The sequence below is a fragment of the Sorangium sp. So ce887 genome, assembly GCF_051521455.1.
In the GTDB taxonomy this organism is placed as follows: Bacteria; Myxococcota_A; Polyangia; order Polyangiales; family Polyangiaceae; genus Sorangium.
On sequence record NZ_CP150354.1, the window covers coordinates 9,928,083 to 10,158,768 of the forward strand.

The window sequence follows — 230,686 nt, forward strand, 5'->3', positions numbered from 1 at the left end:
CGGCGGGCGCGCTCGAGGCCACGGCGCCTGCTCGGCCTGCGCGCTCGTGGCCGCGGCGGCGGTCGGGATCGGCGGCGGCGCCGGGCCGGGCTCCGCAGGGCCGGGCGCGCCCCCGTCACGCACGAGCGCGCGCCCGCTCCTCGGAGCGTCTGCCGCGCTGTTGCACGCGCACGAGACGACGAGGGCAACGATCGCGGTGAGCCGTCCCGCGATCCGCCGCGCGGCCGATCCAGCGGACGGCCCCCTGGCGCGAAGGCCAGGGCCGCCCAGCGCGCCGCTCGCCGAAGGCCAGCCCATCACCCCGCCCGCGCGTCGCTCACCGCGATCAGCGCCCCGAGCGCCGCCGCGCACACCGTCTCGGTGCGCAGCGTCAGCGCGCCGAGGCGCACGCGCTCGAACCCGAGCGCCGCGCACACGCCGAGCTCCTCCGGCGTGAACCCGCCCTCCGGACCGACAGCGAACGCCGCCTCCACGCCCGGCAAGAGCGCGGCGAGCCGCGCGCCGAGCGGCGTCTCCGCGTAGGGATCCAGGCACATCCCCAGCGCGCCCCCCTCCGCCGCCCGCGCCTCCGCGAGCGCCGCCGCGAGGCTCATCGGCGCGTCCACCCGCGGCGCGTCCCCGCGGCCGCACTGGCGCGCCGCCTCGACCGCGATCCGGCGCCAGCGCTGGCTCCTGTCCTCGCCCGGCCGCGCCACGCTGCGCGCCGAGATCGCCGGGATGATCCGCGTCGCCCCGAGCTCGGTCGCGTCGCGCACCACCGCATCCATCTTGTCGCCCTTGCCGACCGCCTGGATCCACGTCACCCGCCGGCCGGGCCGCACCGCGGCCGGGCGGAGCGCGTCGATGCGCGCCTCCGCGCTCCGGCGGCCGATCGACTCGAGCGTGGCGTCCGCCTCGACCCCGAGCTCCGGGTCGAACACGACGAACCGATCCCCCTCGCGGAGGCGGTGCACCCGCACGATGTAGCTCGCCGCCTCCGGCGGCAGCGCGATCACACCCGCCGCGATCGACCCGAGCGGCACCCGCAGGATCCCCGGGCCGCTCATCCCGACGCGGACGCCGCGCCGTCCGGCGCGCGGAACAGGAGCGCCACCCAGCCCTCGCCGCCCGCGTCGCCCCGCGTCGCCCCACGATCGCCGCGCGGCGACGCGGGATCCGGCCGGGTCGCGATGTGCGCGAGCGGGCGCGGCAGCGAGGTGTACCGCGCCACGAGATCGTCCCGCTCGCCCTCGAGGATGCCCGACAGGATCAGCCAGCCGCCCGGCGCGAGCACGCGCGCGAGCTCGGGCGCCAGCGGCCGGAGCACCCGCGCCTCGATGTTCGCGACCACCCACGGGAACTGCCGCGTCACCTGCTCGACGACGCCGGCGCTCGCCGCGATGCGGCCCTCGAGGCCGTTGCGCGCCGCGTTCTCGAGGACCACCTCGATCACGTCGTCGTCGTTGTCGATCGCGACCGCCCGCTCCGCCCCGAGCAGCAGCGCGACCAGCGCGAGGATGCCGCTGCCCGTGCCCACGTCGAGGATCTCGCGGCCGCGGAGCTCGGCCGCGTGCTCGTCGAGCAGCTCCGCGACGAGCGCGGTCGTCGCGTGGAGGCCCGTGCCGAACGCCCTCCCCGGCTCGAGCAGGAGCACCCGCTCGCCCTCGCGCGGCGCCCCGCGCTCGATCCACGGCGGCACGACCGTGATCGTGGGCGTCAGCGCGAACGGCGCGAAGTGCTCCTTCCACGCGTCGCGCCAGGCGTCGCCCACCACCTCCTCGAGCCGCGCGACGAGCGGCGGCGAGAGCTCCCCGAGCGCCGCGATCGCCGCCTCCGCCTCGCCGTGATCCTCGAAGCTCGCGACGAGCGTCACCTGGCCCGAGCGCGCGCCGCGCACGAGCGTCTGCTCGTCGCGCTGCTCGACGCCGGTGGCGCCCAGCTCGAAGAGCGCGGCGCCGATCTCGTCGGCCTCCGGCTCGGGGACATCGACTGCAACGAACGGGTATCGAGGCTCCACCTGGCTTGCTCCGTGACGTGCCGCCGGCCTGAAGAGCGGCGGCGGCGCGGCCGGGAGCCTAACGAAGATCCCGCGCGGCGGGGCCGTCGATCGCGCGGAAGCGCTGGAGGACACGGAGCATTTCTACCGCCCCACGTAGCGGCGGCGCGCCGGGACCGAGACGAGCACCTCGGAGCGCGCCGGCGGCGGCGGAACGCGCTCGCCGTCGTGGAGCACCATCGCGGTGAGGCGCCCCCCGTAGACGGCGCCCGTGTCGATCCCTGTCGCCCACGCGTGCATCTGCGGCTCGTTGCGCGCGTTGTGGCCGAACACTACGTGCGGCGGCCCCTGGTAGGTCTGGCCCCACAGCGTTTTGCCCCCGCGACGCTCGACCGGCTCGCCGTAGCGGCCGAGACAGCGCACGTACATCAACGTGTGCGGATCTTGCCGCTCGATCGGCAGCCCGGGGATCAGCCCCGCATGGACGACGCGGAGCCCGTGCTCCGGCAGATCCAGCCAGTACGGCAGCGTCTCGAGCCAGGCCCAGTCGCGCTTGCGCAGCTGCTGCGCGGTCTCCTTCGAGAGCTCCCCCAGCGGCTCGCCGCGAGGATCGCTGCGCCCGGCGCGCCACCGGAGCAGCCGATCCTCGTGGTTGCCCCGCACCGAGATCGCGCCGATCTCCCGGAGCAGATCGAGCGTTCCGCACGGATCCGGACCGCGCACGATCATGTCCCCGACCATGACCACCCGATCGCCCGACGCGAAGCCGACGTGCTCGATCAGCCGCGCCAGCTCATCCCGGCAGCCGTGGACGTCACCGATGAGGATCGTGCGCGGCATCGCACACCCAACGTAGCAGGGACGCCCGGTCGAGGGGGCTCTCCAGGCCCCCGAACCCCCCGAGCACGGCAGGGCCGCGGCGCCCCTCGTCCAGCGGAGGCGCGCACCGGAGCCGGGCGCCACGAGCGGCATTTTTCCTGTAATTGCGGATATTTGGAAATGCCCCACCGACCTCCACCGTCGCTGCCGGGCGGGCGGGCGGGCAGGCTGGGCGGCGGGGCCCGGCGCGGCGTGGCGCGCCGGCGGCCCCGGTCAGGCGCGTTACGGAGAGTCGATCTTCGCGCGCTTCGGGATGACGACGATCCCGCCCTCGCTGACGAACCACTTCTTGCGGTCCTCCTCGAGGTTGAAGCCGATCTCGGCGCCGGCGGGGATCTCGACGTCCTTGTCGATGATGCAGCGGCGGAGCTTGACGTGGCGCCCGATCTTCACGTCCTCGAACAGCACGCACTCCTCGATGTGGCTGAAGGAGTTCACGCGGACCCGGTTCGAGAGCACGCTCCGGTGGATCCGGCCGCCGGAGATGATGCACCCGAGCGAGACCAGGCTGTCGGTCGCGATGCCGACGCGCGCGTTCGCCTCGTCGCGGAAGACGAACTTGGCGGGCGGATCGTGGCTGATGCCCGTCCGGATCGGCCAGCGCGGGTTGTAGAAGTTGAACGCCGGCTGGATGCTGACGAGATCCATCTGGGCCGCCCAGTACGCGTCGATCGTCCCGATGTCGCGCCAGTACCCCGCGCCCTCGTCCTCGCCGGGGACGCGGTTCTCGTGGAAATCGTAGACGTAGACGCGGCTGCCGCTCTGCACCATCCGCGGGATGATGTCGCGCCCGAAATCGTGCGCGCTGTCCTCGGTCGCGGCGTCCTGCTCGAGGACGTCGAGCAGCGCCGGCGTCTTGAAGATGTAGTTGCCCATCGACGCGAGGCACATGCCCGGCCTGCCCGGCATGCTCGGCGGATCCTGCACCTTCTCGTGGAAGGCGAGGATGCGCCCCGCCTCGTCGCACTCGATGACGCCGAAGGACCGCGCCTCCTCCTTCGTCACCGGGATGGCGGCCACCGTCACCTCGGCGTCGCGCGCCAGGTGATCGTGCAGCATCTGGCGCACGTCCATCTTGTACACGTGGTCGCCGCCGAAGATGCAGAGGTGCTCGGGCGACTCGTCCGTGATGACGTGCTGGGTCTGGTAAACGGCGTCGGCCGACCCCTTGAACCAGCTCTTGCCCGTGCGCTGCTGCGCCGGGACGGTCTCGATGAAGCTGTCGAGCATCGGCGACAGGCGCCAGGCTCGGGCGATGTGCTCGTCTAACGACGCGCTCTTGTACTGCGTGAGGATCTTGATTCGGTGCAGGCCGGAGTTGACGAAGTTCGAGAGGACGATGTCGATGATCCGGTAGCGACCGCCGAACGGCACGGCCGGCTTCGCCCGGTCGTGCGTCAGCGGGCCGAGCCGCCGGCCTTCGCCGCCAGCGAGGATCATCACCAAAACCTTCGACGCTTCGAAAGCGGCGCGCAGGGTCGTCTCGCGCATGGGACGGAGAGGGTACTCGATCGATGTTGCGAGCGCGAAGAGCGGAAACGCGTCCTTCGCGGTTTCGAGGCAACCCGGGGGACCGCCTCGCGGGCGCGCGCGGCGCCTCCCGGGCGCCCTGAGCGCCTCCGCGCGCTCCCCCCTTCCGGCCTCGCGATCGGGCTGCGTCGACCGGGGTACGTCGCCCACCGCCGCGATGCGCCGCCGCATGGCCGCCCGATGAAGAGAGGGGGACGTTCCCCTTTCTCTTTACGATCCGCTGGCGGCCGTGTTAGCCGTTTCCGCCGCCGCGCGCGCATGCGAGAGGCGCCTGATCCGCACGCGGTGCACCGCTGTCCGGAGGCTACTCCAGCGCTGGATCTTTCCTGCCGGATGTGCCCGTCACGTTGACCTTGGGAGATGCCATGAACGTCCGATTCGGTCGAACCCTCGCCGCTGCCATCCTCCTCGTCGCGGGCACTTCAGGGTGCGGAACGGACGAGCAGCCCTACCAGGCCAAGCCCGCATTCAGCGGCCGGAAGCCGACCCTGCCCGCGGTGCCGACGCTCCCCGCGAAGAACAAGAAGCAGGGCGACGCCTACACGGTGTGGGGCGTCACGCACGATCTCCGGAGCCGCGTCCATTTCGAGGACGTGAACGGCAAGAAGCTCTCGATCATCGGTTACATCGTCAAGACGAACCTCCAGGACGCCCCGACCTGTGCCGTCCACAAGACGGGCAAGGGCGACCCGCCCGACTGCAAGGCGCCGGTCCCGAGCTTCGCGATCGCCGACGAGAAGGGCGAGACGAAGGACATGATCGAGGTGATGGGCTGGGCCTCGAACTTCGCGCAGATCTACAGCATGATCGAGGCGATCGACAAGGCGCCGCGCGGCAAGGAGACCGAGGTGAAGCTCGCCGACGAGTTCTGGGGTCAGGAGATGCCGAACCCGATCCCGGCGGTCGGCGCGAAGGTGAAGGTCACCGGCACCTACGGCGTGACGTTCACGAAGTCGACCGGCGGCGCCGCGGCCAACCCGAAGTACGGCATCCTGTCGGCGGAGCAGATCGAGTACCTCGAGCCGCCGCCCGAGAAGGCCACCCTCCCCGGCATGAAGCGCAGGCCCTGACGCCCCCCGCCACGCCGCAGCGGGCGCCGCTTCAGGTGAAGATGGACCGGATCCCGCTGCCCGGCTCGGCCGCCGCCGACTCGAAGATGGCGTCGATAAGGAGCCGCCGCACCGGAGGGTCGTGCGCCTCCAGGGCATCGATGCGCACCAGCGAGGCCGGCGCCTGGCGGATGATCGAATCGAACGACGCCGGCTCGAACCGGTACAGGTCCTCCGTCACGAGGACCGCGTAGGGCTGCGACGCCGCGATCGTCGGCCGGAGCGAGCGCAGATCGCATTCGCGCACAGCGACCCCGAGCCGCGCCCCCACCTCCCGGCACACGGCGACGAACTCGGCAGGACAGCCGGCAACGATCACGAGCGGAATGGGCGGCGCGCTCGGGACCACGGCCTTGCGCGGCTTCGTACCGTCCTCCATACGCGCCTCCACGTAGGCCATGACTTGACTACGCCGGCAAGGGGAATTGTTCCAGCAGACACCACGGCGCGCGCGGCCTCCCGGCGCGCTGCCCCGGCGCTCAACGCGCGCCGATCCCTTGCTGCACGTGCCACCCCCGGCCCTCCTCCACGCCGATGAAGCGGATCCGCCCGGACCGCTCCATGTCGTCGACGAGCTCCTCCGCCTCGAGCTGCGAGATGTCGATCCGGGCGCAGAGCACGTCCCGGAACTGCGTCTTGCCCTGCACGTAGTCGGCGTCGATCAGCGAGCCCAGCGCGCCCGCCAGGATCTCGGCCGCCAGGTCGAGCGCCACCACGGGCGTGACCACGGTCTCGGCGGTCGTGCGGACGCTCTCGTCCGTCGTCTGGACCGCCGCGTCGCCCATCGTGACGCTGTCGTCCCCGGTGATGAAGGTGCCGTACTCGACGGTGCTCCGATCGGTCGTCATGACTCCACCTCGTCCGCGCTCGGGCGGGTCCGGAGACCGCGCCCCCACTGGCTTCCTCCCCACGCTATGGAGCGGGGGAGCGCCGAACGGAAGCCGACCGCCGGGGCGTCCGCGCCGGAGGAGTTGATCCCGGCGGCGATTTCAGGCAGCAGCCCGCGGGAGGATCAGGGAAGCTACCGCTCCGGCCAGGCCCATCGGCGGGGGAGCTCTGGGCCCCGAGGTCATGATGTCGTCGCCCGAGGACTCCCCTTCACGCCCGAGCCGCATGGCGGCAATGCGCACGCCGATCCCGAGGGCGCAGGGGCTGATCGCGTTCCAGCTCGTCGGTCGGGTGCTGCTCCACGCGATCCTCGTCGGCGTGACGGCCGGCATCGCCGGCTCGCTGTTCTTCGCCGCCCTCGAGCTCGCCGAGCACGAGCTCCTCGTCACGCTCACCGGCTACGCGCCGCTCCGCGCGAAGGGCGAGTCGGTGCTCTCGGGCGCGCTCACCGGGCCGTTCCGGCCCTGGCTCGTCTTCGTGCTGCCGGCCCTCGGCGCCCTCGCCGGCGGGCTGCTCACGGCGAAGCTCGCGCCCGAGACCCGCGGCGGCGGCGGCGACGCCTTCATCAACGCGTTCCATCAGCTGGGCGGCAGCATGCGCCGCCGCGTCCCGGTGGTGAAGGCGCTCGCCTCGATCTTCACGCTCGGCTGCGGCGGGTCCGGCGGGCGCGAGGGGCCGACCATGCAGATCGGCGGCGCGATCGGCTCGATCATCGGGCGCGCCCTCCGGGTGGGCACGCGCGAGCGGCGGATCCTGCTCATCGCGGGCGCCGCCGCCGGCATGTCGGCCGTGTTCCGGACGCCGCTCGGGGCCGCGCTCCTCGCCGTCGAGGTGCTGCACCGCGACGACTTCGAGGCCGACGCGCTCGTGCCCTCCATCCTCGCGAGCGTCGTCTCCTACTCGGTCTTCATCTACTTCTTCGGCGAGTCGACCCTCTTCGCGCACGCGCCCCGCTACCCGTTCATCCCGGGGCACCTCCCCCTCTACGCCGCCCTCGCGCTCGTCGTCTCGCTCGTGGCCACGCTGTTCCTCCGGACGCTGCACACGGTGGAGCACACGATGCACCGGATCCAGCTGCCGATCTGGGCGAAGCCCGCGCTCGGCGGCCTCGCGCTCGGCGCGCTCGTGACCCCGCTGATCATGCTCCTCGGGCCGCGCTTCGACCGGCCGGGGCAGGGCTTCGGGCTGCTGGGCGCGGGGTACGGCGCGGCCCAGATCGCGATCACGGGCGCCTCCTGGATGCCGAGCGGGTGGACGGCGGTACAGCTCCTGGTCGTGCTGCTCGCCACAAAGATCGTCGCGACCTCGCTCACCGTGGGCTCGGGCGGCAGCGCGGGCGACTTCGGCCCGTCGCTCGTGCTCGGCGCCCTCACGGGCGGGGCCTTCGGGCGCGCGGCGGAGCTCCTCCTCAACGATCCGCGCATCGACCCCGGCGCGTTCGCGCTCGTCGGGATGGGCACGTTCTACGGAGGCATCGCGCACGTGCCGATCGCCTCGCTCGTCATGGTCTGCGAGCTCGCCGGCAGCTACGACCTGCTGGTGCCGCTCATGCTGTGCGAGGGCATCGCCTTCGTGGCGCTGCGGCACAGCACCCTGTACCGCGCGCAGATGGCGACGAAGCGCGAGTCGCCGGCGCACCGGGACGAGCTCATCGTCGACGTGCTCCGCAGCATCCACGTCGCCGACGTCGTCATCCGCAGCCGTCCTTTCGTCTCGTTCGAGGCGCGGTCGCCCGCCGCGGTCGTCGTCGAGCGCATCGCGGCGTGCGAGTGGCAGGACACCTTCCCGGTGCTCTCCGAGGACGGCAAGGTCATCGGCACCATCGACGCCGAGATCCTCCGCGCCACCGCGACGAGCCCCGAGCTGACGGGGCTCGCGATCGCGCACGACATGATGACGAGCCCCGCCTCGGTCAGCGAGACCGCGGACCTGCACCGCGCGCTCCAGGTGCTGCTGGAGCTCCGCGTGCGCGAGCTCCTGGTCACCGACCTCGAGGGCAAGATCGTCGGCATCCTGGACGAATCCGACATCACGCGCGCCTACCACGACGCCACGGCGCAGCTGGAAGGGTCGCCGCAGTAGGAGGGACGACCGCCCCCTGCGCGCCGCGGGCGCCGGCCGAGCGCGTCGCCCGGGGCACGCTCCCCGGAAAAAGGCCAACTTTTCGACGTCCGCGCGGCCACGCCGCGAACGCCCGGGCTTCACGAATGCACGGCACGGATGTCCTGGTCGCGCCGCGCGCCCGATCGCGGTGTCGGGCGCAATGCCCACGAGCAGGGCCTCCGCCGGGTTTCGGGAGTCTCCTGAGGTACCAATCTTGGATTCCACGCAGCGACGGAACCCGAAGCGTGGGGGATACTCTGGTTCATCCCTGGAATTCGATCCGGAGAGCGCGCACGGGAGATGGGCATGCTTGTCGATACGCTCGGAGGTCGCACGGTGCGGCGCAACGCAGAGGTACGAACACGCTCGAGCGCGCCGAACAGCCGCGCCAAGCTCGTGGTGGTCGTCGACGATGAGCCAAGCATCCAGGAGGTCGTGAGCATGATCCTGGAGAGCGAGGGCGGCTACGAGGTGCGCTGCGCCTCGAACGGCGAGGAGGCGCTGGCGCTGCTCGACCAGATCGCGCCGCCGGACCTGCTCGTCGTCGACATCATGATGCCGGTGATGGACGGCTGGGGCCTGCTCACGGCGCTCCGGCACAACGAGAAGACCGCGCGTATACCAGTCATTGTTTCATCCGCGTCTTCAAAACATGACGCGACGAGCCTCGGTGTCGCTCGCGTGCTCCCCAAGCCGATCGACTACGACGCGTTTTTGGCCGCGGTCGACGAGCTCACGCATTGCAGAGAGCGTCAGATCCTCGGCGCCGAGTAGCCCCCCCGTCGCTCGCCGAAGCGCGCTCCAGAAACCGCAACTGGCCCATGGACCTCGAGGGCCCGAAAGCGGTAGCTTCGCGCAAGTGTTGTTAGAGACCCCGGGTGCCGGCCTCTTCGCCGGCTACACTCCCCTCCCCGGCGCCTACGACGAGCTGTTTGGTCCCGGCGGCGCCCCTCGACCCGAGTTCCTGCGCACTGCCACGCTCCTCGGCGCGCTCGCGCCGAACGAGTTCGCGCGCGCGCAGCAGCTCGCGGAGATCGCCCTGCTCAACCAGGGCGTCACCTTCTCGGTCTACGCGGATCAGCGTGGCGCGGAGAAGATCTTCCCGCTCTGCCTCATCCCCCGGATGCTCTCCGCGGCGGACTGGGCCCACATGGAGCGCGGCCTCGAGCAGCGGGTCCACGCGCTCGGCCTGTTCCTCGACGACATCTACGGGGACCAGCGCATCCTCCAGCAGGAGCGCATCCCCCGCGACCTCGTGCTCGGCTCGGGGCAGTACCTGAAGCAGGTCCACGGCCTGCGGCCCCCGGGCGGGGTGCGCATCCACATCGCGGGCGTCGACATCATCCGCGATCCGGCCGGGACCTTCCGCGTCCTCGAGGACAACCTCCGCACCCCGTCCGGCGTCTCCTACGTCCTGGAGAACCGGCTCATCAGCAAGCGCGTGCTGCCGCACCTGCTCGACAAGGCGCGCGTCCAGCGGGTCGACCATTACCCGGCCCGCCTCGCCGAGACGCTGCGCTCGGTCTCGCCCGTGGACCCGAGCGGCACGAGCGCGGTCGTGCTCACGCCGGGGCCGTACAACTCGGCCTACTTCGAGCACAGCTTCCTCGCGCGCACGATGGGGCTGGAGCTCGTGCAGGCCCCCGACCTGTTCGTCGATCAGGATCAGGTCTTCGCCCGCACGACGCGCGGCCCGCGCCGGGTCCACGTCATCTACCGCCGCATCGACGAGGCGTTCCTCGACCCCGAGGCCTTCCGCCCCGACAGCCTGCTCGGCGTGCGCGGCCTGATGCGCGCCTACGCCGCCGGCAACGTCGCGCTCGCGAACGCGCCCGGCAACGGCGTGGCCGACGACAAGGCCGTCTACCCCTTCGTGCCGGAGATGATCCGCTACTACCTCGGCGAGGAGCCGATCCTCGAGCAGGTCCCCACCTACCTGTGCATGCGCGACGGCGATCGCCGCTACGTGCTCGAGCACCTCGACGAGCTGGTCGTCAAGGCGGTGGACGAGGCCGGCGGCTACGGCATGCTCATGGGGCCGCAGTCGACCGCCGCGCAGCGGGAGGAGTTCCGCGCGCGCATCGAGGCGACGCCGCGCCGCTACATCGCGCAGCACCGGATCGAGCTGTCGACGAGCCCCACCTGGGACCCGGCCTCCCGGGTCGCGGTCCCGCGCCGGCTCGACCTCCGCCCGTACGTGCTGACGGGCCGCGACGGCCCGTGGGTGCTGCCGGGCGGGCTCACGCGCGTCGCGCTCGTGGCCGGCTCGTACGTCGTCAACTCCAGCCAGGGCGGGGGCTCGAAGGACACGTGGGTGCTGAAGGGCCCGTGGGACGTCGATTCGCGGGTCCCGTCGGTGGGCGCCGCGGACCCGGCCCCCGGGGCCGCGAGCAACGGCCCGCCCAGCACGCCGCCACCGCCCGCGCCGCCGCCATCCGAACCCCCGGAGGCCCTGTGATCTCTCGTGTCGCCGATCACTGTTTCTGGTTCGGCCGCTACCTCGAGCGGACCGAGAGCGTGGCCCGGATCCTCGCCGTCACGCAGAACCTCGCGCTCGACACCGAGCTCTCGGAGCAGCAGTGCTGGCTGCCGGTCATCATCGTGGCCGGCCAGAAGGAGCACTTCGCCGCCGAGCACGGCGAGGACGCCGCGGCCGACGGCGAGCTCGTGCAGCGCTACATGAGCTTCGACGAGGACAACACGACGAGCCTCCGCAGGTCGAGCTCCGCGGCGCGCTTCAACGCGCGCTCGATCCGCGAGGTCGTCAGCCTCGAGGCGTGGGAGACCGTCAACGAGCTCCACCTCTGGATGAACAGCGAGCAGGCGCTGGAGGAGTTCAGGTCGAGCCGCTACGCCTTCTACCGGCACGTCCGGCAGCTCACGCAGCTCTGCCTCGGACTCACCCAGAGCACGATGCTCCACGACGGCCCGCTCGATTTCATCTGGCTCGGCGTGCTGCTCGAGCGCGTCGGGCAGACCGCGCGCACGCTCGACGTCCACCACCACGCCCTGACCAACCGGGAGCGGCCTGCGTCGGACAGCAACGGCCAGGCGCAGGGCGGCGAGTCCAGGCAGCACCGGGTGGTGGAGACGGCGCTCTGGCTCTCGCTCCTCCGCGCCTGCTCCGGGTTCGAGCCGTTCATGAAGCTGAACCAGGGTCAGGTGAACGCGCAGGCGGTCGCACAGTTCCTCCTCTTCGAGCCCCGCTTCCCGCGCTCGATCCGGCACTGCGTGCACGCGGCGTTCGTGCGGCTCTGCGAGATCCGCCCGCCGGAGAGCGCGATGCTCCCCGGGGGCGAGAGCGTGGAGCGGCTGCACCTCTTGCACCAGTGGGTCGCCGACAGGGCGAGCGAGGTGCTCGATCCGCTCTCGGTCCACGCGGCGCTCACCCATGTGGTCGACGAGACAGCCACGATCTGCGACGGTATCGGTCGCGAGCTGCTCGGTTACGGGCCGCCCGACAGCAGTCCCTCGTTCACGAGCCAGTAGCCAGACCCGCCGACGTATCCATGCCGAATCTCCTCGCGATGTCGTTCGAGGGCGAGCTCGCCCCGTATTTCGATCTCCTCTGCCTGCGCCCCGGGGGCAGGCTGCCCGACGGCTGGGGCATCGGGTACTATCCGGGCGGAGAGCCGAGCGCCACGGTGCTGAAGGAGCCGGCGCCGCCGCAGGGGAGCATCCGCAGCGAGCTCGTGAAGGCGTGGGAGCACCTCGCGTCGTCGCTGCTCGTGCTGCACATCCGCACGGCGACGTGGGGCAGCATCAACGACGCCAACACGCAGCCGTTCAGCCGGAGCTGGGGCGGGCGCGACTGGCTGTTCGCGCACAGCGGCAGCCTTGTCGACCGGATCGAGGTCGATCCGAAGTCGCTCTTCCAGCCGGTCGGCTCGACGGACACGGAGCTCATCCTGTGCGAGCTCATGCGCTGGATGGCGTCGGAGGGCCTGCGGAGCCTCGGCGAGATCGATCCTGCGGTGCTGCGCGACTGGTTCGACGAGATGAACGAGCACGGCCCGCTCACGTCGGTGCTGGCCGACGGCCGCGACCTTGTCGTCTACGCGGATCGCGATCGCGAGGGGGACGCGTTCCTGTGGGAGGTGCTGCCGCCGTACGAGCGCCTCGAGTTCGGGGACGACGACCTCGAGGTCGACCTCACCCGCCGGGGGGTCAAGAGCCGCAAGGGCGTCATCGTCTCGTCGGAGGAGCTCAAGGTCCACGCCGGGGCGCACCCGGCGGTCTGGGCGCGCGTCCCTCCGGGCCACCTCGTGGTGCTGCGGCAGGGCGCGCTGCGGGCCACGGCGTCCCCGCGCACCGACCGGCGCCGGCCGTCCTCCTCCGCGCCGCCGCTCTCGTCGCGGCCGGTCCGGCGCCCCAAGCACGCCTCGATCCGCCGCTTCCAGGTGGTGCACCGCACGGCGTACCACTACATGACCGCGGTGGAGCGCAGCACGCACCTCCTGCGGGTGACGCCGGCGCACGACCGGCTGCAGTCGCTGCTCCACAACGAGATCAACCTGTCGGTCGAGGGCAAGCAGCGCGAGTACGACGACGTCTTCGGCAACCGCGCGCGGCGGGTGCTGCTCGAGACGCCGTTCAAGGAGCTCATCATCGAGTCGAGGTCGCGGGTGGAGCTGCTCGACACCGATCCGCTGAGCTTCCGCCCGCTGCGCGCCCGGTCGACGATCCCGCTCGTGTGGATGCCGTGGCAGCGGCAGATCCTGCAGCCGTTCCTCCTGCCGCCGGAGCTGGCGGAGAGCGAGCTCGCGGAGCTCAGCGAGTACGCGATGACCTTCGTCGCGCGGAACGACTACGACCTGCTCGACACGCTGCTCGACCTGAACGCGTCGATCTACGAGGAGTACAAGTACAAGCAGGGGACGACGAACCTGTCCACGACGGCGTTCGACGTCTACGCGAACCGCCGCGGCGTGTGCCAGGACTTCGCGAACCTGTTCATCTGCCTGACGCGGCTGCTCGGCGTGCCGTCGCGCTACGTGTGCGGCTACATCTACACGGGGCCGAAGCACGAGAACCACCGGCAGAGCGAGGCGTCGCACGCCTGGGTGCAGGTGTATCTGCCCGAGATCGGGTGGAAGGGGTTCGACCCGACGAACGGGATCCTGACGCAGACCGACCACATCCGCGTCGCGGTCGGGCGCAACTACGTGGACGCGACGCCGACCTCGGGCACCATCTTCGTGGGGGGTGGCGCAGAGCGCCTCGAGGTCGACGTGCGGGTCGAGCCGATCGATTGAGGGAGAGGGCGGCTCAGGGCCGCGTGGCGATCCAGTAGAGGAGCGCGGTCCGGCTGAGGCCGTCGTCGAGCACGGTCTGCTCCTGTGCCTCGGCCCAGGCCGCCTCCTTGTCGACGGTCGCGTGCGCCGCGATCAGGAAGGCGTTCCAGGCGTCCTCCGGTCCGCTCATGGCCGCTTCCATCGCCGGCCAGGTGTCCGTGATCCACGTCTTGGAGAGGAGCGACTCCGAGATGGGCGTGATGGGGAGCATCTGGATGCCATAGACGTACTCCGGGTTCTTCCCGAACCACGTCCCGAAGTCGGCCTTCGTGGACCAGAGGACGCCGACGGCGCCGTTGTCCTTGAACGGCACATCGTAGACGGTGCTGTCCGAGGTGACCTGCCAGTACGTCTGCGCAGAGGCCGTCTCCAGGGCGAGGAGCACCCGGCCGATGTTCTTCACGTCGTCGTTCTCGAGCGCGTCGCCGAGCAGCTGCATGCTGTACCAGGCGTGGACGGCCTCGGACGTCGACTCCTGGTTACGGCCGTCCGCGAACGGGAACAGCCCCGAAGCCCAGGAGTGCCCCCTGTACCAATCCATGCTGCGGAACGGCGTGAAACTCGTGTCCTTGGTGCTCGGGTTCGCGATGTCGCGGACGAGCCAGAGGGCCTTGTCGCCGTACTCGTCGCGCCAGTCCGCGTCGTACTTCGCCAGGACGGCCGCGGCGTAGAGGAAGTAGCCGTAGTGGAAGTGGTGATCGTTGTAATATCCCTGGCCGAAGTCGGCGGTCTCGTCCGCCAGGCCCTTGGTCGTCACGAGGCCGCCCCAGGTCGTGTCATAGACGAGGGGATTCTCGTTCTCGCCGTTGAGCCACGGGTTGAGGTGCGACTTGAGCCGCGCCCTGAGCTCCTCGGCGAGATCCGCCTTGCCGACCACCTCGGCGATCTGCGCGAGGCGCGCGAGCTTCGCGATCTGCTTGCCCCCGAAATAGGGGTCCGTGCCGACGGTCGCCTGGTCGGGCGTGAACGTCCTGTCCTCCTCGAGGGCGTCCACGAGGGCGTCGCCCCACTCGTCCGAGGCGCGGCGCGGCGCGTCCCAGCCGATCGTGCTGAGCGGATACACGAGCTCCCAGGTCGCGCCGGAGACTCCCGTCATCTGCCCGATCACGGTCGGATACGAGATGTCTGCGGTCTGCAGCTTGTCGAGGTGCTTCATGTGGTGCGGCAGGGCCATGGTCAGGAGATCGCCCTCCCCTTCCGTCTTCCAGACGAAGCGCACCGAGGCGGTGTCCTCCTTGACCGACGCCTCGATGTCGCCGCCGACAGGGATGACGGCGGCGTGCTCGTCGAGCTCGGCCGCGGCGTTCGGCCCGGGCACAAGCGCGAGGCGGAGCGAGCCCTCGTACGTCTCGTCAGCCGCCATGGAGAGGGCGTCCCACTCGAGGGTGATCTTGGGGAACGCATAGAGGACCCACGTCTGGCCGTTGTTGAGGGAGATCTCGAATCGATCGCCCGTGACCTCGGTGGGGCTCGTGGACTCGCCGTTGACCGCGGTGATCGCCACGCCGTCGCCGGCGCGCACGGAGGGCCGGAGCCCGGCGTACGTGGTCGTCACGTACGGCATCCCGTAGACGATGGGCGCCGTCATGGTGCCGCCCTGCGCCGCCCACTCCACGGTGACCGAGAGGAGATCGTACGACGTGACCGCATGGCTGGAGAAGGCCTCGCGCGCGCTGAGGCCGAGGTGCGACACATCGGCCGTCGTGACGGCCGTGCTCTCCACCACGACGGGCGGCCTGGCGACCGACAGGGCCTGTCCGAGCGCCTTGAGGTCGTACGGCGCGGCGTTGATCCGCTGATCGCCGTCGCCGAGCACGAAGTTCATCCAGGTGGCGTTCGTGGCGCGCGGGGCCCTGGAGCCGGCCAGGGCGGCGCCCGGATCGAGCGGGTGCTGCGCCTGCTCGAACCCCGGCTCGACGGGCGACAGCGCCTTGCCGCGATCGAGGTCCCACGTCTCGATCGGCACGACGTCGGAGCCGCCGTCGCCCCCCCCGCCGCCCCCGGCGCCGCCGCCCCCGTCGTTATTGACCGGCGGCGGCGGAGGGTCATCGCCGCCGCAGGCGACGATTGCGCCGAGGCAACTCAGCAAAGTGAAAGTCCGTAGCATCGGATGCTTCAAAATCATTCTCCTGCTCCCTCGCTCCAGCGCTCATCGCTCCATCTGATGTGGAGCGGATCGAGAGATGAGCCCTGGCGTCGTGGTATTTTCATCGATCTGCAAGCAACGGAGCAAGATTCTTTCACGAAGCGCGGGACCCGTCCAGCCTGGCGAGCGCGGCCGCCGGCGTGCGGGAAGCCCCCACGACGCCATCAATCAGGCGTTCGCCGGCGCGCACGCCGCGAGTCGGCTACGTCGTTGTCCGCCGGTCGTGATCGCGTCTGCCCGGAGGGAGCTCGCATGAAGGCGACAAAGCACCGAAATCATGGGTGTTTCCCCCCACCTCCCCGCCTTCGGGTACGGGCCCGGCCGTCGGGCGGCCCCTTATCGAGGCTTGGCAGCGGGCTTGGCAGCGGGCTTTGCGGGCGCCTTGCCGGCGGCCTTCTTCGCGGGCGCCTTGGCCGCGCTCGTCGTGGCCGCGCGGCGCGCGGGCGGCGCCTCGGGCGCGCCGCCGCCGCGCACGAGCGCGAGCACGGCGTCGGCGTGTCCGTCGACCTTCACGCCGCTGAAAGCGTGCTTCACCTCGCGGTCGGGACCGATGATGAACGTGCTCCGGATCGTGCCCATCACCTTCTTGCCGTACATCGTCTTCTCGCCGTAGGCGCCGTAAGCGTTGTGCGCGACGAGGTCCGGATCGCTGAGGAGCGTCACCCCGAGATCGTATTTGTCCCTGAACTTCCGGTGGCGATCCACGGAGTCGCGGGAGACGCCGAGCACGACGGCGCCGGCCTCGGCGAACGCGTCGAGGGCGGCGGAGAAGGCCTGTGCCTCCCGCGTGCAGCCCGGCGTGTCGTCCTTCGGATAGAAGTAGAGGACGACCGTCTTGCCCTGAAAATCGGCGAGGCCCACCCTCTTGCCGCCATCGCTCTCGAGAGAGAAGTCCGGGGCACGGTCGCCTGCATTCACCATCGCTCGTTCGCTCCTTGTCTGAGCGGGCGCAGGGAGGACTGACCCCCTCCGGCCCCGCCGCGCGCACGATACACGCGACGTCGCCGGCGTACCACAAGACTGCCCCGGGCGCGCCGGCCCGGATCCGGCTCGGGTGGGGCGCGGATCCCGTCCCAGGGCGCCCGCCCGGCCGTCGGGGGCGGCGGCGAGCGAGCCGATGTGGAGAGGCGAGCGCTGTCGGGCGGCGCGCGGGCAGGCAGGAGAGCAGCGTCCCGGGCCGGCTTGCCCCCACAGGGCAACCGAGGTACCCACAAGGCAACTTCGCAAGACGCGCTCGACGGCGTCATCGAGTGAGAAGGCGCCAGCGCCGCTGGAGGAGATCATGACCCTACCCGTCCCCGTGTACATCGTCGCAGCGGCCCGGACGCCGATCGGCGCGTTCCAGGGTGCACTCTCGCCCTTGCCCGCCCCCCGCCTGGGCGAGGTCGCCATCCGGGCGGCCCTCGAGCGGGCGAGGCTCTCTCCGGACGCCATCGAGGAGGTCTTCCTCGGCAATGTTCTGTCCGCCGGCATCGGGCAGGCGCCGGCCCGGCAGGCCGCGATCTATGCCGGCATCCCGAGCAAGGTCCCGGCCACCACGGTGAGCAAGGTCTGCGGCTCGGGCCTCCAGGCGGTCATCTTCGGCGCGAAGACGGTCGCGCTCGGCGACGCGGACGTCGTGGTCGCCGGCGGCATGGAGTCGATGTCCAACGTGCCCTACTACCTCCCGCAGGCGCGCTCCGGCTACCGCATGGGCGACGGCAAGCTCGTGGACGGCATGATCCATGACGGCCTCTGGGATCCGTACGGCAACTTTCACATGGGCACGGCGGGCGACGCGTGCGCCAGGGAGCACGGCTTCTCGCGCGAGGCGCAGGACGAGTACGCGAGGGAGAGCTTCCGCCGGGCGCTCGCGGCCCAGCGCGAGGGGCTGTTCGCCGCGGAGATCGCGCCCGTCTCCGTCCCGCAGAGGAAGGGCGACGCCGTGGTCGTGAAGGACGACGAGGGCCCGGCGGCCGGCAAGCCCGAGAAGTTCGCCTCGCTGAAGCCCGCCTTCCAGAAGGACGGGACGATCACCGCGGCCAACGCCTCGTCGATCAACGACGGCGCGAGCGCGCTCGTCCTGGCGAGCGAGCGGGCCGTGAAGGAGCACAAGCTCACGCCGCTCGCGCGGATCGTCGGCTACGGCGGCGCCGCGCAGGCGCCCGAGTGGTTCACGACGGCGCCGGCCGCGGCGATCGCGAACACCACGAAGAAGCTCGGCCTGACGACGGACCAGATCGACCTGTTCGAGGTGAACGAGGCGTTCGCGGTGGTGGCGCTCGCCGTGAACAAGCTCGCCGGGATCGACGCCCAGAAGGTCAACATCCGCGGCGGCGCGGTCGCGCTCGGCCACCCGATCGGCGCGAGCGGGGCGCGCATCCTGACGACGCTGCTCTTCGCCATGAAGGACCGCAACGCGAAGCGCGGCCTCGCCACGATCTGCATCGGCGGCGGCGAGGCGCTCGCGGTCGTCCTGGAGCGGTGATCCGGCCGCGGCCCATCGCGGCGGGCGTGGAGGCCTTCTCCGCGCGCACGCCGACGCTGCCGCCGGCGACCCACACGAACAGCTACGCGCTCGGCGGCCGCGAGGTGCTGCTCGTCGAGCCGGCCACCCCGTACGAGGACGAGCGCCGCGCGTGGCTCGAGTGGGCGCGCGGCCTCGCCTCCGGGGGGCGGGTCATCGTGGCGATCGCGGTGACCCACCACCACGCCGACCACGTGGGGGGCGCGCGGTTCTTCGCGGCCGAGCTCGGCCTGCCGGTCTGGGCCCACGCCGAGGCGGCCGCGCGCCTCCGCGACGTCCCTGTCGCGCGCCACCTCTCGGACGGGGAGGTGGTGCGGCTCGACGGGCCGGCGCCCACGGCGCTCCGCGTGCTCCACACCCCGGGGCACGCGCCGGATCACCTCTGCTTCCTCGACGAAGCGCGGGGCGCCCTGGTCTGCGGCGACATGGTGGCCGGCGTGGGGACGATCCTGATCGATCCCCGGGAGGGCGACATGACGGAGTACCTGGCGCAGCTCGAGCGGCTCGCGGCGCTCGGCGCCCGGGTCGTCCTGCCCGCGCACGGCGGGCCGATCGACGCGCCCGAGGCGCTGTTCCGGCGCTACGTCGCGCACCGGCGGATGCGCGAGCAGCGGGTGCTCGAGGCGCTCGCGGCGGCCGGCGAGGGCGGCGCGTCGCTCGATGCGCTCCTGCCGGTCGCCTACGCGGACACGGCGCCGGCGCTCTGGCCGCTCGCGCGGCTGAGCCTGGAGGCGCACCTGATCAAGCTGGAGCGCGAGGGGCGGGCGCGGCGGGGCGAGGGCGGGTGGTGGCGGGCGGCGGTGGGTGCGGAATGACGCCCGACCACGCACGGAGTCCACGCCTCGCCCTCCGCCCCTGTCGTCGCGCTCGTGCCGAGCGGGCGGGCCGACTCTCGGTCACGAGCAGCGGAGAAGCAGTTTACGTGATGCCTTTGACCACCATCCCGGGGCGGGCGCGGGTCACCCATTCGCTCCCATTCATCGCACGATGCTGCAGCTGCTTGCCCGTGCAGGGATCGTGCTCACTGAGAGCGAGAGCGCGCGCATCCAGGCATGCACGGCCATTGCCACCCTCGACCGCTGGGTCGATAACGTCCTTGGGGCGAAGACCGCCACGGGAGCGCTCTCCTGACGGTTGACGGATGTGGCCCAGCACGGCGAGGTCCACGGCGCGGTCGCCGCCGGCGAAACCTCCTGGACACCGCGCCGTGACCGAAAACCGCGTTGCGCGCGCGAGAACCGCGTTGCGTGCGCGAGAACCGCGTTGCGTGCGCGAGCGCAGACAACTAGGGTGCGCCGATGAGCACGATTCATTTCATCGGGGGCGAAAAGGGCGGCGTCGGCAAGTCGGTGGTGGCGCGTCTGGTCGCCCAGTACTGCATCGATCGCGCGCTCCCCTTCATTGCCCTGGACGCCGATGGCTCGCACGGGGCGCTGCTGCGGCACTATGCCGAGCACAGCCGACCGGTGGACCTCACCCGCTTCGAGAGCGCCGACGACCTCATGGCGCTGGCGACCGAGACCGAGCGACGGGTGGTGGTGGACCTGCCGGCGCAGAGCGAGCGCCCCCTCTTCGCCTGGATCACGGAGGCGGGGGTCCTCGACCTGGCGCGAGAGTGCGGCGTCAAGATCGTGTTCTGGCACGTGATGGACGACGGCAAAGACTCGTTGATCACGCTGGAGCGGCTGCTCAAGCGCGGCGGGACGGCGGCGCGCTACTGCATCGTGAGAAACCAGGGCCGGGGCAAGGATTTCTCGCCCTTCGACCGCTCGCCGACCCGGGCCGCGGCCGAGGCGCAAGGCGCCGTGGTCGTCGACCTGCCCGAGCTGCACCCGGCCGCCATGCAGAAGATCGATCACCTCGACGTGAGCTTCTGGGCCGCAGTCAACAACCCGGCGATCGGGGGTGAGACCTTCACGAGGATGGATCGCCAGCGCGTGAAGGTGTGGCTGCAGACCGCGTTCGACCAGCTCGCGCGCGCCGACGTGGTCTGAGCGTGAGCGGTCACGACGCGCCGGGCGCCCCGGCGCCCGAGGTGGCGCGGCGCCGTCGTTTTCAGGGGGTCATCTCCTCTTCCCACGATTCCAACGACGAGCTCTGCGGAAGGGAGATGCCTGTGCCAGAGTCGCGGCATGCAGGGCCAGTCCGACCTCTCCGCCACGCCGCCGGGAGCGCCACGCCGAGGCCGCGCGCCCGCTCTGCGGCTCAGCCCGCTGCGCTGGCTCGGCGTCGCGTCGGGCCCGGCCGCCGCCCTCGCGATCGCGCTCATCCCGAGCGGGCTCCACGCCGTCCCGGGCTACGGCCACCGCCCTGCGTACGCGGCCGCGGTCGCGGCGTGGATGGCGCTGTGGTGGCTCTTCGAGGTGCTCCCCATCGCGTACACCGCGTGCTTGCCGCTCGTGCTCTTCCCGCTGCTCGGCGTCTTCGGCCGCGGGCCCGCCGGCGACGCGGCCCGCGCCGTCGCGCCGTTCCTCGATGCCTATATCTTCCTGTTCCTCGGCGGCCTGGCGATCGGCGCTGCCATGGAGCAGTGGAGCCTGCACCGGCGGGTGGCACTCCACATCATGCGGGCCATCGGCACCGAACCGAAGCGGCTCCTGCTCGGCATGCTTGTCGCGACGAGCAGCATCTCCCTCTGGATCTCCAACACCGCGACCGCCGTGATGATGGTCCCGATCGGCCTCGCCCTGCTCGCGCAGCTGGAGTCCGCGGCTGGAGGGCGCCGGCTCTCGCACTTCGGGACGGCGATCATGCTGGGGGTGGCCTACGCCTCCAACGTCGGGGGCATCGGCACGAAGATCGGCACCGGCGTGAACTCCATCTTCTGCGGCTTCCTCGCCGACAAGCTGCACCGCGACATCGGCTTCCTCGAGTACATGACGCTCGCCTTGCCGTTCGTGGTCCTCTTCGTCCCGCTGCTCTGGCTCGCCCTCTGGCGCGTGGGCAAGCGGGACGGGCTCGGCGCCGGCCACGCGCGCGACGTGCTCGACCGTGAGCTCGCGGCGATGGGCCCGATGAGCCGCGGGGAGAAGAAGGTCGCCGTCGTCTTCGCGGCGGCGAGCGCGCTCTGGATCCTCGGTGACCCGCTGCGCGCCGTGCTCGCCCCGCCGCTCCAGGCTGCGCTGCAGGGCCTCGGCGCGGCGCTCGGGTCGGGCTCCGCGGCCGGCTTCAGGGTGCAGGGCAAGCACTACGAGGCGAGCGTGGCGCTCCTGGCGGCGTTCAGCCTGCTCGCCCTGCGCGCCCTCTCGTTCGCCTCGGTGCGGCGGATGCCGTGGGGCACGCTCGTCCTGCTCGGCGGCAGCTTCGCGATGGCGGCCGGCATCGAGGGGGGCGGGCTCTCCGCGTGGATGGCCGCGAAGCTCGCGGTCGTCGCGGAGGCGCCGCTGCTCGCGCAGATCGGGCTCGCCAGCGCCGCCACGGTCGCGCTGTCGGCGCTGGCCTCCAACACCGCGACCGTGAACGTCGCCCTCAACGTGCTCCCTCGAGATCTCGGGGTGCTGTTCGCGGCCACGATCGCCGCGTCCTGCGACTTCATGCTGCCCACCGGCACACCGCCCAACGCCATCGTGTTCGGCAGCGGCTACGTGCGGCTCCCCGTCATGATCAAGACGGGCTTCGTCCTCAACGTCGCCGCCGCCGTGCTCATCACGGCCTATGTGTACGGCTACGCGCGTCACCTGTTTGGCAGCTAACCCACTGCCCCCGGTCCGGGTGAACCGAGGGTGAGCACGCGACGGCGCTTCGCTCCCCAGCGATCGAGGAGCGCGGGGCATTGAGATGACGGGAGATGACGGGAGATGACGGGAGATGACGGGAGAAAAGAGGACCGCTGGGGCGCGGGGGACGCAAGGGACCGGAGCGGATGGGGGGGATTGCCCCAGGCACGAAACGCGGCTTCGGGAGACCCCACCGGAGGTGAATGACAGGAGACTCCTGAGCCCGGTTGCGGTATGAACGGACCATGGAGATCAAAGACCTGTCCGACTTCCTGCGCGCCGATCCTCGCTTCACCACCCGTCGCAAATGGCTGATCTTGAGCGAGCTTGTCTACACCCCCACGGGTGAGAAGGTGGAGGAAGGCTTCCGCTATTTCACCTGCTCCGTCGAAGCGCTCACCGCCGCCCTGGAGAGGCGGGACTTCGCCGCCATCGCGAAGCTCCCCTTCGCCCTCGACGATGAGGGCGAGCCGGACACCTCCGCCGTGCGCCTGGATCTCGCCTACACAGCGTCCGGTGCCTTCGCCGCCTTCCAGCCCGTGGAGTTTCGCGAACACGTGCCCACGTGCCTGTCAGCGTCCATGGTCCTCGAGGGGGCCGAGGCCCGGGCGCTCCGCGACACGCTGCGGGAAATCGACCAGTCTGCCTAGAGCGACAAGCCGCGGCATTTGTTGGCAATCCGAGGAATTCGGTAGTATGGGCTTGGGTCATACCTCGAGCCCCCGCTGAAATTCTTGGTATGCTGGAATTGCATTGCGCGGACGCTGCTCTCGGGAGCCCCCCATGCGTTCCTCGTGAGCTCTTCCCCACGAAGATCCGCTGCACCGCCATGTCCATCCCCTACCCCCTGGGCAATGGCTGGTTCGGCGGCGCCTTGCCTCTGATCGTCATCACCGCGTCGACCTGGGCCACGACCACGTTCGGGACTGGCACCATCTACACGGGCCTTATTTATCCCATCTTTGTCTTCGTGGTCACGTTGATCGCGGGCGGTTTATTCCTCCACAGGACCAGGGATCACCGCATCGACGCCGACCTCCACGAGACGTGACCAGGACTGAACCCGCGTACCCGATTCATCGCCAGAGGAGATTTTTCATGAGCACCTGGAAGACGCCTAGCGCAACTCTCGTCGTCTCGCTCGCGCTGGCCGGAGTTGCTGCGCCGGCCACGAGCAAAGCGCAAACGGCGGATCCGCCTCAGCAGGCTGCGCCAGCCGAGCCCGCGGCCGCGCCGCCCCCCGTGGTGGAGCCTCCTTCTGCTCCTCCTCCGGTCGAGCAGAAGAAGCCCGAAGACAAGCCTCTCGTGCGTGTCTACGGCATCGTCAAGCCCACGATCGTCGTGGGGAACGGCCTCGAGTCCTTCGGCAACCCGAACTACGTCGCCCCCACGGCCGCGGCGAACCCGCTGTTCCTCTCCCATCCAGATGCCGTCGGCCTGAGCTTTCAGGCGCAGCAGACGCGCCTTGGCGTGGCCGTCGGGGAGGGCACGCCCGTGAAGGCGCAGGTCGAGGTCGATTTCGTGGATTTCGCCAAGTCCTCGCCGGCTCAGGCGGCGACCATTCGCATGCGTCAGGCTTATGTGGAGTGGTCTCCTGCCGACGGGCACAAGCTCACGCTCGGTCAGGCCTGGGATCTGTTCTCGCCGCTGAACACGCACACGTACAACATCGTGGGTGGGCTCTTTCAGTCCGGAAACTCGGGCTTCGTGCGTCACCAGTTCATCTACCTCGCGAACCTCGGCAGCGTCGAGGTGGGCGCCGCGCTCGGTCTGGTCAGCCAGAACGTCACGGCCATCCTCAACAACGTCGAGTACTCGCGCACGCCCACCTTCGCGCTGCGCGCGAGCTATCGCGCCGAGAAGGCGGCATGGGTGGGCGCCTCGCTGATCGGCACGCAGCTGGCCTTCGACGCGAACCTGCCGACCGAAGAGGGGCGGCTCGCGGTGGGTGGCAACCTGTTCGCCGAAGTCACGTCCGGTTCGCTGAACGTGCGGGCCGAGGCGTACGGCGGTCAGAACCTCGCCAACCTGGGCCTCCTGACGCTCGGGCAAGGCTACAGCACGAACGACGTCACCGAGGTAGGCGGCTGGGTGTCGGGGAAGCTCACGTTCGACCTCCACTCTGTGCACCTCGTCGCGGGGGCCGCGATGGTGCTCAACACCGACGACATGCGGCTCGGCTACACGCCCGCAAGAGCGGCGACGGCCGAAGCGCCGGCCACCCCTCTCGCGCGCGTGGGCGGCAATGGCCCCGGCTTCGAGCGCAACGTGACCGTGCGCGGGGGCTACGCCTTCGCGCCCATGAAGGGGCTCTCGATCGTGCTCGAGCCCTCCGTGATGCTCACGCGCCACAAGCTCGGTCCTGACGACGCAGCGCTGACGGACGCCGACCGCCTGGGCTGGGGCGTCGAGACGGGCGGCATCTACCAGTTCTGACGGCCCTCGCGCCGGCGCGCGCTGGAGCTGTCCCGGTCGCTCGGGCCGGGGTTCTCAGCTCCAGTGCGCGGTCAGATCGAGGCCGGCGTCGTCATCGCCGCCGCCGCCGATGACGCGTTGGCGGACGTGGTTGGCGCCGCCGAGCTCGGGGAGCTGCTCGCAGGAGCCGATGACCTCGGTCCACATGGTCTCGTCGAAGCCATGGCAGCCGCTCCGCGTGACGAGTGAAGGACGGGATCAGCGCAGCGCCGTGGTGATGACATAGCGCGTCTTGCCCGAGTCCGGATCGTCGCAGTCCTTGTAATACTGCCCGGGCGGGTGGAGCTTGCTGCAATGGTCCTGGCAGCTGCCGACGATCTCGATCATCCCGCAGGGCTCGACGTCGTCCCCCGGCTCGTCCACGCTCCCCGCGGCGCAATCGCGCTGCGCCGCGCGCGACGCCTCGGCGTTCGCCTCGTTGTAGCAGGCGCGCAGGTACGGCGTCTCCGCGAAGAGATCTCCCCAGAAGGCGCCCTCGACATGAGGATACGCCTCGCGCTCGTCCCGGCCGACCTCGTGGCGCAGCGGGGTCTGATGCGATCGCATCGAGATGACGACCGACACGCCATAACGGTTCGTCCGGGCCGCCAGACAGGCGGAGACGACCTGCTTGCCGGCCGCGCCGAGCGGGCCGTCACCCCACGTGTCGGCGAGGCCGAGCTCCCCGTGATAGACCTCGTTGTGGGTCGTGCCCGCCGCGTCGGTCCAGGAGAAGCTGAAAGCCTGGGACGCGTCGAGCGCGCAGCTGACCGTGTATTTCACGAGCATCCGGAAGAGAGCGCCGCCCGCTCCGGAATCCTGCAGCGCGGAGGCTGCCGCCGGGCTCAATGCATTGTAGCTCAGCGCATTGTAGCTCAACGCATTGTAGCTCAACGCATTGTAGCTCAACGCATTGTAGCTCAACGCATTGCCGCTCACGAGCGCGTCAGCGCTCGAGTCGATATTCGCTGCTTCGCCATCCGCTTCGAGCGCCAGCTCGGGCGCGATGCAGCCGGTAGCCACGAGAAGGATGCCAACGCATCCAAGCACAGCCTTGGTTTTCACGTGATGAGACCTCGGTAGCGAGCCAAGGAGAGCGCTCCCGCTCCCCGATCACAGCACGCCCTCCGGCACGTCGCTCAACACAACGACAGCCGGGAACTCTCCACGTCTATGAACATCGTACGTCGATTCACTTCGTCTGTCAGCTCTTAAATCGACGTTCCGTGCGGATTCTCCCGTGGGAAAGCGGCGCGTGGTTCCGCGTGGTTCCGCGTAGTTCCGCGTGGTTCCGTTCAGCCGCGCTCAATTGCGTTCAACCGCGCTCAACCGCGTTCAATTGCGTTCAGTTCCGACCCGTTCCGACCCGTTCCGACCCACTGCGCCGCGAGCTCCAGTGTGCGGGCGTTGTCCGGGACGTGGGAGAGAAAGCGCCTGCGCCACTCGGGGTCACGGACGCTGGCGGCCCGGTCGAGCAGCTTGTCGCGCGCCGAGGAGATGGCCGCGGCGGCCCGCGGCGCGTCGCCGACCGCGGAGAACGCCTCGGCGTGGACCAGCCGGATCATCGACTCGCCCTCTTCGAGCCCGCCGAGCGACTCGAGCGCGGCCAGGGCCTCACCGGCGGCCGCGAGCGCCTCGGCGGCGCGCCCCAGCCCGATGAGCGCCCGCGCGCGGAGCGCCGTGGCCGCGACGCGAAACGGCGACGCGCTCTCCAGCGCCTCGGCGAGGCGCGCCTCGCGCTCCGCGACCCCGAAATCGCCGGCGAGCAGGGCGATCTTCGCCAGGTACGAGCGCGACACCACCTCGGCGCGCGGATCGCCGAGCCGCTGGCTCGACGCGAGGGCCGCCTCCTCGACGGCCCGCGCCTCGGCGAGCCTGCCGCGGTAGGCGAGGACCTGCCCCAGGCTGGCCTGCGCCGCCGTCACCGCCTCGTGGAGGCCCATCCGGTCGGCGGCCTCCAGTACGGAGCGCAGCGCCGCCTCGGCGCCGCCGAAGTCGCCGAGCTCGCCGTAGGAGTAGCCCAGGTTCGCGCGGGTGATGCACGCGTTGCGCCGGTCACCGACCTGCTCGAACGCCGCGAGCGCGGCCTCCAGGCCGGTGACGCACGCGCCGGGATCGCCCCCGCTCATGGCGCGGAAGGCCCGCGCCTGGTGGAGCCCCGCGACCACCTCGGCGCCGGCGCCGCTCGACGCCCCGTCGCTGAGGGCGCGCTCCACCTCCGCGATGAGCGCGTCGACGACCGCAGGCCGCCCGGCAAAGGCCAGGGTCGAGGCGCCCGCGCAGAGGCACGTGCTCCTCGCGCTCTCCGCGCCCTCCAGCGCGGGCGCGCCGATCGCCGCGCCCACCCGCCGCTCCACGCGATCGAAGCCGCCCAGCTTGCTCGCCGCGGCGACGACCTGCGCGATGGCCGTGAACCACGGCGCCGAGCCGGGCGTGAGGTGCTCCACCGCCTCCGTCCCCCGCTCCTCGGCGAGCGCGAGGTCGCCCCGCCACACGTGCGCCTCGGCCTGGACCAGCCGGAGCGCCCCCACCACCGCGGGCTCCGGTGCGCACGCGAGCCCGCGCTCGGCCCGCGCGATCGCGGCGCCGAGGTCGTTGCCCTCCAGGGCGTGCTGCGCCGCGCGCAGGTACGCCGCCGCGGCGCGCGGGGGCACGGCGCCGCGCTCGAAGTGCTCGGCGAGCGCCATCGCGTCGGGCTCGCCCGCGCGCTCCAGCCAGTCGCCCGCCAGCGCGTGGCCCAGCCGCCGGTCGCCCTCGGTCAGCATGCCGTACGCCGCCTCGCGCACCAGCGCGTGGCGGAAGCGGTACTCGACCTCGCCCCGCAGCCGCCCGGGCCCGCGCCGGTGGATCACCTCGCGCCGCTCCAGCTCCGAGAGCCAGCGCGTGACCCCGGCGCCCCCGAGCAGCGCGCTCACCCCGCTCGGCCAGAACGCCTGGCCGAACACGCTCGCCGCCCGCAGCACGCGCCGCGCCTCCGCGTCGAGCGCCTCGATGCGCGCCTGCACCATCGCCAGCACCGTCTCGGGCAGGTCCGCGCCGTGACCGGCCGCCACCGCCCGGACCTGCTCTTCGAGGTAGAACGGGTTGCCGTCGGCCCGGTCCACCAGCGTGGCCACGATCTCCGCGCTCACCTCGTCGCCCAGCGCCGCGCGCACAAGCCGCTCGCTCGCCCGCCGCGTGAGCGGCGGCAGCATCATCTGGTTGCCGAAGCGGCCCTTCGACAGCCCGGGGAAGATCTCGTGCACCTCGGGCCGACCCAGCCCGAGCACGAGGAACGGCAGGTCCTTCAGGCTCCGGAGCGCCGCCTCCACCATCGTCACCGTGGGGAGGTCGCCCCACTGGAGGTCCTCGAGGATCAGCACCACCGGCTGCTTCGCGCACTCGGCCCGGATGAACTCTTCCCACGACAGCCGCAGCTGATCGCCCATCAGCTGCCGGTTGCGCCGCGCGGCGCCGACCTGGATGTCGTCGTCCGGGAACGGCGCGCCCACCAGCTCGCCGAGGAAGGCGCTGACCCGCCCCACGTCGAGCTCCGGGTGGCGCTCGACCCGCGCCCTCACCTTGCGCCGCCGCTCCTCGAGCGGCTCGCCGTCGACGATGCCCATCACGCCCCGCAGCGCGCGCGACAGCAGCCCGAACGCCGAGCCCGAGCTCATCGGGTCGCCCTGGCCGAACCACACCTCCACGCTTTCGCCATGGGAGCCGCTGGCGCCGCTGGCGCCGTGAGCTCCGCTGGCGCCGTGAGCTCCGCTGGCGCCGTGGTCTCTGCGCCCGCCGAGGTCCCCTCGCGCCCCGCGCGCCGATACCTTCTCGAGGAACTCCTGCCGCAGCCGCGACTTGCCCATCCCCGCCGCCGCGACCACCAGCAGCGCGCCCGAGGTCGACTCCTCGACGCTTCGCTCGAGCTCCGCGGTCAGCACCGCGAGCTCCCGCTCCCGCCCGACGCACGCCACCGGCTTGCCCAGCAGCGCCGGCGCGGTCGCCACCCTGAGGTCGTCGCGCGCCCCGTGCAGGAAGCGCGCGCCGCCCTCGCTGCTCGTCTCGAACCGGCCGCCCAGCAGCCCCGCCGTCACCTCGTCGATGCGCACCGCGGCCGCGGGCGCCGGCTCGCCTCGCGCCGGCAACAGCTGCACCGCCCGGTCGATGAGCTCGCCCATCGGGATGCGCGACGTGAGCTCCGCCCGCCCCGTGACGAGCGAGACCGTCGCCCCCCCGAGCAGCGCGCGCAGCGCCAGCGCGCAGCGCGCCGCCTGCGCCGCGAGATCCGTGGCCGCCTCGGCGCTCGTCAGCACCACGAGCGGCGAGCGCGCGTCGATGAGCTCGATCTGGCCCTGGTAGCGCGCCGCGAGCGCGCGCAGCTCCTCGGCGCGCTCCAGCGCCCGCGCCTGCTCCTCCTCGTGCGAGCGCGTCTCCTCGTCGGGCTCCGAGCGCTCGTGCGCGAGCACGAGGCACGTGACGCGCCGCTCGCTGCTCGTGAGCTCCAGGACGCGCACCGGCGCGGCGGGCTCGCTCCCGGCCGCCGCGCACAGGCTGCGGAGGTCGATCGCGCCGAGCGCCTCGGCCACGGCCGCGCCGTCGCGGGGCCGCTCGTCGGGCTGCTTCGCGAGCAGGCTGGCGACCAGGGCGTCGAGCTGCTCCGGCAGCTCGGGGCGGAGCTCGCGGACGCGCGGCGGCTCGTCGAGGAGCACCTTGACCAGCACCGCGAGGGCCCCGACGCCCTGGAACGCGGCGCGCCCGGTGAGGCACTTGAAGAGCACGCAGCCGAGCGCGAACACGTCGGCGCGGGCGTCGACGCTCCGCTCGCCGCGCGCCTGCTCGGGCGCCATGTACTCCGGGGTCCCGAGGACGGTGCCCGGCATCGTGAGCTGCTGATCGATCCGGAAGCGCGCGATCCCGAAGTCGAGCACCATCACCCGGTCGAGCCGCCCCTCGGCGAGCAGCAGGTTGCTCGGCTTGAGGTCGCGGTGCACGACGCCCTGCCGGTGGAGGGCGCCGACCGTCTCCGCCACGCGCGCGACGACATCGACGCTCTCGGCCGGGGTGAGCCCCCTCTGGACCATGCGCTCGGCGAGCGTCTCGCCGGAGAGCCACTCCATCACCAGATACGGCTTGCCGTCCGCCGTGAGGCCGTGAGCGATGTACCGGACCACACCGGGGATGCGCAGCGCCGAGAGCGTCTGCACCTCGCAGGAGAAGCGGCGGAGCTCACTCTTGCCGGCGCGGCGAAGCACCTTGAGAGCCACCGTGTCGCCGCTGGACAGGTCGCGCGATCGGTAGACGTGGCCCATCCCACCCGAACCCGCGAGGGCCTCGATCTCGAACCGCGCGTCGACGATCTCTCCCACCTGCATCAACGGCCGTGGATCCAGCGATATCACGCGCGCGGCCCTCCTGGGCCGGATCCACGCCTGGATGGGCGCGCGGACTCCCCTCGTGGCGTGCGCGTCCGGGTCGGTCGCGCGATGCGATGCGTCGCGGGTGAAGCCGCTCGAAGAACCCACGCCCGGGGAGGAACGGTGCTCCGCACGTGCGGCATGCCCGGGAAACCACGGTATCGCGTATCACCGCTTGGTGCGCAAGATCACCAGACGACGCGTCGAGCGTGGGTGCGCCACCCACGAGGAGGGTTTCTGTGATGGGCGGACCGCTTCGGAGCAGGCGGGCGAGCCGCCTCCTGTGTAGTCCGATACCCACAGCGGGCGACCGCGCTGTCCCGCTGGACGCGTCATGCGCCGCCGTGATGACCACGCTCCCCTTCTTGCGTCCCGTCCCGACCTGCCGGTGAGCCCCGGCCATCGGTTCCAGTGGATAGCGTCTATCGATGACCGGCTTCAGCTCACCCGCCTCGATCAGCTATCGAATGAGCGTCAGCGCCTCGATCGTCTCGGTCGACATGGCAGACACGCGCTCTTGCCGCCCGCCATCGACGTCCGCGCTCATCGCGCTCGGCGACCACGAGATCCATTTTCAGCAGATTTTTCCCACGGCGACGCGGATGGCGCCGGAAACGCCGCGGCGAGGACATCATGAGTGAAGTTTTTCTCTCCAGACGTTATCTGCGCCCGGTGGTGCTCGCGGGCTCGCTCGACGGTTGAAGATTTTCCCCCCGGACCTCGTCTGCGCCCCGGTGGTGTTCGCAGGCTCGCCCGGCGGTCATGGTGTGTTGACATCCAGCCACGGAGCTGCGATGAATTGGCTGAGCTTGCCCTTACCTGACAGGAGACGTCGGATGTCGATGAGCAAGAGCTTGATGAGTGCCGTGTTGATGAGCGTCGGCATTGCCTTTGCGGGCGCGGCGTGGGCCGCGGGCGGGACGGCGGACGTCCCCGCTTCTGTTGCCGAGGGGAAAGATTTCGGCTGTGGTGCAAAAGGACAGAAGCCCTGTCCGATGCAGGGCTGGATGAAGACGGTGATGCAGTCGGCGACCACGAGCGGCGACGGCGCGAAGATCGCGTCGGCGCTGGAGTACGTGGCGGCGAAGCCGCCGCCCGGGATGCCCAAGTGGGTCGCGATCTCGAAGGACGGCGTGGAGAAGGCCAAGAAGGGCGACATCGACGGCGCCAAGGCGAGCTGCAAGACCTGCCACGATCTGTACAAGGCGGAGTACAAGGCCAAGCTCCGCGACGCCGCCTTCTGAGGCGTCTCTCTCTTCCCTCTCCTCCCCCTGTCGCGCCGAACGCGCGCTCTCCTGGTAGCCCTGGCCGTACCCGCCGGGGCTCGCCGCTGTCACCCGAAAAGCCGCTCGCGCGGCCCTGGCCGCACCCGCCGGGGCTCGGTCCGCGGGCGCGGGCCGCCGCTCCCCGTCGCCGTCCCCCCTCGGTTGCCGCTGCTCCCCGCTGGGGCAGGCGCACGGCCCGCGCCGCTCAGCAGGCGTCGTTGCCGGCGGCCGCGCAGATCTCCTGGGGCGCGAGCGTCCGGCCGAAGACGCGGAGGCTGTCGAGCAAGCCGTCGAGCTCGTCCTTGCCCGAGGGCTCTTCCGAGCCGATGAAGATGGGCTGTTCGCCCGAGGCGATCACCGCCCCGGAGGAGCTCCGGTCGATCTCGACGCCGTTCACGTAGAGGCTCTGCGTCTGGCCGTCCGAGAGACACGCGATGTGCGTCCACTCGCCTGGAACGAGGGAGTGAGGCACGTTCCGCTCGACCCCCATCGTGCAGCGGATCTCCCCGCCCGCCATCAGGAAGATCGAGGGCTTCCCGCCGCTGTCGATCACGGCATATCGCCCGCTCTCCGGCAGGGTGGCCGGCTTGATCCAGACATCGATGGTCATGGCAGGGGCGGTCCACGCGGCGTCATGGCGGAATTCGAGGCTGCTCCCCCGCGTCACCCTGAGCGCCTGGCCGCCCTTGCCGGGCTCGTATCTCAGGTTCTGCGCCCGCTCGGGCTTGAACTGGTGCCGGGAGCCGTCGTTGGGGTCCCCCTCGAACGCGAAGCACGCGATCAGCGACGGATCTGACGCGTCGCACAGCGCCGCGGGTTCCTCCACCGGCTCTTTCGCGGGCTCCTCGGCAGGAACCTCGGCGGGAACCTCGGCGGGTTCTTCCGCGGGTGCGTTCCCCGGCGCCTCGGCGGGGGCTTCACCGAGGCCTCCGAGGGTATCGTCCTCCGCGGGTTTTTCGGGTCGAGGCTCGGATCGTTCTGGCTGGCCGGTGCCTCTCGTGTCGAGGGCACAGCCCGGCAGCGACAGCAGCACAACGGCCATGCCGGCCAGGCAATGGGGTGAACGACGGGAGGAGCAAATCATACTGCGTTTCCTGCGGTCGACAGCATAGACCTAAAAACCGCGCCGTGTCACCGAGAGTCGCACGAGGGACCACTCCAGCCGCTCTGCAGCCTCGCTCTCCGGAACATCGAGAGCATAACTTTTCATGATCGACCTCCCAGGCCTTTCGTGCAAAGGCACCTTATGAACACCAGGATTGCTGCGCTCGATACCGACCGGCGACCGGGACGCGCGCCTCGCCGGCGCACCATGGCCCTCTGGCCCCTCCTGCTGCTCGCGGTAACGTGGCTTCCGGGCGGCTGCGACAGGGAAGCTTCCGGGGTTTCTCCTCCTGCGGAAACGCCGGACGGCGGCGGCGGGACGGCCGCGCCGGGGTGCGCGCCCGGCGAGCTCACGACGGCTGCGGGGTGCGAGCCCGCGGGCATTCCGCTTGAGGCCTGCGGCGCCGGCTTCACGCCGGGCGACCGCGCGTGCGCGCCCGTCCTGCCGCCCGCGCCCTGCCCGGCCGGGACGATGGCCGTGCCGGGGGAGATCGCCTGTCGCGAGGTCGCGCCGTGCGGCGAGGGGGCGTGGGGCGACCTCCCGGTGGACGAGCAGACCCAGTTCGTCGACGCCGCCTATGCAGGGACCGACTCCGACGGCACCGAGGCGAGGCCCTGGGCGACCCTCGGTGACGGCCTCGTCGCCGCCGCGCCCGGCGCGATCGTCGCGGTCGCGGCGGGGACCTATGCAGAGGACGTGATCGTCGACAGGCCGGTACGGCTGTGGGGGAGGTGCCCGGCGAGGGTCGAGATCGCCGGGGCCGGGCCGGACACGGGCGCAGCCATCTCCGTCGGCGCGGGCGCCGACGCGACCGAGGTACGGGGGGTCGCGGTCCGCAGCGCGGGCGTGGGCATCGTGGTCTCGGGATCCAGCGGTGTCGTGGTCGAGCAGGTGTGGGTGCACGGCACGGGCGCCCAGGGCGTCAAGGTGTACAACGAGCACGGCCCGGCGCAGCTCACCGTCCGCGGCTCGCTGATCGAAGAGGCCCATACGGTCGGCGCGCACAGCGCGGGAGCCGAGCTCGTCCTCGAGTCGTCGGTCGTGCGAGGCACCCTCGAGTCCGGCGAGTCGCGAGGGACGGGCGTCGGCGCCAACAGGGGAGAAGGCGATGCGCCGGCCTCGGTCACGGTGCGCGCCTCCGTGGTCGAGCAGAGCCGCGGAACCGGCGTCTACGTGATCGCCTCCGAGGCGACCGTCGAGGACAGCGTGATCCGCGACAGCACCGGGATCGACACCGACGCCGCGGGGATGGGCGTGTTCGTGAGCCTGAACAGCCGGGGCCGGCCGGGCGAGGTGGCCATCCAGCGCAGCGTCATCGAGGGCAACGAGGAGGCGGGGATCTTCGTCCAGGGCTCGTCTGCCATCGTCGAGGACACGATCGTGCGCGATACGAGGCCTTACCCGGGCAAGGTGGAGACAGGGTGGGGTATCTACATCATCGCCGACGTAGAGGGCGGCCTGCGCTCCGAGGCGACCCTGAAGCGCGTCGTGGTCGAGCGAAGTCGCGACGCGGGCGTCGTGATCCTGGGCTCCGGCGCCGCGCTCGACGGCTTGCTCGTGCGCGACACCCTCCCGCGCGACAGCGACGAGGGGAACGGCATCGGGCTCGCGGTGGCGTCCCGCGGCGCGCTGCACGGCGACATCACGGCGCGCGGCGCCGTCATCGAGGGGAGCCGCACCGTGGGTGTCTTCATCGATGGAGCCGACGCGACGCTGGAAGGGGTCGCGGTCCGCCGCACGCTCCCTCGCGCCTCGGACGATCGCTTCGGCCGGGGCATCGAGGTCCACTCGCTCGGACCGCAGGCCGGGCGGGGCCGCCTCGCGCTCCGGTCGTCGCTCGTCGAGGAGAGCGTCGAGTCGGGCCTCGTGATCTTCGGGTCGACAGCCACCGTGGAAGACACGACCGTCCGCGGCACCCGGAGCTCATTCGATGGGTTCCTGGGAAACGGTGTCACGATCACCAAGGACCTCGGCGACGCCGAGGCGACGTTGACCGGCGTGCGCATCGAGGGGAACGACGGCGCGGCCGTCGCGAGCTTCGGCGCCTCGGTGGCGCTCGAGCGCACCACGCTCGAGTGCAACTTCATCGATCTCAATGTCGAGACGGAGCTCGGCACGGCGGGGAAGATCACCGACGGCGGCCAGAACCAGTGCGGCTGTCAGGGCGCGAGCATCCCGTGCAGGGCCAAGAGCGAGGGGCTCGCGCCGCCGGCCCCGCTGCCCGAGACGCTGTAGCGGACCGCCTCGTCACCGAGCCCCTGTGAAGCTCCCGTGATCACGGGGAGGATCATGGAGTGTGGAGCGCGCGGAGGCGCGCGCGAGCCGAGCGCGCTCTCCCGGGTCGCCGGCGCCTCACCCCGGCGCGCGCTTGCCGCGGCGGAGCTCCGCGGCCGCGCCCTTCCGCTCCTCCGGCTGGCACGTCGGGCAGAAGATCGCGTCGTACCCGTGGACGCTCGCGCGACGGAGCTTGTCGCCGCAGCGCGGGCACGGCTGGCCCGGGCGCCCGCGGACCTTGAGGAAGTCGCGCAGCTTCTCGTCGAGCGCCGGCGCCCGCCGGGCGATCGTCCGGGTCGCGTCGCCGAGGACGCGGGCGACCGCCGCGTGGAGGCTGTCGAGCTCCCCCTCGGAGAGGCTCTTGACCGTGGCCTTCGGGTGGATCTGCGCCTCGAAGAGCACCTCGTCGGCATACGCGTTTCCCATGGAGTCGAGCGCCGCCTTGTCCATCAGGAAGTCCTTGACGAGGCCGGGCCGCCCGCTCGCGGCGGCGCGGAACGCCTCCGGCGTGAACACCCGCGGATCGAGGACGTCGAGGCCCACCCGCTCGAGCCCGGGGATCTTGTCGTAGTCGCCCCGCGCGAGCACGTAGACCTTGCCCATCTGCACCTCGTCGCGATACCGCAGCTCGCGCCCGTCCTTCAGGGCCAGCGAGAAGGCGAGATCGGTCGGGATCCGCGTCTCCCCCGGCAGCGTGATCGAGAACCGCCCCGCCAGCATCGGGGCGATCACGAGATCGAGCGCGCGCGCCCCGGCGAGCTCGAACACCACGGCGTGCGCACGGCGCGTCACGCGCCGGAGCTCCACGCCCGAAAGGAGGGCGTCGAGGCGCTCCGGGAGCAGGACGCGCAGCACCACCGGGCTGTCGACCCGGGCCGCCGCCACGATCGCGCCCGCGAGCTCGCGCGCGAGGATCGGGACGACGTACTCCAGGTCGGGGCGCTCCGGCACGACCCCAGGATACCGATCTCACCGCGGAGGTCGCGTACGACCTCCGATCGGGCAGAAAAGAAATGCGGCGACGCGCTGCTCAGGCGCTGATCTGCGGAGCCTCCTCCTCGCCGCGCGCGACCTCCCCGCCGTCGCGCTCCTCCGGCTGTCGATCGCCCTCGGCCACGAGATCCTGGCTGCGCGCGAGCGCGTACACGGCGCGGATCCGCGCCGGCGCGAGGGCCGGCCCGGGCTCGGGGTTCAGGAGCACGGCGCCGTCGTCGAGCTCCACCGCCACCGGGATCACGCCCCGGGGCTCGAGCGCCGCCCGGAGATCCTCGAAGGCGATCGCGCCGTCCGCGCGCTCCGCCCGGCCGAGCGGCGGCGCCTCGACGCGCACGAGATCCTGCCCGCCCTCGTCGAGGATCTCATCGTAAAGAGTCGTTACTCCCGGCACGAAGGCGCTGTGGACCATGAAATAGTTCTTGATGCGCTCGGTGCTGACGAGGCTGAGCCGCAGCCGATCCGGCCCGGCGAAGCCGCACCTGCCGGCGTCGAGCAGGCACCGGACGTGCTCGCCCTTGGCCACCGAGGAGAACTCCGCGAGCACGTGCAGCCGCGCGCCGTGCGCGAGCTCGCCGCTCTCCAGCGCCCGCGCGAAGCGGATGAGCCGCATCGCCGTGCGCGCGTCGCGATCGAGCCCCTCGGGCTCGCTCAGGAACACCGCCGCGGAGGCCGGCGTCCCGCGCGCCGCGCAGCGCACCGCGAGCGAGGCGAGGTCGTGCCCGTGCTGCGTGTACACCGTCGCGCTGCCGCCGCGCGGGAGCGGGAGCGTCGCCCCGTTCGATCCCGGCGGCGCGCCCTCCGGCGCGAGCGTCACGCCGAGCGAGGCGAGCCGATCGGTGAGCGGCATCCGCTCGTCGCCGCGCTCCCCGAGGACGAGCGTCACCTCGATCCCCGGGACGAACTGCGCGAGCGCGTGCAGCAGCGAGGGCAGCGCGGGGCTGTATCCGACGATCAGCACCCGCTTGATGCGGCTGCGGCGCAGCGAGAGCGTCGCCGCCCACGTCCGCGCCGCCCCCGCGCCGTCCGCGCCCGCCCCCGCGCCGTCCGCGCCCGCCCCCGCGCCGTCCGCGCCCGCCCCCGCGCCGTCCGCGCCCGCCCCCGCGCCGTCCGCGCCCGCCCCCGCGCCGTCCGCGCCCGCCCCCGCGCCGTCCGTGCCCGCCCCCGCGCCGTCCGCCCCCGCGGCGGGCGCGATCCCGCGGCCCATGAGGAGCTCTCGCCCGTAGCGCCGGAGGGGCGCGTAGGTGGCCGACACGCCGATGAGCCCCCGGAGCCGCCGCGCCGGCACCCGGCCCGCCCGCGCGCCGAGCGCCCACGCGGGTGACCCCTCGACCGGATCGAGCAGCGGGTTCAGCCACTGCACGAGCCCCTCCGCCGGCACGAGCTCGCCCTCCCGGCGCTCCGGCACCGCCTCGCCGAGGAAGACGCCCGCGAGGATCACGTTGTTCTGGCAGGCCGCGCGCGCCATGCGCGAGAACGAGATCTCGCCGCCCGGCCCCTCGCCGAGCGCGGCGACGGTCCGCGCCGCTTGCTCGCCCAGGAAGATGTGCGTGTAGAACTCCGACCCGTCGGCGGTCATGAGGTCGGTGTAGAGCGACTCCACGCCCGGCGTGATCAGGTGCTGGCACAGGAAGAAGCCGAGGAACCGCTGCATGTCGAGCGGATACGTCCCCGGCCCGCCCACCGCCTGGAGGAGGTCGCGGTTCTTGCTCTCCTGCACCTCGACGAACACGTGGCCGCGCCGGTTCTGCATCCGGAACGAGGAGAGGGTCATGGCCGTCACGGCGTCGGCGTCGGGCCCCGCGTCGGGCCGCGCGAGGATCAGCGCCCGCTTCACCCCGGCGGCGCCCACGAGCCCGAGCGCCTCGGGCTGCGCGCTGTCCCCCTTGCGGTAGGCCACCCAGCGCATCCTCGGCGCGTAGAGGTACGCGGGCGGGTCGTTCTCGGTGCCGAGGAGCGCCATCCGCGGGAACGCGTGCCGGGTCGGCGGGGGCCCGCGGCGGACGAGCCACACCCAGAGCTCCGAGAGCCGGAGGCTCCGGAGCGCCCGGTGGCGCTCGTACAGCCGGACGAACTCCTGCACCAGCATCTCCGCCTCGTGCACCGGACCGATCACGAGCGTGTGCCCCGCGTAGCCGACCGGCCGCCGCCGCGCCGCGCGCACGACCTGGTCGACCACGTTGGCGCCGATGCCGATGATGAACGACGTGATGAAGACGCCCACCATCGTGAGGCCGAGCGAGATGACGGCGACGAGGGGGTGCACCCGGAGGTTCGCGACGAGGTTGTCGGCGCTCTCGAGCTGCCGGAAGGACCACCAGATCCGGTCGATGAAGGTGGTGTCAGGGACCGGGCCGCGGCCGTCGTAGTCGTGCGCGACAGCGAGGTGGCTGAGCAGCACCGACGCGCCGAACGCGAGCCCCCAGACGGCCAGCGTGACGAGCCCGAACTGCTCGAGCAGCTCGCGCCGGGTCAGGATCGCGTAGAGGTCGATCGCGATCTCGCGCGTGAAGCGCAGGAGCAGGAAGAGCCGCGAGAGCCGCAGCACCGGCAGGGCGTGGGCGGCGTGCGCGTCGAGCAGCTGCTCGAGCGGCAGGAAGCTGAGCCAGGCGAGGACGTCGAAGGCGAAGAGGAGGACGTCGAGGCGCGACCGCTCGCGCCCGCGCTGGCGCAGGAGGGCGGCCCGGAGCAGGAGCTCCACGCCGAAGATCCCGAGGAAGTACGGGCGGAGCTCGTCTTCGAGGCCCTGGATGGGCAGCACCGAGACGAGGATCAGGAGCGAGAGCGCGGCCTTGACGGGGCGGGTCTCCAGCCCGGCGGCGAGGCGGAGGAGCAGGGGCAGGCGGGGCGCCATGGGCGCGAGGATAGAGGAAAGGCGACCGCGCGCGCGGCCGTCTCCGGGCGGTCCGGGAGGCGCCTCGGCGCGCCGCGCTCAGCGGGCCGTCAAGGGAGCGGCCGGATGATCCTGTCAAAGACGGCGTTTCCGACCTCTTTGCCCAGACGGATCCCGGCAACTGCATCGAACCTCCAGTGGACGCCCAGGTAGATGCGGCTCGACGCGTTCTCCTGAGACGCCTGGCTGAAGCTGGAATAGCAGCGGTCCATCTCGGGGCGGACATTGCCCTGCGCGTCCGTCGTTATCCCGTTGAACTCGTCGGAGATGATGCAGAAATTCATGCGATCTGTACCATAGTAGCGGGTCAACACCTGGAACATGGCAGTCCCGAAGCTCGAGTGCCCAGAGACGTACGCCGGGAACGATGGCGTCATGCGCGACGGGCCCTGGTTGCTGCCGGGGCTTCCGACGGGCGTCCACCTCCGGTCAGCTATCGTGAACGGGTTCCCGTCCCTGTCGGCATGACGGATCCCGACGATGGGCCTCCAGAAGTCGTAAGCGCGACGGCGTTCCAGTCGAGTACCGCGTCTCTGTTCGGCGGATCTCCGTGCCCTTCCGGCGCGTGCGCGGACGCTCGACCTCCGAGCAGACAGGTGGCTGCGACAGCGAAGGAGATGGGCATCCATCTCGCGATTGAGCAATTCATGAAAGGCTGCTTTGATCGAGTCCTCGAGGACGATCATCGCAGGAATGCGCTCCGGCTTCGGCCTGCCCCTCGTCTCCGCCGACATCGCCCGCCTGTCGCGTCGTGACAGCGCGGCCGGTCGCGTCTCATACCCCCGGCGAAGTCCACCGGCGCACGGTCGGACGCGCGAACGCGTAGAGCGCGTCGAGCGCGCGACGAGGAGGCGCCCGGAGGTAGGTCGCGCGGTGAATGGACCACGCGTGAAAGACGCATGCATCCCCGGCTCGCAAGGCGACGCGCGCGGCGTTCGGCATGTCCGGCGTGGTCCGATCGGCGCCTCGGCGGATCCGGAGCTCATCCGGAGTGTCCCAGCGGGCGTGGGATCCGGGGACGATCTCGAGCCGGTCGTCGTCCTCGAGCGCCAACCGGAAGTGCACCGACGTCGTCGTCGCGACGATGGCGCGCTCGACCTCGGGATCGGCCTGGCCGAGCTGGCTGTCTCGATGCCAGTCCCCGTCCCAGTCCCGCCTGGTCGGCTCGTGGTAATAGTGCGCGTCCTTCAGGCGCGGCGTGTCCTCCTCCCCTGGACGCGCCAGGCCGGAGAGCAGCGCGCAGACGCGTGGGGAGCCGACGAACGCAGCGATGCGCTCCAGCGCACCTGGGTCGTCCTGAAAGCAGGCCACGCCCTCGGTGAAGAGCGAGATCCTCGGGGTCGAGTGCCCCGTCTCCCGGGAGAGCGCTCGTGTGTGCAGGAGCGCGACGTCGCACGCGCGACGGAGCTCGGCGCGCCCCTCGGCGCCGAGGAAATCGCGCACGACGAAGAAGCCTCGCGCGCGGAAAGCGTCCATTCGATCTCTCGTTGAAATGCTCATCATGACCTCGCGGCAGTCGAGCTCGCGAAGATCACTCAATGGACGGTCCGAGGCCCACGCATCGCCAGCGCGACGAGGGGATCGTGGGGAAACGGTCGCTGACGAAGCGGACTCGATACGATGACGCATGCGAGCCGCCCCGCGATCTCGAACGTCGCGAGCGCGGCCGGCGCGCCGAAATACGCTATCGGCACGAGATCGACGCCACGCGCGGGCGCCGGCGCGGAACGCTCGTCGAGGATCCGCGCGAGGGCCCTCTGGTAGCTCTCGCCGGTCCTGGCCATCCTGGCCCGAACGTCCGCGCGCAGCTTCTTGTGGTGGTGACGGTTCCCCATCGGGCCTGTCCAGGTGATCTGCCGAGATCGATCCTTGTCGGCCGGCACCGACGGGAGAGCGGCAGCGTCACGAACCGGGACCACCGAAGGGCAGCGCCCTCTTCGCCCCTCGCGCGAGCCGTGCCGGCGGCAGGCGAGGAGCCGGGCTCGGAGCAGCCCGATAGGCGCAGTATTCGCCGGACCAGGGCCGATGTCAACGCGCCGCGGGCGTCTACGTGCGTCCGCCCAGCGTGCGCCCGATGCAGTGCCTGAGGCCCGCCTGGAGGTCGGAGAGCGTCGTGATCTCGGAGAGGTCGAGCCCGAGCGAGACGACCGTCTGGGCGACGCTCGGCCGGATCCCGGTGATGATCCCCTCGGCGCCGAGGAGCCGGATCGCGCGGACCAGCTCGACGAGGTAGCTCGCGGTCTTCGTGTCGACCGCCTCGACCCCGGTCAGGTCCAGGAGCGCGAAGCGGGCCTGGGTGCGCACGACCGCCTGGAGCAGGCTGTCCATCACCTCCGCGGTCCTCGCGCTGTCGACCACGCCGATCATCGGGAGCGCCAGCACGCCGCTCCAGACCTGGAGGATGGGCGTCGAGAGCTGGCGGATGACCTGCTGCTGCCGCTCGATGAGCGAGAGCCGCTCCCGGAGCTCCTGCTCCGCGCGCCGCGACTCGGTGAGATCGAGGGTGATGCCGACCACCCCGTCCACCTCGCCCCCCTCGCCTCGGACCGGGACGAACCAGTTCTCGATGGGCTTTCCGTTCGCTTCCATGACGTTGTGGATCGGCTCCCCTCGAAGGGCAGTGCGCAACCCCACGGTCTCGTGCTCCTTGTAGAGGTCGAAATTGTTCAGCCCGACGAGCTGTCCTGGCTTCATGCCGGCCGACGCGAGCGCCTTGCCGTCATAGTAGGTGAACACGCCGCGGCCGTCGGAGGCCCAGACGACGACATCGAGGTTGTCGACGACGGCGCGGAGGATCGCCTGCTGCTCCGCCTGGCGCCGGGACGCCTCGATCTCGGCCGTCACGTCGCGGCCGATGCACAGTACGCCTGCCGCCTCGCCCCGGGGATCGAGCACGCGGTGGTGAGCCCACGCGCACGCCACCTGGCCCCCGTCGCTCCGGGCGTGGCGCAGGCGCCGTTCCCCGCTGTCCTCATCGAGCAGGCGCCGCCATAACCCCTCGTCCTCGGGCGTGGGCAGCAGGTCGGCGATCGGCCGGCCGATCGCGTCCTCTCTCGAGATGCCGAGCTGTCGCGCGGCGCTCTCGTTCCACCCCGTGATCGCGAGATCCAGGCCGTATTCGACCACCGCGAGCGGCGATCGGGCAAGAGTGTGCACGTGTTCCCTCATCTTCAGGAGCGCCGCCCGCCGGCTGCCGGGGGCCTTCGCTGCGCGCCAGCGTACCCCTGAGCCCCGTCGGCAGATCAAGTTCCTCTCAGCGGCTACGCGGGCGCGAAGGCCACATCAACTCACGGCGCCCGCGCGCGTCTGGCAAAGGGCGTGCGACGCAGCGCGCCAGGGGCCGCCGCGCGACGAACAGCGGCCCCTCGGGCCTCCCCGCTTCCTACAGCAGTCGATTTTCACCCAGGCGGCGGAGCGCGAACGCGATGCTGCTCTGTAGGCTCCCTTTCACCACGATGGATTGCAGCTCGACATCGAGCTCGACCACCATCCGCGCCACCTCGGGGCGAATGCCCGTGAGCACCGCCTACGCTCCGATGAGCCGCAGCGCTGCCGCCGCGCTCACCAGCATGGCGGCAACGCCGCTATCGACGACCCTCACGCCGGTGACGTCGAGGATCACCACCGCTGCGTGGCACCTTTGCGCCCGCTGGAGCGCGGTCTCGAGTACGTCTTCATGACGCCTGTCAGCGAGAGATCGTTCAAGATGCCATGCTCGTGCCTGAGCTTGGCGAGCCCCCTCAGGTGCGGGCGAGCCCCCTTGGGAAGCTTGATCACCACCGGTACGTGTATCGACATTCCGGTAGCCACGGTACAGCACGGCCGGCGCTGAGCGCCGGCGCCGCTGGTCGAGCTGTCGAGTTACGGCGAGCCGCCGCCGGCGCCGCCCGAGCTGCCGAAGCCGCCGGCGCCGCCGACGCCGACGCCCGAGCTGCCGTAGCCGCCGGCGCCGCCGACGCCGACGCTCGAGGCGGATTCGTAGCCGCCCGCGCCTCCGGCGCCGCCCGCATTCTGGGAGCCGTAGTACTCGTCCGGATGTTCGTAGACGTCGATGCCGAGGTTCAGCTTGCCGTTGAGCCACAGCGCGCTGTCCCCGATACCGAACTGATACTGAGCCCAGGTCGTCGAATGCGGCGAGACGTAGACGTAGATGGACTCCGACGATAGCAGCGTCGCCTCGACCTCCGTCACCGTGCCGCCCTCGACCTTCTCGAAGCTCCACCCTGGAAGCAGGCTGACGGAGTACGAGCCCTGCTCGAGATCGACGACGATGGACGCCGCGTCGGGATCTTCGTCCTCGCTATTGATCGTCAAGACAGTTCCGCCGCTGGTCCCGGCGCCGGAACCGCCGGCGCCGACAGTGACGGTTACGGTCGACCCCTCGTCGTACCAGTAGTAGCTGCTCCGGATCTGGAACGTGGCGTCGCGGAGCCGATAGCGCGCTCCGGATTGCGCCTCCGCCGCGAGCGGCAAGCTGAGCGATCCGAGCGCCGCATCCTCATCAGGTTGCGACATGCAACCGCCGAGCCCCACCACGAACGCCACGCCGGCTGCCGCGAGCGACCCAAAACCTCTGAACCTCTTGTTCATTCTTTATCTCCTCCCAAGCTACCGCTCGGGGCTGGCGGCTCCGTGTGCCACGATCTGCCGCCGGTCCCGAGCACGAGCACACCTGGGAGCAATTCGCGAACCAACCCGGATTTTCGGCTTTCCGCGCGCTCCTTTCGACGGTCACCAGCCAGTGTGGCTCATCTTGGCTCATGCGACTTGTGCCAGTGGACAGCCCCTGCTCCTCGCCCGGGGTGATGCAGGAGGCGGGCATGCCCGCCCGGGTGGCCACGCTGCTCGCCTCTTTCGACGAGGCGATCGCCCGCGGCGCGCTGGATGTGGCCCCCCGCAGGCGCGCGCCCGTCGACCGGAGACCGGACGTCCTCGCTTGCGCCAGATCGCCTACGCTGACCTCCCGGCATCCGCCGGAAGGAGGCATGTTCATGCGTCGATGGTCCGTTCTGCTGTGCGCTTCAGCTATCGTTGCGTGTGGTTCGGGGGACGAGTCGCCGGGCAGCAGCGATGCCGGCTCCGGGGGAGGATGGAGCGCCGGCTCCGGGGGAGGAGGGAGCGCCGGCTCCGGGGGAGGAGGGAGCGCCGGCTCCGGGGGAGGAGGGGACGTCGGGCTCCCTCGCGCGTTTCGTTACGGCGCCAACCTCGGCCACCGCAATGCGGCCTGGGGCGACGACAAGGAGGGGACGCTCGCGGCGCGAGCGGGCGTCCGCAGCCTCCGCGTCAAGCTCCCAGCGGCCCACTTCGCGGCGTGGGGATACGATATCGAGCTCGGGGATATCCAGTCGTATGCGGCCCTGGGCATGGCCGAGCACATCGGGTTTCTCATCGGATCCGAGTCGGTGGAGCTGACGACGGCGCCGCCCGGCGCGGCCGACTGGCAGAACGAGCACTACATCCCGAAGAGCCTTTACGAGCCGATCTTCTCGGCCGACGGAACGGTGAACCCGGGCAACGCGTGGGCCTCTTACGTGTACCGGACGGTGGACACCTACAAGGACTGGATCCACGTGTGGCACGTGTGGAACGAGCCCGACTGGGTGGCCGACTGGCGCGTCACCGAGACGTGGGTCACCGAGCCGCCCAGGGCCGCCGATCTCCCCCGGTTCAACGGATCGATATTCGACTACATAAGAATGCTGCGCGTCACGAAGGAGGCCGCGCGCAAGGCGGACCCGGACGCGCTGATCGCGACGGGGGGCATCGGATACCCGACGTTCCTCTCGGCGATCCTGCGCTACACCGACAACCCGGAGGGCGGGGCGGTCACGCCGGATTACCCGGAGAAGGGCGGCGCCTACGTCGACGTCCTCGACTTCCACTATTACCCGATCTTCAGTCCGAAGAGCTCGGACGCGTCCGTCGACGATTTCCTCGCATCGAAGGACGCTCTCGCCGCGGCGCTCGCCGGCGCCGGCGCGCAGGTGCAGGGGTGGAACGTCTCGGAGAACGGCGCGCCGCTCGCGCCGACGCCGGAGTACCCGGAGGTGGGGAGCCCGGAGTACGCGCGCAACTACCTCATCAAGCTGATGACCATGGCGCAGGCACACGGCATCGGGGGCGTCGACTGGTTCATTCTATCGAACGGCGAGGAGGGGAGCGACGATGTGTTCGCGCACATGGGGCTCTACAACGACGTCGGCGCCCTCGACAGCGTGGATCAGGCGACCAAGACCGACCTCGGCAAGGCGTACACCACCCTCAACGAAGTGCTCTTCGGCGCGTCCTACGATGACGGCGCGACGAGGGAGCTCGCGCTGCCGCGGGACGCGCGAGGCGCCGTGTTCGAGAAGGACGGCAAACGCCGCATCGCCCTCTGGGCCGTGACGCCGAGCGACACGGAGGACGCGTCCGCGAACGTCGAGCTCGCGACGCGCACGGGGTTCGATGTCCATGCGTGGGACGGCGCGAAGACCTCCGCCGACGCGAGCGGCGGCAAGGTGACGCTCGCCCTCTCGGGCAGCCCGGCGCTGCTGGTCGAGCGCTGACCGCCGGGCGTAGATCCGGTAGACCCGACGCGGGTTACCCCACGGGGTAGAGCGGACGCGCTGGGTCGGGCCGCGCGCAACCGTGGGTCGGGTCGCGCGCAACCTGCTCGGCGCGCTGACGCTCGCCGGCGCCTCGCTGGGACGACGGCGCGTGAGGCGCGGGCGCTCTTGATCAAGGAGCCCAGCTCGGCAGGCAGCCGATCCACGAAGATCGTGTGCGACCGGCGAGCGGCTCATGCGCCGCTGGGGGTTGCTATGGCGGCGATCGCCTTCCACAGCTCCTCGTGGAACTGTCGAAACGCCGCGAGGCGCCGCAGGGCATCGAGGTGCACCTCGGCCCCGAGCACGGCGTAGTACTCCTCCACGCCTCGACCCATCCGCGCGCCCAGGCCACAAAGCGCCGTCTCCAGGGCCTTCTTCGGATCGGACTCCGCTTCTGGATCGTGAGGCAGCAGCGGCGTCCGGTCGGTCTCGAAGATCCGGCAGAATGCCTCGGGATCGGCCAGCATCCACGCCTCGGTCTCCCGCACGGGCACGCAGGCTGCGGCGGCGAGATCCGGTCGCGCGCGCCGCGCACGGGCGAGGCCCGGCGCGATCCGCTCGCGCCGAACCTCATCGGGCGCGCCCTCGCCGTCGCTGTGCACGACAAACAGGTTGCACTCGCTCCAGCTCTCCTCGATCGCCGCGGCGATCCGCTCTTCCCGGCTGGCTCCCCGCATGCGTCGCGGCTCGTTGATGCGCCGGGCTTCATCTATATAGAAGCCGCCTTTGCAGATTTCGACGGCGAGCGGCGGCAATATCCGGTTGATCAGGTTGCAGAGGAACCGGTCGTCGGTGGGGCCCTCGGCGTAAACCCCTGCGCACAGCCAGATCACGCCTCGTCCTCCGGACGCGCGGCGTCCAGGATCCGCTCGATCTCCCGCCGGGAAACCGTACTCGAGTCGCGCTCCGGGGCGTCGGCCGCGCGCACGTGGCGCATGCGCGTCGAGCGGAGGTCGTCACCCCGCCGGACGAGATCCGCGAAGACAAGCGACTCGAGCCTTCCGTGGAGCGCGGCGAGGATCGCCGGCGAGTGGCTCGTGAGCAGCACCTGCGGCGGGAGCACGTCGCCCTTGGGCGTGGTCGCGTCGACGAGCTTGTCGATCAGGGCGCGCAGCCGGCCGGGATAGATGCCATTCTCCGGCTCCTCGACGGCGATCAGCGCGCCGGGCGACGCGCCGCGCAGGAGCGTGAGCAATGCGACGAGGCGCAATGTGCCGTCCGAGAGGACGCGGGCGGGCACGCGGGCGCCGTCGGTGAACTCCACTTCCAGCCGGAGCTCCTCGTCGGCTGGAACTACCTCGAACGAGCGAAAACCTGGGATGAGCTCCGCGAGATCGGCCCGGATCTGAGCGCGCACCTCGGGGGCCAAGGCGGCAAGCGCCGTCGGAAGGTTAGAGCCGTCAGCCTCGAGGGCCGCGCCTGCGGCCCGATCGCTGGAGAGGCGAAGCTTGGAAGGCTCGAAGTGAATGACGCGTACCTCGCTGAGTTCCTTCGCGACCCTGCCGATCAGGTTCCCGGAGCGTGTCCCTGCCAGCAAGCCGGTGTGCGGGAGGTGGCCGCAAAAGCTGGGGTCCCACTCCAGCCCGGAATCATTCCAACGAATCACCCGAGAGTCCGGTCCGGTGGCGGGCCTAGTACCCTCTAGCTTGAAAACACTTTCACCGGGCTTGGTGCTCGAAACGTTGTAACGAGCCAGCGGCAGCAGCGCCGGATGCCGAGCGATCCACGTGTCTGCGGCTGGATCATCGAGGCGAACGAAGCGTTGTCCATCAATGGTGATATCTTCGATCCCTGAAGAAAGAACGGTGCGCCCGATCTCGGTACTGAGGAGCACCCTCGTCACAGACGGCGTTTCCCCGAAACGATCCATGTCTGCTCCAAGAAGCATCTCCACACTGATCGTGATCCTCGCCGCCGCTCCGTCCCGCAGCCGCGAGAACTGATCCCGGATCGCACCGCGACCGCTCTTCAGCGCCTCGGTGACGCTGGTCTGAGCGAGCCGCGACAGGAGGTGCAGCGCGTCGAGCAGGTTCGACTTGCCCGCGCCGTTGGCGCCCACGATCGCCGTCAGCGGCTCCAGGTCCAGCGCGAAGCCGCGGAGCGACTTGAACCCATCGACCTCGATCCGCGTGATCATCGCCGGCCACCGTACCGCAGCCGACCCTCCGGCGCACTGGCCCCCAGCAGGACTCGCCGCGCGTCAGGGCCCCGCCCCACCACGCTCGATCCCTCTCGGACGACCTCCGCAAGGCCAGGAAAGCCGCGGCGTACGTCCCGCACGAGCCCGCTCGGCCACGCCCTCGCGCATGGTAGCGTCCTCTCATGGAGCTCCGCCTGCGCGGCCTCACCCACCTCGATCCGCTCGCCGTCCCCCTGCCCCACGGCACCGAGGTGACCACCCGGGTCGACCGCGTCCTCGGCGAACGCCGCATCCCCCAGGGCGCCATCGGGCGCGTCGTCGGCTCGGCCGGCGCCGAGCTCGACGTGATGCTCGTCGGCGTCGGCGTCGTCCGCTACCGCCGCGACGAGCTCGTCCCGCGCAAGACCGGCCAGGTGCGGCACGCGGAGCGGCGCAGCGCCGCCTGGGACGCGCTCCTGCCCGCCGTCGTCCTCGAGGCCGTCGTGGGGTCGCGCGCGTGGGGGCTCGCGCACGAGGGGTCCGACACCGACCGGCGCGGCGTCTTCGCCCTCCCCTTCCCCTGGACCACAGGCCTCGCCGAGCCGCCGCGGGACCTCGTGAGCACCGACGGCAGCGCCTCGTACTGGGAGGTCGAGAAGGCCATCCGACAGGCCCTGCGCGCCGATCCGAACACCCTCGAGCTGCTCTTCGTCCGCACCGCCGAGGCGCGCGACGAGATCGGCGCGTGGATCCTCGAGGCGCGCGCCGCGTTCGTCTCGTCGGCCATCTACGGCAGCTTCGGCCGCTACGCGCTCTCGCAGCTCAAGCGGCTCTCGCAGGCGCACCGGCTCGCCGAGCACCGCGAGCGCGTGCTCGACTGGCTCGCCGACGACCCCGTGCTGTCGCTCGATGAGGTCGCCCGCAAGCTCGCCGCCATCAGCCCGCGCGCCGCGCCGACCGAGGCCGACCGGGAGCTCCAGGCGAAGGAGTACATCAAGCAGCTCTACCGCTCGCTCCACGATCAGGGCCTCTTGCCCGCGCGCGACTTCGCCTCGCTCGCCGCCTTCGCGCGAAAGGGCCGTGCCTCGCTCGACCCCGCCCGCGACCTCCGCCCCAAGAACGCCTACAACCTGGTGCGCCTCATCGCGACCGCGATCCGCTGGCTGCGCGACGGCGAGGTCGATCTGGTCGTGCAGGGCGACCTCCACGAGACGCTCCTCGCCATCAAGACCGGCGCCTGGCCGCTCGACCGGACCCTCGAGCTCGCCGAGTCGATGACGCCCGAGCTGGAGGCCGCGCGGCTCGCGACGAAGCTGCCACCGCACCCCGACGTGCCCCGCGCCGACGCGCTCCTCCGGCGCGTCCGCGTGGAGATCGCCCGGCGGCACCTCGCCGCGGCGCCGGGCCCGCTCGGCAAGGACGCTCCCCCCGCGCCGGTCGCGGTCTGGGACGAGGGAGACGCCGGGCGCGCGCGCGGCGACGACGAGAGAAAGGACGAGGGATGAACACTCAGGTGCTCGATGCAAAGCAGCAGGAGGTCGCGGCGCGCGTCATCGCCGAGGAGGAGGCCAGGCGGCCGCACCTCGTCATCGCCCTGAGCGGCGCGCACGCCTACGGCTTCCCCTCGCCCGACAGCGACCTCGATCTCAAGGCGGTGCACGTCGAGCCCACCGAGAAGCTGCTCGGCCTGCTCCGCAGCAACGCGAGCCCCGAGCGGATGGAGGTCATCGACGGCGTCGAGATCGACTACACGTCGAACGAGATCCACCCCGTCCTCCTCGGCGTCCTCCAGGGCAACGGCAACTACATCGAGCGGATCCTCGGCCCCCTCCAGCTCCACGTCGATCCCGACCTCGCCTCGCTCCGCCCGCTCGTCGCCGCCGCGCTGTCGCGCCGGATCTTCCGCCATTACGTCGGCTTCGCCACGAGCCAGCTCCGCGCCTGGGAGGCGGGCGGCCGCGCGTCGGCGAAGAAGCTCCTTTACGTCCTCAGGACCACGTTGACCGGCGCCCACGCGCTCCGGACAGGCGAGCTCGTCACCGACGTGACCGCGCTCCTCGACCTCTACGGCTTCAGCGCCGCGCGCGAGCTGATCGAGGCCAAGCGCGCCGGAGAGAAGTCGGCGCTCACCCCCGACATCGCCGCGCGCTGGACAGAGCAGATCTCCCGGGCCTTCACGACCCTGGAGGCGGCCCACGATCACGCCGCGCTGCCGGAGGAGCCCCCGAACCAGGGCGAGCTCAACGACTGGCTGCTCGCGCTGCGCAAAGCGCGGCTGTGAGGCGCGGAGGGGGCTCGCAGGGGTGTGCCGCGCGCGGACGAACGGGCTTGTCGTCGTGACCGCCACCACGAAGGACTTCGCTCGACTCGAAGGATCTCCAGCTCGAGGACGGGTCGGCGCGACAGGCGCGCTGACAAGCACCGCCGCCTCACCGCGGCAGCGAGCAGCCGTCCCCGCACGCCTTGCGGCCGTCGCGGCACTTCACCGCGGGGCCCCGCCCCTGGCACGTCACCGGGCATCCCCCTCCGGTATTCGAGCACGACACCGCGCACGAGCCCGTGCAGGTCACCTCGCACCCTCCAACCCGGTTGCACCTCACGACGCTGCCGTCGCCCACGACGGAGAAGCATTTGCCCACGTCCTCGCAGGTGGTCGAGCAGCCGGCGCCGCAGGTGGCCTGGCACGTCTCCGCATTGCGGCAGTCGACAGAGCAGTTGTCCGTGCACCTCGTGTCGCACGACGTGCTCCTCGCGCAGGAGGACTGGCAGTCGCCGGCGCAGCGGCTCTCGCAGACCTCGCGATCGGCGCAGCTCGGCTTGCAGCCGGACGCCTCGCCGCACGTGAGCTGGCAGCTCTTCGGCGCGTTTCCCGGGCTGCCGCCCCCGCAGGAGCAAGGCACGCCCGGCGCGCAGCTGGCGGCGCTGGCCGCGGGCGCCAGGGAGCTCTGGGCCTGCGCGATGTCCTTGAGGGACACCGGGGTTGGCGCGCCGCCCTCGCGAGCGCCCTGATCGCGGGAGGGCCAGAGCAGCAGGACCGCCCCGAGGCCCACGCAGAAGAGGAGCACCGCCACCCCGCCGACGACGGCGAGCTGCGGCGGACCCGGCGCGCGCGGTGGAGGCGCGGCGCTCGCCCCCGGAGGGGGCCGAGCCGGCGGAGGCGCCGTCGAGACGGCCGACGCGGCCATTCCCGCCGTCGCGAAGGGGGGCTCCTCGCCCCGGCGCACGGCGCGCACGTCGGCGAGCATCGTTTGCGCGTCCGGGTAGCGCCGCTCGACCTGGAAGGCGAGCGCGCGGTCCACGACGCGCGCGACCCGCGGATCCACGCCGGGCGCGGCGGTCGCGAGCGGGGGAGCCGGCGTCGTGCTCATCTTCACGAGGAGCTCTCCCTCGGTGAGCGCGTCCGCGTCGTGGAGCCGCCGGTTCGCGAGCAGGGTGAACATCGTCGCGCCCACCGCATAGAGGTCGGCCCGCCCGTCCACGTTCCTCCCGAGGATCTGCTCCGGCGCCATGTAGCTCGTCGTGCCCAGCATCGCGCCCGTCCGCGTCTTCAGCCCGGCGCCGCCCTGCTTCATGCGCGCGATCCCGAAATCGAGCACCTTGAGCCGCCCGTCGCGCGTCACGAAGAGGTTGTCCGGCTTGATGTCCCGATGGACGATCCCGGCGTCGTGCGCGGCCCGGAGCACCTCGAGGAGCGTGTCCACGTGGGCGAGGATCTCGGGCAAGGGGACGCTGCCGAGCCGCAACGCGCGCTCGCGGAGGCTCTCGCCGTCGAGCAGCTCCATGACAAGGAACGGCTCTCCCTGCTCGGTCACGTCGATGTCGAGGACCTGCACCGCGGCCGGGTGGCCGAGCCGCGTGGCGGCGAGCGCCTCCTGCTCGAAGCGGGCGCGGAGCTCGCGCGACACGGCGCTCTCCGGGTGCAGGACCTTGATGGCCACGCGGTGCCCCACGTGATGGGTGGCCGCGTAGACGGCCGCCATTCCCCCCGCCCCGATCAGCGCGTCGAGCCGCCATTTGCCGTGGAAGATCGTCCCGACGCGGGCCTTCAGCCGACGAATCTCTTCCTCTTCCGCTCCTGACATCGGCGCCGAGCCTAGCACGGCCTGCCTCGCGGCCGGCTCGACGGCCCACGTGGAGGTGGCCCGGAGCCACTGGCCCTCTTCGCTCATCGACGCTCGGGCACCACGGCCCGCGAGCCGAGGTCAGGAGAGGCGTGCCGCGATCTCCCGACAGGCCACGTCATGCGCGCTGCCGCCAGAGCGCCAGTCTTCGTCGTGCTGGCGGAGGCGGCTCAAGCCCGGCCGGCGCGGCCGCGGCCTGCGAGGTCCCACGCCGCCGCGACGGCCTCTTCCGCGCTCGCGACCGACGCGATGTGATCCGAGCGCCGGTCGTCCACGCGCCCTCCGGCGAGCTGCCTCGCCCAGCCCCCGCTCGCCGCGAGCGCGAGCAGCGGCTTGCCGAGCTGCCAGGCGACGGCGATCTCGCTCAGCGTGCCCGCGCCCCCGCCGACGACCACGACGACGTCGGCCGCCGCGACGACCAGGATGTTGCGCCCGATCTGCAGGCCGGTGGGGACGACGATGTCCACGTACGGGTTGGCCGCGGAGGCCTCGTACCCGGGCAGGAGCCCGACGATATCGCCGTCGCGCCAGGTCGTCGCCTCGCGCCCGCCGCGCGAGACGGCGGCCATGACGCCCCCGAGCCCGCCGGTGACGAGCCGGAACCCCGCCTCGACGGCGCGCCGCCCGAGCTCGACGCACAGGGCCTCGGTCTCCGCCTCCAGCGCGAGGCCGTTGCCGATCACCGCCATCACGGGGCGGCGCGGCACGTAGGGAGCGATGTCCCTCCTCGTGTCCTCCTCTTCCCGATCGTCGTCCATCACGGCTCCGCTCCGGCGCCCGCGAGCCGCCGCGTCACGTGGCGCTCGGCCCGGTCGCGAGGCGCATCGTGTCGCGTCCCGCGCAGCGTGGCAAGGCCGCTCAGGGCCGCACGCGCGCCGGCCGGCGGCGCCGCGCCGGCGTCGCCTCGGGTCGCCTCGCGCCGTCGCGCGCGGGTCGCCTCGCGCCGTCGCGCGCTACTGCTGGCCGGAGTAGAGGGCGTCCACGGCCTCGGCCCAGAGCTTGTTCATGGCGATCCGGCCCTCGGGCAGCGGGTGCACCAGGTCGGGAGCCGGCTGGAGCTGCTCGGGGTGCCCCTCGAACCACGCATACAGATCCGGCCCTGGAACGAGGGCGTTCTCCAGCGTGAGCTCGTCGATCGCCTTGTTGAACACATCGAGCGTGTCGTGGTTGCCGTCGGGCGAGAACGGGATGCGCGCGAGCACCGGGACGCGGCCCGCGGCCTCGATCCTGTCGATGAGCTCCTGCAGGTTCGACTTGAAGGTGCTCGCGTCGGTGTGGTTGCCCCACGAATCGTTGGTGCCGTAGCCGATGGCGAAGAAGCGGTAGTCGGGGTTCAGCGCCAGGGCCTCATCGAGGCGGTCGAGCGCGTCGTCCGTGAGCTCGCTCCCGATGCCGCCGTTGATCATCGCGGGGTAGTGGGCCTCGTGCGCCGCGTGCACGTTCTCCGCGAAGCTCGGCTGCGTGGCCGGGGTGTCGCGGTCGTAGGCGAACGCCGTGATGCTGTCTCCGAAGAAGAACCACGTGTCCTCCGCGCCGTTCGAGATGTCGTGCACGTCGATCTCGTCGAGCTGGACGCCGGACTCGTCGGACGCCGCGGGCGCTTCGGTCACGACGAGCCGGACCCAGCTCTGGCCGCCGAAGTCGAAGCTGTGGGCGCGCGTGCGGACCGGGTTGTCGGTCACCTCGGCGACGCCCTTCCAGGTGCCGTCCGAGCCGTTCGTGGAGTCGCTCGACGTCTCCACGCGGTAGGCGCTCGGCGCGCCGTATTGCACGTCCGTGTAGTTGTAGTTGTACGAGGCCGACCAGCTCAGGAGCAGCCGCTCGTACCCGCTGCCGACCTGGATGGCGACCCAGGCCGGCTCGCCTGCGATGGGTTTGCCCGCGATCCAGGTCCCCGCCGACCTGTATTTGCCGTCGTTGATGACCGACGCCGTCCCCCTCGAGGCGAAGGCGGGCTTGCCGCGGGAGATGAGGGGATTGGGCGTGAGCCCCGGCGCGTCCGGACCGCCGCCGCTGCCACCGCCGCCCGTGTTCCCGGCGCCGCCCGTGTTCCCGGACCCGCCGGCGCCGCCGCTGCCGCCGGTGTTCCCGGAGCCGCCGGTGCCCTGAGCCGCGGTGCCCCCGGAGCTCGCCGACGCGCCGCCCGTACCCCCGGGGCTGCCGGACGAGCCGCCGTCGTCGTCCGAGCAGGCCGGCAGGAACGCGACCGTCCCAAGCGCAAGAAGAACCAGGAGACCTGACTGGTGAAATGAACGCAAAGCCATCGAAACTGACCTCCAGAGCCGGGCACTCTGGGGCATCGGGGCGCCACGATCAACAGCGGAGGCGACGTCCGTCATCGATCGGCGCCGACCAGGTGAACCGGTAAACCCAAACGCGCCGTGACGTGGATCTCGGCGAACCACGCCGATGTCACCGAGGGGTTGCGACCGTCAACTGAAGCGGTAAATATACAGAGATGGTGATGGCGCCCGATCTCCATAGCAGCGCGGCGCTCCGCGCCGAGGCCGGCAGCCGCCGCGAGGGGCGCCACACGGACGACTCCAACACGGCCTCCTCGACAAGAGTCCTCGGCCCGGCTCGCTCGTGCGGTGGGCCTCACGGCCGCCGGGCTGCACCGCGCCATACCACTAATGATCGGCCGAGCGAGCTCACCCGCTCCGGGTATGGCCCGTGCCTCTCCGGTGAGCATGACGTTCCAACTCACCTCTCCGAGCTTCGCGAACGGGCAGCCGATCCCGGCCCACTACACCAGCGACGGCGAGGACGTGTCGCCTCCGCTCCCGTGGTCGGACCCGCCGCCGGGCACGAAGAGCTTCGCCCTCGTCGTCCACGATCCCGACGCGCCCGATCCGAAGGCTCCGAAGCGCGATTGGGTCCACTGGGTGCTCTACAATGTGCCCGCCGACGCCCGGTCGCTCCCTGAAGGCGCGACGCGCCAGACGCTGCCACCGGGGACGCGCGAGGGCCTGAACGATTGGGGGGAGACCGGCTGGCGCGGCCCGAGCCCGCCGATCGGGCGCCACCGCTACTTCTTCGATCTGTACGCGCTCGACACCGAGCTGCCGGACCTCGGCACGCCGACCCGGCGCGAGCTCGAGGCTGCGATGAAGGGCCACGTGCTCGCGCAAGCGATCCTCATGGGCACGTACGCCAAACGCGGGCAGTGACATGTCTGCGGCTCTTGCGGAGCCCCACGCGCTCCGCCGCGACCGAGCGGCACCAGCCCTCGCCGCGTGAATCAGAGCGCAGCCGGCGCCGCCACGAGCTGCTCGGGAGCCTTCGTGCAGTCCACGCGCGCGAGCTCTGCCATCGACCGCACCCAGCGTTCGCGCGACGCCTGGCTCAGCGTCCGGACCCCGTAGATGGTCCGGGTGCGGATCGGCCCGAAGCCGACGAAGCGAAGCGTGCCGGAGACGAACGCGCCATGGATCGCTCGATTGTGCGAGAACGCGTACCACAACGCGGGGCTATCCATGGTGGTGACCATGCGCGCGCTGCGCCCGCGCATGAGCCCCTCGGGCAGCGGGCCGCTCCCGTAGCGAAAGGCCCAGTCGGGGAGAAAGAGGCGGTCCACCACGCCGCGCACGACCGCCGGCGGTGAGGCCCAGTACGTGGGGAAGAACCACGCCACGTGGTGCGCGGTCTCGAAGGCCCCGCGGAGCGCGAGGAGATCCGGCTCGAGCGCCTGCCCGGACCCGTGCCCCTGCCGGAGCACTGGGTCGAAGCGGAGCTCGGAGAGGGTCACCAGGGTGGCGGTGCCGCCGGCGGCGCGGAAGGCGTCCGCGTAGGCCCGGGCGAGGGCTGCGTTGAAGCTCTTCGGATCCGCGTGGCCAAGGAGTACGAGCGCATGAGGCATGGGGCGAGTGTGCCGACGGCGCGAAGGCTTCGGTAGTCGAATTTGTCCACCCATGCTATGCACAGATGCATGGCACGCCCCCTCCCCGTGACGCGTGGAACAGGCGCCACGGCGCGCCAGCCGCTCGAAGCGTCCCTCGGGTTGAACCAGTGGGACGACATCCGCTATTTTCTCTCGGTCGTCCGATGCGCGAGCTTCTCCGGCGCGGCGCGCGCCCTCGGCACGGACCAGTCGACGGTGAGCCGGCGAATCGCCCTCCTCGAGCGCACCCTCGGACGAACGCTCTTCGAGCGGGGGGCGCGCACGGTGCGCCGCACGAGCCACGGCGAAGCGCTGGTCGAGGCCGCGCTGGCCGTCGAGCGGGCCGTGCTCGCGCTCGAAGACACGGCCCGGCACGCCGAGGATACGCCGCGCGGACGCGTTCGTATCGCGCTCACCGAGGGGCTCGCCCAGCACGTTGTGGTGCCAGCGGTGTTGCCGGCGCTCCTGTCGGCGCACCCGGAGCTGGCGATCGACCTGCGCACAGGGGACGACGTCGCCGACCTGGCCCGCCACGAGGCGGACGTGGCCCTCCGCTTCTTCCGGACGCCGCGCGGCGACCTCGTCGGCCAGCGCGTCGCGCGCCTGCCGCTGGCGGTGCTGGGCGCCCGCGCGCAGCAAAAGCGCCTGGCGCGGATGTCGGCTCGAGAGCTCCCGTGGACAGCTTACGTTCGCGACGGGCTGGAGACGGCAGAGAGTCAGTGGCTCGCGCAGCTGGGCGTCGCGCGCCCACGGATCGAGTGCTCGAGCGTGGAGACCCAGCTCGCGGCGGTGCGGACCGGGCTCGGCGTGGCCGTCGCGCCTCGGGCGCTCACGCAGGTGATGCCCGGCCTCGTCGCGCTGAACCTACCCGGGCTCCCTGAGCTCGGTGCGCTGGAGGTGTTCGTCGTCACCCGCGCCGCGCTGCGCCGCGTGCCTCGAGTGGCGGTCGTGTACGACGCGCTGGTGCGCGCAATGCGCGCGCTCGGCGAGGCCCCGGAAGGATGAGTCGCTCGAGGCCGTACGCGGGCGAAGCGACCGCGCTACGATGAACGAGGGAGCGTGACGCGGAACGTGGTGCCCTCCTCCTGCGTGCTCGTGACCTGGATCGAGCCCCCGTGAGCGTCGACGATCGCCTTGACGATGAAGAGCCCCAGCCCGAGCCCCTTCGTCCGTCGCAGGTCCTCTTGCCTCTGCTCGCCCCGACGAAAGGGATCGAAGATCACCGCCAACAGCTCGGGCGCGATCGGGATCCCGCGATTGTTCACTTCGAGCACGACCGCCTTCTTCTCCCCGCGTAGCTCCACCTGCACCGGCTCCTCAGGCGGGCTGTAGTCGACGGCGTTGCCGATCAGGTTCGACAGGAGCTGCCCCATCCGGCCCGGATCCCACATGCCGTGCCCGTCGCCTCGGGCATTGAAGCGGAGGGTATGCTCCGGGTGACTGGACTCGATCTCCGCGATCACTTGCTGGCAAATCGAATATAGATCGACCGGCTTCGGCTCGACAGGAAGACCATCGTGGGCGCGGATGCGCGTCATGTCGAGCATGTCCTCGACCATCCGCACCGCCCTGTCGTTGCTCGCGGCGATCCGCTGGACGAGCCGCGTCACGGCGGCCGTGACGTCCTCGCGCTTGAGCAGCGAGGCGGTGGCGAACTGGATGGCAGCGAGCGGATTGCGCAGGTCATGCCCGAGGACCGCAATGAACAGCTCGCGGAGCACGGCGTCACGACGGAGCTCGGCGGAGCTCGCCCTCTCCAGCTCGACGGCCGTGGTGATCATCACCTCGTCGAGCGTCGAATGCACGAGCTGGGCCTCCTCGCCGCCGAGGATCACCCGCTCCTGCGCGCAGAGCTCGATGATCACGGAGCGAAGGGTGCCGAACTCGCGCAGCTCCTCCGCGAGCGTGTAGCGCTGGGCCAGGCGATTGGACACGTGCAACTTCGCGGCGTCCGAGCTGCCGATCTCCTGGCCGCTGGCCCCGCCCTGGCCGCCGGCTCCGCCCTGGCCGCTGGCCCCGCCCTGGCCGCCGGCTCCGCCTGCTTGCGCGCTCTGCGTGAGCGAGTCGATGAGGTCATCGAGGAGCTTCGGGGTGGAGTCTCTCAGATCCTCTTCGTTGAGCTCGCGGGCTTGGGGGATCTTCGGATCGTTCCGCAGACGTGATGTCCACTCACGCAGGAGCTCGTCCTTCCGCTCGCGGAGCAGGACCGTGACGCGCGACAACGGCTGGGACACATGAGCTCCTTTGGCCTTTTGCCTTGACGCAGGCGTGCTCTGTCGTGCGTCGGAGCGCAGTCCGCCACCGCCGTGAATCCCGATACGCTCCCAAGGAGAAACCCGAAGGAAGCGTGCCGTCGGACGCTTGCGCGGCAGCTCACGGCAGGCCGGCGCTGACGCGGCCATCGGAACGGAAATCTCCCTTCCCTACCCTCCCCCCGCCACCTCGCTCCACTCGATCTCGAACCGCGCCAGGTACTTCCGCAGCCGGTCCGCGTCGTTGACGCTCTTCTTCTTCGCCCGCGACGCCGCGAACAGCACCCGTCCTGCCTCCGACAGCGACCGCGCGCGCTTCAGCACCCGCAGCACCTCGGCGAGCTGCGCCCGGTCGAACGGGTCGAGCGCCGCCGCCCGCCTCGCGCCGAGCGCCGCGACAACGAGGTCCTCGCCGTCCTCTCCCCCGCCCGCGCCGCCGGTCGCCGGCGCCCGCCGCCAGGCCTCCGAGAGCCGCGCGATCTCCTCCTCGACGATCGGCAGCCCGATGCGGCCCCCGGGCGCGAGCGTCGCCATCCGCGTCACGGCGGCGTTGAGGTCGCGGAAGTTGCCAGGCCACAGCGCCTCTCGCGACGTCGAGAACCGGAGGAACCGCTCGCGCGCGTCGCGGCTCATCGTGATCCGCACGCCGAGCAGCCGCGCCGAGGCGTCGAGCTCGTAGTCGAGGTTCGGCTCGATGTCCTCGACCCGATCCCGCAAGCCCGGCAGCCGGAACGTCCACAGGTTGATCCTCGCCAGGAGATCCTCCCGGAAGCGCCCCGCCGCGACCTCCTGCGACAGATCGCGGTTCGTGCCGGCCAGGAGCTGGAACTCGCTCCGCACCTCCCGGTCCGAGCCGACAGGCAAGAACGCCTTCTCCTCGATGGCGCGCAGCAGCATCGCCTGCTCGTCCGCGCCGAGCTCGCCGATCTCGTCGAGGAAGAGCACCCCCTCGTGCGCCTTGCGGAGCAGACCCGGGCGGTCCTTGAGCGCGCCCGTGAACGAGCCCTTCGTGTGCCCGAACAGCGACGACATCGCCCCGTCGCCGCGGATCGTCGCGCAGTTCAGGTCCACGAAATCGCCGCTCACCTGCCGGCGACCCTTCTTGAGATCGTAGATCTTCCGCGCGAGCTGCGACTTCCCCGCCCCCGTCGGGCCCATGAGCAGGATCGGCGCGCGCGACGCGATCGCCACGTGCTCGATCCGCTCGATCAGCCGGTTATACCCCGCGTTGCGCGTGTCGATGCCGCTCTTCAAGAACGACACCCCCTCGCGCTGCTCCTTCTGGAAGCGCGACGCGATGCGGTCGTACTTCGAGAGATCGAGATCGATGATCGTGAACGACCCGGCCGCGAGCTCCGCCCGGTCGCGCTTCGGCGGCGACGTCTGGATGAGCCGCCCGGGGAAGTAACGCGACTCCGTGAGCAAGAACAGGCAGATCTGCGCGACGTGCGTGCCCGTCGTGATGTGGATGAGGTAGTCCTCCCGGTCCGGCGCGAACGGGTACGCCCTCGCGAAGTCGTGCAGCGCGCCATACACCGCCTCGAAGTCCCACGGGTCGTCCACCTCGACCACGTGACCGCGGAGGTCCGTCTCCGGCGAGGCGTGCCGCACATCGCCCATCACCGTCCCGGCCAGCGCCTCGAACCGGCGCTGGTAGAGCAGCTCGAACCGGTCGACGATCAGGTCCTCGTGCTGGCAGAGCGCGACGCTCGGGCGCCACCGCGACCAGCGCTCCGGCGTCTTGCCGGTGTCCAGCGTCGGGCCGAGCATGCCGAGGACCACCGTGGATTTGCGGGTCATAGAAAGTTCTCTAGTCGGTTATACACACGGATAAGCGCCGTGGCCAGCGCCCCGCGATCGGGGTGAGCCGCGGCCGGGGTCGTGGTATCGCTCATCGAGGGAGAGTCGACTGCCATGCTGACCATCGATGGATCCACGGGAGAGGGAGGGGGCCAGATCCTCCGCACGACGCTCAGCCTCTCGCTGATCACGCAGACGCCCGTGCGGATCACCTCGATCCGCAAGGGCCGCGCGCGCCCGGGGCTGATGCGGCAGCACCTCACCTCGGTCCAGGCCGCCGCCCAGGTCGGCCGCGCCGAGGTGTCGGGCGCCGCCCTCGGGTCGCAGGAGGTCGTGTTCCGGCCGACGGCGATCGTGCCCGGCGAGCACACGTTCCGGGTCGGCAGCGCGGGGAGCACGACGCTCGTGCTGCAGACCGTCCTCCCGGCGCTGCTCCGCGCGCCCGCGCCGTCGACGCTCACGCTCGAGGGCGGCACGCACAACCCCATGGCGCCGCCGTTCGATTTCCTGGACCTCGCCTACCTGCCGCTCGTGCGGCGGATGGGGCCGGAGATCACCGCCACGCTCGTGACGCCCGGGTTCTATCCGGCCGGCGGCGGGCTGGCCCGCGTCTCGATCGCGCCGGTGCCCGCGCTCGCGCCGCTCGAGCTGCTCTCGCGCGGGGAGCTCCGCGGCCGGCGGGCGGTGGCGACGGTGTCGAACCTCCCGAGCGCCGTCGCGCTGCGAGAGCTCGACGCGGCGGCGGCGGTGCTCGGCTGGGAGCCGGCCTGCTTCAAGCCGAGCGTGCTGAGGGGCGGGCACGGCCCGGGCAACGTGATCACGATCGTCGTCGAGAGCGAGCACGTGACCGAGGTGTTCACCGGGTTCGGCGAGAAGGGCGTGCGCGCGGAGTCGGTCGGCGCGAAGGCCGCAGAGGAGGCGCGCGACTACCTCGCGGCGGGCGTGCCGGTCGGCGAGCACCTGGCCGATCAGCTGCTCTTGCCGATCGCCCTCGCGGGGCGCGGCGCGTTCCGGACGGTGCGCCCGTCGTCGCACACGACGACCCACCTGCAGCTGCTCCGCGATCTGCTCGGGATCCGCGCGTCGGTGGAGCCGATCTCGGAGGGGGCGTGGCACATCGAGATCGGGCGCTGAGCGCCGGGCCGCCCGGCCGAGGGCGCGAGTCGCGCCGGGGGCGGAGGAGACGGCCGCAGTCCGACACCGCGCCTCGCGGACTCCGCTGCTCGCGCTCACCGCGGTGGCGAGCGGCGGATTGACGGCGGCGTCCCGGTTGTGCCACATCACGGCGGCGCACGGCGCGCTCATCGCGGGCTCCTCCGCGGCGGAAGGGCGCGCCTCTCTGGATGGCAGCGCACACGGCAGCGACGCGGAAGGCGGGACAATGGCGAAGCGCGACTACCTCAAGATCACGGACATGACCCTGGCCGAAGCGCATCGCGTGCTCAGGCTCGCCGCTCGCCTGAAGGAGGAGCCGAAGGGGCGGCGCGCGACGCTGCTCGCCGGCCGCTCCGTCGCGGTGGTCCTGGAGAAGGCGAGCACGCGCACGCGCGTGTCGTTCGAGGTCGGGATCGCGCAGCTCGGCGCGCAGCCGGTCGTGCTGAGCACCCAGGGCAGCCAGATCGCGCGCGGCGAGCCGATCCGCGACACGGCGCGGGTGCTCGCCCGGTACTGCGACGCGATCGCGTTTCGCACGTCGTCGACCGCGCGCCTGCTCGAGATGGCGGAGGCGAGCGTGCCGGTGATCAACGCGCTCTCGGACGACGGTCACCCGGTGCAGGTGCTCAGCGACATCTTCACGATCGAGGAGGCGCTCGCGGCGGGCGGGGACAGGCGCGGCATCGCCGGCCGGCGCATCGCCTTCCTGGGCGACTGCGCGAGCAACATGGCGCGCTCGTGGCTCGAGGCGGCGCCGCTCTTCGACTTCCACCTCGTGCTCGCGGGGCCCGAGGGGTACCTGCCGCCCGCGGACGAGGTCGAGCGGGCGCGGGCGACAGGCCACGTCACGATCGTGAACGACCCGCGCGAGGGCGCGGCGGGCGCGGACGTGGTGAACACCGATGTGTGGGCGAGCATGGGGCAGGAGGGCGAGGCGGAGCGGCGCCGCGCCGCGTTCGCCGGCTGGACGGTGGACGCGGGGGTGATGGCGAAGGCCGCGCCGCACGCGGTCGTGCTCCACTGCCTGCCGGCGCACCGGGGCGAGGAGATCGACGACGAGACGCTGGAAGGGCCGCGCTCGCGCGTGTGGGACCAGGCCGAGAACCGGCTGCACGTGCAGAAGGCGCTGATGCTGTGGCTGCTCGAGGTCGAGCTGGCCTGAGGCGCAGAGGGGGAGAGAGCGGGCGCGAGAATCCAGCCCTCCCCATCGCGGATCACGGGCGGCCCGCGAGGTCCGCGATCACCTTCACCAGGGCGGCAGGGTCGATCGGCTTCGCGACGTGCTTCTGAAAGCCGGCCGCGAGCGCCCTCCTCTGGTCCTCGATCCGGGCATAGGCGGTCAGGGCCACCGCGGGGATCGCCCGGATCTCGTCCCGGCCCGCCGCGCGCACCTGCCCTATCAGCGTGTAGCCGCTCTCCCCCGGCATGCCGATGTCGCTCACCAGGACATCGGGCCTCAGCCGCTCCAGGACGCTCATGGCGTCGCTCATCGAGCCAGCCGTGGTGACCCGCGCGCCCGCTCCCTCCAGCAGGAACGCGATCATCTCGCGGGCGTCCGGCTCATCCTCGACGAGGAGGACGTGAATTCCGCTCAGCGGCGTCGACTCCCCGTCTTCGAGCGCGACGCGCCAGGGCGCAGTCGGCGGCCCCTCGCGCACGCTGGATGGCGCCGCATGCAGGGGGAGCGTCACCGTGAACGTGGCGCCGCCCCCCTCGCCCCGGCTCTCCGCTTCCACCGTGCCTCCGTGCAGCTCGACGAGGTGGCGGACGATCGCGAGCCCCAGGCCGAGCCCGCCGTGGGCCCTCGTGGGCGAGGAGTCGCCCTGGCGGAAGCGGTCGAAGACATAAGGCAGGAGCGACCTGGCAATGCCCTTGCCGTTGTCGGTGACCGCGATCATGACCTGCGAGTCGCTCCGCCCCACGCGGACCGTCACCCGACCTCCCTTCGGGGTGAACTTCACCGCGTTGGAGAGCAGATTCCACATGACCTGCTGGAGGCGATCCGGGTCGCCGCTCATGTGGCCCAGCGCCTCGCCGAGCTCGACGCCGATCTCGATGTCCTTGGCCCTCGCCGTCGGCGTGATGGTGTCCACGGCGGCCTCGACGACGCCGGCGAGATCGACCGCGACCGTGTTCAACCGCAGCTTGCCGGTGATGATCCGGGAGACCGTGAGGACGTCGTCGACGATCTGCGCCTGCGCGTGGGCGTTGCGCTCGATCGCCGCCATGCCCTGCTTGACGCGCTCCGACCCGATGTCCCTCTCCTTGATCAGCCGCGCCCAGCCCAGGATCGCGGTGAGCGGCGTCCGCAGCTCGTGAGAGACCGTCGCGAGGAACTCGTCTTTCATGCGGTTCGCGTCCTCGGCGCGGAGGCGGTCCTGCTCCGACCGGGCGAGCGCCAGCTGCTCGCGGCGGAGCAGATCCGCGCGCTCGCCCTCGAGCTGCTTCAGCTCGGTGATGTCGACGACAGCGCCCGTCAAGAACAGCGGGGAGCCGTCCTGATCGCAGATGAGCCGCCCGCGGTCGTGGACCCACCGGATCGCCCCGTCGGGGCGGACGATGCGATGGACGATGTCGTAGACGTGCCGATCGCGCACGGTCCGCTCGAAGTTGGACCTCACCGCGTCGCGATCGTCCGGGTGAACGCGGCTCAGCCAGTCGTCGTTGGGCTGCGTCGTCTCGCGCTCTTCCAGGCCCAGGATGCGGTTCAGGCTCGCGTCCCTCGTATCGAAATGCGTCGCGAGATCGACCCTCCACGTGCCCACGTCCGCCGCCCACGTGGCGAGCCGGAGCCGGTCCTCTCGGTCCTTGAGCGCGCTCTCGATCCGGAACTGCTCGCTCAGGTCGACCACCGCGCCGACCATGCGGATCGCCTTGCCGCGCGCGTCGCGGAGCACCGAGCCGCGATCGAACACGCGGGCGACCGAGCCGTCGCCTCGGTACGCGCGGTAGTGCTCCGACCAGCTGTCGGCGCTGCCGTAGACGCTCTCCTCGAAGCCGCGCAGCACACGGTCGCGATCCTCGGGCAGCAAGCGGCCGAGCCACCAGGAGCCCGTGGGCGCCGTATCCTCGCGAGCGTAACGGAAGACGGCGTAAAACGTGTCGTTGCGCTCGACGTGGTCCGTCCGGATGTCCCAGTCCCAGATCGGGTCCTTGATCGCTCGAGAGAGGAGGCGATAGCGCTCGCGCTGCACGTCCACCTCCAGGCGCGCGTCCTGCTCTCGGCTGCCGTCGCGTGGGGCGGCCTCGTCAGCGCGCTGCGCCGCCGCGCCCGGCGCGACGGCCGAGGGCCCCGGAGACGCCGCCCCGTCCGCGCTGGCGAGCGCGACCGCGGCGTGATCGGCGAGCGCCGCGAGCAGCCAGGCATCCTCGTCCGAGCCCGGGCGGAGGCGCTCGACCGCGAGCACGCCGGAGACGCGGTCGCGGACGATCAGGGGGGCGGCGACGACGTGGGCGGACCCGTGCAGCGCACGCGCGACCCCCTCGTCGAAGCTCGGCAGGGGGCGGCGGCGAAGCTCGGCGACCAGCGCCGGATCGAGCCCCAGCGAGGATCGCACGATCGGCCGCTCCTGGTCGTCGCTCAGGATCAAGACGGCCCTGTCGGCGCCGCTCAGCTGCCTCGCCGCCGAGAGGACGGTCTCGTGAATCTCGCGCGCGGAGCACGCCGCCGCGAGCGCGCGGCCGACCTCGGTGAGCAGGCGGATCTGCGAGCAATGCCTGCTGTCCGGGTCAACCACGGAGGGACGGGCCTCGGCTAGAAAATGAGGGGACTCTCGCGAACGATGGATGTGCATCCCTGACCAGACCAGCCGGGCACGCTCGGACGGGCGGCGCCATCACGCCAGCGCGCGAGCGGGCGGTGTGCCTCTTGCCGAACTGTAATAGGAGCCCGTGGACATGCGCGCCAGCCGGGCCGCTGACAACCCCTCGCACAAAACTTGGCCCGGACTCCAGGTTCCTGCGCAAACGCACGCTGCGTGGATTTCCGCGACATACCGCCCGAGCTCCTCCTGGCCGTGGCCGGCGCGGCGCTCTTCTTCGGGCTGGTCCAGACGCTCCGGCTCGCGTGGCGGAGCGCCCGGCAGCGGCGCCGGATCGAGCGATGCCGGGAGCAGGGCGCGGCGGGAGAGGCCCGCGCCGAGGCGCTCCTCCGCGAGCTCGGGTACACCATCGTCGGCCGGCAGGTCGCGGTCTCCTATGGAGTCCAGATCGACGGAGAGCCGATCACCGTCGGGCTCCGCGCCGACTACCTCGTGGCGCACGGCCGGAGTCGGTATGTCGCCGAGGTGAAGACAGGCCGGCTCGCGCCGCGCATCGATACGCCCGCGACGCGGCGGCAGCTGCTCGAGTACCGCCTCGCGTTCGACGTCGACGGCGTGCTCCTTGTCGACGCGGATTCGCGGCGGGTGCGATCGGTGGTGTTCCCGCTGCCCGCCGGCGCCGCGGCGCGCGAGCCCCCCGGCGCGCGCCTCGCGTGGTTCCTGGCGGCCCTCGTGGCGGCCCTCGCGGCCGCGATGGCGGCCCGCGCCGCCGGGTGAACTAGAGTGCGGCGCGCGTGCGGCGCCGGCGGCCGGCGAGGAGCAGGAGACCGAGGCCGAGCAGGCCGACCTTGGCCGGCGAGCCCTCCGACGTCGCGCCCGCGCGGCAGGCGCAGGAAGAGTCGGGCTTGCCGGGCCCGCCGCCGTCCGCGCCGCCCGCGCCGGCGCCCGCGCCCGCGCCCGCGCCGCTGGTCGGATCCGACGGCTCGTCCAGGAACAGGCCGCCTCCGTCCTGGCCCCCGCTCGAGGCCGTGACGCCGCCGTGGATCGGCGGCTCGCCGCAGACCCCGCCGACGCACGGCGCGTTGCCAGGGCAGACGGCGCCCGCGCACGCGTCGGCGCAGCTCCCGCCGATGCAGAGCTGCCCTGCAGGACAGGTCTTGTCCTGGCAGCCCTCGTCGACGCAGCGGCCGTCGCCCGCGCACGTCTTGCCGGCGGGGCAGGTGCGGCAGCCGCAGTTCGACTGGCAGATGCCGCGCTCGCAGACCGCGCCGTCCTCGCAGGTGATCTGGGCGCAGAGATCCACGCACCGCCCGAGCTGGCACTCCTGGTTCGCGGGGCAGGTGACGCCGTCACACCCGCCCACGCAGTTGCCGCCGATGCAGACCTGGCCGCCTTCGCACGCCACGCCCACGCACGCCTCCTCCACGCAGAGGCCTTCCTCGCAGACCAGGCCGTCGTTGCAGACGACCTCGCCGCGGCCGCAGTACGGCACGCACGACCCGCGGTTGCAGACGAGGCCCTCCTCGCAGAGCCCCTCGCCGTTGTCGACCTCGCCGTCGCAGTCGTTGTCGATGTTGTCGCAGCGCTCGCTCTGCTCGCCGGGCTCGAGGACGGGCAGGCACTCGGGATCGCCGTCGGTCGCGCAGCCCGTCCTCCCGATGGCGCACGCGCCCTGCAGGCCCGTGTCGCAGACCTGGCCGCCGCCCTGGCAGGTCACTCCCGTGATGTAGTAGACGAAGTCGTTGAAATCGCCGTCGTTCTCGTACCCGCCCTGGCTCCCCTTCCAGCTCGTCGCGGTCACGGGCAGGTCCTCGAAGGCGACATAGAAGGCGTCGGGGCTGGCGGTCGACGTGTAGATCAGCGTGGTCACCCACGGCTCGTTCGGCGTGCAGCTCGTGCAGACGGTGTTCAGCTCGCGCTGCGAGAACTTCGTCTGGGTGCAGTAGGTGCCCGCCTTGCCGATGAGCGCGAAGCCGACCAGGCCGCCCTGGTACCGCGCATCTTCGCGGATGTCCGCCGCCGAGAACTGCCTCGGCGTCCAGTCGTGCTGCCCCGCCTGGGTGGTCTCCATCGTGGCCAGCGGGCAGAAGTCGTTGTCCTCGCACTGGAACGCCACGGACGTGTCCGCGGGGATCAGCTCGTAGATCTGGTTGTCCGGCGGGCGCGCGCCGGTCGCTGTCGCGTTGTACCAGCCGAACGCCACCTTGCACCCGCCCCCGCGCAGCACGAGCTCCCCGGTGAAGCCGCAGAGTGGCGAGAAGACGCCCGGCTCCGTGCTCGCGTCGGCCTCGGCATCGATGTCCTCCCCCCGGTACATGAAGAGCCCATCGAGCGTGACGGCGTTCTCCGGGAACCCGCGGCTCGTCACGAGGCCGAGCTCGGCGTCGCCGACCTCCGTGGGCAGCGTCACGCCGTCCAGCTGCTCCACCGCGGCGCTGGCGGGCGTGACCCCCGCGAGCGCCGCGAGCGAGAGGAACAAAGAAAGCGCGGCTCGAACCGCGCGACGGCGAGGTACCAAGGAATAAGGCGTGTGCGGCATGTAGGCCACTCTACACCTGCTGGTGAGCTCAGGGGGTATAAGATTCCACAGCTCCGCACCAGCACAATGTTGCAGCATGGTTGTTCCTGCGTCGCCGCGCGCGCCTGTTTTGACGCATGCTGTCACCACGGAGCACGGAATTGACGTGGCCGTCAGGGGTGTTCCGGCGCCGCTCCGGGGCGCGGAGGCAAAAGGCGTCTTGACGCTCTCCCGCGGCGAGGCGGGGGGTCGTTGCGGCGGAGCCGGGACAGCGTCGCCCGACGTTTCGCCCGCGCCGGCGGGGGTCGGGGCCGGGTGTGGTAGGCTCGCGGGCTCCGGCTGCGCCTGGCCGATGCCGCCGTATGACGAAGAAATCGCTCCGCGTCTATCTCATCGCCCACCACGACGGCCGCGTCACCGGCATCCTCCTGCGCACGTGGGCATTCGTCTTCGACCGGCCGGCGCCGTCCGCTTATGGCGCCTCCGAGGAGGACGTGCTGCGCAAGATCGAGGTGGAGCTCCACGCGCGGGTGGCGACGGGCGAGGACGACCTCGATCGCTATCTGTGGGACGAGTCGTTCGAGGTGCGCACGCTCGGCGTCGATGTTCACCCGCAGACCACGGTCAAGCGCGCGGCGGTCGTCGGCCGGCGCCGCATCCCGCTGCGGCTCACCTACCTCGCGAGCAAGCTCGCCGAGGGCGGATACCGGGTGATGCTCCCGCGCTTCGGCTGGTCCGTGATCGTGGAGGATCTCTCGATTGCGCCCGACGTGCTCCGCCAGCTCGTCACGAGCGCGCTGCTCGGCGAGTCGCCGCGGTCGCTCTTCGATTTCCGCAGCGAGGGGGACGAGTACGTGCGCCCGTGGTCGCCCCGCTTCCCGTCGCGCGCCGAGGGCTCGGCCCGGCGCGCGGCGGACGAGCGCCCCACGCTGCACGCGGTCGCCGAGGATCTTGTCGAGAAGGCCGCGCGCCAGCGGCTCCCGGTCGCCGTGGGCGAGTCGGAGGAGCTGGAGCAGGCGCTCCCGGTGTTCGACGCCGCGCGCGCCGCGCAGGGCGCGCCGCTGCCGTCGATCCTGCTCGTGGGCGGCCCGGGCGTCGGCAAGACGACCTGGGTTTACCGGCTGGCGCGGCGGTTCGCGGCGTGGCGGAGGGACAAGGCGCGCGCGCTCTCGCCGGGCCTGTTCAGCACCTCGGCCGACCGGCTGCTCGCCGGGATGACGTATCTCGGCATGTGGCAGGCGCGGTGTCTGAAGCTCGTGGGCGAGCTGTCGCACGAGGGGGATCTCCTGCACGTCGGCGCGCTCTTGCCGCTGCTCCGGCCGCAGCCGGACGGCTCGTCGATCGGCGACATGTTCTTGCCGGCGCTCCGGACCGGCGAGGTGAGCCTCATCGCGGAGTGCACCGAGCCGGAGCTCGAGGCGTGCCAGCGCCGCGCGGCCTCGCTCGTGGCGTGCTTTCAGGTCGTGCGGCTGCGCGAGCCCGATCCGGCCGCGGTGCCGGCGCTGCTCGCGGAGTACGAGGCGCGGAAGGACGCGCGCGTCCGGTTGCACCCGGCGGGCAAGAAGCGGCTGGTCCAGCACCTCGCGATGTTCCGGCGCGACGTGCTCTTCCCTGGCAAGGCGTTCCGCTTCATCGACTGGCTCACGCAGGACGCCGGCGCCCGGGCAGGCGCGGACGGCGGCGCCCGGGCAGGCGCGGACGGCGGCCGCGTGCTCTACCCGCGGGACGTGTCGGAGGCCTATGCGCGCCACTCGGGGCTGCCGATCGAGCTGATCGCCGACGAGATCCCCGCGAGCGCCGAGACGATCGCGCGCGGGCTGAAGCGGCGCGTGATCGGGCAGGACGAGGCGTGCGACACCGCGGCGCGGGTGCTCGCGCGCTTCAAGGCGGGGATGAACGACCCCGAGCGCCCGTGCGGCACGCTGCTCTTCGTCGGCCCGACGGGCGTGGGCAAGACGGAGCTCGCGAAGGAGCTCACGCGGTCGATGTTCGGCGACGAGGGGCGGATGATCCGGCTCGACATGAGCGAGTACCGGCTGCCGGGCTCGTCGGCGCGGCTGCTCCAGGCGGGGCGGCCGGGCGCCACGACGCTCGCGCAGCGCGTGCGGCAGGAGCCGCTGTCGCTCGTGCTCCTCGACGAGATCGAGAAGGCCCACCGCGAGGTGTTCGACCTGCTGCTCGGGATCTTGGGCGAGGGCCGGCTGACGGACGAGGACGGGCGGCACGTCGATTTCCGGATGGTGCTGATCGTGATGACCTCGAACCTCGGCGTCGCCGATCGGGCGACGGTCGGCTTCAGCGGCGGCGGAGACGGAGAGAGCGGCGCGGCGGGCGCGCTACGGGCGAGGCGCGCGGCGCCGGCGGGCGTGCGCGAGCACTTCCGGCCGGAGCTCGTGAACCGCATCGATCACGTCGTCCAGTTCCGGAGCCTCGAGCGGGACAGCGTGCTCAGGATCGTGGATCTGGAGCTCGCGAAGGCCGAGACGCGCACCGGGCTCGTGCGGCGGAACCTGCGGCTCCGTGTCCTGCCCGAGGCGCGGGCCTGGCTGGCCGAGGCGGGGTTCGATCCGAGGCGGGGGGCGCGGCCGCTGAAGCGGGTGATCGAGGAGCGGGTCATCACGCCGATCGCGGCGCGCATGGCGGAGGATCCGGGGTGCCGGGACAGGGAGATCGTGGTCGAGGGCGGGGGGGCGGGGCTCGCGCTGCGGTTCGGGTAGCTCGGCCGCGAGGGGCGGGCGCAGACCGCGGCGACGGTTCGATGGGCTGATCCCTTCAATCCAACCCGCAGGTCCTGCGGAGCAGCCAGAATTCAACGCAAAGGCGCAAAGGCGCAAAGGCGCAAAACGACGGAGAGGGGAGGAACGAGAAGGCCTGGAACACCAATGTTGAAACCCGGAGAATTTTCACAGGGAGGCGAGGAGGCGGGGAGGAAGAAAAAAAAGAATCTCTCCCTCTCGCCGTCTCTCGCTCCCCGCCTCTTGGATGATCAGCCCTAGTCTTCCAGGTTCTTCTCTTCGAGCCCTTTCTTCTTCCTGATCGACGGCCCCTTCGGCGAGAGCACATGCGCGTTGTGGACCAACCGGTCGCAGATCGCGCCGGCGAAGGTGGGGTCAGCGAGCATCGCGTGGTCAACGGATTACAGGAATGACTCCCCCACTCTCTCTTGCCCCTTTGCGCCTTTGCGTTAAATTCCGGTTCCCCGCTGCGAATGCCGCCCGTTCCAGCAGCAAAATTGCCTTGCAGACGACGGGGGCGGGTGCTGGCGGCGGTACCGGAAGCCCTCTCGACGCCCGGCAGCGGGGTACCGGCGACCGTTCGACCTCAGCGCGCTTCGGCGGGCGGCTTGGCCGCGGGCCAGGGCTCTCCGTGCACGACGGCCCAGACGAACTCCGGGATGAGCGCGAGCGAGTGCTGGTCCTGCATGACGCCGATGAGACCGCTGATGAACTCCAGGGGGTGCTCCCGGCGGTGCTCATCGAGGAACCGCAAGGACGCGCTGGTCAGCCCGGGCGGGAGCCGAGCGAGCCCAGGCCCCTCCGGCTTCGCCAGCGCGGCGAGCGGGTTGCGCCGGGCCTCCGCGGCCTGCCACCGTTCGAGCCAGCCGTCGAGATACGTATTCGGAACGAAGTGGTCGGCAGGCCAGGCGCGCAGGTACGGAAAAAGCACGTGGATCCACCCGGTGAGCTCATCCGCGGAGTTCTCGTACCGGAAGAAGGCGCGCCAGAACGCCGGATCTTGACGGCCCTCCGCCGAGGCGACGATCTGGTCGAGCACCGGCAGGAGAGCGTGAGTCCAGCGCTCTGCCCCGAACGGGCCGAACGCCGCCGCGCGGTGGCGCACCCAGCGCCAGTCGTCCGCCGTGCCGAGCAGGTAAATGCGGGGGATTCCACGGTCCGGAAAGCTCATGTCCGCGGGGAAGGGCGGCTGCCACTCGAAGTGCGGCACGAACGGCGTCATCACCGTGAGCTCCGACGCCACGCGCTCCACCGGTCCCGTGGTCGAGAAACTGGCGGTCACGAGCTCCCGCAGCTTGCCGACCCGCGCGGCGATCTGGCTGGAGAAATCCGGAAACGCGACGGGCCACGGGTTCACCTCACCCAGCGTGAAATCCGGCCGATCGATCCTCAGCTCGAAGTCGCTGTCCTCGAGGAGGACCTGACGCCGCTGCTCCTCGTTCGCAGCGACGTGGAGCGTGAACCCACGGGCCAGGCAGAACCAGATCACGTCGGGCGAGAGCACAAGGGGGTAGCGCTGGGTGAACGCCATGTAAGCCGCCTGGACGAGCGGGTGCACGTCCGTGCGCCCGACGAGGGGCAGGCGATGGCGATAGGCGGCCTCGACGGGCGAGACGAGCAGGCTCTGCACCGCCGATTCCTCGTCGAACGCGGGCAGCGGCGCCGTCGCAGGCTCGAAGTCGGCAACGGCGATCGTCGTGATGCTCATGGATCCTCGCTCTCCTGGCCCTGCGCGACGGCTTCGTGATCCAGCGCTGCCCTCTCGCACCTCGTACACGAACGCGCCGCGCGAGACAACTCGCCACGACGGCGGCTGACGGCCGCAGCCGCAGCGCCCGTCGCACATGCACGCCGGCACGCCGTGGCGCCGGCTCGCGCAGGTTCACGGCGGCATCCGACGCAGCGCCGCGATGCGCACGCTTTCGCGGGCCGCAGGTGCAATCATCGCCCCTGACTGCAGCCGAGCCCGAAGCGAACAGACGCTGGGGAAGGAGGGTGCCATGGCCGGGGGGGCAGGTCCCCGCCCCTGTGCGGCGGTGGTGGCGCTTGGCGGGGCGCGGATTCCGGTCAATCATTGGGCATGCCGTCGCATCGTCGTTCGTCCTCGCAGTCCCGCGATATCCGGTCAGCGCTGCGTGGCCAGGCAAAAAGCGCAGGCAACTTCGCACATCCGACGGCCAGCGAGGCCATGGCGCCCGGCGAATCGTCCACGCCCAGCGCCACGAACCAGGCCACCACCCAGACGACGAGGGCCACCTCCGGCTGGGATCCGTTCACGCGCAAGGCCACCACGCCCCCGAGCTCTCCCGCCGCGACGCCGAGCCCCGCGCCGCAGGCGACGACGGGGAATGCTTCCGGGAGCACGTCGGCCGCTGCCGGCGGGCACAACGCGGGTCGAGCGCCGACCAGCACGCCGGTCTCGCCGGTCTCGCAGCCTTCCGCGCCGGGACCGCGCGTGTCCCCGATCGACGTCCCGCGCAGCCAGAACGCCACGCCGGGGAATCCTGCCGGATCGGCCCCCTCCGGCCTGCCGCGCAGCGCCCCCACGACCCCGGTCACCGACGCGCCGTCGCTCCCCGCCGCTCGGCCCCAGGGCGCCCCCACGACGACCCCGGTCACGAACGCGCCGTCGCTCCCCGCCGCTCGGCCCCAGAGCGCCCACACGACGACCCCGGTCACGAACGCGCCGTCGCTCCCCGCAGCTCGGCCCCAGAGCGCCCCCACGACGACCCCGGTCACGAACGCGCCGTCGCTCCCCGCCGCTCGGCCCCAGAGCGCCCACACGACGACCCCGGTCACAAACGCGCCGTCGCTCCCCGCCGCTCGGCCCCAGAGCGCCCCCACGACGACCCCGGTCACGAACGCGCCGTCGCTCCCCGCCGCCCGGCCGCAGGCCGCCCCCACGACCCCGGGCAGCGGCTCTCCGTCGCTCCCCGCCGCCCGGCCGCAGGCCGCCCCCACGACCCCGGGCAGCGGCGCTCCGTCGCTCCCCGCCGCCCGGCCGCAGGCCGCCCCCACGACCCCGGTCAACAGCGCTCCGTCGCTCCCCACCGCCCGGCCGCAGGCCGCCCCCACGACCCCGGGCAGCGGCGCTCCGTCGCTCCCCGCCGCTCGGCCCCAGAGCGCCCACACGACGACCCCGGTCACGAACGCGCCGTCGCTCCCCGCCGCTGGGCCCCAGGGCGCCCCCACGACCCCGGGCAGCGGCGCTCCGTCGCTCCCCGCCGCTCGGCCCCAGAGCGCCCCCACGACGACCCCGGTCACGAACGCTCCGTCGCTCCCCACCGCCCGGCCGCAGGCCGCCCCCACGACCCCGGGCAGCGGCGCTCCGTCGCTCCCCGCAGCCCGGCCGCAGGCCGCCCCCACGACCCCGGTCAACAGCGCTCCCCAGGGCGCCGTCTCCCCGAACCCCAGGACGGGCGCGATCCAGACAGGTCCGGGCGAAAGCCGTCCCTCCACCGGATCGACCGCCGGCCCTCTCCAGAACACGACCCCGCGCGCCGCTCCCGGCCAGCAAAACACCAGCTCGGCGGCGCCCGGACGCGCTGCGCCGAGCGCGAACGAAGCGAACGTCAAGGCGCCCCCGAACGAGGCCACGCCGAAGAACACCACGTCCCCCCAGACGCCGCCCGGGACCCGCGCGACGCCCGACACACGAAGCGCCCCGACGGCAAAACCCACCTCCACCACGGAGAACGCGCCCGCCGGGAGCTCCGCCGCCAAAGGCCCCACGGGCAACGGCGGCAAGACCAGCGACCCTGGCGCCGATCCCAAGAACGCAGGCCCGCTCGGAAAGGGTTCGCGGGAGAGCGCGCGCCGAGCTCCGCCCGGTGATGCCCCGGCGGGCACGCTCGCAGGGGACAACCCCGCTCTGGCCCGCGGGGATGTGGCAAGCGACCGGTCGCGGCAATCCGACGAGATCGAGGAAGAGCGAGAGCCGCCGTCGGAGAGAGCGCCGGATCCGGCGACGTCCACCCCGCTCGAGGAGGTGACCTGGATCGTCGACAAGGCCGTCAAGAACACCATCTGGCGTACCGACACGGGCTTCAGGAGCCGCGAGCGGGCCAAGCGCGGTGTCCCCGCGATCGCCGCCCCGCTGACCCAGGGCGGCTTCCCCAGCGATCCCGGCAAGGCGAAGGAGCAGATTGGAGGGCGCTTCCCCAAGGGGCAGCTGCTCAGCGACGACGAGTGGAGCGCCTTCGAGCAGCTCTCCTCCTCCCCCCAGGGACAGGCCTGGCTCAACGCCTCCGGCATGCTCACGCACGCCGATGTCGAGAGGTACCTGTCGGGCCGCGACAGCGAAAACCCCGAGCGATTCCGCGGCTTCGACCAGGTCCACAAGGCCAGCAAGGTCGTCCTCGCCAGCTACGTCTCGCGCCAGATGAACCGCGGCGAGGCCGGCAAGCGCTTCGAGGGCACCCCGCCGGCGGCCCTCGCCCTCTCCATGGAGGCGAAGCACGCGCCCGACTCCGCGAGGAGAGCTGCGCTCCAGCAGCGCATCGACCAGAGCATCGTCGAACAATGGTCGAAGACCCTCGAGTACACCGACCCCAACGACGACGCGGACACCGCCATCGACAAGGGCGCCGTCCCGGACCCGCAGAAGAAGTTCTTGCGGCCACGAAAGACGCTCTCCAAGGAAGAGGTCGTCGACAGACACAGGCAGTCGCTCGATGTGCTCAAGAACGTCTTCCACCTGCTCCAGGAAGGCGCCGAGATCTACGACGACAGCGCCAAGAGCCATGTCCCCCTCCAGGACGTGCCCGTCGCCAAGCTCCTGTCGCACGGCGGCCGCGTCAACGTCCAGATCCCCGCCGGCAGCGCTCCGTACGCCCTCACCGAGTTCCTCGGCATCACCGACAGCAACGGCAAGCCCAGGCCCGGCGTGTTCAAGCGCGCCTTCGGCACCCACCACATCGCGCTCGACGACGGGAAGTTCAAGGAGCAGGGCGGCCACGTCGCCGCCATCAAGTCCAAGCTCGACGACACAGAGCTCTACGGCATCAACCTCGCCGTCGGCGGCCTCGGCCTCAAGGACTTCAACGGCGACGTCATCCTCCCCGACGGCGCCCACGGACACATGTTCATCGGCTACCGCCCGCCCAAGCCGGACAGGCCCGGCGCGCTCCAGATCGGCATGGAGACCACCGGCCCGGGCGCCCCCAGCACCGTCGGCTACGTCCACAACTGGCGCTCCACCGAGAAGACCGCAAACCCCATCTCCAGCGTCGGCGGCCTCAAATCGGACAAGATCGGCGACGAGCAGATCAAGAACGCCCGCACCGTCGACCTCGGCAAGCTCGGCGAGGACTGGGCACAGACCCTCAGGGACCGCGCCGACAGGTTCGAACAAGAGCTGGCGGCAAAAGGCAAAGACGCCCTCAACGAGCTTGTCGGCCCACGCAGCCAGCCGCCTCAGGAGCTAGAGGACGACTCCGAAGACGAAGACGACTCCGAGGACGAAGACGAAGACGAAGGCGACTCCGAGGACGAGGACGAAGGCGACTCCGAGGACGAGGACGAGGACGACGACGACGAGGACGAGGACGAAGGCGACTCCGAGGACGAGGACGACGACGAAGGCGACTCCGAGGACGGGGACGAGGACGAGGACGACGACGAGGACGACGACGACGACGGCGACGACGGCGACGACGACGACGACGACGACGACGACGACGACGACGACGACGACGGCGACGACGGCGACGACGACGGCGACGACGACGACGACGACGACGAAAACGAAGACTCCGACGACGACGACGGAGATCGCTCCGGGCCATCCCAACGGCCCCAGTCCGGCCGCGTGGCCCCGTCTCTAGCGCCGCCGACGCCTGAAGGCGGACAGCACGCTCGCGCGCCTCGCGGCGAGTCCCCCGCGACGAGCCAGACGTCGGGAGCTCAAGGGAAGGCGCCGGAGAAACCGGGCCAGCCCCGGCCGGAGACGACCTCGCAGCGGCCCGCGCCGCGCCCCGGGAACCCGGCCACCGCCATCACCACAGGGATGCAGGCGCCGTCGTGGCTCGGCAAGAAGCTCGGCACCGGGGGACACGGGTACGCCGGGATGCGCCAGAACGAGGGGGCTGCCGAGCGCGAGCAGACGCTGGCGGACAAGTACGAGCTGCAGGTCGGACCGGGCGACACCGCCGACGGCGACACCGCCGACGGCGACACCGCCAAAGACACGCACTTCTCGCACAAGATGCTCGACCATATCGAGAAGGCCCTCGGTGAGCTGCCCGCCGAGCACATCACGGGCAGTCCGACGCTGCGGAAGATCATCCGCAACCTCTCCTCGGAGCAAGCGGCGAGCGAGTACGACGAGGACACCGACACCATCAACATCGTCAATCCCCCGAAGGTCCCCACCTTCATCTACAGCCGGCTCAACCGGCGCTGGGACTGGCAGCGAAAGAGGATGGATCGCGGCGCCATGCGGGGCTACTCCGGCGTCAGCAAGGAGCAGGACGATGCGCTCGGCATCACCGGACGCCGCCAGGTCATGGGCGGCGTGTCCGACGCGCTCGCCACCGGCAACCTGCTCAAGTGGACGATACGCCACGAGGTCGCCCACTCCATCGACAAGCTCGTCGACTGGAGCAGCCTCGCGAGCGACGACCGGTTCGGCGGCTGGAAGGAGCACTCCAGCTCGCGGGAGCTCCAGGCCGTCGCTCGCGCCATCTTTGCCAAGGCGGGTATCAGCGACGACAAGGCCCAGCAGAAGATCGACGACGAGGGGCAGCGCGATCCCGACGGTGCCCCCCTGATCGACCGCTTCGCCTCCCTCCTCGATCCGGAGCAGCGGCGCGAGGACATGACTCTCCTGGAGGACTTTCCCGCGAAATTCACCTCCACGGACCCAGACCTGAAGGACAGGCTCGACCGGGTCGTCCGCACCGTCAAGATCGCCATGGCCCAGCCCTGGACGCTGGCCGACGGCGGGGCCCGGGAGCTGGAAGTCGACGGCCGCATCTACCACGTCGACCATTACGACAAATGGGTCAGCTACCGCGCCGACGCCCGCAACAACGCCGTCTCCAACTACCAGTTCTCCACGCCCAAAGAGTGGTTCGCCGAGACCTACGCTTCCTATCACGACCCCGACCCCAGGCCGAGGGCGCGGCTGACCCAGGACGTTCGCGACTTCTTCGAGAACGAGCTCCCGGGCCTGATCACCACGAGCCGGGATCGATGGCAACGCAGCCGCGACAGGATCGCGCAGCGCGCCGGGAACCAACCGCCGCAGCCGCCCGCAGCGGGCTCGAGCGCAGCGGGCCCGAGCGCGGTCACCGTGGGCTTCTCCAAGAACACGCCGACCGTGGTCCCGTCCAGCAGCTCGCACGCAGCGAGCCCGCCTCACGACACCTCGAGCGCCCCCAAGGACAGTCCGCCTCACGATGCCTCGGGCGCCCCCAAGGACAGCTCGACCCAGCAGACCGACGGCACCCACGAGAACCTCGGCGACCCCCAGGCCGCCTTGCAGGCGCTCATCGAGGCCAGCAACACCTGGTCTCATCCGGCCACGGACGCGGACAAGCAGGACGCCAAGAGGCTCCTCGGCGACCTCATGCGCTCTCAGGGCGTGGATAAATCGCTCGTCGACAGGCTCGCGGAGCTCATCGACAACCCCGACTCCATCTCCCAGCACCAGTTCGCCATCTGCGCGCTGAACAGCGTGCTCCACACGCAGCTCACGTCCGACCTGGCCGGCTTCGCGCGCGTCGTCGCCGCGGAGTTCACCGGCAAGCTCTTCGATCGCGATGGCAAGCTGCTCGCCGACTTCTCGCTCGACACGCAGGGCGAAAACAACGCGACGGCGACCGCCCAGCCGGCCGATCCCATTCACCGCGTCATCCGCGGCGAGCTCCCGCTACAGGACGCCCCCATCGGCAACAAGCTGCTCCAGAACGGCGTCAAGAAGGCCGCGGCAAAGCGCGCCGACCTGGAGCGCAAGGGAAGCGCCTTCTCCGACGCGCACGTCCTTGATTACCTGCTCGCCCGGGGCCTGGGCAAGATGCTGAGCAAGCTCGCCCCCGAGCAGTACCAGGCCGACGCCAAGTACACCGCCGGCGTCATCCCCGGCTACCTCGGCAACACGGCCACACGGGCCAAGGACGCCAAGGGCCCGTCCAAGAAGCTCGGCGATCTGCTGCTTTCGGCCGATTCGCTGGTGACGCTCTTCACCGACATCCTCGGCGGCAACGCCCAGACCCTGGTCGCCGGGGACAATTACGACGTGGGCCGCATCAATGACGTGCTCGCGCGGCCCGAGCAGGCGCCGTTCGTCCTGGCCACGTTCCTCGACGGCAACGGACTCGTCGAGCGCGCCGACGCGTTCGCCAAAGATCCCACCAAGGCCAGGCCGTTCGACACGGTGGGAAACATCGGCACGTCGAGCGCGCACCAGGTCGTCATCAACGGCAAGATCACCCAGGACGGCGATCACTACGTCGTGCCGCTGCACACCTGGCAGCAGAGCTTCTCCATCAAGGTGAAGAAGGACGCCCTGCCCTCGCTCTTCCCGGTCTTCACCTACGGGACCTACCTCCCGTCGCAAGCGCCGGGCACGAACGACCCCGCCCGGAGCCAAGCGCCGAAACCCAATGCGTGGACCCAGCTCACCACGGGGGGCGGCGACCCGCTCGGCACCGGGGGACATGGGCTCGCCGGCCTGGTCTCCAACAAGGGCGCCGCGGAGCGCGAGCAGGCGCTGGCGGACCAGTACGAGCTGCAGATCGGACCGGACGAAGACGCCGACGGCAAGCACTTCTCGCACAAGATGCTCGCCCATATCGAGAAGGCCCTCAGTGAGCTGCCGCCCACGCACATCACCGGCAGTCCGACGCTGCGGAAGATCATCCGCACCCTCTCCTCGGAGCAAGCGGCGAGCGAGTACGACGAGGAGACCGACACCATCAACATCGTCAATCCGCCGAAGGTACCCACCTTCATCTACAGCCGGCTCAACCGGCGCTGGAACTGGCAGCGAAAGCGGATGGATCGCGGCGCCATCCGGGACTACCCCGGCGTCAGCAAGGAGCAGGACGAGGCGCTCGGCATCGTCGGACGCCGCCAGGTCATGGGCGGCGTGTCCGACGTGCTCGCCAACGGCAACCTGCTCAAGTGGACGATACGCCACGAGGTCGCCCACTCCATCGACAAGCTGGTCGACTGGGGGAGCCTCGCCCACGAGGACCGCTTCGGCGGATGGCAGGAGCACGCCGACTCGCGGGAGCTCCAGGCCGTCGCTCGCGCCATCTTTGACAAGGCGGGCATCACCGACGACAAGGCGCAGCAGAAGCTCGACGACGAGGGGCAGAGCGATCCCGGCGGTTTCCCCCTGATCGAGCGCTTCGCTTCCCTCCTCGATCCGGAGCTCCGGCGCAAGGACATGGCTCCCCTGGAGAGCTTCCCCGCGAAGGTCGCCTCCACGGACCCGGACCTGAAGGACAGGCTCGAGCGGGCCGTCCGCACCGTCAAGATCGCCATGGCCCAGCCCTGGACGCTGTCCGACGGCGGGTCCCGGGAGCTGGAAGTCGACGGCCGCATCTACCACGTCGACCCTTACAACACCTGGGTCAGCTACCGCGCCGACGCCCGCAGCAACGCCGTCTCCAACTACCAGTTCTCCACGCCCAAAGAGTGGTTCGCCGAGACCTACGCTTCCTATCACGACCCCGACCCCGCGCCGAGGGACCAGCTGACCCAGGAGGTGCGCGACTTCTTCCGGAACGAGCTCCCGGACCTGATCACCGCGGGGCGGGCGAGCTGGCAGCGCATCCGCGAGAACATCGCGCGCAGCGCCGGCAACCGGCCGGGCCCGAGCGCGATCACCACCGGCTTCAACCCTGCCGCGAGCGCCGACCCGAACAGCCTCGGTGAGGGCCAGACCAGCGACCCGGCGGACATGCTCGGCGGGTACAACCCCGCTTCGAACAGCGGCGATAGGGCAGCGGACCCGCGATCGCAACTGGACGAGATCCAGGAAGAGCCGGAGCCGGCGTCGGAGAGAGCGCCGGATCCGGCGACCTCCACCCCCGTCGAGGAGGTGACCTGGATCGTCGACAAGGCCGTCAAGAACACCATCTGGCGCACCGACACGGGCCCCCTCAGCCGCGACAGGGCCAAGCAAGGTCTCTCCGCGATCCAGGGCCCGCTGAGCGCCAGCGGCTTCCCCCCCGACCCCACGACGGCCAAGGAGCAGCTCGGAGGGCGCTTCCCCAGGGGACCGCTGCTCGGCGACGCCGAGTGGAGCGCCTTCGTGCAGCTCTCCTCCACCCCTCAGGGGCAGACCTGGCTCAACGCCTCGGGCATGCTCACCCACGAGCAGGTCGAGCAGTACCTGTCGGGTAACGACGACGACAATCCGGAGCGATTCCGCGGCTTCGACAAGCTTCACAATGCCAGCAAGGTCGTGCTCGCAAGCTACGTCTCGCGCCAGATGAACGGCGGCGAGGACGGCAAGCGCTTCGAGGGCACCCCGCCGGCCGCGGTCGCCATCTCCATGGAGGCGAGGCACACGACCGACCCGAGCAGGAGAGCGGAGCTCAAGAGGCTCATCGACCAGGGCATCATCGAGGAATGGTCCAAGACCTTCGAGTACACACAGCCCAACGAAGCGGCCACCACGGCCATCAACAAGGGCGCCGTGCTCGCTCCCAAGTCGCTCCTCAATACCGTCACCTTCACCAATGGCAAGAAGCTCTCGAAGGACGAGGTCATCAAGCGGCACGGCCAGTCGCTCGAGGTGCTCAAGAACGTCTTCCACCTCCTCCAGGAAGGCGCAGAGATCTACGACGCCGACGCCAAGAGCCATGTCCCCCTACAGGACGTGCCCGTCGCCAAGCTCCTGTCGCACGGCGGCCGCGTCAACGTCCAGATACCCCCCAGCAGCTCTCCGTACGCGCTCACTGAGCACCTCGGCATCACCGACAGCAAGGGCAAGCCAAGGCCCGGCGTGTTCAAGCGCTTCGCCGGCACCCACCACGTCTCGTTCGCAGATGGCGAGTTCAAGGAGCAAGGCGGGCACCTCGCCGCCATCAAGGCCAAGCTCGACGACACAGAGCTTTACGGCATCAACCTCGCCGTCGGCGGACTCGGCCTCAAGGACTTCAACGGCGACGTCATCCTCCCCGACGGCGCCCACGGACACTTGTTCATCGGCTACCGCCCGCCCAAGCCGGGCAGGCCCGGCGCGCTCCAGCTCGGCATGGAGACCACCGGCCCGAACGCGCCAAGCACCGTCGGCTACGTCCACAATTTGCGCTCCACCGAGAAGACAGCCAACCCCATCTCCAGCGTCGGCGGCCTCAAACAGGACAAGATCGGCGACGAGAGCACCAAGAACGCCCGCACCGTCGACCTCGGAAAGCTCGGGAGCGACTGGCGCAAGACCCTCAAGGACCGCGCCGACAGGTTCGAGCAGGACCTGAAGCAAAAAGGCAAAGACGCCCTCACCGAGCTCCTCGGCCCCCGCACCCAGCCGCCGCAAGAGCTCCAGGACGCCCAGCAACGCTCGGGAGAGCCAGACCAAGCTCCCCGGGACAACGAGCGGCGCGATCCGCCCGGTGACGCGCCGGTGGACACGCTGGCCGGGTACAACCCCGCTTCTGACAGCGGGGACGAGGCAGCCGACCCGCAGCCGCAGACCGACGAGATCGAGGAAGAGCCGGAGCCGCCGTCGGAGAGAGCGCCGGATCCGGCGACCTCCACTCCGGTCGAGGAGGTGACCTGGATCGTCGACAAGGCCGTCAAGAACACCATCTGGCGGCCCGACACGGGCTTCCTGAGCCGCGAGAAGGCGAAGCGCGGTCTCCCCGCGATCGCCGCCCAGCTGAGCGGCGGCGGCTTCCCCAGAGATCCTGGGACGGCCAAGGAGCAGCTCGGAGGGCGCTTCTCCAAGGGACAGCTCCTCAGCGACGCCGAGTGGGGCGCCTTCGAGCAGCTCTCCTCCACCCCCCAGGGGCAGAGCTGGCTCAACGCCTCCGGCATGCTCACCCTCGACGAGGTCAAGAAGTACCTGTCGGGTAAAGACGTCGACAACCCCGAGCGGTTCCGCGGCTTCCACCAGCTCCACAAGGCCAGCAAGGTCGTGCTCGCAAGCTACGTCTCGCGCCAGATGAACGGTGGCGAGAACGGCAAGCGCTTCGAGGGCACCCCTCCAGCCGCGGTCGCCATCTCCATGGAGGCGGAGCACACCACCGACCCGATCAGGAGAGCGGAGCTCAAGCGGCTCATCGACCAAGGCATCGTCGAGGAATGGTCGAAGACCCTCGAGTATACCGAGCCCAACGACGATGCGAACACGGCCATCGACAAGGGCGCCGTGCTCGACCCGAAGAAGAAGCTGCTTCAGCAGCCAAAGAAGCTCTCCAAGGAACAGGTCGTCGACAGGCACCGGCAGTCGCTCGCCGTGCTCAAGAACGTCTTCCACCTGCTCCAGGAAGGCGCAGAGATCTACGACGACAGCGCCAAGAGCCATGTCCCGCTGAAGGACGCGCCCGTCGCCAAGCTCCTGTCGCACGGCGGCCGCGTCAACGTCCAGGTCCCCGCCGGCGGCGCTCCCTACGAGCTGACCGAGCTGCTCGGCATCACCGACAAGCACGGCAACCCCAGGCCCGGCGTGTTCAAGCGCTCCTTCGGGACGCACCACGTCTCGTTCGCAGATGGCGAGTTCAAGGAGCAAGGCGGCCATCTCGCCGCCGTCAAATCCAAGCTCGACGACACAGAGCTCTACGGCATCAACCTCACCATCGGCGGCCTCGGCCTCAAGGACTTCAACGGCGACGTCATCGTGCCCGACGGCGCCCATGGCCACATGTTCATCGGATACCGCCCGCCCAGGCCGGGGCGGCAGGGCGCGCTCCAGATCGGCATCGAGACCACCGGCCCGGGCGCGCCAAGCACCGTCGGCTACGTCCATAACGTGTTTTCCACCGAGAAGACCGCCAACCCCATCTCCAGCGTCGGCGGCCTCAAGCAGGACAAGATCGGCGACGATCAGATCAAGAATGCTCGCACCGTCGACCTGAGCAAGCTCGGGAGCAACTGGGCCAAGACACTCAGGGACCGCGCCGACAGGTTCGAGCAAGACCTGGCGCTGCGGGGCAAAGACGCCCTCACCGAGCTCGTCGGCCCCCGCACCCAGCCGCCTCAAGAGCTCCAGGACGCCGGCGTGGACCGCTCGGGCGATACGCTCGCCGGAGCCGCAGCGCCGAACGCGAGCCCCTCCCCCACCCCGACCACCGCCGGAGGAACTGCCCAGGTCGAGCCGAGCGCCCAGAACCAGGAGAAGACGCTCGACGAGCTGCTCGACTCGCTCGAGGAACAGAACCGCGCATGGTCGCACCCGGCCACCGCCGAGAACAAGAGGGATGCCAATCAGCTCCTGACCGGGCTGCTCCAGCGGCAGAACGTGAACCCCTCGATCATCGACAGGCTGCGCGAGCTCATCGATAACCCGGCCTCGCTCTCGCAGTCTGCCTTCACCAACTGCGCGCTCACCAGCATCCTCTACCCGACGCTGAAGAACGATCTCGCCACCACCGCCCACCTGGTCGCCGCGATCTTCACCGGCAAGCCGCTCGGCAAGTTCGCGGATTCCCCCCGGGCCGACTCCTCACGACCGCAGGGCTCGGGCAAGGGGGCGCTCAACGAGAGCCTGGACCTCATCCGGCGCGTGATGACGGGAGAGGTCCCGCAAGCGCTCGGCCCGGCTCCTACCAGGCCGCTCGTCAACGGCCTCCGGACCGCCAAGGCTAAGAGCGACAGCCTGAAGCGGAAGAAGGACCGAGAGGAGCTGGAGCGCCACCTCCTCGACCATCTGCTCGCCCGCGGCCTCGTCGAGCTGCTCGGCCCCGACGCCCTCGCGAAGCTCCAGCAGCAGACCGACGGCGCCCGTCAGCCCGGCGTCGCCGCGGCGCAGGGCGACCTGCTGGCCTCGGCGAACTCGGTCTCGAGCATCCTCAGCTCGGCGCTCGGAGCGAACACCACCGTCATGACCCACAGCTCCCCCGGGGGCTACGACGTCGCGCGCCTCAATGGTGCGCTACGGCAGAAAGACCAGGCGGGGTTTGCGATCGCCACGGTGATGGACGGCAAGGCGCTCTGGAGCGCAGCGAAGGAGCATGAGGCCAGCTCCACGACTCCTGACGCCTCCGAAAACGTCGCGCGGCTCGGCGGGACCGCCACGACCGCGCCACACCATGCGACGATCGACGGCTCGATCACGGACCAGGGCGACTCCTTCCTCGTGCCGCTCCAGTCCTGGGGCCGCACCTTCCCCGTGCGGGTGAACAAGGAGGATATGCCGAAGGTCTTCGCGGCAATCACCTACGGCACCGCTCTCCCGCCGCGAGCGCCGTCTCCGACCGCCTCCGCTCAAGAGCAGACTCTGGCGGACCTGCAGGCAGGGCACAACCCCGATTCCGACAGCAGGGATGAGACAGCCGCCCCGCAGCCGCAGACCGACGAGATCCAGGAAGACCCGGAGCCGCCGTCGGAGAGAGCGCCGGATCCGGCGACCTCCACCCCGGTCGAGGAGGTGACCTGGATCGTCGACAAGGCCGTCAAGAACACCATCTGGCGGCCCGACACGGGCTTCCTGAGCCGCGAGAAGGCGAAGCGCGGTCTCCCCGCGATCGCCGCCCAGCTGAGCGGCGGCGGCTTCCCCAGAGATCCTGGGACGGCGAAGGAGCAGCTCGGAGGGCGCTTCCCCAAGGGACCGCTGCTCAGCGACGCCGAGTGGGGCGCCTTCGAGCAGCTCTCCTCCACCCCCCAGGGGCAGAGCTGGCTCAACGCCTCCGGCATGCTCACCCTCGACGAGGTCAAGAAGTACCTGTCGGGTAAAGACGTCGACAACCCCGAGCGGTTCCGCGGCTTCCACCAGCTCCACAAGGCCAGCAAGGTCGTGCTCGCAAGCTACGTCTCGCGCCAGATGAACGGTGGCGAGGACGGCAAGCGCTTCGAGGGCACCCCCCCAGCCGCGGTCGCCATCTCCATGGAGGCGGAGCACACGACCGACCCGGCCAGGAGAGCGGAGCTCAAGAGGCTCATCGACCAGGGCATCGTCGAAGAATGGTCGAAGACCCTCGAGTACACAGAGCCCAACGACGATGCGAACACGGCCATCGACAAGGGCGCCGTGCTCGACCCGAAGAAGAAGTTCCTTCAGCAGCCAAAGAAGCTCTCCAAGCAAGAGGTCGTCAACAGGCACCGGCAGTCGCTCGTGGTGCTCAAGAACGTCTTCCACCTCCTCCAGGAAGGCGCAGAGATCTACGACGACAGCGCCAAGAGCCATGTTCCGCTGAAGGACGCGCCCGTCGCCAAGCTCCTTTCGCACGGCGGCCGCGTCAACGTCCAGGTCCCCGCGGGCAGCGCTCCCTACGCGCTGACCGAGCTGCTCGGCATCACCGACAAGCACGGCAACCCCGCGACAGGCGTGTTCAAGCGCTCCTTCGGGACGCACCACGTCGCGCTCAGCGATGGCAAGTTCAAGGAGCAGGGCGGAGCGCTCGCCGCCGTCAAGTCCAAGCTCGACGACACAGAGCTCTACGGCATCAACCTCACCATCGGCGGCCTCGGCCTCAAGGACTTCAACGGCGACGTCATCGTGCCCGACGGCGCCCATGGCCACATGTTCATCGGATACCGCCCGCCCAGGGACGACAGGCCCGGCGCCCTCCAGATCGGCATCGAGACCACGGGGCCTAACGCCCCAAGCACCGTCGGCTACGTCCACAACTGGCGCTCCACCGAGAAGACGGCCAATCCCATCTCCAGCGTCGGCGGCCTCAAGGCGGACAAGATCGGCGACGACCAGATCAAGAACGCTCGCACCGTCGACCTGAGCAAGCTCGGGAGCAACTGGGCCAAGACACTCAGGGACCGCGCCGACAGGTTCGAGCAAGACCTGGCGCTGCGGGGCAAAGACGCCCTCACCGAGCTCGTCGGCCCCCGCACCCAGCCGCCTCAAGAGCTCCAGGACGCCCAGCAGCGTGCCTCCGAGCAGCGATCGGATCGGCCCGAGCCGGAGTCGCGGGACGACGATCGTCGTGATCCGCCCGGTGATGCCCCGCCGGATACGGTACGAAGCGCCCGCGCTCCCGCCGTAGACGAGGGCTCCTCCAGAGGCGACGGTCAAACGTCGCCGGACGCGCCGGAGGACATGCTGGCCGGGTACAACCCCGATTCGGACAGCAGGGACGAGGCAGCCGACCCGCAGCCGCAGACCGACGAGATCGAGGAAGAGCCGGAGCCGCCGTCGGAGAGAGCGCCGGATCCGGCGACCTCCACACCCGTCGAGGAGGTGACCTGGATCGTCGACAAGGCCGTCAAGAACACCATCTGGCGGCCCGACACGGGCTTCTTGAGCCGCGAGAAGGCGAAGCGCGGTCTCCCCGCGATCGCCGCCCAGCTGAGCGGCGGCGGCTTCCCCAGAGATCCTGGGACGGCCAAGGAGCAGCTCGGAGGGCGCTTCTCCAAGGGACAGCTCCTCAGCGACGCCGAGTGGGGCGCCTTCGAGCAGCTCTCCTCCACCCCCCAGGGGCAGAGCTGGCTCAACGCCTCCGGCATGCTCACCCTCGACGAGGTCAAGAAGTACCTGTCGGGTAAAGACGTCGACAACCCCGAGCGGTTCCGCGGCTTCCACCAGCTCCACAAGGCCAGCAAGGTCGTGCTCGCAAGCTACGTCTCGCGCCAGATGAGCGGTGGCGAGGACGGCAAGCGCTTCGAGGGCACCCCTCCAGCCGCGGTCGCCATCTCCATGGAGGCGAGGCACACAACCGACCCGATCAGGAGAGCGGAGCTCAAGAGGCTCATCGACCAGGGTATCGTCGAGGAATGGTCGAAGACCCTCGAGTATACCGAGCCCAACGACGATGCGAACACGGCCATCGACAAGGGCGCCGTGCTCGACCCGAAGAAGAAGCTGCTTCAGCAGCCAAAGAAGCTCTCCAAGGAACAGGTCGTCGACAGGCACCGGCAGTCGCTCGCCGTGCTCAAGAACGTCTTCCACCTGCTCCAGGAAGGCGCAGAGATCTACGACGACAGCGCCAAGAGCCATGTCCCGCTGAAGGACGCGCCCGTCGCCAAGCTCCTGTCGCACGGCGGCCGCGTCAACGTCCAGGTCCCCGCCGGCGGCGCTCCCTACGAGCTGACCGAGCTGCTCGGCATCACCGACAAGAACGGCAATCCCAGGCCCGGCGTGTTCAAGCGCTCCTTCGGGACGCACCACGTCGCGCTCAGCGATGGCAACTTCAAGGAGGAGGGCGGGCACTTCGCCGCCGTCAAATCCAAGCTCGACGACACAGAGCTCTACGGCATCAACCTCACCATCGGCGGCCTCGGCCTCAAGGACTTCAACGGCGACGTCATCGTGCCCGACGGCGCCCATGGCCACATGTTCATCGGATACCGCCCGCCCAGGCCGGGGAGGCAGGGCGCGCTCCAGATCGGCATCGAGACCACCGGCCCGGGCGCGCCAAGCACCGTCGGCTACGTCCATAACGTGTTTTCCACCGAGAAGACAGCCAACCCCATCTCCAGCGTCGGTGGCCTCAAGCAGGACAAGATCGGCGACGATCAGATCAAGAATGCTCGCACCGTCGACCTGAGCAAGCTCGGGAGCGACTGGGCCAAGACACTCAGGGACCGCGCCGACAGGTTCGAGCAAGACCTGGCGCTGCGGGGCAAAGACGCCCTCACCGAGCTCGTCGGCCCCCGCACCCAGCCGCCTCAAGAGCTCCAGGACGCCCAGCAACGCTCGGGAGAACCCGCGCAGGAACCGCGGGACAACGATCGACGTGATCCGCCCGGGGATGCCGCGGCGGACATGCTGGCAGGGTACAACCCTGCTTCGGACACCGGGGGTGAAACAGCCGCCCCGCAATCGCAACTGGACGAGATCCAGGAAGAGCCGGAGCCGGCGTCAGAGCGAGCGCCGGATCCGGCGACCTCCACCCCGGTCGAGGAGGTGACCTGGATCGTCGACAAGGCCGTCACGAACACCATCTGGCGCACCGACACGGGCCCCCTCAGCCGCGACAGGGCCAAGCAAGGTCTCTCCGCGATCCAGGGCCCGCTGAGCGCCAGCGGCTTCCCCCCCGACCCCACGACGGCCAAGGAGCAGCTCGGAGGACGCTTCCCCGGGGGACCGCTGTTCAGCGACGCCGAGTGGAGCGCCTTCGTGCAGCTCTCCTCCACCCCTCAGGGGCAGACCTGGCTCAACGCCTCGGGCATGCTCACCCACGAGCAGGTCGAGCAGTACCTGTCGGGTAACGACGACGACAATCCGGAGCGATTCCGCGGCTTCGACAAGCTTCACAATGCCAGCAAGGTCGTGCTCGCAAGCTACGTCTCGCGCCAGATGAACGGCGGCGAGGACGGCAAGCGCTTCGAGGGCACCCCGCCGGCCGCGGTCGCCATCTCCATGGAGGCGAGGCACACGACCGACCCGAGCAGGAGAGCGGAGCTCAAGAGGCTCATCGACCAGGGCATCATCGAGGAATGGTCCAAGACCTTCGAGTACACACAGCCCAACGAAGCGGCCACCACGGCCATCAACAAGGGCGCCGTGCTCGCTCCCAAGTCGCTCCTCAATACCGTCACCTTCACCAATGGCAAGAAGCTCTCGAAGGACGAGGTCATCAAGCGGCACGGCCAGTCGCTCGAGGTGCTCAAGAACGTCTTCCACCTCCTCCAGGAAGGCGCAGAGATCTACGACGCCGACGCCAAGAGCCATGTCCCCCTACAGGACGTGCCCGTCGCCAAGCTCCTGTCGCACGGCGGCCGCGTCAACGTCCAGATACCCCCCAGCAGCTCTCCGTACGCGCTCACTGAGCACCTCGGCATCACCGACAGCAAGGGCAAGCCAAGGCCCGGCGTGTTCAAGCGCTTCGCCGGCACCCACCACGTCTCGTTCGCAGATGGCGAGTTCAAGGAGCAAGGCGGGCACCTCGCCGCCATCAAGGCCAAGCTCGACGACACAGAGCTTTACGGCATCAACCTCGCCGTCGGCGGACTCGGCCTCAAGGACTTCAACGGCGACGTCATCCTCCCCGACGGCGCCCACGGACACTTGTTCATCGGCTACCGCCCGCCCAAGCCGGGCAGGCCCGGCGCGCTCCAGCTCGGCATGGAGACCACCGGCCCGAACGCGCCAAGCACCGTCGGCTACGTCCACAATTTGCGCTCCACCGAGAAGACAGCCAACCCCATCTCCAGCGTCGGCGGCCTCAAACAGGACAAGATCGGCGACGAGAGCACCAAGAACGCCCGCACCGTCGACCTCGGAAAGCTCGGGAGCGACTGGCGCAAGACCCTCAAGGACCGCGCCGACAGGTTCGAGCAGGACCTGAAGCAAAAAGGCAAAGACGCCCTCACCGAGCTCCTCGGCCCCCGCACCCAGCCGCCGCAAGAGCTCCAGGACGCCCAGCAACGCTCGGGAGAGCCAGACCAAGCTCCCCGGGACAACGAGCCCGGTGATGCCCCGGCGGGTACGGCGCAGCGGACCGGAGCGCCGGCGAACGTGCTGGCAGGCTATAACCCCGCCCTGGACGGCGAGAGCGTGGCCCTCGACCCGCAGTCGCACACCGACAGCGCGCAGGTCGAGCCGAGCCCACGGCGCCAGGACAAGACGCTCGACGAGCTCCTCAGCTCGCTCGACGAGCAGAGCCGCGCGTGGTCCGGCCCGGCGAACGACGACCTCAGGCAACAGGCCGCAGACAGCCTGGCAGGCCTGCTCGAGTCGCTGAACGTCGACCGCGCGATCGTGGACAGGCTGCGCGAGCTCATCGCAAACCCCGCGTCGCTGTCGCAATCCGCCTTCAGCAACTGCGGCATCAGCAGCGCCCTCTACACGATGCTGAAGGGCGATCTCGCCACCACCTCGCACCTTGTCGCCGCGCTCTTCACCGGCCGGCTGCTCGGCCGGTTCGCGCAGGCGCCCGGGGCTCGCGAGCTCGGGGCGAAGCAGGACCAGGGCCAGGCGGCGCTCAGCGAAGACCTCGACATCCTCCGGCGCGTGATGACAGGAGAGATCCCGCGCGCCCTCGGCCCGGCTCCGACCCGGCCGCTCGTCAACGGGCTCAAGACGGCCGGGGCAAAGCGCGGCGGCCTGACCCGAGCGGCGGACCGGCAACAGCTGGATCGCCACCTCCTCGACCACCTGCTCGCCCGAGGCCTGGCCGAGCTCCTCGGACAGGACGCCGTCGCGCAGCACGGGAAGCGAACCGACGACGCCAGCCAGCCCGGCGTCGTGGCGGCGGAAGGCGACCTGCTCCTCTCGGCGAACTCGATCGCATCCCTCATGCGCAACGCGCTCGGGGCGGAGGTCGAGGTCACGAGCGGCGGCCCCTCCGCTGACGACGTCGCGCGCATCAACGAGACGCTCAGGCGCACGGATCGAGCAGGGTTCGCGGTGGCGACCGTGTCGAACGGCAAGGCGCTCTGGGAAGCGGCGAAGAAGCACCGCGACGGCGACAACGACAACGACGCGACGCCTCGCGCCCCCGCGACAGTCGCGCCGCTCGGCACGGGCGAAGGCCAGAGCCGGCACCACTTCGCGATCGACGGCGAGATCAAGGCCGACGGCGACGCCTTCATCGTGCCCGTCCAGTCGTGGGGGCAGTCGTTCCCCATCCGGGTGGAAAAGGCCGACATGCCGCGGCTCTTCGACGCGATCACCCTCGGGACCTACCCCCCGCCCCGCGCCCCGGCCCTCGGCGCCCCCACCCAGCAGCAAGCGCCGGCGCACCTCGAGTCGCGCGGTCGGTCCGGAACGACGGTGGACGCCGCGGACCCACGCGACCAGCTCGCGGGAGCTCCCGCGAGCCAGCACGAGACCCACATCGCCGGCGGGCCTGCCGTGGCGCCGGGAGCGCTCGCTCCCGGAGCGGTCCAGCTCACGCCGTCAGGCGACCTGTACGCGGCCCTCCTGGGGCACGTCCCAGAGCAGCGCCTGACCGAGGTGACGAGCCTCGCCGTCGGGATCATCGACTCGCAGCTCCTCCCGCAGATCCTGGAGCTGCTGCCCATCGGCCTGCGCCCCGCCACGCGGCTGGCCGAGGAGATCGTCGCGAAGTGGCTGGCGTTCAACCCCGACTTGCTCGACCTGCCCGCCGGCGAGCTGAAGGGGCGCCTCGCAGCGCACGCCGAGCTCGTGCTGGGCATGCTCGAGCGCGACCGGGGTCGCTCGACGATCGGCCGAAAAGGCGGCTCCTCCGCCGCGGCGCCTGCCGCCGCGGCGGCGTCGAGCGCCCCACAGCCCCCCGAGGGGACACCTGCCCCTCAGGAGGGATTCAAGGACAGAGCGCAAGAATCCTCATCCGGCACGAGCAGCGCTGCAGACACGAGCAGCGATGCCGGCGCACCCGGGATGACGACCGAACCCGAGGGCTATGTAAGCCTGTTCGCCGACCTCAAGGACTCCGACTTCGGCGTTAGCGCCGAGGAGCACAAGCAGAAGGAGCGCGCGGCGCGGAACCAGGAGAAGCTCGAGAAGCCCGCTCGCGGCGAAGATCCTCAGAAGCGCGCTATCCCCGAGTGGATCTGGGGTGTGCCGCACTACGCAGCATTGCAGACCGCGCTGCTCGCGCACTTCGATGACGACGCGGTGCAACGCGCGCTCGCCGAGCTCCTGGCAACTACCGAGAGCGCGGAAACTCCGGTGCCTTTCGCGGAGTTCGTGGCCATCGCGCTCAAGGAACCCCACGACGCCGAGAGCCTGAAGCAGGAGTCCGTGAAGTTGTTCGGTAGCTACCAAGGCGAGATGCGCAAGCTCGTCTACGACGCCACCAAGGCGCTGGGGGCCCTCGACTGGGCCGAGCACGTGCCGGACTTCGATATCGAGGCGCTGCGCGAGCCGCCGCCGCCCCCGCCGACGGGCGACGCGGAGCCACCGCGCTCGGTCCTCAAGAGGGGCCAGGAGGGACGCTGGGTCACCCGCGCCGAGCTCGAGATCATCAATCGATCCATCGGCGAGCGCGCGTTCGCCGGCATGCTCGCGCGCGCCATGAACAAGGGCAAGATCTCGGGCACCCGCGCGACCATCGAGCAGCTGGTCCGCCAGGCCGAGCGCTTGGCGGCCCCGGAGCTGTCGCCGCCGCTCGCGTCCACCTCGCTGGTGGTCGACACCAACCTGGTCGAGGCGCTCTTGACGCCGCCCAAGGAGCTGCCGCTCGCCAAGCGTTACCTCCGCGATCAGCTGGACGAATTGATCCGCGAGCACGGGATAACCGACCTGCGCCTCGCCAACATCAACCTCGGAGAGCTTTTCCAGCACGACAGCATCGTCGGACGCACGTTCACCACCAGCGATGGGCGAGAGATCCCCTGGTACGGCGTCCGGGTCGACGACGACCGGCGCGACGACATGGCCGATTACGCGCTGGGGTTCGAGCAGCTCGCGAGCGGCTCGGTCGGCGAGAAGAAGGGCAGCGCCGACCGCAGCATGGTCGCCGACGCCTTCTTCTCCGACCGCGAAAGCGACGAGGACGGCGCGCCCGCGGTGCCTCATTTCGCCACCGCCGATCACGGCATCCTGACGCCGCTCTTGAGCTTCGCCGGCATCGACGCGAAGACGCGCGGAGAGAAGGCGTTCATCGACTTCGTCAAGGAGAACACCCGAAGCGGAACTCCTTATTTTGAGCCGGAGCTCAAGAGCCGCAAGCTCAAGGCACATACGATCCTCCACCTGGAGACGGCCGGGCACGCCGCGGCCAAGGACGCCCAGCTCGCCCAGAGCGAGCCCATCGGCGCTGCGCTCCTCGACACCCCCGTCGGCGCCACCCACCGGGTCCATGACCTCATCTCGCTCATCCGCGCGTTCGGGTTCGACGTCTACATCGTCGGCGGCGCGGTGCGCGACGCCCTCAGCGGCAAGAAGCCCAAGGACGTCGATCTCAAGACGAACATGCCCATGTCGCGGCTCGAGGAGGTGCTGCGCACCGACCCAGCGTTCAAATCCCTCCCCGTCACCGTCGTCCCCGAGCTGCGCCTTCTCCAGGTCGGCGGCGTCAACACCATGGTGGACATCACCTCGGGCGACGACACCAGCGTGCAGGGCCCGCTCGACGTCATGGCCGACGCGCAGAAGCGCGACTTCCGCATGAACGCGCTCTACCTCGACGAGAACGGCTTCGTGGTCGATCCGCTCGACGGCGCCATCGAGGATCAGCTCGTCGGCAGGCTGCGCTTCGTGGCCGACCCCGGCCCGACCGCGCCCGTCGAGGAGCGGCAGAAGGCGGTCGTCGAGCACCTGCGCCGCACGCCGTGGAACCTCGGCCGCGCGCTCAAGTTCTATCAGCGCGGCTACGAGCTCGAGCCCGAGATCCTCCACGCCGTGCTCGACAACGCCGAGAGCATCCTCGCGTCGATGAAGGAGCGCGAGGCGCCGCTCCACGCCAAGTCGCTGGTCCTGCACGCCACGCGGGCCGAGTCGCCCACGGGTCTGGCCGAGATCATGCAAGTGCTCGGCTTCTCCCCCCAGGCGATCCGCGAGATCATCCCCGACGATGTGGCCGGTCGCTTTGACGACGAGAGCCTCGCGTACGAGAACGACGTCCTGCCGCGCTGGCGCGAGACCCCCGACGACGACGGCACGGGGTATCCGCTGGCCGCGCCGGAGATGAAGATCGACCTCGCCACCGGGCGGATCTATCAATACCGCTTCCACGCCATTGCGCCGCAACAGGAGGGGCAAGCGGGGGAGCGCGTCATCATCGACGTGGACCTGAGCGACCACAACCAGCCAGGCCACCACGCGCCGCACTACCACGTCTACCGCTGGCGCAAGCGCGACGGCCAGTTCAAGTGGGACAAGAAGAAGAACGGCTTCTCCGACACTGGCCAGCCGGGACTGCCGGAGATCGCTGACGGCCGCTACCTCGGCCCCCAGCCGTGGCGGTTCGAGGAGGGGCTCGACAGCGGCGACTTCCTCGGCGTCGAGCGGCGCATCAAAGAGGCAGGCATCGAGCTCAGGAGCGACGGCGACCTCCTCGACCTGGGCGGGCAGGTCAAGCTGCACCCGAAGCGGCTGCAAGAGCTCGTTGACCGCGGGCAGCTCGGCAAGCTGCTCATGCTGGTCAAGAACCTGAACAACGGCATACCCTGGTCCTCCAGGGATCAGGCCACCGTCGATCTGTCCGGCTCGCACCGCGGCCAGGAGCGGCTGCGCTTCAAGCCGCAGCTGGACCTGGTCGTGCCATTCCTGCGCGACAGCGGCATCGAGGACCCCACCTCGATGGCGATCTTCGCCGAGAACGGCGAGATGCGGCACGACGCCCTGCTGCGGCTCTACGACCTGGTGAGCGGCGAAGAGCGCCAGGATCTGCGCCGCCCGGCGGCCGCGTTCGCGCGGGAGCGCGCCGAGAGCGTGAGCGAGTTCGTCGAGCGGTTCGAGTTCTATGTCGCCTCGATGAAGGGCAACCTGAGCGGCGCTGACGTCGAGGCTCTCTGGCAAGCGCAGCTGAAGGCGGCGCAGGAGGCCAGCGCCGTGGGCGACGTCACGCTCCGCGCGGGCGGCGAGCTGACGGAGCGGCTCGCGGAGGCGACCAGCGAGCTGCGCTTCGAGTCGGTGAGCGCCGCCGCCTACCACGCTGCCAAGCACGGCGACGAGTTCCTGACGCCGGAGGAGCGGGCTGCCAGCGTGCCGCCGAAGGACGCCGTTCGACGGTACCTCGACACCGCGCGCGAGGCCGTCCGCAAGGCCGTCCAGGCCGGCGCCGTCGAGGCGAGGATCGACGAGACCGGCGCGACAAACATCGTGCTCTGGGACGGCACGGCCAAGGTCATCGTCCGGGTCGGGCCGGACGGCACAGCGCACATCCTCAGCAGCTACGTCCAGGACCGCCGCAACACCGCGCCTGCGGCGGCGTTCACCCGCCCGGCGGGAACCGGCGCGTCGCTCTCCTGGCCCCGGTCGGGGCACGCCGCGACGCACGGCGCTGCCGAGCCCGAGAGCAGGGATCCGGCCGACCGGCTCGGCTCGTACAGCCCCTGGAACGGCGCCGCCGAGGGGACACAGGGCCCGCAAACCCCGCAAGCGAGCGGCGCGCCCGCTGCCCTCGACGGCGACGTCACCAATCTCACGCCGATCGACGCCCTGGTGAGGACGCTCGTCGAGAAGAGCGGCGCCTGGTCCTCCCCGCGCACGCTGGCGGACAAGCAGGAGGCCATCGCGCTCGTCACCGAGCTCCTGCAGCAGCTCGGCATGGACGCGAAGGTCGTCGACAGGGCGGGCGAGCAGGGCAAAGACGCGCCCGACGACGAGCACTCCGCCTGCACGTGCGTCCGCTAGAGCACCGATCCGCTTGAAGGCCGAGAATGAACCACAGAGCGCTCCCGGCGCGGAGCGACTAAGCTCGGGCCGCTCCAGGCCATGAAGTTCGTCCACGCCGCCGACCTCCACATCGACAGCCCGCTCCGCGGGCTCGACCGTTACCCGGGCGCCCCGGTCGAGCAGATCCGCGGGGCGACCCGCCGCGCGCTCGAGAACCTCGTGAGCCTCTGTCTCACCGAGGAGGTCGACCTCCTGCTCCTCGCGGGCGACATCTACGACGGCGACTGGAAGGACTACAGCACCGGCCTGTTCTTCGCCGCGCAGCTCTCCCGGCTGCGCGCCGCCCGGGTGGACGTGGTGCTCCTCTACGGCAACCACGACGCCGAGAGCAACATCACACGTCACCTGGAGCTCCCCGAGAACGCCCGCCGGCTCGATCCGCGCCGCCCCGAGTCCGTCGCCTTCGAGCGGCTCGGGGTCGTGGTCCACGGGCAGAGCTTCGCGACCAAGGCGGTCACCGACGATCTCGCGGCGGGCTACCCGGACGCGCTGACAGGCCTCTTCAACATCGGCATGCTCCACACCTGCCTGGGCGGCCGCGAGGGCCACGACAACTACGCTCCTTGCAGCCTGAGCACCCTGGCCGGGAAGCGATACGACTACTGGGCGCTCGGCCACGTGCACACGCGAGAGGTGCTGTCGGCGGATCCGTACATCGCCTTCCCCGGCAACCTCCAGGGCCGCCACGCCCGCGAGACCGGCGCGAAGGGCGCCCTCCTCGTCACGGTGGACGACGGCCGCATCGCCTCGGTCGAGCACCGCCCCCTCGACGTCGTGCGCTGGTGCGCCTGCGAGGTCGATCTCTCCCCGGCGGCGAGCGCCGACGACATCGTGGATCTGACGCGGGAGCAGCTCGAGCAGCGCCTCGCCGAGGCGGACGGGCGCACGCTGGCCGCGCGGGTGATCCTGTGCGGCGCCACGCCGGCCCACGCCGCGCTCCGCGCCGATTTCGAGCGCTGGACAGGGCAGATCCGCGCGATCGCCAACGACCTCGGCGGCGGGCTCTGGATCGAGCGCGTGCTCTCCCGGACGCTGGCCCCGATCGAGGTGGGCGCGCTCGAGGAGCGGGACGACGCGATCGGCCAGCTCTCGCGGTCGCTGCGCGCGCTGCGCGAGGACGAGACGGGCCTCTCCTCGCTGCTGCGCGAGTTCGCGAGCCTCAGGAACAAGCTCCCCGCCGAGGCGCGCGAGGGAGACGACGCGATCCGCCTCGACGACCCGGCGTCCCTGCGCGAGGCGCTCGACGACGTGGAGCACACGCTGATCTCGCGGCTGCTCGGCGCCGGCGACGCGCCCTGATCGCCGGCACGGCGGCCGGGGTCGGATCCGACCCTGAAGGCGGGAAGGCAGGAATAAAATACCAATAAATTCAACAGTTTGTCGCCAGATCCGCCCGGGCGAGCGCGACCGCGCGGCGCGGCTTGACGGCGCGTCGATCTCCACCATGCATTCCTCCTGACGCACGCGCCTGCGCACTCGAGCATCGCCTCGAACGGCCGGGCGCGACGAGACGGGGGATCCATGGCCGACCAGATCGCTTTTCCGGAGCTGTTCCGTCCGAGGGGCCGCGCCGAGCCGCACTCCATCTACGCGCGCATGAGGGACGCGGGGCGCATTCATCGCCTCATCCAGCCTCGCCTCAACGTGCCTGTCTGGACGGCGACGCGCTACGACGACTGCGTGGAGCTCCTCAAGGATCCGCGCTTGATCCGGGATTCCCGCAAGCTCCCCGCCGAGCTGCGCGCGCGTTACCGCCCGCTGGGCGAACGCTCGATCCTGCTGAATCAGCACATGCTCGAGGCCGATCCGCCGGATCACACGCGGCTCCGGGGCCTGGTCCAGCGTGCCTTCTCGGTGAGGACGATGGAGGGGCTGCGCCCGCGCATCCAGGCGATCGCGGACGAGCTCATCGACGCCGTGGTGGACCGGCGTCGCATGGAGCTCGTGGCCGACTTCGCGTTTCCGCTCCCCATCGCCGTGATCGCCGAGCTCCTCGGCCTCCCGCTCGAGGATCGCGACCAGTTCCGCCGGTGGACCAAGATCATCCTTGGCGCCTCGGGCGATCTCGCGCTCCTGGAGCGCGCGATGCCCGCGGTGGAGGAGCTCGAGGCGTACCTCGCGGCGCTCCTCGCGGCGCGCCGCAAGGCCCCGCGCGACGACCTGATCGGCGCGCTCCTGCTCGCCGAGGAGCAGGAGCACAAGCTGAGCCCGGCGGAGGTCACGAGCATGGTGTTCCTGCTGCTCGTCGCAGGCCACGAGACCACGGTGCACCTCATCGCGAGCGGCGCGCTGCTCCTGTTCTTGCACCCCGAGGAGCGACGGCGGCTCGAGGGGGATCCCGGGCTCATCGGCTCCGCGGTCGAGGAGATGCTGCGCTGCGAGGGGCCGGCCGAGCTCTCGTCGATCCGCTGGCCGCTCGAGGACATCGAGGTGCTCGGCGCCCGCGTGCCGGCGGGAGAGGGGATCGTGGCGGGGCTCCTTTCGGCGAACCGGGATCCGGAGCACTTTCCGGATCCCGACCGCTTCGACATCTGCCGCTCGCCGAACCGGCATATCGCCTTCGGGAGCGGGATCCACTTCTGCCTGGGCGCCACGCTCGCTCGCATGGAGGCGGCCATCGCCCTCTCGACCCTCCTCCGGAGGCTCCCGCGGCTCGAGCTCGACATCCCGCCGGACGAGATCGACTGGGGCGAGTGGGCCTTGCTCCGCGGCCCGGCGGCGATGCCCGTGGTGTTCTGAGGGAGGGCGACAGGAACAGCGCTTCACCGGCCCCCGGGATCGCGCTCCCGGGGGGCGGCGCTCAGCCCGCCGAGCGGGCCGTCCGGGCGTAGGCGCGCAGCACCTCGGCCACGCTCCACGCCTGGGCGACGCACCCGCGGGGCGTGAACGGCGGCTCGGCGTCGAAGATCTCGCTGATCGACCCGGCGCAGGCCTCGTCGAGGTGAGGCGTGAAGCCCGCGAGGAGGCTCCGCGCCCCGGCGAGATCGGCGGGGTACACCTTCAGCCAGGCGTCGATGAAGGGGCCCATCAGCCACCCCCACACGGTGCCCTGGTGATAGGCCATGTCCCGCGCGCGGAGATCGCCGAAGTACTTTGGCTTGTAATCCGGGTGCCCCGGGGCGAGCGACCTGAGGCCCACCGGCGTCCAGAGCCGCTCCTTGACCTGATCGACGATCCCCTTCCAGCGGGCGGGGTCGAGGACCGGGTGCGGCAGCGAGATCGCGAAGATCTGGTTCGGCCGGAAGGCGTCGTCGGTGCCCTGCTCGCCGTCGATCAGGTCGTAGAGATGGCCCTGCTCCTCGCACCAGAAGCGCCGGTTGAACGAGGCATTGACCTGCTCGGCGGCCGCGCCGTAGCGCCCCGCCGCGCCGTCGCCCTCGGACTCGCGCACCCAGCGCTCCATCAGGCGGAGGGCGTTGTACCAGAGCGCGTTGATCTCCACGGCTTTCCCCCGGCGGGGCGTGACCACGTAATCGCCGACCTTGGCGTCCATCCAGGTCAGCTGATAGCCCTCTTCCCCCTGGCGGACGAGGCCGTCGTGCGGGTCGACGCGGATCCCGAAGCGCGTCCCGCGGGTGTGGTGCTCGACGATATCGATCAACGTGGGGAGGATGAGCCGAAGCGTCTCGCGATCGCCGGTGGTCGTCAGGTAGCGATCGAGCGCGTGGAAGAACCAGAGGGTGGCGTCGGCCGTGTGGTAGAGCCCGTCGTTCTTGCCCTCCGGGAACATGTTGGGGATGAGCCCATCCTTCACGTAATGGGCGAACGTGCGCAGGATGTAGCCCGCCTCGGTGTGGCGCCCGGTGACGAGCGTCAGCCCCTCCAGGCTGATCATGGTGTCCCGGCCCCAGTCGGTGAACCAGTGGTAGCCCGCGATGACGGTGCGCACCTCGTCCCCGGCGGCCCGGGCGCGCGCGGCGTCCTCGACGCGGCCCGCGGGGGTGATGAGGAACTGATCGGCGCCGAGGATGAGCTCCGCCGGCGGCCCGGAGCGCAGCTCGGGCGCCGCGGCGAGCAGGAGCCGGGTCCGGCGCTTGCGCTCGGCGCGCTGCACCTCGCCCGTGGTGAGGGCGTTGATCATCTCCCAGGGCTCGGTGGACGCGACAAGCGTCACGCTGCCGGAGACCGGGAGCTCGAGGCTGAAGCGGCCAGGGCTGTAGAACTCGCCGACGGCGTCGTATCCGCGGCTCTGCTCGATCCGGTAGCGGACGTTGCGCAGCCGGGCGCTGTCGATCCTGAACTCGGCCCGGGCGCCCTGGACCTTGAGCCGGAGCGGCGGCAGCTCGCTCGGCGACGCGAGCTCGTAGCGATCCTCGATCACGGTGAGCGCATAGGGGCCCGCCACCGGCCGATCGAGCGCGCCCTCGTGAGGGCGGAAGTTCACCCACGGCTGGAGCTCGATCTGGACCGGCCCTGCCCCCTTGAGGAGCGTGTACGTGACGTGGACCGTGTTCTGCCCGTGGGGCAGGAGCAGGCGCCGCTCGAACATCATCCCCGCGCCCTCGTAGCGCCACACCGGGAGCCCGGCCTCGAGGCGGAACTCGGCGAGATCGATGACCTGCGCGGCGCTGTCGTCGAGCCAGGGCTCCTGACCGCCGACCTGATACGCCTTGTCGTCCGAGGTGCGGATCCGGGTCGACAGATCGCTGAGCATCATGGTGCGGCCGAGGGGGGCCGGCAGCGCGGAGATCAGCAGTCCATGGAAGCGACGGGTCACCGCGCCCGAGATGGTGCCCGAGGCGTAGCCGCCGAGGCCGTTCGTGACGAGCCATTCCCGCGTGAGCGGGTCCGACCCGTGCTCGGCGTCGTCGTGCGAGGCGGGGCCGGTGCCCCGGGACCAGACCATCATCCGGCAGATCTCGTCAGCGTACATGCTTCTTGGGCTCCTCGGGGCGAGGGTTGGCGCTCGTCTTCTCGGGCAGCGGCGTGCCGACCACGGGGTGCAGGAGGATCGCCGCGTCGCCCGGGATGTGGACGCCCTCCTCGGCGATGACAGGTGGACTGCCTTGCCCCCCGTAACGGGGGGATTCGCTGGACCACAACGTCTCCCAGCGGCGCCCCGGCGGCGGGGCGATGAGCGGCTCCGGCAAGGACTCTCGATGGATGTCCCGCCCGAGGTTGACGAGGAGCAGCCGGTCGTCGCCGTCGTCGCCGAAGTAGCGGACGAGGAACGCATGGGCCGAGAGGACGGCGCCGTCGACGCCGCGCGGGCGCTGGGCCCGGATCACCGGATCGCGCCGGCGGAGCGCGATCAGGTCCTCGTGGAGGGCGTAGATGCCGGCGTTGCGCTCGCGCTCGGAGAAATCGAGCTTGCAGCGCTCGAACGTCCGCGGGTCGTCCGGGGCGTCGAGCTGCGAGCTCACCTCGGGCGCGGCGCAGGAGGGGAACTGCGCCAGGAACTCCGCCCTGCCCTTGCGCACGAGCGGGGCGAGATCGGGGTTGTGGTCCGCGAAGAACAGGAACGGCGCCGAGGACCCGAACTCCTGCCCTTGAAAGAGCATGGGCGTCCCGGGGGCGAGGAGCAGGAGGGCCGACATCGCCCGGACCTTCCCCGGGCACGCGAGGTGAGAGAGCCGCTCGCCCCTCGCCGTGTTGGCGACCTGATCGTGGTTCTCCAGGAAGAGGACGAAGCGGGCGGGATCCGCGTCGAGCGCGGGGGTCCCCCGCCGCTGCTTCTGCCACCTGTAGCGCTGCCCCTGGAAGAGAAACCCCCACTTGAAGGCGGAGATGAACTCCTGAGGGGAGCCCTCGTGATCCGTGTAATATGCCTCGTTGTGGCCGGTGAGCGCCACCTTGGCGCTGTGGTGGAAGTCGTCGTTCCAGATGGCGTCGAGCCCGTAGCCGCCCCGATCCTGAGCGCGGATCAGCCACTCTTCCTGGGACTCGTTCTCGGCCACGATGAACGTCTCCTTGTCCCCCGCGGCCTCCCGGACGCGGCGCGCGATCGCGGCGAGGATGTGGTCCTTCGAGCTGTCGTAGATGTTCTGGGTCGCGTCGACCCGCAGGCCGTCGAGGTGGAACTCCTCGATCCAGTAGCCGGCGTTGGCGATGAAGAACTCCCTCACCGCCCCGGATCGCGGGCCGTCGAAGTTGATGGCCGCGCCCCAGTCCGTCTTGTGGCGATCGGTGAAGTAATCCTTGGAGAACTGACCGAGGTAATTGCCGTCCGGGCCGAGGTGGTTGTACACGACATCGAGGATCACCCCGATCCCGGCGCGGTGCGCCGCGTCGACGAAGCGGCGAAAATCGTCGGGGCTGCCGTAGAGGCGGGTCGGCGCGAAGAGGCTCACGCCGTCGTAGCCCCAGTTGAAGCGGCCGGGGACCTCGGCGACAGGGAGCAGCTCGATCAAGGAGATGCCGATGCGGGCGAGCTCGGGCAGCTCGCGGGCGGCGGACTCCCAGGTGCCCTCCCGGGTGAAGGTGCCGATGTGCATCTCGTAGACGACTTGCCCCTTGAGCGGCGCGCCCCGGAAGGCCGCGTCGCTCCACGCGAACGCGCCGGGGTCGATCACCTCGGAGGGCCCGTGCGGCCCTTCCGGCTGCGAGCGCGAGGCGGGATCGGGCGTGAGCTTCTCGTCGTCGTCGAGCCGGAACCTGTAGCGGGTCCCGGCCGCGGCCGCCTGGACGAGCCCGGCGAAGTAACCGCCCTCCTCGGGCCGCAAGAGGGCGGTCTCGCCGCTCCCCGGCCCCGCCTCCAGGACGACCTCGACCCGGCGCCTGGTCGGCGCCCACACACGGAAGTGCGCTCCTTTTGCGGCGAGCACCTCTGCCCCCACGGGCAACCGTCTCTCCGTCTTTTTATCCGGCATTGCCATTCATTCTAGGCGGAACACACGTGACGTCCAGGACCGATAGGCGCGACGGCCCCTTTTGCAGTGGCTTTTGCTCACCTGGCTCCTCTGGCGAGCGCGACCGTGCCTTACGGAGTCGCCTGAGAGGGATCGGGGATCAACGGACGATGATAGGCGGCACAGACGAAGTGGACAGCTTTGCTTTGCACAGGTCCATGTGTTCTGGAGCTCGTGCCTGCCTCACCCCTTCTGGCGGGCTCCGGGCGGAGGAGAGCGTCCGATTCGCCTCATCGATCGAGCGCCGAGAGGAGCCGAGAGGGATGGACTGACAGGCTTCCGCGATCACGGGTGGGCGATGACCACGAGCGTGCGCGCGCGCCGGAGCACGCAGCGCAGCGCTTGCGCCAGCGTCTCGGGGTCGAGCGCCGCGAAGCTCTCGTCGAGCACGACGACCTCGGCGCCCTGGAGCAGCGCGCGCGCGATGTAGAGCCGGCTCCGCTCGCCGTGCGAGAGCTGCCAGCCCGTCTCGCCCACCACCTGCTCCAGCCCTCCCGGCATCCGGCCGAGCAGCTCGCCGAGGCCGAGCTCGCAGCAGATCGCCTCGGCCTCCGCGAGGTCGTCGGGCCTCGGCGGCCAGCGCCTGCCCATGAGCAGGTTGTACGCGAACGTCCCGGAGAGCACGTAGTTCTCGTGGAACTGCGGCGCCGCGGCCACGCGACGGCGCCACGCGGCCGCGCCCAGGACGTGGCGATCGAGCCCGTTCAGCAGGAGCAGCCCTGCGTCGGGCGCGCGCAGCCCCGAGAGCAGGGCGCTCAGCGTCGACTTCCCTCCCCCCGAGGGCCCCTCGAGCAGGATGCGGTCGCCCGCCGCGATCCGCAGCGAGACGTCGATCACCGCCGGGCGAGCCCTGCCCTTGTGCCGGAAGGACAGCTCGTGCGCCTCCAGGACCGGCGCGCGGCTCTCCACGTCCGGGCCGCCCGCGGCCCCCGGCGTGGGGGGCGGCGTGCGCCCCGCGTCGGGCGGCAAGGGCGGCGGCGGTGTCCCGCCGCGGGCGGCCGCCTGGAAGAGCGTGGAGACCTGCTCCCACGCGATCGCCGCGCTGGCGAGGCTCGACAGGCCGGCCGATAGGCCCTGGAGCGCGCGGCTCGCGAGCAGGACGCCCCCCAGCGCCACCGCGTACGCCGCGGCGGAGCCGGAGCCCGCGAGGAACGGCGGCAGGAGGCCGGCGATGCCCGCGATGAGCCAGCCGCGCGGCATCAGCGCGCCGATCTCGATCTGGCTCCGGTCGAGCTCGCGCGATCGCAGCAGGTACTGGGCGAGCGCCTCGTCCTCGCCGTGGTGCCAGCGGCCGTGGCGCTCCTGGGCGAGGCGGGTCCGGTGGCCGACGAGGCGCTCGATCAGGTCGTGGGTCATCGCGAGCCGCGCGGAGGTCCAGCGCGCGCGCCGCCGGTAGAACCGCGCGCAGAGCGCGACGACAAGGACCGCCCAGGCGGCGAGCAGGACCGCGTGGAGCGCGCCCGCCGCGCCCTGGGCGAGCACGGCCGCCGCCGCGACGAGCTCGAAGGCCGACGCGACGGCCGCGACGCCGCCGCCCATCGCGAGCGCCTCGATCGCCTCGGACTCGATCACGCGGCCGAGGAAGCGGCCTGCGCCCTCGCTGCGCACCTCCTCGGCGTCGAGCGCGAGCGCGCCCGAGAGCAGGCGCTGCTTGATCAGGGCGCTCACGTCGATCGCGACCACGCCCGACAGCCACGACATGAGCTGGCGCAGCGGAACCACCGTCGCGAGCAGCAGCGCGCCGGCGAGGAGCCACCCCTCGTCGAGGTGGTCGTCGAGGATGCTGCGCCCCACGGTCATCCACACGAGGATCCAGAGCGCGTAGGCCGAGGCGTGGGCGGCCAGCAGGCCGAGCAGGCGGCGCGGGACCCGCGCGGCCGCGATCTGCCGCCGGAACGAGGCGCCCGGCGGCAGGCGCAGGCTCCAGATGCCGTCGAGGATCACGGGCCCGAGGCGCTCGCGGAGCAGGGCCTGCCGCGCGCGGCCGCGCCGCCGCGGCCGCACCCCTGCGCGCGCGAGGACGCGATCGACCTCCGGGAGCACCTGCGCCTCGAGCGGGCGGGAGATGCGGCGGGTGATCGCCTCGACCGGCACGCGCGCCGCGGAGCGGTCGGCGCGGAGCACCGAGAGCTCCCGCCCCCTGCGCCCCACGACGGCGAGGAAAGTGGGCGTCTCACCGCCGCGCAGCCACACGAGCGCTGGCGCGACGCGCAGGAGCGCGGCGTCGACCTCGTCGTAGCGCGCCGCGATCGGCTCCGCCTCGACACCGAGGTAGCCCGCGGCCTGATCGATCCACGCGCCGAGCGCGTCCGCGCTGCGGAGGTGTCCGGCGGTCGGGATGGGCGCGGCGACCGCGCGCGGGCTGAGGCCGCCCTGCAGCGCGAGCGCCTCGATCGCGTCGCCGAGGCGTTCTGCCGGCCACTCGAGGGCAGCGAGCGCGTCGACCGCCTCGCCCGGCCGCGGCCGCGCGCCCCACCCACGTTGCGCCTCCGCTCCGTCCGGCGGAGCTCCCCCCCCGTGTTCCGCCGCCGCCGTCACCTCCGCTCGCCCTCGGCCGGCGCTCCCGCGCCCTCGGCCGGCGCTCCCGCGCCCTCGGCCGGCGCTCCGGCGAGCCGCCCGCGAGCGACCGTCACCCGGCGCCACCCGCCGCTCGACCAGAGCCCTCGCTGCACGGCCGCCTCGGCCTCCAGCAGCGCGCGGTAGCGCGAGCCGGGGCGCGCCGCGAGCTCGGCGGGCGCCCCGTCCTCGACGACGCGCCCGCCGTCCACGACGAGCACGCGCTCGAACGAGCGTGTCTCGCCGACGTCGTGGGTGACGCACAGGAGCGTCGCGCGACGAAAGCGCCGTCGCGCCGTGGCGAGCAGCGCCCGGCGGCGCTCCCGGTCGAGGCCGCGGAACGGCTCGTCGAGGATCGCGAGCCGCGCCTCGCCCCGCAGCATCGCCCGGCCGAGGCGCACGCGCTGCCCCTCGCCGCCCGAGACGAGCCCTCCGCCCTCGCCGAGCAGGGTCTTCTGCCCTTCGGGCAGCCGCTCCAGCACCTCGCGCAGCTCGGCCTCGTCGACGACGGCGCCGAAGTCGGCCGCGTCGTCGGGCGCGCCGTAGCGGAGGTTGTCGAGGAACGACCGGTTCCAGATCTGGACCGCCGGGTCGACCCACGCGGTCTCCTCGCGCAGGGCGCGCACCCGCTCGCCGTCGAGCGGACGGCCGTCGACGAGCACCCTGCCCTCGCTCGCCCGGTGCCACCCGAGCAGGACCCCGACGAGGCTCGACTTCCCCGCGCCCGAGGCCCCCACGATCGCCACGTGGCTGCCCGCCGCGATCCGGAGATCCACCCCGTCGAGGATCACGTGACCGGCGGCCTGGATGCGCACGCGCTCGAAGGCGATCGCGCAGCCAGCGCCCTCGGCTCCGGCCCGCGCCGGCGGCGCCGAGGTCGCGGCGGACGCGTCGCCGGCGCGCGTCTCCTCCGGCGCGCCGAGCGGCTCGAGCAGGCGCAGCGCCGTGTTGCGGTGCGCCGGGTACTGGAGCAGCGCGCTCGCGAGCGCCTGCCCGATGGCCGGCAGCGCGAGCGCCCAGTAGAAGAGCAGGAGCGCCCGCGAGAGGGCGCCCCCGCGGGCGAGGAAGTCGCCGAGGATCCACGCGGCGAGCGCGAAGCCGAGCAGCGCCTGCGCCCCGTCGACCGCGAGGGCCGCGCGGAGCAGCGCGCGGCCGGCGAGCGCCCACTCCCCGAGCAGGCCCGCGTGCTGGCGCCGCACGGCCCGCTCCGCCGCGTGCGCCCGGATCGGCACGAGGCCGAGGAGGGCGTCGAGGTAGAAGCTCGTGAGCGCGCCGGCGTGGGTGCGCACGCGCAGGTCCCGCTCGATGAGGACGCGGTTCCCTGCGAACGGCAGCGCCAGCGCGAGCAGCGCGCACGGCACGGCGAGGCGCGCGCTCGCGGGATCGACCCAGACGATCGCGGCCGTGGTGACCGCGAGGTCGAGCGTCGAGCGGGCGATCTGGCCGCCGAACGCCGGCAGGGTGCGGAGCACGTGCAGGCTGTGGCCGCGCTGCGCCATGTCCGAGGCCGGGCGGCTCTGGAAGTAGCGATCGCCGATGCGCGGGATCTTCGCGAGGAACGACATCCGCAGCCGGACCTCGAGGTGGCGCCCGAGCCGGATCACCCCCGTGGCCAGCGAGAGATCGATGGCGAGCTCCACCGCGAGGAACAGGGCGAGGGCGCCGATGGCGGCGAGGCGCTGCTCGAACAGCGCGAGATCACTGGAGATCTGGAGCAACCCACGAAAGAGGAGGCTCTCCAGCACCACCGTCGCGACGCTGAGCAGGAGCGCGCCGGCGAGCACGGCGGGCGTCAGCAGCCCGTCCTCGCGGAGCATCCGGAGGAGCTCGCGCCCGGGCCGGACGTGGGGCTCCGCGAGGGCGGCGGCGAGGTCCGGGGGGAGGCGCACCTCGCTCGGAGGGGGCGTTTCCTCGGGGGCCTGGGACGCCGACGCGGCGGCCGGCGACGCGCCGCCGCGAGCCGCCGGGGCGCGGGCGTGGATCGGCGCACGGCGCCCGCGGATCCGCACGAGCACGGCGCCCCGCGCGACGACCCGCTCCTCCCCGCGCGGGCCGGCCGGCTCGGGGCGCGCCGTCCAGAAGGTGGGCGGGATCCTCTCCTCCCGCGCGGACTCGGGGCCCTGCTCGAGCAACGCGCCCAGCACGCGCGCGGCCTCGCGACCGCGGCCGAGGCCGCCGGAGCGCACGAGCGACGTGACAAGGCGCGCGCTGGCGTCGAGCGCCGCGATCGCGCGCCACCCCGGATCCGAGAGCGCCGCCTCGAGCGGCTGCGTCCCCGCGCCGAGCCACGCGAGCCGTCGCCCGAGCGGCCGCGTGAACCCGTCGCTCGTCGCCCAGGCGCGGAAGTCGGCCGCGGAGAGGGGCAGCTCGTGCTGGTAGAGCTCGCCCTCGAGCTGCCGTCGCGTGACCCAGCGGCGCCCGGTGCCCGGGTCCATGACCTGCACGAGGCCGCCGTGCCGGCGCCAGAGCACGACGATGTGGAGCGGCCCCGTCGACTGCCGCACGATCGCCAGGGCGGGCAGCGCCTGGGCCTCGTCGAGCAGCACGTGCTCGGGCGGGACGAGGATCTGCTGGGCCACGAGCCCGAGCTGCCCGGCGAGGTCCTCCAGGGTGTCGATGGAGGTGCCGTCCACGTCGGTCTGGCAGGCCTCGCGCAGGCGCCCGTAGCTCACGCCGATGCCGAAGCCCTCGAGCACGGACTTGAGCGTGGCCGGCCCGCAATCCATCGCCGAGGTCTGCACGACCTCGGGCGCGAGGAGCCTCCGCCGCGGGCTCGACGCTCGGCGACGGGGATCGGCGTTCGCTTGTCGCTCCGGCGCGGATCGGGGATCGGCGTTCGTCGTCCCCTCCTTCACCCGCCCGCTCCGCCGCGGACCCTCACGATCTGCCCCGCAGCGCGCAGCACGAGCGAGGCAGGCGAGACGCGCTCCATCTCGATGACGACGCTGCCGGGGAGCCCGTGCTGCATCGGGATCGGCGACGCCGGATCGGGGCGCACGCCGAGCTCCACGCGGATGCGGCCCTCCTGCGTCTCGCTGGCGACGCGGTCGACGGTGGTGGACAGGGTGCCGTACTCGGTCCACGGGAACGCATCGAGGCGCAGGCGTCCCTCCTGCCCCGCGCGGATCCGTCCGACGGACGACGGCGGGAACTCCGCGATCACCCTGAGCTCGCCGGGCGGCACGACGGCGGCCACGACGTCGCCTTCGCGCACGAAGGAGCCGGCCCGCAGCACCGCGATGTCGCCGACCCGCCCGGCGATCGGCGAGCGGATCTTGCGCCGCTCGATCTCGGCGAGCAGCGCCTTGATCGTCGCCTCCAGCACGAGCCGCTCCCCCTCGAGCGTGGCCGCCTCGCGGTCGAGCCGCGCGAGCTCTGCCTGCTGCTCGCTCTGCCCGGCGCGCCGCTCGACGTAGGCCCGCGCGGCGGCGCGGTCCAGCGCCTCGGTCGCCGAGCGCCTCGACTGCGCGTCGGCCGCGAGCCGCGCCGCTTCAGCCTCCGACACGAGCCCGTCCTGCCGCAGGCGCACGGCCCGCTCCGCCTCGAGCTCCTGGAACCGCGCGCCCGCCTCGGACTCCCGCAGGCGCGCCTTCGCCTCGCCGACGTGCGCGCGCGCCGCCTCCTCCCCGTCGCGCAGCGCCCGCGTCCGCGCCGCGATCTCGGCCCGGAGCGGCCCCACCTGCCCTGCGATCGCCGCGAGCCGGGCCTGCTTGTCGTCGATCTCGCGGCGGAGCGGCTCCACGTCGAGCGCGATCAGGACGTCGCCCGCGGCGACCTCGGCCCCGAGGTCGAGGTGGACCGCGGCGACCTTCCCGTCGAGCGGCGCCTCGACGCGGTGCGCCGCCTGCCCCACCTCGAGGCGCGCGCTCACGCTCGCCTCGTACCGTCCGACGCGCGCGAGGAAGAACCACGCGAGCCACGCGCCGAGCAGGACCGCGCCGATCGCGACGCCGGCGATCGAGCCGCGGTGGCCGTCGGTGGCGATCGCGTGGATCGAGCGTGAGAACCCGGCGGGCATCGGTGATTGCGTAAAGATACACGAGCGAAGCAGGCTCAGGAAGTCACGCCCATCGCCCGGGTGAGGCGATGAACATAGCAAAAACTTAACGTGCGCGGCGGGGCGATCGGGTGAATCCTGTCCTCGGCGGCTCCGCCGCAAGGCAGTACATCCTTATTGGAGGTTTCCCATGGCTGATATCGATCGTGATCCCGAGCAGAACGAGCAATCGGAGCAGGTGCCCTTCTTCGCTCGCTTCCTGGAAGATCAGAAGCGCATCCGCACCGGCGTCAAGGCCGGCGGTGGCTTCGCGACGAAGAAGTACCCCTCGGACAGCGATGAAGTCACCACGATGAAGTACCCGTCGGACGGCGACGACGACTTGCCCTTGAAGTAAGCCCCGAACGGCGCGCGGTGGGTCGCTGGAGTCGCTGGAGTCGCCGGCTCAGAGCGGCGCTTGGTCACGCGTAACCAAACGCAACCAATCTTAACACTATTCAACACAGCTGAGCGCTCTCGGCTGCAAGACAACCGCAGCAACGGAATCAGATCGCCGCAATCGTGCCCAAATCGTGCCCAGGGTATCCGCGGGCTTGCCTCCCCGCCTGGTTGCTCTTTAAATTGGCTCTCTTGTCCTCGGCGGCGTCGCCGCCACAGCAACCTGGAGGTTTCCCATGGCTGATACCGATCTCCGTGAGCCCGAGCAGCAAGAGCAGAAGAATGACGCCGAGGCGGTGCCCTTCTTCGCTCGCTTCCTGGAGGATCAGAAGCGCGTCCGGACCGGCGTCAAAGCCGGCAAGCCCACCGCCCAGACGCTGAAGTACCCGTCCGACCAAGAGGATGGCCCCATCTTCACCACGCTGAAGTACCCGTCGGACGGCGACGAGGCCTGAGCGTCGCATGAGCCGCCCGCGCCCGTGCGAGAGAGGCATCCTGACGTGACGACCGCGGACGCGAATGTCCTCCTGGTCTCACATTCGCAGGACGACTTCGGGATCGGGCGCGTGGCGGACGCGCTGCGGCGGCGCGGCGCTCGCCCCGTCCGCCTGAACGTCGACCGCTTTCCTCGCAGCATCACCCTCTCGACGGCGCTCGGGGCCGGCGGCGTACGCCGCCGCTTGGAGGACGCCGGGGCCGCGATCGGCGGGGAAGAGATCTCCGCCGTCTGGCTCCGGCGCCTCTGGGCGCCCGACCTCGGCGAGGGCATCCCCGAGGAGTACCGCGCCGCCTGCGTGCGCGAGTCGATGGCGGCGCTGACCGGCTGGCTGCGCGGGCTCCCCGCGCGGCGATGGATCAACGAGCCGGCGGCCGAGGAGCGCGCCCACGACAAGCTGCGCCAGCTCGCGGCGGCGGCGTCGGTCGGCCTGCGCATCCCCGAGACGCTGGTGACGAACGACCCGGCCGAGGTCCGCGGCTTCTTCGCGCGCCTCGGCGGGAACGTGGTCGCCAAGATGCTCACGCCCTTCTCGACGAGCCTCTCGGGCGGCGCGCCCTTCGTCTTCACGCACGCCGTCGCGGAGGCCGATCTCGACGCCCTCTCCGGCCTGCGCCAGAGCCCCATGGTCTTCCAGGAGCGCATCCCCAAGGCGCGCGAGCTGCGCGTCGCCTGCGTCGATGGCCGGTGCTTCCCCGGCGCGCTCGACGCCTCCCTCTACGAGTCGATCGCCGTCGACTGGCGCCACCCGGACGTCACCCACGCCGGCATCCGCTGGGAGCAGGACGCTCTCCCGCGCGACGTCGAAGCGCAGCTCGGCGCGCTCCTGCGCGCCCTCGGGCTGGTCTTCGGGGCCGTCGATCTCATCCGGACGCCGGACGGGGAGCACGTCTTTCTCGAGGTCAACCCCGCCGGCGAGTGGGGCATGCTGGAGCGGGATCTCGGCCTGCCGATCGCCGATGCGCTGGCGGAGGCGCTGCTCGCTCCGACGGAGAACCCGTGACAGTCCTCATCATCACGCACAGCGAAGACAACGAGTGTATCGCCCGCGTCGCCGACGCGATCGCCAGGCTGGGCGGCCGGGCCTTCCGCTTCAACACCGACGCTTTCCCGCACGGGGCGCGGCTCGCGCTGGCCTCGGGGCCCGGGGCGGGCCGCTCCACGCTGAACACCGAGGAGGGCGAGCTCGATCTCGGCGACGTGACCGCCGTCTGGTATCGCCGGGTCGCTCACGGCCGCGGGCTGCCCGCGTCGATGGACCCGCAGCTCCGGAGCGCGTCGGTCCAGGAGGCGAAGCAGACCGTGGAGGGCATGCTGGCGGCGCTCCGCGTCCCGCAGGTCGACCCCTTGCCTGCGGTGCGCTTCGCGTCGAACAAGCAGGTGCAGCTCGACATCGCCCGCGAGGTCGGCCTCGACACGCCGCGCACGCTCACAACCAACGACGAAGGCGCGGCGCGGGCCTTCGCGGCGACCTGCCCGGGCGGGGTGATCGCCAAGATGCTCTCGTCGTTCGCCGTCTACCGCGACGGCGAGGAGCACGTGGTCTTCACGAACGCCCTCGGGGCCGAGGACCTCGCGGACATGCGCGGGCTCTCGCTCTGCCCGATGACCTTCCAGGAGAAGATCCCGAAGGCGCGCGAGCTGCGGGTGACGGTCGTGGGCGAGCGCGTCTTCTCGGCCTCGATCGACTCGGAGGCGGCGCCTGGGGCCGAGGTCGACTGGCGGCGGCAGGGGCTCGAGCTCATCGACGCGTGGCGCAAGGACGCGCTCCCGCCCGACGTTGAGACCGCGGTGCTCCGGCTGATGGATCAGCTCGGCCTCAACTACGGCGCCCTCGACATCCTCCGCACGCCGGACGGCCGGCACATCTTTCTCGAGGTCAATCCATCCGGCGAGTTCTTCTGGCTGGAGCGGACCCCCGGGCTCCCGATCAGCGAAGCGCTCGCCGAGGTGCTGCTCGGCAAGGCGCCGCGCCGCGGCTCGTGGAGCGCCTTCCTGCACGCGCCCGTGACGCAGCACCGCTGAGCCGCGCGCTCGGCACAGCCCGCCCGCCGCTTCCGGCACAGCCCGCCCGCCATCTCAGCGGACGGGCAGCGATCGCGCCGGCTCGCGCCGCGTCGCGCCGCGTCGCGCCGCGAGGAGCGCTTGACAACGCGCCGAGGTTTCGCACTTGCTATCCGTTCAGGGGAGGGCACAGCCCCCTGCGTTCAGCGGGCGACCTCGTGAAGATCCTAGAGCTCCACCTCCTCGCGTTCGGTCCCTTCACGGATCTCCGGCTCGACTTCTCCTCGCCGTCGCCGGGCCTCCACGTCATCTACGGCCCCAACGAGGCCGGCAAGAGCACCGCGCTCCGGGCGATCCGCGGCCTGCTCTACGGGATCCCGCACATCACGCCCGACGCCCACCTGCACCACAACACCGATCTCCGCGTCGGCGGACGGCTCGCGGGCAGGGGCGACGCGGCGCTCGCGTTCGTCCGCCGCAAGGGGCGCGTGAAGACGCTCCGCGATCCGGACGACAACCCCCTCGACGACGCCGCGCTCGCGCCGGTGCTCGGCGGCGTGACGGAGGAGCTCTTCCGGACCTCCTTCGGGCTGGACCACGAGACGCTCCGGCAGGGCGCCGAGGCCCTGCTCCAGGGCAAGGGCGACGTCGGCCAGAGCCTGTTCGGCGCGGGGCTCGGCGGCCCGGGGCTGCAGCAGCTCCTCGCCAAGCTGCGCCAGGAGGCGGACGAGATCTTCACGCCCCAGGCGAGGACCCGCCCGCTCAACGAGGCGATCAAGACCTTCGAGGAGGCGCGCAACCGCGCCAAGACCGCCGCGCAGCCGCCCGCGGACTGGACGCGCAAGCGGCAGGAGATCGACTCGGCCAGGGCCGAGCAGGAGCGCGTCGACGCGGAGCTGCGCGCGCTCCGGGCGACCGACAAGCGGCTCCGGCGCGCGCTCCGCGTGCTCCCGCTGCTCGAGGCGCGGCGCGCGATCGCCGGCCGGCGCGCCGCCCTCGGCGACGTCGTCCTCCTGCCCGAGGGCGCGCAGCGGGATCGCGAGGACGCGCAGGATCGCGCCGCCGACGCGGCCGCCCAGGCGGAGCGGCTCCGCGCCGACATCGAGGAGCTCGAGGCCCGCCACGCCGCGCTGCACGTCCCCGCGTCGCTCGCCGAGCTCGATCCGGGCGTGATCGACGGCCTCGTGACCCGGCTCGGGAGCCACCGCAAGGCCGCCGTCGACCTGCCGCGGGTCCGGGCGGAGCTCCACGGCATCGAGGAGGAGGCGCGCGCGATCCTCCGCAGGCTCGGGCGGGACGCCTCGCTCGTCGGCGGCGCCGAGCCCGAGCGGCTCGAGGCGATGCGCGTCGACGTCGCGACCGAGGCGCGCATCAAGAAGCTCGCCCGCGAGCGCGGCGCGGCCCTGGCCAAGCCGCGCGAGGTGGAGCGGCTGCTCTCGGCGCACCGCGCGCGGCGCGACGCCTGCGTGCGCCGCCTCGCCGAGCTGCCGCCGAGCGAGGACCCCGCCCCGCTCCGGGGCGCGCTCTCGCGCGCGCAGAAGCAGGGCGACCTCGATCACCGCCTCCGCGAGGCGGCGACGGCGGCGGCGCAGCTCGCCCGCGAGGCCGGCGCGCAGCGCGACAGGCTCGGCCTCGGCGGCGCGCCGGCGGGGCGGGCGCTCTCCACCGTCGAGGCGAGCGCCCTGCCCGTCCCGCTCCCCGAGACGGTCGATCGGGCGGCGGCGCAGTGGGGCGCGATCGCGCGCGAGCGCGAGCGGCTCGGCGAGCGCACCGCCGAGGTCGAGGCGCGCCTGCGCGAGAGCGCGCGCGAGATCGACGCCCTCCAGCGCGCCGGCGCGGTGCCCACGGAGGCCGACCTCTCCGAGGCGCGCGAGCGCCGCGACGCCGTCTTCAAGGCGCTGCTGCGCGCTCTCCAGGCGAAGGGGAGCGCCCGCGCGGCGGCGGCGATCCACACCGCCTCGCTCTTCGATCTCGGCGCCGACGTGGCCGCCTCGCCCGGCGCCGGGCGCAGGCCGACGCTCTCCGCGCCGGGCGACGCGGCCGCGCGCGGGAAGGCCGACGAGTACACCGAGCGGGTCCGCGTCGCCGACGCCCTGGCCGATCGGCTGCGCCGCGAGGCCGACCGGGTCGCCCGCCTCGCGCGGCTGCTCGCGGACAAGGCGCGGGCCGATGCGGATCAGGCGCAGCTCGCCGCGGAGCGCGCCGCGCTGGCGCGCCGCGGCGAGGAGGCCGAGGCCGCGTGGCTCGAGCTGTGGCGGCCCGCGGGCGTCGCGCCGCGCTCGCCCGAGGAGATGCGCGGCTGGCTCGGCCGCCACGTGGGCCTGACCGCCACGGTCGACCGGCTGCGCGCGGCGGAGGCGGAGGCCGAGGCGCTGCGGGCCCGGATGCAGGCGCACGCGGCCGAGCTCCACGCGGCGCTCCAGGGCGCGCGCGCCGCGTCGGGCGGCGCGCGCGGGGACGTCGCGGACGCGGGCCCGGGCGCCGACGTGAGCGGGCCGCTGGAGGACGCGGCCGCGCGCCTCCCGGCACTCGTCGAGGCGGCGGAGCAGGAGCTCGCGGCCATCGAGGGCGCGGCCCGCGAGCGCCGCGAGCTCGCGCGGGAGCGCAAGGAGCTCGATCGCGAGCTCGAGGACCTCGAGCGGGAGCGGGCCGAGCACGCGCGCGCGCTCGATGCGTGGCGGGCCGAGTGGGCGGAGAGCGTGCGGCTGCTCGGCCTGCCCGGCGACGCCTCCGCGGACGAGGCCACGGCGATCCTCGACGAGCTCGGCGCGCTGTTCCGCAAGGCGGACAGCGCGGCCCACGAGCGCCGCCGGGTGCTCGGGATGGAGCGCGACGCCGCGGCGTTCGGGGCCGACGTCGCGGAGCTCGCGGCCCGGCACGCGGCGGATCTGGCCGAGCTGCCCGAGGATCAGGCCGCCGATCAGCTGATCAAGCGCCACCACAAGGCGCGCGCCGATCTCCGCGAGCGCGGCGAGATCGCGCAGCGCCTGGCCGAGAAGCGCCGCGAGCGGGACCAGCAGGAAGCGCGCCGCGCGGCCGCCGAGGCGCGCCTCGCGAAGCTGTTCGAGGCGGCGGGCGTCGCGCGCGCGGGCGACGCCGCCGCCGACCTCGCGGCGCTGTCCCTGGCGGAGGAGCGCTCGTGCGAGGCGCGCCGGCTCGACCGCGAGCTCGTCGAGAACGAGGGCAAGCTCCTCGAGGCGGGCGAGGGCGCGGGCGTCGCGGCGCTGGAGCAGGAGACCGCGGGGGTGGAGCGGGACGCGCTCGCGCTCGAGCTCGACCGCGCGGAGGAGCGGCTCGCGGCGCTGGAGGACGAGCGGCGCCGGATCGACAGGGCGCTCGGGAGCCTGGAGCAGGAGCGCGAGCAGCTCCGGGCGACGGTGGGCGCCGCGGAGGCCGCCGTGGAGGCGCAGATCTGCCTCTCGCACCTGCGCGGCGAGGTGCGCCGCTACGTGCGGGCGCACCTCGCCGCGGTGCTGCTCGAGCGGGAGATCGAGCGCTACCGGGAGCGCAACCAGGGCCCGATCCTGGCGCGAGCGAGCGCGCTCTTCCATCGCCTGACGCTGGGCGCCTTCGCCGGCCTCCGGGTGGGCTACGACGAGAGCGAGCAGGCGATGCTGCGCTGCGTCCGCGCGGCCCCGCCGCCGCCGCCGGACGCCGCGGCGGAGCCCGCGAAGGCGCCGGTGCAGCGCGAGGTGGACGTGAGCGGCCTGAGCGACGGCACGCGCGACCAGCTCTACCTCGCGCTGCGCCTCGCGAGCCTGGAGCACCATGCCCGGACGGCCGAGCCGATGCCGCTCATCCTGGACGATCTCCTGATCCATTTCGACGACGACCGCGCCCGGGCGGCCCTCGCGGTGCTCGGCGAGCTGACGGCGACGACACAGGTGCTGTTCTTCACGCACCACGCGCGGCTCTGCGAGCTCGCGCGCGAGGCGGTGCCGGCCGAGGTGCTCCGCGAGCACCGGCTGCGGTAGAGGGCCTGAAAAGAAATTCAGAGGTCTTCTTTCTTTTTGCGCCTTGGCGCCTTGGCGTCTTGGCGTTGAACTCTCCTCACGACGTGAACAGCCAGGCCATGCTCGCCGCGCCGATCAAGAAGATCGCGGCCGTGAAGATCAGGATCGCCGTCCTATCGGGCCGGTAAGCCCCGCGCTCGATATCGCTATACGCCCTCAGATACCGCACCGCGGCCCACGCCATCAGCGCCATCCCGAGCAGGACCATCCCCGCGCCGAGGCCGACGACCTCGCGCAGCAACGACCGCGATCCGACCTGCGCGGCCCCGGGCGCCGTCTCCAGGAAGTACAGGCTGAACCTGTTGAGCGTGATACCGAAGCTGAGCAGCGCGATCGCCGTGCGCACATAGGCGAGGTGCGTCCGCTCGTTGGCCATGTGCTCCCGCGCGTAGGCCTCTGTCCGTTTCACGCTCTCTTCGACGGGCATGGTGGACTGCCCTCCTCACCGCACCGCGCGACAGCCGCTCATTCCCGGCTGTACCGGTCGTCGAACCATGGATACGCCGTGTTCGAGTAACCGCGGACCTCCCAGAACCCCGGCCGATCCACCGCGCTGAACGTGATCCGCTGGATCCACTTCGCGCCCTTCCAGGCGTAGAGCTGGGGCGTGATCATCCGCACCGGGCCGCCGTGCTCGCGCGGCAGCGGCTTGCCCTCCCAGGTGTGGACGAGCAGCACGTCGGGCAGCATCGCCTCCTCGAGCGCGACGTTGGTCGTGTAGGGGGTCTGGGTGCCGGGCGCGATGTCGCTCGCCTCGATCAACACGAAGCGCGCTTCCGGGAGCGGGCGCGCGCGGTCGGCGAGCTCGGCGAACCGGACGCCGATCCAGTGATTGTCCATGCGGCTCCAGGTGGTCACGCAGTGGAAGTCCGACACGTCGAGCGTCTGCGGCAGCTCCATGAACTCCTCCCAGGAGTAGGTTCGCGGCGCCTCGCACAGCCCGTCGACCCGGAGCTGCCAGCGCTCAGTCGGGATGTCCGGCGTGTCGCCGAGGTCGAGCACCGGCCAGTTCTTCACGTCGCGCTGCCCGACCGGCAGCTTCGGCATCCCGTGCCGGTTCGGCGGCCCGCTGCCCGCCGGCGCGACCCCGGCGAAGACGCCCTTGCCGCGCGCCGCCTGCCGCTCGGCGAACGCCTGCCTTCGCTCGATCAACGACCTCGTCCGCTGCCCTCCGTCGTCCCCCATGACATGACCATGGCGACGGCCCGACACGCCTGCAAGCCCGGGCTCACCCGCCCTTGCGCCCCGAGAGCTCCACCGATGCGGAGTCCACCGACACCGAGGTCGGGGGGCCGAACTTCTTCACCTGAACGGTGACGCGGAGGGCCGGTGTGTCGTCGAGCACGCACGCGATGATGCGCTCGGCGAGCGTCTCGAGCAGCTTGTACGAAGCGCTCGTGCCCGCCTCGACGACGAGGCTCGCCAGCCTGTCGTAATCGAACACCCGCGCTCGCGCGTCGGCGCGGGGCAACAAGGCGACCGGGAGCTCCACCTCCAGGCACACCGCGAAATCCTGGGGCAGATCGCGCTCGGCGCGGGACGCGCCGTGCTTGGCGCGAAAACGGATGCCGTCGAGGCGGATCCGATACGTCTGGATCGCAGACTCCATCAGCGCCCCGTAGCATGCCTTCCGGCCGGCTTCCGCCGAAGGATGCGCGGCCGTGGGCTCGCCCGCTCGCGCGGCCCTCCCGGCGCGCCCGCGCGCGGCCGCCGCGCGCAGGCCGCGGCCCCCGTCAGAGAGGCCGCTTGAAGCACACGGCGTCGATCTTCGCGGCGAGCTCGCTGCGCAGGAACTGCACCGGCTCCCAGCCCTCTTGACCGAACCGCTTGAGGACCGGGTTCCATCCGGACGCGCTGGTCACCTCGAGGACCTGGCTGTCGATGACCTGCGCCGTCTCGGCATCCACGCACCGCACTTCCCATCGGGGCGGATCGGTCCCCGCGTGGACCGGCGGCACAAGGAAGCGCGGCGCGATGTACGACGCGGAGCAACCGAAGAGAAACGCGACGGCGATGGCTGTCCCGGAGCTGAGCTTCGGCATGAGCAATCCTTTCCTGCGAGGTCGACTCGCGAAGGCGTATCGGCGCTTCGTGCGCCACGTCAACAAGGAACGGCGTGCGCGGGGGCGCGAGAAGCGGCGGACCGCCGCGCATGTGCCGCGCGCATGACCGAAGATCTCGCCGCTCGCGCCACCTCCGGCGCCATGGGCGCAGGGCGCCGCAATGCGGGGCTGACGCCGCCCGGAGAGGGCGCCGGCCCGGCGGCGCGAGCCGACCGCCCTACCGCTTGCGGGCGAGCGCCTCCCGATCCTTCACGATGAGCCGCCGCCCGGCCACGTCGAGCACCCCCTCCTTCCGCAGCGCCCCGAGCGTCAGCGTCACCGTCTCCCGGGTCGAGCCGATCACCTGCGCGATCTCCGCGTGAGTGATCGGCGCCGAGATCAGCGTCCCGCGCGGCGTGGGCACGCCCCACCGCTCCGCCGCGTGCAGGAGGAACTCGGCCAGCCGCCCCCCCACGTTCTTGAACAGCATCGACTCGATCCGGTCCTCGGTCTCCCGCTGCCGCGCGACAAGCAGCGCGAACACCGCCCCCCCGAGCCCCGGGTGCTGGGCGCAGAGCTCGCGGATGAGCGCGAGCGGCACCCGGACCACCTCGGCCTCGTCCATCGCGATGGCGCGCTCCGTCCGCGTCTCCAGCCCGCCGAGGCACGACTCGCCGAGCACGTCGCCCGTGCCGCGGTAGCTGAGCGGGAACGCAGCGCCCGCGTCGTTGACGCGCTCGACACGCGCCCGGCCCCGGCCAAGCACCACGAGCGTGTCCGCAGGGGCGCCCTGCTCGAAGATCGCCGCGTCGGACGCCACCACCTCGAGCACGGCGGCGTCCGTGACCGCATCCCGCACCGCGCGGTCCACGTGCGCGAAGAGCGAGGAGAGCCGGAAGGCGCGCGCCACCCGCGCCTTCACGGGATCAGTCGGATGGCGCCCGGCATCCGGCGCGTACTGGGAATCCAGATCGCTCACAGGGTGAGCAAAAGCGTAATCCATACTGCGTAGGTTGGCACACAGGAATCCCCTGGAGCCGGGGCACTCTTCGCGCTGGCGTGAGGCGAGCGGGCGGCGCGCTCAGCGTCCGTCGCGGTCGAGCCGAACGACGATGTCCCGGTCGAGCGCGCCGTCCGCCGCGCGGGCGAACTGCTGGAACCGCGGGTAAGCGTCCGGCTGCACGCGGCCCGCAGGCAGCTCCAGGAAGCGGTCGAGGAGCAACGCGCCGCTGTCGACGCGATCGTTCACCCGCACGGTGCGCCCGTCGTTGTCCGCCGCAAACGGAGCGAGCCGCGTGGCCACGCGCGCGCCCGGGGGGAGCTTGACGCGGAGCCGCACCTCCGAGCGGGTCGCGATCTGCTCGGACAGGTAGAGCGGCGTCTCCCGGACCGGCAGGCTGGCGAGGGTGGCCACGCGCACGCCGAAGGGGGGCGAGAGGACGAGCTCCGGGCCCTGCGCGCGCGCGAAGCCCGCGGCCGCGATCTTCATCTTCAGGGTGAGCGGCCGGTCGATCTCGGTCAGCTCCTTGACCTGGATCTCCTGGAGCCGCGCCCCCGGCACCATCTGCGGCAGGAGCCGCGACTCGACCGCGTCCCTGAGCTGCGCGTCGGGGAGCGACTCCAGGGCCGAGCGCAGCGCGATCGCGAGCTTGCCCTCGTAGCGCTGCTCGATCGCCAGCGACGCCGAGCCGTCCCTGGCCACCTCGGCGACGCCCTCGGTGACCACGCCGTCGTGCGCGCCGGACGAGGGCGTCACCTCGCGCGGCGTCCCGGGCCGCAGCACGATCGCCGGCTGCCCGCGGAGGGAGCTCGGCAGGTAGCCGTACGGCGCGAACTTGTCGCGCACGAACATCCAGCGGACCGCGCTCGCGCCGGGCTTGTCTCCGGTGTCGATGCGCACCGCGAGCGCGTTGAACGTCTCGGCCTCGCTCATGGGCCCGCGCGGCGGCGCGGTGAGCCGGTCGCTCACGACGCCGTAGCCGGCGTCGATCCCGACCAGGCGGCACAGGTAGAGGAACGCCTCGGTCCGGTTGCCGCTCTTGCCGATGACGACGCGGCGGCCGTCGTTCTCGCGCCCCTCCTCGACGTTGGCGAGCACCCACCGGTAGATGCGGCGCGCCTGCTCGTCCTTCGACGGCGCGGCCGCCCCGGCCTCGCCGCCCGCGCCTGCCGAGCGGCGCGCGGCGGCCTTCCCCGCCTCGCCGCCGCCCGCGGCCGCGCCGGACGCGCCCGGCGAGAGCGGCGTCCGCGCGATCGACCGCGCGATGCGCACGAGCCGCGGGTCGCGCGGCGTCTCGTCGGCGGCCGCGTCGACCATGCGCGCGATCGTGCTCTCCAGGCGGATGCCCCAGCCGACGCGGAGGTTCGGCAGGAACTCCGCCATCGGCGCGCTCGCCGGCTCCTCCGGGAGCGCGGGGCTCTTGTCGACCCGGTAGCGGCGGGTGACGAGCGCGCCGGACTCGACGATCTCCGGCGCGGGGACCGGGCCGGAGACCTCCACGTCGAGGGGCCGGCTCTTCGGCGACACGATGATGAACTCGCTCCGCCAGTAGGGGACCTTCTCCTCGCGGAAGAACCAGCGCGGCCCCTGGAACGTGAGCCCCCCCTGGCCGTCGCCGCGCAGGACGAACAGGTTCTCCACCTCGATGTAGTCGCCCACCTCGAGGTGCGGCATCGTCACGGTCGGCTTGTCCTCGATGAACTCCGGCTCGTGGATCGACCCGTCGCGCTTGACCGTGCGGAGCTTGAGCACGAGCCCGTCGGGCACGCGCTGCTCGGCGTGCTCCTGGATCGCCTCGCGCGACTGGACCCGGATGATCTCGTGCTGGAGCATCCGCGCCGAGCCGTCCTCGTGGACCCACATGGCCGCGTAGTCGAGCACGCGCGCCGCGGTGCCGGGCATGACCTCGCCCGAGGCCTCGTGCTCGGCGATCACCTTCTTCGAGTCGAGCCGGTAGGGGCTGAGCTCCGTCGTGCCGTCGAGCAGCTCGATCGCGTCGCGCAGGCCCGCGGTGTCGGCGCCGGTGCGGATCGCCTCGATGAGCGCCTTCTGGAGCGCGCCGCGCTCTCCGCGGGCGAAGCGCGCGTCGGCGAGCGCGAGGCGCGCGTCCGCGTCGTCCGGCGACTTCGCGAGCGCGCGCTCGACCTGCTCGAACGACTCGGCGCGCTTGCCGGCGCGGGTCAGGAGGTCGACGATGCGCAGCGCGATGTCCTTGCGGTCCCGGCGGGCGGAGCCGAGGCGCTCGAGCTCCTTGATCGCCGCCGCGTAGTCGCGCCGATCGATCGCCCGCTCCAGCTCGATCTCCGCGTCGGGGTCGAGCCCCCGGATGCGCGCGGCGAGCGCGTCCGCCTGCGCGATGTGCCCGTCGGCGTCGTAGATGCGGAGGAGCGCGCCCAGCACCTCGACGTCGTCCGGGAAGCGCGCGGCGGCCTCCTTCACGGTGCGGACCTGCTCGACGCGCCAGCCGAGCCGCGCGTACATCGCGGCGAGCGTCTTCAGGAGGTCGGGCACCTCACGAAATCGGTCGCCGAGGGCCTCGATGGTGCGGGTCACCTCGGCCAGGCCGGCCTTGTCGGCCTCCTCGAGCGCGAGCCAGAAGCGGGGATACCAGAGCTCCGGGTCCTTCGCCGCGGCGCGGGCGCGCACGTCCTTCACGAGGTCGCGCCCGTCGGACGGCGGGAAGATCGGGTCCTTCTCGAGGAAGACGGCCTGCGCCGCGAGCGCGGGGCCGGTGGCGCGCGCCGGGTCGGCCACGAGCGGCTCGATCAGCACAGCGCTCACGTCGTCCTGGCCCTCGAGGTGCGCGATGGTCGCGGCGAGGTACCGGGAGATCGGATCCTCCACGTCGCGCTCGGGGCGCGGCGCGCCGCGCAGGCCGAGCGCGCGCGCCACCTTCGGCGCGGGCTGCGGCGGCACCCCGAGTGCGGTGAGGAACGGCTCGATGGGGTTGGGATCGGGGAGGACCTCGGGCGGGAAGAGCGAGGTGGGGGGCGTCGGGTCGGCGGACGTGGTCACGCCGAGGGGCGTGCCGTCCGGCGCGAGCAGCCGGATGGAGGTGTCGCCGCCCGCGACGCGGGCGAGGATGCGGTGCCGGCCGGGGCCGAGGCGCAGGCGCGCGCCGAACCGGGGCCAGATGCCCCACTGCTTCGTGTCGCGCGTCAGGACCTCGACGTCGTCCACGAGGACGGCGAGGGCGCCCTGGACCGCGATGATCAGCTCGCGCTCGGCGGGCAGGTCGACGAAGGTCTCGACGTAGAAGATGCCTCCCCTGGCGCTGCCCTCGCCGCGCGCGTCCGGCGTGACCGCGGAGAGCTGGCAGCCACGGCGCTCGGCGCCGAGCACGCGCGGCGCGTCGGCGCGGCGGGGATCGCGCGGGAACACGGGCGGCCAGGGGCCGGCGCGCTCCGCCTCGTAGCGCACGCGGTGGTCGCTCTCGGCCAGGTGGCCGAACGGGCCGGCGAAGCGGGCGTTCTCGATGCACCCGTAGCGGCGCGCCGCGAGGTCGATGAGCGGCACGGCCGGCGCGGCCCCGCCCGGGTGCGCCGCGGCGGCCGCCTCGTCGGGCAGCCCCTCGAGGCTCCACCACTCGACGAGCTCGCCCCGCGCCCGCCAGCCGAGGTTGCCGGGATGGTCGATGGCGCGCAGGACGACCTGGCGGGACTTCTTCCAGAGGCCCACGACGCTGGATCGCAGCCCGAGCAGGTGGTTCGCGGCGAACCAGCCCACGAGGGGGGCGTCCGGGTGCGCGCTCACCCGCGCCGCGTCCAGCGCCTCGAGGTAGGCCGTCGCTGCGCGCGCGTTGCGGCCGTGCGCCTCGTCGTCGATCGCGCGCCCCAGCGACGCGAGCAGCGTCTTCGCGCCGATCCCGTCGAGGCGCTTGCGCGCCGCCTTGACCCCCGCGGGCGTGCCGCCTGGGACGAGGAGCTCCCCGAGCAGCCAGCGGCCGACGACCTCGCCGTCGGTCGAGTGCGCGCCGGCGTCGCGGAGCGAGGCGATGGGGTCCGGCGCGCGGGGCGCGGTGACCGCGCTGCAGGCGCCGAGCGCGAGGGCCAGGGTGGCGGCGCCGGCGAGCCGGAGGAGCGTCGAGAGGGGGCGAGGTGCGCGCATCGGCTCGGTCCTTAGCGCGAGCGACTGCGCGCGCACAGGTCCGCCCCGATCCAGGCCGCGGGGCTCACACGCCGGCTTCGACGGCGCTGGCGACCTGCTGGAGGAGCACCGCCTGCTCGATCACCTCGGGCGGCACCCCCAGAGCCTCGCGAACCGCGCCCGCGCCCTCGCGCGCCACGCCGACATCCTGGCGCGCCGCGCCCGCAGCCTCGCCCGCCGCGCCCGCAGCCTCGCGTGCCGCGCCCGCAGCCTCACCCGCCGCCCCCACATCCTCCTGCTCGGCCGCCCGGCGCAGCGCCGCGATCTCCGCCTGCGCGGCGATGAGCGCCTGCTCGAGCTCCTCGTGGAGCGCCGGGGGTGAGCCGGCGGTGCCGCGCGCCTCGGTCAGCTCGCGCTCGAGCTGCGCGATCTTCCAGCTCGCGGCGTGCACGTCGGCCTCGCTCGCGGCGGCGCTCCGCGCCAGCGCGTCGAGCTGCTGCCGCAGCGCCTCCACGGCGTCGCCCGGCCCGCCGGGCCCCGGGAGCGTCCCGCCCGGCTCGCCGCCTGCAGCCTCGCCCGGACCGCCTCGCTCGGCCGTGGTCGACAGGAAGACCGTCCCGAGCTCGTCGACGAGCTCCTTGCCCACGCGCTCGCTCTCGCGCAGCTGCGCCTTGAGCGACGCGATGACGTGGCCCCGGTCGCGGAGCGCCGCCTCCAGGCTCGCGATCTCGGCGGCCGCCGCCTCGCCCGCGTCGCGCTTCTCCAGCTCGGCCGCCCGCTGCTCCAGGGCGACGACGCTCTGCTCGAGCTCGACGATCCGCGCCTCGAGCAGCTGCCGGCGCGCGTCGAGGGCGCTCCGCTGCTCCTCCAGCGCGCGGTTGTCCCGCTCGAGCCGGTCCGCGCGCTCCTTCAGCCGATCGCGCTCGCGCGCGAGCTCGGCGCGGGCGCCCTCGTGCTCCTCGTGCTTCGCGGCCGCGCGCCGCGCCTCCTCCAGCGCGCGCTCGCTCTCCTGCGCGCGCCTGCGCGCGGTGTCCCGCTCCGCCGTGATCTTCGAGAGCTCCCGCCGCGCCCCTGCGGCGGCCGCCTCGAGCTCCTCCACGCGCGCCGCGAGCGCCGGGTTCGGCGCCGCGACGGCGGGCCTCGCCTCGAGCTCGGCGATCCTGACGCGGGCGGCATCGAGCTCGGCCATCGCTGCGTCGAGGCGGTCGCGGGCGCCGGCGATCTCGGGCTTGTTGCGGATCATGCCGAGCTCGAGCTCGACCTTGGTCCGCACCCGCTTCTCGTCGTCGAGCTGCTTGGAGAGCCGGGTCGCGCGGTCGCGCTGGCTGCGGAGCTCCTCCTCCATGTCGCGGATCTGGTGCGCCAGGCGCTCGGCGCGGACGTGGGTATCGCCCGCCCTCGCCTCGACCTCCCGCAGGCGCGCTCCCCGCGCCTCGAGCTCGGCCTCCGCCTCGGCGAGGCGCGCGGCCGTGGCGACCGCGCTCTCGGCGCGGGTCCCGGCGTCGTTGCGGTCGCGCTGGTGCCGGGTGCGCAGCTCCGCGAGCTCGCCCCCGAGCCGCTCTGCGCGGCCCTCGGCCTCGGTGAGCGCCTCGACCGACGGGCCGGCGGCCGCGACCGGAAAGCCGGCGAACGGCAGCTCGATCACGGCGAACGCGTCGAGCCGCGGCAGGCGCTCGCCGGCCACGGCGATGAACCACTCCGGCTCCTCGGAGCCGTCGAGGATCGACGTATCCACGCTGACCTCGGGCTCGCCCTGCGGCGCGAACTCCGCGACCGTGTAGCCGACGAACGGCGCCTGGCCGACCATCCGCACCTGCTTGAACTGGAGCGCCACGAGGTCGTAGAGCGCATAGTAGCCGGGCGCCGCGCCGCGCCGCGCGCCCGCCGGGAGCAGCCCCCGGGCGACGTCCGGGTTCGGCGACGCGATGATGGCGGCGCCGCTCGCGGCGGTGAGGCGTCGGGCGCGCCGGAGGATCTCGGCCGGATCGCTGAAGATCGAGAGGTCGGGGATGACGAGGGTGTCGAAGGCCCCGTCGCGCACGCCGAGGTCGCCGTCGAACACGGCGAAGCTCGGGTGCGGCTGCCGGGAGCTCGCCGATCGCGCGAGCTTCTCCGCGACGCGCGCGGCGTCCGGATCATAGGCGTGGACGAGGCGGGCTCCGCGCTGGAGCAGCCGATCGGCGAGGCCGATGGTGGCGTCCCCCAGGACCGCGACCCGCCGGCCGCGCACGAGCGGCTCGAGGTACGCGCTCAGCACCAGAGCGGGGTGGAGCGCAGCGGGGGCGGCGTGCCGCGGCGAGCCGGCGGCGAGGGGGGACTCCGTCGTCATGGTCCCGTCCTCTTACGGCGCTGGGGGCCGGGAGTCCACAAAGCGCAGTGCAGGATTGCAACGACGCGCCTGCCGCGCCGGGAGCCCGCCCTGCGCCCCTGGCGCCCCACATCCCGGCGGCTTTCAAGCCCCCCGCGCTCCCACGGCCTTAACCCCCTCCTCCCGCGCGCGAGCCCAGCGCCCCATCCACCTCGCCCCGCGGCGCCCCTCGTCCATGACGCTCTGCGTCTTTCACGCCCGAACCCCGTGCAGTAGCTCCCGATGTCATCTCCACAACAAGCATCTCCACAACAAGCGCGCGTCGCGCGCTGTCCTGCGCGATTGTTGCGGTTGGTTGCGGCGGGCTCAGTCGATGATGCGTGCAGCGGGCTCAGCCCACGATGCGTGCAGCGGGCTCAGCCGATTGTGGGGTGCGCGCTCAGCGGATCACGGTCTCGCAGCCGAGGAGGATCTGGATCTTCGCGGCGGACGCGTTCCTCGCGGCGTCGCAGGTGTCGGGGCACAACACGAGCGCCGCGGGCGAGCTCGGGTCGTCGTAGCGCCAGCCTGGACCGTCGCAGCCGGGGCGCTGCGGCAGGATCTCCTGCGGCGCGCCGTCGAGCCCGAACAGGACGTTGACGTCGTTGAACGCGATCTGCCCGCCGGCCACCTCGGAAGGGACCTTGTACTCGCACGGGAGCGCCTGCCCCGTCACCTTCGCGAGCGCGTTCTGGAACTCGACGGCGATGTTGGTCGCCGCGACGAGGACCGCGGCGTCGGTGCCTCCTGCGGCCGCGATCTGGTTGGCGATGCTCTGGTCGACGCCCGGGAGCCCGATCACGAAGGTGCGCACCGGGGGGTGGTAGCGCGCGCCCGCCGCCGCGAGAGCCGCGATGGCGGCCGGGTCCTCCGGGTCCGCGCTGCCGCACTGGGCCGCGGGCCCCTGCGGCTTCCCGTCGGTGACGAGCAGCACAGCGGAGGCCTCGCCGGGGTTGTTCTTCGCCATCTCGATGCCCTGGAGCAGCGCGCCGCCCAGCGCCGGATAGATGGGCGTGCTCAGGCCGTCCGGCCCTTCGTCCTCGATGGCCTCGACGATCGCGCCCGCGTTGTCCGGGAGCGGACCGAACGGGACCCGCGGCGCCTTGTAGGCGTTCTGGTCGCAGGCCGGCACGGCGTCCGCGGCGCGCGGGAAGAAGCGCAGCGCCACGTGCACGCCGGCGAACCTCGGGCTGTTGACGAACGCCTTCAGGCCGACCTTCGCGCTATCCCACTTGTTTCCCACCATGGAGGAGGATTTGTCCATCATGATGTAGAGATTGAGCGGGACGGCGATCGCCTCCTCGGTGACGAGCCCGCAGGCGGCGTCCGGGTCGGGCCGGGTATCGATGGGCGCGTCGCCCAACAGCCCTCCATCCGGATCGACGTTTCCGCCCGAGCTGGCCCCTTCCGACGAGGACGATACGGAGCCGATCCCCGAGTCCGGGGCGCAGGCACCGTGGAGCCCGGCGGCGGCAGCGAGCCCGAGCAGGGAGGCGAGCGAGAGGCGGTGGAGCGGTTCGAGGCGCATGGGATGCTGGCGGACGGCAGGGACGGCACGGAGCCCAGGCAGGAGCGCAGACTCAGACTACCGGACTCGGTGGCACGTGCGAGGGGCGAATCGCGGGATCGTGAGCTGGCTCGCCGGCGCAGCGCTATCGGTGCGTGGAGCACGGCGCTGTCGGTGCGTGGGGCACGGCGCCATCGGTCCATGGGGCTCGTTGGTAATTACCGTCAGCGTGACAAAGTCTTTCCGAAAAGCGCGCGAAGGTGCAGAATCAAGTATGCGCGTTCGCTCCCTCCTCGGAACGGCCTCTGTGCTTGCGATGCTCTCCGCGCTCGGCTGCGCCGAGAGCAGCTCGATCGACGGTCCGATCGGGCCGGTCTCCGGCACCGGCGGCGGCTCCGGAGCGGGCGGAGCGCCTTCCGCGAGCGGCGCCACAACAACGTCATCGAGCAGCAGCGCGGCTGTCACGAGCGGCACGAGCGGCACGAGCGGCGCAGGCGGGGGCGAAGGCGGCGCGGGTGGGGAGGGGGGCAGCGGCGAGGGGGGCGGTGGGGGCGAGGTCACCGACCCTTGCGCGATGGGGTGCCTCCCGGGCACGCATGACGTGGACGGCAACCCGCTCACCGGCGTGTGCAGCTGTGAATACGCGTGTACGCCGACCCCGGCGGGCGAGGCGGGCGAGGATCCGATCGACGGCGATTTCGTCGACGACAACTGCGATGGCGGCGACGGGCTCGTGGAGCAGTGCGTCTACGTCTCGGCGGACATCGGGGATGACGCCAACAGCGGGACGCGCACGGCCCCCGTGAAGACGATCGCCACGGCCATCCAGGTGGCGCGGGATGGCACGGTGCCAGCGGTCTGTCTCTCCGGCGAGCTCTACGAGGAGGCCGTCACGGTCGTGTCCGGTATCAGCATTTATGGTGGGTTCGATCACGACGATCCCGATTTCAAGTTCCGGAGGACTCCCACGGTGACGACGACGGTGCGTGCGCCGGGCACCGTGTTCCACGCGCCGGCGATCGAGCAGCCGACGCACATCGAGGGTATCAGGATCGAGGCGCTGAGGGCGACGTCGCCGGGCACGAGCACCTATGGAGTGCGGCTCGGCGGGGGGCGCGAGCAGCTCTTCGTGCGGTACAACATCATCGACGTGGAGGACGGGCAGGACGGGGCGGACGGCACGCACGGGGCGGCGCACTCGGCGGGGACGGCGACGGCGGGAAATGTGGGTGAGGTCGGCTGCGACGCATGCAGCAGCTATGGATACGGAGGCGCGCAGACCACGTGCACCGAGTTCGGCGGCGCCGGCGGCCGGGGCGGCTACAACAATGGCACTGGCTCCACGGGCTCACCGGGGAGTGGCGGCGCGGCAGGCGGTCCGGGAGGCGCTTCGTCAGGCGAGTGCGGTCCCAATAGCGCGGGAGGCGGAACCGGCGTGGCGGGTGCGGTCGGGCTGCAGGGAACTCCTGGCGCCGGAGGGGCGAGCCTGGGCACCATCGCATCGGGTATCTACCAGCCGGCGAGGGGTACCAACGGACAGAACGGCGCGATTGGCCGCGGCGGTGGCGGCGGCGGCGGCGGCGGCGGCGGCTCGTGCGGGGTCGGATGCTTCTGCTATGAAGATCGCGGCGGCGGCGGCGGCAGCGGTGGATGCGGCGGACTCGGCGGCCGCCCCGGGCACGGTGGCGGAGGAGGCGGGGGAAGCTTCGGTATCTTTGCGGTGGGCGGACGGGTGATCGTCTCCGGCAACGTCATCACAACCGGCGCGGGCGGCGCCGGCGGTCGAGGCGGCAACGGTGGTGTGGGCCAGCGCGGAGGGAGTGGGGGCATGGGTGGCTCGGCCCGCGAGGACTCCGGCGGCGGCGGCACCGGTGGCAAGGGCGGCGACGGCGGCGCCGGCGGCCCCGGCGCGGGCGGCGGGGGCGGCCCGAGCGCCTGCCTGGCGCGGTCCGGCAGCGTGGTCTTCACGTTCGCGGACAACAGCTGCACGACCGGCACGCCCGGCTTCCGCGGCGAGGGCGGCACGAACACGAGCGGCGGCACCGGGGGGCCAGGGCGGAACGGGACGGCGGCGGCGAATCTGCAGATCAACTGACCAGCGTCGCGCCGCTCGGAGACCTATCTCCCAACCCGGCCCAGGTCGAACTTCGTCACAACGGCGCTGAACTCGCCCGGAGCCACGACCTTCGTCTCATCGCCAAAATCCAGCGTTCCGTCGTTGAGCCCGACGGCCACGAGGGCATTCGTCCCCGGATCCGTGTCGATGCCGACCACCGCTTGCCCTGTCGCAGCATCACCGAAACGCCTGCTCCAGAGGTGCGCTCCGCCAGCGCTCAGCTTCGCGACGGTCCAGTCCCGGTCCTGTCTGCCGCCGAGCGGCCCGCCCCCGAAGTCGACGGCGCCTGCGACCCCGGCGCCGAGCACGATGTCTCCGGCAGTGTCGGCGGCAACGTGAACCCCGAACGGCGAAATAGACTCGACGTCCGATCCACTAAAACCTGATTTGGGCTCCACAGCTAACTGGGACGAATCATCGCCGAATCTCAATGACCACAGGTGGTTCCCCGCGGACGAGAGCTTCACGAGCAGGATATCCGAGTCCGCCGGCCCGCTGGTCTGCTGGGCGCCTCGGACCCCCTGGGTTTTGACGGCGATCGCTCCTGCGAGAGCCCCAGCCACGAGGATATCCCCTCGCGCATCGACATCGATGTCAGTCACCCAGGCATTCCCCTCTCCTTGGAGGCCAACGGTCCAATCCCACTCCCCTGTGGACGAGAGCTTGAGCACGAAAGCTCCAGCCCCCGACGGGCTCGGGCCGATGTTCCTGTCGAAGCCGACGTCGGTGAATCCCGTGAACCGGCCCCCCACGACGATGTTACCGCCGGGGTCCACCGCCACCGCCTTGGCCTCGAGGCTCGTCGTCGCCGTGGCGTATTCAGGGTCGGCCAACTGCAAGCTCCATAGCGGATTACCCGTTTCGCCGTCCAACTTCACGATAAAAGCGTCCTTCGATGATGCAGTCGTCAGGGTCGACGAACCCAGGCTTACCTCGCGGCTGAAAGAGCCGACGAGGACCACGTCACCGTCGGGCGTAGCCGCCGAATCCAGGACAACGAGGCGACCCGTGCCCGCGAACAAGTTGCGCCCCCAGATCAACTTGTTGTCGGACGAGAACCTGGCCACGAAGCAACCATCCTCATCGAGAGTGGGCGCCGTGATGGAATTGCCAGCACCAAACTCGATCGCGTTCTCGTACAGGCCCGACAAGACGACGCTGTCGTCAGGCAGCACCGAAAGACGCGATCCCAACGCACCATCCAAGTCGTTCACCCGCAGCCACCGGCTGAAGGCATGGTTACCGTCCGGCTTCAGCTTGGCGAGAAAGAAAACGAAGTCAGACGATATCAACGGCGGGCCGCCGAAATCCGTGGTGCCTTGAAAGACTCCTGAGAGGAGGATGTTTCCCTTCGAGTCGAGCCGAGCGCTCTCTGGAAAGACCAACTCATGGCTCCCGAAGCTCTTCGCCCAGACCAATCCTGAGCACGAATCTTCGTCGCAGTCCTCGAACTCGCCGAGACCCAGGACCTGAGCACACGAAGCAGTGCTGAGGAGGGCCCCCAGGGCGAGCACGCGGGTGGCGCGAACGAGGCGAGAAGAAGGCGGAGCGCGGCGCATGGTGACGTATGAGGCCCCAAAGCGTCACGCCCGTCAAGGGTGAAGCAAGACGCACACGAGTCCTGCTGGCTCGCGCCGGAGGGCACCTTCGCGCGTCCTCTCCACCGAGCACCGGGCGGGCCTCTCCCGGTTCCGGCGGCTTCATCTCGGGTGGACCGGTCGGAGCGCTTGCGGCAGGCTCAAGCGACTGCCGTCCTCTCTTTCTTGATGCCAAAGAACGCCGGCGACCGTCGGCGTCTTTTATCCCCCCTCTATCCCCGCAGGAGACCCGCCCTCAGGGCGCCGACAGCGAATAGGTCATCATCGGGTAAACACAGCCAAATCCGTGACTTCGACGTATCGACTGGCAGCGTTCATCAGGTGATTTCCGTCACTCCTGGTGATGACGCCTGAGCCCGCGCGCGATGTCCCTGCTGCATTACCCCTCCTCCCGCGCGCTGGTGGTGGCCGGATTTGAACATGAAGGCGGGAAGGCGGGAAGGCGGGAAGGCGGGAAGAAAAGATCAATGATCTTCCCGCCTTCTCGCCTTCATGTGAATCACTCCGGGGCAAATCAGGCCACCACCCGCGCGCTCGCCCTGCCCAGCAGGCTTGCCCCTCCTTGCCCGCGCGCCTCGCGCGCCCTCCCTCCCCGCGCCCTCCCTCCCCGCGCCCGCCCTTCCCGCGCCCGGCCGCCAGCCGAGGCCGGCGCCCAACCGTCCCTACCGCCAGGGCGCCGGAGCGGCTACAACCTGAGCTCGTTCCGCGGGCATGCTGGCGCAGCGCGCTCGGAACACCGAGGACTGCCGATGGACCACGACATCGACGACGTGATCGACGGTCGGTACAAGCTGATCGAGGTGGTCGGCCAGGGAGGCCATGGCGTCGTCTACCGCGCCCTGGACCAGCAGACCGGCACGCAGGTCGCGGTCAAGTACCTCCGGCCCGAGTTCTCCAGCGATCCCGCCCTGAAAGCCCGCATGCGGCGCGAGGCCAGCGCCATGGGCACGCTGTCCGGCACCAGCGCGACACAGGTCTTCGCCTTCTGCGAGGCCCCCGACGGCACGCTCTTCATCGTGATGGAGTTCCTGAGGGGCAGCGACCTCGAGACGACCCTGCGCCGGCTCGAGGCGCGGAACCAGCGGCTCCCGCTCGTCCGGCTCCAGGAGCTGTTCTGCCCGATCATCGACACGCTCGACGCCGCGCACGCCCGCGGCATCGTCCACCGCGATCTGAAGCCCGCGAACATCTTCGTCCTGGACAGCGACGCCAGCGGCCCGCCCTCCTTGTCTCGCCAAAAAAGTAATTCAGAACACATCTCCCTCGATCGCTCTCCTGCTGGCGACCCGATCCGTCCCGCGGACCACGGCGCCGGCGGCGGATCGCCGGCCGATCCCGGCGCAGCGGCCAGGGGAGGCGTGCGCTTGCTTGATTTCGGGCTTGTCAAGGTCATGCAGGCCGACCCCCTCACCCGCGAGGGGGCGATCCCCGGCTCGCCCAGCTACATCGCGCCCGAGGTCTGGAAGGGCCGGCCCCAGGAGATCGACCACCGGATCGACATCTACTCCCTCGGCGCGGTGCTCTTCCGCGCCCTCGCAGGCCGCGTGCCGTTCTCCGGGGCGAGCCGGGTCGACATCCTGCTCGCCGCCGCGCGCGGCCCCCGGCCGAGCCTGTATGCCCTCCGGCCCGACCTGCCGCCCGAGGTCGACGCATGGGTGGCCCGGGCGCTCGCCGTCGTCCCGGAGGAGCGCTTCCAGGACGTCCGCGCGCTCTGGAGCGCGCTGGGGCCGCTCCTCGACCTCGCCGCTCGGGCCGAAGGCGAGGCCGCCGGCGGCGCGATCCTGCGGTGAGCACGTTCCCCCACCCGTGCGCCTTGCGACGCGGGAAGCGGCGCTGATAGCGTCTTCCAGACCATGTCTGAATCGAGGGCCGCAGGATGAGCTCCTCGCCCGGTCTGTTGCAGCCGAATACCCGGTTCCGCGACCGCTACCAGGTGCTGCGCGTCATCAAGGCGGGCGGCATGGGCGCCGTCTACGAGGTGATGGACGACGTCACCGCGACGCGCCGCGCGCTCAAGGTGATGCTGCCCAGCCTCCTCGACAGCGAGGAGCTGCGCGCCCGCTTCGCCCTCGAGGCGCGCATCACCGGCATCATCGAGAGCGACCACATCGTCAGGACCTCGGACGCCGGCATCGACGACGAGACCGGCACGCCGTTCATCGTCATGGAGCTGCTCCGCGGCGAGGAGCTCGGCGGCCTCCTCAAGAAGCGCGGCTCCCTCCCCGCCGAGGACGTCGCCCTCTACCTGTTCCAGGCCGCGCTCGCGCTCGACAAGACGCACGCGGCGAACATCGTCCACCGCGATCTCAAGCCGGACAACCTGTTCGTCACGGTCCGCGACGACGGCTCGCCGTGCGTGAAGATCCTCGACTTCGGGATCGCCAAGGTCATCGAGCAGCACCATGCCTCCACGCTGACCCGGCAGATGCTCGGCACGCCCGTGTACATGGCGCCCGAGCAGATCCGGGCCGAGCGCAACGTCGGTCCGCGCGCCGACATCTACGCGCTCGGGCACGTCGCGTTCGCGCTCCTCGTCGGCGAGTCGTACTGGGCCCAGGAGGCCGAGGCGACCCCGTCGCCGTACCTGCTCGCGGCCGAGCTCCTGCGCGGGGCGATGGAGGCGCCCAGCGCTCGCGCAGCGCGCCGCCGCTCCGCCGCGCTGCCGAGCGCGTTCGACGGCTGGTTCTTCAAGACGACGGCGCTCAGGCCCGAGGACCGCTTCGATCGCGCGTCCACCGCGGTGAGCGCGCTCGCCGTCGCGCTCGACGTGCCGCTCCCGCGGGCGTCGCGCGTCGTGCTCCTGCCGGACGCGCCGCCGCCCGCTCCGAGCCCGAGCGTGAACCCGAGCCCCACCGACCCGACGCAGCCCTCGCGGCCCGGCAAGTCGGGGCGCTTCGCCGACGTGCCGACCGTCACCGCGCCTGAGCCGTCCACGACGCCGCCGTCGCGCCGCCCCCCGCCCTCGCCGCCGCCCGTGTCGAGGTTCCCGGAGACCCGGTCCCGACCGTCGGAGGCGCCGAGCCGGACGAGCGCCTCGACGGGTGAGCCGTCGAGGAAGTCCGATCCTGCGTCGCGGCGCGAGCGCGCCGCGCAGCGGCGGTTCCACGTCCGGGCCGACACGGTGACGGGGGTCCTCCACGTGAAGGTCTGGGGCTTCTGGGACATCGACGAGGGCAAGGCGTACCTCGACGATTTCCGCCACAAGGCCTCGACGCTGCTCCACCTCGGCAAGCCCTGGTACGTGCTCGCCGACATCGCGGACTTCCCGCCGCAGAGGCCCGACGTGAGCCCCTACGTCGAGCAGACCATGGCCTACGCGGTCGAGCACGGCATGCGCAAGGCGGCGAACCTCGTGAACAGCGCGCTCTCGAAGATGCAGATCTCCCGCCTGTCGGCCGGCATGGGGCTGCCCGAGTACTCGTTCTTCACCGCGGAGGCCGACGCCCTCGCGTGGCTCCTGAAGGGCTGAGCGCCCCCGACCAGGGCGCGAAGGGCTCCGCGCTCAGCCGAGGACGAACCGCCGGATGCGCCCGGCGAGGCTCCTCACCTTCTCCTCGGCCTCGTTGTAGCGCTCGGCCGCGTCGCGCAGGTGGGCCTGGCGCGAGGCCATGAGCAAGCTGAGCTCGATCACGAGCTGCGGGCGCGCCTCGATGATCGGCTGCAGCGCCTCCTTCGTGATCTGGTAGAGCACCACCTCGTCGACGGCGCGCACCGTCGCGGTGCGCTCCTCGCCCGTGAGCAGCGCGAACTCCCCGAAGACGGCGCCCTTCTCGAGCGCGGCGACCGTCGAGTCCTGCCCGTCGGTGTGCCGCACCAGGACCTCGACCACGCCGGACGCGACGACGAACATCGACGAGTCCCGCTGCCCCTGCAGCACGACCCGGTCGAGCGGGCCGTACTCCACCCGGCGCACCTTCGTGGCGAGCTTGCGGAGCTCGCGATCGAGCAGCGGCTTGAAGACCGGCGCCCTCCGGAGCAGCGTCATGATGTCCTCGGCGCTCGCCTCGCGCTGGCCGCCCTTGCCCGGCTCGTCGAGATCGATCGACGACGCGGTCCCGTGACCGTCGCGCCGCTGCAGCGCGGCGAGCAGCGACGGGTTCTTCTCCATGTACGCCTCGAGCAGGCTCGCGTTCCGCGGGATGCACTCGTCGCCGGTGTAGTCCATGAGGTTCCGCTCGGCGGCCCAGCGGGCCACGTCGTTCATCGACTTCCGGTACTGCCGGCACGCCGCGGGGAAGATGCCGTCCTGATCGCCGAAGAGCGCGGTCAGCGCCTCGGGCATGAGGCTGAGCCCGAACAGCCGCACGTCGCCGCGCTGGTGCCAGAGCGCGAAGTCGCGCCACCGCGGGTCGAGGTGCGCGAGCTCCGGGAACGCGAGCACGCTGTTCTTGAGCACCGCCCGCTCCGCGTCGCGGAACACCCGGTGCCAGGTCTCCTGCGCGTTCCACAGGTTGGGGCCGGCGAGCTCGATCGCCTTCTGCAGGTCCGCGTGGTGGGCGTGCAGGAAGGTGAGCGTGGCCTTCTGTTTGCGCATCAGGTTCGTCAGGCTCACCGGCCCGGCCGCGAAGAAGCCGGCGGCGCGCGGCGCGATGTGCCGCATGTCCCAGACCTCCTTCCACGCCGCGACGTCGATCGCCGCGCGGATGGGCGCGAACGCCGCGCCGTTCTCGAAGGCCTCGCGCTCCCCCGGCGAGAGCATGTCCGGGTACTGGTCCTTCACCGCCTCGAAGATGCCGATGCACGTGAGGAGCTCGAGGTAGAGCCCCACCCGGAGCAACCAGCGGGGGTCGGGGAGGTTGCGCCGGTGCTGCTCGAGGTCCTGATGGATGGCCCGGAGGTACAGGAGGGCCTTGTCCATGCCGATGGTCAGCACGGGGAACCACGGGTGGTAGCCGACGTGCAGCTCGTCGATCCCGAGCGCCTGCTGCTGGATCTCCGTGTCCGTCTTGACGAGCCGGTCGAGCAGGCGCGTGTAGAGCGAGCCGAAGCGGCCGGTGTCGAAGATCTCGACGTCCGTCGTCTCGGAGGAGACCGTCCTGCCCGCCTCGCTGAGCCGGATCTCGACCCGGAGCTGCTGCCGGAACAGGCTCGCGAGCGTGAACGGATCGGCGCCGTCCGGGATGCGCCGCCGGAACGACTCGGGCAGGTCGACCCAGTGATAGCCGCCGCCGGTCTCCTCGCCGGGGGGGTGCGGCATGAGCTGCCGCGCCGGCACGATCGTGGCGACGTAGACCGTCTGATGGAACGAGTTCCACGGGGCGGGCTCGAGCATCGGGACGGGGTAGGACGACGTCGAGACGATCTGCGGGCTGAGCGGCAGGTCCATGATGCCGGGCACGGGGCACGGCTCGCCTTCGCCGGGGGTCGCCGGGAGGAACCACGCCGACAGGGTCACCTCGAACGGCCGCTCGAAGGGGGCGACGAACGCGTAAATGTCGCGCAGCCGGTAGAGCAGCCACACCTCGTCGCCGAGCTCCGACGGGTCGCCCGCGGTGTTGATGCAGCCGGCGCGCTCGCTGCACCCGTGCCCGGGATAAAGCGCCTCGTCCACAGGTCGCTTGCCGGGCTCGAACGGGATGAGCTCCAGCGACGGCGAGAGCTCGGCCGACTCCTCCTCCGGGCTCTGGCGCGCCTCGAGCTGCCGCAGGTACTGACGGACCCGGGCCAGCTTGTCCTCCCAGTCCATGCCCTCAACGCGGCTCATCAACAGCCGCTTGAACTGCCTCTGGAACTCCTTCGGGGTCATCATGCAGCGTCCACCTGAGTTGCCGGGGGGCCGGACAGCCGCCCTCCGAGAGAGCTTACCGGCTCCGCGCGCGCGGCGCGCAGCGATCAGCGCCGGCCAGAGCCCGCGCGAGCCCCTTGCGGCGCCGCGTCCCGGAAGGTACGGGCTTGCGCCGTATGGCCATCGAGATCCGCGAGCTCCGGAAGGGCGACAAGAAGGTCCTCAAGGACTTCCTGAACGTGGTCGACACCGTCTACGAGGGTGAGCCCAACTATATCCGCCCGCTCGACTTGGACATCGCCGATCGGCTCGACAAGAAGAAGAACCCCTTCTTCGAGCACGCCGAGGGGACGGCGTGGGTGGCGTACAAGGACGGCCGGCCGGCCGGCCGGATCACCGCGCAGGTCGATCACGAGCACCTCCGGATCCACCGCGACGAGACGGGCGCGTTCGGCTTCTTCGATACGATCGACGACGCGGAGACGGCGCAGGCGCTGCTCGCCGAAGCGGCGGCCTGGCTGCGCGCGCGCGGGATGAAGCGCATGCGGGGCCCATACTCGCTCTCGATCAACGAGGAAGCCGGCTGCCTCGTCGAGGGGTTCGACCACCCGCCGGTGCTGATGATGGCCTACCACCGGCCGCACCAGGGCCGGCTCATCGAGCAGGCGGGGCTCGAGAAGGTGAAGGATCTCTACGGGTGGCGCTACGAGGTCGGCGATGTCCCGCCCCGCGCGCAGAGGGCCCACGCCGAGGTGCTGGCGATGCCGGAGGTGCACACGCGCTGCGGCGACCTGAAGAACCTGCTCCACGACATCCGGATCGTCCTGGACGTCTTCAACGACTCCTGGAGCGACAACTGGGGCTTCGTGCCGATGACCGAGAAGGAGCTCGTCAAGTGGGCGAAGGACGTGCGGCTCATCCTGATGCCCGAGCTCACGAAGATCACGTTCATCGACGGCGAGCCGGCCGCCGTGTCGCTCGGGCTGCCCGACCTGAACGAGCTGATCCGGGACTTCCACGGCGAGCTCCTGCCGGCTGGGATCTTCAAGCTGCTGTGGCGGCTGCGCGTGCGCGGGCCGAAGAGCGGGCGCCTCGTCGTGCTCGGCATCCGCAAGAAGTGGCGCCACGTGCGGCGCTACGCCGGGCTCAGCGCATTCCTCTACGCCGAGATGAACCGGGCGGCGCACCTGCTCGGCATGAAGGGCGGCGAGCTCGGGTGGACGCTCGAGGACAACGCCGCCATCAACGCGGGCATCCGGCTGATGGGCGGCCGGCTCTACAAGAGGTACCGGCTCTACGAGCGGGCGCTCTGATCGACAGGGGCGCCGGGGCCGAAGGAGCGGATCGATGAAGGTGCTGGTCACGGGCGCGAGCGGGTTCCTCGGCTCGCACGTCGCCGAGCAGCTCGTGCAGAAGGGGCACGGCGTCGTGGCCCTCGTGCGGCGCTCGTCCAACACGAGGTTCCTGTCGTCGCTGCGCGGGGTCGAGCTCGCGTACGGCGCCATCGAGGACGCGGAGAGCGTCCGTCGCGCAGTCGTCGACTCGCCTGGCGTCGACGCGATCGTGCACTCGGCCGGGCTGGTCAAGGCGCGCGACGAGGCGGAGTTCTTCCGGGTCAACGTCGGCGGCACGCGGAACCTGCTCGACGCGGCGAAGGCGGCGTCGTCCATGAAGCGCTTCGTGTTCGTCTCGAGCCTCGCCGCCGTCGGCCCGAGCCTCGACGGGCGCCCCGTCGCCGCCGACGCGCGCCCGGCCCCGGTGACGCGCTACGGGCGCTCGAAGCTCGAGGCCGAGCGGCTGGTCCTCGCCGAGAAGGACGCGCTGCCCGTGGTCGTCGTGCGCCCCCCGATGATCTACGGCCCGCGCGACCAGGAGTCGTTCGCGTTCTTCCAGAGCGTCGCGCGCCGCTTCCTCCCGATGCTCGGCGACGGCAGGAACACGCTCAGCGTCATCTACGCCTCGGACGCGGCCGCCGCGTGCATCCGGGCGCTCGAGGCCGACGTGCCGAGCGGCCGGGCCTACTTCATCGACGACGGCCGCGTGTACGTGTGGCGCGACATGCTGACGCACGTCGAGGCGGCGCTCGGCGCGCGGGCGCTCGTCCGCGTCGGCATGCCGTTCTCGCTCGTGCGCGGCGCCGCGCTCGCGAGCGAGGGGATCGGCCGCCTCACCGGCAAGCCCGTGATGCTGACGCGCGACAAGCTGAACGAGCTCGCCGCGTCGCACTGGGTCTGCGACTCGGGCGACGCCCGCAGGGAGCTCGGCTGGGAGCCCCAGGTGGGCTGGGCCGAGGGGACGCGCCGGGCGGTCGCCTGGTACCGCGAGCACGGCTGGCTGTGACGTGACGCCGCGCCGCGCGCCGTTTGACGCTCGCCCGCGGCCTTCGTACCGTAAACGCATGTCCCGCTGTCCGCCGGCTGCCCCGGGCCTCGTCGCGCTGGCGCTCGGGCTGGCGGCCGCGCCGGTGCAGGCCGCGGAGCCGCCTCCCGGCGACGCCGCCGCGGCGCAGGCTCCGCGCGATCCGCTCGAGCGCGGCGCGGCGGCGGCGGACGCTCCGCCGAGCGCCGCCGCGCCCCGGTCGGCCCTGCGCGGCGCCGTCGTGGTGGCGGTGGACGACGCGAGCGCCGAGGCCGCTCGAGCGCTCGCGCGCGCGCTCTACCGCGACCCCGCGCTACGCCCGCCGATCGACGAGGCGGCCGCGCAGGTGCTCGCCGGCGATCCGCCGCGGCCCGACGCGCCGGCTTCCGTGAGGGAGCTCGCGGAGGTGCGCCGCTCCGCCGGGCGTGCCGAGTCCGAGCCGGTCGCGCGCGGCCTGCTCGCGTCGCTCGGCGCGGGCGCGGGCGCGGCGCTCGTCGTGGCGGTGACGACGGCGCACGGCCACCCCGTGGCCCGCGTGCTCCGGGTCGCGGGCGCGAGCTACGCGCCGCTCGAGCTCGGCGCGACGGTCCAGCGCGCCGCGGAGGGCGCGGCCGCCCCCGCCGGGGCGGCGTTCGACTGGCCGGGCGCGGGCGCGGCCCTCCGCGCGCTGCTCGCCGGGGAGGAGCGCCCGGCAGGCGCGACCGGTCGCGCCGCGGCGCCGCTCGCGCCCGCCCACGCACCGTCGCAACGCGGCCCGGTGGGCCCTCGCGCGGGCGTCGACCTGACGGCGCCTGGGGCTGACCGGGGCTCGCCGGAGCGGCGCTCGATGTGGAGCTCTCCCTGGTTCTGGGGTCCGCTCGCGGGCGTCGTCGCGACCGGGATCGTGGTGCTCGTGCTCGCCCAGACGGGCGAGGGCGACGGCGAGACCGTGCACCTCCGGGGTCGGATCGCTCCATGACGCGCTCCTGCCGGCGCAGCTCGGCGGCGTTGGGGCTGCGGCTCGCCGCGCTCCTGTGCCTCGCGCTCGTCGCCGCGCCCGGGCGCGTCGCCGGCGCCGCGCCCCGCGTCTACGACGCGCCCGCCGCGACGGGCGACGGCGGGGCCGCTGCCCCCGTCCCGCCGCCCCCGCCGGAGTACCACACCCAGGATCTCGACTGGATCGAGTTTGCCTATCACCCGTCGACCCGCGATCGCGTCCGCCCCTTGATCGCCCGTGCCGACGCCGTCCGCGCCGAGCTCAGCGCCCTGCTCGGCCGCGAGGCGCTTGTCGCTCCGGTGAAGGTCCGGATCGCGGCCTCCCTTGCCGAGCTCGACGGCCTCATCCCCGGGGGCATCGCGGGCCCCGCGACCGCTGTCTCCTTCGGCGCGCTCCGGCTCGCCGTCCTGAGCGACGCTCCGCGGCTCGGCGTCGCGGCGCCCGATCTCGAGAGCGCCTTCTGTCACGCGCTCGCGCACCTCGCCCTCGACGAGGCGACGGCCGGCGCCCTGATCCCGCGCTGGTTTCACGAGGGGTTCGCCGCTCACGCGGCCGGCGACGGCGTCGCTCGCCGCGCGCAGAGGCTCTCCGTCGCCACGCTGAGGGGGGGCCTCCTCCCGCTCGACGAGCTCGAGGCGAACCTGCCGGGCGCCGGCGGCACGGCCGGATCCCTGGCGCACGCGCAGTCGGCCGACGTCGTCCGCTTCCTCGTCGAGGGCGAGCGCCGTCCGCTCTTCGCGCGCGCCCTGGATCAGGTGCGCGCCGGCTCCCCGCTCGCGGGCGCGCTCGAGGCCGCGTACGCCTCGACCGGCCGCGAGATCGAGCTCGCGTGGCGTGCCGACGTCGCGCGCCGCTACGGCTTCGTCCCGGTGCTGGCGGGCTCGCTGCTGGTGATCGGGCTGCTCGTGGCGGGCAGGCTGGCCGTGCGTCGGTTCCGCGCCCGGAGGTCGCCGCCGCCTCCCGCGCCGCGCCGGCGGCTCCGCGCCGCGCACGAGGCGGCGGAGATGCGCCAGCGGACCGCGCGCCCATCCACGGCCCAGCTCGTGGCCACCCTGGGCGCCCGTCATCGCAGCGAGGCGGACGGCGACACGGACGTCCCGAAGGTGGAGCACAACGGCCAGTGGCACACGCTCCACTGAACGCCGCGGAGGGAGGCCGTCCCCGGCCTGATCGCCCGGGGCCGCAGCGCCGGCTGCTCGAGCTCGCGCTCGGCGCGGCCTGGCTCATCGGCCTCGCCGCGGCCCTGCAGATCGTCTCCGTGCTCCTGTCGTCGAGCCCGCTCGCGGCGGCGCTCGCCGGCGCCGTCGTCGCCGACCTTGTCGCGTCGCGGGCGGGCGTTCCGTGGACCGACCCGCTGGAGCCGGAGGGTCCGGGCCACCGCGCGCGCATCGCCCGCCGCGTCGGGCTCGGCGCGGCGCTGGGCGCGCTCGCCGTGCTGCTGACGCTCGGCGTCTCCGTGGTCGTCGGCTGGGCGACCGTCGACGCCGGGGAGCCCTCGGCGAGCTTCGGTTTCGCCGTGGCGCGCGCCATCGCCCTCGCCGTCCGCGACGAGCTCCTGCTCACGGGCATTCCGTTCGCCGCCGCGGCGCGCGCCGGCGTCTCGAGCCGCCACGCGTTCGCCTTCTCCGTCCTCGCGCACGGCGCCGCCCTCGGGCTCGCGCCGGGCGCGACCGCGTCGAGCTTCGCCCTCGCGTCCGCGCTCGGCGCGCTCGCTGCGGCGCTCTTCCTGCGCGGCCGCGGCGCGCTCGCGCCCATCGCCGCCCACGCGAGCTTCATCGCGTTCGCGGGCGCGGGCCTGCGCGGCTCCCTGCTCGACGTCACGTGGGTCGACGGCGCCCTCGCCGCCGGGACCCGGGCCTTCGGCCCGCCAGCCTGGCTCGCCGCCGCCGCGCTCGCGGCCCTCGCCGCGCTCGTCCTCCGCGCCGGCGCGTCCCGTCCTGGCCGACCGGCGCGGTGAGCGCCCTCGCCCGCGCGCGGCCGCCGCGGGGCGCTCCCTGACGCGCCGCCGTGCCGGCATGAGATGCCCCTCGCCTGCGTTGAAGCTCCGGACAGCGGCGCTGGGGGCGTTGCGCTCCTCTCCCCGCCGCGCACTCGGTTTCGCCCTTCCAGCCTCCGGCAGTCGGCGCGCCAACGTCCGCCGGATCGACACCGGCATTTCACAGCGCCGTGCGAGGACGCGCCGCGCAGCGCGGGCGTGACACGCGCTGCATCCCACAGCGCCTCACCCCCCGGACACGGCTATGTCATATTTCAGCGCACCGCGTCAAATGCACGTTGACGCAATGCCTTCGAGGAATCAACGATCGCATATGCATTGGGAAAGGATCCGTCGGATTGCGCCGGTGACGTTGCTCGTTCTCGCGTCGACGGGCTGCGGCATGGCGACGATGGTCGACACGAACACGCGCTCCATCCAGGCGACCACCGAGGAGATGAGGCGCACGCGGTCGACGATCGAGGATTCGAATCAGGCGCTGCGCGAGTCGCAGGAGAGCCTCGATCGGCTGGCCGACCTGCGCCAGCCGATGGAGAAGGTCGCCGAGATGCAGGAGGCGATGGAGCGGCTGGCCGAGCTCAAGGGGTCGATGGACGCGATGCAGCGGAGCCTGCGCGAGACCGCGAGCCTCGAGCAGTCGATGGACCGGCTGAGCGAGATGAAGGCCACGATCGCCGCAATGAACGAGAGCCTCGCGGGCATCCGCGGCCCGCTCGAGGACGTCGCGGCGCTGAACGCTCCGATGCGCGACGTCGCCGCGCTGAACGCTCCGATGCGCGACGTCGCCGGGCTGAAGCAGCCGATGGAGCAGGTCGCGACGCTGCGCGAGCCGATGCAGGAGGTGAGCAAGCTGTCGGCGCCGATGGAGGAGATGAGCCAGCTCGGGAGCGACGCCGCTCGCCAGACCGGCCTCGTCGCCGTCGCCCTGCTCGGCTGGGGCCTCGTGACGTTCCTCGGCGTGTACTTCGGCGTCCAGGCCGGCACCCGTCGTCAGCAGCGCCTCGCGCAGGGCGACGGGGACTCGAGCGCGGCCCCGCCGCAGGCCGAGCCCGCGCCTCGCATCCTCGCCGAGAGCCGGAGCTTCGAGCGCCGGGCGCAGGTCAAGTCGATGTGATCGTCGTCTGACGGACGCGTCTCGCCGGCTGGCGAGCGGCGGAGTTGCCCGCCGCTCGCCGGCTGCGCCCCCACATCATCTCCCGATCAACGATATGTATCCCAGAACGCCGACATGCGATCGACCTGCCCCGCAGTGAACGAATCCATGCAGGCGTCGTCGGTATAATCCATGAAGTTCTGAATCGGGTCGAACCCGTCGCCCCTGCAGGTGTCCCGGCTCATCGGGCAACCGTACGCGGCGCTGCGCTCAGCCGACGTGTCGTCGACCCCGTCACCGGTCTTGCTGCAGCCGCCCTGGAAGGTGTGGTAGAGGCCGAGCCAGTGACCGACCTCATGCGTCCCCGTATCTCCCTCGTTGTACGGCGCCGCGGCGCCGCCGGGCAACGAGGAGTGGAGCAGGACGACGCCGTCGTCGCCCGGGTTGGCCGTGTAGCTCGAGGGGAACGTCGCCCAGCCGAGTAGACCGCCGCTCGGGTTGGCCGTGTAGAGGTTGAGGTGGTCGGGACCACCGATGCGAAGCGCCGACTTGGCTTGCCGCTCGGCCGCGGAGCCGAGCTTCATGGTGTACCAGGTCGCGTTCGTCGTCCGGTCCACCGAGGCCAGAACGAAGCGGAAGCGGGTGGTCGCGTAAGCGTCGTTGAGCACGTCGATCTGCTCCTCGATCCTGGCCTGGGGCACGTTGCCGTTCGAGGTGCTCGTTCCCTTGTTGATGACGTGGACGTGCACGGGGATCTCGACGTCCGTCTGCGCGGTGAACCCGACCGCCGCCCTGCTGCGAACGAACCGGTCGACGGTGTCCCGTTCAACCTCGCTCAGCTCGACGGTCGCGCAGCTGCGCCGCAGCGGAGCCGGGGCCGCCTCCACCTGCTCGGGATCGACGTCGGCGACGACCGGTTCTTCCTCCTCCGCCGGGGTCGACGGGTCGCCGTTGCACGCGGCGGCACTCAAGGCAGCGATCAAGACTAAGGCAAGTACCTCCGCACACGTCCGAGCTCGCATAGACATTCTCCTTGGTTCAGGCCCCGCAAAGGAAGCAGGAATATATATCCACGTTGACAATCAGTTCAATTCCAAAAGGGCTGATTCCACTCAAGACGACAAGGTTAGATTCCACGTCTTGGTCGTCTTGCGTCATCTCGTCGAACGCCAGCCGGTGCCTCGGGGCGCGCGCCGCGATGACGCGGCGCAACGGCGTGCGCGGAGCCGACACGCCGGCTGCTCCAACATGGAGCGATCGCTCCATTATGGAGCACACGGCGAGATCGACGCTGGCCGAGCGGCCCTCGACTCGAGACCAGATAACGACCAGGACGCTGGCCGTTCCGCCCGTTTTCCATGTCCTCTGCGTATTCAGAAGCAGGCTCGAGGGGCTCATCCAGGTTTCGAGAAGCCCTCTGAGGAACGCCGTATCGACGTTCATCCGCCTGGCCTGTGCAGTTTGAGCCACGCTCGAATCGAGGCGCACGAGGGTTGTCCAACTCGCCATCTGCCACATTACTCAGCGTAGCCCGACGGCCGCGCTCGCTGCGCCGGCGCGCTCCGGGCCGCGCGGCGCACGCGTGCCCGTGGTCCGGGCGGGAGAGCGGCGAGCTCCTACCGGCCCGGAGGGCGCTCGGCGGCGGCCTCGCCGCGCGACGGCCGGCGCGGCGAGGAGGCGGCGGCGGTCGAGCGATCTCACTTACCCCCGCGGCCGTCCCGGGGTGCGCGGCCGGCGAGCTCCGTGCATCCTGATTGCAGTACTGTCCTGGCGACGGTAGATGTCTCGCATGGCGCGTTCGAAAGCAGGTCAGTCCGCGGAGCAGCTCCGCGAGCAGATCCGGGCGACCGGCCTGCGAGCCACCTCGCCGCGCATCGCCGTGCTGCAGAGCCTCGGCCGCACGCGGACGCCCGTCAGCCACGCCGAGCTCGCGGCCGAGCTCGCCCCCAAGGGGTGGGATCGCGCCACCATCTACCGGAACCTGATCGATCTCACGAACGCGGGGCTCGTGAGCCGCACCGACATGGGCGACCACCTCTGGCGGTTCGAGCTGCGCGAGGGCACCGGCGACCACGCGACGAACGAGCACCCGCACTTCATGTGCGACACGTGCGGGGACGTGCTCTGCCTCCCCGACGAGAGCATCGAGATCAAGGCGGCGCGCGGCGCCCCCCGTGCGCTGCGCCGCAAGGGCCTCCAGATCCAGATCAAGGGTCGCTGCGACCGGTGCGTTCAGCCCTGAGCCGCGGGGCCACCGGCGCAGCGCGGCAGCCCTGAGCCGCTGGGCCACCGGCGCAGCGCGGCAGCCCTGAGCCGCTGGGCCACCGGAGCCGCGAGCCGCCTGTGCCGCGGACCGGCCTGTGCCGCGGGCCCCCCGAACCGCAGGTCCCTCTGAGCCGCGCGAAGACGCGTCGCCCCGCGGGAACGCGGTCGTTGTTCGCACCTCGATTGCAACACCAATTTGATGTTGATTAGGGTCCGTGGCTCGGGCATAGCCCACCGGCCCATGCTCGCGCTCGTCGTCGCCTTGTCGATCGCCGGCCTCGCCACGGGGCCGCTCCTCGTGGCGCTCGGCCGGCGCCGGGCGCTGCCGACGTCAGCGCTCGACGGGCTGACGCTCGGCCTCGTCCCCGCCCTGGTCCTCGCGCGCCACCTCCCGCACGCGGTCGAGGAGATCGGGGCGCAGGCGGTCCTCTGGACGGCGCTCGGGTACGTGGCGCTCTCGCTCACCGAGCACCGGCGGCGCGACACCGGCAAGGTCCTGGGGCGGGAGATCGCGTTCTCGGCGCTCGCCGTGCACGGGCTGCTCGACGGCGCCGGGCTCGCGCTGGCCGCGTCCGCGGCCGACGGCGGCGCGGACGGGGTGCTCTTCGCGAGCGCCGTCCTCGTGCACCGGCTCCCCGAGGGCCTATCCCTCGCCGCGCGCTTCCTGCCCGCCTGGGGCTGGCGGCAGCTCGCCCTGCGCCTCGGTCTCCTCGGGCTGCTCACGCTGCTCGGCGCCCTCCTCGGCCAGCGCCTCATGGAGAGCCTCCCCCACGAATCGTTCGAGGTGTTCGTCGCGTTCGGCCTCGGCGTCCTGCTGCGGCTCGTCGTCCACACGCACGAGGCGCCGCCCCGGAGCCGGACGGCGCGGACCGCGAGCGCCGTCGCCTTCGTCTCGGGCCTGTGCGTCGCGCTCGCGCTCCCCAGCCCGGAGAGCTTCTTCACGCATGCCCACGCGTCCGAGCTGTCGATGGCCGAGTCGCTGGGCCCGCTGTTCGTCGAGACGGCGCCCGCCGTGCTCGCGGGGCTCGCTGCGGCGGGGCTCATGCACGCGTTCTTCCCGCGTCACGCGATCGGACAGGCGCACGGCGGCGCCGCGCTGCTCTCGCTGCGGCTGCTCGGCCTGCCGCTCACCGCGGTGCGCGTCGCCGGCAGCGCGCTCCTCGCCATGCTGGTCGCGCTCCTCGTCGCCAGGGTAGCCGGGTCGCCCGGCACGGCGCCGCGCCGCAGCGCGCCGCCCGCCTCGGGCGTTGCCGCTTCGCCGGGCGCGCGGCTCCGTGCGGCCGCCGTCGAGGCCGCCGGTCCTGCGCTCGATCGCGTGGCCGCGTGGTACCTCGTCGGCCTCGTGCTCGCCGCCGTCCTCGAGGCGACGATCGAGCCGGCCGCGGCGCGCGCGCTCGGCGCGCCGGCCGACATCGTGGTGAGCGCCCTCATCGCGGCGCCGGTCTACATGTGCGCGCAAGGCGCGGCGCCGCTCGCCGCCGTGATGATCCACAAGGGGTTCTCGGTCGGCGCGGCGGTCGCATTCCTCCTGGTGGGGCCCGCGACCAGCGTCGCAGTGCTCGCCATGCTGAAGCGGTCGCTCGGCGCGCGCGCCGCCGCCGCCTTCGCGCTCTTCAGCGTCGCCTTCGCCGTCGTGGTCGGCCTCGTCGCGAACGCGCTCGTCCCCGGCGCCGTGGTCCCGGACCTCCACGACCTCGCATCCGACGAGCACGCCCCCGTCGAGTGGGTCTGCGCGGCAGCGCTCGGCGCGCTCCTGCTCTGGAGCTTCACGAGGCTCGGACCGCGCGCGTGGTTCGGCCACATGCTCGGCACCGGCGGCGCCCCTGCGCCCAGCCCGGCGGAGCCGTACGCGCGGGATGCGCACGCGCATCGCTGCGCTGCACACGACGCCCTGGGCGGTCACGGCGCGCACGCGCCCCCCACCGGCACCAGCGCGCCGCGCGCCTGACGCGGAGCGCTCCGCCCCGCTCGTTCCACGAGACACCGCTCGCCGGTCGCGGCCGGCCCTCGCGCGCCGCCCTCACGCGCCGCGCATCCGGCGCGGCGCGGCGATCATCCGAGCTGGACCGCGCCGTGATGATCGCAGTGATCGCCGTGCGGGTGGTGGAGGTGCCCGCCGACGAGGTAATCGAAATGATCGCCGTGGGGCACGGCCTGGTGGCCGCAGCCTTCCCCGTGCGTGTGCGCCTTCGCGTGATCCGCGCAGGCGTGGCTCGGCGTGCACGCGTCGGGGTTGTCGTTGCCGACCGGGAGCACGTGCTCGTCGAAGTGATCGCCGTGCGGGTGATGCAGGTGCCCGTCGTGCAGGTAATCGACGTGGCCCTCGTGCCTCAGCGCCTGATGTCCACATCCCTGCCCGTGAACATGAGCGTGCGCTTCGTGGGTACGGTGATTGTCCATCGAGTTGCGTCCTTTCCGGGAAATGCCCGCCGCGAGCGCGCATGGCAGCCCCAGGAGAAACAACATGGGGCACCGATGCCCACCGCCGCAAGCAGCCGTCCTCCGTGGTCTTGCGGGCCGCGTTCGAGGAGCGCAGAGGCGAGCCGCTGGGGTGGGACGAGCGCGCCGCCGAGCCTCGTCGCTCAGCGGCTCCAGTACCTGCCGAGGAGCACGAGCACCATCGCCCAGACCACGACCCCGAGCCCCGCCGCGACGAGCATGGCCGGCGGCAGCCGCCTTCCGTGCTGCACGAGCCGCCCCAGCGTCCCCGCCGCGCCGCCGCCGCGCATCGCGGCGCTCTCCGGTGCGAGGCTGAGCTTGTCGCCCAGCACGAAGTCCGAGGCGCGCCGCCCCTTCTGTCCCCGGAAGCGCGCGGCGCGCAGCTCGCGGAGCACGGCATCGAGCTCCTTCGCGAGCACGCCCGCCGAGGCGATCCGATCGTCGCGCTCGCGCTGCAGGCAGGCGTCGACGATGCGGCAGAGGCGCGGCGGGAGCCCCGGCTTGCGCGAGGCGATCGGATCGCAGTCCTTGCTCAGGATGCGGACCATGAGCGCGTTGTAGTTCGGCGCCTCGTGCGGGAGCGTCCCGGTCAACGCCTCGTGCAGGACGACGCCCAGCGACCAGAGGTCGGCGCGGCCGTCCAGGTCCTCGCGCCCCGCGGCCTGCTCGGGCGACATGTAGGCCGGCGAGCCGACGACGCAGCCCGTATGGGTCAGCGCGAAGTTGTGCTCCTTCTCCAGCACCTTGCTGATCCCGAAATCGAGGATCTTCCCCACGAGCTCACCCAGGTGGTTGCGGTGCACGTAGAGGTTCGCGGGCTTCAGGTCGCGGTGGATGATCCCCTGCTGATGGGCCATGTCGAGCGCCCGCGCGAGGCCGATGAAGATCTCGACCAGCGTCTCCGGCTCGATCGTGTGCTCGCGCCGCAGCCACTCGTCGAGCCCCTCGCCGACGAGCAGCTCGAGCACGAGGAACGGCGAGCCGTCCTCCGCCTGACCGAGATCGAGGATCTCGACGATGCTGGGGCTCCGCACGCGCCCGCTCGCCTTCGCCTCGTTGAAGAAGCGCTGGAGCGCGACGGCGTCCTCGGCCACCTCGGGGCGCATCACCTTGAGCGCCACGTCACGGTCGATGAGCTCGTTCTTCGCGGCCCACACCGACCCGCTGGCGCCTCGGCCCAGGATCTTCACGAGCCGGTAGCGAGACTGGATGAGATCGCCGGGGTTCACTGCTGCGCCGAGGTGTCCCGGGGACGAGGGTGTCTTACCCCCGGACCCACATCAGAGACGGGTCGGAGGATACCCCGGCGCATGGACGAGCGGTACCGCGGCGCCGCCAGGTCCAGCGGGGACCCAAAGTTCGCGAGGCGAGGGAATGACAGCCCACTTTGCGCCCCGAGGGCCGCAGCGCAGGGCGGAGAAACCCTGGATTTCGAGGCGCCGCGACGCCTCGTCTCGGCGTCAGCGGCGCTCGACCAACAGGACAGCGAGCGAGGAAGAGAGCGGGCAGCGAGGGTCACAGCGCAATTTTCCCGTGCGCCGGGCCCTGCGCTGCCTCGGGGGTGGGGAGGATCAGACGTCGTAGTAGAGGAAGAACTCGTGCGGGACCGGGCGGAGCCGGATCGCGTCGACCTCGCGCTCGCGCTTGTAGTCGATCCAGGTCTTGAGGATGTCGCGGGTGAAGACATCGCCGCGGAGCAGGAACTCGTGATCGCGCTCGAGGCAGGAGAGCGCCTCGTCGAGCGAGCCCGGCATGTGCGGCACTTCCTTGAGCTCCTCGGGCGAGAGCGCGTAGATGTCCTTGTCGAGCGGGTCGCCCGGGTCGATCCGGTTCTGGACGCCGTCGAGGCCGGCCATCATCATGGCCGCGAAGGCGAGGTACGGATTGCAGCTCGCGTCCGGGAAGCGGACCTCGATGCGGCGGCCCTTCGGGCTGTTGCCGGGCGGCAGCGGGATGCGGATCGACGCCGAGCGGTTGCGGCTCGAGTACGCGAGGTTCACGGGCGCCTCGTAGCCCGGGACGAGCCGGCGATAGCTGTTCGTCGTCGGGTTGGTGAGCGCGGCGATCGCCTTCGCGTGCTTCAGGATGCCGCCGATGTACCAGAGGCCCATGTCGGACAGCCCGGCATAGCCGTCGCCGGCGAAGAGCGGCTTGCCCTCCTTCCAGAGCGACTGGTGGCAGTGCATGCCGCTGCCGTTGTCGCCGAAGACGGGCTTCGGCATGAACGTCACCGACTTGCCGTGCTTGCGGCCGACGTTCTTGATGACGTACTTGAACCACATGAGGTTGTCGGCCATCGCGGTCAGCGTCGAGAACTTGATGCCGATCTCGCACTGCCCGGCCGACGCCACCTCGTGGTGGCCGACCTCGACTCCGATGCCGGTCTCGATGAGCGTGGACATCATGTCCGCGCGCAGATCCGAGAGCGTGTCGGTCGGCGGAACGGGGAAGTAGCCCTCCTTCGACCGGATCTTGTGGCCGAGGCCGGCCTTGCCGGTGTTCCAGACTGCCTCCTCGCTGTCGATCTCGTAGAACGCGCCGCGCTGCGAGCTCTCGTAGCGAACCGAGTCGAAGACGAAGAACTCGGCCTCGGGCCCGAAGTAGGTCGTGTCAGCGATGCCGCTCGCGCGGAGGTGGTTCTCCGCCTTCTGGGCGATGTAACGCGGGTCGCGCCCGTAGGGCTGGCCGGTCACGGGATCGCTGATCTTGCAGATCATGCTGAGCGTCTTCTGGGCGTGGAACGGGTCGAGCTTCGCCGTCGACGCATCGGGCGTCATCAGCATGTCGCTCGCGTTGATCGGCTGCCATCCGCGCACGGAGGAGCCGTCGAAGCCGATCCCCTCCTCGAAGATGTCCTCGTTCAGACGGGACACCGGGACGGTCGTGTGCTGCCAGATGCCGGGCAGATCGATGAACTTGAGATCGACAAACTTTACGTCGTTTTCCTTCGCAAACGCGACGACATCTTTCGCCTTCATGATCTTCTCTTACCTCGCTGACTCGCTGCTCTCGCTGTATGTGACTCTACGGCGCGCGGGCTCGTGCTCGCTGCTAGCTGCCTGGGGTGTCGAGCCTGCGACCCGCCGCGATTGCCCTGTGACGCTCTGCCCGCGGCTCGCCTAGATGGCGTCCTCGCCGCGCTCTCCCGTGCGGATCCGCACGGCTTCCTCGACGGGGACGACGAAGATCTTGCCGTCGCCGATCCGACCCGTCTTGGCGCTCTTCTCGATGGCGTCGATCACGTCGCTGACCATGCTGTCCGGCACGACGATGTCGACCTTCACCTTCGGGACGAAGTCGACGACATACGCCGACCCTCGATAGACCTCCTTCTTGCCACCGGTCCGACCGAAGCCCTTTACCTCGGTCACCGTCATGCCCTGAATCCCGACCTCGGCGAGGGCGTCCTTGACCTCGTCGAGCTTGAACGGCTTGATGATCGCCTCGACCTTTTTCATTGCGCACGCCTGTGGTGACCGGATGCCCGCCAGGTTAAAAACCCGGGCGCTCACCCGAAAAGCCCCGCCGGAGCAGAGCCGGTAAAGGGGGGTCGCTTCCGCCGGCGGCCTCCCGTCGATGTGCCGGGCGCCGCCCGGCCTCCGATCCGTGACGGGGTCCTCTCGGCCTCCCGAGCATTGCCCCGACGCTTGTCAACAGACTCAGGCCCCCATCCAGCAGAGCTGGATGGACGACCCTCTACCCCGGGCGCCGGCGCAGCGACCGGAGGTCCAGGCTGGTGTACCCAAGCTCATGTTTCCGGAATGTTTCGCGCATCATGCGTGCGTGAGAAAAGTGGTTCCGGCATCAGAAAATCGGATCCCGCTTACGTTTTTCAATCCCTCCCGGGAGCTCCTGGGAGGAGAGCGCGCCCGCTCCCATCGCGGCGGCGCCGGGGGGGGTGGGGCACGCCTCCTCCATGGCCGGCCGACGTGGATCCGCCTCCCGGCTCCGTCCGGGGACGGCTGAGCTCGCCTCCACGGCGCCCCCGAGGGGTGGATCCCGCCTCCTGACGGGTCATGCCGCGCTCGCCTTGTTCTTGCGACGCGGCTCGAATAGTCTCCGCTGGCGAATCCAGTCGCGGGACCGCCCTGCCTGATGGCTTTGCCGAACAAAGCGAAGATCCCGGTAGGCACGGTCCTCGCCGGAAAATACCGCATCACACGCGAGATCGGACGCGGTGGCATGGCCGCCGTGTACGAGGCCGAGCACATCGACATCGGCAAGCGCGTCGCGATCAAGGTGCTCGCACAGGAGCTGACGACCTCGGCCGTCGTGGTCGAGCGCTTCCTCCGTGAAGCCCGTGCCGCCGCGTCGATCCGCAGCCCGTTCATCTGCGACGTCTACGACTCCGGCAAGCTCGACGACGGGCGGCCCTTCCTGGTGCTCGAGCTCCTGGAAGGCGAGTCGCTGTACGAGCGCATGACGGTCGTCAGGTACCTCGACCCCGAGACCACCGTCACGGTGGTGTCCCAGGTGTGTCGAGGGCTCACCAAGGCGCACGCCTCCTCGATCGTCCACCGCGACCTCAAGCCGGAGAACATCTTCCTCACGAAGGACGAGGAGGGCCGGCTCTGCGCGAAGATCCTCGATTTCGGGCTCGCGAAGTTCTACGCGCCCGTCGACGGCGGCGACGCGCAGGCGCGCCTCACCCGCGAGGGCGCGGTGTTCGGAACGCCGGCGTACATGAGCCCGGAGCAGGTGCGAGGCCAGGGGGCGGTCGACCACCGCGCCGACCTCTGGGCGCTCGGTTGCATCACCTACGAGTGCCTCACCGGCCGCACCGTCTGGCAGACCGAGCAGGGCGTCGCGATGACGTTCGCGCAGATCGCGAACGCGCCGCTGCCGCAGCCCGCGGCGCTCCGCCCGGACCTGCCGCCGAGCTTCACCGTGTGGTTCGAGAAGGCGCTCGATCGCTCGATCGATCGCCGCTTCCAGACCGCGAGGGAGTTCGCCGACGAGCTCTCGGTCGCGCTCGGCGTCGCGCAGCCGACGCCCCCGCGCGGCGCGGAGCCGTCACAGGCAGGGCTCCTCCCGACGGGCGGCGCTCCGCCGGCCGACGTGACGTTCGATCCGCCGGGGGTCGTCCGTGTGACCCCCAACGAAGCGCGGCGCACCGTCCCCTCGGGCCCGGCGGAGCGCGGGGGCGACCCGTTCGGCGGGCTCGACCTCTCGGGCCCGCACGGCGGCGCGCTGGCCGGGCGCGTGAGCCAGGGCGCGGGGCAGCAGATCTCGTTCTCCGGAGGCCCGGGCGACGCCTCGGTCCCCGATCCGCTCGCGCAGCGCTCGCCGCCGAGGCGCGGCGGCGCCGGTCGCGCGCTCGTCGTCTTCGGCGTGCTCGTGCTCGCCGCGGGCGCCGCGTACGCGGGCTACCTCCAGTTCCTCAAGCCAACGGCCCTGCCGCCCGTCTCGTCGAGCAGCGCGCCGCCGCCGCCGGCCATCAGCGCGCCGTCGTCGTCCGCGCCGACCGCCGTGCCGGCGCGCGCCGACGCCCAGGCCGAGCCGCCCGGCCTGCCGTGGCCGCCGCTCGTCGCGCAGGCGCAGGAGTCGCTCGCCGCGGGCGATCTCAAGGCCGCGCTCCGGCAGCTGAGGGACGCTCAGGAGAAGGGCAACCACCCCGTGCCTCGGACCCTGATCGAGCACGTGCAGGTCGCCATGAAGGACGCGAGCGGCAAGGCCCCCTGCCAGCTCACCGGGCTCGCGCGGCCGCGCACGCACGATCTCGTGCGCGAGGGCGGCCGCGCCATCGGCGCCAGCCGGCCCTCGATCACGCTCGGGCCGCGCGGCGCGGTGGTCACCTGGACGGACTCGCACGAGGGCAGCGAGCACGCCTACACGGCGGTGCTCGACAGCGCGATGCGGCCGTCGTCGCCGGCGCTCGACGTGACGCCCGAGGGCCGCGCCATCGGGCGCCCCGAGCTGACCACCGCCGGCGATCGGCTGGTGCTCACGTACTGGGACGGCAAGGGGCCGGAGGCCGGCGTGCACGTGCGCTGGCTCGACGCCAGCGGCCGGATCGACGGGCCCGCGATGATGGTCGCCCGCTTCCCTCGGGGAGGGAACTCCTGGCCCTCGCTCGCGCGCGCCTCCGAGGGGTTCTCGATCGCGTGGTCGGACGACGGCGACAGCGCGTCCGAGGACCTCTTCATGCGCCGCCTCTCTCCGAACCTCGATCCGGTCGGCGAGATCATCCGGCTGACGGACGTCACCCCGACGGGCCCCTCGAAGCCGCGCGTCCGCTTCCCCTCGATCGCGGTGACCGACGACGTGATGCACCTCGCCTTCCGCTTCGATCGCGAGCCGATGCGGGTCATCCAGTACATGCGCCTCCCGCTCGCGAGCGCCGACAAGGGGCTCCCGCCGGCCGCCCCCGGCAAGCGCGCCGACCGCGCGCTCGGCGATCTTTCGCTCGTGAACAGCGATCGCGCCCGGAGCGACAACCCCTCGCTCGCCTGCGGCACGGGCGGCTGCTTCGTCGTCTGGCACGGCGAGGCGCCGATCGGGGGCGCCTCGGCCGCCTACATCGATCCGGCCAAGGGCCAGCCGCTCTGGCGCAAGCGGTTCTCGAAGGCCGGCGCGCGCCCGGCGGTCGCGATCGCGCCGAGCGGTCAGGCCCAGCTCGTCTGGTTCGAGCAGGGCCGCATGCTGACCGCATCGATCAACCGCGACGGCATCGGCACGCCCACGAGGTTCGCCCGCGTCAGCGGCGATCAGCCGGCGCCTTCGATCAGCCCCGGCGCGAGGCCTGGAGAGTGGTATGTCGCCTGGCTTGACTACGAGGCGGGTCATCTCGAGCCCTACGCCGCTCGCATCCAGTGCCGGTGACCCCATGCTCATCCTCCCACCTCGAAGCGAGGTCCGCGCCCGTCCCATCGAGACCGAGCGGCTGATCCTCGTGCCGATCGACCCGTCCGACGGCCCCGAGCTCTGGCTCGCGGTCAGCGGCTCGCGCGCAACCCTCCAGCGCTGGCTGCCCTGGGTGCAGTTCCACACGGATCCGGCCGCGAGCGTGCGCTTCGCCGAGGCGTGCGCCGCCGACTGGGATCACGGCAGGGCGCTGCGCTTCGTCATCCGCGAGCGCGCGCACCGCTCGCTCGCCGGGGTGGTCGGGCTCGAGTCGTGCGTGCACCTGCACCGCTCCTGCGAGCTCGGGTACTGGCTGCGCAAGGAGGCGACCGGACGCGGCCTCATGACCGAGGCCGCGCAGGCCGCGCTCGGGTTCGCGTTCGGCCACATGGGCGCGCACCGGGTGCGGGTCGCGGCCGCGACGGACAACCACGCCTCCCTCGCGGTCATCGGCCGGCTCGGCTTCCGCTTCGAGGGCATCGCCCGCCAGGCCGAGTGGTGCGACGGCCGCTGGCTCGACCACTCCGTCTTCGCGCTCCTGGCGACCGATCCCAGGTGAGGCGCGCCGTCCCCAGCGCTCTGGCGCCCGAGGCGGCCCGTACGCCGCCCGAAGCGCGCTAGCATCCTGCCTTCGCCGTGGCTCGCCGTCGTCGCCTCATCCGCTGGCCTCGCGGCACGATGCCGCTCGTGCCGCTCGCGCCCGCGATCGTGATCGTCGTAGCGATCGCCACGGCCGTGGCGATCGCGCTGATCGGTATCCGCCAGCTCGCCAAGATGAGCGATCAGGCCGCGAGCCTGCGCGCGGAGGTGCTGGCCGCGACGCTGTCGGCGCGGCTCCCGGGGACCGCCGACGCGGAGCGGACCGAGCTCCTCGGGCAGGCGGCGCGGCGGGCCGGGTCGGAGATCCTGCTCGTCGAGCACAGCGGCCACGTGCTGGTCAACGAGAGCTTCGGCGCGCCGGCCAAGGCCGACATCTTCCAGATGCTCACGCAGGGCAAGGGCGAGGCGGTGACCTCGCTCGGCCGCGTCCGGTTCTCGGCGCGCCCGCTCCGCCCGCCGCTGTCCCACCTCTCGGTGATCACCTTCGTCTCCGCGCCGAGCCCGCCGCCCGACTCGATCGCCCTCGGCAACGCCGTCGCGGCGCTCACGACGCTGCTGCTCGGCGTGGCGGTCGCGGTCGCGCTCTCGTTCACCAAGGCGGCGCGCGACGACGTCGACTACCTGCGCGAGCGCATCACGGCGATGGCGCGCGGCCAGGGCCAGAGCGCGTCGAGCACGGATCTGATCCAGATCGAGCCGGTGCCGATCCGATCGCTGGACCAGGTGGGGCTCCTGACGGCGGCCTTCAACCTGCTGATCACCCGCTTCGCCGCGGCGGAGCGCACCTACCGGGCGGACCTCCAGCAGGCCTCCGCGATGGACCGCGAGCGCTCGGCGTTCCTCGCGGGGCTCAGCCACGAGCTGCGCACGCCGCTCAACGCCATCCTCGGGTTCGCGCACGTCCTCGAGAGCGAGGTCGACGGGCCGCTCAGTCAGGACGCGCGCGAGGCGCTGTCCGTCATCCGGCAGAGCGGCGAGCACCTGCGCACGCTCATCGACGACATCCTCGATCTGTCGGCGCTCGAGACGGGCAAGCTCCAGCTCTCCCGCCGCGCCGTCAACCTCCGCGTCCTCGTCGATCAGGTGATGCGGGAGGCGTCCGCGGCGGCGCGCGACAAGCCCATCCAGCTGCGCGTCACCGGGGACCACGGCCTCCTCGCGCACGCCGATCCGCGGAGGGTGCGGCAGATCCTGACGAACCTCGTCTCGAACGCCGTCAAGTTCACGGCGCGCGGCTCGGTGAGCGTGCACATCGCCGCGCGCGGCCGCTACGCCGCGATCGTCGTCCAGGACACCGGCCCCGGAATCCCGCCGGAGGAGACGTCGGCGGTCTTCGAGGAGTACCGGCAGACCGGCGACGTGCGCTCTCGCCGGGCCGGGACGGGGCTCGGGCTCTCGATCGCGCGGCGCCTCGTCCTGATGCACGGCGGGACGATCCAGCTGGACAGCGAGCTCGGGCGGGGCTCGACCTTCACGATCACCCTGCCGATCTGGGTGGTCCCGCCCCCCGCGCCCGCTCCGGTCCAGCCCGCGCCCGACGCGGCGGCGCCGCCCGTGAGCGAGCCAGGCGGCGGCCGCCCAGCAGGAGGAGGGAGGATCGCATGAACGAAGAGCGCATGAGGGACGACGCGATCCACTTCGCGCGGCGCGTGCTCGTCCGCCAGGCGCTGGTCGGCGTCGCCGCGTTCGGGGCGATCGCGGCGCTCGCGCCGAAGCTGCTCATCCTGGAGCAGGACGTCGCCGCGAGCGTGCTCTCGGTCGGCGCGAAGATCGCCCTCGCCGCGATCTTCGCGACCACGCTGCTGACGCTGCTCCGGCTGCGCACGCACCGGGACCTGCTGCGCTCGCTCATGATCGGCTCGCGCGACATCGATCACGAGGAGCTCGAGCGGTTCGCCGAGCTGCCGCCGTCGCTGGCGCTGCGCTTCGTGCTGGCGAGCTCGACGATCTCGAGCCTCACGATGATCCCGGGGATCAGGCCGGAGAAGCTCGACGACGGCCGCGCGGTCAGCCTGCTCATCCTCGCGATCACGATCCTCAGCGCGTCCGCGATCCCGCACTACGTGCTGACGCGCGCCACCACGTTCAGCCTCTTCGAGATCAGCCCAGCCGAGGCGATCGGCGCCTTGCTCGAGACGGCCGAGCTTTACCAGACGCCGCGCCGGCGGGTCACCTACAAGCTGCTCCTGGCCGTCGCCGCGCCGGTGCTGCTCGTCGGCGTCGGGGCGGTGCTCATCGCGAACGCGCACCTCCAGACGTTCATCGAGCGGAGCCGGCGCACGACCGCGGGGCTCATCGCGCGCACGGCGCTCGACCCGTCGCTCGGGGCCATCGCCGAGGCCCATCGCAACGACGTCGTGGCCTCCGCGGCGGAGTTCGGGTTCCTCGCGCGCGTGGAGCCCAACTGCGTGGGCGCGGAGCCCTCCTTCGGCCGCGAGGCCGACGGGCAGATCGCCGTGATCACGCCGCTCGACGGCGGCTGCGTCAACATCCGGTTCTCGGCGGATCTCGAGCCCTCCGCCGCGATCTGGGGCGCGCTCGTCGCGCTGCTCGCGGTGCTGGTCGCCGGGGCGCTCGGCAACCTGTTCGGCCGCGTCCTCGCGGCCGATCTTGTGCACGCCACGAAGCAGGTGCGCCTGCTCGGCACGGACAGCGTGCTCCGCGGCGGCACGCAGATCGCGCGCCCCGCCCGGTTCGCCGTCGTCGCTCGGCTCGGGCACGCCATCGAGGATCTCGCCGAGCGCTTCCGCGTCTTCGCCGCGGCGCAGGAGCGCGCGCTCGAGGCCCGCGAGGCGGCGCAGCGCATGCGCGGCCTCCTGTTCGCGAGCGTGAGCCACGATCTCAAGAGCCCGCTGAACGCGATCCTCGGGTTCGCCGAGCTCGTGGGCCAGGAGGACCTGACCGCCGCGCAGCGCGAGAGCCTGGAGCTCATCTCGACGCGCGGCCGGGAGCTCCTCGGCCTGATCGAGTCGATCCTCGACGCCGCGCGCGTCGAGGCCGGGCAGCTCACGCTCGAGCCCCAGCCGACGTCGGTCGGCGCGCTCATCGCCGGCGCTCTCCGCAAGGCGCGCGAGCTCGCGAGCGACGCCGACGGGGAGGTCGTCGTGGAGGTCGGCGACACGCTGCCGCTGATCCCGGTCGATCAAGCGTACGTGACGCGCGCGATCGCCGTCATCGTGGCGCACGCGCTCAGGACCGGCGCGGCCGACCCGTCCGCGCGCCTCGTGCGCCTCACCGCGACGATGGCCGGCGAGTTCAACAGCGAGGTCCGCATCGACATCGAGTACGGCAGCCGCGACGTGCCGCCCGACGAGCTGGAGGCGTTGTTCAGCCGGCAGACCACGGCGCGCGGCCGCGGTCTGACCCTCGGCCTCAGCCATGCGCGCTCGGTGATCGAGCTCCACGGCGGCTCGCTCGAGGTGGACGGCGCCCCGGACGGCCGCCCGCTCTGCCGCGCTCGGCTGCCGCGCGTCCCGCCCCCGCGTCGCCCCCGCCTCTCATCGGTCCCCGCGCTCGGCTGACCTCGCCCGCAGCCGCGCGGATCACGGGTCACCGGCGCGCAGGATCGCTTCCCTTCGCCCTCTGCCCGCGGTACTCCCGGGGCATGCCTGAACGGGCGCTCTCTCCTGCCGAGACAGGCGACGACGATCGCTTCGACCGCCTCTTCCGGCCTGCCTCGCTCGCGGAGTACGTCGGCCAGACCAAGCACACGGAGAACCTGAAGGTCTTCGTCGAGGCCGCGCGCCGGCGGCGCGAGCCGCTGGACCACATGCTCTTCTGCGGTCCGCCCGGGCTCGGCAAGACCACGCTCGCCCACATCCTCGCCCGCGAGATGGGCGTCACCCTCCACGTCACGAGCGGGCCGGCGATCGAGCACAAGGGCGCGCTGGCCGGGCTGCTGACCAAGCTGGAGCGCAACGACGTGCTCTTCATCGACGAGATCCACCGGCTCACGCCGGCGGTCGAGGAGAGCCTCTATCCCGCGATCGAGTCGTTCCAGATCGACATCATGACGGGCGACGGCCCGTATGCGACGACGATCCAGCTCGCGCTGAAGCCGTTCACGCTGGTCGGCGCGACGACCCGCACCGGGCTGCTCACCGCGCCGTTGCTGTCGCGCTTCGGCCACGTCGTCCGCCTCGATTTCTACCCCGTCGAGGAGCTCGAGCGCATCGTGCAGCGCAGCGCCGGCCTGATCAACGTGCCGATCGACGCCGGGGGAGCGCGCGAGATCGCGGCGCGCGCGCGGGGCACCCCGCGCGTCGCCAACCGCCTCCTGCGCCGGGTCCGCGACTTCGCCGAGGTGCTCGGCGACGGCGCGATCACCATGGCGATCACGCGGAAGACCGCGGAGCGGCTCGAGATCGACGCGGCCGGCCTCGACGAGATGGATCGCAGGCTGCTGCGCGTCATCATCGATCACTACGACGGCGGCCCCGTGGGCGTCGACACCCTGGCCGCGGCGCTCAGTGAGCCGCGCGACACGATCGAGGACGTGTACGAACCGTTCCTGCTGCAGCAGGGCTTCCTCGGCCGCACGCCGCGGGGCAGGGTCGCGACCCGCCGCGCGTACGAGCACCTGGGCCTCGCGGATCCGGCGGCGAAGCAGGGGGATCTCTTCTCTTGACCCACGCCGCGTGGCGCCCCGGTGCGCCGCGCCGCCACGCGCCGCCCGCGATGTTTCGTGATCGCGCTCCGGGATTGCGCCGTGACCCGGAAATCTCTCATCGCTCCAGCGTGGAATCGATAAGCTTGCGGTGTGTCGCGCCGTGATCCTGTGCTCGTCGTGGATGACGACGCCGTCAGCCGGCAGATGCTGCTGCACGCGCTGGCCGACGCGGGCATCGAGACCATCGCCGTCACCTCGGGCGCGGAGGCGCTCGCCTGGCTGAAGGAGAGCGTACCCGCGCTCGTGCTGCTCGACCTCGTGATGCCGCCTCCGGACGGCTACGTCGTCCTCAGCGCCGTACGGGACGATCGCCGCACGCAGGACGTCCCGGTCGTCGTGTTGACGGCGCTCGACGCGGACGAGGACGTCGCCCGCGCCTTCGAGCTCGGCGCGGACGACTTCATCCGCAAGCCGTTTCGCCCGGCGGAGCTCATCGCCCGCATCCGCGGGCAGCTCCGGATCCGCGACTACGTCGACGCGCTCGCGCGCAGGGAGCACGACGCGAAGGTGGTCCTCGAGCTGACGCAGGCGCTGTCCTCGACGCTCGACTTCCGGAACATCCTCTTCACGGTCGTGCGCCGCATCGCCGAGGTGGCCCGCGTCGACCGTTGCAGCATCGTGCTCGTGCGCGACTCGGGCAACGTCGGCTACGTGGTCGCCGCGAGCGACGACAAGGAGCTCCGCGACCTGCCGATCGATCTCGGGAAGTACCCGGAGATCCAGCGCGTCATGCGCACGGGCGACGTGCTCGTGATCGACGACGCGAAGGCACACCCGCTGTTCGACATCGTGCGCGCGGAGCTCCCGGAGAACGCGTTCCGCTCGCTCGCCCTCCTGCCCATCCTGTTCGAGGACAAGCCGCTGGGCGTGCTCTTCCTGCGCGGGCGGCAGCCGGTGGCCCCCGATGCGCACGAGCTCTCGCTGGCCCGCACGGTCGCGAGCGCCACCGCGATCGCCCTGCGCAACGCGCGCATCCTGCAGTCGCTCCGCGATCAGACACAGAAGAGCACCTTCGCCCGGTTCGAGGCGGAGCGCCGGCTGAAGGCGCTCCAGCGCTACGCCGACTTCTTCCACTCGACGGCGGACGGCATCATCGTCGCCGATCCCGACGGCCACATCCTCTTCTCCAACCCGCGCGCCCAGGCGATCACCGGGCGCACGGCGGAGGACCTCGAGAGGGCAAACCTGGCCGACGTCGTCGATCCTCGCGAGCACCCGCTCCTCGAGGAGATCCGGGCTGGCTTCGCCAAGGGATCGTTCCCGCACATGGTGGACTTCACCGTGAGGCGGGGCGAGCACGAGAAGCTCATCCTGAGCTTCAGCTTCAGCAGCGTCCTCCGGGAAGAGAGCGGCGCCGTCCTGGTCAGCTTCCGCGACGTCACCACGGAGCGCGCCACCGAGGCGGAGCTCACCAAGACCAAGGAGTTCCTGGAGCGCGTCATCGAGAGCTCCGTCGACGCGATCGTCTCGGCCAACATGGAGGGCATCGTCCTGCTCTTCAACCGCGCCGCCGAGCGGATCTACGGCTATGACGCGAAGGAGGTCGTCGGCGCGATGAACGTCCGCGCGCTCTACCCCGACCACAACGCCGAGCAGATCATGAGGCTCATCCACGCGAAGGATCACGGCGGACCCGGCCGGCTCGAGGGCTATCGGACCGAGGTCCTGGCCAAGGACGGGTCGCGCGTCCCGGTGCACCTCTCCGCGGCGTTGATCTTCGAGAACGGCGTCCCGGTCGGCTCCGTCGGCATCTTCACCGACCTGCGCGAGCGGATGCGGATGGAGGCCCGCCTCACCGAGGCGCAGGAGGAGCTCCGCGCTCGCGAGAAGCAGGCCATCATCGCCGAGCTCGCGGGCGCGGCCGCGCACGAGCTGAACCAGCCGCTCACCAGCGTGCTCGGCTACGCCGAGCTGATCTGCCGCCGGATCGACGACGCGTCCCCCATCATGGGCGCCGCGGCGACGATCCGCAGCGAGGCCGAGCGGATGGCGGAGATCGTCCGCAAGATCGGCAAGATCACCCGCTACGAAACGAAATCCTATGTCGGTGCCGCGAAGATCATCGATCTCGACCGGTCGAGCGGCGACGACCCGAACAGGGTGATCGGGTGAGCGGAAGGAGCGCGGAGCGCCGGGGGAAGCAGCCGTTGTCCGACGCTCCCGTCACGCTCCGGAAGCCCCTCACCCGGGACATCCCGCTCGAGTGGATAGACAGCCTGCTGATCGCGTCGAGCGAGCTGGATCCATCGGCCTCCATCGAGCAGCGCGCCTCGGCGCTGCTCGGCGCAGCCGCGAAGGTGCTCCCGGGCTGCGGGCTCGGCGTGTACATCCCGGGAGCGACGGGCGCGCAGGTCGCCGTCCGGGTGTCGCCGCGCGCCCGCCGCGACGACAGCCGCGATCCGGCGCGGCTCCTCCCGGAGTTCGCCTTCGAGCGCGTCGTATCCATCGAGCCCGAAGGTCGCTCGACGATGCACATCGCAGCCGACGACGCCGGGTACCTCGACAGCGCGCCGATCCAGGCGCTTGTCGACCGGCTCGTGCTCACGCTGGGCGCGTCGCTCCGCGAGGCGCGTGCGCACGAGTCGCTGCGCGCGCAGGTCATCCAGGCCGAGAAGCTGGCCTCCCTCGGCAAGATGGCCGCCGGCGTGGTGCACGAGCTCAACAACCCGCTCACCTCGATCCTCGCCTACTCCGAGTACCTGCGCCGCAAGGGCGAGCGCAGCGGCTTCGACCCCTCGGACCTCGAGCGGCTCGCGCGGATCAACGAGGCGGCGGATCGCATCCGCCGCTTCTCGCGCGATCTGATCGCCTACGCGCGGCCGTCCACGGAGAAGCCGGGCGCCGTCTCCCTCCACGACATCATCGAGCGCGCGCTCGTCTTCTGCGAGCACCTCCTCGACCAGACGAGCGTCACCGTCGACCGGTGCTTCAGCGAGATACCTCCCGTGCGGGGCGTCATCGATCCGCTGACGCAGGTGTTCGTGAACCTGTTCACGAACGCCGCGCACGCGATGCACGAGCACGGCGGCTGCCTCGGCATCGCCACCGCGATGTCCCCGGAGGACGGCTACATCACGGTGACCATCCGGGACGACGGGCACGGGATCGACACCGAGCACCTGCCGAGGATCTTCGACCCGTTCTTCACGACCAAGACCGACGGGACCGGCACCGGGCTCGGCCTGAGCATCGTCAGGAACATCATCGCCTCGCACGGCGGCAGCATCCGCGCGGAAGCGTGCGCCCCGCGCGGGACGGTCTTCTATCTCGACCTGCCCGTCGCGCTGCCGTCCTCGGCGCGCCGCTGAGCGGGCGCCGAGCGCTCTCGGCTCAGGGCGCGACCTTGATGCCGAGCACGAGCACGCCGCCCATGTGCTGCTGACCCGCCACGAAGAAGTTCTCGCCGGCCTTCGCGTTCACCTCGAGCAGGGGCAGGAACGTGTTGCCGCCTGGCTTCTGGATGCTCGCGCTGACGACGAAGCGCTTCGGCTCGTCCTGCTTCTTCGCGGCCACCACGTCCTTCAGCGACACCATGAGGACGCTGCCGTTCGGCAGCTTCGTGGTGGTCGGCTTGCCCTTCCGCAGGCTGATTTTCAGCCGATCGAGCAGCTTGTAGCTGTTGTACGCCGAGAACGGCGGCTTCCCGAGCTCGGGCATCTTGCCGATCTTCGGATCGATGCCGGTCCCGTCGTTCGTCGCATGGAGGACCACGACCTCGGACGTGATCGCGGCGTCGGCGGGCGCCGCCGGAGCAGGGGCCGGCGCCTTCTCTTGCGCGACGGCGGGGGAAGGGCTCGCGCCGAGCGCCAGGACCATCATCGCGGTGATCGCACTCGCAAGAAATCTCATCACTGTCCTCCCGGACCGTCATCGGAGAGCCAAACCACCGTGGTCGTCGGGCCTGAGGCCGCGGCCTCCCGCGGAACGTAGAAGATGGTGCCCATGCGCGCCCCGAAGTCGACCGCGGCGACCTCGACGCCGGGCTCGATCTCGCCCTCGGCGCTCGGCACGGCGGCGGGCTCGTGCGCCGGCGCCGCTGCCGGGGGGGCGAGCACCGCGGAGGGCGCCGGCGCCGTCAGCTCCGCGCTGGGCGCCTCCGCGCCCGTCCGGCCCCAGACCATCATCGCGGCGGCCGCCGCCACGGCGAGCGCCGTCAGCGCGAAGATCCCGCGCGCGTTGTCGTTGGCCGGCGACCCCTGAAGTCGCGTCCGCGCGCGGGGCGCATCGCCCGACGGCGGCGCCGCGAGCGGCTGCACGACAGCGCCTCCGCTGGCCTTCGCAGCGCTCCCCTGCCCTTCGAGGATCTTCGCCATGACCGCGTCGGTGATGCCGTCGGCCGCGCTGGAGGCGAGCGCGCTGTCCCGGATCATGTCGGCTGCGGTGACGAGCCCTGCGACCTTCGCTCGGCAGCGCGGGTCATGGAGCAGGTAGTCCTCCACCTGCCGGTGGCGAGCCTCATCGAGCTCACCGTCGACATAGAGCATCAGCTCCAGATCCGTCGGCGGGGTGCTCGCGTCCCCGTGATTCGCCTTGCTGCTGTTGGCGGTACTCACGCGATCTCCTCCGGGTCCTCTGCGGCGGCCTTGCCCTCTTCCTCCGCGTAGCAGTCAGCAAGGGCGCGCTGAAGCTTCTGACGGGCGTGGAACAGGCGGCTCATGATCGTCCCTTTCGAGACCCCCATCGCCTGCGCCATCTCCTCGTAGGACATCCCCTCGACCTCCCGCATCAGGATCACGCCTCGGTGGTAAGGGGGCAGCGCGTCGAGCGCGGCCTGGATGCGCCCGGCGATTTCCCGGCGCCGGACGACGTTGAGGGGGTCGGCGCCGTCGATCCGAGCGACAAGCGGAAAGTCGGACTGCTCGTCGGCTGCCTGGTTTTCCTGAAGCTCGACGTCGCGGCGCCCTGGCTTCCGCATGAGGTCGATCGCCAGGTTCGTGACGATCCGGTAGAGCCAGGTAAAAAACGAGGAGCCGCCCTGAAAGGAGCCGAGCCCCTTGTAGACGCGGAGAAAGGCGTCCTGCACCAGCTCGCGCGCGTCGTTCTCGTCGCGGACGAGCCCCATCGCGATCGCGAAAGCTCTGCGCTGGTGCCGTTCCACGAGCGAGCGGAACGCCGCCTGGTCCCCCTTCTGCGCCCGCTCGATGAGCTCACGATCTTCCTCCGCTTCCCGCCGTCGTGCCTCGCGATTGGACGCACGGGCGGAAGCGCTATTCAGGCGCGCGTGGAGCTGCTCCGCTCTGCGGTGGGCGCCCCCCGCGGACGGGAGATCACCTTCCATGTCGCCCGGCGCATCGCCGGGGGGGCCGGGAGGTGCGGCCGGCTCGAGGTCGTCCGGGGAGGAAGGTACAGAGGCCACGGGGTCAGCTTACCTGAGGAGGCTGGGGGACAAGGAACGTCGCGCGGCAGACGGCCTGGCCGGGCACGCGGCCGGCGGGCGTGCCGGGCAGAGGGCAGGGGTCACCCGGCTCACGGCTCATCGGGCTCTTCGTTGAGCTCGGGGAGCTCGCCAAGCGTGAGGCGCACATCGAAGACCCGCTCGAGCCGGGCAACGCGGAGCGTAACAACCTTGTTCACGCCGGCGATGCTCGCCATCCACCGCAGCTCGTTCGGGTCGGAAATCGGCTGTCCCTCGAAGCCGACGATCACGTCATCCGGCGCAATGCCAGCCCGGTCCGCGGGCCCCCCGGGCACCACGGTCTTCACCCACGCCCCCTTTCGATCGGGCCGCTTGAGCCGCCCCGCCTCGATCGAGTTGAGCACGTCGACGATCACCCCGACCTGGCTCCGCCGGATCTTCCCGTCGCGCAGCAGCATCGGCAGGAGCTGCCGCACCATGTTGATCGGGATCGCGAACCCGATGTTGTTCGCGTTGGCGCGCACGGCCGCGTTGATGCCGACCACCTCGCCCTTGAGGTTCAGGAGCGGGCCGCCGGAGTTGCCCGGGTTGATGCTCGCGTCCGTCTGGAGGAAATTGAAGTAGCCGCTCGGATCGAGCCCCTTCACGTCGTCCCGGGTGCGACCCTTGGCCGAGAGGATGCCCGCCGAGACCGTGTGGGAGAGGCCGAAGGGGTTGCCGATCGCGACCACCCAGTCGCCGACCTCCATGGTGTCCGAGTCGCCCAGCGGGAGCGACGGGAGCCCCTGATCCTCGACCTTCAGCACGGCGACGTCCGTGTGCTTGTCGCGGCCGACGACGGTCGCCTTGATGTCGCGGCCGTCGACGAAGCTCACGAGGATGTCGGTCGCGCCCTCGATGACGTGGTTGTTCGTCAGCAGAAAGCCCTCGGGATCGTAGACGAAGGCCGTCCCGAGCCCCTCGGCGACCGTGCGGCGACGGCCGCCCGGGTGCTGCTGTCGCTCGACCCGGGCCTTGACCGTGGCGACCGCCGGATCGGCCCTGCGCGCGAGCGGCGCGAAGGAGCCGGGCATGCCCTCGGAGCGGACGATGGAAGGTGGGGGCGGCGCGGGGGGAGGCGGCGGGAGGGTCGCCACCGGCACGGCGCCCGAGGGGACGGCGGAGCTGCTCGCGCCGGAGGAGTGGCCGGGGGAGGCCTTGTTGCACGCGGCGATCAGGCAGGCGAGGAGGACCCAGGAAAGAGCCCTGGCGCCGGCGATCACGAGCGTTTCGAGACCTCGAGGTAGCGCATCCGCAGATCGTAGAGCGCCTGCTCGATCAGACGCTCCTCGTCACCCGTGAGGTTCCCCTTGGTCTTCTCCTGGAGCAGGGAGAGCAGGTCGATGTCCTGATGCGCCAGGACCAGGTTCTGCTCTTCCCTGCCGTCAGGGCTGGGCGCGTCGCCGAGGTGCACGTACGCGGAGCCGATGATCGACAGCACGAACGTCGAGAAGTCGAGCGTCGGCAGCTCCGCGGAGCTCCCGAGCGGAGGGGGCTCCTCTTGATCGTGCGCGTCGCTCACTCTGACCCTTCGTCGTCGAGCTCAGGCTCGACCCGCGACCCGTGCGCTGACGCGCCGAGCGCCGGCTGATCGACGATGATCGACTCGGTTTGCTCCTCTTGATCCGGCAAGCTCGCGAGGTGCGCCTCAACGGTCGCGGCGCTGAGCGTCCCGCTCGCCAGGAGGCGCTCGCGCACCCGACGATCAAGCTGCAGCTCCGTCAGCTTGCCCTTCTCACCTACGGTCATGATGTGATCTCCTCGAACAACCCACCCGTTCGCGGTGGGCTTATGACGACTTCTTCGAGAGCGTCACGAGCACGTCTGCATCCCCGTGCTCGTGAGGGTGGCCGTGCTCATGGTCATGGTCGTGATCGTGACCGCAGCACCCCCCCCCGCTCTCGGACTCCTCGATGCGCTCCTCCAGCTCGGCTTGGGCCTCTGCGATCTCTTCCTCGCTGGCGGCGCGCACGTCGCTGACCTGGACCTGAAAGCGCACCTTCTGGCCGGCCAGGGGGTGGTTCGTGTCGACCCGGAAGCCGTCGGGGAGGATGTCGACAACCCGGAGCGCGACCGGCTCGCCGTCCGGCCCCTCGGCGACGAACTCGTCGCCGACCTCGACCTCGGCCGCCTCGGGGAAGTCGGCCTTGTCGACCTCGAACACGCCGGAGTCCTCGCGCTCGCCGAACGCATCGGCCGGCTCGACGGTGATCTCGCGCTGCTCGCCGGCGCGCAGCCCCTCCAGGGCGCGCTCCAGGCCGGGCACGATCTGGGCGTATCCGTGCACGTAGACGAGCGGCTCCGCGGTCGACGCCTGGTCCACCGCCTCGCCGTTTTGGTTGAAGAGGACGTAGGACAGCGTGACGACCGTGTCCGTTGCGATGTGCAGCGACTCCATAGGCGGCGGTTGGTCTGCCATGGCGGTTCCGCGGTTTCAAGCGAGCCGCGCGTGCATAGCGGCGTGCTATGAGGAGGTCCGATGGCCGATTCCATAGCTCGGGCGACCGGTCGCGACCCTCTCGACGCGTCGGCCCCTGCTGCGCAGGCCAGCCCGGAAGCGGAGCGCGTCCGCCCCGGTGAGCCGCCGCCGGGCGGGACACGACCGGCCTCGGCAGCGTCTCCGCCGCACGGCGCCGCAGTGGACCGGGGCCCGCGCGCAGGTGGACCGCCTCCCGGGCGCGGGAGGGAGAGCCTGGAGCAGGAGCTCTCCCGGGTGGGCACGAAGCGCTGGCTCGGGCGGCTCGGCGTCCTCGCGACGATCGCCGCGCTCATCGCGGCGATCGTCGTGTGGAGGATCCGGACGACGCCGCCGCCGCCGCCACGCTACGTCACGGGCGACATCACCACGGGCGACGTGATCGAGGAGGTGCAGTCGACGGGGCAGGTCAAGCCGCTCACCGAGGTGCAGGTCGGCGCGCAGGTCTCGGGGAGAATCACCAAGGTTTACGTGGATTTCAACAGCATCGTGAAGGCCGGCGACGTGCTGGCCGAGATCGATCCGACGCTCTTCGGGGCGCAGATCGACTCGAACCAGGCGCAGGTCGAGGCGGCCAGCGCGAGCGTCGTGCGCTCCGAGGCCTCGCTGGGGACCGCCAAGCAGCGGCTCGACCGCGCGAAGAACATGGTCGCGGAGGGGGTCGGCTCGCAGGCCGATCTGGACACGGCGCAGGGCGCCTACGACGTCGCGCTCGCAGACCTCGCGGCCGCGAAGGCGCAGGTGGCGCAGCTCAGGGCGGTGCTCCGCTCCTCCACGACGAACCTCCAGTACACGCGCATCTTCTCGCCCATCGACGGGGTCGTCATCAGCCGCGCGATCGATCCTGGGCAGACCGTGGCGGCGAGCTTCCAGGCGCCCACGCTCTTCGTGATCGCCCAGGATCTGCGCAAGATGCGCGTGCTCGCCGACATCGACGAGGCGGACGTCGGTCGGCTCCGCGAGGGCATGGAGGCGGACGTCAGCGTCGACGCGTTCCCGGGCGAGACGTTCCGGGGGACGGTGAGCCAGGTGCGCTACAGCCCGCTCAACCAGTCCGGCGTCGTGACGTACGCGGCGGTGGTCGAGGTCGACAACCCCGACGTCAAGCTGCGGCCGGGGATGACGGCCACGGTGAGCATCCGGTCCGCCGAGGCCAGGGGGGTGCGGCGGCTGCCGAACGCGGCGCTCCGGTTCAAGCCGGCCCCGGAGCGGGACAAGGACGGCAAGGAGATCAAGGCGCCACCCCTCGAGCCGCTCCCGCCGAAGAAGGGCCGCGTCTACGTGCTGACCGACGCCGCGCCGGGCGCCGAGAAGATCGAGCCGCGCGTCGTCGACATCGGGATCACCGACGGCATCTTCACCGCGCTCACGACCGATCTCGGTCCGGTCAAGGTCGTCACCGACGAGAACGACAGTCCGTCATCGGGCGGCAGGGGGCGCGGCCCCCGGCTGTTCTGAGGCGTGATGCTGCCGCAGAGCCAGGGCGTCGCCGCGGTGCTCCGAGACGAGCCGCTCATCGAGCTCGCGAGCGTCGGCAAGGACTACACGACCGAGGCCGTCGTCGTGAGGGCGCTTCGCCATGTGGATCTGACCATCCAGCACGGCGATTTCGTCGCGATCGTCGGACAGAGCGGCTCGGGGAAGAGCACCCTGATGAACATCGTCGGGTGCCTGGATCGGCCGACCCGGGGCACATACCGGCTGGACGGGCTCGACGTCACCCGACGCAGCAACGACGCGCGCGCGATCGTGAGGAACCGCCTCATCGGGTTCGTCTTCCAGGGCTTCAACCTGCTGCCGCGCACCACGGCGCTCGAGAACGTGGAGCTGCCGCTCGTCTACCGGGGCGTCGGCGTGGCGGAGCGGCGCAGGCGCGCGCTCGAGGCGCTCGGCGCGGTGGGGCTGGCCGATCGTCTGCACCACACGCCGAACCAGCTCTCGGGCGGCCAGCAGCAGCGCGTCGCCATCGCGCGGGCGCTCGTCACCTCCCCGCCGCTGCTCCTCGCCGACGAGCCCACCGGCAACCTCGATACCCGCACGAGCTACGAGGTGCTCGGGCTCCTGCAGCGGCTCAACCGGGGCGGGATCACCATCGTCCTCGTGACGCACGAACCGGACATCGCCGCCTGCGCGAGTCGCGTGATCACGATGCGCGACGGCGAGGTCCGCAGCGATCTCAGGAACGAGCGCCCCGTCGACGCGGCGTTGGCCCTGGCCGCGCTGCCGCCCTCCGGGGCGGAGAGCGATGAGCAGGCACCGTGAGGGGCTACCTCGCCGCCGTCCGGATCGCGCTGCGCGCCATCGTCCGCTCGAAGCTCCGCACCGCCCTGACGGTGCTCGGCATCCTGATCGGGGTCGCGGCCGTCGTGATCGTGGTGGCGCTCGGGACGGGCGTACGCAACCGCATCCTGGGCGAGATCTCTGGCCTGGGTGCGAGCTCGATCTACATCTTCCCGCAGTCGACGCAGGCCTCCGGGCTGAAGCGCCGCGAGAGCGTGCGGATGTCGGAGGCCGACGGGCTCGCGATCCTGAAGGAGTCGACCAGCGTGGCCGCGCTGAGCCCGTTCAGCTCGACCTCGATGCAGATCGTGGCCGGAGAGGCCAACGTCGCGACCCAGGTCATGGGCGTGACACGGAGCTACCTCTCGATCCTCTCGTACCGCGTCGCCAAGGGCGACGGCTGGACCGAGGTGGACGAGCAGCTCAAGACGAAGGTCTGCGTGATCGGCGAGACCGTCCGGGAGGACCTGTTCGGCTCGAGCGAGGCCGTGGGGCAGTACATCCGGATCGGCAAGCACCCGTTCCGGGTGATCGGGGTGCTCGAGAAGAAGGGGCAATCCCCGTTCGGCGAGGACCAGGACGACCGGCTGCTCATGCCGATCGGCAGCTTCCGGTCGCGCGTCGTACCGAGCGCGCCGGGCAAGGTGCAGATGCTCGTCGCCGCCGCGACCAGCGAGCGGACCGTCGATCGCGCGGTGGAGCAGATCGACAGGATCCTCCGGCAGCGCCACGAGATCGCGCCGGACGCCGAGCCCGATTTCGTGATCCGCACGCAGGCGGAGTTCCGGGCGTCCCAGGAGCGGATCCTGGACACCTTGACGATGCTCCTGTCGTCGATCGCCGCGGTCTCGCTCCTCGTCGGCGGGATCGGCGTCATGAACATCATGCTGGTCAGCGTCACCGAGCGGACGCGTGAGATCGGCATCCGCATGGCGATCGGCGCCTCCGAGGGCGACATCCTGGTCCAGTTCCTGGTCGAGGCCATCACCCTGTCGCTCATCGGCGGCGTCATGGGGCTCGGCGCGGGGCTCGTCGTGATCAAGGTCCTCGCCGCGGCGCTCGGCTGGAACATGACGTTGCCGGTCAGCGCGGTCGTCATCGCGGTGGGGACGAGCGCGACGATCGGGGTCGTCTTCGGGTTCTTCCCGGCGCGCCGCGCCGCGCACCAGGATCCCATCACCGCCCTGAGGCACGAATGAGCGCGACGCTCACCCGCGTCCTGTCGGCGATCGTGATCGCGCTGCGCGCCGTCCGCCGGAACAAGCTCCGCGCGGGGCTCACGATCCTCGGGATCACGATCGGCGTCGCGGCCGTGGTCACCGTCACCGCGCTGGCGAGCGGCGCGCGCGCCAACGTCAACGCGCAGATCTCGAACCTCGGCTCCAACTCGCTCATCGTCTTCGCGCGCTCCGCGCGCGCCTCGGGCGTCCGCAGCACCACCGGCGCCCGGCTCTCGGAGCTCGACGGCCAGGCGCTGGTGCGCGAATCGACGAGCATCCGGATCGTGGCGCCGTTCCTCCGATCGAGCGCTCAGGTCATCTACGAGGGCCAGAACGCGAGCCCGACGCTCATCGGCACGCGCCTCAACTACTTCGAGATCCGGAGCTGGAGGGTGGCGCAGGGAGAGCCGTGGAGCCCCGCCTCGGAGAACCTCTCGGAGAAGGTCGTCGTCATCGGCGCCCAGACCGCGCGCGATCTGTTCGGAGCGCTCGATCCGGTCGGCCGGATGGTACGGATCGGCCGCCAGGTCTACCGTGTGCTCGGGGTCCTCGAGGAGAAGGGGGCGTCGCCCTTCGGGCAGAGCCAGGACGACATCGTGCTGATGCCGATCACCACGATGCGATCGCACGTCGTCGCCACGCGGCCCGGGGAAGTGCACGCGATCCTGCTGAGCTCGACGTCCGCGGAGACGTCCGAGCGCGCCAAGCTGCAGGCCGAGGCGATCCTCCGCCAGCGGCACCGCATCGGCGAGAACGAGGAGGACGACTTCGCCGTCCGGAGCCAGGCGGAGTTCCAGGCCATGCAGGACGCGATCTTCGCGGCGCTCTCGGCGCTGCTCGTCAGCATCGCGGCGGTGTCGCTCGTCGTCGGCGGCATCGGCGTCATGAACATCATGCTGGTGTCGGTCACCGAGCGCACCCGGGAGATCGGCATCCGGATGGCCATCGGCGCCCGCGAGATCGACATCCTGCTGCAGTTCCTGCTCGAGGCGCTCGTGCTCGCCACGCTGGGCGGCATCGTCGGCAGCGCGCTCGGTTACGGCGTCATCCTCGGGTTCTCCAGCGCCCTCGGCTGGCCGATGAAGCTCGAGCCGGCGGCGCTCGGCGTCGCGCTCGGGGTGAGCACGGCGATCGGGATCGTCTTCGGGTTCTTCCCCGCGCGACGGGCCGCGCGCATGGATCCGGTGAACGCGCTCGGGCGCGAGTAGCGCGATCCCCTCCGGCCCGCGGCGGCCGGAGGGAGGAGGAGGCGCGGCCGCGAGGCGGCGCGCGCGCCTCCCGGGATCAGCTCTTCTTCATGAGGTCGGCGAACGTGCCGAACTTGGCCTCGCGCGCGACGCCTGCGCGGTACTGATGGTACGCCTGCTTCTCGGCGTCTTCCTTGAGGGCGCGGATCGACAGCTTGGCCTCTCCCCGGCGCGGATCCACCTCGATGATCTTCGCATCGAACTGGGCCCCGATGGGGAACTCCTTGCGCAGGTCGGTGCCGCGCTGCGTTCCGGTGTGGCCGGCCGGGATGAAGCCGCGGGCCGCTCGCCCCGTCGCGCCGAGCACCCGGACGACGAGCCCCCCTTCGGTCACCTGCGTGACGGCCACCTTCACCGCCTTGCCCTGCTGCACGCGCTGGCGCGGCTCGGTCTCCTCGCCCTCGGGCGGGGCGGGGTGGAGCCCGATCCGTCGACCCGCGGCGTCGCAGCTCGCGACGACCACGTCGACCTCGTCGCCAACCTTCACCACCTCGTCCGGGTGCTGGATCGGCTTCATCGAGAGGTCGGCCGTATGAACGAGCCCATCGATGCCCGGCTCGAGCTCGATGAACGCGCCGAACGGCTGCAGGCGGGCGATCTTGCCCTTGTGGCGCGTGCCGACCGCGTACTTGTCCTTCACCGCGTCCCACGGGTCGACCGTGGCGGCCTTGCGGCTCAGCCAGAGCTTGCCCTTGTCGTCGACGCGCATGACCTTCACGTCGATCTCCGCGCCCGGCTTGAACAGGTCCATCAGCTTGGCGCCACGGTCGTGGCTCGCCTCGCTCATGTGGACCAACCCCTCGACGCCGCCGGCGTCGGGGAGCGCGACGAACACGCCCCACGCGACGACCTTGCGCACCACGCCCTTGTGCAGCGAGCCCGGTTCGATCGACGTGAGCGCCTCGGTGCGCGCCCTCCGGCTCTCCTCCTCGAGCATCTTGCGGCGGGACACGACGATGTCGCGCCCCTTCTTCGCGAACTGCGTCACGATGAAGTCGAGCCGCTGGCCCACGAGGTAGTTGAGGTCGGCGCCGTGGCGCAGATCGACGTGCGACGCCGGCGCGAAGGCGCGGAGGCCGCTGAGGTCGACCTCGAGCCCGCCCTTCACCGCCCCGGTCACGAACCCTTCGATCGGCTCGCCGCTCTGGAGCGCCGCCTCGGCGCGCGCGCGCGCCTGGTCGAGCTGCACCGACGCCCTCGACAGGAGGAGCATGCCGCCGCGCACGCCGGTGCTCGCCACCGTCGCGATGAACTGATCGCCCTCGACGGGAGGCTCTTCATCGAGGATTTCGCGACGGTCGAACAGACCCGTGGCCTTCCCGGCGATGTCGATCCAGATGGCGTGGTCAGTGATCTTACTGACCTTGCCAAACACCTCCTCGCCGATGCTGAAGGCCGGGCGATCGCGCGGCGGCGGCGCCCCCTGCCCCTTGCGCCGCTTGCGCTTCTCGCCTCCGGGCTGGGGCTGCCCCCCCGCCTCGTCGGCCGCCTGCTCCTCCTCGCCCTCATCGTCTGCAGCATCGGATGCAGCGTCGGACGGGTCTGCGTCCCCGGCGTCGGTCGCGGCGTCGGCCGCCTCTGCTGCCTCTGCTGCCTCGGCGCCCGGCTGACCGGCCTCCTCCGCGCCCTTGCGTCGGCGGCGACGGCGGCGCTTCTTTCCTGCGCCCCCCTCCGCCTGCGCAGCCGCGCCGGCTTCGCCCGCCAGCGCGGGCTTCGCGACTTGCGCGGGCTTCGCGACTTGCGCGGGCTTCGCGGCTTGCGCGGGCTTCGCGGCTTGCGCGGGCTTCGCGGCCGCCGGAGGGTTCCGCCTGCCCGGGGGGGACCCGGGCTTACGGTTTCCGATATCATCCCGCGGCAGGCCGGGGACGCGGTTGCCGATGTTGTCGCCGGGCTGCTCTTCCCAGTCGTCGTCGTCGTCGGCGCTCACCGGTGCGGCGGCGGGTACCGCTGCGGCCGGTGCTGCCTCGATCTGGGTCGAGCTCGCCTGCGGCGAGGTTTCTCCGCCCGACGCATCGCTCGCCTCGGAGGGGAGGGTGAGCTCCCCTTCATGCGCCTGGGCTGCTTGCTCGGGCGCAGCGTTCGCTGCTTGCTCGGGCGCAGCGTTCGCTGCTTGCTCGGGCGCAGCGTTCGCTGCTTGCTCGGGCGCAGCATTTGACGACTCGAGCGGGCCGCCCTGGTCGGCCGGGGCTGCCGGCGCGTCCGCCGGCGTGGTGGTATTTTCGTGGGTATTCATCCGCGCCTCGCGCGACAACGCATGCCGATGGGGGCGAAACGTGTTCGCGTTCTCTCCAGCGGCCCCCTCGGTTCAATGGGGGGGAAGGGGCCGGAACCATAACGTACCCGGGACGTTTACGCGAGGGCCTACCGCATGATGGGCAGGTGCTTGTTCGTTCCCCCGCTCCGATCGATGCGCAGGCTGCCCCCGCTCGCGAGGTTGTGGGCGCTGATCTGGCCGGCCAGCCGCTCGGCCACATCCACGAACGCGCGCGCGATCGGGCTGCCCGGGGCAGCCTGAACGACCGGCGTGCCGGCGTCGCCCCACTCCCGGACGGCCGGATCCATCGGGAGCTGACCGAGCAGCGGCGCCTCGGCAAACTCGGCGATCTTCTGCCCGCCGCCGGCGCCGAAGAGCTCGTGCCGCTTGCTGCACCCGTCGCACACGAAGTAGCTCTCGTTCTCGACCACGCCGAGCAGGGCGATCCCGACCTTCTGGGCCATCGAGACCGATTTGTACACGTCCTGGAGGGCCACCTCCTGCGGCGTCGTCACGACGATCGCGCCCGTGGTCCTCATCTTCTGGGAGATCGTCAGCACGATGTCACCGGTCCCGGGCGGCAGGTCCAGCACGAGGTAGTCGAGCTCACCCCACTCCACGTCGCGCATGAACTGGATCAGGGCGTTCTGGAGCATCGGTCCGCGCCAGACGACGGCCGACCTCGGATCCTCCAGCAGGAAGCCGATCGACATGAGCTTCACACCGAAGCGCTCGAGCGGCAGGAACTTCTGGCCATCGGCGGAGGTCGGGCGGCCCATCACGCCGAGCATGGTCGGGACGCTCGGCCCGTACATGTCCGCGTCGAGGAGGCCGACCTTGGCCCCCTCGCGGCTCAGCGCCAGCGCCAGGTTGGCGGCGACCGTGCTCTTGCCGACGCCGCCCTTGCCGCTCATCACGAGGACGATGTTGCGCACGCCCGGAGACGGGTCGTCCTGGAGGATGGTGCGCGTCGGGACGGCGATGTCCCACGCGATCCGGACGTCCTTCGCGCCGGCGCCCTTCAGCGCCGCCTCGATGTCCGCAGCGAGCCGCTGCTTGAAGTAGCTGGTCAGCTCGACGGTGAGCGAGACCGCCTCGCCCTCGACCGAGAGCTCCCGGACGCGCCCGAGGTCTGTGAGAGGGCGCTGGAGATCCGGCGCGATGACCTTTGCCAGCGCGGCGAGGGCGGCATCCTTCGTGATGGGCATGGGGCGGAGGAGTTAGGACCGCTCGGGATTCCCGTCAACCGGCGAGCGCGACACGCTCGCGACCGCTCGATTTCGCCCCGCCTCGCCTCGCGCGGCGCACCGGCCGTGCCGGCGTCCGGCCGCTTCGCTCACCAGCAGGAGGTGACCACGGAAGCCTGGTCGCCTGGGTCGAGCTGGCGCGACGGCAGATAGCACCGCGAGTCCACGCACGCCCCGCTCGAGTTCACCTCGACGCACACGCACGCGCCGGGGAGCCCGCTGGGCGACTTCGGGCAGACGTCGGCCGCGTCCTCCGCGGTGCACCGGATGGGGAGCGCCGCGTCGACGCACACCCGCTGGCCGCGCAGCGTGGTGGTGCACTCCATCGTGGAGTCTTCGTCGCCGCAGTCGATGTCGTTGCGGCACGGTTCACAGAATTTGCCCTGCCCCACGCAGGCGCCGAACCGCGGTGTGCACGCGCCGTCCTCGCACATGTAGTCGAGGTCGCAGTCGGCGTGCTTGCTGCAGGACCTGGCGCACCGCCTCTCGCCGCCGATCGTGACGCAGCGCTGCCCTGAAACGAGCGAGCAGTCGAGATCGGAGCTGCACAGCGCGCACTGCGTGCGCTTGACGCAGGTGTTGCGCAGCAGGCACAGCGAGCCCTCGACAAAGGTTTTGCCGTCGCCGAACATGGAGGGGTCGACGCATCCTTCGTCGGTCTCGCCGCAGAAGCTGCTATTCCCCTTCTCCGTGCCGCAGATCGCGTGAGGGTCGCGGGTCACGGCGCACTCGAAGCCGCCGGGGCAGTCTGCGTCGCTCGCGCAATGCGGCTGCGAGCAGTACGCCTCGGCGTCGCCCTCTCCCTTGCCGAGGCACTCCAGGCCGAGCGAGGTGCACTCGTCGGGGGAGCAGGTCGGGACGAAGCAGTGGCTGCCGTCGCTGCACTTGCCGGCGGAGCAGGCGCGATCGTCGCCGCACACCGCGGTGTCGCGCTGGCACTCGTCGGGTTTACCGTCGCACTGCACCGGGTTGCACGGCGTATCATCGGGGCAGTGACCGAACTGGCCGCACTCGACACCGAACGGACATGACGCACCGAAACCCACGATTTTTCCGTTTGGCTTACAAACGGAAATTTCGACTTTCGTGTCGTCCTCCTCGGCGGGCATACAGTCCTGGAGACCCGGGGTGCATTCAAGGTGGCTGCTGCACTTGAGCACGCAGCGGTTGCCGACGCAGGTGTTGCCCGGGAGGCAGAGTTCCGGCTCGCACTTGCCTTCGCAGACGCCGTTGATGATCACCCCCCCGAAACATTCGTCCCGCGGCGCGTCCGACGACGAGCAGGCGCCGCTCGCGAGGGCCGCCGCGCTCGCCAGGCAGCCCAGCACCAGGAACGCGTGGAGACGACGGAGACGGGCGCTGTGAGAGGCGACAACCTGCTGCATAGGACCTCAGCGCGGGAAACACCCGCGGATCGGGGCAGGCACCGCGGGCCTGGCCGGAGATTGCGGAAACGAGCCCCCGAGCGAAGCGGCGGCGGCGACAAGGTTGCCCTTGACGCCCCCCGTGCCGCCCAGAAGAATGAGCACTCCTACACCATACTTCAGGCGGTGGCATCATGCGAATGGACGCAGTTCTCGTTTGGATGGGCCTTGGCGTCGTGACAACCCTGGGGCTCGTCGGCTGCGCAGGAGAGGATCCCATTCCGGCTCCTCCTTTTCCTGACGGGACGGGTCAACCTGCGGCCAACGCTGCTCAATATCCGGTTGGGCCGTATGGGATCAGCCCCGGCCGGGTGATCGCAAACTATCAGTTCGTCGGATACGCCAACGCCGCCGATCACAAAGACACGATGCAGCCGATTCAGCTCGCCGATTTCTACAACCCGTCCGGGGAGGAGGTCTTTCCCGAGGGCTCGCCTTACGGCGCTGGCGAGCCGAAGCCGAAGGTGCTGCTGATCGACGTCTCGTCCGTGTGGTGCGGCCCCTGCAAAATCGAGGCGGAGTCCGTCCTGCCCCGGCTTTACGAGCAGTATCAACCGCTGGGCGGCGAGTTCCTGGTCCAGCTCGCTGACGGGAGGAACCCGGGCGAGCCGGCCGTGCCGCGCGACCTGTACCGCTGGACGACCCAGTACGACGTGCAATACCCGTCCGCGATCGACCCGTCATACAAGCTCGGCGCGCTCTTCCAGGCCGATGCGTTCCCGGCGAACATGCTGGTCAAGACGAAGGACATGACCATCGTCGAGGTCGTCTCCGGCGTGCCCGCGGAGGACAGCCGTTTCTGGCGAACCTTCGAGAGGATCATGAACGGTGAGATCTGAACGAGCCGCCGCGCGGGCGCATCGCCGAGCCACCGTGGTCGGCACGCCCGCGTCGGCACGCCCGCGCGGGAGAATCTGCCAGGGCGCCGCTCGTGGCGTCCGCGACGTTAAGCCCTCATGCCGGGTCGGCCGCTCAGGCCGGACCATTCGCGACGGAAACCCTCGATGAACCGAACTACCCGCTGCGCGCTCTCGCTGGTGTTCACTGTCCTTGGCCTCGCGACCACCTCGTGCGGAGCAGCCTCCGGCGGCCCGGCGGCGAGCCCTGCACCGGACTTCTCGCTCCCCGCCCTCGACGGCAAGACAGTCAGGCTCTCGGACTACTCCGGCAAGAGCGTCGTATTGATCGACTTCTGGTCGACCACATGCGATCCGTGCCTGGCGGAGATGCCCCACATCGTCGAGCTCTACAAGAAGCACAGGGACAAGGGGTTCGTCGTGCTCGCCGTGTCCCTCGATGGACCGGAGTCCCGCGCGCAGGTGAGCAGCACGGCGCACGATAGGGAGATGATCTTCCCCGTGCTCCTCGACGAGGAGACGACCGTGGCCGCCAAGTACAATCCGAAGCGCGAGCTCCCGTTCTCCGTGCTCATCGGCCGAGACGGCTCGATTCTTCACAAGCGCGGCGGGTACCAGCCCGGCGACGAGGCGATGCTCACCGAGCAGGTCGAGAAGGCGCTCGGCCAACCGTAGGAACGGAGGGACTCGCGCTCGGCACCGCGCCGCGACGACGCTCCACGGGCGATAGGTCCATGGTAGGAACGCGAGGTGCGCTCCCTTCTCCAAGCCGCCCTTGCCTGTCTGCCCGCAGCGTCCCTCCTCCTCGCCGCCGGCCCCGCGGCGGCGATCGATGTCCCGAACGTCGGCGGCAAACCGATGGCGGTGGACGTCGTGAACACCGCGGCCGCGGTGTACCACTTCGAAAACCGGAACGACGATCCCCGCTACGCGTCGCGCTACCTCGACGACCACTACGGCGAGATCCTCGACCGGCTGGACGCGCAGCTCAGCTGGTGGCGTCTTCAGCTCGGCGCCCGGATCGATGCCGCCCTCTATGTCGGCACGCCATCGGCGACCAGCGCCGACCTGCAGCAGAAGATCCTGAACGATGAGGTCTTGTTCGAGATCAACGACGCCAGGCGGGAGCTCCACTCGCGGTACCGGAACACGGTCTATCCGGCGAAGCTCTGGGTGACCTACACGCAGCCAGGCATCGAGGCCACGGCTGGCGATTTTTACGCCCAGCTCGGGCGCGGCCTGGTCTTCAGCGTGCGCAAGATGGACGAGCTGGCCATCGACACGACGGTCCGAGGTGGCAGGCTCGCGCTCGATCACGATTTCACGCTCCTCCGGCTCAAGGCCGTGGCCTTCGCCGGGCAGTTGAACCCGCTGCGCATCGACAGCGCGAGCGGCAGGAGGCTGCACGGCGCCGGGTCGCCCCTCTTCTTCGGGTTCCCCGACGCGGAGAGCGCGGGCAACCTGATCACGGACGAGTCGACGTTGGACGCGCAGGGGAATCCGCGCCCCGTCAGGAACGTCGCGGAGGCGCGGCCGAGCTACGTCGAGGACACCGTGCTCGGTGGAAGCCTGGAGGTGGGGGTGAAGGGCGTGCAACTCGCCGCGAACGGAGCGCTCCTCCGCGGCGAGATCGGTACGTTCAGCGGCTCGATCGGTGTTCCCTCGATCGCGGAGCACGGGGACGTGTACGTCGAGGTGGCCGGCCAGCCGGGCCGAACGGAAGAGGGCCGGCGCATCCGGTCAGGCTATGCGATCTATGCGGCGGCGAACGCCCGCAGCGGGCCGCTCGCCGTGTCGCTCGAAGGGAAGCACTATCGCCGCTTCTTACCGCTCTCGGCCAGCATCGATGTCGACGTGCTGAACCCCGGCTTCAGCGCGCCCGAGTACAAGGGCCTCGCGTACAACCAACCTCCCACGGCAGAGCCCGTCTATGTCGAGCCGATCGGAGCGCCGAACGTCTGCGCGACGGGCGGGCGCGGGCGCGTCGACTACCGCTTCAACCGGAGCGTGTCCCTGTACGCCTGGGTCGGTCATTACGTGAGCTTCACGGAGAAGGCGAACGAGGAATGCATCACGGATGACGCAAACCGCACCGACACGTGGGACGTAGCGGCAGGCACCGAGCTCCACTTCGACGACAGCCGCTCGCACGCGCGCGCGTGGGCCGGAGCTCGGCAATCCGACGAGGCCGATTCGGAGCGCGCCTTCTACAGCGAGGGCTACGTCCGCTACGACATCGTGAAGCACCTCGCCGGAGCATTTTCCATCCAGGCGCAGGGCAACAGCCGCCGCCGCTACAGGCCAGAGAATTTCGAATCGTCCTGGATCGAAGGGGACAACTACCTCGCGCTCCAGTGGTCGCCCCACCTGGCTGCAATCTTCGGTCACGAATACACATCCGTACCCGGTTGCGAGCCCGGCAAGGACGGCGAGCTCTGTCACCTCTTCAGCGGGGGGTTGCAATGGAAGTCCGGCTCAAGGAGGACGACGCTCGCTCAGATCGTCGATACGGCGCAGCTCTTCGTCGGCCAGCGGCGCGGAGGCCTGCGCTGCGTCTCCGGTGTGTGCCGGACCTTCCCGCCGTTCGAGGGTGCGCGGCTCGAGCTCGTCTCGCGGTTCTGAGCGACCGGGCGCTTGTCGGGCCGGGGCCGGCGGCGCTCAGGACGCGCCGAGGATGGCGCAGGCCACCGAGATCCTGACCTGAGGCACGGCGTCGGCGAGGAGCAAGGCAGCACGAGGGCTCTCGCCGAGCTCGACCAGGCCGGTCGCCGCCGCCTCCCGCACCGGGATCTCGCGGGATCGGAGATCGCGCTCCAGGAGCGGCACGGCCGCGCGCACGCCTGCACGGGCGAGAGCTCCCCGCGCGAGCACCGCGCGCGTCGACGTGCCCGAGGCGAGCTTCATCAGCCACGCGACCGCGGCGGAGCGCTCGCGCGCTGCGACGGTGTGCGGCGGAGCATCGACGTAGCGGGCGTGGACGGCGAAGGCCACGGCGTGGTCCGGATCGTCCTTCGCTTCGAGGAGCGCGGATCGCACGGCGCGGTCCTCGAGCGGCGCGGAGAGGATGGCGTAGACGCGATCCCTGCTCTGACTGGCGCGGATGGCGCCGATGAGCACGGAGACCGCTTCCCCGGCGCCATCGCCGCCCACGCGCACCAGCGCGCGCGCCGCGGCGATCGCCGGGGCGCCGCGCTCGGTGGAGATCGCCCAGAGGAGCTGCGCGCGGCCGCCGTCGCCGAGGGCGCGCGGCGCCGCCCACGCCTCGGCGATCGCTTCACGCCCAGGTTCATCCGAGAGGGTCCAGATATCCCGTAACGCCAGCACGACCTCCCGACCGCCGAGCGCGCCGGCGGCGCGGATCGCGAGCGTCCGCGCGAGCGGGTACGGGTCGAGCCGCGCCGCTTCGAGCAGCGCGCCCCGGTCGCTCGGGTCCGCCGCTGCGATCGCGGCGCGAAGCGCCGAGACGCGCACCTCCTGATCTCCGTCGAGCATCCGCGAGCGGCGCACCGCGCCGTCCGCGGCTGCGACGAGGGCCCGCGTCTCCAGCGCGCGGAGCGCCGCGTTCTTGCCAGGGGACCTTCCCGCCGCCGCGTCGTTTGCGTACAGCTTCACGCGCTCTGGATCGGTGATCCCTGCCTCGAGGAGGATCATCGCTGCGGCTGTCGTGACCGCGTCCGAGCCCGCAGCGCGCTCGGCGAGCGCGTCCTCCAAGGGGCGCGCACAGGTCCGGATCTCGCGCAAAAGGTCGACCCCGGACGGCGGCGTCGCGCGCGCGATCTCCCCCTCGGCGACCGCACGGGCGATCGCGCGTGCGTCGTCGCTGTCCAGCGCGCCGCGGCGCAGCTCGTCGTTCAGCGCGCGGCGCAGCTCGTCGAACCTGCCCGCCTCGGCCGCGCGTATCGAGGCCGAGCTCACGCAGCCGATGACCGCGGCGAGCGAGAGGAGGCCGGCGAGGATCGACCCGGAGAGCACGCGGTGCATGAGGCGCCTCTTACCGCGCCGAAGTGCGCGCTCGAAGCCCCTTCGGCTCGACCAGCCGGGGAATCCGTTCTATACGGCGCTCACGTCCCGGCACCATGCGTATCGACGTCATCGTCAACACCACAGCGCGCCGGTACCGGGCGAGGCCTTCGCTCATCGACCGCATGTCGGCCGCCTGCGCTGAAGCGGCGAAGCTCCATCTGACCTCGAACGTCGCGGAGCTCGAGGAGGTCTGCGATCGGGTCGCGCAGCGGGGCACGGATCTCGTCGCGCTCTCCGGCGGTGACGGCAGCTTCATGGCGGGGGTCACTGCGCTCGCTCGCGCCTTCGGCGAGAGCTCCTTGCCGCCCCTCGTCCTGCTGCCAGGCGGAACGGTGGCGACCGTCGCGCGGAACTGGGGCATGACGGGCGATCCGGCTGCGCTCCTCGAGCGGATCATCCACAAAGCTCGCGGCCGCCGCGACGGCGCCGCCCTCCGTGGAACCGTCCGTCGGCCCACCTTGCGCGCGCGAGCGACGACGCGCGGCGGGGTCGAGGAGCGCATCGGCTTCATCTTCGGCACCGGGCTCGTGGCCAGCTTCTTCGATGTCTACTACGAGCGCGGAGGGGACGGCTACGGCGCCGCTGCGCGCATCGTGGCGCGGGTGTTCATCGAGTCCTTCTACGGCGGCTCCTATGCGCGGCGCGTGCTCGACCCGTTGCCCTGCACGATCGACGTGGAGGGACGGCAGCTCGCCCCGCGCGCCTGGTCGCTGATCTGCTCGTCCGCGGTGCGCGATCTCGGCATCCACATGCGGGTCACCTACCGGGCCGGTGAGGATCTCGAGCGCCCGCACCTCGTCGCCAGCGCGCTGCCCCCCCGAGAGCTGGGCCCGCGCGCCCCGCTCGTCCTTGCGGGCCGGCGGATCGGCGGCAGGGATCACTTCGACGATCTAGTCCGCGATTTCACGGTCCGGTTCGACGCCGCGCCCGGCGCGACGTCGCCCGGCGACGGCCCCTATATCCTCGACGGAGATCCCCTCCGGGCGAGCGAGATCCGGATCTCCGCCGGGCCATCCATCGACGTCCTGACCCTGCGCCCCTGAGGCCGCGCGCTCGTCGGCGACGCGCGCTAGGATCCGTCGGGTACCGAGCGCTGCGTCGCGTGACGGAATCATGACCAGTGTCGTGAACCCCAGTGACGGGCGTGCTCGATGCTCCATGCACCTTGGAAACCATGACGCACGCCCCTGCATCGAGCCCTACACGAGTCGTCGTACCGAAGTCTGGCCCGGGCCTCGGCCAGCTCTTCAACGTGCTCGGGATCGTCGCGATCCACGTGGGCACCGCGGTCGCCATCATGCGAGGCGCCACATGGAAGCTCGCGGCGCTCGCTGCGGCCACGTACTTCATCCGGATGTTCGCGATCACGGGGGTCTACCACCGGTACTTCTCGCACCGGAGCTACAAGACGAGCCGTGGCCTCCAGTTCCTGCTCGCGCTGCTCGGGACCACCGCGACCCAGAAGGGCCCGCTGTGGTGGGGGGGAACGCACCGCGTCCATCACAAGTACTCGGACACCGAGCGCGACGTTCACAGCCCGCTCCGCAGGGGGTTCTGGTACGCGCACCTCGGCTGGTGGCTCGGCCGCGAGCACGAGGATCTCGACCTGAAGCGGATCCCTGATTTCGCGGGCTTCCCTGAGCTCCGCTGGCTGGACCGCTACCACGTGGTCGGGCCGCTCGGCATGATGGCGCTGCTCTTCGCGGTGGGCGGCTACGATGCGTTCCTGTGGGGCTACGTCGTGTCGACGTGCGCGCTCATGCACGGCACGTTCACGATCAACTCCCTCGCGCACGTATTTGGCTCGCGGCGTTACGCGACGACCGACACGAGCCGCAACAATTTCTGGCTCGCGCTGATCACGCTCGGCGAGGGCTGGCACAACAACCACCATCACTACATGAGCAGCGCGAACCAGGGCTTCTTCTGGTGGGAGATCGACGTCAGCTTCTACATCCTGCGCGGGATGGAGAAGCTCGGCCTGATCTGGGACCTCAGGACGGCGCCGGCGCACGTGCTCCAGCGGAACCTGATCAAGGAGGTCGGCGAGCGCTCGCCGCTTCTCGCCCCTCACGCCGCGCCGGTCGAGCCGCTCGACGCCCCGCCTCTGGGCCGGCCGAGCCTCGGCGACGTCTGACCGCCCGTCCCATTCGACATCGAACCGCTGACGGACGAAGGCTGCAGGTCAGCCTTCGTCCGTCAGCGCTTGCGGCAGCCCGTTCGATACCTGAGCCAGCCCACGCATCCCGCCGCCGAAGTGGCGGCCAGAGATCCGTCAGGGCTCTCCGGTGGGGACGCTAATTCACGGACGAAGCAGCTTGCTGGCTATGAGCGGTGGCAGAATCGCCGGGCTTCGGCTTCTCGGCCTTGTTGCGCTCGCGCTGTCGCTCCAGACCGGCGCGGACGAACCGAGCGAAGAGCGGGTGCGCGCTTTGGGGGCGGCTCTTGAACTCGGGGTGGAACTGACAGCCCACGAAGTACGGGTGCTCGCGCAGCTCGACCATCTCGACGAGCCGCTGGTCGGGCGACGTCCCGGAGAGCACGAGCCCCTTCTGCGCCATCGCTTCGCGGTACTTGTTGGCCACCTCGTACCGGTGCCGGTGCCGTTCGCTGATGTTCGTCTGCCCGTACGCTTCCGCAGCGACCGAGCCCTTGTCGAGCACGCACGGGTACGCGCCGAGACGCATCGTCCCGCCCTTCTCGACGACCCCCTTCTGGTCGGGCATCAGATCGATCACCGGGTAGGCGGCGTTGCGATCGAACTCCACGGAGTTCGCTCCCGCCATGCCGCAGACGTGCCGCGCGAACTCGACGACCGCGAGCTGCATGCCGAGGCAGATCCCGAAGAACGGGATCTTCTCCTCGCGCGCGTAACGGATGGCCTCGATCTTTCCCTCGGTCCCGCGATCGCCGAAGCCGCCGGGCACGAGGATCGCGTCGAGGTTCGAGAGCAGCTCGGGCGCACCGCGCGCCTCGATCTGCTCGGAGTCGATGTACTCGAGCTCGACCCGCACGTCGTTGTGGAGCCCACCGTGGACGAGCGCCTCGTGGAGCGACTTGTAGGAGTCGCGCAGGTGCACGTACTTGCCGACGACGCCGATCTTCACGATGCCGCGGGACGGCTTCTTGAACCGCTCGACGATGCGCTGCCAGGATGAAAGATCCGGCTGCCTCGCCCAGATGTTGAGCAGCTCCGTGATCTTCTCGTCGATCCCCTCGGCGTGGAGGACCAGCGGGAGCTCGTAGATGCAGTCCACGTCGACGGCCGCGATCACGCAATCGACCGCAACGTTCGAGAAGAGGGAGATCTTCTCCTTCATGCTGCGCGGGAGCGGCCGATCGCAGCGACAGAGGAGGATGTCCGGCTGGATGCCGATCTCGCGCATCTCCTTCACCGAGTGCTGGGTGGGCTTCGTCTTCAGCTCGCCCGCTGTCGCGATGAACGGCACGAGCGTGACGTGCACCGAGATGGCGTTCTGCGCGCCCGACTCCACCTTGAGCTGGCGGATCGCCTCGATGAACGGGAGCGACTCGATGTCGCCCACGGTGCCGCCGACCTCCACGATCGCCACGTCGGCCCCGTCCGCGGCGGAGCGGATGCGCAGCTTGATCTCGTCCGTGACGTGCGGGATCACCTGCACCGTCGCCCCGAGATACTCACCGCGGCGCTCTTTCGAGATGACCGCCTCGTAGACGCGGCCCGTGGTGAAGTTGTTCTGCCTCGTCATCCGGGCGAGCGTGAAGCGCTCGTAGTGCCCCAGATCCAGATCGGTCTCCGCGCCGTCGTCCGTGACGAAGACCTCGCCGTGCTGGTAGGGCGACATCGTGCCGGGATCGACATTGATGTACGGGTCCAGCTTGAGGTGGGTAACCTTCAACCCACGGGACTCCATCAGCGCCCCGATCGACGCCGCAGCCAGTCCCTTGCCGATCGACGATACGACTCCGCCTGTGACGAAGACGAATTTGGTCCGCTTGCTCATGACCCATCGCTCCGCTGCGCCGTGTGCGCGCCTGTAACCAGTTCCTCGATCGGCGCTCAAAGGTGAGCGACGACGAGGTTCGGCTGTCCACGGCAAATACCTTGCCCGGCTTACAAGCCGCACGGCCCCGTCAACAGGACCGAAGCCGGAGGAAACCCCGCGAGGGAGAATCCCGCACCGGCAACAGAACCTGACCTGCCGTGCGAGCCCGTCTGCAACCGGACGGGCCCGAGGCAAGCCTGCGCGACGTGATGCCGCTCTGAATCCGCCGGCATTCTAGGCCGCTCTCCCAGCGCGTCAATGCAAAGGGCAATCCGATCTCCCAAGAAGGTCTGGGGCACCTCGGATCAGGCCCAACCGCGGCCGCTGGTGCGGGGGCCCCAGCGGCCCGAGGCTTCGGCGGACCGGGATGGTACGCTCCGCCGGCTCTCCGCGGCTGGCCACGCCATGAGAATCGCCCACGTGCTCCAGCTCGCGACGTCCACCCCGGTCGTCGCGCTGGAACGAGACGGTGCGCTCTACGACGTCGCGGAGCTCGAGCGCCACTTCGGGACGAAGCTCGCTGACATCCGCGGCGTCTCGGACTTTCACACCCGCGTTGTAGCGCTCCGTTGTGCCGGTCTCCACGCGCTGGACGACCGGCTCCTCAGCGGAGATCGCCCCTCGTCGACGCAGCTGCAACCGGCCACCGTCCTGTGGCTGCCTCCCTGCGCCACCGACCGCGCGGCGTACATCCAGCTCGGCCCTTACGCGCACGGCGCAGAGCGCCCCTGGTATCGGTTCGGCAACAGCCGCGCGCTGCTTGGACAGGATGCAGCGATCCCCTTCCCCGCGCTCGAGGACGAGCCCGACTACGAGCTGAACCTGGCGGCGCTGCTCTGCGAGGATCTTCGGCGCGCCACGCCGGAGGAAGTGGAGCGCGCGATCGCCGGCTACACCGTGCTGAACGACTGGACCGCGCGCGGCGTGGAGGCGCGATCGTTTGCGCGCGGGTTGCCGCCTTCAGAAGCGAAGGATTTCGCAACGCAGCTCGGTCCGGTGCTCGTCACGCCCGACGAGCTCGGCCCGGTCGCGGTGCTGCGGACCCAGGTCCGCGTCGGCGCCGAGACGCGCCCCTGCTCTCGCGTCGGCGAGTGGGCCTTCTCGCTGACCGAATCGGTCGCGTACATCAGCAACCACATCGAGCTGCGCGCAGGCGACGTGGTCGGAGCAGGCCGGGTCTTCGGCGGGAGCGCCGGCCGGCACGTGCCGTACGGCGCCAGCGTGGAGCTGATGATCGAGCGCATCGGACGACTGGCCGGCAAGCCGATCCGCGGTCCCGCTCCGTTGCCATGGCGCCGCGGGTGAGCGGCGCCGGTGCAGCGCCGCGCGTGGCCCTCGGCTGTCAGAACGTACCGACGACGCCGAGGCCCACGCCGGTCGCGGTGATCACCGGGGCCGGACGCACCGTCAGCGCCGCAGGCTCCACCGGCTGCGCCGAGCGTGCCTCGGTGGTCATGAAGACGCCCTCGGCGACGAGGCCGAGGCCAGCGAGCTGCGCGAGCCCGCCGACGACGGTGAGCGCCCCGCGCAGATACAGCTTCGCTCCGCAGTCCGGATCGTCCGCGGCGCAGTCGTTCTTGGCGAGCGCGAGCCAGGGGCCCGCGATCGGGATCTTCAGCTCGCTCGACCCGGGCACCTCGGGCCAAGAGGACGCGGCCAGGAACGCCGCGCCATAGGCGAGGGCCGTCACCGCCACCCCGCCGACGATGACCTTCGCGCGCGCTGACGACGGCGGATACCGCGGAGGTGCCGCTGGCTCCTCCGCGTCGGCGGAAGCAGCGGTCAACGCGAGCACGGCGGCGACGGCGACGGCGGAGCTCTTCATGGAGTCTTCGTGCTGGAGGGCGCGGAGCCGGACTTCTTCGACGGCAGCTTCACGGTGTACGGGACCTCGAGCGGCTCGCCATCGAACGGCAGCACGATCTCTCCGACGAAGGCACGCTTGACGCAAGATTCGGCAGGCGTTCCGGCGAAGGGCGGTCCGACCAGCACGTCGGTCACGCGCCCCTTCTGGCCGTCGAACACGACCTTGACCTCGCCCTCGCCCGTCGGCGCGCTGGGCACGACCTCGGCGCAGTTCGCCGCCTTGTCGCCCCCGCGCCGCAGCGCGATCTCCATCTGCTTCTTCTGGTCGACGTTGAGCCCGCCGCCGCTGTCCGGTGACGCGCTCGTCTCGGCGGCGTCGGAGCTGTCCGCCTCCGCCGGTGCGGCCTGGTCGGAGGTTGCCTGGTCGAAGTTGTAGTCTTCCCCTGCCTGCTTGGGCTTGGCGCCGGAGCATGCCGCCGCCGCGAGGATGATGAGCGGCAAGAGCGCGCGGGTCGAATGCTGCTGGGACACGATGTCCTCCCTTCGAACAGAACGTGAAGGAGTGCCTGCCCGCACCCTAGCAAGCTCTCCTTTACAAGGACAACCCCGAGCGCGCACCGAGGAGCATCGCCGGGCTGCGCCGAGCGGTCGACCGTAGGAAGCGCCCGCGGTGGAGACATTGTAGAGCCGGAGAGCCGTCATGCCTCGACATCCCCGCCGCGCCGTATCCGTGGTCGCGCTCGTGCTCTCGTCGATCCTCGCCCGCCCGGGCGGCTCGCAGCCGCTCGACGGCGGCACGAGTCCCGCGGAGCGCTCGACCCGCAAGGAGGAGCCCACGCACGGCGTACCCGGTGCCCCGAGCGCACCCCGGTCGCCCCTCGGAGCGCATGGACCTCGAAAATTCGACCCAGGCCGCGCTCGAGAGCAGCTCGAGAAGCTCACCACCGGCGTGCGCCGCTCGGGGGGGCGGGTCGGCGTGCTCGCGCTCGACATCGCGAGCGGAGCGACCCTCGCCGCCTCCGATGAGCGCGGCCTGTACAACCCCGCATCCAACGCGAAGCTCTTCACCGCAGCCGCTGCGCTGCGCCTGCTCGGCCCGGGCTATCGCTACCTGACCGGCCTCTACGGGGAGGCATCGAACGGGAGCGTCGCCGAGCTCGTGCTCCGAGGTGCGGGAGATCCGTCGCTCAGGACGCGCGATGTCTGGGAGATGGCACGCGAGCTGCGCGCGGCCGGCATCCGCAAGGTCACGGCGATCGCGATCGACCAGGGGTACTTCGACGCGCGCTTTGTGCCTCCGGCCTTCGAGCAGCAGCCGGATGAGTGGGCGGCTTTCCGCGCCCCGGTCGCTGCGGCCTCGCTGAACGCGAATGCCCTGCGCTTCACGGTGCGCCCGTCGAGAGCGGGTCAGGCCGCTTCGGTCGCGATCGATCCTCCAGGCTTCACGGTGCTCCGTGGCACCGTGACCACCGCGAAGCGCGGCACGCCTGAGAAGATCGTCCTCCGACTCGAGCCGAGCGGTCAGCGCGTCGTCGCGCACCTCAGCGGGCACGTTCCGGAGGGCGGCCGCGCCGTGAGCCTCGCGAGGCGCGTCGATGATCCGCGCATGGTCGTGGCGTACGCGCTCAAGGAGATGCTGCAGGAGGTGGGCGTCGAGGTCTCCGGTGAGGTGCGGCTCGGCGGCGAGCATCAGAAGCGGCTCCTTGTGGCTCACCGCTCGGCGCCCCTCGGCGAGCTCCTCGCCGCCCTCGGGAAGGACAGCGACAACTTCTACGCAGAGACGATCTTCAAGACGCTCGCCGCCGAGAAGCGCGGACGCCCCGGCACAGCTGAGGCTGCGGCGGAGCTGGTCGGCGAGATCCTGGGCGAGCTCGACGCCTTCGGAGAGGGCGTCGTCCTGCGGAACGGCTCCGGCTTGTTCGACGCGGCTCGTGCGTCGCCAGAGTCCATCGTCCGGCTGCTCCGCACCGCGCTCCTCGATCCGGCGCTCGGCGCCGACTTCACCGCGCAGCTCGCGATCGGCGGCGTGGATGGGACCTTGCGCGGCCGCTTCCGCGGGTGGTCGAAGGAGCGCGCCATCCGCGCCAAGACGGGGACGCTCGCCTCGGTGGTGGCCCTCTCCGGCTACGTCCTCCCGCCGCCCGGCCGATCCCCGATCGCCTTCGCCGTCCTGGCCGCGGACGTCCCGGGGAAGATCGAGCCGGTACGAAGGGCCATCGACGACTTCGTCGGTGCGCTCGCCGACGAGCTCTGGAAGGGTGCGCGCACGCCGTGAAGGCGCGGGCGTCCACGGCCACGTGCTGCAGCCGCGACGAGCTCCCGATCCCCGCTCGCCGCTGCGCGTGCTCACGCACGAGCGGGATCAGGCGGCTCGAGCAGTGCGGCCGCGCGAGCGTTGCGCTGCGCGGCCGCATCATCGCACCCGCTGAGCTCGTCGCTCAGTAGTCGCGCATCTGCTTGCGGATCTTGCCGAGCGCCTGCTCCTGGAGCTGACGGATGCGCTCGCGCGACAGGTTGTACTTGTCGCCGATCTCCTTGAGCGTGAGCTCATCCTCATCGTCGAGACCGAAGCGCCAGCGGATGATCCGCGACTCGATCGGCGTGAGCGTCGTCAGAAGCCGCCGGACCTCGTCGCTCCACTTCCTGTTCGCCAGATGGTCGAACGGCGACAGCGCGTTCTCCTCCTGGAGGAAGTCGATGAACTTCCGCCCGTCCTCGTCACCGACCGGGCGGTCGAGAGAGAACGGCGTCTCCGCGTAGAAGTCCTTCACCTTGTCGAGCTTCTCGCGCGGAACCCCCGTCTCCTTCTCGAGCTCCTCGATCGTCGGCTCGTGCCCGGTGCGCGCGATGATCGCCTGCGTCGCCCGCGCTACGCGGTTGTACGTGTCGAGCATGTGGACCGGGATGCGGACAGCGCGGCCCTTGTCGGCCAGAGCTCGGCTGATCGCATGCCTGATCCACCAGGACGCATAGGTCGAGAAGCGGTAGCCGCGGCTGTGATCGAAGCGCTCGACCGCCTTCATCAGCCCGATGTTGCCCTCCTGGATCAGGTCGATGAGCGGCAGACGCCCGCGGTTGTATCGGCGTGCGATCGACACGACGAGCCGGAGGTTGGCCTTCACGAAGCGGTTCTTCGCGTCGTGCTGCGCCTGGAAGGATCGCTCGACCCGATCGAGATACCGGCGATACGAGCTGGACAACGGGAGCCTCGGCCGTGTGGGACGCGTCTCCTCGGGATCGCTCACGTCGTCCTCGAAGTCGGGCTCGCGTACGAGATCGCGCGCGATGTTGAAGGCACGCGCCATCCAGAGGCGATCCGAGTCGGGCAGCCGGACGGCGGCAGCGAGCTCCTCGGAGAACTGGGTCCACGGCTTCTCCTGCTCGGGCAGGAGCTTCCCCTTCTGCTTCTTCGCCAGGCGAACGAGCTTGTGCAGCTCCGCGATCTGCGGAGCCTTCACCTCGTCCTCGCCGGCTTTCACGACATCCTCCTCGAGCGCGGTGAGGATGTATTCGGCCGCAGGCAGGTACGAGAGGAGAGCCACCCAGTGGTCCACCTCCGTGCGCTCGACCGCGCGCGCGGTGTCGAGCTCCTCGTCCGGCCCCATGACAGGATGCAGCGCCATGTCGCGGAAGTAGCGGGCGAGCATCGAGTCGCCGCCGCCGTCCTCGACATCCTTCATCTCCCGATCCTGGTTCCTCGTCCGCTCGGGCTGAGGCAGCCGCTCGATCGGCCCGATGTCCAGGTCGATGAAGTCGGCCGCCCGATCCTCATCCAGGATCTCCGCCGGGCGGGGTCGGACGGCGGTCTCCTCCGCCTGGTCGTCTTCCAGAAGGTTGAGGGCTGCGATCTCTGGCGTGGCTGTCCCACCCTGAGCGAGCGGGTCGCCCTTCACTACAGTGGCGTTGCTCTTGGTCGACCTCATGGCGGCTCCCTCCACGGTGGTAGCTCCTTGAAAGTGCGAGCGCGGCGACTGGCTGTCCCCGAATCCATCGACCTCGGAGACCCCCGGATCGGTGGTCTGCGATGCCGCCCGCCGGGGAGCCGATGCGGTCTCGGCCCCCTGCGAGCTCTTGGATGCCGCGAGCCGCGCAGAGGTACCTACAGCAGAGGACTTGGCGTTTCTCCGCGCAGTTTCTGGACGGCGGGCGGTCGACGTGCTCATCTTGGTCTTTGTGTCGGCGTTCACTTCTAAACGGCTGACCTTGCGAGATTGAAATGCCTCGCCACCTTTCAACGGCAGGCGAGACGATTTCGTGGCAAACAGGGAGCAGGAGCTGACCGAAGGAGCCCCTGTTGAAACTGGCAACCGCTGGTGCTTTCTTTTGATTCCGGTCGAACTCTTCGCGCCTGGGGCAGGCCTGCTCTTGCAGAGTGATGCCCCCGAGCCAGCTCCCGATGGCAGCCTAACTCCAGAAGCAAGAACAGTGCCTTTTTTGGCGTGCGTTCCGCGTTCTCCCGTTTGAGAGCTTGACCTGGGTGCGGTATGTAGAGTGGAAGGTGCCGTCCGTGTCGTGTCGAGCGAAACATTTCGCTGCGACCGAGCCGAACTGCATGGCTGGGTACGCTTGTGGGGACGCAACAACATCGGCAACCTGTCTCCTTGGGGGCACATCGAGCTCGCCGGCCTCCCACGGTTTGGTGGGGCCGCCCTCGCAGCACAGGCAAGGGAATGCGCTGTCCTTTCCAGCGTGTAGGATGGGCCGAAGCCGATCGCTGAGGCCGTTCTCTCAGTGAGCTTCGATGTTTCCTGAACCTGGGCCTCCCGATGGCAATGTCGAGCCCTCACCCGACGGCCGAAGGCGGAGAAGGTTATTTTTCACGACAGATCGCCTGGAAAGTTAGTATTTCCAGGCATCGGACCGGGCTCAGCGGAGTTCGCAGCGAAGTACACCCCCAGGCCGGGGATGACGGACGGGAATGGCCTGAGGGAGACGTCAGGCCCTGAACGTGTGAGGCCCACGTCGAAGGCGGTGGCTACCCGGCGGAGCGCTCAGAGATCCTGAAGGTGGGTCCGAGCTTACCCTGGCAGCAGGGTCATAGGGTGCCATCAAAGATGCGTAGCTGGCGTGCAGGATGTGCACACTGTGCATTTGTTCGGCACCCATTCGCCTCACCGTGGGAAAGAGCAACGCTGTTTACGTCATGGACGTAACAACTTGCCCTCACAACGATGACGCCCTCGGCTCTGTATGCCTACGGCGCATGGCCTGAGCGGCCTCTGAATGAGGCCAGCTCGGCGTAAGAAATGTTACAGATTGTAGCGTTGGCGTCTGGACGGGCGGTCTAGCAGACTCGACCACCTGACGGAAGCTCGGCTGAACGAGCAGGAAGGTTGCCCGGAGCCGTCACTTCGCTGCGGCAGGCGCGGCAAGTTTTGCCACGGCACCGAACGACGCCGGATCGTGGATCGCGATCTCCGAAAGGACCTTCCGGTCGAGCGCGATGCCTGCCTTCTTGAGCCCGTTGACGAGGCGAGAGTAGGTCGTGCCATTCAGGCGCGCGGCTGCGTTGATCCGGGTGATCCAGAGACGGCGGAAATCACGCTTCTTGAGCTTGCGGCTGATGTAGCCGTACTCCCAGGCATGACGCAGGACCTCGACCGCCTGGCGGAAGCGATTCTTCCGGCCGAGGAAGTAGCCCTCGGTTTGATTGAGGACGCGGTTGCGACGACGACGGGCCTTGAACCCTCTTTTTACGCGCGGCATCGGAGTTTTACCTCACTGATCCAGGGTCAGCCGTAGGGAAGAAGCAGCTTGACGCGCTTCTCCATCGCCGAATCGACCATGTCGTTCTTGCGGAGACGACGCAGGCGCTTCTTGCTTTTTTCCTGCATGCAGTGGTTGAGCCCGCACTTGCTGCGGCGAATCCGGCCGGAGCCGGTCACCTTGAACCGCTTTGCCGCGGCGCGGTTCGTCTTCATCTTCGGCATGACGCCCTCGATCCGAGTGCCTACCGCTCCCAGCGGCCACCCTCCGAACCACCGGAGAGGCTGTTCCGTGCCGCAGAGATGCGTAGAGGGGGCGCTTTATGGCGACCTGCTGCGAGGTTGTCAAGGTCCAGGCGGGGGCAGGTGCCGGTCGACGAGCTCCTGGGGCCGTAGGCGCAGGCCGTCGTTCACTTGCCGAGCACGACCCGCTGACCGAACGCGCGGTCCGCCGTCTCGCAGAACCTCCTGAAGGCCATGTACTCGGACGGCTTGATCCGGGACTTCGTGAGGGAGATCTGGCTGCGGACGACGACCTTCCCCGCGGACTGCTCGACCGAGATGGAGAACTTGCCGAAAGGGGTGTCCACCTCCTGGGGCAGCGGCGCCCTGGTGACGCGCCACCCTGCAGGGAGGCGGATCGACCATTCGTCCCGGCGCGTGGTGAGCGCAGGGATGATCACGTCGCGGGTGCGCACCGAGAGGGAGGCAAAGTCGGTGGCGAGGCGCTGGGCGGGGACAGCTGGGACCGACAGGCTGTCGCCCTCCATGCGAGCGAGCGCGACAGCTTTTCCTCTCGCCCGCAGCCTCACCGGCAGCTCGATGTCCTCGAGGTCGTTCACCTCGACGCCCGCCTTGCCAGGAGCCAGCTCGACCGTTCCGAAGTCCGCGGCGAGGTCCCGACCTGCCCGATCGCGGCGCGTGCCCTCCGCCATGTAGCGGGTCCGCCAATCCGGCGCGAACGCGCCGGCCACCTGGATGTCGACCCCGAGCTGAGCTGACCCGTCGGCGCCGAGCGCGATGTCGACGGTCCGGTGCACGACGGAAGCCTCCGGCGCGGGCTCCGGGAGGCGAACGAGCTTCGGCTTGCCCTCGTTGATCTGAAGCGCCATCGCTCCGCGATCCATGATCGGCAGCTCGGTCGAGCCGGAGTGCTCTGCCGTTCCGTCGAGGTAGAGGTCGAGCGAAGGCACATGCGCGATCGCGTGGTCGAACGGAGCGAGGCTCGCGGGCTCCGGCTCGATGCCGCCTCGCATGCGGGTGCGCACGAGGACGATCGTCGCCGGGATGCCGATCTCGCGGAGCATCGTGACGATCAGCGTCGCCTTGTCCTTGCAGTCACCCCAGCCGCGAGCGAGCGTCTGGGCGCACCTCCTCGGGCGGATGCCGTCGATGCCGAACTCGAGCGCCACGTAGCGCGTCTCGGTCGCGTATTTGTAGATCGCGCGGACCTTGCTCAGATCGTCGTTGAGGTTCTTCGTGATCTCGCGCACCCGCTTGCGCACCTCATCGTCCACATCGAACTGCTCCCGCGCGAGGCCCCAGTACCAGGAGCCGACCTCGTCCCAGCTCTTGAACGTCGAGACGTGAACGTGCGCGAGGATCTCCGACCACGCGGGCATCGCCGGCTCGGGGGCGACCGCCGGGACGGAGGCGGCAGAGAAGCGGAAGATGCGTCGGTCGGCGTCTTCCTTGGTCTCGCGCACGAGGCCTGGCAGGGGGGACGCGAAGATGTGGAACGGCTTCGTCTTCGGCGTGATCAGCACGTACTCGCTGCTGGCGATCGGCTCGTCTCCCTGGAGGTACTCGATCTCGCCGAAGTGATCGGCGATCTCGTTGCGAGGGCTGACGTCGTCGATGCGGTACCGCAGCTCGACGACGTCGCCGGCGTTGAGCCGCGGGAAGCTGACGTAGAACGTGCGCGCCGAGGTGTACATCGCGAGCGCCGGGTTGTTCGCGCCCGCCTCCCCGCTCTCGATCGCCCCGTCGACCTTGCCGTCGGCCCGGTAGACCTTCGCGGCCCGGAGGCTCACGGTCTGGCGATCGGCCTGGTACTCGAAGGCGTACTGCCGGGCGCTCGCCGCAGCCTCGTCCGTGAGCGGCTGGAAGACGACCTGCCGGAAGCGGCTGGCGAGGCCGTTCGGGAAGACGGTGGTGACCGTCAGGCTGCGGAGCGTGCGCTTGGGATACTGCCGGTCAGCGCTGCGCCGCATCGGCAGGAAGCGGTCGGGCGCCCAGGCGTAGGCCTCGTCAGCGCGCGGCTTCGGCGGTTCGATGTGCTCGATGTACTCGCGCACGTCCTTCGCCTGAGGGCTGATCGCCAGGATCTGCTGCAGCATCTCCAGCTGCGCCTCCCGGTTGCCCTCCTCGCCGTAGAGATCCGAGAGCGCCCGCAGCGTGCCGATGTCCTCCGGCGCCATGGCGAGCGCGCGCTGGTGGGCAGCGAGGGCGCGATCGCCCTGGCCGAGCGCCCGGTACGTGCGCGCCGCGACCGAGCGGGCCCAGACGGAGTCAGGCTCGCTGCGGAGGAAGCGCTCGAGCCAGCGCTCCGCGCCGGCAGGATCGCGGCGCGCCACCGCGAGGTCGACCTGCTGGTGCAGGAAGCTCGAGTCGTCGAAGCGCAGCGCCGCGTACCGCGCCTCCATCTCGACGGCCTCCGTGTCGCGGCCGAGGGCGCGGAGCTGCGCCGCCGATGCGCGGAGCAACGAGACGCTGCTCGGCTGGCGCGACAGCGCTCGCTCCAGCGTGGCGAGGGCGGTGCGCTTCAGCCCCGCCTCCACGTAGAGGTCGACGAGCCCGAGGGTGGCGGTCACGTGATCGGGATCGGCGGCCAGAATGCGCTCGTAGATCGGGGCCGCTTCCCGCCAATTCGGGCTCGTCTGCGCGAGCCGCGCCTGGGAGAGCAGGACATCGACGTCCTCACGACCACGACCCGCGAGCGCAGCGGCGCGCTCGATCCACGCGCGCTGCTGGTTCCTATCCTCCGAGAGCTGGCCCGCGAGCAGGTAGCGGCGCACGCTCGGCTCGGCCTCGGCGGAGCGGCGCGCGAGATCGCGCGCTCTGTGCTCGCCCTCGGCATCGCCGCCGGTGAGCATGAGGTAGCGCGCGAACGCCTCCAGCAGGGCAGGCGAAGGCCGGGCGGCGCCCGCGGCGCGCTCGAACGCCTGCATGGGCCCCTCGACGGCAGGCGCACGCGCGGCGAGCTTCACGCCCGAGGTCGGTCCTTCGGCCTGCGCCCGCGCGTCGCCCGGGCGCCTGGCGCCGCCCGCTTGTCCCTGCGGCGCCGTCACCTGCGTCCCGATGTCGGAGGTCACCTCCAGATCGAGATCCGGAGCTCCCTTCTCGTTTCCGATGCGCAGCGCGAACTTGGGCGCCGACGCGCCCCCGCAGACCTTGATCGTCAGGCGGTTGTAGCCGGGCTTGAGCGACACCAGCGCGGCGAACCGATCGATGTCGAGCTCGCGATACCCCGGATCGGCAAGGACCTTCTCGCCGTTCCAGAACAGCTTGAACGCGCCATCCGAGCCGACCCAGACCGAGATCGGCCGAGGCGCGCGCGTCCCCGCCTTCGCGCGGACGGAGGTCGTCGCGTAGCCGCAGACGCCCTCGACCGGACGGATGAAGTCGCCGAAATCGAACCATCCGTATTGCGGCGCCTCGGGCGGCACGCGCCAGCGGACCGCCCGCGCCTTGCCGTCGTACGTCCTGCCCGTCGCGAGCGCCTGATCGAGCTCTTCCTCGGGCCCGAACGCGCGATCGAAGCCCGCCTTGTTCTCGTTGTCGAACGGGCCGATCGTCGCCCAGCGACCGATGAACCCGAGCTTTTGGATCTTCGTGACCGCGCCGTCGAGATCGCCCCGCCGCCTGCGCGCGTACGCCGAAAGGAGCTCCGCGTAGACGCGGGCAGGCGCGCTGGTCGCGCCGCTCTCCGCGATCGATGCGATCGCCTCCTCGACCTGCGTCGGATCTGCGCGGTCCCACGTGCGCCAGAGCTCGCGCAGCGCGCCGTAAACCTCCGGCGCCCTCGCCGCGCGGACAGCCGTGTGCGCGGCGAGCACCTCGGGGTGAACCGCGCCGAGCTCCGCGCGAGCCTCGAAGCCGATCGACGTGGCGCACACCAGGGCCGCCACCCCCGTAGCGAGCGCGCCGGAGAGGCGTTTCCTCCTCGTCCCCAGGTTGAGCTCGATCTCACGGGGCTCGGTCCGGCTGAGCGCGTCACGCATCCACGGCGCTATCCCGTGGCCGAAGCCATCGGTCAAGCGCAAGCCTCGCCCGCGTGAGCGCCGCAGCGGCCCACGTCAAGTGCTGACGCGCTCGGCCCAGCGAAGCGCCCCGCAGGGCGATCCCGGGATCTCGCACGTCGAGGAGATCGTTCATGAGCCCGCCGCGCCGCCCGCGCTGAATCCCAGGAATTTTTCGAACCTTCTGCCCGATACACAGGGGCGGTGCGAGGCGCGTCCACGAGCAGCGCGCCCGGACGAGGCCGAAGCGGCGGTCCGAACGCCAACCCGAACGCGGCCTGTTCGATAAAATATAATAAATTCAGCTACTTAAAGATCGGCTCACCCGGTCCACAACCGCCGAAGGGCGCCAGGAGAGCACCGGAACCGAGGCGGATGGAGTCGGGGGTGGGAGCGAGCTCCGTCGAGCTCGAGCACCGCTGGGAGGGGCTCCGCCGCGGGATCCTCCAACTTCCAGAAAGGGCCGCCTTGCTCCGCCGCACCTGCTTCGGATAGAAACGTCCCAAGATGTACGGGCGCACGGTCGAGGAGCAGCCGCATTGCGCGCAGCGAGCCGGCCATGCAAGTCCCAGGCAGCGAGCGTGGCGCCGCGAACGTGGTACCGGTGGTAAGGCAGGCCCGCACAGCGGGAAGCCAGTTGGATGACGATGGTCGGGGACCGCTCGTGCGGCGCCCGGTGATGACAAGGGCTACAGAGCCCGCAATGCCCAGGGCCCCATCGCGAGAGCGCTGGCGGAGGAACGATGGTCAACCCTCAGATGGTGATGTACGAGGAGGAATTCAATCAGATCCAGAGCGTGGTGGATCGCCTCGTCAAGGACGCCAATGCGAAGGTCGTCTTCATCGTTGACAAGAACGGGCAACTGATCGCCGCGAGCGGAGACGTGGACAACCTCGACACCACGTCGCTCGCCTCGCTGACGGCGGGGAATATCGCCGCAACGGGCGGGATGGCGAAGCTCCTCAAGGAGAACGAGTTCGCCACGCAGTTCCACGAGGGTGAGAAGGCGAACATCCACATCCAGCTGGTCGGGAACCGCGTCATCCTCGTGGTGATCTTCGACTCAAAGTCGAGCCTCGGGTTGGTGAGGCTCCGGGTGCGAAAGGCGAGCGAGGAGCTCAACCACATCTTCGAGGCGCTGCTCAAGAAGGTGCAGGAGCCGGGCGCCGACTCGCCGTTCGCCGAGATCACCGACGAGGACATCGACAACCTCTTCAACGACTAGGAGCGCGGTCGATGAGCTTCATCAATTACATGGCGCGCGAGATCAACTGCAAGATCGTCTATTACGGGCCGGGTCTCTGCGGCAAGACGACGAACCTGCAGTACATCTATGAGCGCACCAACCCGGACGCGAAGGGGAAGATGATCTCCCTCGCCACGGAAACCGACCGGACACTCTTCTTCGACTTCCTCCCGCTCGCGCTGGGCGAGATCCGCGGCTTCAAGACGCGGTTCCACCTGTACACGGTGCCGGGGCAGGTCTTCTACGACGCGAGCCGCAAGCTCATCCTGAAGGGCGTCGACGGCGTGGTCTTCGTGGCGGACTCACAGCTCGGCCGCATCGAGGCGAACCAGGAGTCGGTGGAGAATCTCCGCACGAACCTGGGCGAGCAGGGCTACTCGCTCGACAAGATCCCGTACGTCATCCAGTACAACAAGCGGGATCTACCGGAGATCGGCACGGTCGAAGAGCTCCGGTCGCTGCTCAACCCGACCAACGTCCCCGACTTCGAGGGGGTTGCGCGGACCGGCGTCGGGGTGTTCGACACGCTCAAGGCGGTCGCCAAGCTGGTCCTGACCGAGCTGAAAAAGGGCGGCCCCTAGTCTAAGGGGCAGCCCCGAGATCGAAGCACAGCGCGGCGAGCGAGGCAGAAGGCCCGCTCGCGCGCGCTGCAACCATCAGGTGCGCTGGTAGATGCGGTTCCGCCGGTTGCGGTTCTTCGCCTTCAGCTTGGACCGATGGCGCTTCGACTTGGAGCGCGTGGTCTTCCGAGGACCTTTCGACAGCATGAGGAACATGGACAGGCTCCGTTGAGGCGCCCGGCGCGGAGGCGTTGTGCCGCCGCCGCCGGTGCGAAGGGGCGGCAACGTACGGCATCGCAGGGCAAAGTTCAACCGGAGAGCACCTCGACCAGGCGACCCGCCAGGTCCTCGCGAGGGCAGGCCAGGTGTGACACCGGGGCGAAGCTTTTCTGCTATCGGTGTTCGTACCCCGTGCGGTTCAGGACCCTCCTATGCCTAGCCGCCTCGGTGACCGCGTGCGGCGCAAGCATCAACGCGGTCTACGAGGGGGACGTACGCTTCGAGCACTGCATGGCGCTCGACTCGCTGGCCGACGTCAAGCCGACGCTGCGGCGCGCGTGCTGGGACGAGTGGCTCCAGTTCTATACGTTCGGTCAGACGCGCGATCGCGTCGAGTACGCCACGCTCCGGGCGAGGCAGCTGAGCCACGCCAGCGACTTCGACGAAGGCGAGTGGAGCCCGCCCAGCAGCCGGGCTCCCGCCGTGCCGGAGCCGACGAGCGCGCTCGCCCCGCCGCCCAGGCTCCTGACCGCCGACGTGGTCGCGCCCGCGGACGAGGCGGACGCTGGCGCCCCCGAGACTGCGCCGAGCGCCGCCGAGGACGCTGCGCCGCCGGGGGCGGAGTGCAGCGCGGCATGCGAGGCGAGCTGGAAGGGGTGCCAGCGGAACTGCAAGTCCGCCGGTTGCGAGAAGGGATGCTCCGGCAAGTACACGCGGTGCATGCGCGGCTGCTTCTGACCGGCCGCGCAGCGCTCGGCGAACCATGCCGCACCTTGTCGCACCAAGATGGCCTGGAATCTTGACCCGCGATCGAGCGTAGGGCTATCCGCGTACACGATGTCCGCCTCGCACGCGCCCACAGAGCTCAGCAGCACGACTCCTGATCGCAACGGCACGGCGTCGCCGCTCGAAGCGCTCGGATCGAGCGCTGGCCCCGTGCGGGTGCTGCGGCCGCGGCGGGCGGCGCCGGCGGACGCAGTGCGGCCGACCCGCGCGGAGGTGAACCTCGCGCACCTACGGCACAACCTCCGGGTCCTCGAGCGAGCGCTGAACGGCGCGAAGCGGCCGCAGATCTGGGGCGTGCTCAAGGCCGATGCCTACGGACACGGCGCGCCGGCAGTCGCGCGGACGCTCGAGCGCGCCGGCATCCCCGGCTTGGGCGTCGCACTTCTGGAGGAGGCCATCGAGCTGCGAGACGCCGGCATCCGGCTGCCCATCCTCGTGATGGGCGGCTACTACGGCCCGCGCCGCGAAGGGTTCGAGGAAATCATGGCGCGCGATCTCGTGCCCGTCATCTACGACGCCGGCCAGATCGAGCGCCTCGCGAACGTGGTGCGGCTCGAGCAGCGCGATCGCGTCGGCGTCCATCTCAAGGTCGACACCGGCATGGGACGGCTCGGCGCCGCGAGCTCGGAGCTCGAGGCGGTGTTCGCGATGCTCGCCAAGCACCCGGAGGTGAGGCTCGACGGGCTCATGACCCACCTCGCCTGCGCGGACGCCGACGATCTCGGCGTGACGATCGAGCAGATGAGGCGCTTCGAGGAAATCGAGCAGCGGGCGAAGAGCTTCGGGCTCACGCCGCGGGTTCGACACGCCTCGAACAGCGCGGCCATGCTGCGCCTCCCCGCAGCGTGGCTCGACATCGTTCGACCCGGGGTCGCGCTGTTCGGCATCTCGCCGTGCGCAGGGCTCGCGCCCGACCTCAAGCCGGTCATCCGGGTGCGCAGCGAGGTCGTCGCGCTCCGCACGATCGCGAAGGGCGACAGGATCGGCTACGGCCACACGTGGCAGGCTTCGCGGGAGAGCGTCGTGGCCACCGTGCCGATGGGGTACGCCGACGGCCTGAGCCGCCAGCTGTCGAACCGCGGGGCCGCCCTCGTGCGCGGTCAGCGCGCGCCGATCGCGGGTGCCGTGTCGATGGACCTCACGATGCTCGATGTGACGGACGTGCCGGGAACACGCGTGGGCGACGAGGTCGTGTTCCTCGGGACACAGGACGGCCCGCTCGGGCGCGCGACGATCAGCGTGGAAGAGATCGCCGCGCTGACGGGGACGATCGCCTGGGAGGTGCTGACGAGCATCTCGCGCCGGGTGCCCAGGTTCTACCGAGAACCCTGAGCTCGCACGCGTCGGCGCTCGCCGCCCGCGCCGGCGCCGGTGCGAACGGGCGTGATACGCTGCTCTCCATGAAGACGGCCGTGAAGCAGCGGGCCGGCGTCCGCGGCATGCTCTGCCGCCTCGGGGCCGCGCTCGCGCTCGGCGGCGCGGCGATGTCCGCTTGCGAGGACCACGGCCCGAAGCAGCCTCCACGCAGCGGCAGCGGCCAGGGAGCAGAGGAGCCGGAAGACGAGTTCGACCCGGGGCCCGGAGGATCGAGCGGACCACCCCCCGTGGACGCGGGTGGGCTCTGCGGCAATCAGATTCACCAGGTGGAGATCTCCGAAGCGCCGAACCTCTACTTCGTCCTCGATGCGTCGGGCAGCATGCTCAGCCCCGCCTCATCGCGCGCGACCCGCTACGACCGGGTTCGCGAGGCCGCGGTCGACCTCGTGCGCAACCTGGGTCCACTGATCAACGTCGGCGCCGCCGTTTTCCCGCTGGACGCGACCGCCGAGGCGCCGTGCAGGCCGGGCGGCGAAGTCTTCCCCGTCACCCCGGGAGATCCCTTCGCGGCCTCGCAGGAGGGCGCCACGACCACCTCGAGGTTCCGCTCGGCGACGCGCATCGAGCCTCTCGGCGGGACGCCGACCGCAGCGACGCTCGCGGCGCTCACGCCGAAGCTCGTGGGGCTCCCGGGCAAGACCATCGTCGTGCTCGCGACGGACGGCGGCCCGAACTGCAACAGCTCCGCGACGTGCAGCGCCGAGGACTGCATCGCCAACATCGAGCAGCAATGCCCCGAGGAGAACTGCTGCGCGCCCTCGGGCCTCTCGGGACCAGGAGGGTGCCTCGATCACGACGATACGGTCGCCGCGATCGCGCGGCTCGCGACGAGCGGGATCGAGGTCTATGTGGTCGGCATCCCGGGGAGCGAGTTCTACGGCGATGTCCTCGACCAGATGGCGCTCGCCGGCGGCACGGCGCAGTTCGTGAGCCCCTTCTACTTCAAGGTGGAAGACCTCGACACGCTGGGCAACGTCCTCTCAAGGATCGCCAGCATCGTCGTCTCCTGCGAGTTCGACCTCGTCGATCCGCCGCCCGAGGACGGGCAGACCAACGTCTACCTGGATGAGGAGGTGGTCCCGTACGACCTGGAGAACGGCTGGCGCTGGAGGTCCCCCGCTGTCGTAGAGCTCCTCGGGGATGTGTGCCAGAAGCTCAAGAGCGGGCGGGTGGGGCAGGTCCAGATCGTCTCCGGCTGTCCCACGGAGGTGGCGAGGTGAAGCGCGACGCGACGAAGGGCTCGGCCACGCTGATCCAGCTGACGGCCGAGTCCGCGGACGACGCTGCGCTCGACGAGATCGACGCGGTCGCGGCCGCGGCCTTCGACGGGCCGCAGTTCTCGGCGCGAGAAGAGCTGCGCCGCCCATGGACGCGCTGCTGGGTCGCGCGCGAGGAGCGACGCGCGCTCGCCTTCCTCATCGCGTGGCACGTGGTCGACGAGCTGCACGTGCTCAACGTCGCCACGTGCCCGACCGCGCGGCGACGCGGGCTCGCGACGGCGCTGATGAGCCGCTCGCTCGAGTACGCGCAGCAGCAGCAAGTGCGGCTGGTCCTGCTCGAGGTGCGCCGCTCGAACCGGGCTGCGATCCGGCTCTACCGGAAGCTCGGCTTCACGGCGATGGGTGTGCGTCCTCGGTACTACAGCGACAACGACGAGGACGCGGTCGAGATGGTGCTCTCGCTCGATCCGGCGACCGGCGCGGTGCAGCCAGGCCGCGACGAGATCCGCATCGAGGTCTGACCGGCGCCGCGCCGCTCAGCGCGGGGCAGCTGCCGATGCTGCGGGGAAGCGGGAGACCGCCGCGAGCGGCGGCAGCCGCGCGGCCACCACCTGGAGCGGGGTCAGCAAGAGCGGCCGGAGCAGCGTCTTGGCCCGCTCATCGAAGGGCTGGAGGAGCGCGTCCGCCTGCCGCATCACCTCGACCAGCCGGTCGGCCATGAGGCGCGCGTCGACGTTGGGGTTCACGTCCTCGAGCCGCTGGATCTCGTCGCGGAGGGAGCTGATAAGCGAGATGTACCTCGCCAGGGGCGTGTCCGTGATCGGCGCCGAGCCGCTCGGCGCGGTGGGAACGCCGAACTCGACGGTCCGCTTGAACTCGTCCGGGACCGAGCTCGTACGGTTTCGTATGAGCTTCACGTCGAGGGGGACCTTGAACCTCGTCTTCTGCTCGATCTTCTTCTCGACGTGCGCTTTCCCGCGCTTGAACAAGCCCGTGTCCTCGAGCGCGCTGCGATCCCGCTTCCATTGCGTGTTGTCCTCGAGCGCGCGGATGATGCGGAGGTACGGGTAGTCCGGCTTGGCGAGCTCCATGTAGAGCTCCTTCGCCTCCTTCAGGTTGGCCGGCATCCGCACGGTGAGGTCCGCCATCCAGTCGGTCCACTGCGCGATGTACCGGGCGTCGTAGTCGGCAGCGAGGCCGTCCAGATCTTTGTCGATCGCGGCGTTCTCTCCGGGCGCGAGCGGAACGACCCACTCTTCTTCCCTCAAGAGATCGGCGCCTCGGCGGACCTTCTCGAGCACCTCGAAGTGCCCCTTCTCGGTGTACGGACCGTCGACCTCTTTCCAGCGCTTCTCCTTGGAGTACTGCTTGCTGCCGATGACCTTCAGCACGTCGTGGCGGTCGGCGAACATGTCGCCCAGCGTGAGCGGGGGGTACTTGCGGTTCGCGCGGCTGTTGTCGCCCGTCTCGTCGTACTTCTCCTCGATGATCGAGTTGACGAAGAAGTCGTAGTAGCGCTTCCGCACCGGCACGGCCTGAAGCATCGCGCGCACGCTCGCGACCAGCTCCGCCTTGTGCGCGATGGGCGTGACCCTCTTCTGCTTGATCAGCGACAGGTAGTACGTGACGTGCCGCTCGAGCTGCTTCTTCAGCTCGGTCTCGTTGAGGTTCGACGTCGGCCGGAGCACCTCGGCCCAGAGCGAGGTGAACCTGTCCTTGGCCCAGTCGACGTCGAGGTGCTCGACGTCGCTCAGCATCAGGTACAGCTTGAGGTTGTTGCGCTCGCGCAGGTAGTGCTCTCCCTTCGCGAGCTTGAGGCGGTCCTCGAGCCGCTGCTTGCACGGGATCACGAAGCCGTTCTGGAGGCTCGCGATGTAGACGTGCAACAGCGGGGGATAGACCGTCTCTCCCTGGAACATCGTCCAGCCCATCCCGTCCGGCGGTCCCTCCTCGCGCGCCCTGTCGATCTCTTGCAGCCGACCCAGCGCGGGCCGCAGCGCGGTGAGCTTGTCCGAGAGCGGTCGCGTGTCCTCCCACCGGAGCGCGCTGACGGCGCGCGCGTCTGCCTCGACCTCGCGCAGGAACTCGCGGTTGTTGGCGAACGACACCAGGCTCGGGATCGCCAGGATGACCCCGAGGGTCGCCGCCGCCGCGCTGATCGCGCCGCGCACGACGCGCTGGCGCCGGATCTCGCTCGCGCTCCTCGCGGCGATGTCCCCGTCCGGAAAGACGACGTTCATGAACACGTCGTGGAGGAAGTAGCTCTTCGACTCCACGATCTGCTGAGCCACGGCCTCGTGCGTGCGGATCCCCATCGCCTGGCCCATGCGCTGGAGCACCCGGTCGAGCGGCCTGCCCTCTTGCGTGCCGCTCGTGAAGTAAAAGCCGCGGAAGATGGGCGTGCCCTGGAACGCGTTGACCATGAAGACGGTCGAGACCAGATCGGAGAGGTTCCGGCGGATGCCCGAGAACTCGAGCGGGAACTGGTAGACGCGCTCGCGCCCCTCCCGGCTGCGCTCCATGACGAGCCGCTTCAGCGAGCGACCGTGGACCTGCTTCGCCATGGCGTCGAACTCGGCGTCGAAGAGCCTTCCCGGGTCGGTCTTGTCCGCGCTCAGCTTGAGCGTCGCCCCCCACGCCTGGGCGCGGTCGCTCTTGCGCATGTCGCCGAAGAACTCCGAGAAGCCCGCGATGAGATCGCACTTCGTGAACAGGAGGTAGACGGGCAGCACCATGTGGAGCTGCGTCATGACCTCGTCGATGCGCGCCCGGAGCTTCTTCCCCATCTGCTCGATGTGCTGCTCGTTCGCGTCGATGAGATCCGCCACGCTCACCGCAACGAGGATGCCGTTGAGCGGGCGGCGGGCGCGGTGCTTGAGGAGCATCTGCAGGAACGCGATCCACTCCTCATGGTCGTCCTGCTCCGTCGTGTAGCGCCCCGCGGTGTCGAGGAGGATCGCCTCGTTGGTGAACCACCAGTCGCAGTTCCGCGTCCCGCCGACGCCGCGTACGCCGCCGCCGTTGCTCGGGTGCGCGTAGGGGAAGACCAGGCCGGAGTGCTTGAGCGCCGTCGTCTTGCCCGCCCCGGGCGGGCCGATGATGACGTACCAGGGCAGCGAGTAGAGCGCGGCGCTGCCGTGCTTCTTGCCCTTGCCGAGCTTCGAGGTCTTCAGCGCGCTGATGCCGCCCTGGACCTGCCGCTGGAGCTCCTGGATCTCGGCGCGCCGCTCGGGCCGCGCGTTGAGCGCCTGCTGCGCCCCCTGCTGGACGATCGCGCGCTCCAGGGCGGACGCGGCGCGCCCCGCCTTGACGCGGCGGTACACGAAGAGCGCGATCGCGGCGAGCGCGATGACGACGCTCGCCGCGATCGGGATCGCCGTGGACAGGCCGAACGTGAAGTACGCCGCCCACGAGATGAGGAGCAACAGCCCGAAGAGGACCCACAACACGCCAGAGACGATACCACCGGTCGCCGCGTCCGCAGCACGTCCCACGCGCCGCGCAGCGATCGGCGGCGCGCCGCGTGGTGCCGCCGCGCCAGCGCGAGCAGCTCGCGCGCGGCGACCCCAGGATCAGTCGTCGCCGCGCTCGTAGTCGCCCGGATCGAGCGCGGCGTCGGTCTCCTCGCCCGCAGCGAGCCGGCGCGAACGGACCGCGTCCAGGGCGATGTCGATCACCTCGAGCCGCGTCGACGGGGCGTAGTACTCCTTCTCCGAGACCTGCGGCAGCTCCGCGAGCCTGGCCGCGACCACCTCGCGGTCGTCCTCCTCCAGATCGAGCGCCGCCGGATCGCCGCTCAGCGAATCCTCGGCCAGATCCCGCGCGACCTCCGCCCCTGGATCGCGCGAGAGCGCCTCGCGGACGAAGATCACCGGGCTGAACGCGAGGTAAACCGACTCGAACTCCAGCTGCCAGTAGGTCGGGTCCTCTCCGTCCATGCGCCACCACGACGCGTGCCGGCGCCGGATGACCTCGCCGAAGTAGACGCCCGCCATGTGCGCGACCACCGGCAACGCCTCGACCCTCTCCGACGTCGCCCCACGCGCCTGCTCGAGGTAGTGGTCGAGCACGGGCAAGGTCTCCGGCCGATAGTCAAGCCGTACACCGAGAGCGCGCTCCACAAACCGCACGCACCCCTCGGCGAGGTCCTCCACGGCGGGTGGCGGAGGCGGCGCGGGCGGCGCGGGCGACGCGACAACAGCTGCAGCGGACAGACCAGACTCGGCTGACCGCTCCGCAGAAATCGGAGAGGCACCTGCACCGTTCTGTTTGGTATTCATGGGCTCCACGCTATCCTTCTCCGGTGCGGGTGGCCGCTAGTCAACGTGGTCGTGCTGGGAGCGCCTCCGCAGGCTCGGTGGTCGCAGCAGTCCAGGCGATTTCGGAAGTTTCGGGATCTTCGGGATGGAACGCGGCCGGCCCTCCAACCTCCTCCAGGAGGTTCCGGGCGCAGCGGAAGCATGGGTCGCCGGAGCTGCTCCGAGAAGCCGGCACCCCTCAACCCCGGCCCGACCAGTCCGGCCATGGACTCGGGTTTGAATTCCTAACGGAAGTCGAGGCCTTCGTGCTAAGCTCCGCCCTCGCGTCGAAATGAGACTCGGGATTTTCAGCGATACGCACGCCAACTACGAGGCGCTCAGCGCTGTGCTCGAGTCCTATCGCCACGAACGCATCGACGTTTATTACTGCCTCGGGGATACGGTCGGCTACGGCGGCTCGCCGAACGAGTGTGCCGACCTCGTCCGGAAGGTGGCCAAGAAGACGATCCTGGGCAACCACGATGCGGCCGTCGCAGGTCGGATGGACTACTCGTACTATTACGAGGCTGCCCGGCAGGCGCTCGACACGCACGCTGCGATGCTCTCCTCCGAGAACGCAGCCTGGCTCCGGAGCCTGACGTATCAGGAGAAGTTGACGGACATCAACGTCGACCTCTGCCACGGCTCGCCCGTCCGGCTCGAGGAGTTCGAGTACATCTTCGCCCCTGAGCAGGCGCGCGAGTGCCTGCCGATGTGGAACGAGCTCGGTCACATCACGCTGATCGGCCATTCACACCTCTGCAAGGTGTTCGCGCTCACGCCGAACAGCGTCGAGGAGCTCCCAGCGGTGGACTTTCAGCTCGAGCAGGGGCGCAAATACATCGTGAGCGTCGGGTCGGTGGGACAGCCGCGGGACTACGATAACCGCGCGAGCTACACGATCTACGACAGCGACACGAAGCGCTTCGAGTTCAAGCGCGTCGAGTACGACATCGAGACGGCGGCGGAGAAGGTGCTGCGCGCCAAGCTCGAGCGCAACTTCGCCCACCGGCTCTACATCGGCGTCTGAGGCGACCGGCGCACGGCGCTCGCACGGCAGGCGCGCGCGTTCAGTCGTCCGGCGCGTGATGATGCAAGGGCGACCCGGTGCCGCCGCGGGGCGGGACCGCGCGGGCTGGCTCTCGCCCTGCGGTCCCGGGTCTTCCTCTGGCGACGCGCACGCTTCGCGTGCCGCTCCCGGGGTTCAGGAGCGGCCGGCTCGAACGGTGCGGCGAGGCCGGCAGTGATAGAGCAGCATGCTCGTCTGGTTGTCAGGCGGCGCTGCGGAAAAGTCGCTGCGGAGCTCCGTGAGCTCGAAGCCGTTGTAGTGGAGCAAGGCTTCGAGTTCCTGCGGATAGAACTGACGATGGGCGAGCGGCGTCATCCATCGCTCACCGCCGTTCACGGCCGTGAACTCCATCGAAACGAACAGGATTTGCCGGACCTTGTCGTAGTCGAACCGCTCGGTGTACCGGACGACCTCGCCTGGACCGTCCTTTGCGGGATACCGGAAGCGCGGCGTGGCATAGGCGCGATCCGGATCGCGCGCGAGCTCGGCCGGTTCGGGCATGGACACATCGAAGACGAGCTCGCCCGTCGGCGTCAGATGTTCGCGCGCTCGCGCGAGGAAACGCTCCACGTCGGCTCGCGTATACAGATGCAAGAACGCGTTGAAGGGGCAGACCACGAGCGGAAAGCGGCGCCCTAACCGCAACGCCCGCATGTCGCCCCGCCGCAGACTCACGCGGGAGGAGACGCCGCGCGGCTCGCGCCCGAGCTGCGCGCGCAGATCGCCGAGCATCGGCGCCGACAGATCCACGCCCGTGATCCGGACCCCCGCCCTCGCGACAGGCAGCGTGATCCGCCCGTTGCCGCAGCCGTATTCGAGCACCGGCCCGCCGGACGCCACGGCGAGGTCGACGTAGTAGCGGACGTCATCCTGCCGGCGAGCGTACGTCTTCGAGTAATACGCCGGATCCTCGTAGTGGGCCGACGTCCCCGCCTCGAGCTCCGGATCGCGACGCTGGCCGGAGCTCGAAGACCGCCTCGCGCGCGTCGTGGCCGCAGCTTTCATGCGAAGCAACAGATCAAGCGTAGCGCTGGCACAACGACGGGAACGCGCTGAGGAACAGGGCCCCGATGGAAGCGTGCATCACCAGATGCACGCTCGCCCGGTGCGCCCTCAGCGCTGGCCGTCAGCGTTGCTGGCCGTTGGCGATCTGCTGCTGGAGCCACTCGGACACGACCTCGTGGGAGCTCCGGTGGAAGTGCACCTTGCCCGCCGCGATCTCTCGAAGGCTGGTCACGGCAGGCTTGTTCTTCGTCTTCACGAGGGCGTCCGAGCCCTTCATGATCTGCCGCGTCCGGATGGCCGCAAGCACGACGAGGGCGAAACGGTTTTCCTCGCGTTCGAGGCAATCTTCCACAGTTACACGCGCCATAGGGGGGCCGAGAGTAGCGCCCTGCCCCGTCAAGCGCAAGGCACATGCCGCTCGGTGGCTCTGCATCCAGCGGCGCGCTGCCACGTCGCCGATCGAGGGTGCACGTTGCTCGTTGCCCTCGACGCAGGTCCCGACTACGAGGTGCGACCGTGGCCGCTGAGCAGGATTCCCTCCTTCCCCCTCCCCCTCGCCCGGCCCCCGGGCTGAAATACCGCCGCATCGTGCTCAAGCTGAGCGGTGAGGCGCTCTGCGGCGAAGAAGGCGGATTCGGCATACGCCCCGAGACGCTCCATCACGTGGCCAGCGAGATCGCCGAGCTCCAGCGGATGGGGGTGCAGATCGGGGTCGTCGTGGGCGGCGGCAACATCTTCCGCGGGCTGAAGGGCGCGAGCGCGGGCATGGACCGCTCCCAGAGCGACTACATGGGCATGCTCGCCACCGTCATCAACGCGCTCGCCCTGCAGGACGCGCTCGAGAAGACGGACGTGCCGACGCGCGTGATGACGGCGATCGAGATCCGGCAGGTCGCCGAGCCGTACATCCGCCGCAGGGCGATGCGTCACCTGGAGAAGGGCAGCATCGTCATCTTCGCCGCGGGCACGGGCAACCCGTTCTTCTCAACCGACACCGCGGCAGCGCTGCGGGCCATGGAGATCCAGGCGCAGGCGCTGTTCAAGGCGACCAAGGTCGAGGGCATCTACGACCGCGATCCCGTGCGCCACGTAGGCGCGCAGATGTTCGCGCACCTGAGCTACGACCGCTTCCTCGCGGACAGGATCGGGGTCATGGACTCGACGGCGGTCACGCTCTGCCGCGAGAACAAGATGCCCATCCGGGTGTTCAAGCTCATGACCCGCGGCAACATCCTCCGGGTGTGCAGGGGCGAGGAGATCGGCACGATCGTCGACTGAGCGCGCGCGCCCGAGCGCCCCGCAGCGCCCCGCGCGGGCGACGAGTCGAGGCACCCGCCAGCGCGCCGACGTGAACCCGGCCGGCGCCCCCGCGAGCCACGAGGAAACCGTGCTAGACCCCGAGCCAGCAATGATCCGAGCTCCGGTGCGCCGATCCCTGCTCGCTATCTCGCTCGCCTCGCTCGCCTCGCTCGTCGCGAGCTGCGATGAGCCCGCTCTCCAGGCCCCGCCGGACGCGGGGGAGCCGGTCCTCGGGCTCACCGCGGAGCAGTCGACGCGCGTGCTCGCGAAGGTCGGCGACAGGGCGATCACCCTGGGCGACTTCGGCAGGACGCTGGAGCGGATGGATCAGTTCGATCGGCTCCGCTACCAGACGAAGGAGCGACGCCGCGAGCTGCTCAGCGAGATCATCGACGCGGAGCTGCTCGCCTTGGAAGCCAGGCGCCGCGGCCTCGAGAAGGACGCCGCGGTCGAGGACGCGATCCGGCAGATCCTCCGCGAGGCGATGATCGCCCAGGCGCGGAAGGGCCTGCCCGCGCCGGCCGACATCCCGGCCTCCGAGGTGCGCGCGTACTACGAGGCGAACGCCGACAAGTTCAGCGAGCCCGAGCGAAGGCGCGCCGCCGCCATCGTGGTCGGCGACAAGGCGCTCGGGGAGAAGGTCCTCAAGGAGGCGCAGAAGACCGGGAGCGGCAGCGCATGGGGAGAGCTCGTGCTCAAGCACTCGCTCACCGCGCCGAAGGACAAGAGCGCGGCGCCGCCGCTTGACCTCGCGGGCGAGCTTGGCATCGTCAGCCCGCCCGGCGATCCGCGCGGCGCCCACCCGCAGGTCCCGGAGCCGGTCCGCGCGGCCGTCTTCCGGATCGGCAGCGTGGGGGCGGTGAGCGACGAGCTCGTCGAGGCCGACGGCCGGTTCTACATCGTCCGCCTGAGCGGGCTCACGGGCGGGCACCGGCGCGAGCTCGCGGCGGCCGAACGCTCGATCCGCGTCGCGCTCCTTCAGCAGAAGATGCAGGAGCAGGAGCGCGCCATCGAGGACGAGCTGCGGAAGAAGTTCCCCGTCGAGATCAACGACGCAGCGCTCTCCTCGGTGAAGCTGCCACAGCAGCTCACGCTGCCCGGGGGCGCGCCGCAGCCCGATCCCGCGAAGCCCAGCGCGCCGCAGCCGGCCGGCGGCGCCGCGCCCCCATCGAGCGATGCGGGCAGGTAGCTTGCTCGTCGCCGCCACGCAGCTCGCCCGGCGACCCAGCGAGGACGGCGCGAACGCCCGCGCGGTTGTGCTGCCGGAGCCCCCCGTGGCGCCCGCCGCGGGCGACCAGCAGGCAGCGCGTCCGGCCCGCGCGAAGGCGCGGACGAGCGACTGGACCTGGCAGCTGCGCCATGCGCTCTCGAGCGCCGACGATCTCCACCGGACGCTGTCGCTCACGCCGGAGGAGCTCGCGGGCGCGAGGCGCGCCGAGAAGGCCGGGCTGCCCATCCGCGTCACCCCGTACTACCTGAGCCTCTGCGACAAGAGCGATCCGGCGTGCCCGATCCGCCGGCAGTGCGTGCCGCTCGCCGACGAGGCCGCCGAGGTGCCCGGCGACCTCGTCGACCCCCTCGGCGAGGTCGCGCACGAGGTCGCGCCCCACCTCGTGCAACGGTACCCGGATCGCGCGCTGCTCCTCGCGACCGATCGCTGCGCCGTGTACTGCCGCTTCTGCACCCGCTCGCGCATGGTCGGCGACGGCGGCGGCGCCGTCGCGCTCGAGCGCCTCGCGCCGGCCATGGCCTACCTCGAGGCGCACCCGGAGGTGCGCGACGTCATCGTGAGCGGCGGCGATCCCCTCGCCGTCTCGACGGACCGCGTCGTGCGGCTGATCGCCCGGCTGCGACAGATCCCGAGCGTCGAGACGATCCGCATCGCCACGCGCGTGCCGGTCACGCTACCGCAGCGCATCACCGCAGAGCTCGTGCGTGCGCTTCGGCCGCACCATCCGCTCTGGGTGATGACGCACTTCAACCACCCGAAGGAGCTCACGCCCGCCGCCGAGCGCGCCTGCAAACGGCTCGTCGACAACGGCTTCCCCGTCATGAACCAGACCGTGCTGCTGCGCGGCATCAACGACGACGCGACGACGCTGGCCGCGCTCTTCCGGGGTCTCGTGCGCTGGCGCGTGCGCCCCTATTACCTGCTCCAGATGGACCCCGTGCGCGGCACCGCGCACCTGCGCACGCCGCTCGCCACCGGCATCTCGCTCATGGAGCAGCTCCAGGGCCGGCTCACCGGCATCGCGCTGCCGAAGCTGATCGTCGATACGCCCGGAGGGATGGGCAAGGTGCCCGTCGGCCCCGACTACGTCGTCGACCGCCGGCCCGGGCGCACCGTGCTCCGCACACACCGCGGCGTCGAGGTCGAGTACGTCGACCCCCCGCCGCAGCCCGGCGGCTGAGCCGCCCGCTCAGCGGCCCGGGCCGCGCGAGAGCGGCTTCGCGACCCGGAACGACAGGTTCAGGGCCCGCGCGATGCCGAAGAAGCGGGTGCGCGACGCGCTCCTGCACTGCTGCGAGTCCGTGGCCCAGCTCCCGGAGCGGGCGATGCGCCACGGCGGCGCGTCCCCGCCGGCGTCGGCGGCCGACTCGATCTCGCGCGACGTCTCCGCCCACGAGCTCTCGCCGTTCACGTCGGCGACCCACTCGCGCACGCCGCCCGCCATGTCGCGCACGCCGCAGGGCGACGTGTCGATGGGGAAGGTCCCGACCGGCTCCAGCTGCGACAAGAAAGGTCGCGACGAGCGCATCAAACAGAACGTCGGATCGAAATGGTCCCCCCACGGGTAGAACCGGCCGTCGGTCCCGCGCGCCGCCTTCTCCCACTCCAGCTCGGTCGGGAGCCGGACCTCGATCCCGTCGCGCTCGCTCCGGAAACGGCAGTAGGCCACGGCGTCGAACCAGTCGATGAGGATGACGGGCAGGTTCCAGAGGTGCCCCTCCTCCGCCGGGAACCGCTTCTGCGCGTCGCCTTCGACCACGGTGGGCAACGGCTCCCAGCCGCCGCCGCTGGCCGGCCGCGCGACGTAGCCCTCGGAGCCGCGCGTCCCGTGCGGCGCGCGCTTGAGCGCGAGGTCGAGATCGCGCGTCTCGAGCTCGTTCAAGAACTCGCAGTACTCGCGGAAGGTGACGGGAAACTTCGCGATCGCGACGTCGGGTACGTGGAGCTCGGCGCGACGGAGCGGATCGTAGGCCTGCGCGTCGCCGCCGGCGATGAAGGTCCCCCCGGGGATGTAGACGAAGCCCTCGCCGATCTCGGCGTCGGTGTAGAGGTTCACCTCGACGCGGTGGTGGGTGCCCCGCTTGAGCAGCAGCGGGTAACGCACGTCGCGGTAACCGGCGCGCTTCAGGATGAAGAGGTAGCTGCCCGGCTTGAGGTGCACCTCGCGGAGCGGCGTGCGGCCGAGGGTGCGCTCGTCGCCCGCCATCAGGATGCGATCCTTCTCGACGTAACGGTACGCGACGACGCTGGCGCCAGGCGGCGACGAGTCGACCGAGAGGACCGCGTCGGCGGTGAGCAGCGCGGTGTAGCGCCCCACGTCGAACTCCGCCACGAGCGCCTCGTGGTAGATGCGCGCCGCGTGCTGGTGCTCCTGGTCCGCCCGCACCGCTCGCGACCAGTACAGGTCCGCGAGCCCGGCGCGCGCCTCGACCAGATCCGGATCGTACGCCAGCGCCTTCGTGTAGAGGTCGATCGCCTCCGCCGCCGCGCGCGCCTGCTCGCGCTCGACCCCGGCCGCGCTGTCCTCGAGGTGCCAGCCGGCCCGCTTGCGCTCGATCGGCTCGTACTCCTTCACGTCCTTGAGCAGCCGCCGCGCCTCCTCGACGAGCCGCTCGCGCTCGCTGTAGAGCCGCCGGTCGCGCTCGAGCGGGGCCTTGGCGAGCTCGCAGAGCTTGATCGCCTCCTCTCGGCGGCGCATCCGCTCCTTGGCGCCCTCGAGGAACGCCTCGGCCTCCGCCGCGACGCGGTCGGCGGTCGGCGGTCGCTGATCGGGATCCTTCGCGAGCATCGCCAGGCAGAGGTCCTCGAGCAGCAGCGGGCAGCTCGGCGAGATCGAGCGCGGCGGTCTGGGGTCGCGCGTCTGTGTCGCGAGGATCACGGCGAGCACGGTCTGCGCGTCGAACGGGTGCTCGCCGGTGAGGATCTCGTAGAGCACCACGCCGAGCGCGAAGATGTCCGCGCGGTGATCGATCCGCTTGTGGTCCCCCCGGATCTGCTCCGGCGCGATGTACCCGGGCGTGCCCGAGAGCGCGCTCGCGACCGCCTCGTGCCGCTTCCGGCCGAAGTCCTGCCCACCCGGGTCGATGGCGATCGGCTCGCTCACCTCCGTCCTCGAGAGCAGCTTCGCGTTGCCCCAGTCGCCCAGGTACACCTCGCCGTAGTCGCCGAGCAGCACGTTCTCCGGCTTGATGTCGCGGTGGGCGACGCCTCGCCGGTGCGCGTACGCCAGCGCCCGCGAGATCTGCACGAACGCGCCGATGAGCCGGACGAGCGGCCACTGCCTGCGGAGCTCGGGGTTCGTCAGCACGTTCTGCAGGCTCTGCCGCTTGACGACCCGCATGGAGTAGTAGGGCTGGCCGTTCGGCAGCGTGCCCAGGTCGTAGACCGGGATGATGTTCGGGTGCTCGAGCTGGGCCGTGATGCGCGCCTCGGTCCGGAAGCGGTTGCCGACAGCGGAGTCCGCCTCGGCCCCGGGCTTCAGCGTCTTCAGCGCCACCACGCGCCCGATCTCCCGGTCACGCGCCTTGACCACCTTCCCGGCGCCCCCCGCCCCAAGCGCCTCGCCGACCTCGTAGCGGCTGCCGCCGGTGTTCACGGCGCGCGTGGCGGAGGTCGCGAGCGTCGGGAAATCGGCCACGACCTCCTCTCCCGGCAGGTCGATCTCCCGCTGCGTGTCGAAGCGCAGCGCGTCCGGATCCTCGATCTGCGGCCCGAGGGCGTGCGCGACGGGCGGGCTGCGCCCCTCCTGCGCGAGCAGCTCCGGCAGCGCCGCCAGCTGCTCCGGCGTGAGGATCCCCTCGAAGAGCTCCTGGGGCGTCGAGGCGCCGCCGAGGGTCCATCGGCAGGCCATGTCCCAAAGGGCGTTGGGCTCGATGAGCCCTCGCGCCACGGCGGCGACTGCCAGGGCACGAGCCTCGCGAGTCTGAGCGAGCTTCACTCGAGCGACCTCTCGTCCGAAACGATCTCACCCTGCGACGCGAGGCGGAAGGCCACGCTGGAACCGCTGAGCGCAAGGCGGCGCAAGCTGCGAGGGTGTAGCGCTCCCGCGGCCGAGCCAGGGGTGCCGGTGCCGCGGTTCCGTGCGCATCCGACGAGGCGCCGCACGTCAGCTGCCGTGGCAGGCGACCGCGCTGCTACCGCATCGGCCCGAGCTGCCCCGTTGGAAGTCGCGACGCGGCAGGGCCAGGGCGGCGATGGCAGCCCCTGCGCCCCGGTCCCCAGAGACTCTACGTGTCGGAAATTCCTGCATTTCCCAGCGACAAATGAGCGCTGCCCAGGTTACGTGGTGTCCCCTCGCCTGTGCAAGAAAGTAGGGGGCGGTCCTCCGGTGCCCGGTCATTTTTCGTCGCATGTACCCGCGCGTCTCACGTTTCGTGCGTCCCGCACGTTTCCGCCGCCCTCGTCAGGTGTCGTCGTTGTTGTGTGCCCGCGGGTGGGCCCGTCGCCCCGTCGTGCCGGCACAGGGGCCCGCTGTCGCGCCGGCCTGCCGCGCCGGCCCCTCCGTCGCATACGACGGGGTTTTCGATCCCCGTGGGGGTCCATGGTAGGTAGGGCGCGGCATGGCTGATCCGACGGCCCTGAGGCCTCCGGCGCTCGCTCGCCTCGACGAGATGAACCGCCGCGCGCTCGACGGGGGCGGGAAAGATCGCATCGCCAGGCAGCACGAGGCCGGCAAGCTCTCCGCGCGGGAACGCATCGACCTGCTCCTCGATCCGGGGTCGTTCGTCGAGATCGACCGGTTCGTGGTCCACCGGTGCGCCGACTTCGGCATGGACCAGCAGAAGGTCCTCGGCGACGGTGTCGTGACCGGCTGGGGTCTCATCGACGGGCGCAAGGTCGTGGTGTTCGCGCAGGACTTCACCGTGATCGACGGCTCGCTCTCCGGCGCGTACGCCTCGAAGATCTGCAAGGTGATGGACCTCGCGATGAGGGTGGGCGCCCCCGTCGTCGGGCTGAACGACTCGGGCGGCGCGCGGATCCAGGAGGGGGTGGAGTCGCTCGCCGGTTACGCCGACATCTTCCTCCGCAACACGCTCGCGAGCGGGGTCGTCCCCCAGGTCAGCGCGATCCTCGGGCCGTGCGCGGGCGGCGCCGTCTTCTCGCCCGCCATCACCGACGTCATCCTGATGACCGAGCGGACGAGCTACATGTTCGTCAACGGCCCCGAGGTCATCAGGACGGTGACCCACGAGGACGTCACCAAGGAAGAGCTAGGCGGCGCCGCTACCCACGCCGCCAGGAGCGGCATATGCCACCTCACCGCCCCCGACGACCGGGCGGTGCTCGCGCAGGTCCGCGAGCTGCTCTCGTTCCTGCCCTCCAACAACACCGAGGCTCCGCCGCGCCGCAGCGCGGTCGATCCGGTCGACCGGGAGGTGCTGGAGCTCGACACGATGCTCCCCATCGAGCCGTCCGGGCCGTACGACGTCAAGCGGCTCGTCCGCGCCGTGGTCGACGACGGTTGCTTCCTCGAGATCCACGCGCGCTACGCGCAGAACATCGTGGTCGGGTTCGCCCGGATCGGCGGCGCGCCCATCGGGGTAATCGCGAACCAGCCCCAGGTGCTCGCCGGCTGCCTGGACATCAAGGCCAGCATCAAGGCGGCGCGCTTCGTCCGGTTGTGCGACTGCTTCAATGTCCCGCTCGTCACGCTCGTGGACGTCCCCGGCTTCCTCCCGGGGCTCGACCAGGAATATGGCGGGATCATCGCTCACGGAGCGAAGCTGCTCTATGCGTTCGCCGAGGCCACGGTGCCCAAGATCACGGTGATCACCCGCAAGGCTTACGGCGGCGCCTACGACGTCATGGCGTCCAAGCACATCCGGGCCGATTACAACCTCGCCTTCCCGACGGCCGAGATCGCGCTCATGGGCCCGGAAGGCGCGGTGAGCATCGTCTACGGCAGGGAGATCGAGCAGGCGACGGACCCGGCCGCCGCCCGCGCACGCTTCGTCGAGGACTACAAGACGAAATTCGCCACCCCGTACAAGGCGGCCGAGCTCGGCTTCATAGACGAGGTGATCTACCCTCGCATGCTCCGCATTCGACTGGCCCGAGCCCTCGACCTCCTGCGCGGCAAGCGCGACAAGAACCCATCGAAGAAGCACGGAAACATCCCACTTTAGTAGAATTTTCGGGCAGCTCGGGCCCACGAGAGCCCCGCTCAGCGAGAGTTCAGCCCGCAAAACCGCTTAGAATGCCTGGGAAGGAGGGAGCCGGATCGAGCGACGCCGTTGCGCGGCCGATCCCAAGCGTGTAAAAACAACTTGCGTGGCTGTTTTTCTTTGCTCTCCGCGCGATGCTTCTCTCTGACCAACGATCTGCACAAGCGCACCCGGGGGCCGGTTGCATGAAGACGGGTGGTTTGGCGGGCATACCGAGCGTTGGGGGGTCGCCGAGTATACGAATGAGGGGTCGGTTGGGTTCTGTGGAGGTATTGAGCATGAAATCTTGGGTATTCGCTGCGTTTTTGATTTCCGGTTGCGCCCTCGTGGCGTGCGGTGACGACAACACCGCCCCGCCGACCAGCGGCAGCGGCGGCTCCGGCGCCAGCGGCAGCGGCAGCGGCGGCTCCGGCGCCAGCGGCGGCTCCGGAGGCAACGGCGGCTCCGGAGGCAACGGCGGTTCGGGCGGCGAAGCAGGCGCGAGCACCACGAGCTCTTCCTCGACGGGGATCCCGACCTGTGATGACACGACGGACGCTTGCGGCCGCGACAACAATACGGGCTGCTACCAGTGCGCTGCCGATGACGCATGCAAGGAGATCATCGACGCCTGCGTGGCGGATAGGACGGATACAGGCTGTCTTGACCTGGTGCAATGCATCGATCCCTGCTCCGACGCGGAAGATCCGGCCGCGTGCGTCGACGAGTGCCGCACGGCGAACGAGGCCGGGGTGGAGGCCTACGACGCCATCACCAAGTGCACTGTCTGTGAGCAGTGCGCCAAAAACTGCGGTGCATCCGAAGAGCCGCTGTGCGCGATGTGAGGCGCTGAAGAACAGCAGGTCATTCTCCGAAGGGGGCGTCCGATGGCCGCCCCCTTCGGCCCTTTGTACGCTCCCCGGCACGACCGCCGTCGTCAGGGCTCCGCAGCCCCCGCGGAATCTGCTGTAACTGCATTCACGAAGCACGCGCGCTCGGCGAGCGGCTCGCCAGCGCTGGCCGAGATCAGGCGCAGGAGGGCGGGCACCGGCGGCTGCGCGGGGCACGACACGGCGGCAGCGTGCCGGCGAGGCCGCTGGGACGGGTGCGGCCGGACGCCGAGCGAGGGCCGGCTGCTCGCCGCCGGGAGAACGCCGTCCCGGGTTGGGGCACCGTCCCGGGTTGAGCACCGTCCCGGGTTGAGCACCGTCCCGGGTTGGGCACCGTCCCGGGTTGGGCACCGTCCCGGGTTGAGCACCGTCCCGGGTTGGGCACCGTCCCGGGTTGGGCACCGTCCACCGTCCCGGGTTGGGCGCTTGCTCCCCGGTGGCGGGCGCCTTGGCCGGCGCCGGCACGCGGTCCAGCGCCCCCGGCCAGGGTGGGTCCAGTGCCAGACGCCGCCGTCGCTCGGGGCCGGCAGCAGGCGCCGCCGTTCCTCGGGGCGGAGCGGCGAATACGCGAGGTAGCTCACGTACTGGCGACCGGCCTGCCTCGGCGATCTCCGTCCCCACGCCCTCAATCGCGCAGCGCGCTCCGGGTTGCGCCTTCATGGCCCGGGCAACCCGTGGTAACGCTTGGCGGCGCCGCCGATGTGCGGCATCCGACATGGGAAAGAACCTTCTCGTCATCAATGTGGACATCCGCGAGACACGCGTCGCGCTGATCGAAAATGGGATCATCGCCGAGCTGCATCTCGAGCGGGAGAGCTCCAAGGGGACGCTCGGAAACATCTACCTCGGCAAGGTCAGCCGCGTTTTGCCCGGAATGCAGGCCGCGTTCATCGACGTGGGGCTCGAGCGAGCCGCCTTCCTGCACGTCGAGGACCTCATCCGGCCCGACGATTTCGAGGCATACCTGGCTGGTCACCGCCGTCCCGCCGAGGAGGAGCGCGCCTCCTCCCGCGGCCGCGCCGCGCGCGCCAGCGAGGCGCCCGGGCATGCAGAAAGCGAGGCGCACGAGCTAACCGGCGCAGAGGCCGCGCCCGAGGGCACCGACGCGGCAGCCGAACGCCACGAGCCCCAGGAGGGGGCGAATTTCGGGGCCGAAGAAGGGTTCGAGGCCGAAGACCCGCTCGCGGCGGACAGCCCGCTCGACGAGACGAGCGACGTGCCGATCGAGCTGCCCACCGCGCTCGACGTGCTCGGAAGCGCCTCCGGACAGGTGTTCACCGGCGTGGGCTCGATGGTGACCCTCGACGAGGCCGACGACGAGCGGGCGCCGGAGATCGACGGCGGACACGTGCACGGCGGCGCGGACGACGACGACGACGAAGAGCTGGTCGCGCCAGGCGGCGGCGACGACGTCGACGAGGGCGGCCCGGAGGAGTCGGGCCCCGGCGAAGCGGAGGCGGAGGACGACGACGAGCTCGACACGCCCGCCTACGACGTCGAGCCCGCCTCCCCACCGCCGGAGGATGCCGCCGACGTGTGGAGCGCGGACGTGGAGCGCCCGGAGGCGCGCAGCGACGCCGCGGACAGCGGGGAGACAGAACCGGCGGCAGCGAGCGCATCGGACGAGCCCGTCGCGCATGCCGCCGGCGAGTGGCCGGCCAGGCAGGAGGCGAGCGCGTCGCCGGCCACCGAGGGCGCCGTCACGGCAACCGCGCCGGGCGATGAGGTGCCGCCGGCAGCGCGTGCGCGCAACGGCAACGGGCGCACACGCGGACGGCGGGAGGCGCGCGTGCGCCGGTCGGGACGGACGCGCGACCGGCGCGCCAACCTGGAGGGCGCCAGCGGCGCGCCCGAGGGAGTGGTCGCCACGGAAGCGCGCGAGGCGCCTCGCGAAGGGCGTGAGGGACGCCAAGGACGCGAAGGGCGCGAGGCGCCGCGCGAAGGGCGCGAGGCGCCGCGCGAAGGGCGCGAGGCGCCGCGCGAAGGGCGCGAGGCGCCGCGCGAAGGGCGCGAGGCGCCGCGCGAAGGGCGCGAGGCGCCGCGCGAGGCGCCGCGCGAAGGACGTGACCGGGGCGGGAAAGGGCAGCAGGGCGGACGCGAAGGGCGCGGGCGCGAGCAGCGGACGCGAGAACGCGGGCGCGAGCCGCCGCGGGACGGCAAGGGCAAGGGCGCCGCGCGCGGCCAGCAGAACGCGCGCAACTGGCAGAACGAGCCGCCGCGCATCTCGAAATCGACCCCGATCCGCGAGGTCGTCCGCGAGGGGCAGGAGGTCATCGTCCAGATCTCGAAGGAGCCCATCGGGACGAAGGGCGCCCGGGTCACGAGCCACATCTCGCTCCCCGGCCGCTATGTCGTGTACCTGCCGACGGTCGATCACATCGGGATCTCGAAGCGGATCGGCTCGGAGAAGGAGCGCTCCCGGCTGCGCGACGCCATCGAGGCGATGAAGCCGCCGCAGGGCGGGCTCATCGTGCGCACGCTCGCCGAGGGCCTCACGAAGAAGCAGCTCAAGGCCGACGTGGGCTACCTCGTGCGCCTCTGGGGCGAGGTGGCGAAGAAGCGCGAGAGCGACGTGAGGGCGCCGGCGGTGCTCTACACCGAGCTCGACCTCGTGCTGAAGACCGCACGCGACCTCTTCACCGACGACATCGAGAAGATCGTGATCGACGACCGCGATGAGTACATCCGCCTGCGGCGCTTCGTCGAGATGTTCATGCCCGAGCGCGCCGACGCGGTGGAGCTCTACGAGGGCACCGAGCCGATCTTCGACGCGTACGGGATCGAGGACGAGATCCAGCGCGCGCTGTCGCGGAAGGTCCCGCTCCCGTCGGGGGGGCACCTGATCATCGATCAGGCCGAGGCGCTCACCGCGATCGACGTGAACACGGGGCGGTTCGTCGGCAAGGGATCGAAGGATCTCGAGGAGACGATCCTGACCACGAACATGGAGGCGGTCGAGGAGATCGCCTATCAGCTCCGGTTCCGCAACATCGGCGGGCTGATCATCCTCGACCTCATCGACATGGAGCGCACCCAGAACCGGGAGAAGGTGCGGCGCCGCCTCGAGGACCTGCTCTCCAAGGACAAGGCGAAGACCACGCTGAACCGGATCTCCGATCTGGGCCTCATCGAGATGACCCGGAAGCGGACGCGCGAGAGCCTCGGGCGGACGATCCTCGAGCCGTGCTTCTACTGCGACGGGACGGGCCAGCTGCAATCCAAGCAGACCGTCGCCTACGAGATCCTGAGGCAGATACGGCGAGAACGGATGAACCTGCCCGGCTACTCGGTCGTGGTCAACGCGCATCCGGCCGTGATCGACCTCCTGAAGAACGACGAGCGCATCGCCGTACAAGAGGCGGAGCGGCTGTTCCAGCGCCGGATCGATCTCGTACCCCGGAAGGAGTACCACCTCGAGCAGTTCGATCTGCAAGGTAAGTAAGGCGCCATGGCGGACGATCAGGGTTCTCCGGAGAGCATCGACGCGAAGACGGGACGCAAGGAAGAGCGCGTCACCATCAACAAGGAGTTCGAGTCCTATGACGCGTTCATCAACGAGTACGTGACGAACATCTCGCGCACCGGCGTGTTCGTCCGATCGAAGACGCCGCTCGCCGTCGGGACGCAGGTGAACCTCCGGTTCACCGTGATCATGGACGACATCGAGACGATCGAGGGCGTCGGCGAGGTCGTGCGCGTGCACGACGATCCGCAGGGGATGGGCGTCGTCTTCACCGAGCTGTCGAGCTACTCGCAGGGGCTCATCGACAAGCTCCTGACCAGCCAGGGACACCGCACCTCGAAGGAATAGGCAGAGGGGCGTCGGCGATGTTCACCGGGCTTGTCGAGACGATCGGGATCCTCCGCCGCCGGAGCGGCGGCGCCGTGGCCCGCGCGCTCGTCGAGACGAGCCTCGGGCCGCTGACGCTCGGCGAGTCCGTGAGCGTGAACGGCGCCTGCCTCACCGTCGATCGCATCGCGCCCGGCGGGTTCGAGTGCGACATGTCCTCCGAGACCCTCAGCCGCACGACGCTCGGCGCGCTGCAGATCGGCGCGCGGGTCCACCTCGAGCGGGCGACGCCGCTCGGCGCGCGCATGGGCGGGCACGTGGTGCTCGGCCACGTCGACGGGCTCGGCCGCGTCGTCGAGCAGTCGCGGGCCGGCGACGCGGTCCGCCTGAGGGTGAGCGCCCCGGACGAGCTCGCTCGTTTCCTCGCTCCCAAGGGCTCGATCGCCATCGACGGCGCGAGCCTCACGCTCAACGACGTGTCCACGCCAGGCTCCGCGGAGACCTGGTTCGACGTGATGCTGGTGCCGCACACCATCGGCCGGACTCTCCTCGGTGAGCTCCGCCCCGGCGCAACCGTCAACCTTGAAGTTGACGTGCTCGCGCGCTACGTGGCGCGGACGCTCCAGGTCGCGTCGCTCGCCGGCCTGCAGAGCTTCTCGAGCAGGGACGCGCGCGACGGCGATGCCTCTGCCGAGCGCGGCGAAGAGCGTGGAAATACGGGAGAGCATGCGGATCACGACGAACGACTCCTCGCAAAGCTGCGCGCGGGGGGATTCTGGTGAGGCGCTGTCCGCCTCGAGCGGCAAGCTCGGCCACGACATGACGTCCGGGGGTCCGATGCCTCACCGGCTGACCATCGACAAGGCGGTCCTCGACCGCGTGAACACCGCGCTGGATCACATCCGCGCGGGCAAGATGGTCATCCTGGTCGACGACGAGGATCGCGAGAACGAGGGGGACCTCTGCATGGCGGCGGAGGCGGTGACCCCCGAGGCCATCAACTTCATGGCGATGCACGGGCGCGGCCTCATCTGCCTCGCCCTCGACGAGGAGCAGGTCGCGCGCCTCGAGCTGCCGATGATGTCGGCGCCGGGGCGGAGCGGGCCGCCGCTCGGCACCGCCTTCACCGTGAGCATCGAGGCGCGCTCCGGGGTGACGACGGGGATCAGCGCCGCCGATCGGGCGCACACGATCCGGGTCGCGATCGCGCGCGACGCCACGCCGGAGGATCTCGTCACGCCGGGGCACGTCTTCCCGCTGAAGGCGCGCCGCGGGGGAGTGCTCGTGCGGACGGGGCAGACCGAGGGGTCCGTGGACCTCGCGCGGCTCGCCGAGCTGCGGCCGGCGGGCGTGATCTGCGAGATCATGAACGACGACGGCAGCATGGCCCGCATGCGGGACCTCGAGGTCTTCGCCGCGAAGCACGGCCTGCTGATCGTGACAGTGGCGGACCTCATCCAGTACCGGCTCCAGACCGAACGGCTGGTCCGCCGCGTGAGCGACCGGACGCTCCGGCTCGACCTCACGGGCACGGAGTGGACCGCGTACGTCTACGAGGTCATCAACGAGCAGCGGCAGTTCCTCGCGCTGACCAAGGGTGTGGTCGCGACGACGGAGCCCATCCTCTGCCGCGTGCACTCCGGCTCGACCGTCGCGGACCTCTTCAGCTCGACGCCCTTCGACGGCGGCTCGAACCTGCGCGAGGCGCTCCTCGCGATCGAGGGCGCCGGCGTCGGGGTGGTCGTCTACATCCCGTCGCGAGGGGACCTGAGCCGCGAGCTGGAGCAGCTGAAGGGCCCGGGCCCCGACGAGAGCGCCCCCGTGGTGAGGACGCAGCAGCCGTCGACGCTGCGGGAGTTCGGCCTCGGCGCGCAGGTCCTGGCGGACCTCGGGGTGCACCAGATCCGGCTCCTCACGAACAGCCAGCCGAAGATCGTCGGGATCACCGGCTTCGGGCTCACCGTGACCGAGCGGGTGCCGCTCGTCTCGATGAAGGGCGACGCCTGACGCGCGCTGACGCGCTCGGGTCGCGCAGGTAGAAGGGGCGCTCGGATCTGGATCGCGAGCGCAGCGACCGCGCACCCCGCGCGGCAGGAGAGAGGAACGGCGGATGGCAGAGCAAGCGGTCGGGCAGGCACAGGCGAGGGTGATCGAAGGGAACCTGGTGGTCCCGCCGGGGGCGCGCTTCGCCCTCGTGGCGAGCCGCTTCAACCACTTCATCGTCGACCGCCTGGTCGAGGGCGCGCTCGACGCCATCGCGCGGCACGGCGGCTCCCTCGAGCGGACCTCCATCGTGCGCGTCCCGGGCGCGTGGGAGATGCCCACCATCGTGGGGAGGCTCGCGCACAAGAAGAGCGTCGACGCGATCGTCACCCTGGGCGCCGTGATCCGGGGCTCGACCCCACATTTCGACTACGTGGCGGCCGAGGTCACGAAGGGGATCGCGACCGTTTCGCTCCAGACGGGGGTGCCGGTCACGTTCGGGGTCCTCACGACCGACTCGATCGAACAAGCGATCGAGCGGGCGGGCACAAAGCATGGCAATAAGGGGTGGGAGGCCGCCGTCAGCGCGATCGAGATGCTCGCGCTCGGCGCGGCGCTGGACGCAGCTGGCCTCTAGACGAAGGTTCTGAGAGATGGGTGCCCGTTCTACCGGCCGCGAGGCGGCCTTGCAGATGTTGTTTGCGTTGGAGGCCGGTGGAAACCCGGCGCCCCGCGTCGTCGCGACCTTCTGGCGCGAGACGCCCGGGGACCCGGAGGGGCGCGCCTATGCGGACGAGGTGGCGATCGGCGTCGCCAAGGACCTCGCGGCCGTGGACGAGGCGATCCGCAAGGCGAGCACGAACTGGCGCCTCGAGCGGATGGCGCGGGTCGATCGGAACGTGCTCCGGCTCGGCGCGTGGGAGCTCATGAACCACCCGGAGGTGCCGCGCGCGGTCATCCTCGACGAGGCGGTCGAGCTCGCCAAGCGCTACGGCAGCGAGGAGAGCGGCGCCTTCGTGAACGGCGTGCTCGACCGGGTCGCCGAGAACCTCGGCCGCGTCGACCGGGATCGCTGAGCGCCGCGGCGCGCGCGGCTCACCACTTCAGCCACGCGACCGTCACGCCGTCGCCGCCCTCGCTGGGGCCGCCCGGGCGGAGGCGCGCCACGTAGGGGCTCCCGCGCAGCGCCTCGCGGACGGCGTCGCGCAGGGCGCCCGTGCCGTGCCCGTGGACGAAGAACGTGACCCGGCGGCCCGCGCCGAGCGAGCGGTCGAGGAACTGCTCGGCCATCGCGACCGCCTCGTGCGCGCGCAGGCCGCGGAGATCCACGGTGTTGTCCGCCGTCTGGATCGGGACGTCGGCGTCCGCCGCCGCGTCCAGGTCGACGCGGCGCTGCTGCGGCGCCGCGGCCGCCGGCGGCGCCGCAGCAGCGCCGCGCAGCTCGGCGATCGAGGTCGTGAGCTTGAGCGCGCCGGCGGCGACCCGCAGCTGGCCGCCCGAGAGGACCTCGACCACCTCGGCCTCGGCCCGCAGGCGAGGCACGTAGACGCGGGTGCCGACGCGGACGGCCGCCGGATCGATCGCCGGCCGCGCCGGGGGCTCGTCCCTCGGGCGGAGCTCGAGCTCGCCGCCGATCGACGTCTTCTGTCCGACCGCATCCATGGCGCGCGCGGCCGCCCGCACGTCGTCCTCGGTGGGCTTGCCGCGCAGCCGCGACTGCGCCGCCTTGAGGTCCTCGCGCGCGCGCCGCAGGCTGGCGAGCAGCGCCTCTCCCTCGCGCGTGATCACGCCGCGCTCCTTCTCCCGGAGCCGCTCGATCTCCCCCTCCAGCTCCCGCCGCTTCGCGCGGGAGGCGCCCGCTTCCCGCTCGGCGTCCTCGCGCGCGAGCTCGAGCGCGCGGCGCTCGGCGGCGAGCTTCTCGACCATCTGCTCGAAGGTGACCGCCTCCTTTGTGAGGAAGCGCTCGGCCCGCTCGAGCACGGTGCCCGGGATCCCGAACTGCCGCGCGACGGCGAGCGCGCTCGAGGCGCCGGGCACGCCGACGACGAGCCGGAAGGTCGGGCTCATCGTGGCGAGATCGAAGCCGACTGAGGCGTTCTCGAAGCGCTGATCGCCCAGCGCGAGCGCCTTGAGGCCCTCGTAGTGCGTGGTGCAGGCGACGGTGCCGCCGCGCGCGCAGAGCGAGTCGAGCACGGCCGCGGCGAGCGCCTCGCCCTCGCGCGGATCGGTGCCGCCGGCGAGCTCGTCGAGCAGGACGAGGGCGCCGGGGCGCGTCTCGCCGAGGATCCGCCCGAGGTTCTTCACGTGGGCGCTGAAGGTCGACAGGTTCTTGTGGAGGTTCTGGTCGTCGCCGACGTCGGTCAGCACGACGTCGAAGAGCGCGACGCGGGAGCCGTCCCTCGCCGCGACCGGAAGGCCCGCGCGGACCATCAGCGCCGCGAGCCCGAGCATCTTCAGGGCCACGGTCTTGCCGCCGGCGTTCGGCCCGGAGACGATCATCGCGCGGCCCGTGCTCATCGAGAGATCGCTCGGGACCACCTTCACGCCGTCGAGCGCGAGGAGCGGATGGCGGCCACCGTTGAGGGCGATCGAGCTCGGCCGCGCCGCGGCCTCGGAGGCGCCGCGATCCACGGCGAACGCGCCCTCGGGGACCTCGGGGAAGGTGAGGTCGAGGTCGCGCGCGAGCCGCGCGGCGGCGGACCTCACGTCGGCGTGGGCCAGCGCGCGGGCGGCGGCCGCGACGCTCTCGATGTCCTCGGCCACGCGAGCGGTGAGCGCCGCGTAGATCGCCTGCTCCTCGCGCGCGACCTCGGCGTCGACCATCTTCATCCGGTTGCCCGTCTCGACGAGCACCCGGGGCTCGACGAACACGGTGGCGCCGCTCGCGCTGGTCGCGTGGACGATGCCAGGGAAGCGCTCGTGCGCGTCGGACCGCACCGGGAGCACGTAGCGCCCGTCGCGCTCGGTCCAGTAGCGGTCCTGGAGGATGTCCTCGTGCTTCTGGATGAGGTCCTCGAGGCGGCGGACGAGCCGATCGCGCACCGCGCGCCGCTCCGCGCGCAGCGCCTCCAGGCGGGGCGAGGCGCGATCCGAGAGCGTGCCGTCCGGATCGAAGGCCGCCGCGAGATCGCGCGCGACGGCGTCGAGCTCCGGGTTGGTCGCGCACGCCGCGTAGAGCGCGGGCGCGATCGGACGCCGGCTCTGCAGGTACTGCCTCGCGGTGCGCGCGGCGTCGAGCAGGCCGAGCACGGCGCGGAGCTCCTCGTTCGCGAGCGACGCGCCGATGCGCGCGCGATCGAGCGCGTCCTCGAGCTCCGCGACGTCGCGCGCCGGGACCGGCTCCCCGGCCCGGGCGAGCTCGACCGCCTCGCGCACCTCCGCGAGCGTGGTGAGCGCCTCGGCGCGCGTCGACGCGAACGGCAGCGCCCGGGCGAGCCGTTTGCCGGCGCGCGACGCGCAGCGCTCCGCGAGCGCCTCGAGGATGCGGTCCCACTCCAGGTCGGCGCGGGTCTTGGTCGGACAGGGATCTGCGAAGGGCCCTTCGGGGTTGTATTCCATCACGCTTCGGTCGGATCGCGGGCCACGCCGCCGGCCCCGCTCGGCATCGGGTTCTGCTCCTTCTCGAGGTAGCGGAAGATGGTGCGCGGGTCGACGCCGAGGTCGCGCGCCGTCTGCGTGCGGTTGCCGTTGTTCCGCTCGAGCGCCTCCAGCACGTACCGCCGCTGGAACTCCTCCTTGGCCTTCTCCAGCGGCATGACGGACGCCTCGGCGCCGGGGCCGAGATCGAGGTCCTCCACGGCGAGGAGCGCCTGATCGCAGAGGACCAGCGCCTTCTTGATGCGGTTCTCGAGCTGCCGGATGTTGCCCGGCCAGGAGTACTTCTTGATCGCGGCGAGCGCGGCGGGGCTGAAGCCGCGCACGGCGCTGCCGAGCTCGTCCGCGTACTTCGAGAGCAGGACCTTGGCGATGATCAGCACGTCGTCGCCGCGCTCGCGGAGCGGCGGGAGCCACAGGTTCACGACGTTGAGCCGGTAGTAGAGATCCTCCCGGAAGTTGCCGGTGCGGATCTCCTCCTCGAGGTTCCGGTTTGTGGCGGCGACGATGCGGATGTCGACCTTCTCGGGCTTCGAGTCGCCGACGCGGAAGACGACCCGCTCCTGGAGGGCGCGGAGGAGCTTCACCTGGAGGTTCAGCGGGAGCTCGCCGATCTCGTCGAGGAACAGCGTGCCCTTGTCGGCGACCTGGAACTTGCCCGGGCGGCTGGCGATGGCGCCGGTGAAGGCGCCCCTCACGTGGCCGAAGAGCTCGCTCTCGATGAGGTTCTCGGGGATCGCGCCGCAGTTGATGGTGACGAAGGGGCCGCCCTCGCGCGGGCTGCGCCGGTGCAGCTCCTTCGCGATGAGCTCCTTCCCGGTCCCCGTCTCCCCCGTGATGAGCACGCTGATGTCGGTCGCCGCGACCTTCTGCAGCTTGCGGAACACCTCGAGCATCGATGGGCAGACGCCGATGATCTCGCCGAACTTCTTGTCGTGCAGCTCGGCGACGAGCTTGGCCTTGTCGGCCCTGAGGGCGTTCAGGAGCATCGCGTTCTGGAGGATGAGCGACGCCTGGGACGCGAAGATGCTGAGCAGATCGAGCTGGGCGCGATCGAAGAGGTGCTTGATCTTGTCGTTGCCGACGTAGAGCGCGCCGAGGACCTGGCCCTGCGACAGGAGCGGCGCGCACATCACGCTGGAGAGCTTCATCGCGATGACGCTGTCGCTCCGACCAAACTGGGTGTCGGCGAGCGCGTCGGAGACGATCACGGGGCGGCCCGAGGCGATGACCTGCCGCACGATGCTGTCCGAGATCCCCCCGGCCGCGTCGGTGATCGCCTCCTTGCGGATGTTGCGCGACGCGCGCACCGCGAGCTTGCGGTCGCCGCCCGCGGACGTCGCGGCCGGAGCGCCGCCGCGGACCGCCGAGTCGGCCGCCGCCTCCGCGCCCTCGAGGAGCAACAGGAAGCCCTTGTCGGCGTGGGTCAGCTCGATGACGTCGTCGAGCATCGCCTCGAGGAGCTCGTCGACGCTGCGCCGGTTGATGAGCTTCTCGCTGAACGCGAACAGCTTGCGGACGCCCGCGAGCTCCGACGAGCCCTGCGGCGGCGCGGGCCGCTCCGCCTCGCCGTCGCACGCCGGGAGCCGCTCCTGGACGGTGGGCGCATCGGCGAACATCGAGAACCCGACCTCCACCGTGCCGAGCTGGAGCCGGTCGCCGTGCACCAGCCGGGCGCGCCGCTTCTTCTTGCCGTTGATCGCGATCTCACCGTCGCGCTCGCACTCCTCGAGCACGAAATCACGCCCGTCGAACACGATCTGCGCGTGATGATCCAGCACCCCCGCCCCCGCGACCGCGACGTCGTTTCCGAGCGCCTTGCCGAGCGTCGTGACCGGCTTGTGGACGCTGTACAGGCGTGGCGCGCCCTCGGAGGCGAAATACTTCAGGGTCGGCATCGAGAGCAGCATAGCAGGCGTGCCGCGGCCTCATGCAGCCGTGTTGGCCTGCACACCGCGGCTTACCAGAGCTCTCCGATGACGACCGCGCCCATGCCGCCTGGGTAAGGCACCATGCCGCCGCCGAGCACGCGCGCGAACGGGGGATCGCCGCGCTCCTCCTGCTCGTCCAGGGCGACGTCGCCGCTCGGGTCCGGCCTGCCGAGGAACAAGGCGCCCGCCACGATGCCGAGGGTGCCCGCCGCGCCCTGGGCGATGAGGCCGCGGCGAGGGTCGTGATCGCTGCCGATGTACGCGAAGTAGATGGGCAACGACACCACCGTGCCGATGCCGAGGCCGCCCCACATCCACGCGAGCTGGTTCCACGACGGCGTCCAGGCGATGGACAGGCCGACGGCGCCCGCGGTCGCGACGTTGAACCCGATCAGGCCACCGAGCGAGATGCTGTCGTTCGACTCGCTCCATCCGCCGTTGCTGGCGGCGGCCCCGAACTCGCTGCCGATGAGGGAGCCCCACACCGCGCCCGAGGCGATGAGCATGTTGGTCTGCGGCTTGGGCCGGAGCAGATGGTAGAAACCCCAGCCCGCAGCGCCGCCGACGGTGGAGCCGATCACCTCGGAGGTGGCGAGCCCGAGGAACCCCCACTCCTTGCCCTTCCGCGCGCTGACGTGCTGGTAGGAGGCGATGCCGAGCCCCTCGCCCGCGCCGATCACCATGCCCGTGGCGATCGCCGAGGGCATGCCGCGCGGCATCGGCGGCGAGTCGAGGAAATAGACCCCGACCGGCGCCGCGACGCCGAGGAGCGCGGGCGCGATGAACTGCACGCCGGGGTCGTCGATGCCGACGAGCGCGTCGAACCAGATGCCGGTCCCCATGCCGTAAGCCACGGACGTGGCGTAGAGATAGCCGACCTCGAGCGGCGTCGACTTGGGCAGGCTCTTCTTCTGCGGCGGCGCATAGGCGTAGCCGCCGTACGGAGCGCCGTACTGGCCCCCGTACGAGCCGCCCTGCTGGCCACCGTAGGGCGGCGCGCCGTACTGGGCAGCGGCCGTCCAGCTGACGCTCGACACGA

Annotated in this window: 163 protein-coding genes (2 of these 163 only partly in view); 81 read left to right on the forward strand and 82 right to left on the reverse strand. The window is 71.1% G+C overall.

Annotated features, from left to right (window positions below; all coding sequences use genetic code 11):
- The 5 genes from WMF36_RS37150 to glgC form a co-directional block, all read right to left on the reverse strand.
- On the reverse strand, positions 1 to 123 hold the 5' end (the start) of the coding sequence (locus WMF36_RS37150) for a hypothetical protein (RefSeq protein ID WP_437575554.1). It extends 681 nt beyond the left edge of the window; the window shows 123 of its 804 coding nt (coding positions 1-123); the start codon lies at positions 121 to 123; its stop codon lies beyond the left edge, outside the window.
- Positions 124 to 296: 173 nt separating this feature from the next.
- Entirely contained in the window at positions 297 to 1,046 is a 750-nt protein-coding gene (locus WMF36_RS37155) for an RsmE family RNA methyltransferase (RefSeq protein ID WP_437575555.1), read from the reverse strand.
- Complete coding sequence (locus WMF36_RS37160) at positions 1,043 to 1,996, reverse strand: 50S ribosomal protein L11 methyltransferase (protein ID WP_437575556.1); 954 nt, start codon at positions 1,994 to 1,996, stop codon at positions 1,043 to 1,045. Before WMF36_RS37160 ends, WMF36_RS37155 begins: the two co-directional genes overlap by 4 nt.
- A gap of 123 nt (positions 1,997 to 2,119) precedes the next feature.
- Positions 2,120 to 2,815, reverse strand: a complete 696-nt coding sequence (locus tag WMF36_RS37165) for a metallophosphoesterase (RefSeq protein WP_437480919.1) — start codon at positions 2,813 to 2,815, stop codon at positions 2,120 to 2,122.
- A 261-nt stretch (positions 2,816 to 3,076) separates the two neighbouring features.
- Complete coding sequence (gene glgC / locus WMF36_RS37170) at positions 3,077 to 4,345, reverse strand: glucose-1-phosphate adenylyltransferase (RefSeq protein ID WP_437480922.1); 1,269 nt, start codon at positions 4,343 to 4,345, stop codon at positions 3,077 to 3,079.
- A 404-nt stretch (positions 4,346 to 4,749) separates the two neighbouring features.
- On the opposite strand from glgC, the gene WMF36_RS37175 reads away from it, so the two are divergent.
- On the forward strand, positions 4,750 to 5,454 hold the full coding sequence (locus tag WMF36_RS37175; RefSeq protein ID WP_437575558.1) for a hypothetical protein: 705 nt from the start codon (positions 4,750 to 4,752) through the stop codon (positions 5,452 to 5,454).
- Between the two features lie 31 nt (positions 5,455 to 5,485).
- Here WMF36_RS37175 and WMF36_RS37180 read toward each other — a convergent pair whose 3' ends face one another.
- Both WMF36_RS37180 and WMF36_RS37185 read right to left on the reverse strand, forming a co-directional pair.
- Positions 5,486 to 5,872, reverse strand: coding sequence for a hypothetical protein (locus WMF36_RS37180; protein WP_437575559.1), 387 nt, complete (start codon positions 5,870 to 5,872; stop codon positions 5,486 to 5,488).
- A gap of 100 nt (positions 5,873 to 5,972) precedes the next feature.
- Positions 5,973 to 6,341, reverse strand: coding sequence for a hypothetical protein (locus tag WMF36_RS37185; protein ID WP_437575560.1), 369 nt, complete (start codon positions 6,339 to 6,341; stop codon positions 5,973 to 5,975).
- Between the two features lie 274 nt (positions 6,342 to 6,615).
- Here WMF36_RS37185 and WMF36_RS37190 point away from each other — a divergent pair, with 274 nt between their 5' ends.
- The 5 genes from WMF36_RS37190 (at position 6,616) to WMF36_RS37210 (ending at position 13,739) form a co-directional block, all read left to right on the forward strand.
- Positions 6,616 to 8,463 carry a chloride channel protein gene (locus WMF36_RS37190; RefSeq protein ID WP_437575561.1) on the forward strand — a complete coding sequence of 616 codons (1,848 nt, stop codon included), beginning with the start codon at positions 6,616 to 6,618 and terminating at the stop codon, positions 8,461 to 8,463.
- A 327-nt stretch (positions 8,464 to 8,790) separates the two neighbouring features.
- Positions 8,791 to 9,258, forward strand: a complete 468-nt coding sequence (locus WMF36_RS37195) for a response regulator (RefSeq protein WP_020740151.1) — start codon at positions 8,791 to 8,793, stop codon at positions 9,256 to 9,258.
- An 85-nt stretch (positions 9,259 to 9,343) separates the two neighbouring features.
- Positions 9,344 to 10,942, forward strand: coding sequence for a circularly permuted type 2 ATP-grasp protein (locus WMF36_RS37200; RefSeq protein WP_437575562.1), 1,599 nt, complete (start codon positions 9,344 to 9,346; stop codon positions 10,940 to 10,942).
- Positions 10,939 to 11,973, forward strand: coding sequence for an alpha-E domain-containing protein (locus tag WMF36_RS37205; RefSeq protein ID WP_437575563.1), 1,035 nt, complete (start codon positions 10,939 to 10,941; stop codon positions 11,971 to 11,973). Before WMF36_RS37200 ends, WMF36_RS37205 begins: the two co-directional genes overlap by 4 nt.
- 20 nt (positions 11,974 to 11,993) lie before the next feature.
- A complete protein-coding gene (locus WMF36_RS37210; protein ID WP_437575565.1) occupies positions 11,994 to 13,739 on the forward strand; it encodes a class II glutamine amidotransferase in 1,746 nt (581 codons plus the stop codon).
- Positions 13,740 to 13,752: 13 nt separating this feature from the next.
- On the opposite strand, the gene WMF36_RS37215 is transcribed toward WMF36_RS37210, so the two are convergent.
- Together WMF36_RS37215 and WMF36_RS37220 are read right to left on the reverse strand one after the other, a co-directional pair.
- Complete coding sequence (locus WMF36_RS37215) at positions 13,753 to 15,867, reverse strand: glycosyl hydrolase (protein WP_437575566.1); 2,115 nt, start codon at positions 15,865 to 15,867, stop codon at positions 13,753 to 13,755.
- Positions 15,868 to 16,260: 393 nt separating this feature from the next.
- Positions 16,261 to 16,845, reverse strand: coding sequence for a peroxiredoxin (locus tag WMF36_RS37220; RefSeq protein WP_437575567.1), 585 nt, complete (start codon positions 16,843 to 16,845; stop codon positions 16,261 to 16,263).
- Between the two features lie 361 nt (positions 16,846 to 17,206).
- On the opposite strand from WMF36_RS37220, the gene WMF36_RS37225 reads away from it, so the two are divergent.
- The 8 genes from WMF36_RS37225 (at position 17,207) to WMF36_RS37260 (ending at position 24,582) form a co-directional block, all read left to right on the forward strand.
- Positions 17,207 to 18,391 carry a thiolase family protein gene (locus tag WMF36_RS37225; protein WP_437575568.1) on the forward strand — a complete coding sequence of 395 codons (1,185 nt, stop codon included), beginning with the start codon at positions 17,207 to 17,209 and terminating at the stop codon, positions 18,389 to 18,391.
- The gene (locus WMF36_RS37230) at positions 18,388 to 19,245 is read left to right on the forward strand and encodes an MBL fold metallo-hydrolase (protein WP_437575569.1); all 858 of its coding nucleotides are present in this window, start codon (positions 18,388 to 18,390) and stop codon (positions 19,243 to 19,245) included. The genes WMF36_RS37225 and WMF36_RS37230 overlap by 4 nt, the downstream gene beginning before the upstream one ends.
- A gap of 172 nt (positions 19,246 to 19,417) precedes the next feature.
- Positions 19,418 to 19,561 (forward strand): hypothetical protein, encoded by a 144-nt coding sequence (locus WMF36_RS37235; protein WP_437575570.1) that lies wholly within the window; start codon positions 19,418 to 19,420, stop codon positions 19,559 to 19,561.
- Between the two features lie 167 nt (positions 19,562 to 19,728).
- Complete coding sequence (locus WMF36_RS37240) at positions 19,729 to 20,424, forward strand: mobilization protein (RefSeq protein WP_437575571.1); 696 nt, start codon at positions 19,729 to 19,731, stop codon at positions 20,422 to 20,424.
- A 138-nt stretch (positions 20,425 to 20,562) separates the two neighbouring features.
- Positions 20,563 to 22,122, forward strand: coding sequence for an SLC13 family permease (locus tag WMF36_RS37245; RefSeq protein ID WP_437575572.1), 1,560 nt, complete (start codon positions 20,563 to 20,565; stop codon positions 22,120 to 22,122).
- A gap of 269 nt (positions 22,123 to 22,391) precedes the next feature.
- The gene (locus WMF36_RS37250; protein ID WP_437575573.1) at positions 22,392 to 22,796 is read left to right on the forward strand and encodes a hypothetical protein; all 405 of its coding nucleotides are present in this window, start codon (positions 22,392 to 22,394) and stop codon (positions 22,794 to 22,796) included.
- 179 nt (positions 22,797 to 22,975) lie between these two features.
- Positions 22,976 to 23,197, forward strand: a complete 222-nt coding sequence (locus WMF36_RS37255; protein WP_437575574.1) for a hypothetical protein — start codon at positions 22,976 to 22,978, stop codon at positions 23,195 to 23,197.
- 47 nt (positions 23,198 to 23,244) lie between these two features.
- The gene (locus WMF36_RS37260; protein WP_437575575.1) at positions 23,245 to 24,582 is read left to right on the forward strand and encodes a hypothetical protein; all 1,338 of its coding nucleotides are present in this window, start codon (positions 23,245 to 23,247) and stop codon (positions 24,580 to 24,582) included.
- Between the two features lie 54 nt (positions 24,583 to 24,636).
- Here WMF36_RS37260 and WMF36_RS37265 read toward each other — a convergent pair whose 3' ends face one another.
- The 4 genes from WMF36_RS37265 to WMF36_RS37280 form a co-directional block, all read right to left on the reverse strand.
- The gene (locus tag WMF36_RS37265) at positions 24,637 to 24,768 is read right to left on the reverse strand and encodes a hypothetical protein (RefSeq protein ID WP_437575576.1); all 132 of its coding nucleotides are present in this window, start codon (positions 24,766 to 24,768) and stop codon (positions 24,637 to 24,639) included.
- Between the two features lie 51 nt (positions 24,769 to 24,819).
- Complete coding sequence (locus WMF36_RS37270; protein WP_437575577.1) at positions 24,820 to 25,623, reverse strand: hypothetical protein; 804 nt, start codon at positions 25,621 to 25,623, stop codon at positions 24,820 to 24,822.
- A gap of 302 nt (positions 25,624 to 25,925) precedes the next feature.
- Positions 25,926 to 29,915 carry a serine/threonine-protein kinase gene (locus WMF36_RS37275; RefSeq protein ID WP_437582005.1) on the reverse strand — a complete coding sequence of 1,330 codons (3,990 nt, stop codon included), beginning with the start codon at positions 29,913 to 29,915 and terminating at the stop codon, positions 25,926 to 25,928.
- Positions 29,806 to 30,453, reverse strand: coding sequence for a zinc-binding dehydrogenase (locus WMF36_RS37280; RefSeq protein WP_437582006.1), 648 nt, complete (start codon positions 30,451 to 30,453; stop codon positions 29,806 to 29,808). Before WMF36_RS37280 ends, WMF36_RS37275 begins: the two co-directional genes overlap by 110 nt.
- Between WMF36_RS37280 and WMF36_RS37285 the strand changes: the two genes are divergently transcribed.
- Both WMF36_RS37285 and WMF36_RS37290 read left to right on the forward strand, forming a co-directional pair.
- On the forward strand, positions 30,422 to 30,634 hold the full coding sequence (locus WMF36_RS37285; protein ID WP_437575578.1) for a hypothetical protein: 213 nt from the start codon (positions 30,422 to 30,424) through the stop codon (positions 30,632 to 30,634). The genes WMF36_RS37280 and WMF36_RS37285 overlap by 32 nt on opposite strands.
- Before the next feature lie 231 nt (positions 30,635 to 30,865).
- Complete coding sequence (locus WMF36_RS37290) at positions 30,866 to 31,237, forward strand: hypothetical protein (RefSeq protein WP_437480966.1); 372 nt, start codon at positions 30,866 to 30,868, stop codon at positions 31,235 to 31,237.
- Positions 31,238 to 31,463: 226 nt separating this feature from the next.
- Here WMF36_RS37290 and WMF36_RS37295 read toward each other — a convergent pair whose 3' ends face one another.
- Positions 31,464 to 32,084 (reverse strand): LamG domain-containing protein, encoded by a 621-nt coding sequence (locus tag WMF36_RS37295; protein WP_437575579.1) that lies wholly within the window; start codon positions 32,082 to 32,084, stop codon positions 31,464 to 31,466.
- 486 nt (positions 32,085 to 32,570) lie between these two features.
- On the opposite strand from WMF36_RS37295, the gene WMF36_RS37300 reads away from it, so the two are divergent.
- Positions 32,571 to 34,598 (forward strand): hypothetical protein, encoded by a 2,028-nt coding sequence (locus tag WMF36_RS37300; protein ID WP_437575580.1) that lies wholly within the window; start codon positions 32,571 to 32,573, stop codon positions 34,596 to 34,598.
- A 117-nt stretch (positions 34,599 to 34,715) separates the two neighbouring features.
- Here the strand turns inward: WMF36_RS37300 and WMF36_RS37305 are convergent, their stop codons facing one another.
- The 8 genes from WMF36_RS37305 to WMF36_RS37340 form a co-directional block, all read right to left on the reverse strand.
- Entirely contained in the window at positions 34,716 to 35,588 is an 873-nt protein-coding gene (locus WMF36_RS37305) for a DNA-formamidopyrimidine glycosylase family protein (RefSeq protein ID WP_437575581.1), read from the reverse strand.
- A gap of 79 nt (positions 35,589 to 35,667) precedes the next feature.
- A complete protein-coding gene (locus WMF36_RS37310) occupies positions 35,668 to 38,484 on the reverse strand; it encodes a hypothetical protein (RefSeq protein WP_437575582.1) in 2,817 nt (938 codons plus the stop codon).
- An 89-nt stretch (positions 38,485 to 38,573) separates the two neighbouring features.
- Positions 38,574 to 39,257, reverse strand: coding sequence for a vanadium-dependent haloperoxidase (locus WMF36_RS37315; protein ID WP_437575583.1), 684 nt, complete (start codon positions 39,255 to 39,257; stop codon positions 38,574 to 38,576).
- A gap of 40 nt (positions 39,258 to 39,297) precedes the next feature.
- Positions 39,298 to 39,999, reverse strand: a complete 702-nt coding sequence (locus tag WMF36_RS37320) for a phytanoyl-CoA dioxygenase family protein (protein ID WP_437575584.1) — start codon at positions 39,997 to 39,999, stop codon at positions 39,298 to 39,300.
- 59 nt (positions 40,000 to 40,058) lie between these two features.
- Positions 40,059 to 40,358: a hypothetical protein gene (locus WMF36_RS37325; protein ID WP_437480986.1), complete on the reverse strand. Its 300-nt coding sequence runs from the start codon at positions 40,356 to 40,358 to the stop codon at positions 40,059 to 40,061.
- A 211-nt stretch (positions 40,359 to 40,569) separates the two neighbouring features.
- Entirely contained in the window at positions 40,570 to 41,679 is a 1,110-nt protein-coding gene (locus WMF36_RS37330) for a PAS domain-containing protein (RefSeq protein ID WP_437575585.1), read from the reverse strand.
- A 226-nt stretch (positions 41,680 to 41,905) separates the two neighbouring features.
- A complete protein-coding gene (locus tag WMF36_RS37335) occupies positions 41,906 to 42,046 on the reverse strand; it encodes a hypothetical protein (RefSeq protein WP_437575586.1) in 141 nt (46 codons plus the stop codon).
- A 338-nt stretch (positions 42,047 to 42,384) separates the two neighbouring features.
- A complete protein-coding gene (locus WMF36_RS37340; protein ID WP_437575587.1) occupies positions 42,385 to 43,113 on the reverse strand; it encodes a hypothetical protein in 729 nt (242 codons plus the stop codon).
- A 401-nt stretch (positions 43,114 to 43,514) separates the two neighbouring features.
- Between WMF36_RS37340 and WMF36_RS37345 the strand changes: the two genes are divergently transcribed.
- Positions 43,515 to 45,071 (forward strand): hypothetical protein, encoded by a 1,557-nt coding sequence (locus WMF36_RS37345; RefSeq protein WP_437575588.1) that lies wholly within the window; start codon positions 43,515 to 43,517, stop codon positions 45,069 to 45,071.
- Positions 45,072 to 45,304: 233 nt separating this feature from the next.
- Here the strand turns inward: WMF36_RS37345 and WMF36_RS37350 are convergent, their stop codons facing one another.
- Together WMF36_RS37350 and WMF36_RS37355 are read right to left on the reverse strand one after the other, a co-directional pair.
- Complete coding sequence (locus tag WMF36_RS37350; RefSeq protein ID WP_437575589.1) at positions 45,305 to 45,946, reverse strand: hypothetical protein; 642 nt, start codon at positions 45,944 to 45,946, stop codon at positions 45,305 to 45,307.
- Positions 45,943 to 47,250, reverse strand: coding sequence for an AAA family ATPase (locus WMF36_RS37355; protein WP_437575590.1), 1,308 nt, complete (start codon positions 47,248 to 47,250; stop codon positions 45,943 to 45,945). Before WMF36_RS37355 ends, WMF36_RS37350 begins: the two co-directional genes overlap by 4 nt.
- Before the next feature lie 185 nt (positions 47,251 to 47,435).
- On the opposite strand from WMF36_RS37355, the gene WMF36_RS37360 reads away from it, so the two are divergent.
- Together WMF36_RS37360 and WMF36_RS37365 are read left to right on the forward strand one after the other, a co-directional pair.
- Positions 47,436 to 48,737: a DNA polymerase beta superfamily protein gene (locus tag WMF36_RS37360; protein WP_437575591.1), complete on the forward strand. Its 1,302-nt coding sequence runs from the start codon at positions 47,436 to 47,438 to the stop codon at positions 48,735 to 48,737.
- The gene (locus WMF36_RS37365; RefSeq protein ID WP_437575592.1) at positions 48,734 to 49,513 is read left to right on the forward strand and encodes a nucleotidyltransferase domain-containing protein; all 780 of its coding nucleotides are present in this window, start codon (positions 48,734 to 48,736) and stop codon (positions 49,511 to 49,513) included. Before WMF36_RS37360 ends, WMF36_RS37365 begins: the two co-directional genes overlap by 4 nt.
- A 148-nt stretch (positions 49,514 to 49,661) precedes the next feature.
- Here WMF36_RS37365 and WMF36_RS37370 read toward each other — a convergent pair whose 3' ends face one another.
- The 3 genes from WMF36_RS37370 to WMF36_RS37380 all read right to left on the reverse strand — a co-directional run bounded on the left by WMF36_RS37370 (position 49,662) and on the right by WMF36_RS37380 (position 53,617).
- On the reverse strand, positions 49,662 to 51,401 hold the full coding sequence (locus WMF36_RS37370) for a serine/threonine protein kinase (protein WP_437575593.1): 1,740 nt from the start codon (positions 51,399 to 51,401) through the stop codon (positions 49,662 to 49,664).
- Between the two features lie 122 nt (positions 51,402 to 51,523).
- Entirely contained in the window at positions 51,524 to 52,111 is a 588-nt protein-coding gene (locus WMF36_RS37375; RefSeq protein ID WP_437575594.1) for a TIGR00725 family protein, read from the reverse strand.
- A 195-nt stretch (positions 52,112 to 52,306) separates the two neighbouring features.
- Positions 52,307 to 53,617 carry an SGNH/GDSL hydrolase family protein gene (locus WMF36_RS37380; protein WP_437575595.1) on the reverse strand — a complete coding sequence of 437 codons (1,311 nt, stop codon included), beginning with the start codon at positions 53,615 to 53,617 and terminating at the stop codon, positions 52,307 to 52,309.
- A gap of 426 nt (positions 53,618 to 54,043) precedes the next feature.
- On the opposite strand from WMF36_RS37380, the gene WMF36_RS37385 reads away from it, so the two are divergent.
- On the forward strand, positions 54,044 to 54,523 hold the full coding sequence (locus tag WMF36_RS37385; protein ID WP_437575596.1) for a YbhB/YbcL family Raf kinase inhibitor-like protein: 480 nt from the start codon (positions 54,044 to 54,046) through the stop codon (positions 54,521 to 54,523).
- 71 nt (positions 54,524 to 54,594) lie between these two features.
- Here WMF36_RS37385 and WMF36_RS37390 read toward each other — a convergent pair whose 3' ends face one another.
- Positions 54,595 to 55,212 carry an NAD(P)H-dependent oxidoreductase gene (locus tag WMF36_RS37390; protein ID WP_437575597.1) on the reverse strand — a complete coding sequence of 206 codons (618 nt, stop codon included), beginning with the start codon at positions 55,210 to 55,212 and terminating at the stop codon, positions 54,595 to 54,597.
- Between the two features lie 69 nt (positions 55,213 to 55,281).
- On the opposite strand from WMF36_RS37390, the gene WMF36_RS37395 reads away from it, so the two are divergent.
- On the forward strand, positions 55,282 to 56,238 hold the full coding sequence (locus tag WMF36_RS37395) for a LysR family transcriptional regulator (protein WP_437575598.1): 957 nt from the start codon (positions 55,282 to 55,284) through the stop codon (positions 56,236 to 56,238).
- A gap of 35 nt (positions 56,239 to 56,273) precedes the next feature.
- Here the strand turns inward: WMF36_RS37395 and WMF36_RS37400 are convergent, their stop codons facing one another.
- Together WMF36_RS37400 and rtcR are read right to left on the reverse strand one after the other, a co-directional pair.
- Positions 56,274 to 57,467 (reverse strand): ATP-binding protein, encoded by a 1,194-nt coding sequence (locus WMF36_RS37400; RefSeq protein ID WP_437575599.1) that lies wholly within the window; start codon positions 57,465 to 57,467, stop codon positions 56,274 to 56,276.
- Positions 57,468 to 57,656: 189 nt separating this feature from the next.
- On the reverse strand, positions 57,657 to 59,285 hold the full coding sequence (gene rtcR / locus WMF36_RS37405; protein ID WP_437575600.1) for an RNA repair transcriptional activator RtcR: 1,629 nt from the start codon (positions 59,283 to 59,285) through the stop codon (positions 57,657 to 57,659).
- A 114-nt stretch (positions 59,286 to 59,399) separates the two neighbouring features.
- Here rtcR and rtcA point away from each other — a divergent pair, with 114 nt between their 5' ends.
- Positions 59,400 to 60,419 (forward strand): RNA 3'-terminal phosphate cyclase, encoded by a 1,020-nt coding sequence (gene rtcA / locus WMF36_RS37410; RefSeq protein WP_437575601.1) that lies wholly within the window; start codon positions 59,400 to 59,402, stop codon positions 60,417 to 60,419.
- Between the two features lie 247 nt (positions 60,420 to 60,666).
- Positions 60,667 to 61,602 carry an ornithine carbamoyltransferase gene (argF, locus tag WMF36_RS37415; RefSeq protein ID WP_437575602.1) on the forward strand — a complete coding sequence of 312 codons (936 nt, stop codon included), beginning with the start codon at positions 60,667 to 60,669 and terminating at the stop codon, positions 61,600 to 61,602.
- Between the two features lie 52 nt (positions 61,603 to 61,654).
- Here the strand turns inward: argF and WMF36_RS37420 are convergent, their stop codons facing one another.
- Positions 61,655 to 64,177 carry a PAS domain-containing protein gene (locus WMF36_RS37420; RefSeq protein ID WP_437575603.1) on the reverse strand — a complete coding sequence of 841 codons (2,523 nt, stop codon included), beginning with the start codon at positions 64,175 to 64,177 and terminating at the stop codon, positions 61,655 to 61,657.
- Positions 64,178 to 64,417: 240 nt separating this feature from the next.
- On the opposite strand from WMF36_RS37420, the gene WMF36_RS37425 reads away from it, so the two are divergent.
- Positions 64,418 to 64,978, forward strand: coding sequence for a hypothetical protein (locus WMF36_RS37425; protein WP_437575604.1), 561 nt, complete (start codon positions 64,418 to 64,420; stop codon positions 64,976 to 64,978).
- 1 nt (position 64,979) lies between these two features.
- On the opposite strand, the gene WMF36_RS37430 is transcribed toward WMF36_RS37425, so the two are convergent.
- Positions 64,980 to 66,680: an MYXO-CTERM sorting domain-containing protein gene (locus tag WMF36_RS37430; protein ID WP_437575605.1), complete on the reverse strand. Its 1,701-nt coding sequence runs from the start codon at positions 66,678 to 66,680 to the stop codon at positions 64,980 to 64,982.
- A gap of 401 nt (positions 66,681 to 67,081) precedes the next feature.
- Here WMF36_RS37430 and WMF36_RS37435 point away from each other — a divergent pair, with 401 nt between their 5' ends.
- Positions 67,082 to 69,436, forward strand: a complete 2,355-nt coding sequence (locus tag WMF36_RS37435; protein ID WP_437575606.1) for an AAA family ATPase — start codon at positions 67,082 to 67,084, stop codon at positions 69,434 to 69,436.
- A 275-nt stretch (positions 69,437 to 69,711) separates the two neighbouring features.
- Here the strand turns inward: WMF36_RS37435 and WMF36_RS37440 are convergent, their stop codons facing one another.
- The 3 genes from WMF36_RS37440 to WMF36_RS37450 all read right to left on the reverse strand — a co-directional run bounded on the left by WMF36_RS37440 (position 69,712) and on the right by WMF36_RS37450 (position 73,186).
- On the reverse strand, positions 69,712 to 69,840 hold the full coding sequence (locus WMF36_RS37440; protein WP_437575607.1) for an ATP-binding protein: 129 nt from the start codon (positions 69,838 to 69,840) through the stop codon (positions 69,712 to 69,714).
- 200 nt (positions 69,841 to 70,040) lie between these two features.
- A complete protein-coding gene (locus WMF36_RS37445) occupies positions 70,041 to 71,162 on the reverse strand; it encodes a DUF4419 domain-containing protein (protein WP_437575608.1) in 1,122 nt (373 codons plus the stop codon).
- 359 nt (positions 71,163 to 71,521) lie between these two features.
- Entirely contained in the window at positions 71,522 to 73,186 is a 1,665-nt protein-coding gene (locus WMF36_RS37450) for a hypothetical protein (RefSeq protein WP_437575609.1), read from the reverse strand.
- Between the two features lie 154 nt (positions 73,187 to 73,340).
- Here WMF36_RS37450 and WMF36_RS37455 point away from each other — a divergent pair, with 154 nt between their 5' ends.
- From WMF36_RS37455 to WMF36_RS37465, 3 genes are all read left to right on the forward strand, one after another.
- Complete coding sequence (locus WMF36_RS37455) at positions 73,341 to 94,751, forward strand: hypothetical protein (RefSeq protein WP_437575610.1); 21,411 nt, start codon at positions 73,341 to 73,343, stop codon at positions 94,749 to 94,751.
- Positions 94,752 to 94,832: 81 nt separating this feature from the next.
- Complete coding sequence (locus WMF36_RS37460; protein ID WP_437575611.1) at positions 94,833 to 96,092, forward strand: metallophosphoesterase family protein; 1,260 nt, start codon at positions 94,833 to 94,835, stop codon at positions 96,090 to 96,092.
- A 222-nt stretch (positions 96,093 to 96,314) separates the two neighbouring features.
- Positions 96,315 to 97,532 carry a cytochrome P450 family protein gene (locus WMF36_RS37465; protein ID WP_437575612.1) on the forward strand — a complete coding sequence of 406 codons (1,218 nt, stop codon included), beginning with the start codon at positions 96,315 to 96,317 and terminating at the stop codon, positions 97,530 to 97,532.
- A gap of 61 nt (positions 97,533 to 97,593) precedes the next feature.
- Here WMF36_RS37465 and WMF36_RS37470 read toward each other — a convergent pair whose 3' ends face one another.
- The 5 genes from WMF36_RS37470 to WMF36_RS37490 form a co-directional block, all read right to left on the reverse strand.
- Complete coding sequence (locus tag WMF36_RS37470; protein WP_437575613.1) at positions 97,594 to 99,666, reverse strand: amylo-alpha-1,6-glucosidase; 2,073 nt, start codon at positions 99,664 to 99,666, stop codon at positions 97,594 to 97,596.
- A complete protein-coding gene (gene treZ / locus WMF36_RS37475; RefSeq protein WP_437575615.1) occupies positions 99,656 to 101,602 on the reverse strand; it encodes a malto-oligosyltrehalose trehalohydrolase in 1,947 nt (648 codons plus the stop codon). The genes WMF36_RS37470 and treZ overlap by 11 nt, the downstream gene beginning before the upstream one ends.
- Before the next feature lie 324 nt (positions 101,603 to 101,926).
- The gene (locus tag WMF36_RS37480) at positions 101,927 to 104,179 is read right to left on the reverse strand and encodes an ATP-binding cassette domain-containing protein (RefSeq protein WP_437575616.1); all 2,253 of its coding nucleotides are present in this window, start codon (positions 104,177 to 104,179) and stop codon (positions 101,927 to 101,929) included.
- The gene (locus WMF36_RS37485; RefSeq protein WP_437575617.1) at positions 104,176 to 107,052 is read right to left on the reverse strand and encodes an ATP-binding cassette domain-containing protein; all 2,877 of its coding nucleotides are present in this window, start codon (positions 107,050 to 107,052) and stop codon (positions 104,176 to 104,178) included. Before WMF36_RS37485 ends, WMF36_RS37480 begins: the two co-directional genes overlap by 4 nt.
- Positions 107,049 to 108,215 carry an HlyD family secretion protein gene (locus WMF36_RS37490; RefSeq protein WP_437575618.1) on the reverse strand — a complete coding sequence of 389 codons (1,167 nt, stop codon included), beginning with the start codon at positions 108,213 to 108,215 and terminating at the stop codon, positions 107,049 to 107,051. The genes WMF36_RS37485 and WMF36_RS37490 overlap by 4 nt, the downstream gene beginning before the upstream one ends.
- Before the next feature lie 169 nt (positions 108,216 to 108,384).
- Between WMF36_RS37490 and WMF36_RS37495 the strand changes: the two genes are divergently transcribed.
- The 5 genes from WMF36_RS37495 to WMF36_RS37515 all read left to right on the forward strand — a co-directional run bounded on the left by WMF36_RS37495 (position 108,385) and on the right by WMF36_RS37515 (position 115,106).
- Positions 108,385 to 108,591 (forward strand): microviridin/marinostatin family tricyclic proteinase inhibitor, encoded by a 207-nt coding sequence (locus WMF36_RS37495; protein WP_437575619.1) that lies wholly within the window; start codon positions 108,385 to 108,387, stop codon positions 108,589 to 108,591.
- Between the two features lie 277 nt (positions 108,592 to 108,868).
- Positions 108,869 to 109,087, forward strand: a complete 219-nt coding sequence (locus WMF36_RS37500) for a microviridin/marinostatin family tricyclic proteinase inhibitor (protein ID WP_437575620.1) — start codon at positions 108,869 to 108,871, stop codon at positions 109,085 to 109,087.
- 45 nt (positions 109,088 to 109,132) lie between these two features.
- Complete coding sequence (locus WMF36_RS37505) at positions 109,133 to 110,131, forward strand: MvdC family ATP-grasp ribosomal peptide maturase (RefSeq protein WP_437575621.1); 999 nt, start codon at positions 109,133 to 109,135, stop codon at positions 110,129 to 110,131.
- Complete coding sequence (locus WMF36_RS37510; RefSeq protein ID WP_437575622.1) at positions 110,128 to 111,153, forward strand: MvdD family ATP-grasp ribosomal peptide maturase; 1,026 nt, start codon at positions 110,128 to 110,130, stop codon at positions 111,151 to 111,153. Before WMF36_RS37505 ends, WMF36_RS37510 begins: the two co-directional genes overlap by 4 nt.
- A gap of 197 nt (positions 111,154 to 111,350) precedes the next feature.
- Positions 111,351 to 115,106: an AAA family ATPase gene (locus WMF36_RS37515; RefSeq protein ID WP_437575623.1), complete on the forward strand. Its 3,756-nt coding sequence runs from the start codon at positions 111,351 to 111,353 to the stop codon at positions 115,104 to 115,106.
- Positions 115,107 to 115,182: 76 nt separating this feature from the next.
- Here WMF36_RS37515 and WMF36_RS37520 read toward each other — a convergent pair whose 3' ends face one another.
- The 8 genes from WMF36_RS37520 to WMF36_RS37555 form a co-directional block, all read right to left on the reverse strand.
- Positions 115,183 to 115,572: a YidH family protein gene (locus WMF36_RS37520; RefSeq protein WP_437575624.1), complete on the reverse strand. Its 390-nt coding sequence runs from the start codon at positions 115,570 to 115,572 to the stop codon at positions 115,183 to 115,185.
- A gap of 38 nt (positions 115,573 to 115,610) precedes the next feature.
- Entirely contained in the window at positions 115,611 to 116,330 is a 720-nt protein-coding gene (locus WMF36_RS37525; RefSeq protein ID WP_437575625.1) for a molybdopterin-dependent oxidoreductase, read from the reverse strand.
- Positions 116,331 to 116,373: 43 nt separating this feature from the next.
- The gene (locus WMF36_RS37530; protein ID WP_437481101.1) at positions 116,374 to 116,754 is read right to left on the reverse strand and encodes a dihydroneopterin aldolase; all 381 of its coding nucleotides are present in this window, start codon (positions 116,752 to 116,754) and stop codon (positions 116,374 to 116,376) included.
- Positions 116,755 to 116,878: 124 nt separating this feature from the next.
- A complete protein-coding gene (locus tag WMF36_RS37535) occupies positions 116,879 to 117,187 on the reverse strand; it encodes a hypothetical protein (protein ID WP_437481104.1) in 309 nt (102 codons plus the stop codon).
- 238 nt (positions 117,188 to 117,425) lie between these two features.
- On the reverse strand, positions 117,426 to 118,166 hold the full coding sequence (locus tag WMF36_RS37540; protein ID WP_437575626.1) for a Crp/Fnr family transcriptional regulator: 741 nt from the start codon (positions 118,164 to 118,166) through the stop codon (positions 117,426 to 117,428).
- 102 nt (positions 118,167 to 118,268) lie between these two features.
- Entirely contained in the window at positions 118,269 to 122,294 is a 4,026-nt protein-coding gene (locus WMF36_RS37545; protein WP_437575627.1) for a hypothetical protein, read from the reverse strand.
- A gap of 64 nt (positions 122,295 to 122,358) precedes the next feature.
- A complete protein-coding gene (locus WMF36_RS37550) occupies positions 122,359 to 124,602 on the reverse strand; it encodes a hypothetical protein (protein ID WP_437575628.1) in 2,244 nt (747 codons plus the stop codon).
- Between the two features lie 418 nt (positions 124,603 to 125,020).
- A complete protein-coding gene (locus tag WMF36_RS37555) occupies positions 125,021 to 126,148 on the reverse strand; it encodes a vWA domain-containing protein (RefSeq protein WP_437575629.1) in 1,128 nt (375 codons plus the stop codon).
- A gap of 253 nt (positions 126,149 to 126,401) precedes the next feature.
- On the opposite strand from WMF36_RS37555, the gene WMF36_RS37560 reads away from it, so the two are divergent.
- Positions 126,402 to 128,222, forward strand: coding sequence for a PE-PGRS family protein (locus WMF36_RS37560; RefSeq protein WP_437575630.1), 1,821 nt, complete (start codon positions 126,402 to 126,404; stop codon positions 128,220 to 128,222).
- Between the two features lie 23 nt (positions 128,223 to 128,245).
- Here WMF36_RS37560 and WMF36_RS37565 read toward each other — a convergent pair whose 3' ends face one another.
- Entirely contained in the window at positions 128,246 to 129,661 is a 1,416-nt protein-coding gene (locus WMF36_RS37565) for a hypothetical protein (RefSeq protein ID WP_437575631.1), read from the reverse strand.
- 929 nt (positions 129,662 to 130,590) lie between these two features.
- Between WMF36_RS37565 and WMF36_RS37570 the strand changes: the two genes are divergently transcribed.
- Both WMF36_RS37570 and WMF36_RS37575 read left to right on the forward strand, forming a co-directional pair.
- Positions 130,591 to 131,631, forward strand: a complete 1,041-nt coding sequence (locus WMF36_RS37570; RefSeq protein ID WP_437575632.1) for a serine/threonine-protein kinase — start codon at positions 130,591 to 130,593, stop codon at positions 131,629 to 131,631.
- 86 nt (positions 131,632 to 131,717) lie between these two features.
- Entirely contained in the window at positions 131,718 to 133,310 is a 1,593-nt protein-coding gene (locus WMF36_RS37575) for a serine/threonine-protein kinase (RefSeq protein WP_437575633.1), read from the forward strand.
- A gap of 33 nt (positions 133,311 to 133,343) precedes the next feature.
- Here the strand turns inward: WMF36_RS37575 and WMF36_RS37580 are convergent, their stop codons facing one another.
- A complete protein-coding gene (locus WMF36_RS37580; RefSeq protein WP_437575634.1) occupies positions 133,344 to 135,590 on the reverse strand; it encodes a cyclic nucleotide-binding domain-containing protein in 2,247 nt (748 codons plus the stop codon).
- A 152-nt stretch (positions 135,591 to 135,742) separates the two neighbouring features.
- Here WMF36_RS37580 and WMF36_RS37585 point away from each other — a divergent pair, with 152 nt between their 5' ends.
- The 6 genes from WMF36_RS37585 to WMF36_RS37610 all read left to right on the forward strand — a co-directional run bounded on the left by WMF36_RS37585 (position 135,743) and on the right by WMF36_RS37610 (position 142,010).
- Positions 135,743 to 136,879 carry a hypothetical protein gene (locus WMF36_RS37585; protein WP_437575635.1) on the forward strand — a complete coding sequence of 379 codons (1,137 nt, stop codon included), beginning with the start codon at positions 135,743 to 135,745 and terminating at the stop codon, positions 136,877 to 136,879.
- Positions 136,880 to 136,913: 34 nt separating this feature from the next.
- The gene (locus WMF36_RS37590; protein ID WP_437575636.1) at positions 136,914 to 137,906 is read left to right on the forward strand and encodes an NAD-dependent epimerase/dehydratase family protein; all 993 of its coding nucleotides are present in this window, start codon (positions 136,914 to 136,916) and stop codon (positions 137,904 to 137,906) included.
- 58 nt (positions 137,907 to 137,964) lie between these two features.
- Positions 137,965 to 138,882, forward strand: a complete 918-nt coding sequence (locus WMF36_RS37595) for a hypothetical protein (RefSeq protein WP_437575637.1) — start codon at positions 137,965 to 137,967, stop codon at positions 138,880 to 138,882.
- Positions 138,879 to 140,039: a peptidase MA family metallohydrolase gene (locus WMF36_RS37600; protein ID WP_437575638.1), complete on the forward strand. Its 1,161-nt coding sequence runs from the start codon at positions 138,879 to 138,881 to the stop codon at positions 140,037 to 140,039. Before WMF36_RS37595 ends, WMF36_RS37600 begins: the two co-directional genes overlap by 4 nt.
- A complete protein-coding gene (locus WMF36_RS37605; protein WP_437575639.1) occupies positions 140,021 to 140,857 on the forward strand; it encodes a type II CAAX prenyl endopeptidase Rce1 family protein in 837 nt (278 codons plus the stop codon). The genes WMF36_RS37600 and WMF36_RS37605 overlap by 19 nt, the downstream gene beginning before the upstream one ends.
- A gap of 385 nt (positions 140,858 to 141,242) precedes the next feature.
- Positions 141,243 to 142,010, forward strand: coding sequence for a hypothetical protein (locus tag WMF36_RS37610; RefSeq protein WP_437575640.1), 768 nt, complete (start codon positions 141,243 to 141,245; stop codon positions 142,008 to 142,010).
- An 86-nt stretch (positions 142,011 to 142,096) separates the two neighbouring features.
- On the opposite strand, the gene WMF36_RS37615 is transcribed toward WMF36_RS37610, so the two are convergent.
- Together WMF36_RS37615 and WMF36_RS37620 are read right to left on the reverse strand one after the other, a co-directional pair.
- Positions 142,097 to 143,011, reverse strand: a complete 915-nt coding sequence (locus WMF36_RS37615; RefSeq protein ID WP_437575641.1) for a zinc metalloprotease — start codon at positions 143,009 to 143,011, stop codon at positions 142,097 to 142,099.
- A 16-nt stretch (positions 143,012 to 143,027) separates the two neighbouring features.
- The gene (locus WMF36_RS37620) at positions 143,028 to 143,432 is read right to left on the reverse strand and encodes a hypothetical protein (protein WP_437575642.1); all 405 of its coding nucleotides are present in this window, start codon (positions 143,430 to 143,432) and stop codon (positions 143,028 to 143,030) included.
- Positions 143,433 to 143,778: 346 nt separating this feature from the next.
- On the opposite strand from WMF36_RS37620, the gene WMF36_RS37625 reads away from it, so the two are divergent.
- Complete coding sequence (locus tag WMF36_RS37625; RefSeq protein WP_437575643.1) at positions 143,779 to 144,231, forward strand: Fur family transcriptional regulator; 453 nt, start codon at positions 143,779 to 143,781, stop codon at positions 144,229 to 144,231.
- Between the two features lie 264 nt (positions 144,232 to 144,495).
- Positions 144,496 to 146,202: a permease gene (locus WMF36_RS37630; protein WP_437575644.1), complete on the forward strand. Its 1,707-nt coding sequence runs from the start codon at positions 144,496 to 144,498 to the stop codon at positions 146,200 to 146,202.
- Positions 146,203 to 146,306: 104 nt separating this feature from the next.
- Here the strand turns inward: WMF36_RS37630 and WMF36_RS37635 are convergent, their stop codons facing one another.
- The 4 genes from WMF36_RS37635 to WMF36_RS37650 all read right to left on the reverse strand — a co-directional run bounded on the left by WMF36_RS37635 (position 146,307) and on the right by WMF36_RS37650 (position 150,151).
- Positions 146,307 to 146,654, reverse strand: a complete 348-nt coding sequence (locus WMF36_RS37635) for a hypothetical protein (RefSeq protein ID WP_437575645.1) — start codon at positions 146,652 to 146,654, stop codon at positions 146,307 to 146,309.
- A 182-nt stretch (positions 146,655 to 146,836) separates the two neighbouring features.
- Positions 146,837 to 147,922 (reverse strand): serine/threonine-protein kinase, encoded by a 1,086-nt coding sequence (locus WMF36_RS37640; protein WP_437575646.1) that lies wholly within the window; start codon positions 147,920 to 147,922, stop codon positions 146,837 to 146,839.
- Positions 147,923 to 148,264: 342 nt separating this feature from the next.
- Positions 148,265 to 149,671, reverse strand: coding sequence for a type I glutamate--ammonia ligase (gene glnA, locus WMF36_RS37645; RefSeq protein ID WP_437575647.1), 1,407 nt, complete (start codon positions 149,669 to 149,671; stop codon positions 148,265 to 148,267).
- A gap of 141 nt (positions 149,672 to 149,812) precedes the next feature.
- Positions 149,813 to 150,151 carry a P-II family nitrogen regulator gene (locus WMF36_RS37650; protein WP_012239819.1) on the reverse strand — a complete coding sequence of 113 codons (339 nt, stop codon included), beginning with the start codon at positions 150,149 to 150,151 and terminating at the stop codon, positions 149,813 to 149,815.
- Between the two features lie 637 nt (positions 150,152 to 150,788).
- Between WMF36_RS37650 and WMF36_RS37655 the strand changes: the two genes are divergently transcribed.
- From WMF36_RS37655 to WMF36_RS37685, 7 genes are all read left to right on the forward strand, one after another.
- Complete coding sequence (locus WMF36_RS37655; RefSeq protein WP_437575648.1) at positions 150,789 to 153,515, forward strand: serine/threonine protein kinase; 2,727 nt, start codon at positions 150,789 to 150,791, stop codon at positions 153,513 to 153,515.
- Positions 153,516 to 153,519: 4 nt separating this feature from the next.
- Positions 153,520 to 154,095, forward strand: a complete 576-nt coding sequence (locus WMF36_RS37660) for a GNAT family N-acetyltransferase (protein ID WP_437481169.1) — start codon at positions 153,520 to 153,522, stop codon at positions 154,093 to 154,095.
- A gap of 77 nt (positions 154,096 to 154,172) precedes the next feature.
- Positions 154,173 to 155,741 (forward strand): sensor histidine kinase, encoded by a 1,569-nt coding sequence (locus WMF36_RS37665; RefSeq protein ID WP_437575649.1) that lies wholly within the window; start codon positions 154,173 to 154,175, stop codon positions 155,739 to 155,741.
- Entirely contained in the window at positions 155,738 to 157,657 is a 1,920-nt protein-coding gene (locus tag WMF36_RS37670; protein WP_437575650.1) for a sensor histidine kinase, read from the forward strand. Before WMF36_RS37665 ends, WMF36_RS37670 begins: the two co-directional genes overlap by 4 nt.
- Before the next feature lie 83 nt (positions 157,658 to 157,740).
- Entirely contained in the window at positions 157,741 to 158,763 is a 1,023-nt protein-coding gene (gene ruvB, locus WMF36_RS37675) for a Holliday junction branch migration DNA helicase RuvB (RefSeq protein WP_437575651.1), read from the forward strand.
- Between the two features lie 132 nt (positions 158,764 to 158,895).
- On the forward strand, positions 158,896 to 160,917 hold the full coding sequence (locus tag WMF36_RS37680) for a PAS domain S-box protein (protein ID WP_437575652.1): 2,022 nt from the start codon (positions 158,896 to 158,898) through the stop codon (positions 160,915 to 160,917).
- Entirely contained in the window at positions 160,914 to 162,113 is a 1,200-nt protein-coding gene (locus tag WMF36_RS37685) for a sensor histidine kinase (protein ID WP_437575653.1), read from the forward strand. Before WMF36_RS37680 ends, WMF36_RS37685 begins: the two co-directional genes overlap by 4 nt.
- A gap of 22 nt (positions 162,114 to 162,135) precedes the next feature.
- On the opposite strand, the gene WMF36_RS37690 is transcribed toward WMF36_RS37685, so the two are convergent.
- From WMF36_RS37690 to WMF36_RS37720, 7 genes are all read right to left on the reverse strand, one after another.
- Complete coding sequence (locus WMF36_RS37690; RefSeq protein WP_437575655.1) at positions 162,136 to 162,654, reverse strand: hypothetical protein; 519 nt, start codon at positions 162,652 to 162,654, stop codon at positions 162,136 to 162,138.
- On the reverse strand, positions 162,654 to 163,358 hold the full coding sequence (locus WMF36_RS37695) for an anti-sigma factor family protein (protein ID WP_437575656.1): 705 nt from the start codon (positions 163,356 to 163,358) through the stop codon (positions 162,654 to 162,656). Before WMF36_RS37695 ends, WMF36_RS37690 begins: the two co-directional genes overlap by 1 nt.
- Entirely contained in the window at positions 163,355 to 164,161 is an 807-nt protein-coding gene (locus WMF36_RS37700; protein WP_437575657.1) for a sigma-70 family RNA polymerase sigma factor, read from the reverse strand. The genes WMF36_RS37695 and WMF36_RS37700 overlap by 4 nt, the downstream gene beginning before the upstream one ends.
- 110 nt (positions 164,162 to 164,271) lie before the next feature.
- The gene (locus tag WMF36_RS37705) at positions 164,272 to 165,423 is read right to left on the reverse strand and encodes a S1C family serine protease (RefSeq protein ID WP_437575658.1); all 1,152 of its coding nucleotides are present in this window, start codon (positions 165,421 to 165,423) and stop codon (positions 164,272 to 164,274) included.
- Entirely contained in the window at positions 165,420 to 165,722 is a 303-nt protein-coding gene (locus WMF36_RS37710; protein ID WP_437575659.1) for a DUF1844 domain-containing protein, read from the reverse strand. Before WMF36_RS37710 ends, WMF36_RS37705 begins: the two co-directional genes overlap by 4 nt.
- A complete protein-coding gene (locus WMF36_RS37715; protein WP_437575660.1) occupies positions 165,719 to 165,949 on the reverse strand; it encodes a hypothetical protein in 231 nt (76 codons plus the stop codon). Before WMF36_RS37715 ends, WMF36_RS37710 begins: the two co-directional genes overlap by 4 nt.
- A gap of 40 nt (positions 165,950 to 165,989) precedes the next feature.
- The gene (locus tag WMF36_RS37720) at positions 165,990 to 166,619 is read right to left on the reverse strand and encodes an FKBP-type peptidyl-prolyl cis-trans isomerase (protein WP_437575661.1); all 630 of its coding nucleotides are present in this window, start codon (positions 166,617 to 166,619) and stop codon (positions 165,990 to 165,992) included.
- Between the two features lie 294 nt (positions 166,620 to 166,913).
- Here WMF36_RS37720 and WMF36_RS37725 point away from each other — a divergent pair, with 294 nt between their 5' ends.
- The 4 genes from WMF36_RS37725 to WMF36_RS37740 are packed head-to-tail and all read left to right on the forward strand — an operon-like array spanning position 166,914 to position 171,384.
- Positions 166,914 to 168,134 (forward strand): efflux RND transporter periplasmic adaptor subunit, encoded by a 1,221-nt coding sequence (locus tag WMF36_RS37725; RefSeq protein ID WP_437575662.1) that lies wholly within the window; start codon positions 166,914 to 166,916, stop codon positions 168,132 to 168,134.
- A 6-nt stretch (positions 168,135 to 168,140) separates the two neighbouring features.
- Positions 168,141 to 168,938, forward strand: a complete 798-nt coding sequence (locus tag WMF36_RS37730) for an ABC transporter ATP-binding protein (RefSeq protein WP_437575664.1) — start codon at positions 168,141 to 168,143, stop codon at positions 168,936 to 168,938.
- Positions 168,935 to 170,155 (forward strand): ABC transporter permease, encoded by a 1,221-nt coding sequence (locus WMF36_RS37735; protein WP_437575665.1) that lies wholly within the window; start codon positions 168,935 to 168,937, stop codon positions 170,153 to 170,155. Before WMF36_RS37730 ends, WMF36_RS37735 begins: the two co-directional genes overlap by 4 nt.
- Positions 170,152 to 171,384 (forward strand): ABC transporter permease, encoded by a 1,233-nt coding sequence (locus WMF36_RS37740; protein WP_437575667.1) that lies wholly within the window; start codon positions 170,152 to 170,154, stop codon positions 171,382 to 171,384. Before WMF36_RS37735 ends, WMF36_RS37740 begins: the two co-directional genes overlap by 4 nt.
- A 76-nt stretch (positions 171,385 to 171,460) precedes the next feature.
- Here WMF36_RS37740 and WMF36_RS37745 read toward each other — a convergent pair whose 3' ends face one another.
- The 3 genes from WMF36_RS37745 to WMF36_RS37755 all read right to left on the reverse strand — a co-directional run bounded on the left by WMF36_RS37745 (position 171,461) and on the right by WMF36_RS37755 (position 175,970).
- Entirely contained in the window at positions 171,461 to 173,656 is a 2,196-nt protein-coding gene (locus WMF36_RS37745) for a S1 RNA-binding domain-containing protein (protein ID WP_437575670.1), read from the reverse strand.
- Between the two features lie 128 nt (positions 173,657 to 173,784).
- Positions 173,785 to 174,885 (reverse strand): P-loop NTPase, encoded by a 1,101-nt coding sequence (locus tag WMF36_RS37750; RefSeq protein WP_437575672.1) that lies wholly within the window; start codon positions 174,883 to 174,885, stop codon positions 173,785 to 173,787.
- A gap of 128 nt (positions 174,886 to 175,013) precedes the next feature.
- Complete coding sequence (locus WMF36_RS37755; protein ID WP_437575674.1) at positions 175,014 to 175,970, reverse strand: hypothetical protein; 957 nt, start codon at positions 175,968 to 175,970, stop codon at positions 175,014 to 175,016.
- A gap of 518 nt (positions 175,971 to 176,488) precedes the next feature.
- Between WMF36_RS37755 and WMF36_RS37760 the strand changes: the two genes are divergently transcribed.
- The 3 genes from WMF36_RS37760 (at position 176,489) to WMF36_RS37770 (ending at position 179,827) form a co-directional block, all read left to right on the forward strand.
- Complete coding sequence (locus WMF36_RS37760) at positions 176,489 to 177,187, forward strand: TlpA family protein disulfide reductase (protein ID WP_437575675.1); 699 nt, start codon at positions 176,489 to 176,491, stop codon at positions 177,185 to 177,187.
- A 165-nt stretch (positions 177,188 to 177,352) separates the two neighbouring features.
- Entirely contained in the window at positions 177,353 to 177,880 is a 528-nt protein-coding gene (locus tag WMF36_RS37765) for a peroxiredoxin family protein (protein ID WP_437575677.1), read from the forward strand.
- A gap of 75 nt (positions 177,881 to 177,955) precedes the next feature.
- Complete coding sequence (locus WMF36_RS37770) at positions 177,956 to 179,827, forward strand: hypothetical protein (RefSeq protein WP_437575678.1); 1,872 nt, start codon at positions 177,956 to 177,958, stop codon at positions 179,825 to 179,827.
- A 36-nt stretch (positions 179,828 to 179,863) separates the two neighbouring features.
- Here the strand turns inward: WMF36_RS37770 and WMF36_RS37775 are convergent, their stop codons facing one another.
- Positions 179,864 to 181,186 (reverse strand): hypothetical protein, encoded by a 1,323-nt coding sequence (locus WMF36_RS37775; protein WP_437575680.1) that lies wholly within the window; start codon positions 181,184 to 181,186, stop codon positions 179,864 to 179,866.
- A gap of 95 nt (positions 181,187 to 181,281) precedes the next feature.
- Between WMF36_RS37775 and WMF36_RS37780 the strand changes: the two genes are divergently transcribed.
- The gene (locus WMF36_RS37780; protein WP_437575682.1) at positions 181,282 to 182,271 is read left to right on the forward strand and encodes a diacylglycerol/lipid kinase family protein; all 990 of its coding nucleotides are present in this window, start codon (positions 181,282 to 181,284) and stop codon (positions 182,269 to 182,271) included.
- Positions 182,272 to 182,402: 131 nt separating this feature from the next.
- Positions 182,403 to 183,365, forward strand: coding sequence for an acyl-CoA desaturase (locus WMF36_RS37785; RefSeq protein ID WP_437575683.1), 963 nt, complete (start codon positions 182,403 to 182,405; stop codon positions 183,363 to 183,365).
- Positions 183,366 to 183,525: 160 nt separating this feature from the next.
- Here WMF36_RS37785 and WMF36_RS37790 read toward each other — a convergent pair whose 3' ends face one another.
- Complete coding sequence (locus tag WMF36_RS37790; protein ID WP_437575684.1) at positions 183,526 to 185,211, reverse strand: CTP synthase; 1,686 nt, start codon at positions 185,209 to 185,211, stop codon at positions 183,526 to 183,528.
- Positions 185,212 to 185,658: 447 nt separating this feature from the next.
- On the opposite strand from WMF36_RS37790, the gene WMF36_RS37795 reads away from it, so the two are divergent.
- A complete protein-coding gene (locus WMF36_RS37795; protein WP_437575685.1) occupies positions 185,659 to 186,558 on the forward strand; it encodes a fumarylacetoacetate hydrolase family protein in 900 nt (299 codons plus the stop codon).
- Positions 186,559 to 186,595: 37 nt separating this feature from the next.
- On the opposite strand, the gene WMF36_RS37800 is transcribed toward WMF36_RS37795, so the two are convergent.
- Together WMF36_RS37800 and WMF36_RS37805 are read right to left on the reverse strand one after the other, a co-directional pair.
- Positions 186,596 to 187,078: a hypothetical protein gene (locus tag WMF36_RS37800; RefSeq protein ID WP_437575686.1), complete on the reverse strand. Its 483-nt coding sequence runs from the start codon at positions 187,076 to 187,078 to the stop codon at positions 186,596 to 186,598.
- Positions 187,075 to 187,590, reverse strand: a complete 516-nt coding sequence (locus tag WMF36_RS37805) for a hypothetical protein (RefSeq protein WP_437575687.1) — start codon at positions 187,588 to 187,590, stop codon at positions 187,075 to 187,077. The genes WMF36_RS37800 and WMF36_RS37805 overlap by 4 nt, the downstream gene beginning before the upstream one ends.
- Before the next feature lie 169 nt (positions 187,591 to 187,759).
- Between WMF36_RS37805 and dacB the strand changes: the two genes are divergently transcribed.
- Entirely contained in the window at positions 187,760 to 189,334 is a 1,575-nt protein-coding gene (gene dacB / locus WMF36_RS37810; RefSeq protein ID WP_437575688.1) for a D-alanyl-D-alanine carboxypeptidase/D-alanyl-D-alanine endopeptidase, read from the forward strand.
- Positions 189,335 to 189,497: 163 nt separating this feature from the next.
- Here dacB and WMF36_RS37815 read toward each other — a convergent pair whose 3' ends face one another.
- The 4 genes from WMF36_RS37815 to WMF36_RS37830 all read right to left on the reverse strand — a co-directional run bounded on the left by WMF36_RS37815 (position 189,498) and on the right by WMF36_RS37830 (position 196,987).
- A complete protein-coding gene (locus tag WMF36_RS37815; RefSeq protein ID WP_437575689.1) occupies positions 189,498 to 191,294 on the reverse strand; it encodes a sigma-70 family RNA polymerase sigma factor in 1,797 nt (598 codons plus the stop codon).
- A gap of 1,111 nt (positions 191,295 to 192,405) precedes the next feature.
- Positions 192,406 to 192,765: a 50S ribosomal protein L20 gene (rplT, locus tag WMF36_RS37820; RefSeq protein ID WP_437575690.1), complete on the reverse strand. Its 360-nt coding sequence runs from the start codon at positions 192,763 to 192,765 to the stop codon at positions 192,406 to 192,408.
- A 26-nt stretch (positions 192,766 to 192,791) separates the two neighbouring features.
- On the reverse strand, positions 192,792 to 192,989 hold the full coding sequence (gene rpmI, locus WMF36_RS37825) for a 50S ribosomal protein L35 (RefSeq protein WP_437481252.1): 198 nt from the start codon (positions 192,987 to 192,989) through the stop codon (positions 192,792 to 192,794).
- A gap of 185 nt (positions 192,990 to 193,174) precedes the next feature.
- A complete protein-coding gene (locus WMF36_RS37830; RefSeq protein ID WP_437575691.1) occupies positions 193,175 to 196,987 on the reverse strand; it encodes a DUF3857 domain-containing protein in 3,813 nt (1,270 codons plus the stop codon).
- Positions 196,988 to 197,748: 761 nt separating this feature from the next.
- On the opposite strand from WMF36_RS37830, the gene WMF36_RS37835 reads away from it, so the two are divergent.
- The 6 genes from WMF36_RS37835 to rimI all read left to right on the forward strand — a co-directional run bounded on the left by WMF36_RS37835 (position 197,749) and on the right by rimI (position 202,935).
- Positions 197,749 to 198,231 (forward strand): roadblock/LC7 domain-containing protein, encoded by a 483-nt coding sequence (locus WMF36_RS37835; protein WP_012239856.1) that lies wholly within the window; start codon positions 197,749 to 197,751, stop codon positions 198,229 to 198,231.
- An 11-nt stretch (positions 198,232 to 198,242) separates the two neighbouring features.
- A complete protein-coding gene (locus tag WMF36_RS37840) occupies positions 198,243 to 198,833 on the forward strand; it encodes a GTP-binding protein (protein WP_437481258.1) in 591 nt (196 codons plus the stop codon).
- A gap of 426 nt (positions 198,834 to 199,259) precedes the next feature.
- Complete coding sequence (locus WMF36_RS37845) at positions 199,260 to 199,769, forward strand: hypothetical protein (RefSeq protein ID WP_437575692.1); 510 nt, start codon at positions 199,260 to 199,262, stop codon at positions 199,767 to 199,769.
- Between the two features lie 99 nt (positions 199,770 to 199,868).
- Entirely contained in the window at positions 199,869 to 201,149 is a 1,281-nt protein-coding gene (gene alr / locus WMF36_RS37850) for an alanine racemase (protein ID WP_437575693.1), read from the forward strand.
- 68 nt (positions 201,150 to 201,217) lie between these two features.
- Positions 201,218 to 202,414, forward strand: coding sequence for a vWA domain-containing protein (locus WMF36_RS37855; RefSeq protein WP_437575694.1), 1,197 nt, complete (start codon positions 201,218 to 201,220; stop codon positions 202,412 to 202,414).
- A complete protein-coding gene (rimI, locus tag WMF36_RS37860; protein ID WP_437575695.1) occupies positions 202,411 to 202,935 on the forward strand; it encodes a ribosomal protein S18-alanine N-acetyltransferase in 525 nt (174 codons plus the stop codon). The genes WMF36_RS37855 and rimI overlap by 4 nt, the downstream gene beginning before the upstream one ends.
- A gap of 15 nt (positions 202,936 to 202,950) precedes the next feature.
- Here the strand turns inward: rimI and tssM are convergent, their stop codons facing one another.
- Both tssM and WMF36_RS37870 read right to left on the reverse strand, forming a co-directional pair.
- Entirely contained in the window at positions 202,951 to 205,863 is a 2,913-nt protein-coding gene (gene tssM / locus WMF36_RS37865; protein ID WP_437575696.1) for a type VI secretion system membrane subunit TssM, read from the reverse strand.
- A gap of 123 nt (positions 205,864 to 205,986) precedes the next feature.
- Positions 205,987 to 206,484 carry a hypothetical protein gene (locus WMF36_RS37870; RefSeq protein WP_437575697.1) on the reverse strand — a complete coding sequence of 166 codons (498 nt, stop codon included), beginning with the start codon at positions 206,482 to 206,484 and terminating at the stop codon, positions 205,987 to 205,989.
- A 520-nt stretch (positions 206,485 to 207,004) separates the two neighbouring features.
- Here WMF36_RS37870 and WMF36_RS37875 point away from each other — a divergent pair.
- Positions 207,005 to 207,742, forward strand: coding sequence for a metallophosphoesterase family protein (locus WMF36_RS37875; protein ID WP_437575698.1), 738 nt, complete (start codon positions 207,005 to 207,007; stop codon positions 207,740 to 207,742).
- Positions 207,743 to 207,916: 174 nt separating this feature from the next.
- Here the strand turns inward: WMF36_RS37875 and WMF36_RS37880 are convergent, their stop codons facing one another.
- Both WMF36_RS37880 and rpoZ read right to left on the reverse strand, forming a co-directional pair.
- Positions 207,917 to 208,786, reverse strand: coding sequence for a class I SAM-dependent methyltransferase (locus WMF36_RS37880; RefSeq protein WP_437575699.1), 870 nt, complete (start codon positions 208,784 to 208,786; stop codon positions 207,917 to 207,919).
- A gap of 121 nt (positions 208,787 to 208,907) precedes the next feature.
- Positions 208,908 to 209,153, reverse strand: a complete 246-nt coding sequence (gene rpoZ / locus WMF36_RS37885; protein WP_437575700.1) for a DNA-directed RNA polymerase subunit omega — start codon at positions 209,151 to 209,153, stop codon at positions 208,908 to 208,910.
- A 149-nt stretch (positions 209,154 to 209,302) separates the two neighbouring features.
- On the opposite strand from rpoZ, the gene pyrH reads away from it, so the two are divergent.
- From pyrH to WMF36_RS37900, 3 genes are all read left to right on the forward strand, one after another.
- A complete protein-coding gene (gene pyrH, locus WMF36_RS37890) occupies positions 209,303 to 210,064 on the forward strand; it encodes a UMP kinase (protein ID WP_437481281.1) in 762 nt (253 codons plus the stop codon).
- 130 nt (positions 210,065 to 210,194) lie between these two features.
- Positions 210,195 to 211,274 carry a peptidylprolyl isomerase gene (locus WMF36_RS37895; RefSeq protein ID WP_437575701.1) on the forward strand — a complete coding sequence of 360 codons (1,080 nt, stop codon included), beginning with the start codon at positions 210,195 to 210,197 and terminating at the stop codon, positions 211,272 to 211,274.
- Positions 211,261 to 212,496 carry a KamA family radical SAM protein gene (locus WMF36_RS37900; protein WP_437575702.1) on the forward strand — a complete coding sequence of 412 codons (1,236 nt, stop codon included), beginning with the start codon at positions 211,261 to 211,263 and terminating at the stop codon, positions 212,494 to 212,496. Before WMF36_RS37895 ends, WMF36_RS37900 begins: the two co-directional genes overlap by 14 nt.
- Positions 212,497 to 212,505: 9 nt before the next feature.
- On the opposite strand, the gene WMF36_RS37905 is transcribed toward WMF36_RS37900, so the two are convergent.
- The gene (locus WMF36_RS37905) at positions 212,506 to 215,166 is read right to left on the reverse strand and encodes a protein kinase domain-containing protein (protein WP_437575703.1); all 2,661 of its coding nucleotides are present in this window, start codon (positions 215,164 to 215,166) and stop codon (positions 212,506 to 212,508) included.
- 709 nt (positions 215,167 to 215,875) lie between these two features.
- Here WMF36_RS37905 and WMF36_RS37910 point away from each other — a divergent pair.
- The 8 genes from WMF36_RS37910 (at position 215,876) to nusB (ending at position 225,198) form a co-directional block, all read left to right on the forward strand.
- On the forward strand, positions 215,876 to 217,441 hold the full coding sequence (locus WMF36_RS37910; protein ID WP_437575704.1) for an acyl-CoA carboxylase subunit beta: 1,566 nt from the start codon (positions 215,876 to 215,878) through the stop codon (positions 217,439 to 217,441).
- A 302-nt stretch (positions 217,442 to 217,743) separates the two neighbouring features.
- Entirely contained in the window at positions 217,744 to 218,304 is a 561-nt protein-coding gene (locus WMF36_RS37915; protein WP_437582007.1) for a hypothetical protein, read from the forward strand.
- Between the two features lie 760 nt (positions 218,305 to 219,064).
- The gene (locus WMF36_RS37920; RefSeq protein WP_437575705.1) at positions 219,065 to 221,791 is read left to right on the forward strand and encodes an Rne/Rng family ribonuclease; all 2,727 of its coding nucleotides are present in this window, start codon (positions 219,065 to 219,067) and stop codon (positions 221,789 to 221,791) included.
- Between the two features lie 6 nt (positions 221,792 to 221,797).
- The gene (locus WMF36_RS37925; protein ID WP_437481302.1) at positions 221,798 to 222,160 is read left to right on the forward strand and encodes a PilZ domain-containing protein; all 363 of its coding nucleotides are present in this window, start codon (positions 221,798 to 221,800) and stop codon (positions 222,158 to 222,160) included.
- 17 nt (positions 222,161 to 222,177) lie between these two features.
- Positions 222,178 to 222,921 carry a riboflavin synthase gene (locus tag WMF36_RS37930; protein WP_437575706.1) on the forward strand — a complete coding sequence of 248 codons (744 nt, stop codon included), beginning with the start codon at positions 222,178 to 222,180 and terminating at the stop codon, positions 222,919 to 222,921.
- A complete protein-coding gene (gene ribB, locus WMF36_RS37935) occupies positions 222,866 to 224,146 on the forward strand; it encodes a 3,4-dihydroxy-2-butanone-4-phosphate synthase (protein WP_437575707.1) in 1,281 nt (426 codons plus the stop codon). The genes WMF36_RS37930 and ribB overlap by 56 nt, the downstream gene beginning before the upstream one ends.
- 103 nt (positions 224,147 to 224,249) lie before the next feature.
- A complete protein-coding gene (gene ribH, locus WMF36_RS37940) occupies positions 224,250 to 224,759 on the forward strand; it encodes a 6,7-dimethyl-8-ribityllumazine synthase (protein ID WP_437575708.1) in 510 nt (169 codons plus the stop codon).
- A gap of 16 nt (positions 224,760 to 224,775) precedes the next feature.
- On the forward strand, positions 224,776 to 225,198 hold the full coding sequence (gene nusB, locus WMF36_RS37945) for a transcription antitermination factor NusB (protein ID WP_437575709.1): 423 nt from the start codon (positions 224,776 to 224,778) through the stop codon (positions 225,196 to 225,198).
- Positions 225,199 to 225,217: 19 nt separating this feature from the next.
- On the opposite strand, the gene WMF36_RS37950 is transcribed toward nusB, so the two are convergent.
- The 3 genes from WMF36_RS37950 to WMF36_RS37960 all read right to left on the reverse strand — a co-directional run.
- Positions 225,218 to 227,680, reverse strand: coding sequence for an endonuclease MutS2 (locus WMF36_RS37950; RefSeq protein ID WP_437575710.1), 2,463 nt, complete (start codon positions 227,678 to 227,680; stop codon positions 225,218 to 225,220).
- Positions 227,680 to 229,614: a sigma 54-interacting transcriptional regulator gene (locus WMF36_RS37955; protein ID WP_437575711.1), complete on the reverse strand. Its 1,935-nt coding sequence runs from the start codon at positions 229,612 to 229,614 to the stop codon at positions 227,680 to 227,682. Before WMF36_RS37955 ends, WMF36_RS37950 begins: the two co-directional genes overlap by 1 nt.
- Positions 229,615 to 229,676: 62 nt before the next feature.
- Positions 229,677 to 230,686: the 3' portion of a hypothetical protein gene (locus WMF36_RS37960; protein WP_437575712.1), read on the reverse strand. Its footprint extends 40 nt past the window's final position; 1,010 of the gene's 1,050 nt are visible here — the last part of the coding sequence; its start codon lies beyond the right edge, outside the window; the stop codon is at positions 229,677 to 229,679.

Excerpts from the sequence above, each read along its gene's own strand:
- WMF36_RS37155 (WP_437575555.1), bottom strand. The coding sequence starts at position 1,046 with ATGAGCGGCCCGGGGATCCTGCGGGTGCCGCTCGGGTCGATCGCGGCG.
- WMF36_RS37165 (WP_437480919.1), bottom strand. The coding sequence starts at position 2,815 with ATGCCGCGCACGATCCTCATCGGTGACGTCCACGGCTGCCGGGATGAG.
- glgC (WP_437480922.1), bottom strand. The coding sequence starts at position 4,345 with ATGCGCGAGACGACCCTGCGCGCCGCTTTCGAAGCGTCGAAGGTTTTG.
- WMF36_RS37175 (WP_437575558.1), top strand. The coding sequence starts at position 4,750 with ATGAACGTCCGATTCGGTCGAACCCTCGCCGCTGCCATCCTCCTCGTC.
- WMF36_RS37180 (WP_437575559.1), bottom strand. The coding sequence starts at position 5,872 with ATGGAGGACGGTACGAAGCCGCGCAAGGCCGTGGTCCCGAGCGCGCCG.
- WMF36_RS37185 (WP_437575560.1), bottom strand. The coding sequence starts at position 6,341 with ATGACGACCGATCGGAGCACCGTCGAGTACGGCACCTTCATCACCGGG.
- WMF36_RS37190 (WP_437575561.1), top strand. The coding sequence starts at position 6,616 with ATGCGCACGCCGATCCCGAGGGCGCAGGGGCTGATCGCGTTCCAGCTC.
- WMF36_RS37195 (WP_020740151.1), top strand. The coding sequence starts at position 8,791 with ATGCTTGTCGATACGCTCGGAGGTCGCACGGTGCGGCGCAACGCAGAG.
- WMF36_RS37210 (WP_437575565.1), top strand. The coding sequence starts at position 11,994 with ATGCCGAATCTCCTCGCGATGTCGTTCGAGGGCGAGCTCGCCCCGTAT.
- WMF36_RS37220 (WP_437575567.1), bottom strand. The coding sequence starts at position 16,845 with ATGGTGAATGCAGGCGACCGTGCCCCGGACTTCTCTCTCGAGAGCGAT.
- WMF36_RS37225 (WP_437575568.1), top strand. The coding sequence starts at position 17,207 with ATGACCCTACCCGTCCCCGTGTACATCGTCGCAGCGGCCCGGACGCCG.
- WMF36_RS37235 (WP_437575570.1), top strand. The coding sequence starts at position 19,418 with ATGCTGCAGCTGCTTGCCCGTGCAGGGATCGTGCTCACTGAGAGCGAG.
- WMF36_RS37240 (WP_437575571.1), top strand. The coding sequence starts at position 19,729 with ATGAGCACGATTCATTTCATCGGGGGCGAAAAGGGCGGCGTCGGCAAG.
- WMF36_RS37245 (WP_437575572.1), top strand. The coding sequence starts at position 20,563 with ATGCAGGGCCAGTCCGACCTCTCCGCCACGCCGCCGGGAGCGCCACGC.
- WMF36_RS37250 (WP_437575573.1), top strand. The coding sequence starts at position 22,392 with ATGGAGATCAAAGACCTGTCCGACTTCCTGCGCGCCGATCCTCGCTTC.
- WMF36_RS37255 (WP_437575574.1), top strand. The coding sequence starts at position 22,976 with ATGTCCATCCCCTACCCCCTGGGCAATGGCTGGTTCGGCGGCGCCTTG.
- WMF36_RS37260 (WP_437575575.1), top strand. The coding sequence starts at position 23,245 with ATGAGCACCTGGAAGACGCCTAGCGCAACTCTCGTCGTCTCGCTCGCG.
- WMF36_RS37265 (WP_437575576.1), bottom strand. The coding sequence starts at position 24,768 with ATGTGGACCGAGGTCATCGGCTCCTGCGAGCAGCTCCCCGAGCTCGGC.
- WMF36_RS37285 (WP_437575578.1), top strand. The coding sequence starts at position 30,422 with ATGACCGGCTTCAGCTCACCCGCCTCGATCAGCTATCGAATGAGCGTC.
- WMF36_RS37290 (WP_437480966.1), top strand. The coding sequence starts at position 30,866 with ATGAGCGTCGGCATTGCCTTTGCGGGCGCGGCGTGGGCCGCGGGCGGG.
- WMF36_RS37300 (WP_437575580.1), top strand. The coding sequence starts at position 32,571 with ATGGCCCTCTGGCCCCTCCTGCTGCTCGCGGTAACGTGGCTTCCGGGC.
- WMF36_RS37310 (WP_437575582.1), bottom strand. The coding sequence starts at position 38,484 with ATGGCGCCCCGCCTGCCCCTGCTCCTCCGCCTCGCCGCCGGGCTGGAG.
- WMF36_RS37315 (WP_437575583.1), bottom strand. The coding sequence starts at position 39,257 with ATGTCGGCGGAGACGAGGGGCAGGCCGAAGCCGGAGCGCATTCCTGCG.
- WMF36_RS37320 (WP_437575584.1), bottom strand. The coding sequence starts at position 39,999 with ATGGACGCTTTCCGCGCGCGAGGCTTCTTCGTCGTGCGCGATTTCCTC.
- WMF36_RS37325 (WP_437480986.1), bottom strand. The coding sequence starts at position 40,358 with ATGGGGAACCGTCACCACCACAAGAAGCTGCGCGCGGACGTTCGGGCC.
- WMF36_RS37340 (WP_437575587.1), bottom strand. The coding sequence starts at position 43,113 with ATGAACAAGAGGTTCAGAGGTTTTGGGTCGCTCGCGGCAGCCGGCGTG.
- WMF36_RS37345 (WP_437575588.1), top strand. The coding sequence starts at position 43,515 with ATGCGTCGATGGTCCGTTCTGCTGTGCGCTTCAGCTATCGTTGCGTGT.
- WMF36_RS37355 (WP_437575590.1), bottom strand. The coding sequence starts at position 47,250 with ATGATCACGCGGATCGAGGTCGATGGGTTCAAGTCGCTCCGCGGCTTC.
- WMF36_RS37360 (WP_437575591.1), top strand. The coding sequence starts at position 47,436 with ATGGAGCTCCGCCTGCGCGGCCTCACCCACCTCGATCCGCTCGCCGTC.
- WMF36_RS37365 (WP_437575592.1), top strand. The coding sequence starts at position 48,734 with ATGAACACTCAGGTGCTCGATGCAAAGCAGCAGGAGGTCGCGGCGCGC.
- WMF36_RS37370 (WP_437575593.1), bottom strand. The coding sequence starts at position 51,401 with ATGAGCGAAGAGGGCCAGTGGCTCCGGGCCACCTCCACGTGGGCCGTC.
- WMF36_RS37375 (WP_437575594.1), bottom strand. The coding sequence starts at position 52,111 with ATGGACGACGATCGGGAAGAGGAGGACACGAGGAGGGACATCGCTCCC.
- WMF36_RS37380 (WP_437575595.1), bottom strand. The coding sequence starts at position 53,617 with ATGGCTTTGCGTTCATTTCACCAGTCAGGTCTCCTGGTTCTTCTTGCG.
- WMF36_RS37385 (WP_437575596.1), top strand. The coding sequence starts at position 54,044 with ATGACGTTCCAACTCACCTCTCCGAGCTTCGCGAACGGGCAGCCGATC.
- WMF36_RS37390 (WP_437575597.1), bottom strand. The coding sequence starts at position 55,212 with ATGCCTCATGCGCTCGTACTCCTTGGCCACGCGGATCCGAAGAGCTTC.
- WMF36_RS37395 (WP_437575598.1), top strand. The coding sequence starts at position 55,282 with ATGGCACGCCCCCTCCCCGTGACGCGTGGAACAGGCGCCACGGCGCGC.
- rtcR (WP_437575600.1), bottom strand. The coding sequence starts at position 59,285 with ATGACCCGCAAATCCACGGTGGTCCTCGGCATGCTCGGCCCGACGCTG.
- rtcA (WP_437575601.1), top strand. The coding sequence starts at position 59,400 with ATGCTGACCATCGATGGATCCACGGGAGAGGGAGGGGGCCAGATCCTC.
- argF (WP_437575602.1), top strand. The coding sequence starts at position 60,667 with ATGGCGAAGCGCGACTACCTCAAGATCACGGACATGACCCTGGCCGAA.
- WMF36_RS37435 (WP_437575606.1), top strand. The coding sequence starts at position 67,082 with ATGACGAAGAAATCGCTCCGCGTCTATCTCATCGCCCACCACGACGGC.
- WMF36_RS37440 (WP_437575607.1), bottom strand. The coding sequence starts at position 69,840 with ATGCTCGCTGACCCCACCTTCGCCGGCGCGATCTGCGACCGGTTGGTC.
- WMF36_RS37445 (WP_437575608.1), bottom strand. The coding sequence starts at position 71,162 with ATGAGCATCACGACGATCGCCGTTGCCGACTTCGAGCCTGCGACGGCG.
- WMF36_RS37460 (WP_437575611.1), top strand. The coding sequence starts at position 94,833 with ATGAAGTTCGTCCACGCCGCCGACCTCCACATCGACAGCCCGCTCCGC.
- WMF36_RS37465 (WP_437575612.1), top strand. The coding sequence starts at position 96,315 with ATGGCCGACCAGATCGCTTTTCCGGAGCTGTTCCGTCCGAGGGGCCGC.
- WMF36_RS37470 (WP_437575613.1), bottom strand. The coding sequence starts at position 99,666 with ATGTACGCTGACGAGATCTGCCGGATGATGGTCTGGTCCCGGGGCACC.
- treZ (WP_437575615.1), bottom strand. The coding sequence starts at position 101,602 with ATGCCGGATAAAAAGACGGAGAGACGGTTGCCCGTGGGGGCAGAGGTG.
- WMF36_RS37490 (WP_437575618.1), bottom strand. The coding sequence starts at position 108,215 with ATGCCCGCCGGGTTCTCACGCTCGATCCACGCGATCGCCACCGACGGC.
- WMF36_RS37495 (WP_437575619.1), top strand. The coding sequence starts at position 108,385 with ATGGCTGATATCGATCGTGATCCCGAGCAGAACGAGCAATCGGAGCAG.
- WMF36_RS37500 (WP_437575620.1), top strand. The coding sequence starts at position 108,869 with ATGGCTGATACCGATCTCCGTGAGCCCGAGCAGCAAGAGCAGAAGAAT.
- WMF36_RS37520 (WP_437575624.1), bottom strand. The coding sequence starts at position 115,572 with ATGCCCGTCGAAGAGAGCGTGAAACGGACAGAGGCCTACGCGCGGGAG.
- WMF36_RS37525 (WP_437575625.1), bottom strand. The coding sequence starts at position 116,330 with ATGGGGGACGACGGAGGGCAGCGGACGAGGTCGTTGATCGAGCGAAGG.
- WMF36_RS37530 (WP_437481101.1), bottom strand. The coding sequence starts at position 116,754 with ATGGAGTCTGCGATCCAGACGTATCGGATCCGCCTCGACGGCATCCGT.
- WMF36_RS37535 (WP_437481104.1), bottom strand. The coding sequence starts at position 117,187 with ATGCCGAAGCTCAGCTCCGGGACAGCCATCGCCGTCGCGTTTCTCTTC.
- WMF36_RS37545 (WP_437575627.1), bottom strand. The coding sequence starts at position 122,294 with ATGCGCGCACCTCGCCCCCTCTCGACGCTCCTCCGGCTCGCCGGCGCC.
- WMF36_RS37550 (WP_437575628.1), bottom strand. The coding sequence starts at position 124,602 with ATGACGACGGAGTCCCCCCTCGCCGCCGGCTCGCCGCGGCACGCCGCC.
- WMF36_RS37555 (WP_437575629.1), bottom strand. The coding sequence starts at position 126,148 with ATGCGCCTCGAACCGCTCCACCGCCTCTCGCTCGCCTCCCTGCTCGGG.
- WMF36_RS37560 (WP_437575630.1), top strand. The coding sequence starts at position 126,402 with ATGCGCGTTCGCTCCCTCCTCGGAACGGCCTCTGTGCTTGCGATGCTC.
- WMF36_RS37570 (WP_437575632.1), top strand. The coding sequence starts at position 130,591 with ATGGACCACGACATCGACGACGTGATCGACGGTCGGTACAAGCTGATC.
- WMF36_RS37575 (WP_437575633.1), top strand. The coding sequence starts at position 131,718 with ATGAGCTCCTCGCCCGGTCTGTTGCAGCCGAATACCCGGTTCCGCGAC.
- WMF36_RS37580 (WP_437575634.1), bottom strand. The coding sequence starts at position 135,590 with ATGATGACCCCGAAGGAGTTCCAGAGGCAGTTCAAGCGGCTGTTGATG.
- WMF36_RS37585 (WP_437575635.1), top strand. The coding sequence starts at position 135,743 with ATGGCCATCGAGATCCGCGAGCTCCGGAAGGGCGACAAGAAGGTCCTC.
- WMF36_RS37590 (WP_437575636.1), top strand. The coding sequence starts at position 136,914 with ATGAAGGTGCTGGTCACGGGCGCGAGCGGGTTCCTCGGCTCGCACGTC.
- WMF36_RS37595 (WP_437575637.1), top strand. The coding sequence starts at position 137,965 with ATGTCCCGCTGTCCGCCGGCTGCCCCGGGCCTCGTCGCGCTGGCGCTC.
- WMF36_RS37600 (WP_437575638.1), top strand. The coding sequence starts at position 138,879 with ATGACGCGCTCCTGCCGGCGCAGCTCGGCGGCGTTGGGGCTGCGGCTC.
- WMF36_RS37615 (WP_437575641.1), bottom strand. The coding sequence starts at position 143,011 with ATGCGAGCTCGGACGTGTGCGGAGGTACTTGCCTTAGTCTTGATCGCT.
- WMF36_RS37620 (WP_437575642.1), bottom strand. The coding sequence starts at position 143,432 with ATGAACGTCGATACGGCGTTCCTCAGAGGGCTTCTCGAAACCTGGATG.
- WMF36_RS37625 (WP_437575643.1), top strand. The coding sequence starts at position 143,779 with ATGGCGCGTTCGAAAGCAGGTCAGTCCGCGGAGCAGCTCCGCGAGCAG.
- WMF36_RS37630 (WP_437575644.1), top strand. The coding sequence starts at position 144,496 with ATGCTCGCGCTCGTCGTCGCCTTGTCGATCGCCGGCCTCGCCACGGGG.
- WMF36_RS37635 (WP_437575645.1), bottom strand. The coding sequence starts at position 146,654 with ATGGACAATCACCGTACCCACGAAGCGCACGCTCATGTTCACGGGCAG.
- glnA (WP_437575647.1), bottom strand. The coding sequence starts at position 149,671 with ATGAAGGCGAAAGATGTCGTCGCGTTTGCGAAGGAAAACGACGTAAAG.
- WMF36_RS37650 (WP_012239819.1), bottom strand. The coding sequence starts at position 150,151 with ATGAAAAAGGTCGAGGCGATCATCAAGCCGTTCAAGCTCGACGAGGTC.
- WMF36_RS37655 (WP_437575648.1), top strand. The coding sequence starts at position 150,789 with ATGGCTTTGCCGAACAAAGCGAAGATCCCGGTAGGCACGGTCCTCGCC.
- WMF36_RS37660 (WP_437481169.1), top strand. The coding sequence starts at position 153,520 with ATGCTCATCCTCCCACCTCGAAGCGAGGTCCGCGCCCGTCCCATCGAG.
- WMF36_RS37670 (WP_437575650.1), top strand. The coding sequence starts at position 155,738 with ATGAACGAAGAGCGCATGAGGGACGACGCGATCCACTTCGCGCGGCGC.
- ruvB (WP_437575651.1), top strand. The coding sequence starts at position 157,741 with ATGCCTGAACGGGCGCTCTCTCCTGCCGAGACAGGCGACGACGATCGC.
- WMF36_RS37690 (WP_437575655.1), bottom strand. The coding sequence starts at position 162,654 with ATGAGATTTCTTGCGAGTGCGATCACCGCGATGATGGTCCTGGCGCTC.
- WMF36_RS37715 (WP_437575660.1), bottom strand. The coding sequence starts at position 165,949 with ATGACCGTAGGTGAGAAGGGCAAGCTGACGGAGCTGCAGCTTGATCGT.
- WMF36_RS37720 (WP_437575661.1), bottom strand. The coding sequence starts at position 166,619 with ATGGCAGACCAACCGCCGCCTATGGAGTCGCTGCACATCGCAACGGAC.
- WMF36_RS37730 (WP_437575664.1), top strand. The coding sequence starts at position 168,141 with ATGCTGCCGCAGAGCCAGGGCGTCGCCGCGGTGCTCCGAGACGAGCCG.
- WMF36_RS37740 (WP_437575667.1), top strand. The coding sequence starts at position 170,152 with ATGAGCGCGACGCTCACCCGCGTCCTGTCGGCGATCGTGATCGCGCTG.
- WMF36_RS37745 (WP_437575670.1), bottom strand. The coding sequence starts at position 173,656 with ATGAATACCCACGAAAATACCACCACGCCGGCGGACGCGCCGGCAGCC.
- WMF36_RS37750 (WP_437575672.1), bottom strand. The coding sequence starts at position 174,885 with ATGCCCATCACGAAGGATGCCGCCCTCGCCGCGCTGGCAAAGGTCATC.
- WMF36_RS37760 (WP_437575675.1), top strand. The coding sequence starts at position 176,489 with ATGGACGCAGTTCTCGTTTGGATGGGCCTTGGCGTCGTGACAACCCTG.
- WMF36_RS37765 (WP_437575677.1), top strand. The coding sequence starts at position 177,353 with ATGAACCGAACTACCCGCTGCGCGCTCTCGCTGGTGTTCACTGTCCTT.
- WMF36_RS37775 (WP_437575680.1), bottom strand. The coding sequence starts at position 181,186 with ATGCACCGCGTGCTCTCCGGGTCGATCCTCGCCGGCCTCCTCTCGCTC.
- WMF36_RS37780 (WP_437575682.1), top strand. The coding sequence starts at position 181,282 with ATGCGTATCGACGTCATCGTCAACACCACAGCGCGCCGGTACCGGGCG.
- WMF36_RS37785 (WP_437575683.1), top strand. The coding sequence starts at position 182,403 with ATGACGCACGCCCCTGCATCGAGCCCTACACGAGTCGTCGTACCGAAG.
- WMF36_RS37790 (WP_437575684.1), bottom strand. The coding sequence starts at position 185,211 with ATGAGCAAGCGGACCAAATTCGTCTTCGTCACAGGCGGAGTCGTATCG.
- WMF36_RS37795 (WP_437575685.1), top strand. The coding sequence starts at position 185,659 with ATGAGAATCGCCCACGTGCTCCAGCTCGCGACGTCCACCCCGGTCGTC.
- WMF36_RS37800 (WP_437575686.1), bottom strand. The coding sequence starts at position 187,078 with ATGAAGAGCTCCGCCGTCGCCGTCGCCGCCGTGCTCGCGTTGACCGCT.
- dacB (WP_437575688.1), top strand. The coding sequence starts at position 187,760 with ATGCCTCGACATCCCCGCCGCGCCGTATCCGTGGTCGCGCTCGTGCTC.
- rplT (WP_437575690.1), bottom strand. The coding sequence starts at position 192,765 with ATGCCGCGCGTAAAAAGAGGGTTCAAGGCCCGTCGTCGTCGCAACCGC.
- rpmI (WP_437481252.1), bottom strand. The coding sequence starts at position 192,989 with ATGCCGAAGATGAAGACGAACCGCGCCGCGGCAAAGCGGTTCAAGGTG.
- WMF36_RS37830 (WP_437575691.1), bottom strand. The coding sequence starts at position 196,987 with ATGCGTGACGCGCTCAGCCGGACCGAGCCCCGTGAGATCGAGCTCAAC.
- WMF36_RS37835 (WP_012239856.1), top strand. The coding sequence starts at position 197,749 with ATGGTCAACCCTCAGATGGTGATGTACGAGGAGGAATTCAATCAGATC.
- WMF36_RS37840 (WP_437481258.1), top strand. The coding sequence starts at position 198,243 with ATGAGCTTCATCAATTACATGGCGCGCGAGATCAACTGCAAGATCGTC.
- alr (WP_437575693.1), top strand. The coding sequence starts at position 199,869 with ATGTCCGCCTCGCACGCGCCCACAGAGCTCAGCAGCACGACTCCTGAT.
- WMF36_RS37855 (WP_437575694.1), top strand. The coding sequence starts at position 201,218 with ATGAAGACGGCCGTGAAGCAGCGGGCCGGCGTCCGCGGCATGCTCTGC.
- WMF36_RS37875 (WP_437575698.1), top strand. The coding sequence starts at position 207,005 with ATGAGACTCGGGATTTTCAGCGATACGCACGCCAACTACGAGGCGCTC.
- WMF36_RS37880 (WP_437575699.1), bottom strand. The coding sequence starts at position 208,786 with ATGAAAGCTGCGGCCACGACGCGCGCGAGGCGGTCTTCGAGCTCCGGC.
- rpoZ (WP_437575700.1), bottom strand. The coding sequence starts at position 209,153 with ATGGCGCGTGTAACTGTGGAAGATTGCCTCGAACGCGAGGAAAACCGT.
- WMF36_RS37895 (WP_437575701.1), top strand. The coding sequence starts at position 210,195 with ATGATCCGAGCTCCGGTGCGCCGATCCCTGCTCGCTATCTCGCTCGCC.
- WMF36_RS37900 (WP_437575702.1), top strand. The coding sequence starts at position 211,261 with ATGCGGGCAGGTAGCTTGCTCGTCGCCGCCACGCAGCTCGCCCGGCGA.
- WMF36_RS37905 (WP_437575703.1), bottom strand. The coding sequence starts at position 215,166 with ATGGCCTGCCGATGGACCCTCGGCGGCGCCTCGACGCCCCAGGAGCTC.
- WMF36_RS37910 (WP_437575704.1), top strand. The coding sequence starts at position 215,876 with ATGGCTGATCCGACGGCCCTGAGGCCTCCGGCGCTCGCTCGCCTCGAC.
- WMF36_RS37920 (WP_437575705.1), top strand. The coding sequence starts at position 219,065 with ATGGGAAAGAACCTTCTCGTCATCAATGTGGACATCCGCGAGACACGC.
- WMF36_RS37925 (WP_437481302.1), top strand. The coding sequence starts at position 221,798 with ATGGCGGACGATCAGGGTTCTCCGGAGAGCATCGACGCGAAGACGGGA.
- WMF36_RS37930 (WP_437575706.1), top strand. The coding sequence starts at position 222,178 with ATGTTCACCGGGCTTGTCGAGACGATCGGGATCCTCCGCCGCCGGAGC.
- ribB (WP_437575707.1), top strand. The coding sequence starts at position 222,866 with ATGCGGATCACGACGAACGACTCCTCGCAAAGCTGCGCGCGGGGGGAT.
- ribH (WP_437575708.1), top strand. The coding sequence starts at position 224,250 with ATGGCAGAGCAAGCGGTCGGGCAGGCACAGGCGAGGGTGATCGAAGGG.
- nusB (WP_437575709.1), top strand. The coding sequence starts at position 224,776 with ATGGGTGCCCGTTCTACCGGCCGCGAGGCGGCCTTGCAGATGTTGTTT.
- WMF36_RS37950 (WP_437575710.1), bottom strand. The coding sequence starts at position 227,680 with ATGGAATACAACCCCGAAGGGCCCTTCGCAGATCCCTGTCCGACCAAG.
- WMF36_RS37955 (WP_437575711.1), bottom strand. The coding sequence starts at position 229,614 with ATGCCGACCCTGAAGTATTTCGCCTCCGAGGGCGCGCCACGCCTGTAC.